The organism is Bradyrhizobium forestalis (genome assembly GCF_002795245.1).
Taxonomy (GTDB): domain Bacteria; phylum Pseudomonadota; class Alphaproteobacteria; order Rhizobiales; family Xanthobacteraceae; genus Bradyrhizobium; species Bradyrhizobium forestalis.
The window spans coordinates 1-218201 of the sequence record NZ_PGVG01000011.1 but is presented as its reverse complement, the minus strand read 5'-3'; the positions used below and the strand labels follow the sequence as shown (position 1 = coordinate 218201).

Here is a 218201-nt window from a genome sequence, read left to right as displayed (position 1 = left end):
GGTCATCAGGGGGTGGGGGAGCACCTGGCGGTCGCTCGGCTGGATCATCTCGCGCCGGAGGGACATCCGGCGGTGACGGCGGATCCGGTGGTGGTGGGTCTGGTGGTGGCGGAGGCAGCGCCAAAGGGCCTTTCGCAACCGGAGGCAGCTCTGGAATTCCAAGCGCAAATGGTGGGGTCGATTGCGCAGACGAAGAAAATGAGGAAAAGCGCAAGGCCGATTGCCCCGGAGCAAGCACTCGGATTTCGAGCGCAACCGAATCCGGCAGATAGGAGCCTTCTCAGCTCATGCGTGAACCTGTGGGCCGCCGTCCGACTTGGCAAGGCTAGGGTCTTCGCCCCGACGCGCTGAACGCCGGCCTAGCGGCTCCGTGATGCACCGGGGCAACGCATTTTGCGGAACGCAAGATGCCAACTGTTAGTGCGATTGTTGTTAGTGCGATTATCCTAGGATTGCATAATTTTCCCGACTCTGAGGAGTAGGCGAGTTCTCTCCAAGACCTCGATCAGGGGCGTATCATGAATACCCGCGTTCGAGCGGAGAATCCTTGTGCTCTGCTTCGAGAGCGACTCGAAGCGCTGGTCGCCCAGCTTGCGGAACTTGAGCATCTCAGAGAGCGGGTAGGTCGGGAGGAGACTTGCCAGCGCAAGCTGCGCAAGGCGGGCGGTCCCCATAGCCGAGCTCGTTCCAGCTTCACACCGGCAAAGCTCATGTCCGTGCTGCTTGCTCGCAATAAGCCGGGCTGTTGTAACGAGCATCCCAAGGCGAATGGATGACGGGATCGCGAAAGTGAACCGGCTCTACGAACCTGTCCCGGCTATTCGGCTACCAGGCGAGCGGGAGGCGCTCCGCGCCGGAGCTCCATGAGCGAGCCCGACCGCGCCGTGCGAGACGATCCGATCTATTCTGCGGCTCATGACCTTGTAGCACTCGCATGCGACGGCTTCGAGCCGCGGCCGATCAATCTCAAGCTGGCCGCGCCGATTGGATTTCAGCGCTCTTGAGGCCCGCATCGTGCTCACGACATGTGTCACGGTGGTGCGGCGGACGCCCAGCAATTCCGACAATGTCTCCTGGGTCAGCGGGAGGAGATCGCTGCCATTTGCCCGATCGTGAATGTGGAGCAGCCAGCGCGCCAGGCGGGCTTCGACGGAATGTAGTGCATTGCAGGCCGCCACGTGCTGAAGTTGCGTCAACAACGATCTCGTGAAGACCTGCACCATGGATGCGATTGGGGGGCTGCGATGTTGCGCTGCCAGGAAATGCGCGGGCGAGATCTGCAGCGCTGCCCCTGAGATGCGAACGACCGCCGTCGTGGGCGAGTGGGATGCGCCGAGCGCCGACATCAGACCCACAGCCCCCTCGTGGCCGAGTATCGCCGTGGCAACTGTCTGCCCGTTCGGCAGCTCCATGATAGTGGCGATCGCGCCGCTGAGGGGGAAGAGAAGATGTTCGATCCGATCGCCCGATCGGACGAGCACGGAATCGCGTTCGATCACGACTTTCCGCAGATGAGGCGCAAGCAAAGCAAAATCCGCCGGCGGTAACGCTGCTAACAATCGATTACCAACCCTGGTCGCGTGGTCCATCATGGGATTGACCCCCCGACGGATGCCCGGCGCTCGAACGCAAGCCGGTGTCGAGCTGCTCTGCAGACTCCCAGCTCAACAGCAAGCCAACTGGCTATCACAGATATGGTTCCCATGATGAACGGTAAGCATGCGGAGGCCGCCAAGCCGGCATGCGCGAGAACCAGAAGGATGCGTTGAACTCTGATCCGGGTGAAGCGCGAAAGGCGCGGGTGTTTGCGCCTCGACAAAGAGGTTGTGACCGCAGCTGCTTACCCTTTTCGAGCGCTGGCGCGCGATTGCGTGCAGGCGATGGGAAGCAAGCTGGTGATCGGAACCAACCTCTGTAAATGGACCGTCAGCTACTTCGCGCTCGCAGTCGTGTGGCTGCTGCTCGCGGAGATCTTGATGGCTACCGGATTCGGCTTTCCGCATGATGACATCGGCGGACCGGACACGCTCGTCATCGTCCATATGGTTTGCGTCGGCTGGTTAAGCACGGTCGTGTGCGGCGCGCTGTTCCAGTTCGTGCCGGTGCTGGTCGCAAGGCCGCTCTATGCGGAGTGCTGGACGCTGCCGGCTCTGGCACTGCTGACGATTGGGCTGACTGTCCTGCTCACAGGCTTTCTGGCTCTCGGCGGCCACTTCAACGGGCCGCGCTGGCTGCTTCCGGTCGGCGGGGGCCTGCTGATTGCTGGCTTCGCGTTGGTCGTTGCCAATCTCGGCATGACGCTCTGGTCGGCCCGACCGCTGCCGGCGCCTGCGCGGTTCGTCGCAGTCGGGCTCGCCTGCATCTGTGTGACGGCGGCCTTCGGCGGCATGTTCGCGCTGGTGCTGTCCGGGACGCACCTCGGTGCGCAATGGCCGGACCTGTTGGTATCGGGCGTTCCGATCCACGCGATTGCGGGGCTCGGCGGGTGGCTGACGTTCACGGCCATGGGCGTCAGCTATCGCCTGCTTGCAATGTTCATGCTCGCGCCCGATGGCGATCCGAAGCTGGGCCGGCTTGCCTGGCGTGGCGGAGCCGCCGCGCTGGCGGTCGGCGTCGTCGGTGGCGTGCTTGCACTCCGGCGCGCGACCGGACTGAACCTGGTGCTTCTGCTTGCAGGAGCTGCGGCCCTCCTCTCGCTGGTCGCCTATGGCCGGGACGTGCTCGGCCTGTACAGGACCCGCAAGCGCCGCGCGCTCGAGCTCAACACGCGCATGAGCCTCCTTTCGCTGGGGAGCATTGCCGCGGTCGCGATCCTTGGCGCCGCGTTCGTTACGACCGGTTCTTTACAGTCACATGCCGGAGCGCTCGCCTTTCTCGTCGCGTTCGGCTGGCTCACCGGCCTCGTGCTGGCCAATCTCTACAAGATCGTCCCGTTCCTGACCTGGCTTGAGACCTACGGTCCGGTGATGGGCAGAGCGCCGACGCCGCGCGTGCAGGATCTCGTCGCCGAACATCGTGCGTCAAAATGGTTCGTTCTGTTCTTTGCCGGGACTTGGGCGGCCACGTTGATGCTGTTGTTCGACGCCGCACTCGGCTTCCGCATTGCCATCGCGGCAGTGGCGCTTGCGACGTTCGGCCTCGTTGAGGAGCTCGTCAGGGCCAGGCGGCTTGCGGATGTGGCGGAGCCGCTGCGCCTGCCGGCGGGAGCAGCCGTGCCGCGTCTTCTGGTCTTGCGCAACTGAAAGGAGACTGCATTGACCGAATTCATCGACGTCGACGTCCGGCCCATTTTGCGCGCAGGCGGCGAGCCGTTCTCGATCATCATGGCCGCGCTCGAGCGGCTGGGGCCTGGGGAAGGCCTGCGACTTCTTGCCCCGTTCAAGCCGGTGCCTCTGTTCGACGTCATGGCGAGCAAGGGCTTTGCACATCGCGAGGCCGAGCTCGAAGGCGGCGAATGGGAGATCCGGTTCATGCCGGACGATGGCTCGCTCGCGGCGGCCGAGCCCGCGCCCGCTGCGATGAGCGACGATTGGCCTGAGCCCGCCGTTCATCTCGACAACCGCGACCTTGATCCGCCGGAGCCGATGGTTCGGATTCTGGCGTCGGTGGAGCGGCTTGCGCCCGGGCAGACGCTCTCCGCCTTGCTCAGTCGTGAACCGGTCTTCCTGTTTCGGGAGCTGGCCAAGCGCGGCCATCAATGGCGCGGCGGCTTCACACCGCAAAGGGACGCCTATCAATTGACGGTGAGGGTGCTCGCATGACGGCCAAAGACGATGATCTCGTGGTCCGGATAAAGCAGGCACTGAAGGTCGTGATCGATCCGGAGCTCGGGCACAACATCGTCGATCTCGGCTTCATCTATGATGTGTCGGTCGATGACGGCGTCGCCCACATCACCATGACGGCGACGACGCGAGGTTGTCCCGCCGCGTCCTTTCTCAGGGAGGGCGTCGCCAACAGCGCGTGTCTCGTTCCGGGTGTGGACTCGGTCGACGTCACCATGACGTTCGAGCCGCCTTGGCATCCCTCGATGATCTCGCCGGGCGTCAAGGCCTCGCTCGGCTTTGCCGAGGTGAATTGACCCAGCGAGGCGGCCTTGATCGAAGCCGCTCCGCGTCTACACGCCTTCGAAGCCCGGGCCGGACCAGATTTTCGCCGGTGTGCGCAGGTCTGTCAGGTCGAGCAGGTTGATCGCCCGTGCGGCGATCTGATCGATCACCTCATTCAGCGACTGTGGTCCCAGATAGAAGGCCGGCATCGGCGGGGCAATGATCGCGCCGATCTCGGTCGCCTGCAGCATCGCGCGCAAATGGCCGAGATGCAGCGGGCTCTCGCGAACGAGCAACACCAGCCGGCGACGTTCCTTGAGCTGCACGTCGGCCGCACGCGTCAGAAGGTTGTCGAGCTGTCCCCAGGCGATGGCCGAGAGCGTACGGATCGAGCACGGCGCCACGATCATGCCCGCGATCGGATCCGAGCCGCTGGCGATCGAGGCGCCGATATTCGAATGAGGATGGTGGCGGAAGGCGATCGCGCGCAGCCGCGCCAGCGCCTCGCGACCCACTTCTTCGTTCAGCGTACGCTCGGCCGCTGGCGAAACCACCAGGTGCACGGCATAGTGTGGATTGTCCGCCAACAGCTCGACGATGCGAACGCCGATCGCAGCGCCCGAGGCGCCGCTGATGCCGACGATGATGCCTTGCCGCCCGCTCATGTGAAGACTGCGGCGCGTGCCGGCACCTCGGAAAGGGCGAGGCTCGACCACATCGCGTCGATACGCGCGACCACGGCAGGATCCATGGCCAGCGGAACGCCCCAATCCCGATCCGTCTCCGGTGCAATCTTCGTGGTGGCGTCGATGCCGAGCTTGCCGCCGAGCCCCGATTTCGGCGAGGCGAAGTCGAGATAGTCGATCGGCGTGTCGGTGAGCGTCACGAGATCGCGCGAGGAATCGCTGCGCGTGGACACCGCCCACATCACGGCGCGCCAATCGCGAATGTCGATGTCGTCGTCGACCACGATCAGGAGCTTTGTGTAGGTGAACTGCGGCAGCATCGACCACAGGCCCAGCATCAGCCGCCGCGCCTGGCCGGGATAGCGCTTCCTGATCGCCGCGACCGCGACGCGGTAGGAGCAGGCCTCCGGCGGCAGCCAGCAATCCGTCACCTCGGGGAATTGTTGCCGGATGAGCGGCACGAATAGGCGGTTGAGCGCCTCGCCGATCCGCGACGGCTCGTCCGGCGGCCGGCCCGTGAAGGTCGAGAGATAGATGGGCTGGTTTCGGCTGGTGATCGCCGTCACGCGCATCACGGGGAATTCCTCGACAGAATTGTAATACCCGGTGTGATCGCCATACGGACCCTCCGGCGCGGTTTCGGTCGCCGAGACGAAGCCTTCGATGACGATTTCGGCCTCGGCCGGTATCGCGAGCGGGACAGTGAGGCATGGCGCCAGGTCGGGCCGTTCGCCGCGCAGGATTCCGGCGAAGCGCAGCTCGGACAGCGTCTCGGGCAGCGGCATCACTGCGGCAAGGATCGTGGCGGGATCGGCTCCGATGACGATCGCGACCGGCATGTCGCGTCCGATCGCCTTCCATTGCTGGGGGTGGCGGGCACCGCCGCGATGGGCGAGCCAGCGGATGATGACGCGGTCGCGACCGAGCACTTGCATGCGGTAGACGCCGACATTTTCATCCTGGTCGGCCGCAGCCGAGTCGGGCGGCACGGTGATCACGAGCGGCCAGGTGATCAGCGGCGCCGGCTCGCCGGGCCAGCAGATCTGTATCGGCAGGCTTGCGAGATCGATGTCGGGGCCCATCGTGACGCAGTCCTGGACCGGGGCCGCCGCGCGCGTCCGGGGGCGCATCGCCAGCGCGGCGCGCGCGAGCGGGAGCTTGTCCCAGGCATCCCTGATGCCGTTCGGCGGTCGCGGCGCGCGCAGTTCGGCCATCAGCGCGCCAAGCTCCTCGAGACGGTCGGGCGCGATGCCCATTCCCCATGCGATCCGCTCCACAGTCCCAAACAGATTGGTGAGGAGCGGCATATCCGACGGATGACCATCGGCCTTGACGGGCTGCTCGAATAATAGTGCCGGTCCGTGTTCCCTAAGCACACGCCGGTGGATTTCCGTGATCTCGTGGACAACGGAGACTTTCTCGCGAATGCGTCGCAACTGCCCCCGGCTTTCGATGAAGTGCAGGAAGTCGGACAAGCCGCGAAAGCGGGGCAGATCACGTTGCAACTGAACCAGCTCCTCAAAAAAGCAGAGCTAGCCGGGTTGATTTCGGTGTTCATTGTTCCGGCTCAAATACAGCTGCGTGCAATCCGTCCAGATGTGGAGCCATGAATGATCCATCCGCCGCATCGCCCGGCCCGTTGCCGACGATTCCGCCGCTCCTCGCGTTCGCCATGCGTCCGCTGCCGCTGCTGCCGCTGCAGCTCGTTCTTGCCGCCGTTCTGCAACGGATCCATCGACACAACCCGGCAATGTTCGACCGGCTCGGCGACCACGCTCGGGCGCGGTTCGGTATCAAGCCGACCGATCTGCCGTTCGCTTTCGTGGTCGAGGCGAGGTCGCCGCGCCTGTCCGTCGTGCGCGACCTGCCGCGAGGTCTGGATGCGCGGATCTCGGCCTCGCTGGCCAATCTCCTGGCTCTGCTCGAGGGCCGGGTCGATGGCGATGCCTTGATGTTCTCGCGCGAGCTCGTCGTCGAGGGCGATGTCGAGGCGGTGCTCGCGCTGCGCAATGCGATCGACGACGCCCAGCTCGATCTCGCCACTGAACTGTCCGCGCTGTTTGGTCCGCTGGGCGCGCCGGCGAAACGCGCCTTTGAGGCCGCCCGCGGCCGCGTGATCGGTTCACCGGGGCAAGGCGAGCAATTGAGATGATGGAATTGATCTGTCCAGCGGGGACGCCGGCGGCGTTGAAGAGCGCGATTGATGCCGGCGCCGACGCGATCTATTGCGGCTTCAACGACGAAACCAACGCGCGCAACTTTCCGGGGCTGAACTTCAGCCGCGACGAGCTGCGCAAGGGAATCGCGCTGGCGCATGCCCGCGGCGCGAAGATCCTGGTGGCCATCAATACCTTCCCGCGCGCCTCCGCCGTCGAGATCTGGCAGCGTGCGGTGGACGATGCGGTGAGCGCCGGAGCCGATGCGCTGATTCTCGCCGACATCGGATTGATGGATTACGCGGCGAGGCGTCATCCGAACCAACGCCTGCACGTCTCGGTTCAGGCCGCGGCCGCAAATCCGGATGCGATCGCCTTCTACGCCGAGACATTCGGGGCGCGGCGCGTCGTGCTACCGCGTGTCCTGAGCGTGCCGGAGATCGCCGAGATCACCCGGGAGTCGGCCTGCGAGACCGAGGTCTTCGTGTTCGGCGGCCTCTGCGTGATGGCCGAGGGGCGCTGCTCACTGTCGTCCTATGCGACCGGCAAGTCGCCGAACATGCAGGGCGTCTGTTCGCCCCCAAGCCATGTCGCCTACGAACAAACCACGGAGGGTACGACGTCGAGGTTGGGCGGCTTCACCATCAACCGGTTCGGGGCGAGTGAGCCTGCGGGCTATCCGACGCTGTGCAAGGGGCGCTTCTCGACCGCACAGGGCGCTGGCTACATCTTTGAGGATCCCGTCAGCCTGGATGCGACGACGCTGCTCAAAGGCTTGCGTGATGCCGGGGTGACCGCGCTCAAGATCGAAGGCCGGCAACGCGGCCGCGCCTATGTCGAAAGCGTGGTGCGTCATTTTCGTCATGCGCTCGCGGCGCTCGGGAGCGGAAGCGAGGCCGATATTGCGAGCCTGAAGCCGTTCACCGAAGGGCAGGCCTCCACGCTCGGCGCCTATCGCAAGACCTGGCGCTAGTCTTCCAAACATGTGAGGTCCGGCGATGCAACTCAGTCTCGGTCCAGTTCTGTACAATTGGGCGCCGGAGCGCTGGCGCGATTTCTATTTCCGTATCGCCGACGAAGCGCCGGTCGACGTCGTATCGGTCGGTGAGATCGTCTGCTCGAAGCGCTCGCCGTTTTTCGCGCCCCACCTGCCGGCCGTGGTCGAGCGGCTGCAGAACGCGGGCAAGCAGGTCCTGCTGGGCTCGCTGATCCTGGTCTCGCTGCGGCGCGAGCGCCGCCAGACCGAAGAGCTCGCGGCGGCCGAGGGCGTCTTGGTCGAGGTGAATGATCTGACCTGTCTCAGGGTGCTCGCGGGCCGGCCGCACGCCATCGGGCCCTTCGTCAACATCTACAACGAGGCGAGCGCGGCCTTCCACGCCGCGCGCGGGGCGCGGCGCATCTGCCTGCCGCCGGAGCTGCCGCTGGCCTCCGTGGCGACGATCGCGAGAGCTGTTCCTGATGTCACGATCGAGCTGTTTGCGTTCGGCAGGGTGCCGCTGGCCATCTCCGCCCGCTGCTATCACGCGCGCCTTCACAAGCTCGCCAAGGACAATTGCCGCTTCGTCTGTGAGAAGGACCCGGACGGCCTGCTCCTGAACACGCTGGAGCAGCAGGATTTCCTGGCCGTCAACGGCGTGCAGACCCTGTCTCATAGCTGCGCCAATTTGCTGGGCGATGCCGGCATATTGCGCGAGAGTAACGTCGGCTCGCTGCGCCTGTCGCCGCAGGATTGCGACATGGTCGCAGTCGCCAGGACCTTTCGCGACGTATTGGACGGTCGTCACGACGTCGCTGGCGGTCACCGCCGCCTTGCTGCGGCCTATCCGGGTGTGCCGTTCTCGAACGGGTTCCTGTGGGCGGAGCCGGGGCACGTCTATCGTGGTGCCCGACCAGGAGCCGCGTGAGGCTCAGCGTCGCAAACTCGCGGCGGCCTATGTCATGCTGGCCGATCCGCTATCGAGCTACACCTCGGGGGGCAACGCTTCCCGTCACCGGTTGTAAGCCGTTCATGTGATCGGATGTTCCCGTCAGCAACGGAGAATGAGAATCGTCGCAAGGATCGCGGCGCCGCTATGGCAGTGGAACGCCGTGCGGCCGCCGCTGTTCCATTCCCGTGCAGATCAGGAGAGCCTAATGAGCGATGCAGTGGATCATCTTGCGGGCCTGCTCGGACGTGCGGCGATGGAGGTGTGGGGCGACATGCCTCGCGACATCCAGGAAGCGTTGTTCGAGACCGCCATGAAGGGACGTGCGACGGAGCGTGAGGAGCTCGCACGGTTGCTGCACGAGCGCCATCCGCGCACGCTGCATCCGGCCCGACCGGGATGACGCAGCCGGCGGGAACGATCGCGCGAGCTCCTGATTGGTGAATCGTCCGGCGCGCCGCCGGACGGCCTAATGAGGCTGCAGCAGGCGCATCGCCGAGCCGTGATCAAATCTGTGAGCCGACCGACGTGACTGAGATGAATATCGGAAAATGGTACGACCCGATCTCGGAGCGGTGGATCGTGCCTCGTGAAACACCCGCCATCGCTGCGTGTGATCGGTCAAGCGCGGAGAAGGCGCCGGAGACCCACAAGAGGGAAGAGGCGCAGCGGATCTGGGAGCTGCTGGTCGATTGCTGCGCACGCGGATGATGCGGGTGCAGGTCGTTGCCGCCGACGCTCGGTGTCCAGCACCCCTGAGGCTGGCTTTGCGCGGGGCAGGCAAGCGTTTCCGTCAACGCTGATCTCGACGACGTCCGGAGCGGATCGGTATATTACCACTCCATTGCCGACGCCGCCGGAACAAGGATCAGAGATGGACGATACGATTGGCTTTCCCGACCCCGGTCTCGACCTGTCGGACGGCTTCAAGCCGCACACCTCGCATTGGGGCGTGTTCTCCGCGCGTCAGGGCGCGGCTGGGCTCGAGGTCAGGGCCTATGCGGGTGACCCCGATCCGAACGGCATCATCGACAATTTTCCCGGCGCGCTTCGCCACCAGGCGCGCATCGCCCAGCCGGCGGTTCGCCGCGGCTGGCTGGAGCGTGGGCCGGGCCCCGACGATCGCCGCGGTCGCGACGAGTTCGTCTCCGTCAGCTGGGAGAAGGCGCTCGACCTCCTCGGCGACGAGCTCGGCCGCATCCGCGACACGCGCGGACCCGGCGCCGTGTTCGGCGGCTCCTATGGTTGGTCGAGTGCCGGCCGCTTCCATCACGCCCAGAGCCAGGTGCATCGCTTCCTCAACATCGCGATGGGCGGCTATGTGCGCTCGGTCAACACCTATTCGTCCGGCGCGTCTTCGGTGCTGCTGCCGCAGATCCTGGCCGGCTACGAGGATATCACCAAGCGCAACGTCACCTGGGAGCAGATCGCCGATCACACCGAGATCGTGCTGGCGTTCGGCGGCATGGCGCTGAAGAACTCCATGGTGGCCGGCGGCTCGATCAGCAAGCATGTCGAGCGCGGCGCCATGGCGGCCGCGCGCCGGCGCGGCTGCGAGTTCGTCCTGGTCAGCCCGCTGCGCGACGATCTGCCGGTCGAGGCCGGCGCCGAATGGATGACCTGCGTGCCCGGCACCGATACTGCGCTGATGCTCGGCATCGTCCATACGCTGGTCAGTGAGAACCTGCACGACCAGGCCTTCCTCGATCGCTACACCGAGGGTTGGCCAGTCTTCCTGCGCTATCTCAACGGCGAGAGCGACGGGCAAGCCAAGCACGCAGAATGGGCCGCCGCGATCTGCGGCGTCGAGGCGGATGCGATCCGTAAGCTGGCGCGGCGCGTCGCCGGAAGGCGCGCGCTCATCACGGTCTCCCATTCGCTGCAGCGCGCCGAGCATGGCGAGCAGCCGGTGTGGATGGGCATGGTGCTGGCGGCAGCTCTCGGCCAGATCGGTCTTCCCGGCGGCGGCTACGCCTATTCGCTGGGTGCGATCGGCTATTACGGCCGCCGCGTCAACGACGTGCCGGGGCCGACGCTGGGGCAGGGCCGCAACGGCGTTGCCGATTTCATCCCAGTGGCGCGCATCGCCGACATGCTGCTCAATCCCGGCACCACGTATCGTTACAATGGTGAGACACGCACCTATCCGGACGTTCGCCTGGTCTACTGGGCGGGCGGCAATCCGTTCCATCACCACCAGGACATCAACCGCCTGCGCAAGGCATTCGCGCAAGTCGACACATTCGTCGTGCACGAGCTCGCCTGGACCGCCACCGCCCGTCACGCCGACATCGTGCTGCCCTCGACCATGACGCTGGAGCGCGAGGACATCGGCTATTCCAGCAACGATCCCCTCATGGTCGCCATGCACCAGATCGCTGAGCCGTTCGGGCTGGCGCGTGACGATTACGAGATCTTCGCCGATCTCGCCGAACGTCTCGGGGCGCGCGAACCCTTCACTGAAGGACGCACGTCGCGGCAGTGGCTGGAACATCTCTATGAGCCGACCCGCGCCTCGCTTGCCAAGCGTGGCCTGGAGGCGCCGAGCTTCGACGAGTTCTGGGCGCGCGGCAGCCTGGTCGTGCCGCAACAGCCCGATGACGGCGGACGTCTGCGCCGCTTCCGCGAGGATCCCGTCAATCACGCTCTGCCGACGCCGAGCGGGCGGATCGAGATCTTCTCGGCCAAGATCGCGGGTCATGGCGATGCGGATTGTCCTGGCCATCCGGTCTGGCTCGACAAGACCGATAGGCCCAAGCCGGGGACACCGTGCTTCCTCGTCGCCAACCAACCGGTGACGCGCCTGCACAGCCAGCTCGATTTCGGCGGACATTCGCTTGCCGCGAAGCATCGCGGCCGCGAGGTCGCGCGCATGAACCCGGTTGATTCGGACGCGCGCGGCATCAAGGACGGCGACATCATCCGCCTGTTCAACGAGCGCGGTGCGTGCCTTGCCGCGGTCCACGTCACCAACGGCATCGCGCCCGGCGTGGTCCAGCTTCCGACCGGCGCCTGGTACGATCCGATGGATCCCGAGGACGAGGCGCCGCTCTGCGTTCACGGCAATCCGAACGTGCTCACCCGCGACGTCGGCACCTCATCCCTGGCGCAGGGCTGCACCGGCCAGTTGACGACCGTCGAGGTGGAGAAGTTCACCGGCAATCTGCCGCCGATCCGCGCGTTCGATCCGGTGTAGGATTTGGCTTGAGGTGCGAGCCCCGGACGCAGCGCAACGTCTCTTCGACGGTGCGCTGCAGAGCCGGGGCCCATCTCACCGCGCGCTACCGTATCGCCTTCTGTTGGGTCCCGGCTCTGCGCCGCAACGCTCGCGCGTTGCAGCTTGTCCGGGACACGAGGACACTACGCGGCGGCGCTGGCGAACCAATCCCGCTCCGAAGACGCACGCCGCCTCGGCCGCGCTTCGGCCTCGAGCTGTCCGCCCGCGTTGGCGAGGCGCCAGCGCGCCGGAGATTGACCGCTGATGCGCTTGAAGACGGTCGAAAAATGCGCCTGCGTGCTGAAGCCAACGGCAAGCGCGATCTCCGCCAAAGGCCGCTCGGTGGTCGCGAGCAGCCCCTTCGCATGCTCGACCCGCTGCGTGAGGAGATATTCGCGCGGACGGTAACCAGTCGCGGCGCGGAATTGTGCCGCAAAGTGCATCCTGGACAGGCCGGCGACATTGGCGAGCTCGGACAGGCTGATGCAGCGGTCGAAATGATCGGCAATGTACTGCTCGACGCGCCGCAGCCGCCATTTCGGCAAGGCATTGACCTTGACGCGCGGCAGCTCGATCCGGGTGAGATGCATCGCCAGGGTCTGGCCGATGCAGCGCGTGAACTGCCGGTCCGCGGCGTCACCATGTTCGATCAGCGCCTTGGCGAGCTCCGCAGCGAGCGGGTCGCGCAACAGCACGAGGTCATTCAGTCCGTCGGCATGTGCCGGAAGATGATCCGTGGAGATGTGGACGTGCAGGAAGGCACACGGCGACTGGAATTGTGCGCCGAGAGGCTGCGCCGGCGCGGTGACATACAGCGACCCCGCCGGCATGGTGCCTTCGAAGATGATCCGGCCGTTCCGTGTCAGCTTCGCGCGCGTGGTCTTCAGGGCAATGCCGACGAAATAGCGATCCTTCGGCGTCGTCGTCTCCTGCGATGAGGTGCTCCGCGGGTCATCCCATCGCGAGATCGTGATGCCCTCATTCGCTGGCTCCGGCGCGCGATCGATCCGACGCCATTGGCTCTCCCGGGGAATTGCCTGTGTTGCGCGAATCTCGTGATCCCGCGGGGCAACCGGAAAATCAATCCAGGCGTGCGCCGCGTGCAAGTTGCTCGACATCGTTCGTCCTCTCCGGGCTTCGCCGCCGTTTGCAACGACCGGCAAACGCGCAAACCCAATGCTTTCCATGCTGAGAGGATAGACGTGAGCTGGCCAGGACGCCCGTTAGTGGTGATTAGGATCTGTTAGATTTTGTGGGTGTGCATCGGGTGTGACAGCTCGTCGCAGGAGCGCAGCTTCGACGCTCGCAAATCCGATACCCTCGAGTCAGCATTACTCGAAGTCGGCGTCGAAGATCTCGACGTCCATCAGCACGGGCTTAGCGATCACCGTTCCGTCAGGCTGCAGCGTCTGCGCACGCCGAAGCGTCGGCACAACGATGCCGCCGAAGCTGTCATGAGCCCACGAGTAGTGGGCGACCTTGGTCCCGAAGAGATCGTGGTCCGTCCGCCGTTGCAGGGCGCTCTCGTCGAAATAGAAGATCTGTTCAGGCGCGAGCGTGATGAGGTGCGAGGGGAATTGCGCCCGCAGCCGCCGCCACGTCTCAGTGCCCTCGCGCCAGGGCGGCAGCTCCTCCACCACGACATCGGGATGGGCGAGCAGGAATGGGTTGGTCAGACAGCTCCAGATCGCGACGCCGCAGAAGAAGACAAGATGTAGTTCGTCCGCAAGCGTTGGGACCCCCACCTCGGGAAACGCAAGGCTCGGGTTGGGCCAGCTCCGCAGGACTTCACCATCCAGGCTCTCGATCGTGATCGCGTCGGGTTGAAAGGAGCCGGAGTGCTCGCCTCCGGTGATGCCCGTGAACCGGAGCGACTGTGTGCGAGTCGAGCCTTCCGCCGTCACGTCCTTGAATTCCCGGGCATGTCCGGCGCTGGAGAACAGCGATCCGCCGACGGACAGGTGGAGCGTAAACCGGTTCAAGCTGTTCCAGCGGGCCAAGCCGCCACTGGCATCGAGTACGTCGTCAAGAAGCGCCATGTCCCGCCATTTCCAGCATCGCCATATCCACCATGAAGTGTCGCCACCATGGCGGGGCGTATGCGGCTTGGCGTGTTAGAAGTTGTTAGGAGTTGCGAGCGGGTACTTTGGCGGTATGCCGTTGAAGATGCTGTCAATTCAGGGTGCCCAGCAGCTCCCTTGCGGCGACCAGATCGCGGGTCTGGAGCCCCTCTTGGTAGCGCGCGATGAGCGGAGCGAGCAGATCGCGTGCGTCGCCGGTTTTTCCGGCCTGGCGCCAGATGCGGCCGAGGCTGATCGCACCGCGTAGCTCCCAGCCGACCGCGCATTGTCGTTGCGACAGGTCGAGCGATTTGCGCAAGCAGCTCTCGGCCTCCACAGCCTTGCCCGACCGGGCGAGGATGTCGCCCTTGACCCTGAGCATCTCCGGCATGTCGAAGGACTCCCCATGATCGGGAATCTGGGCGATCGCCTCGTTGATCGTCTGCAACGCCTCGTCGGGCTGATTCTGGGAAACGAGACCCTCCGCGAGCGTCGTCGCGAATACGGTCGTCATGATCCGGTGCCGTGTCGCGTACAGCGTGGCCTGACTGCGGCGAAGGTGCTCGATCCCTCCGGCAACGTCACCGCGGCGCAGCAGCAGCTCGCCCTTCTGGCCGATGCCGACCGCGTGATAGGGGCCGAGGAAGTGCCGCGCCGAATGATCGATCAGCCGCTCGATCAGAAGTTCGGCGTTATCCCAGTCGCCGACCCAGAGGAACACGTAAATCGTCCAGATCAGGGAGATGCCGAGGGTGAGCGGCTGTTCGAGCAGCTCGGCCTCGCGAACCGTATATTTCGCCGCCTCGATCGCCCGCTCGGGACGGCCGGTGAGCCAGAGCCCGCGCGCCAGCGCCACCAGCGCGACGATGCGGTCGTCATAGCCGAGATGCCCGATATTTTGCCGTTGCGAGCCGGGATTGTGCACCATCGCGCTCTCGCAGAACTGGACCGCCTTGTCCTGGTTGCCGATCAGATGATGCGCGACGCCAAGCATCCATTCGACGTTCAGCGTGGCTGCGGGATCGTTCAGCTTTCGCGCGACGCTCTCGCCCTGTTCGCCGGTTCCGAGCGCGCCGTGAAAATCTCCGACCCTGGTCAGATAGATGTGCAATCCGCGCAACAGCCAGAGCTGCCAGTGCAGGTCCTCGAGCTCCCGGGCCAGCTGGAGACTGCGCGTGAACGCCGACCGGACCGCTTCGGTATTGCCCTGCGTGAACATCACGGAGACGCCGAGCGCGGCCTGCAAGGTCATCTCCTTCCGGCTGTCCACGGCGCTCGTATCGCGTGACGCCAGCGCCTGCTGGGTCCAGCGGTAGCATTCCGTCAGCAAGGTCAGTTCGAGGAAGAACTGCGCCGCCGAGGCCGCCAGATCCACGCCGAGCGTCCGATCGCCGCGGTCCGAAAAGCTGAAGGTCAGCGCGGCCCTGACATTCGGCAAATGGTCGGCATGGGGAAGGAAGCCGCCCGTGCTTTGCATGCCCGTGGATTTGAGGGCAATGTCGTGCAGGAAGTCGCGGAAATATTCGGCATGGGCGCGCGCGACGCGGTCCGCTTCCCCGTTCTCGACGAGCTTGTCCGCAACGAAGGCGCGGGTGGTATCGAGCAGACGATAGCGCAGCCGCCGCTCCGCAGGCGAGGTCGCGATCAGGGATTTGGAGAGCAGATTCGAGACCGCCTCGACCGCTTCGGGCTCGCTGATCCCCTGGCAGGACGCGACGGCCAGCGCGGCCTCCAGCGTGAACGGCCCGACGAACACCGACAATCCGCGCAGCATCGCGCTTTCGGCCGGCGGCAGCAGGTCATAGCTCCAGGCCAGCGCCGCGCTCAAGGTCTGGTGCCGCGGAATCGCGGTGCGCCGTCCCCGCCACAGCAGCGAGAAGCGGCTGTCCAGCAGCGAGGCGGTCCCGGCAATGCCATAGGCGTTGACACGTCCGGCCGCGAGCTCGATCGCGAGCGCAATGCCGTCCAGTCGGCGGCAGATCTCGGCAACAAGCGGGGCATCCTCCTCGCGAAGCTCGAATTCGCTCAAGCTCTCGGCAATGCGTTCCACGAAGAGTTGGCTTGCGGGATAGGCAAGGATGTCGGCGATGCCGAGCCCCTCGCGCTGCGGCGGGCAATCCAGCGGAAACAGCCGATGGACGCGTTCGCCTTCGGCGCGAAAGGATTCGCGGCTGGTGGCTAAGATATGCAGCTGTGGCGCCTCGCGGACGAGGCGCTCGGCCACAGGAGCGAGTTCGTCGAGCACGTGCTCGCAACTGTCGAACACCAGCAGTATCCGCCGGCTGCGCAGGACCGTCAGCAGGCCCGGGATCGGGTCCTCGGAACTGACCGTCAGGCCGAGCGCAGCGGCAATCGTTCCGGGGACGAGCCGGGCATCGGCCAGCGCGCCGAAATCGACGAAACACACTTGGCCTTCGAAGGCCGCAAGCTCGCCCTGCGCGACGGCGAGTGCGACCGACGTCTTGCCGATCCCGCCGGGGCCGACAATCGTGACGAAGCGATGCTCGGCAAGTTCAATGGAAATCCTCTCGACCGCATCGTCCCTGCCGATCATCTTCGCGAGCGGCGAAGGCAGCGAGCGCGGCGAAGCGGCGGACGGACTGGTCCGGCCCTCCGATGCCGCAGGCCGGAGCAGCGGAGCCGCGAAACAATAGCCGCGTCCCGGGACGTTGACGACGTAGCGGGAGCTTTCGCCGGCATCGCCCAAAGCCTTGCGCAGCGTCGTGATGTGGAAGCGCAGGCTGCCTTCGTCGACGTTCACGTCGGCCCAGATGCGTTTGATCAGCTCCCGCTTGTCAACGACCTCGCCGGCGCGCTCGGTGAGAAAAATGAGGATGTCGAGCGCACGGCCGCCGAGGTGAAGCGGCGTGCCGTCCTTCTCGAGCAGCCGCGATTTCGCGAATAAGCGGAACGGCCCGAACGAAATGACCGAGTCCTGCTCGTTAGTGTCCGGCACGGGCCAATGATTCCAATGAATGGGCTGAAGTTTGCACTTTGATCTACCAGATCGAGACATCCAGTAAACTGGCCGAAAGTGGCGAAATCGCGTGGCTACGCCCGTGCATATCGACAAGTCCATCGCAAATTTTGCTTAAACGCGAGCGGTTTGCGCCGCGGCCGCGACAATTCGTCAGCGTGCCTGACCGTCGAGCCATGGTGTCTGCCGCGAGATCGCTTGCCCCGCCGATCATAACAGAATCTTGCAACGTCTAACGGGCAAAACGCGCGCGCCTCATCCAGTATAGCCTTCGCGTTAGATCCTATTCCAACGAGGCGGCTATGATGTCCGGTATCGGCGCTCGGCCGAACGACCGTGTCGTTCGACCTCAGTTCGTTGCCAGTCTCGATGATCGATCGCGTGATTGGGAGCTCGTGCTGCGGGAGTCCCACCATCACATGAAGAACACGCTGACGCTGCTGGGTGCGTCAGTCCGTCGCGACTTCACGTGCGGCTACGAGGGACGTGTCGCTGGCGGTGGACCGGCTCGAGCGGCGCATCGTCGCCTTCGGCGGGCTCTATCAGCTCCTGTGACCATCGTAATGCCGGCCGTTGCATGAAGGACAGCCTCAACTCACACCACGGGAGTTCGACATGACCACCATCGAAATCGACCGCGAAACCGGGACCAAGCCCTCGACATCGCGCAGCGCTGATATGAAGTTCGAAGTCGTCGTCATTCCGGTGTCCGACGTGGATCGCGCCAAGGCGTTCTACGCGCGCCTTGGCTGGCGGCTCGACGCCGATTTCACCTCGGGCAACGACTGGCGCGTCATCCAGTTCACGCCGCCCGGCTCGGCCTGCTCGGTGATCTTCGGCAGGAACGTGACGGCCGCAGCGCCCGGCTCGGCGCGAGGCCTGTACCTGATCGTCCCCGATCTGGAGGCAGCCCGGCAGGACCTGCTCGACCGCGGCGTCGCGGTCAGCGCGCCATTCCACGGTGCCGGCGACGTTCATACAGGGCCCGATGAGCCCTATCTGTTCGGCAGCGTTCGGGTCGGCGGTGTCGACCCGAAACGCGGCAGCTACAGCTCATTCGCCTCGTTCAGCGATCCCGACGGGAATGGCTGGCTGTTCCAGGAGGTCACGACACGGTTGCCCGGGCGCATCGCGGCAGGCGACACGACATTCGCATCGCAAACTGATCTCGCCGCGGCGCTGCGCCGCGCCTCCGTGGCCCATGGCGAGCACGAGAAGCGCATCGGCGGTCACGACGAGAACTGGGCGGACTGGTACGCCGACTACATCGTGCGTGAGCAGGCCGGCCAGGAGCTGCCAACCTGAAGCAACTGCATTCTCGGAGAGCCGGCTCGGCTTCCACGTGGGGGAGATCGGGACCTGACGGAACCGCTGCAGCGCTCGATCGGTTGGGAGCACGATAGGCGGTCGTGCCAATGTCGCTTTCCTCCGGTACCGAGCGCCAGTGCTGAAATCAAACAAGGAGAACTGAAATGATCCGCAAGGCAACAGCAGTCTGGAAGGGCACTGGTCGCGATGGCACGGGCCAGCTGTCGAGCGAATCCGGCGTGCTTGCCGGCACGCCCTATTCGTTCAAGACCCGCTTCGAGAGCGAGAAGGGGACCAATCCCGAGGAATTGATCGCCGCAGCCCATGCCGGCTGCTTCACCATGGCGTTGGCCTTCGGCCTTCAGATGGCAGGATTCACGCCGGATGAGCTTTCGACGGAAGCAGCCGTCACGCTCGAGCCCGAGGGCAAGGGATTCAAGATCAGCAAATCCGCGCTGACCCTGCGCGCTAAGGTGCCGAACCTGGATGAAGCTGGTTTCGCCCGCCTCGCCGGCGAGGCCGAGAAGAACTGCCCGGTCTCGAAGGTGCTCAACGCCGCGATCACGCTCGACGCCAAGCTGGTTTAGCGGTGATCGCTTTGGGTCCATCCGGTTCTAGGAACCGGGTGGACACGCGTGCAATGCGTGGCTTTCGGCCGGGCGGCCGAAAGCCTATATGATCGACCGATGCAGAACGGACAACGCGATCAATTGGGAGCGGACAGATGACGACAGAGCGCGCAGTTTTGGCCGGAGGCTGCTTCTGGGGCATGCAGGACCTGATCCGGAAGCAGCCGGGCGTGATCTCCACCCGCGTTGGTTACACCGGTGGGCACGTGAAGAACGCCACCTACCGCAATCACGAAGGCCATGCCGAAGCGATCGAGATCATGTTCGATCCCGCCAAGACCAGCTTCCGCACCATGCTGGAGTTCTTCTTCCAGATCCATGATCCCACCACGCTCAATCGCCAAGGCAATGATCTCGGCACCAGCTACCGATCGGCGATCTTCTACACGAGCGAGGAGCAGAAGCGGATCGCCGAAGACACCATTGCCGACGTCGAGGCGTCTGGCCTGTGGCCCGGCAAAGTGGTGACCGAGGTCGCGCCCGCAGCCGAGTTTTGGGAAGCCGAGCCCGAGCATCAGGATTATCTCGAACGTTATCCTGACGGCTACACCTGCCACTTCATCCGGCCCGACTGGCAGCTGCCGCGGCGCGCGGCTGCGGTTGGAGGTTAGCGCGCATCAGTGCCGGTGCGCGGTCAGTTCCGGAGTTGCACCATCAACGCGCGCGCGGTGCGCATGTCGGCGATTTCGGCGCCCTCCGTGAGTGATCCGGAGGCATTCTTCAGAACCGCCAGAGCGTCCGCATTCCGGCCGGCCCCCATCTTGAGCCGCGCGAGGCTGATCGCGCAGCGCAACTCCCAGAAGCGCGCACCCTGCCGGCCGGCAATCTCCATGGCCTCGCGAAAGCGTGGCTCGGCGTCCTCCGAATGCCGCGCGCTCCCGAGCATCAACTCTCCCTTGATACGGATCAGTTCCGGCAGATACCAGAGCTCCTGCCGGTCGTTGCAGCGGGTCAGGACGTCCTCGATGACGTCGAGGCCGCGGTCGAACTGGTCGGCTTCGCCAAAGCACGCCGCCAGTTCGCCAAGCAGCGGAAGAAAGCGCGGCAGGAAGCGCGCATCGCCGGCGCGATTGAGTTCTTCGCGCAGCAGCGGCAGGCCGATCGCGACGTCGCCGCGCTTGGCGACGACTGCCGCATTGAAGGCCCTTGCCCACAGGCCCCACAGCCGGATCGCGTGCCGCTCGGTGTGCTCGAGCAGCTCGCTGCCGTGGCGTCCCGCGGCGTCGAGATCGCCGGCCCAGAAGGCGATCGGGCAGGCGGCCTGTCCCAGCACGCTGCAGAAGGTCAGGGCGTGGCCGTTGGCCCGGCCCTCCTCGATGTTTCTTGCCGCCAGCGCCTGGGCCTGGTCGGCGAGACCCTGCAGCCACAGGATGCGCGCCCGGAAATATTGCGTCGAGATCCTGAGATCGAGCGGGAAGATCTTCGGCTTCTCCGCTAGCACGTGCAGCGATGCATTGACCCGGTCGATGCGCTGCCGCGCGTCGTTCTGGTCGCCGAGATAGTGCAGCGCGACGGCCATCAGCCGGTCGCCCAGCATGAGGTCGGTCTTATCAGGGGAGTTCGCGGCCGCGCCCGCAAAACGATCGGCGAACGCACGGGCCTTGCCGAACTGCCCATTGTTGAACTGGTCGATGCACAGGCCCCACAGCGCGCGCAGGCGGAAATCCTTGTCGTCGAGCCTGTCCGCCAGCGCGAGAGTCGTCTCCAGGATCGGGCGCGCCTCGCGCGCGCGGCCCTCGCCATACATCAGTGACCAGCCGAGCGCCGACAGCAGCTGCATGCGGATGCGATCGTCGCCGTCGGTGTCTCCGAGCGCTGCAAGCGCCGTTCTGGTGCGTTCGCGGCATTCGGCGAACAACGAAAGGCGCACCCACAGCGTGACCGCGGCCGCAGTCAGCGCGACACCGAGCCTTGCGTCGCCGTCGGGCGCGAAGGCCCAATCCAGCGCCGCGCGCACATTGTCGAGCTCGCCCGCATAGATGCTCAGCCATTCGGGCAGCGGTGTCGATGTATCGGCCTCCGCGTGCTCGAAGAAATCTCGAAAATGTTCGGCATGGCGCCGCGCGAACTGCCTGAGTTCACCGAGCTCGTTCAGCTTTCCGAGCGCGTAGGCGCGCGTGGTGTCGAGCAGGCGATAGCGCAGCGCCCGCGAACCGGATGGCGAGATCAGCGATTTGGTGACCAGGCTGTCGATGGCTTCCAAAGTCTCCGAGGTGCTGAGGCCATCGCCGGATGCGACCGCGGCGGCGGCCTCCGGCGCGAACGGTCCGGCAAACACCGACAGTCGCCGCAAGGTGGCGCTTTCCGCCGGAGGCAGCAGGTCGTAGCTCCAGTCGAGGGCCGCGGCGAGCGTCTGGTGCCGCGGCACGGCCGTGCGCCGCCCCCGCCATTGCAGCGAAAAGCGGCTGTCGAGCAGGGAGGCCGTGCCGGCGATGCCGTACGCATTGACACGGCCCGCCGCGAGCTCGATCGCCAGCGCAATGCCGTCGAGGCGCCGGCAGATGTTCGCCACCAGCGGCGCCTCTTCGGCGCTGAGCTGGAACGGACCCGAGCTCTGCGCGATGCGTTCGACGAAGAGCTGAGCCGCGGGGTAGGCGAGGACCTCGGCGACATCGAGGCTCTCCCGCTCCGGCGGACAATCCAGCGGGAACAGCCGAAAGATCCGCTCGCCTTCGCTGCGGAACGACTCGCGACTGGTCGCGAGAACGCGAAGCTGCGGTGCTTCGCGAACGATGCGTTCGACGAATGGAGCCAGCGTGTCCAGCACATGCTCGCAACTGTCGAAGATCAGCAGGATCGGTCCGGTCCTCAGGAATGTCAGAATGGCCGGCGTCGGGTCCTCCGCGCTGACGGTCAGTCCGAGGACCGAGGCGATGGTGGTCGTGACATGGCCGGCGTCCCGGAGCGGACCGAAATCGACGAAGAAGACGCGTCCGCCGAAATCCGCCGAGCGGCGATGCCCGACCGTGACGGCGACGGCCGTCTTGCCGATGCCGCCCGGGCCGACCACCGTCATGAAGCGATGCAGCGTCAATCCGGTTGAAATCTTTTCGATCACCTCCTCTCGTCCGATCATCTTTGCAAGCTGAGCAGGCAGGGAGCGAGGGGTGACGATTTCGGCTGAGGTTGAGGGGACCGGCGGAGCCGCTTGAGCGAACGGTGCGACAAAGCAATAGCCGCGGCCAGGCACATTGAGGACATAACGGGCCGACTTGCCGGTATCGCCGAGCGCCTTGCGCAGCGCTGCGACGTGGAAGCGCAGACTGCCCTCGTCGACATTCACGTCGGCCCAGATACGCTTGACCAGCTCCCTCTTGTCGATGACTTCACCGGGGCGCTCGGCAAGCAAGATCAGAATATCGAGCGCGCGGCCGCCGATATGAAGCGGCGCCCCCTCCTTCTCCAGGAGCCGGGACTTTGGAAACAGCCGAAATGGCCCGAATGAAATGTGCGAGTCGTGATTACTTTGAGCTGGCACGTGCCATTGCCCCCTCGACGGGAGTCAAAAGGTATTTCGTTGTGGTCTAGCAGAACGACGCGTCCAGTAAACTGGCCGAAAGCCGCATGGCAGACAGACTGGCACAGATGGCCTGGGCTTGCTTCGGCCCGCCGAAATAGTGCCTGTGAAAGAAGGGTTTAGGTTGGCATGCCAAAGACGATGGCCTGGGCTCGCGCCCTCGCATGGGACCATTGCGGCTCCTGGCCTTTCCGTCCGTAAATTCGGCGCAAGGCCGCTCACGCATCGACGTGCGACATCTGGCGCTGCTCCGCCGTGACGATCCTCGCCGACAGTGTGACGAGACCCATCAATGCGGCCAGCAGCCAAAATGCCATCGGCAATCCGCCAAGACTTGCGACGAAGCCCACGCCGGCAGGGCCGATCAGGACCCCTGCGTAGCCCGCGGTCGTGATCGCCGCGACCGCAAGCCCGGTGGACATCACCGTTTGTCGCGCCGCCCGCCGAAACAGCACCGGCACGAGATTTGACGCGCCGAGCCCGATCAGCAGGAATCCGCCGAGGGCGATCGCCGCAACGGGCGCTGTGAGCAGGACCACAAAACCCGCGATCGCTATGAGGCTGCCCCAGAGCAATGTCGTGCGGTCCCCGATACGCGCAACGACGGCGTCGCCGCCGAGCCGGCCGATGGTCATCGCGATGGAGAACACGATGTAGCCGGCTCCGCCTTGCGCCTCGGTGACGAGCCCTGCGCCGATCACGAGCAGCGCGCCCCAATCGAGCATCGCGCCTTCGACCAGGAAGGTAATGGCGCCGAGCAGTGCGAGCAGCAGCACCGATCCGTGCGGCAGCACGAACAGTGGACCATCCTGCACCTGCACCGAGCGAAGCAGGCGCGGCCAGGTCACGAACATCGCGATCAGCATCAGCACGGAGCAAATCAGCGTGCAGGCGAGGGCACCGAGTTGCAGCGAGAGAAGCGCCGTCATCAGCGCGGATCCGGCGAAGCCGCCGATGCTGAACAGGGCGTGGAAGCCGGACATCAGCGGGTGACCCGCGGCGCGCTCCACTTCCACGGCGTGGATGTTCATGGCGACGTCGATCGAGCCGAGCGCGGCGCCGAACGCAAAGAGCGCCAGCGCCAGCGATGGGGGCGAGCTTGCGATCGCAAGCAGCGGCAGGACCAGCGTGAGACCGAGCCCGCCTGTGATGATGATCGGCCTGCTGCCGTAGCGCGCGCTGAGAACGCCGGTCAGCAGCATCGCGACGACCGAGCCGATGCCGAGGCTGAGCAGGAGCAGCCCGAGGACCCCGTCGTCGACGGCGAGCCGTGCTTTCGCGAACGGCACCAGCGGCGCCCAGCACGCGATGCCAAAGCCCGCGACGAGGAAGGCAAGCCGGGTCGCAAGGCGGGTCGCCGGCCGGTCGGCAGAAGACATGAGAACTCCGGGGAAGCAGGGGCGGGCGGGGCGGCCGACAAGCCCTTCGATTGCCGCGACTTTATGTCGGCAGTGCGTTCATATTGTCGCAGTGCGTGCCTCAGCAGATTCCCGTAGCCCGGATGGAGCGAAAGCGTAATCCGGGGCCGCTCGCACGGCGTTTGGCCCGCAGATCGCTCTAGCCGCCGAGGATCCGCCGGCAGGCGTCGACGAACACCTGCGCGCCGGTGACGATATCGGCATCCGCCGTGTTCTCGGTCCAGTGATGGCTGATGCCGCCGATCGACGGCACGAACAGCATGCCCGCGGGCATGACGGTCGCGAGCATCTGCGCATCGTGCCCGGCGCCGCTGGGCATACGGATGGACCGGCCGCCGGCGACGGCCTTGCTCGCGGCTTCGATCGCATCCTGAAAGCCGGAATTCATCATGGCGGGCGCACCAGTGCGCAGCTTCGCAACGGTGACGCTGCAGGGGCCGTTCGCACTGGCTTCGTCCGCCATGGTCCGCAGCAATTGCTCCAGCCGCGCGATCGCCGCCGGATCGTCGTCGCGGATCTGGAACAGCATTTCCGCGCCACCCGAAATGATGCTCGGCGCGCCCGGATCGAGCGTGATGCGACCGGTGGTCCAGACCGTGCGCGGGCCGCAGGCCGCCGGAAAGCGTTCGTCGATCGCCACGCAGAACTTGGCCAGCGCCAGGCCAGCATCCTTGCGCACCGCCATACGTGTGGTGCCGGCGTGGTTCTGCTCGCCGGTAAAATTGATCTGGTACTGCCAGATGCCGACGATGGAGGTCACGACGCCGATCGCGAGGCGGCCGCTCTCGAGCGTGTCGCCCTGCTCGATATGCGCCTCCAGATATCCGACGTGCCGTCCCGGCTCGGCGGCGATGCGCGGGCGTCCGGCGAGCCCCATGTCGGCGAGGGCATCACGCATGGTGCGACCGCTGGTGCGGTCGCGTGCGGTATCGATGTCGGCCTCGGTGACCTGTCCGACATAGGAGCGCGAGCCGAGGAAATGGCCGAAATGTCCCTCCTCGTCGCACCAGGCGGCGACTTCGACCGCGCCCTTCAGCGATGGATCGGTATTGAGCATGCGCGCCGCCTCGAGCGCGTAGATGACGCCGAGCGGGCCATCGAGCCAGCCGGCATAGTTCTGGCTTTCCAGATGCGATCCCGCCAACAGCTTCGGCCCGGGCTTCGCGCTCGCCCCGAAGACATTGCCAATGCCGTCAATCGTCGCCGAGAGGTTGGCCTCGGGCAGCTTCTGAACCAGCCACTCCAGGGACAGCTTGTGCGGCTCCGAGAAGGTCGGCTTGTGCACACCGGTCTTGTAGGCGCCGATGGCGCGCAGTGCATTGAGGTCGGCGAGGACGCGATTGCCGTCGGCGCGGGGCGGGGTATCAGGCATTTTCGGCAACCTTGAGCGCCTCGGTGCGGATCTCCTCGACCAGCCGTTCCTTGAGCTGGACGAATTCCGGCGTGGTCTTGATCTTGTAGGAGCGCGGATGCGGCAGGTCCACATTGATCTCGGCCTTGATCCGGCCGGGGCGCGCGCTCATCACGATGACGCGGCTGCCGAGGAAGATGGCTTCCTCGATATCGTGGGTCACGAACAGCACGGTCTTCTGGTCGCGTTCCCAGATGCCGAGCAGCATCTCCTGCATTAGGGCGCGGGTCTGATTGTCGAGCGCGCCGAAGGGCTCGTCGAGCAGCAGGATTTTTGGATCATTGGCGAGCGCGCGCGCAATCGCGGTGCGCTGCTGCATGCCGCCGGAGAGCTGTTTTGGCCAGTGGTTCTCGAAGCCAGACAGTCCGACTTGGCGGATGAAGGCATCCGCGATCTTGTTTCGCTCCGCCTCGGACACGCCACGCTCGCGCAGGCCGAAGGCGATGTTCTCGCGCACCGTCAGCCAGGGGAACAGCGTGTAGGACTGGAACACCATGCCGCGATCGGCGCCCGGGCCGGTCACCTCGCGTCCGTCGAGCGTGACGCGGCCGCTGGTCGGACGATCGAGGCCCGCGACGATGCGCAGCAGCGTGGACTTGCCGCAGCCGGAGGGGCCGAGGATGGTGACGAAGTCGTTGTTGGCGATGGTGAGGTCGGTCGGCTCAAGCGCCCTGGTCGGCGCATTGCCGTGTCGTGCGGGGAAGGTGCGTGAGACCTGTTCGATCTTGAGGGTGGTCATGCGAGCTTCCAGGGAAACAGCCAGGCATTGAACGCCTTGAACAGGAAGTCCGAGATCAGGCCGATCAGTCCGATCACGATGATGCCGAAGATGATCTGGCCGGTGTTGAGCAGCGCCTGGCTGTCGGTGATCATGTGACCGATGCCCGAGGACGAGCCGATCAGCTCGGCGACGATGACGTAGGTCCAGGCCCAGCCCAGCACCAGCCGCAGGATTTCGGCGATCTCCGGCGCGGAGGAGGGCAGCAGCACGCGGCGGATGATGCCGCGGTCGCTCGCACCTAACGTATAGGCGGCCTCGACCAGATCGCGCCGCGTCGCACCGACGGTCACCGCGACCATCAGGATGACCTGGAACACCGAGCCGATGAAGATGACGAGCAGCTTTTGCAGCTCGCCGATGCCGGCCCACAGGATCAGCAGCGGGATGAAGGCGGAGGCGGGCAAATAACGAGCGAAGGACACGAACGGTTCGAGGAAAGCTTCGACCGGCTTGTAGGCGCCCATCAGCACGCCGAGCGGCACCGCAATGGCTGCCGCGAGTGCAAAGCCGCCGACGACGCGCCAGATCGTCATGCCGATGTCGAATACGAAGCCCTGCTTGGTCAGCAGCTCAAAACCTTCCTGCATCATGGTCAGCGGGTTGGCGAGGAAGGTCTTCGACACATGGCCGCCGAAGGTCGCCCAGGACCAGAGGGCAACGAACAGCACGAAGAACGCAAGGCCATAGACCAGGCGCTGCCTCGATGTCACGGGATCCAGGGGACGCATCAAACTGTCTATCCGAGTGGTCGATTAGGCGCCGATCCCGCCTTGCGGCGGGACCGGCAGCTCATTGAGGCTTACTTGATGAAGCTCGCGTCGTAGAGGTCCTCGACCTTTGGCGCGGCCTTGATGATGCCGATCTCGAGCAGGAGCTCGGCGGCCTCCTTGTTGAAGGTCAGAAAGTCGCCCGCGAAGAACTTCTGGTTCGCGGCCTTGTCCTGCCAGCGAAGATATTTCGCCGAATTGCCGAATTGCTCGCCGGTCTGCTTCACGTCGGCGCCCATGATCTCGTAGGCCTTGGCCTGGTCCTTGGCGATCATGTCGAGCGCCTCGAAATAGCTGTCGGCGAGGGCCTTGGCGGCCTTGGGATTCTCCGTCAGGAACTTCGGCGTGCAGCCGAAAGTGTCCATGACCATCGGGTAGTCGAGCGTGGTGGCGATGATCTTGCCCTTGTCGGGCGCGGCTCGCACCGTGGACAGATACGGCTCATAGGTCATCGCCGCATCGTTCTGGCCGGAGACGAAAGCCTGCGCGGCAGCAGCCGGCTCGAGGTTCACGACGGTGACGTCCTTCACCGAAAGCCCGTTCTTCTTGAGCATCCAGGCCAAGGCGAAATAAGGCGAGGTGCCGGGCGCGGAGGCGGCGACCGTCTTGCCCTTCAGGTCCTTGATCGCGGCGACGTCGTTGCGCACGGCCATGCCGTCGGCACCATAGCTCTTGTCGAGCTGGAAGATCTGCTTGGTGGCGACGCCATTGGCGTTCCAGGAAATCCAGGTCTCGACCGTTGTCGCCGCGCACTGGATGTCGCCGGACGCAATCGCGAGGTGGCGGTCCTTCTGCGGGATCTTCTTGATCGTGACGTCGAGGCCGTTCTTCTTGAAGATGCCCGCCTCCTTCGCCAGCGTCAGCGGCGCAAAGCCGGTCCACCCGGAGATGCCGACGCCGACCTTGACGTCGTCGGCGAGCACGGGGGTCGTGGCCGCGAGGGCAATGATTGTCGCAAATATTGTCGAATTACGCATGATTGTCGTCCTCTTGCCGATCGATGGATTGAAGTCCCGTTGATCATTGTGGTCCTGCATGGACCGTTGCCCGAAGCGTTGCACGAATTGTGCCGACATACCCTCTCAACCTCCCTTGAATCGGGCGACAAGGCGGTGAGAGTCACCGGGATAGAGCAGGCGCACCGCGGTGATGGTGCGTGCGCTGCGCCAGGTGTAGCGGTCGATCACGAGGCAGGGCGCGCCGACGGCGATGTCGAGCGCTTCCGCCGTGCGGTCGTCTGCAACGATGGCGCTGATCGTATGCTCGGCCTCTGTCCATGGGACATGGTGAAGCAGCCAGGAGCCGGGCGGCTCGCGCGAGAAATCCGCGGTCGCGGCGTCAGGCACGGACGAGAGATCGATCAGCCTGTCCTCGACCGCGAACGGTACCTTGTCGGCGCTGTGCCGGCAGGCGATCGCGACCACCTTGCCGGCCTTCTTCACGCCGAGACGGTCGCGGTCGGCAGCCGTCGCCGCGCGCAGCTTGCGGCCGATCAGCTCGTAGCCGTACGAGCGCCCGAGCGCGGTGATCTCGGCGCGGATGTCGGCGATCGTGAGCACCGCCGACTGATGCTGCGGCCGGCGAACGAAGGAGCCGGCGCGCCGCCGCCGCTCGATCAGGTCGGCCTGTGCCAGCTCCGACAGCGCCTTATTCACGGTCATGCGCGAGCAGCCGTAGCGCGCGACCAGCTCGTGCTCGAACGGAATGCGATGCCCGGGCGGCCACTCGCCGGTCAGGATGCGCTTCTCGATGTCGGCGCGGATGCGTTTGTAGAGCGTCGGCTGGTCGGCCGCATCGGTGGCGAGGCTCATGCGACGAGCCTCCCTACCGCAGTGTTGAAGCGTTCGCGAGCGACCTGGCGCAGCTTATGACGACCACCCTCGACCAGCTTCTGGCCGCCGGTCCAGACGCAATCGATCGCAGCGCCGCCCGCTGCAAAGATCCAGCCGTCGATGACCGCGTCGTGCGTGCGGCCCGCCAGCGACGGATGCGCGGCGTCGAGCGTGACGATGTCGGCCCGCGCGCCGGGCGCGAGACCAACGGCTGTCTGCGCCAGCGCCCGCGCGCCGCCAGCGAGTGCATGGTCAAACAGCGTGCGTCCGGTCGAGCGGCCTGCACCGCCGGAGAGCACGTTGCGTTGGCGGTGCTTCAGCCGCTGGCCGTATTCGAGCTGGCGCAATTCGTCGGCGACGCCGATCAGCACGTTGGAATCGGTGCCGACACCGAACAGTCCGCCGGCATCGAGAAACGCGCGCGCCGGAAAAATGCCGTCGCCGAGGCTCGCTTCCGTGATGGAGCAGAGGCCCGCGACTGCGCCGGTCTTGGCGAAGGCGGCGACCTCCTCATCCGTTGTATGGGTGGCGTGGATGAGGCACCAGCGGTGATCGACGGGCGCGTGCTCCAGCAGCCATTGCACCGGCCGCCGGCCCGACCAGGCCAGGCAATCCTCGACTTCCTTCACCTGCTCGGCGGCGTGAATGTGCACCGGCCCGCCGTCGGCAAGCGGAATGATCGCGCGAAGTTCGTCCGGCGTCACCGCGCGCAAACTGTGCGGTGCGATGCCGATATTGGCGCCCGGCAAGTTCGCGATAACCTTGCGCGAGGCCGCCATCAATGCGGCGAACCGATCGACCGAGCAGATGAAGCGGCGCTGGCCGTCATGCGGTGCCGCGCCTCCAAAGGAGCCATGCGCATAAAAACTCGGCAGCAGCGTGAGCGCAATGCCGGAGGCATCGGCAGCTTGCGCGATCCGCGCGGCCATCTCGGCGATGTCGGCGTAGGGCGAACCGTCGCGGTCGTGGTGCAAATAGTGGAATTCGCCGACGCGGGTAAAACCCTGCTCCAGCATCTCGACATAGAGCAGCGTCGCCACAGAAGCGACGTCGTCGGGCGTCATTGCCAGCGCGAAGCGGTACATCGTCTCGCGCCAGGTCCAGAACGTGTCGGTGGAATCGCCGCGCAATTCGGCAAGCCCCGCCATGCCGCGCTGGAAGGCGTGGCTGTGCAGGCTCGCAAGTCCCGGAAGCGCGATGGCATGGCGCTCGTCGCCGGCCGCCGGTGCCACGCCCGGCGTCACCGCCGCGATCGCGCCGGCGGTGACCACCACCTGCACGTCATTTGCCCAGCCCGAAGGCAGGAGCGCGGAAGCGAAATGCAGTCGGGTCATGATCACACGCCGGCTGGACAGAACCGGCTTACGATTATATGTCTAGACATATAAGTCAAGCAATCCGACGGCGAATGGATACCCGCATGGCAGAGCGCTTCGACCGGATCTGGCACAATGCCCGCCTCGCGACGATGCGGCCCGACCGTCCCGACCTCGGCGAGATCGAGAACGGAATCATCGCCGCGCGCGGGGGCCGCGTCGCCTATGCGGGCGCGCGGGCGGATTTTCCCGTTGATGCCGATGCGATCGATCGGATCGATTGCGAGGGGCGCTGGATCACGCCGGGCCTCATCGACTGCCACACCCATCTCGTCTATGGCGGCAACCGCGCGCATGAATTCGAGCTGCGCCTGAAGGGCGCAAGCTATGAGGAGATCGCGCGCGCCGGCGGCGGCATCGTCTCGACGGTGGCGGCGACGCGCAAGGCGAGTGAAGCCGAGCTCGTCGCAAGCGCGCTGCCGCGGCTCGATGCGTTGATCGGCGAGGGCGCGACCACGGTCGAGATCAAGTCTGGCTACGGCCTCGATACCGAGACCGAGATGCGGCAGCTCTCCGCTGCACGCAGCCTTGGCCGTCAGCGTCCGGTCGCGATCCGCACATCCTTCCTTGGCGCACATGCATTGCCGGTGGAGGCCGATGGCGACAAGGATCGTTACATCGACCTCGTCTGCAAGGAAATGCTGCCCGCGGTCGCCAAGGCTGGACTTGCCGATGCCGTCGATGCCTTCATGGAAGGGATCGCATTTTCCGGTGAGCAGACGGCGCGAGTGTTCGAGGCGGCGAGGGGGCTTGGCCTGCCGGTGAAGCTGCATGCCGACCAGCTGTCGAACCTCGGCGGTGCTGCGCTTGCCGCAAAATTCTCCGCGCTCTCGGCCGATCATTTGGAGCATACCGACGAAGCCGGCGCCGCCGCGATGGCGAAGGCCGGAACGGTGGCGGTGCTGCTGCCCGGTGCGTTCTATTTCATTCGCGAGACGCAGAAGCCGCCGGTCGAGACGCTCCGCAAGCATGGCGTTCCCGTGGCGCTGGCGACCGACTGCAATCCCGGCAGCTCGCCACTGACCTCGCTGCTGCTCGCGATGAACATGGGCGCGACGCTGTTCCGGATGAATGTGGCCGAGTGCCTTGCCGGCATCACCCGTGAAGGCGCGCGGGCGCTCGGCCTACTGAATGAGACCGGCACATTGGAGGCCGGCAAATGGTGCGACCTTGCGATCTGGGACATCGAGCGTCCCGCCGAGCTGGTCTACCGCATCGGCTTCAATCCGCTGCACCGCCGGGTTTGGAGGGGGCAGTGACGGAGCAGGACACCTCGATCGTCGTCAAACCGGGGACGGTCAGTCTCGATGATCTCTCGTGCGTGCTCGATGGTGCGCCCGTCGTGCTCGATCCGTCGTTCTGGCCGCGCGTGGAAGCGGCGGCGGAGATTGTCACGAAGGCGGCACAGGCTGACGCGCCGGTCTACGGCATCAACACTGGCTTCGGAAAGCTGGCGTCGAAGCGCATCCCGCCGGACCAGACCGCGCTGCTCCAGCGCAACCTCATCGTCTCGCATTGCTGCGGCGTCGGCCCGGCGACGCCCGAGTCGATCATCCGCCTGATGATGGCGCTGAAGATCATCTCGCTCGGGCGTGGCGCCTCCGGCGTACGCCGCGAGGTGATCGAGCAGTTGCAGGACATGCTGGCGCGGGGTGTCTATCCGCTGGTGCCGCAGCAAGGCTCGGTCGGCGCCTCCGGTGATCTGGCGCCGCTCGCGCACATGACGGCGGTGATGATCGGCGAGGGGCAGGCGATCGTTGACGGGAAAACCGTATCCGGCGCCGAGGCCCTCAAGGCCGCCGGCCTCACGCCGCTGACGCTCGGGCCCAAGGAAGGCCTTGCGCTGATCAACGGCACTCAGTTCTCGACCGCCTACGCCATATCAGGTGTGCTGCGTGCATATCGCCTCGCCCGCGCCGCACTCGTGACCGGCGCGCTATCGGTCGACGCGGCGATGGCCTCGACGGCGCCGTTCCGTCCCGAAATTCAGACGCTGCGCGGCCATGCCGGACAGATCGCGGCGGCTGCAACACTCATGGCCTTGCTCGACGGCAGCGACATCCGCCTGTCCCACCTCGAAGGCGACGAGCGCGTGCAGGATCCCTATTGCCTGCGCTGCCAGCCGCAGGTCGCGGGCGCAGCGCTCGATCTTATCATGCAGGCGGCGCGCATGCTGATCGTCGAGGCCAACGCCGTCACTGACAATCCGCTGGTGCTGGTCGAGACCGGCGAGATCGTCTCCGGTGGCAATTTCCACGCCGAGCCGGTGGCCTTTGCCGCTGACGCGATCGCGCTGGCGCTGTCGGAAATCGGCGCGATCAGCGAGCGGCGCATCGCGACGCTGGTCGATCCCGCGCTGAATTTCGGCCTGCCGCCGTTCCTCACCCCCGATCCCGGCATCAACTCCGGCTTCATGATCGCCGAGGTGACGGCCGCCGCGCTCTATGCCGAGAACAAGCAGCGCGCAGCTGCCTGCTCGATCGATTCGACGCCGACCAGCGCCAACCAGGAAGACCATGTCTCGATGGCCGCGCATGCCGCGCGGCGCCTCTCTGATATGGCCGACAATCTCGCCGCCATCCTCGGCATCGAGCTTCTGGTCGCAGCGCAAGGCATCACGCTGCGCGCGCCGCATGCGACCAGCGCGCCGCTCGTTGCCGTCATTTCGGAGCTGCGCGAGCAGGTGCCCGCGCTTGGCGCTGACCGCTACATGGCGGGCGATCTCGCCAAGGCCGCTGCGCTGGTCGAAGCGGACCTGCTGCCGACCATCGCGCTCACGGCGCTTCCAACTGATCCGTTTCCAAGACTTGATGAAACGAGACTTGACTGAAGAGGTCTTCCGCATGAACCGCCGACTGGACAACGACCGCACCATTCGCGCCCCGCGCGGCAGCGACATCAGCGCCAAGAGCTGGCTGACGGAAGCGCCTTTGCGCATGCTGATGAATAATCTCGATCCGGACGTGGCGGAGCGCCCAAGCGAACTCGTGGTCTATGGCGGCATCGGCCGCGCCGCGCGTGACTGGGAGAGCTTTGACCGTATCGTTGCGGCCTTGCGCAAGCTCGACGGCGACCAGACGCTGCTGGTGCAGTCTGGCAAGCCGGTTGGCGTGTTCCGGACCCATGCGGACGCGCCACGTGTGCTGATCGCGAATTCCAACATCGTGCCGCATTGGGCGACGCTCGACCATTTCAACGAGCTCGACCGGAAGGGCCTGATGATGTACGGCCAGATGACGGCGGGCTCCTGGATCTATATCGGCAGCCAGGGCATCGTGCAGGGCACCTACGAGACCTTCGTCGAGGTCGGGCGACGTCATTACGGTGGCAGCCTCGCTGGCAAATGGATATTGACCGCAGGCCTCGGTGGCATGGGCGGCGCGCAGCCGCTCGCCGCGACCATGGCCGGTGCCTCGATGCTCGCGGTCGAATGCCAGCCGAGCCGCATCGAGATGCGGCTGCGTACTGGCTACCTCGATCGACAGGCGGCGACGCTCGACGAAGCCCTCGCGATCATGGATGAAGCCACGAAGACCAAGAAGGCCGTCTCGGTCGGCTTGCTCGGCAATGCCGCGGAGATTTTCCCGGAGCTGGTGCGTCGCGGCGTGAAGCCCGACATCGTCACCGACCAGACCAGCGCGCATGATCCGATCAACGGCTATTTGCCGAAGGGCTGGACGCTGGCGGAATGGGAAGCCAAGCGCGCGTCCGATCCGAAGGCAGTCGAGCGCGCGTCGAAGACGTCGATGGTCGAGCACGTCCAGGCGATGCTGGATTTCCATGCGCAGGGCATCCCGACGCTCGACTACGGCAACAACATCCGCCAGATGGCGCAGGACATGGGCCTGAAGAACGCGTTCGATTTCCCCGGCTTCGTGCCCGCCTATATCCGTCCCTTGTTCTGCCGCGGCGTCGGGCCGTTCCGCTGGGCCGCGCTCTCGGGCGATCCCGAGGACATCTTCAGGACGGACGCCAAAGTGAAGGAGCTGATGCCTGACGACAGGCATCTGCACAATTGGCTCGACATGGCCAAGGCGCGCATCAAGTTCCAGGGCCTGCCGGCGCGAATCTGCTGGGTCGGCCTCGGCGACCGCCATCGCCTCGGCCTTGCCTTCAACGAGATGGTGGCGCGGGGCGAGCTGAAAGCGCCGATCGTGATCGGCCGCGATCATCTCGACAGCGGCTCGGTGGCGAGCCCCAACCGCGAGACTGAGGCTATGAAAGATGGATCGGATGCGGTGTCCGACTGGCCGCTGCTCAACGCGCTGCTCAATTGCGCCAGCGGCGCGACCTGGGTATCGCTGCATCATGGCGGCGGCGTCGGCATCGGCTATTCGCAGCACGCCGGCATGGTGATCGTCGCCGACGGCACGCCTGAGGCCGCGAAGCGGATCGAGCGCGTGCTGTGGAACGATCCCGCCAGCGGCGTCATGCGCCACGCCGATGCAGGCTACGACATCGCGATCGATTGCGCCCGCGACAAGGGCCTCGATCTGCCGAGCCTTTCGAAGTAGCTAGCTGCGCACTAGCAGCTTCGGCATCGTCGTCTTGGCGCCGTCCATGAAAGTCTGGACGGCGTCGCGGACGATGGCGTCGAGATCGGGCGGAATCGGCGTCGCGTAGATGAACTTGCGGATCGCGAGATAGAAGATTCGGCCGTGCAGGCCCCAGAACAGCTCGGTCTCGCGTTCACTCAATGCGTGAGCTTTTGCGTCGGGCAACTTCAGCTCATGGCGCAGCTCGGCAGCTGCCGGCTCGATGATCTCGCGGCGGACGATATCGAGATAGCGGCTGGTGATGCCGAACGACTTCATGCCGGAGAAGACGAAGATCCGCACCCAATTGTACTCGAACACGCGTTCGACATAGTCGAGATAGAAGCGGGTGAGCCGCACCTCCAGCGGCAGGGCCCGGTCGCGGATCATCGGTCCCCAATCGGGCGACCAGCGGCTGAGATAAACCTCCTGGTAGACCCGCTCGATCAGCGCCTCCTTGCTGGGGAAGTGGCGGTAGATCGCCGAATGCGTGATGCCCATGCGCTTGGCGAGCTCGCGGGTCTGGCCTTCGAAGCCGCGCTCCGCAAAGAAACGGATCGCCTCGTCCACGATCGCGCGCTCTCGATCCGCCGCGCGCATGTTGCGGCGCTTTGGCGCAGACTTGCTGCCTGTCTCGGTCCGCTTGCGGACCGGTCGTTTCGCCGTTCTCTGCGCTTTTCGGGCCATTTCGTCGCTGAATCGCACGCCTCATAGCCTTCATAGCCCAAGGCGCATTTGTGACCAAATGGTCATTTCCTGTTGACCGCTTCCCGGCGGCGTGTCAGGGTTTTGAGACCAGATGGTTACAAATCTGGCATCCCGGCTGGTGAGCCGATGGGATCTCGAGGAAACGGCAGTGAAGGCGAAGGCTTTCAGCTATTTTCGTGCTGCAACGATCGACCAGGCGCTGGACGCTCACGCGCGCGCCGGGGACGACGCGCGTTTCATCGCCGGCGGCCAGAGCCTCGTGCCGGCGCTGTCGCTGCGGCTACAGGCGCCGCGGCTACTAATCGACATCACCCACATTGGCGAGCTGCGCGGCGTCGGGCGCGAAGGCGGCTATTTGCGCATCGGTGCGCTGACGCGCCACTGCGAGATGCTGAGCGAGCCGTTGATCGCCGAGTTCGCACCGCTGCTGCATGCGGCGGCGCCGTTCGTCGCGCATCCGGCCATCCGCAACCGCGGCACGTTCGGCGGCAGCGTCGCGCTCGCCGATCCCGCGTCTGAATTTCCGGCGATGACGCTGGCGCTGGATGCCGAGATCGAGATCGCCGGGCCCTCCGGCTGCCGACGGGTCAAGGCCGATGATTTCTTCATCGACCTGTTCGAGACGGCATTGCAGCCCGGCGAGCTGATTACCGCGGTCTACGTTCCGCTGTTCAAGGCTGATCAGCGCTTTGCGTTCGACGAATTGGCGCGGCGGCGTGGGGATTATGCGCTGGTCGGTTGCGGCATGCTCGGGACTTTCACCGGCGAGCACATCGACGACATCCGTATCTCGTTCTTCTCCGTCGGCAATACGCCGACCCGGGTGAGGGGGGCCGAACGTGCCCTGATCGGCGCGCGTCTCGATGCCGAGCGTATTGCGGCCGCGCAAGGAGCGCTCGAAGGCGATCTCGCCCCGCCCGAGAGCGACGAGGTGCCGCCGGCAATGCGGCTGCATCTCGCCCGCGTGCTGCTTGGCCGCCTGCTCGGACGTCTGGGTGAGGGCGCATGAGCGGCTTTGGCGAAGCACACCTGGAAGATGCCGACGAGACCGTGCGGGTCCGCTTCGTCGTCAACGACCGCAAGGTCGCCTGCGAAGTCGCACCGCGCGAGACGCTGGTCGATTGTCTGCGCAACGAGCTGGAGCTGACCGGTACGCATGCCGGCTGCGAAATGGGCGCGTGCGGCGCCTGCCTGGTGCAGATCGACGGCCGCGCCGTGCACTCCTGCCTGATGCTTGCGGTGCAAGCCGACGGCGCCAGGATCAATACGATCGAGGGTCTCACCGAGAACGGGGCGATCGCCGACCTGCAGGCCGAATTCCATCGCCGCAACGCGCTGCAATGCGGCTTCTGTACGCCGGGCATGCTGATCAACGCCCACGAGCTGCTCTCGCAGATGGCGCAGCCGAGCCGCGAGCAGATCCGCGACGCGCTGTCGGGTAATTATTGCCGTTGCACCGGCTATGAAGCCATCGTCGACGCCATCGACACTGTCGCCAAAGCCCGCAGCGCCGGAGGCACGACATGAGCGCGCCGCTGACCTCGCTCGATCGTCCGAATTCCTATATCGGCCGTTCCGTGCCGCGGCCGAATGCCAAGCGCCTGCTCGCGGGGCGCGGGCGCTATGTCAGCGACCTCCGTCTGCCGCGCATGCTCCATGCTGCGTTCCTGCGCAGTCCGCATGCCCACGCGAAGATCCTCTCGATCAATACCGACGAGGCGCGCGCGCTGGAGGGCGTGCATCTCGTCGCGACGGGCGCTGATCTCGCAAAAATCTGCACGCCCTGGACCGGGACCCTCGATCATTTCAAGGGCATGACCTCCGCGCCGCAATTGCCGCTGCCGCTGGATCGCGTGGTCTGGGCCGGGCAGGCGGTGGTCGCCGTCGTCGCCGAGAATCGTGCGATCGCCGAGGATGCGCTGGAGCTGATCGAGGTCGATTACGAGGACCTTCCCATTGTCGTCGACATCGACGGCGCACGTGAGGCCGGCAGCCCGCCGGTCAATCCCGGCAGCGCGAGCAATGTGTGCTTCCGCAGCCAGCTCGACAACGGTACCGTCGATGACGCCTTCGCGCATGCAGCTCATGTGGTGGAGGAGGAATTCTCCTTCGGCCGCCATACCGCGGTGACGCTGGAGCCTCGTGCCATCGTCGCCGACTACGATCCCGCCGCCGGCATGCTCACCGTGCATCATGGCACCCAGACGCCCTACCAGTTCCAGGACCTCTATTCGCGGCACTATGGCATCCCGGAAGCCCGTGTTCGCGTGATTGCGACCGACATCGGCGGCTCTTTCGGAATGAAGCTGCATGTCTATCACGAGGACATGGCGGTGGTCGGCCTCTCGATCCTGCTCGGCCGCCCCGTGAAGTATGTCGCCGACCGCATCGAGTCGTTTGTCTCCGACATTCACGCCCGCGACCACCGCGTCCGCGCCCGCATGGCGCTCGACGCCAAGGGCGAGATTCTCGCGATGGACGTGCTGGACCTGACCGCGATCGGTGCATTCTCGACCTATCCGCGCACCAGCGTGGTCGAGGGCAATCAGGTGATCCGCCTGATCGGCGCGCCCTATCGCTTTAGGAATTACCGTGCCACGCTGGAAGTAATCTTCCAGAACAAGGTGCAGACCAGCCAATATCGTGCCGTCGGCCATCCCATCGCCTGCGCCGTCACCGAACGGCTGGTCGACATGGCAGCGAGCAAGCTCGGCCTCGATCCCTTCGCCATCCGCGCGCAGAATGTGATCGCGGACGACGCCTATCCGCAGACCTCGCCGACCGGCTACCGCTTCGAGGCGCTGTCGCATCAGGCCTGCCTGAATCGCCTGCATGAGCTGATGAACTATGAGGGCTTGCGTGCCGAGCAGGTGGATTTGCGCAAACGCGGCGTCTACCGCGGCATCGGCATTGCCACCTTTGTCGAGATCACCAATCCGAGTCCCGCCTTCTATGGCGTCGGCGGCGCGCGTATTTCCTCGCAGGACGGGGCGATCGTCAGCCTGACGCCGTCGGGCGAGGTGCGTTGCTTGATCTCGGTCACCGAGCAGGGGCAGGGGACCGAGGCGATCATCAGCCAGATCGTGGCCGATCAGCTCGGCCTTGCGCAGGAGCACGTCAAGGTCATCACTGGGGATACCGAGGTGACGCCGCATGGCGGCGCCACCTGGGCTTGCCGCGGTGCCGGCATCGGTGGCGAGACCGCGCTTCAGGCGACGCGCGCGCTCAAGCGCAACATCCTGGAGATCGCCGCGCTGATTCTTCAGGAGCAGCCGTCGGCGCTCGACATCATCGATGGCGACGTGGTCGATGCAGGCACGCGGAACCAGCGTATGCCGATCGCGGAGATCGCGCGCATCGCCTATTTCCGCTCCGATACGTTGCCGCCGGGCACCCAGGCGCAGCTCACCGTGAGTCACCACTTCGCGCCGCAGGGTTATCCCTTCGCCTTCACCAACGGCATCCAGGGCTGCTCGCTGGAGGTCGATGTCGATACGGGCCTCATCAAGCTCCTGAAGCATTTCATCGTCGAGGATTGCGGCCGGGTCATCAATCCGATGCTCGTGGACGAGCAGCTGCGCGGCGGTATCGTGCAAGGGCTGGGCGCGGCGCTGTTCGAGGAATGCCGCTACAGCGAGACAGGCCAGCTCATGAACGGCTCGCTCGCCGACTACCTCGTCCCGATGCCGATGGAGATGCCCGACATCGTCATCGCCCATGTCGAGACGCCGACCGCCGACACCGAACTCGGCGCCAAGGGCGTTGGCGAGGCCGGCACAGCGGCGGCGTCCGCCTGCGTGCTCAACGCCGTCAACGATGCGCTCGCGCCGTTAGGTGCGACGATCAATTCAATCCCAATCACGCCTGCAAAAGTCCTGAAAGCCCTGAAGCGTTTCTAGAAAAAAGACAGTTGGAGGAAATCATGCCCAGATCCGGTTCGACCCCGAAGATAACCCGCCGCACCGCGCTTGCCGGCCTGTCGGCCAGCGCGGCCCTGCTCGCCATGCCGCGCCTCGGCCGCGCCGCCGACGAGACGATCCGCATCGGTTTCCCGACGCCGCTCACCGGCCCGTTCGCAGCCGAGGCGCGCGACCAGGTCAAATGCGCTGAGCTTGCCGTAAAACTCGTCAACGACAAGGGTGGCATTGCCGGCCGCAAGGTCGAGCTGCTGGTGCGCGACGACAAGCTCAATGCCGGCGAGGCCGCGACGCGTACGCTGGAGCTGATCGAGAAGGACAAGGTGCATGCCGTGGTCGGCGCGCTCTCCAGTGCCGTGCAGCTCGCGGTCAACGAGGTCACCCGTGCCCGCGGCGTGATCTACGTCTCGATCAGCCAGTCCGACACCATCAACGAGGCCAAGGACTTCAGCAAATACACGTTCCACGAGGCGCTGAACCCGCACATGACGACATCAGCCGTGGCCCGGCAGACCCTGAAGAAGGGCATGAAGGTCGCCCATCTCGTCGCCGACTATGCCTATGGCCACGAGATGCTGCGCGGCTTCAAGCGGGCACAGGCGGCGATAGGTGCCGACAATGTCGGCGAGATCCTGCATCCGTTCGGCGCGGCGGATTATTCCACTTTCATGCCACGCCTGATGTCAATGCGGCCGGATGTGCTCTGCATCTCCAACTTCGGCCGTGACCAGGCCAATGCGATCAAGCAGGCGGTGGATTTCGGCGTCAAGCAGCAGATGAAGATCGTCGTGCCCGTTATCCTGCACAACCAGCGCCTCGCCGTCGGTCCTGACGTGTTCGAGGGCGTGGTCGGCGGCGCAAACTATTACTGGGGCCTGGAGACGCAGAGCAAGTCGGCATCCAGCTTCAACACGGCGTTCAAGGCCGCCAATGGCGGCGCGATCCCGACCGATTATGGCGCCTACGGATATTCCGGCGTCGGATCGTTGCTGGCCGCCATGCAGGCCGCCGGCGGCACCGACACCGACAAGGTCGTCGACGCGCTGGAGAAGCTGCAGTACGATTTGACCAAGGGCCCGCAGCATTACCGCAAATGCGACCACCAGTCGGTGCAGTCGGTGCTGGTGCTGGAGTCCAAGAAGAAGTCGGCCATGGCTGGCGAGAACGATCTGTTTGCGATCCTGGCCAACGACGCCGGCTCCGACGACATGCTGCGTAGCTGCAGCGAGCTCGGCCACGCAACCTAAAGCCCTGTCACGATGGACCTGTCGCTGATCATCATGCAGCTTCTCTCCGGGATCGCCCTTGGGGCGGTCCTGGTGATCACTGCGCTTGGGCTGACGATCGTGTTCGGCATGCTCGGCGTGGTGAATTTCGCTCATGGTGCGCTGTTCATGATCGGGGCCTATGCGGGGCTGTATCTGGCATCGCTCACCGGAAGCTTCTGGTGGGGATTGCTTCTGGCTCCCATCCTGATCGGCGCCTTCGGCATGCTGATCGAGTTCGTCCTGATCCGGAGACTTTACGGACGCTCGATCGACGATCCGCTGCTGCTGACCTTCGGCCTCAGCTACATCCTGGTCGAGGGCGTCCGCATCGTGTTCGGCAGCGACGGCATTCCGTTTCCAACCCCGCCGCAGCTGATCGGCGTGCTCGATCTCGGTATCGGCTTCTTCCCGCGCTACCGCCTGTTCGTCATCATGCTGGTGGCGGTTGTGCTGCTGGTGCTCTGGCTGACGCTGGAGAAGACCCGCGTCGGCCTGATCGTGCGCGCCGGCGCGCGCGATCCGACCATCATGCAGGTGCTCGGCGTCGATATCGGCCGCGTTTGGCTTGCGATCTTCGGCCTTGGTGTTGGTCTCGCCGCGCTCGGCGGCGTGCTCGCGGGACCTATGCGGAGCGTCAATCCGGAGATGGGCTCGCTGGTTCTGGCGGAAGCCTTCGTGGTGACCGTGATTGGCGGCCTCGGCTCGATCGTTGGCGCGGTCGTCGCCGGCCTCATGGTCGGCATTTCCATCAGCATGGTGGCGCTGTTCGCGCCGGAGATGGCGACCATCGTCATGTTCGCGCTGATGGCGGTGGTGCTGCTGATCCGTCCGCAAGGCCTGTTCGGTGTGAGAGGGAGGACGGCGTGACGGGACCATCGAGCGGCGAAGCGGTCGCCAAACCTGCCTCCAGCGGGCTCGCCTGGCTGCTCGACCACCGCGTGCTGCTCTCCATCGCCGTGCTGGCCGTGCTGCCCTGGCTGCTGCCGTCCAAGGCGCTGGCCGTCAACGTCCTGATCTACGGCGTCGTGGTGATGGGTTACAATCTGCTGTTCGGCTACACCGGGCTGCTGTCGTTCGGTCAGGCAGCGTTCTTCGGCTCCGGCGCCTACTTCACCGGCATCGCGATCGGCCGCTACGGCGTGCCCTGGTTCGCTGCGGTCCCGATCGCCGTACTTCTCAGCACTTGCCTCGCCGCCGCAATCGGCATCGTCTCGACGCGCACCCGCGGCATCTACTTCTCCATGGTGACGCTCGCCTTGGCGCAACTCGTCTACTACGTCGCGCTTCAGGCAGCCTCCTTCACCGGCGGTGAGAACGGCTTGCGCGGCTTCACGGTCGACCGCATCAATCTGTTCGGCCTTCAGGTCAATTTCCTCGATCCCATCAACAAATACTACGTGCTGATGGCCTTTGCGGCGCTGGCGATGTGGTTCCAGTCCCGCATCCTGAATTCCCCGTTCGGGGCCGTCATCGAGGCGGTCCGCGAGAATGAGCAGCGCGCACGGGCCTGCGGCTATGACGTCGAACGCAGCAAGCTGGTCGTGTTCATGCTGTCGGGCGCGATCTCATCGCTCGGCGGCTGCATGTTGGCGCTGCATCTGTCGATCGTGCCGCTGGACATCCTGCACTACCAGACCTCCGGAATGATCGTGATGATGGTGCTGCTCGGCGGCGCCCGCAGCTTCTTCGGGCCCTTCGTTGGTGCCGCCAGCTTCCTGATCCTGGAGGACGTCATCTCGCTCTGGACGCCGCATTGGCAAATCTTCGTCGGCGCGATCTTCGTGCTGTTCGTGCTGTTCCTGCCCAAGGGCATCTGGGGAACGCTGCTCGATGCCCTCGACAGCGGAAAGGCGCGGCGATGACAGGCGAATTGCTTCGCGCCGAGGGGATCGGCAAACGCTTTGGCGGCTTCGTCGCGCTCGAAGGCATTACCGTGTCCTTTGCGGCGGGACAGTTGACTTCGATCATCGGGCCCAACGGCGCCGGCAAGAGCACGTTCTTCAACATTCTCTCGGGCGCGCTGACCCCGACCTCAGGCAAGCTGCACTTCAAGGGCCGCGAGCTGAATGGCCTGCCGCAGCATCGCTTCGTGCATCAGGGCATCTCGCGCTCCTACCAGATCACGAACATCTTTCCGGACCTGTCGGTGCACGAGAACGTGCGCGTGGCGGCCCAGGCGCTGATCGTGAGTTATGACATCTGGCGCAACCGCGCCCGGATGGTTGAACTGGATGCGCGCGCGGACGCCGCACTCGACGCAGTCGGGCTGCTGGCCAGGCGGAGCGGATTGGCGAAGTTCCTGTCGCATGGCCAGCAGCGCGCGCTGGAGATCGCGGTCGCATTGGTCTCCGAGCCGGAATTGCTACTGCTGGACGAACCGACCGCCGGCATGGGGCCGGAAGAGACCAAGGACATGGTCGCTCTGCTGGAGCGCCTCGCCGACAAGCGCACCGTGCTCCTGGTGGAGCACAAGATGAAGATGGTGCTGGGGCTCAGCAAGCGCGTCGTCGTACTGCATCACGGCCGCCTGCTTGCCGACGGCGCGCCGGACGAGATCAGGAGCAACCCGGAAGTCCGCCGGGTCTATCTCGGACAGAGTGAAGGCTATGGCTGAAACCGCATTGCTCGAAATCGAGGACCTCCACGCCTGGTATGGCGCGAGCCATATTCTCCACGGCATTGCCCTGCACGTGAACGAGGGCGAGGTGGTCGCGCTCGTCGGCCGCAATGGCGCCGGCAAGACCACCACGCTGCGGGCGATGATGGGCCTAATGCCGAAGGCGACGGGCCGCGTCAGCTTCGCGGGCAGGGAGCTGCTGCCGCTGCGCGCCCACCAGCGCTTCCATCTCGGCCTCGCTTACGTGCCCGAGGAGCGGCGCATCGTGCCCGGCTTGTCTGTGCGCGAAAATCTGCGGCTTGGTCTCGTCGCCGCGGGCAGCGAGATCGAGGAGCGCGCGGCCATCGACGAGATCGCTGAAACCTTCCCGCGCCTGAAGGAGCGGCTCGATCAGGAAGGCGTGACGCTCTCCGGTGGCGAGCAGCAGATGCTGGCGATCGCGCGCGCGCTGATCGCAAAGCCCAAGATGATCCTGCTCGACGAGCCATCTGAGGGCATCATGCCCGTCCTCGTCGAGGAGATGGGTGTGCTGTTTCGCCGCCTGCGCGATGAGGGCAAGACGCTGCTGCTGGTCGAGCAGAACGTCGAATGGGCGCTGCGGCTCGCCGATCGCGCCGTCATCATGGATCAAGGCGAGGTCGTGCATCAAAGCAGCGCGGCGGCGCTGCTCGCGGACAAGGACATTCAGGAGCGCTACTGCGCGGTCTGACGTCAGGCCACGACCTTGGCCCCGGTGCCGTCGAGGCGCTGGCCTTCCTTCGCCAGATAGTCGCCAATCGCATCCGCCGGCATTGGCTTGGCAAAATAATAGCCCTGGATGAAGTCGCACCCCAGGCGGCGCAGGCTGTCGAGCTGGGCGCGGGTCTCGACGCCCTCGACGACGCAGGCGATCTCCATGTCGTCGCACAGGCCCGTGAGCGATTTGATGATCTTGTGGCTGACGGGATTCTCGTTGATGTCGGAAACGAAGCTACGGTCGACCTTGATCTTGTCGAGTGGCAGGCGGTGCACGTGGCTCAGCGACGAATAGCCGGTGCCGAAATCGTCCAGCGAAATGCCGCAACCCATCGCCTTCAGCGTCGCGATCGATTGTTGTGCGCGCACGAAGTCGAAGGTGACGGCGGTCTCGGTGATCTCGAAGTCGATCCGGTGTGGCGGCAGCCCACTCCTGTCGATGATTGAGATCAGCGGCAAAATGCCCTCCGCCGCGCAGACGTCGTGCGCCGAGAGGTTGAACGAGATGCGGATGTGATCGGGCCATGTCTTGGCGATGGTGAGCGCGCGAACCAACAGCGCCTGCGTCAGCGGCCGGATCAAGCCGATGCGCTCGGCGGCCGGAATGAAATCGGCCGGCGAGACCAGGCCGAGACGGGCGCTGCGCCAGCGCGCCAGCACCTCGAAGCCGGCGGTGTGCTCGCTCATGGCGTCGACGATCGGCTGGAACACCAAATCCATCTCGGTGTTGAAATCGGCAGTGCGCAGCAGATTCTCGATGACGCCGCGACTGCGGATCTCGGCCTCGAGCTCGCTCGAAAAGATCACGGTTCGGCCGCGCAGGTGACGCTTGGCGTGATAGAGCGAGTAGTCGGCGCACTCATAGAGCGCTTCCGACGTCGTCGAGGAGTCCGGAAACAATGCGAATCCGATCGAGCACGACAGTCCGGTATGGGCGGTGTCGAGCTGGTAAGGCAGCTTGACCTGGCCGCCGATGCGGTCGCCGAGCCGCATCAGATCCATCTCGTCGGGGTCGCCGCACACGACGAGGCCGAACTCGTCGCCGCCGAGCCGGGCAAACTCCACCCGCTGTGGGCCAAAGCCCTCGCAGACCTCGCGGATACGCCGGCCCGCCTCGATCAGGACGCGATCGCCGACCGAGTGGCCGTAATTGTCGTTGATCGGCTTGAAGCCGTCGAGATCGATGATGCCGACTGCGACGCGAATATTCCGGCGTTCGGCATCGGGGAAGGCGCTCGAGAGCTCGGCGAAGAAGCGGCGGCGGTTCGGCAGCTCGGTGAGGGAATCGAGATTGGCGAGGCGGAAGTTCTCGTCCGAGAGCGCCTGTGTCGCCGCCTGTTGTGCCAGCAGCGACTTGCGGCTGGCGACGAGATCGGCGAAATCGCGATAGTAGATGAACAGCACCGTCACCATCGCGCCGGAAACCAGGAGGTTGTTGACCGCGATCGCCTTCAGCGTCGGCTCGCCCGTGGCGAAGAAGAACAGCACATAGGGCAGGTCGACGATCAACGTCACGATCAACGCGGCCGAGCGCAGATGCATCAGCGAGAAGATGCAGCCGATCACGGTGACCGCCATGTAGAAGGCAACCTGGCTCTTGGCAAAGGGATCGCCGTAGGGGTAGAGGGCGAAGGACCAGGCGGTGAATCCGGCGCCGATCGGCAAGGTCAGCCAGTTGGTGGCGCGCAGGTTGCGCAAGATGTCGGCGTCGCTGCGGACCAGGTGACGCTGTCGCAGCCACCAATAGGTTCGCAAGCCTGCGAGCACGGTCAACACGCTTGGCACGATCATCGTCAGCCAGTCCGGCGCCACGTTCACGTAGGTGTAGGCGACGGCGATCGTGTTGCTGATGAGGATGAAGTAGAGCAGCGGGATCTGCTTGGAGAACGCATCGAACTGCGCGCGCGTCAGGTCTGGATTGTCGGCGGGAACGCGAAACAACTGCATTCCGGCGGCGAGATGAGACTTCAAATCGGCAATAGGCATTGAAATACGAGCCCCGGATCCCTCTGAAAACGTGGGCGATCTTGCACGGCGCGGGTAAAGGGCGCGTTAGACCGGGTCTTGCGCGGAAGGCCAGCACAGGTTGCGCGCTACGTCAGGATCGTCCGGCCGCGTGCATTGGTGAGGTCCCGTTAAGGATATCCGGCGGCAGGGGCGTGCGTCTCAGGCACAAGTCGCCCGCAATGACCTCAGCTACGATCTGCTAACCATCGTGTCAGCCGGTGTGCTCGGTACACCTTCCGCCGGCTGGGAGGTGAGGGGCGCCGTCGATGCAGGCGCCGTACGGTTTCAAACGGCGCGGATGTCGTGTGGCTCGACCGCCGTGCAAGTTACATCGTGCCCGGCGTCGCGGGCAACTGCAGGGGGCGGCCGAAAGTGGTGCGCGAGGCCTAGCGTCCGATCGTCACGCCGGCGGTCGAGCGCATGGCGTCCCGAAGGCTGGTTGCCTTCTTGTCGTCGAGGACCTGCCGCGTCAGCACGGTGGTCTGGCCAGGCGTGTCGAGGATCGTCTCTCCGCGCGAGGAGGAGAGCCGATCGGCCTTGTAGGGTGCGGCCGGATCGGTGGCGGGCGCCGCCAGATGATGCGGCCGTTTGCCCGCGGCGAGCGCCGGCTGTGAGATTGCAAAGGCGATCACGACGAAGAGCAATGGCCTTGTGCGCATATGCGATCTCCCATGTCGGGACATCAGCCTAGCACATTGCGACAGTGGTCGCAGAAGAAAGGATCAGGCGAGAACGGCCTGGCGCTCCCGCATCGGCTCGCGGGTCCGCTCGATAGTCCGCGGCTCGACGAACCCTGTGAAACTCCGGTGGCTCGCCTGTACGGGCGCCTCGACGATGATGCCCTCGCAGACGATCTGTCCGCCGAGCATCTTGAATTCCAGCTTGTCGTAGCGCGGCATTGTCTCGCCGGGCGCCGGCGGCAGCAGCCCGACACTTCCCTGGATGTTCAGCGCGGCCTCGCCGGTGCCGTGAAGCCGCGGATTCCACATTCTGATTCCGCTCTCCGCCCAGCGCTGCCGGATCAGCGCGGCGCGATCGACGGGTTCCGTGGCTCTCGCGCGAGCTTTCGGCGCGCTGCGGATCTCTGGCGAAGGAGACGCGAGAGCCGGAGCCGGCTCGATGTCGCTGACGCCGCCGGATGACTCGTTGGCCGCCGTCGCAATGGCTGCGACGAGCGGAACATCGTTTGCCGGGGCCGGCGCGATCTCGACGACGAGCGCTGGTTCGCTGTCGGTCCGGGTTTTAGAAACGTTAGCCGCGACGCTCTCGGCATCGCCGAGGAGGACCGGGACTGCTTCGACGGCGACCGTTTCGATCTCGGCGGAAACATTGGGCGAGAGGGCAGCCTCGATGACGGCATCCGCAACATCAGTCGAAGCGGTCGCGACGTCTGATGATGAAACCACAACCTCTTCTGCGGCGTCGGAATCGATTTCTGCGGGCGTGCCAGCGGGCGATGCTTCGCCAGTGATGGCGAGATCAGAATCCGCAACTGGCCCATTCTCCGCGTCGACCGATGCAGCCGACACCTCCTCGGTGACTGTTGCGGTCGCGGGCGCCTCGATTTCCGTCGCGCTCTCCGGAGAGGGGTCTTCGCTGATACGGATTTCGTCGGACGGATTCTCCGCGACGACAGACACAGTCTCGTCATTTTCCGCGACCGGAGCTGTGGCGGCGAGATCAGCCTCTTCGCGGACAGGGGCGGTGCGGATCTCGGAGATTGGAGCTTGAGCAGTGCCCGCGACGTCTTCGGCGATGGCGGGCGAAGCGTCTGCGGCGATCGGTGCGACCTCAATGTTGCCGCTGTGCGGCCAGGGCCGAAATCGGGTAAGCGCCCAGTTCACCGCAGGGATGCGGCGCAGCAACGATATCAGTCTCGAAAGCACTGGGAGTTGTCCAAGAGGTACTCGGCGTGAGGCTATCGCTGATTCGTCAGCAATGTGAAAACCTGCCCCGGCCGTCACACCCGTGTCAATGTAGGGAGGACCAATTGCAGAACATCCACGCGTCCACTCTGCGGGGTGAATTTCATCCCGCGTTGGGCAACTCGCATGCGCCGGCGACGTTCCTGCCGCCGTTCGCATCAACGCTCGTTGCGGCCTAAGGTCGGGGTTCCCGTCGTCGTCGCCGGTGGCTATTGAGGACAGTCATTGTCTAGGGGAGCACGGCGCATGAGGAAGCTTGCCACCATCGGAGCGGTTCTGCTCTGGTCCACCATCGCATTCGCACAGGACCGCACCATCACCGTGGCTTCGACCACCTCAACGGAACAATCCGGACTGTTCGGCCATTTGCTGCCGCTGTTCGCGAAGGCCGAGGGCATCAGCGTGAAGGTCGTCGCCGTCGGCACCGGCCAGGCGCTGGATATCGGACGGCGCGGGGATGCCGATGTGGTGTTCGTCCATGACAGGCCCGCCGAGGACAAGTTCATGTCCGAAGGGCAGGGCGTGAAGCGCTTCGACGTCATGTACAACGACTTCGTCATCATCGGGCCCAGAAGCGATCCGGCGCGGATATCAGGCAGCAAGGATGTGGTCGAGGCGCTGCGCAAGATCGCAACGGCGAAGGCGCCGTTCATCTCACGCGGCGACAAGTCCGGCACGCATGCGGCCGAGCTGAGGCTATGGAAAGAGGCTGGCGTTGACCTCAGCGCCGGCAAGGACAATTGGTACCGGGAGATCGGCCAGGGCATGGGCCCAGCGTTGAACATGGCCTCCTCGTCGAACGCCTACCTCCTGTCGGACCGCGGCACCTGGCTCTCGTTCAAGAACCGTGGCGAGCTCGCCATCCTGACCGAGGGTGACAAGCGGCTCTTCAACCAGTACGGCGTCATGCTGGTGAATCCAGAAAAGCATCCGAACGTGAAGGCGAAGGATGGGCAGGCTTTCATCGACTGGTTGGTTTCGTCGAAGGGGCAGGACGCGATAGCCGGCTACAAGGTCGGGGGCGAGCAGCTATTTTTCCCCAACGCGTCCCACTAGCACGAAGGCGACGGTCGACACCGCGACGCTGAGTGCGAGCAGGATCAGTCCGAGTCCGAGTGCCAGCGGCAGGTCGCCTTTGCTGGTTTCCAGAGCGATCGCTGTCGTCATCGTGCGGGTGAAGCCGCGGATGTTGCCGCCGACGATGATGATGGCACCGACTTCCGCAATGGCGCGGCCGAACGCCGCGAGAAAGGCCGTCAGCAACGAGGTCCGGCCGAGCGCGAACAGGAGGGCCATACTGCGCAGGGCCGACAATCCGTCGATCCGCGCCAGGTCGCCATACTCCGCCCACAGCAGACTTGCCGGCCGGTGCACCAGCGCCACCACGATCGGCGTGGCCAGCAGCGTCTGCGCGATCACCATGGCGCCCGGCGTGAACAACAAGCCCGCCGCCCCGAGCGGGCCGGACCGCGACAGCAGAAGATAGAGGGCGAGCCCGACCACGACCGGCGGAAGGCCGAGCAGCGCATTGGTCAAAATGATGATGACCTGACGTCCCCGGAAACGGGTGATCGCAAGCAGGGCCCCGAACGGCGCGCCGATCAGGAGCGCGACGATGCTGGCGGTCAGGCTGACCCGGACCGACAATGCGACGATGCCCAGCAGCTCGGCGTCGGCCTCGCCGATCAGCGTGAAGGCGGCACCGATGGATCGTGCGAAATCGTTCATCCGGCCTGACGCTGTTGCGCCGGCTCGATGCCGGTGATCCTGATCACGTCCATCGCGAAATCCTTCGTCCCCAGCAGCCTGCCCCTGACAGCTTCGGCCCGGGTTGGCAGCAGGCCGGGTCCTCCACGCGCGTCCTCGGATGGCAATTGCACCGGTTCTGGCCGCTGCGGCCGCCACAATCAAGGGGTTGCGATCCAGGATGCCCAGGATGAGCTTCTGTCCATATGAAGCGGGCGCCCGATGCCCGACCTTCATCGGGCTGTCCAGGGGCGGCAGGGCACAAGACGCGGCATTTGGGCCGGGAGAGCCCAAATCCAGGCGCGTGCGGTCGGGGACGGCTTTATTCCGCCCGTGGATGCACTAAGGAAGGGACAGGATCAGGTCGCACCCGTCCGGTGGCGGTGCTAGACCCTGATGCAGGACCAATGGGGCCGGGCTGCTACTGGCTCGCCCGTAAAGATGAAGGATGTGACGCAATGATCCAAACCGTTGGCATCATCGGGGCAGGTACCATGGGGAACGGCATCGCGCAGATCTGCGCCGCGGCCGGGCTCTCGGTCGTGATGGTCGATATTTCCGATGCGGCGGTGAACCGCGGCCTGTCGACCGTCGGCGGCAGTCTCGAGCGCCTGGTCAAGAAGGAGAAGATGTCGGCGGCCGACCGCGAGGCAACGCTCAAGCGCATCACCGGCACCACTGACCGGTCGAAGCTGTCGGATTGTGACCTCGTCATCGAGGCGGCCACCGAGAACGAGGAGCTCAAGGTCAAGATCCTGAAGGATCTCTGCGCGACGCTGTCGCCGCGCACGCTGGTTGCGACCAACACCTCGTCGATTTCGATCACCAAGCTCGCAGCCGCAACCGATCGGCCCGACCGCTTCATCGGCATGCACTTCTTCAACCCCGTGCCGGTGATGGCGCTGCTGGAGCTCATCCGGGGCCTGCAGACCTCGGACGACACCCATGCCAAGGCGCTGGATTTCGCCAAGCGTGTCGGCAAGGTGGCGATCACGGCCAAGAACAGCCCAGGCTTCGCCGTCAACCGTATCCTGTGTCCGATGATCAACGAGGCGATCTTCGCTCTCCAGGAGGGCATCGCGACGGCGGAAGAGATCGACGCCGGAATGAAGCTCGGCTGCAACCATCCGATCGGGCCGCTCGCACTGGCCGATCTCGTCGGGCTCGACACCATGCTTTCGGTGATGGAGGTCTTTTACAAAGGCTTCAACGATCCCAAATATCGGCCAGCCCCGCTGCTGAAAGAGATGGTCGATGCCGGCCATCTCGGCCGCAAGACCGGGCAGGGCTTTTACACCTATAGCGCCTGATGAAGGCATTGGCGGCGGGCACTCTGCGTCCGCCGCCAGATCCCGCAATTTGCGCTGCGACAAAGACGCCGCGCGCAATCGGCCTGACAATGTCGAACGGGCGCTCTGCGGGACCAACGAAAACGGAAAACAAAGGACATGTCGGATCGACTGAAGACCGAGCGGGAAGCTGCGGCCGCGCGGCGGAACCTGTTGACCCAGGATGCGATCGAGCGCACCGGGATCAACGAGGAGATGATCGAGGAGCTGGTCACACGCTTTTACGGACGTGTGCGCGAGGACGCGCTGCTTGGTCCGGTCTTTGCGATCGTCCAGAACTGGGATGAGCATCTCGCCAAGCTCCGGGATTTCTGGTCGTCGGTCGTGCTGATGAGCGGCCGCTATCACGGTTCGCCGATGCGGGCACACCTGCCGCTGAGCCTGGTTGGCGGCCATTTCGACCGCTGGCTCGATCTGTTCGAGCAGACTGCGCGCGAGGTCTGCCCGCCGGCGGCGGCCGCGCTGTTCATCGACAAGGCGCGTCGTATCGCCGACAGTTTCGAAATGGCGTCGGCAACCGTTGCGGGCCGCATCGCAGCGCCGCGCCACGTGCTGAGGTCGTGAAATACAGCATGCCTGCCTGAGAAGGTGCAGTTCACGTCGCGTGATGGCGCGTCGCACCAATTCCTACATCATCGGTCTGATCTGCAAAATCATCATGCCGTTCGCGCAATGCGATGTAGAATTCGTGAAAATGCGCTTGCTCGCTTTCATTCTCGTTCAATCAACGCGAGCAAAGCCATATTGATGCACTGCGGCGCCAATTCTTCGCCTTCTTTTCGGCAGAGTTCCAGCGCCTGCTAGCGGGCATGGCTTGCGCATCGTTCGACACCAATTCCCCATCCACCGAGAGTGCTGCGGAACCCCAACTCGACGCGGGCACGGGGCAGACGCGGCGAACCCTGCTGCTGGGTGCGCTTGCGAGCTCCGCTTGTCTCGGCTGCTCCACCCAAGCGCGCGCAGGCGAGGATCCACCCGGCTCCGACGAACGGCCACAGAAAGGCGACCTGCTCGTCTTCTCCGAAGGTGATCAGGAGGGAAAGCTCATCACTGCGGCCGATCTACGGGTCGGCGGGCCGCCGGTCCATGCCTGGCCGAAGGATCCCAACACATCGGTGGTGCGCAGCGCCTCGCGGCTCAACGAGATCCTGATCATCAAGCTCGATGCCGCCGATCTCGACGAGAAGACCCGCGCGCGGGCCATCGACGGCATCATCGCCTATTCCGCGATCTGCTCGCATGCGGGCTGTCCCGTCACCGCCTGGGTGAAGAGCGATGTCGGCGACAAGGAGGTGTTCAAGTGCATGTGCCACAACTCCGAATACGATCCCCGCGCGGGCGCGCAGGTCGTGTTCGGGCCGGCGCCGCGACGGCTTGCAGCGCTGCCGTTGGCACTCGCTGACGGTTCGCTCAGCGTCGCCGGCAATTTCATCGGAAAGGTAGGTGCCGCGCAGCCAGGATGATGGACGGTGCGGGCTGGGCCCCGCGTCACGAGAGGCCGCCTCCGCCGATGGGCGGACGACGGGACGAACGACAAGAATTCACAACAAGAATTCAAACGGATGAAAAAGGGGAACGTCCATGAAAACGTCCATGACCAGGAAGCAATGGTACCTGTCCGGCTTCGTCGCCTTCACGTGTCTTGCCTCGACCGCCGCCGTGTCGGGTCCGATCGACAATTATTCTCCGGTCACCGCGCAGCGGCTGGAAAATCCGGAGCCGAGCAATTGGATGCTCTACCGGCGCACCTATGACGGGCACGGCTATAGCCCGCTCGACCAGATCAACACCTCCAACGTGAAAAACCTCACGCCGGCCTGGACCTTCGCCACCGGCGTCGTCGAAGGCCACGAGGCGCCGCCGATCGTCAACAACGGCGTGATGTTCGTGGCAACCCCGATGGGGCAGGTGATCGCGTTGAACGCCAAGACCGGCGACGAATATTGGCGCTACAAGCGGCAGCTCCCCGATGATCTGTTCCAGCTGCATCCGACCAGCCGCGGCGTCGGCCTCTGGGAGGACAAGCTCTACCTTGCCACAACGGATGATCATGTCGTGGCCCTCGACGCCAAGACCGGCAAGGTGGTGTGGGACACCAAGGTGCAGGACTACAAGAAGGGCCAGTACATGACCCTGATGCCGCTGATCGTCGACGGCAAGGTCATCGTCGGCGGCTCCGGCGGCGAGTTCGGCGTGCGCGGCTATGTCGCCGCCTATGATGCCAAGGACGGCAAGGAGCTGTGGCGCACCTTCACCATTCCGGGCGAAGGCGAGCCCGGTCACGACACCTGGCAGGGCGACGACTGGAAGAATGGCGGCGGCTCGGCCTGGATGACCGGCAATTACGACAAGGAGACCAAGACGATCTATTGGGGTGTGGGCAATGCTGCGCCATGGCCCGGCGAGACCCATCCCGGCGACAATCTCTACACATCCTCGGTGCTCGCGCTCGATCCCAACACCGGCAAGATCAAGACCTATCACCAGTATCACCAGAACGATTCCTGGGACTGGGACGAGGTCGAAGCGCCGATGCTGATCGACTTGCAACGCGATGGCCGCAACATCAAGAGCCTGGTCCATCCGGGACGCGACGCGATCTTCTGGGTGCTCGAGCGCACGCCGACCAAGATCAACTATGTCGCAGGCTGGCCGTTCGTCTCCACCGACGTCTGGAAGGGCATCGAACCCGAGAGCGGCAAGCCGATCGTCGACCCCGCGCACAAGCCGGTCATCGGCAAGCGCGTGGAGTTCTGCCCCTCACTGTGGGGCGGCAAGGACTGGCCGTCGGCGGCCTACAGCCAGAAGACCGGTCTCGTCTACGTGCCCGCCAACGAGAATTTCTGCGGCGGATTCACCGGCGAGAAGGTCGCGCTGAAGCCTGGCGAGCTCTGGCTCGGCACCAAGCCGGAGGACATCGGCCTCAAGGCGAAACCGGGCGCCGATCATTTCGGCGAGCTTCAGGCCTGGGATCCCACGACCGGCAAGAAGGTGTGGCAGCATAATTTCCCGAAGTCGCAGCTGTTCGGCTCGGTGACGGCGACTGCCGGCGATCTCGTCTTCGTCGGCGGCACCAACGACCGCAACTTCCGCGCCTTCAACGCCAAGACCGGTGAACTGCTGTGGGAGCAGAAGACCAACTCCGGCATCATGGGCATGCCGGTGTCCTACGAGATCGACGGCACGCAGTACATCGCGATCCAGTCGGGATGGGGCGTGGACGCGCAACGCATCCAGGATGCGCTGGCGACCAACAATATCGGCATCGAAGCCAACGTGCCGCAGGGCGGAGTGATCTGGGTGTTCGCCCTGAAGAAATAGCTCCGCGGGCGGATCGAAAGAAGCGGAGCAGCCGGGGGGTGGCGAATGCGGCGGACGGCAACGTCCGCCGCATTTTGGTGTGCGCTGGGATTGTGTTGCTCTGGGCGAACGCACCGGTGATGGTCAAAAGAAAGGCGCTCGACAGCAACGAGGCTGCGAGCGCCTTTGAGATGTTGGTCATCGATCTGCTCCTGTCAGATCGATGCAAACGGCGCGAGACCGCTTGTGTTCCGCGGCTTATGCCTCCAACTGCTTGCCGATCGGAAGCGAGCGGATGCGTTTTCCCGTCGCCGCGAAGATCGCGTTGATCAGGGCCGGTGCGAACGGGGGAACGCCGGGCTCGCCGACGCCACTCGGCGGCGTGTCGGGTCCGGGCGGCACGATGTAGACGTTGGTCACCACAGGAGAATCATCCATCCTGACGACCTGGAAGTCGTCAAAATTCTTCTGCTGCACCTTGCCGTCCTTGAAGGTGATCTCGCCGTATTTGGCGAGGCTCAGCCCCATGATTGCCGCGCCCTCGATCTGCGAGGCGATGCGCTCGGGGTTGACATAGGTGCCGCAGTCGATGGCGGTGTCGACCCGCGGCACCGACAGCTTGCCCTTGTCGTCGACGGCGACCTCGACGATGGTTGCGATGTAGCTGACGAAGCTGCGGTGCACGGCGATGCCGAGGCCGTGGCCCTTCGGCACCTTTCGCCCCCATTCGCCCTTCTCGGCGACCAGTTCGACCACCTTGCGCAGGCGTGCGGTATCGATCGGGTAGCTGTCCTGGGGCTCACCGTAGTTCCAGAGGTCCTTCACGTTGGGCTTGACGATGCGAGGCGAGCCGATCAGCTCGAGCAGCATGTCTTTCTGGTCGCGGCCGGTCGCCTGCGCGATCTCGCCTACCATCGACTGGACTGCGAAGGCGCGCGGGATATTCGAGACCGAGCGGAACCAGCCGATGCGGGTATGCGCGGCTGCTTCCGGATTTTCACAGGAGATGTTTGCGATCTCGAAGGGCATATCGACGAGACCCATGCCGATCTCGAACGGCGCCTGATGCACGGTGCCGGCGGCAAAGGTCGAGGCGATGCTGGGAGCCACGCTGCGGTGGCGCCAGGCGATCACCTTGCCGCTCTTGTCGAGTCCGGCCTCGATCCGCTCGACCGAGACGGTGTGCAGGAAGCCGTTATGGATGTCGTCCTCGCGCGTCCACTGCACCTTGACCGGCGCACCGAGCTCCTTGGACAGCAGCGCGGCTTCGAGCGCAAAGTCGCATTTCGACTTGCGGCCGAAACCGCCGCCGAGCAGCGTCACGTTGACCGTGACGTTCTGTTCGGGAATACCGAGCGTCTTGGCGACGTCCTCGCGGGTGCCGCCGGGGCTCTGCACCGGCGCCCAGATCTCCGCCTTGTCGCCCTTGACGTCGGCGACCGCGACTGGCGGCTCCATGCTGACATGGGCGAGATGCGGGATGTAGTACTCGCCGACGATCACCTTGTCGGCGCCTTTGAGGGCGGCGTCCGCATCGCCCTCCTTGCGCAGCACGAGGCCAGACTTGCGCGAGGCCTCTTCGAGCTCCTTGCGGTAGGCGACGGAGTCGTATTTGCCGTTCGGCCCGTCGTCCCACACCAGCTTCAAGGCGTCGCGGCCCTTGATCGCCGCGCCGGTGTTGCGCGCGATCACGGCGACCCCGCCGAGCGGCTGGAATTTTGAAGGCCAAGGCCAGCCTTGAACCTGCATCACTTTTTCGACGCCGGGGACTTTCAGCGCCTCCTCCGGCTCGAACTTGACCAGCTTGCCGCCGGTCACCGGCGGGCGCGCGATCACAGCATATTTCATGCCGGGAAGGCGGACATCGGCGCCGTAACGCGCCTTGCCGGTGGTGATGTCGTGAAGATCGACGATGCCGACCTGTCCCTTGCCGAGATATCGGAAGTCCTTGGGATCCTTCAGCTTGAGGCCTTCGACGCTCGGCACCGATTCCTTGGCGGCATCGCCAGCGAGCTCGCCGAAGCCCAGCTTGCGGCCGCTGGCGCTGTGGACGACCTCGTGGTTGACCGCCTTGACCTCGGTCGCTGCTACGCCCCAGCGCTTCGCCGCGGCCTGCTCCAGCATGGTGCGGGCCGAGGCGCCGATCTGGCGCATTGGGATCAAATAGTGGCGTGTGCTGCGCGACCCGTCGGTGTCCTGGTTGCCGAACTTGACCTCGTCGCCATGGGCCTGCTGCACCTTGACCCTGGACCAATCGGCTTCCATCTCCTCGGCCACGATCAGCGGCAGGCTGGTGCGGACGCCGGTGCCCATCTCCGAACGGTGCCCGACGATGGTGACGATGCCATCAGGGGCCACCGAAACGAACACGCGCGGATCGACCACGACGCCGTGCGGCATCTTGCCGGCACCGGTCTCATAGGCGAGCGCCTGACGCGACATCACGGGGGCGGCGAGCACGAAGCCACCGGTGATGCCGAGCCCCTTCAGGATGCTTCGGCGCGAGACCTTCTCGACCCTGATATGCTTTTCGAAGCCGCGCAGCCTGCGGGGATTGTCGATGAAATTCATGTCACACCCCCGTCGATGCGAGATGGACGGCGTTCTCGATGCGCTGGTAGCAGCCGCAGCGGCAGATGTTGCCGGACATCGCCTCGCGGATCTGGTCATGCGAGGGTTTGGGGTTGTCCATCAAGAGGGCTGCGGCCTGCATGATCTGGCCGGCCTGGCAGAAGCCGCATTGGGGCACGTTGACTTGGCGCCAGGCCTTCTGCACCGGGTGATCGCCGTTCGGATGCAGTCCCTCGATCGTCGTGACCTCGCGGCCGGCGACGTCGTTGACCGAGGTGATGCAGGCGCGCACGGCTTCCTTGTCGACGATGACGGTGCAGGCGCCGCACAGGGCCTGGCCGCAGCCGTATTTGGTGCCGGTCAGCCCGGCCTCGTCGCGGAGGAACCAGAGTAGCGGGAGATCCGGGTCGCCGTCCCAGCTCTGTTCCTGGCCGTTGATCTTCACCTTGATCATGATCGTCCCTCGCTCTTCATAAGCATGCCAAATTCAAAGTCGGCCGACGCCGGTCGGCGACGGTTTTTGCGTCATGTCACCACCTCCCGCCGTCGTCCCGCGCGGGCAAATCCCGGAGGGAGGCAGGAACGGCAATGGCGATGTCTGGATGTGCTCGATACCTCCCGTTTTGTTCTTAATTGATTGTATTTCGCGCGGCATCGTGACGAGGCGACCGTAGCAGAGATCGCCCCGGCCCGGCGTTCACAGCCGAGTGTTCTCACCGGGAAAAGATTGCATCGATGGTTTGTCAAAAGCAGGGCGCGGCGCCGTGCGTCCGCAGGCAGGGCGGCAACGAAAAAAGCTTCGTCCGCCAGGAAGACTGCGCGGACGAAGCAGGATGCCTCAGTCGAGGGAGGGAGAACGCAAGCGCCGCGAGCTTCGAGCAGGAAGCGGACGGTCCTGCGCAGTCATTCAGAGACCAGGACTGAGGAGCTGATGGCCCTCACATGCGCGTGGTGCAGAAGCGGCGGCGTCGCCGCGGTGGTCCCGGAACGGGGACCCGTGCGGCTCGCTGGCGTCGAGAGGCGCCAGCGAGCCGAAGAAGGTCTGGCCAAGACTCGGCGGCCCAGCCAGCTCAGGCGGCCCTCCTAGGCGGCTTTGGCTTTCGCCACGTGGGTCGCGATCGCGTCCATCAGCGCCGGCGACAGGCAGTCATACGGCTCGAGCCCGATCTCCTTGAGCCGCGAACGGATGCCGGCCATCTGCTCGGGCTTCACGCCCGATTCGATCACCGAGGACACGAAGGCGGCGAATTGCGGCGCCTGCGAGCCCTGCTCCTGGAACAATTCGGGATGGATGAAATCGAGGCCATAGAACGGATGGTTCTTGTTCTCGATCCGGCCGTACATGTGCGTGCCGCAGGCCTTGCAGGCGTGGCGCTGGATCACCGCCGAGGGGTCGACGATCTGGAGCTTGTCGCCGTTCTCGAGCACGGTGACGTTCTGGCGCGGGACCACGGCGACGACGGAGAAGATCGCGCCCTGCGGCTTCCAGCACTTGGTGCAGCCACAGGCGTGATTGTGCGCGACGTCGCCCTTGATGCCGACCTTGACCGGGTGGTCCTTGCATTTGCAGACCAGCGTTCCGCCGGCAAAGCTGCCGCTGCCTTGTTTGACGCCGTTGTCGATCGAGGGATGGAGTGCAACAGTCATGGGTCGATCCTCCTTGGTGTGATGGCTGCGAGCTAGTAGACGACGACTGAACGGATGGATTTGCCCTCGTGCATGAGGTCAAAGCCCTTGTTGATCTCTTCGAGCTTGAGCACGTGGGTGATCATCGGGTCGATCTGGATCTTTCCGTTCATGTACCAGTCGACGATCTTTGGCACGTCGGTGCGCCCGCGCGCGCCGCCGAAGGCAGTGCCGCGCCAGTTGCGCCCGGTGACGAGCTGGAACGGGCGAGTGGCGATCTCCTTGCCGGCCTCGGCGACGCCGATGATGATCGAGGTGCCCCAGCCGCGATGGCAGGCTTCCAGCGCCTGGCGCATCACGGTGGTGTTGCCGGTGCAGTCGAAGGTGTAGTCGGCGCCGCCGTCGGTGAGGCCGACCAGGTGTTGGACGATGTCACCGGTGACCTTCTTCGGGTTGACGAAGTGGGTCATACCGAACCGGCGGCCCCAATCTTCCTTGGAGTCGTTGATGTCGACGCCGATGATCTTGTCGGCGCCGGCCATCTTGGCGCCCTGGATGACGTTGAGGCCAATGCCGCCGAGGCCGAACACGACCACGTTGGCGCCCGGCTCGACCTTGGCGGTGTTGACGACGGCACCGACGCCGGTGGTGACACCGCAGCCGATGTAGCAGCTCTTGTCGAACGGTGCGTCTTCACGGATCTTGGCCACCGCGATCTCCGGCAGCACGGTGAAGTTCGAGAAGGTCGAGCAGCCCATGTAGTGGTAGATCGGCTTGCCCTTGTAGGAGAAGCGGCTGGTGCCGTCAGGCATCACGCCCTTGCCCTGCGTCGCGCGGATCGCGGTGCAGAGATTGGTCTTCTGACTGAGGCAGCTTTTGCACTGCCGGCATTCCGGCGTGTAAAGCGGGATGACGTGATCGCCCGGCTTCACCGAGGTCACGCCCGGGCCGATCTCGCGGATGATGCCCGCTCCCTCATGTCCCAGGATCGATGGGAAAATTCCCTCGCTGTCGAAGCCGTCGAGCGTGTAGGCGTCGGTATGGCAGATGCCCGTCGCCTTGATCTCGACCAGGACTTCGCCGGCCTTCGGGCCTTCCAGATCGACCTCGACGATCTCGAGCGGCTTCTTGGCTTCGAAAGCAACGGCGGCACGTGTCTTCATCGTAAAACTCCTCAGATTCTCGTAGGGTGCCAAGAGGCAGTTTCGGCAGTCCTCGTAGCGTTCATTTCTTACCCATGCAGGCGTCTTCCGCCTTGGTGTAGGCCTCCGGTTTCTCCTCCTTCTTGGAGGGACGCTGCCGGCCCCACGCTTCGGTGGAGCGGGCGCGCAGATAGACGTACAGATCGTCCATGTAGCAGGCGACGTTCGGATTGTCGCCGAAGGCCGGCATGACGTTCTCCTGCGCAGTCGAGATGTTCTTGCGACCGGAGGCGATCACGCCGATAAAGTCGCCATAGCTCATCGACTTGACGGAATCCTTCAGCGCCGGTGCGTAGGTGGAGCCCATGCCGTCGGGGCCATGGCAGACGTGGCAGTCTGAGTGATAGCGGCGGTATCCGGAATAGGTGAACCAGTCCACGGTTCCGTCGGCCGAAATCTTGTAGGTGGGATTTCCCTCCTTATCGAGCCACTTTCCGTCGTCTTCCTTCTTCACGGCCGTCGGGTCACCTGGACCGTCCGCGACCGCAACTCCTCCGGACGCAACGAAGATCATCACAGCAATGACTGAGCAGATTTTACGCAAGAGATTCTTCCTCGCAGGCGTTCGGTGGAGACGAGCCGGCGCGTGGAGTTGATCCACGCGCCGGAGCGATGCTGATGGGCCTAGTTCGGCAGCGAGAACACGGTCAGCGTGCCGCCGAGCGCCGTGTAGTTGCTGAGGGCGGCGTAGCCGCCGACGGCGCCGAGACCGGCGGTCGGATCGGTCAGACCTGCCGCCAGACCGATGCCGGCCCAGCCACCCACGCCGGAGAGCACGGCAACGTACTGCTTGCCGTTGTTCTCATAGGTCGTGACGTTGCCGATGATGCCGGAGGGAGTCTTGAACTTGTAGAGCTCCTTGCCGGACTTGGCATCGACCGCCTTCAGGTAGCCTTCGAGCGTGCCGTAGAACACCACGCCGCCGGCGGTTGCGAGCGCACCCGACCAGACCGAGAACTGCTCCTTGTTCGACCAGACGATCTTGCCGGTCTTGCCGTCCCAGGCGATGAAGTTGCCCATGTGGCTTTCACCCTGCGGCGGATACATCGAGAGCGTCGCACCCACATAGGGCTGGCCCGCGGTGTAGCTCACCTTGAACGGTTCGTAGTCCATGCAGACGTGGTTGGTCGGAACGTAGAACAGCTGCGTGTCCGGCGAGTAGGCTGCCGGCTGCTCGTCCTTGGTGCCGAGCGCGGCCGGGCAGATGCCCTTCACGTTGTGGTCCTCGCCCGCCTTGTCCGTCGAAGCTGCGTCGAGCACCTTCGGACGGCCATAGGTCGGCGAGCTCTTGTTCATGTCGACGCCGGAGGTCCAGTTCACCTTCGGATCATATTTCTCGGCGACCAGCAGCTCACCGTTCTCGCGGTCCATGGTGTAGGCGAGGCCGTTGCGGTCGAAATGGGTCAGGAGCTTGCGCGGCTGGCCGTTGATCTGCTGATCCGTGAGGATCATCTCGTTCACGCCGTCATAGTCCCACTCGTCGTGGGGCGTCATCTGATAGACCCACTTGGCCATGCCGGTGTCCGCGTCGCGCGCGAAAATGGTCATCGACCATTTGTTGTCGCCGGGACGCTGCTTCGGATTCCAGGTCGAGGGGTTGCCCGATCCGTAGTACACCATGTTCAGAGCGGGATCGAAGGACATCCAGCCCCAGGTGCAGCCGCCGCCGATCTTCCACTGATCGCCTTGCCAGGTCTTCAGCGAGGAGTCGGCTCCGACCGGCTTGCCGAGCGCCGTCGTCTTGACCGGATCCAACTTGATCTGGTCATCCGGGCCTTCGGAGAAGGCGCGCCAGACCTGCTTGCCGCTCTTGAGATCGTAAGCGGTGACGTGACACTGCACGCCGAACTCGCCGCCCGAGATGCCGACCAGGACCTTGTCCTTGACGACCAGCGCGGCCGACGTTCCGGTCTCGCCCTTCGCAGGATTGCCGTTGGTCGCCGACCAGGCCACCTGGCCGGTCTTGGCGTCGAGCGCGACGAGGGTGGTGTCAGCCTGATGCAGGATGATCTTGCCGTCACCGTAGGACAGGCCGCGGTTGACCGTGTCGCAGCACATCACCGGGATGACGTTCGGATCCTGCTTGGGCTCGTACTTCCAGATGATCTTGTTCTCGTTGGAAAGGTCAAGAGCATAGACCTTGTTCGGGAACGGCGTGTGGACGTACATGACGTTGCCGATGATCAGCGGGCCGCCTTCATGGCCGCGCAGCACGCCGGTCGAGAAGGTCCAGGCGACCTGGAGCTTGCCGACGTTCTGAGCGTTGATCTGGTTCAGCTTGGAATAGCGGGTGTTGGCATAGTCACCCGCCGGCATCACCCAGTCCTTCGGGTTCTGCGACATCTTGATCAGCTCGTCATTAGCTGAAGCGCTGCCGACGGCGAGAGCCGCCGCGGAGCCGAGATAGGTCGCCAGTAGCACCTTGCGCATAGTTATTCCTCCGTTGGTCTCGTTTATTGTTTCCGAAGCATTGCTCAATCGCCGGGCTTCTCGTCCGGCGTCTGCTCGTGCAGGGCGGTCACGATTGGGACCAGAAACGATGCTGTGCTGTTTCCTCCTCCTGATGAGAGCCACGGGTCCACGTGCGGGAGCGGCCCGTTCTTGTTGTTCCTGCCGCAATCCCTAACGACTTCGCCATCGGGAAACTTGCCCAAGAGAGAAGCCGGTTTGCTCGACAGCGCACGGAGGCAAAGATTTTGATTTTGCAGTAGCGAATTCAGCGGCTTCGGTGCGCCTTTGAGGCCGCCTTCTACGCTCAGGTTCCCCTTGACGGCGCTGCAACTAAGGCGGAGGATTAAGTTTCAAGAGTGGCAATGGAACGATGGCGCTCGTTGCAAGAGACCGCTCAAATTCGAGGTAAACGTCACGCAATCACGGCTGAGGGCTCCGGCAGCGCTGGTTGCGATTCGCGCCGAATCTCCGGATCAAATCAGTGGCTGGATTAATGTCCGACACCATTCACACGCTCTCGACGACCGGAATGACGCCGAAGCGGCAGATCCAGAGTTGGATCGACGGGCTGACGAGCCTGTGCGGGTATTTCGACGTCGATCCGCTGGAGGCGTCCTCGCTCGAAGGTCGCATCGATTACACAACGGTCTCGCGTCTGAAGCTCTGCCAGATCGAGGTCAGCCAGCATCGCATCGCGCACACGCTTGCGCGCGCCAAGGCCAATGCGCACCCGTATATAAAAATCCACTTCCAAACCTACGGCGTGTCGTATTTCGAGCAGGAAGGCCGTCACATCGAAATCAACCCCGGCGACATCATCGCCTATGACGTCTCCTGCCCGCATTCGATCATCAGCCCCGCCTTTACCCGTCACGACGTGGTGATCGTGCCGAAGGCGCTGCTGCGCGACCGCGGATTCCCGTCGCAGCGGATGCCTGCCTGCAAATTGACCGCGAAGACGGGTACCGGGCGGATCGCCCACGATTTCGTCCATGCTACCTTCGACGAGGCTGCAAAGCTGTCGGCGAACAGCGCGGTCGGTGTCGCCGATTCACTGATCGACCTGTTGCTGTTGCCGCTGCGCGAAGCCGACACGATGTTCGATCGTGTCGGGCCTGAAGCGATGTATGTGCGCGCGCAGTTCTTCATCCGTGAGCATTTGCGCGATCCGGATCTGTGCATCGACCAGATCTCGGCCGAGCTCGGCTGCTCCAAGCGCTATCTGCACATGCTGTTTTCGGAGCGCGGCACCACGGTGAGCGACTACATCTGGCAGGCGCGGTTGCAGAACTGCCGCCAGGAGCTTGAGGCCCACGCTGGCAAGACCATCACCGACGTCGCTTTCTCCTGGGGCTTCTCCAGCTCATCGCATTTCAGCCGGGTGTTCCGGAAATATTTCGGCGTGGTGCCGTCCTCGATCCACAAGGCACAGCAGGCCACGGCAAGCTCGGGCGAGCATTAGGCTTGGTTTTCAGAAGGAAGTTGGCGAGGCCATCCTCCTGAGTTGGCCCGGCGTGCGGAGCTCAGGCCGGTTCGAGACCGAGCGACTTTGCGCTCTCGATCCAGATCGGCAGCTCGCGCTGATACAGGGCGTTGGTCTCCTTGAAGCCGATCGCTGGCTCGAGCACGAAGGTCGCGAGAACCTCCTTCACCTTCGGATCGTTGTTGGCGGCGACGCAGAGCTCGGCGAGGCGATCGACCACCGGCTGCGGCGTCGCTTTCGGCACGGCCCAGCCGGTGAACCCGCTCACGGTGAAGAATTTTGACGTCGCGCCCTGCTCGGGGAGGGTTTTGATGGTCGGAATTGCATCGACCTTCTTCGAATGCACGGCGAAGACGGTGCCACGCTGGCTTTGCAGGACCGACTGTGCTGCCGTGTAGCTTCCCATCGCGACATCGAGCGTGCCTTCGAGCATCCCGGTCCACATCGGCGCCTCGCCGCGGTAATGGATCGGCTCGATGTTGAGGCCATACTGCTTGTTGAGCTCGTTGATCGTCATGTGCGGGGCCGAGCCCGCGCTATAGGTGCCGAAGTTCACCTTGCCGCTCTTGCGCGCGAAGGCGACGAAATCCTCCAGCGTCTTGACCCCGGTTTTCGGGTTCGCCACCAGCAACAGGCCCGCGCCGGGAATGACGCTGACGAGCGTCAGGTCCTTGTCCATGTCGTAGCCGGGATTCTTCATCACCACCCGGTTCATGATGTAGGTGGTCGAGATCGAGCACAGGATGGTGTGGCCGTCGGGCTCGGCGCGGGCGACCTCCGCCGTGCCGATCGCGCCGGAGGCGCCGGGCTTGTTCTCGATGACGACGGTCTTGCCGATCTGCTTGGAGATGAATTCGCCATAGGCGCGCGCGAGCAGGTCGGTCTGGCCGCCGGCGGGATAGCTGCAAATCATGCGAATCTGCCGCGCCGGCCAAGTGCTTTGCGATGTGCTTTGCGATGTGCCTTGCGACGTGCTTTGCGCCGATGCGTTGCGCACGACGAACGGCATCGCGAGTGCAGTGGTACCGGCGGCGATGAAGTGGCGGCGATCGAGTTTGGCGGACATGATTCTCTCCCGGATTTTGCCGAACCTACTGCATCAGGCCGTCGCTGCCATGGGCCGCAGGCGAGACAGATTGGCGCATTCCGTCGGACAGTGGGACATGGTGGGCGCGGCGTTCGTGCCCCGGACGCAGCGCAGCGCTACTTCAGCGGTGCGCTGCAGAGCCGGGGCGCCGCAACGCTAAGAGGCATTGCGGCGCGTCCGGGACACCAGAGCCTTTCCATTCACCGCTGAATGATCTTCGTCCAGACATCGCCGAGAATCGCAGGCTCCCGCGGCGGCAGATAGGTGAGGCCGGCCTGCTTGCCGAACTCGGCGATCTTGCCCTCAGCGGCGAGCTCGGTCAGCGCCTTGTTGACCGCTCCGATCAGCGCGCCATCACTGGCGAGCCCGACATAGCCGCGATTGGCTCCGATCGGGTAGTAGTAGCCGGACGCCGTGATCGCCGTGTCGGGGTGCGCGGCGCGATGGGCGTCGAAGCGGGCAAGATCGATCAGCGTCGCGTCATGGTCGCCGCGCTGGAGCGCGCCCAGGAGATCGTCGCGGCCGGGGACGAGATGGGTGATGCTGTCGATCAGGCGTCCCTTGTCGAAGGTCATCAGGATGGCGTCGCCGAGCGACCCGCTTTCGATGACGAGACGAAGGCCGGCGAGATCGCCGATGTCGTCGATCTTGCGGCCACGGGCCTTCGGCCCCAGCACCACCGTCATCGGCGAATAGACGTAAGGCTGGCTCGGCGTGAGCACGCCCAGCGGGACGCGGCGCCGCCGATCGTCGCGGGTGGCCCCGGCGAAATCCGGCAAGCGCGCCGTCTTCATCCCGGGCACGACGAGCGAATCCTGCGTCAGCGCGTAGCCGCCGACGAGCGAGCAGCGTCCATCCGAGAGCAGCGCGTTGGCTTCGAGCTGCGGGCTCGAATCCTCGTCCAGCTTGCTCTCGAACCACTGGATCGCCAGCGGCCGTCCGAGCCGCGCGGCGATCGCCTGCGCCAGCAGCACGTCGAAGCCGGCATCCGGCCTGCCGCGGTGGTGCATCGAGAGCGGCGGCCGGTCCTCGTCGAGACAGATCTTCAGGGGATCGTCGGACGCAAGAGCGACCGACGTCATCGTGGAGAGAAAGGCTGCAACGCTCCAGGCAACGCGCCGGCCCCTCATGGCTTCCTCCGGCTGGAGATGAAGGCCCAGAGATCGCCGATCTGGTCGTCGCTGAGGATGTCGCCCCAGGGCGGCATCTTGTTGTTCTTGCCGTTCTTGACCGTGGTGACGAAGCGCGTCTTGTCGTCCGGGAAGACGCGCAGGTCCGGCGTGATGGTGCCGGAGTTCATCAGGTTGGGGCCGTGGCAGTGTGAGCATTTCTCGGCATAGGTCGACTTGCCGTGGTCGATCTGCGCCTGCAGCGGATTGCCGGTTGCGTCATCCGCGGCGCGAACGGTCGCCGCAAGCGCGACCGTCAGCACCGCGACGGTGGCGAGGCTCGCCACCGTCCTGTGTGATACTTCTCTCAGCATCGTGCCGTGGTTACTGCTTGACCGCAAAGACCCACAGCGAGCCGCCGGGCGGCACCTTGGCAAGCCGCTCGTCGCCGGAGAACAGCGAGTAAACGCCGCCATAGCCGCTCGTCACGGCGACGTATTGCACGCCGTCCTGCTGCCAGGTCACCGGCTGTCCCTCGATGCCGGATCCGGTCTGGAACTGCCAGAGCTTCTTGCCGGTGTCGGCGTCGAAGGCCTCGAACTCGCCGGTCAGCTGACCTGAGAACACCACGCCCCCGGCCGTCGACAGCACGCCCGAGAAGCGCGGAATGTCGCTCGGCGCCTCCCACTTTGACTTGCCGGTCATGGGGTCGATGGCCTTGAGGTGACCGCGCGGCCCGTCCCCGAACTCCCAGGGATCGGTCAGGTCCATGCCGAGATACCATTCACCCTGCTTGAAGGTGACGGGCTCCGCCTTGTACTTGCCGCCGAAGTTGAGCGTGTTGGCATAGGCAAGGCCGGTCTGCGGATTGAACGACATCGGCTCCCAATTCTTGCCGCCGAGGATTGACGGATAGACCGTGACCTTCTTGCCCTCGCGCGCGTCCTTGGAGACGTCGGTCTCGATCGGACGTCCGGTCTTCATGTCGATGCCGGTCGCCCAGTTGACCTTCACGTAAGGATTGGCCGCGAGCAGCTTCCCGTTGGTGCGGTCGAGCACGTAGAAGAAGCCGTTGCGGTTGGCATCCATCAGCACCTTGGTCGGCTTGCCTTCGATCGTCATGTCGGCGAGGACCATTTCGGCCACGGCATCATAGTCGAACGGATTGTTCGGCGAGAATTGGTAGTGCCACTTGATCTTGCCGGTTTTGGGATCCATCGCCAGCACGGAGCAGGTGTAGAGGTTGTCGCCGGGGCGCACCGCCGAATTGAACGGGCCGGGATTGCCGATGCCCCAATACACCGTGTTCAGCTCGGGGTCATAAGAGCCCGTGATCCAGGTCGAGCCGCCGCCGAGCTTCCAGGTATCGCCCTTCCAGGTGTCGCCGCCGGGCTCATCCGGCGAGGGGATCGAGTGGGTGCGCCAGAGGTGCTTGCCCGTCGCCGGATCCCAGCCGTCGATGAAGCCCCTTGTGCCGAACTCGGCGCCGGAGATGCCGGTGATGACGACGCCGTCGGCAACCAGCGGGGCCACCGTCATCGAATAGCCTTCCTTGATGTCGGCCGCCTTCTGCCGCCACAGCTCCTTGCCGGTCTTGGCGTCGAGCGCGATCACGTGGGCGTCGAGCGTGGTGCGGATCACCTTGCCGTCGTAGAGCGCGGCGCCGCGGTTGATGATGCCGCAGCAGACGATGCGCGGGGTCTCGGCGGGATACTCGACCTTGGTCTTCCAGATCTGCTTGCCGGTCTTGGCATCGACCGCCATGGTCGCGTTGTGCGAGGTCACGTAGATCACGCCCTGGTACACCAGCGGCTGCGATTCCTCGCTGCGATCGTCGTTGAAGGAGTAGTTCCAGACCGGGACGAGGTTCTTGACGGAGTCCTTGTTGATCTGGTTCAGCGTCGAGAAGCGCTGGAGATTGTAGCCCATTCCATAATTGAGAACGTTCGACGTGTCGGTCGCACCCTTGACCAGCTGCTCGGTGGTTTGTGCATTTGCACAGGTTGACGCAAGCATGACGAGGCCCGCGGCCATCGCAAAGCGTTTCATCCGTTCCTCCCAATATGCGCGCCTTTTGACGCTGCGATTGCAACACTCCGCCTGAAAGCAAAACGCGTCAATACGAAAGTCGTAAGTGCCGTGCCGATATCGTTGGACGCTGATGCCGGTCACCTTACGGAAACCTTACGCAAGCAACTCCCACTTGTGCGGAGACGCTGATAAAATTCCGCGGCACGAAGCAGTCTCGGGTGCAGGTCGCGGGCGCTCGGCCGGATTCCCGGGCTGTAGCGCGCGCAAGTTGCAATTCCGGGCCTGAACCGAGGTCCGCTTGTGGATTTATGTCGTCTCTGTCCCCCCCGCCGATCCGGGGCTCTACGTCAAGGAGGTCCTGATGATTTCGCGTCGTTCAATTGCCCTTGCGCTTGCGATTGCATTGTCAGCCGGTCCGGCATGGTCGGCCTCCGGCAATGTGGTCAAGTTGTTCGACACCGACAATGACGGCACGCTTGATCTTGCCGAGGTGAAGAAGGCGGCCGCCGCCTTGTTCGCAAAGCTCGATCCCGATCATGACGGCACGCTCGATGCGCGCGAATTGCGTGGACGGTTGACGACGAAAGAACTCGCCGCCGCCGATCCCGACCGCGACGGGACCCTTACGCTCGACGAATATCTGTCGGTGGTCGAGCAGCGCTTCAACGCAGCGAACCCTGATAAGGACGGAACGCTGGATGCGAAGGAGCTGAACTCGCGCGCCGGCCGCGCGCTGTTGCGATTGTTGCGGTGAGCGCCGCAATCGGAACAGACATGACGCGCGCAACGTTTGCGGTCGTTCCGGTCTGACGCGCGGGAACATCGGGCTGCTCGGCCTGTTTTCTCCGCATGTCCTGCCTGGCGCCGGGGCTGCGCGGCGGGAGAAGAGGAGATGCAGATGAACACAAAACGTTCCGTTCTTGCTGCCTGCGCGATCCTGACGTTGAGCGCCGGCGTTGCCCTCGCCGGTCCGTGCAACACCGGCAGCGCCAGCACCGGCAAGGATGCTGGTTCTGGTCCGGTCACCGTGGGCTCCGCGCAATCGCACTCGTCCAGTTCAGCGACTGATACCAGTCAGCATCCGCCGACCAGCACGATGAATCGTGCAAGCGGTGAAACGGCGGCGTCGTCCGAGGATGCGCAGCGGCAAATGCAGAGTGAGCCGACGGCGGCTCAGCGCGCCGAAGGTGCCAAGCCGAGTGCTGAAATGGCCGACAAGGGCTGCTGACGGCGTCGTTGTCGATTCGACGCGCGGTGCGTTGCACAAGGTCGTGTCTCGCTGGTCGTGTTTGACCAAGAGGGAACTGGCTTTGTCCGAGAGAGAAATGCAGCCGCGAAGAATCGACACAGACGCGCTCGGCAGTCGAATCGAGGCTTGAACTGCACCTGACGCAGCCCTAGGTTTTGCGCCGCGCGATGTCGCGCTCAATACCTTGGGAGACCCGAATGGCTTGGAAAGCTCCGAAGATCGTGGAAGTGCCGGTCGGCATGGAAATCAACATGTACGCCTGCGCTTCGCGCAAGTAAGACCAACGACCTGCCGCGGTTTCGATGGCGAACGCCGTCGCAGCCGTGGCAGTGTCGATCTCGGCAGTGTCGAATCTCGGCAGTGTCAGATTTCGGCTTGGCCTCGTTTTGCTCGGTGCTTTGCGATTGACGCCAAGCCACGCGTGCAAAGGCCTCGATCCTCTTCCATCAAAATCTCGACCATGCTCTGCGGCAGTGTGTTACGCTGGTGCTCGGTCAGCGCTGTTGCCGCATCAGAGCGGCGCGCGCTTTTGGGGCACGGGATGGGCGGCAGGGCCTGTAAGTTCTGGATGGTGATTGGGTGCGCGATCGCGCTGACGCCGGCACGCACCAGCGCCGAAGAAGGCTTTGATACCGAGCATATCTTCGGCTTCATGATCGGCACCGATGTCGGCAATGTCGGCGAGCGCGAATTCCAGAGCGAGACGACGGGCCGCTTCGGCAAGGGCGGTGGCACCTATCGCGCCCTTGCGCAGGAGGTCGAGATCGAGGTTGTGCCGCTGCCGAATTTTCGTATCGAGGTCGGCGGCGCCGCCAGCTTGCACGACATCACCGGCGTCCCTGATATCGATGACCGCCGCCAGTTCAACTTCCAGGGCGCCTCGCTCGACCTGCGCTATCGCCTGCTCGACCGCGAGCGCGCGCCGTTCGGCCTCACCATCGCTGCCGAGCTCCACGGCGACCGCATCGACGAGACCAGCGGCGCGAAAGGGCGGATGTATGGCACCGATTTCACGCTGGCCTTCGACCGCGAACTCATCCCGAACTTCGCCATCGGTGCCCTCAACCTGACCTATCAACCGGAATGGGCGCGCTTCGAGATTGGAGGGGTATCCGAGAAGAGCTCCACGATCGGCGCGGCGTTTGCTACCCTGGTGCGCGTCCGGCCCGATGTGCTCCTCGGCGGCGAGATGCGCTATTTCCGGCAGTATGAAGGCATCGGTCTCGGTGAGTTCGCAGGCCAGGCCCTGTTTGTCGGCCCCACTGCCTATTTCCAGCTCTCCCCAAGTTCGCGGCTCACCATGAGCTGGAGCATGCAGGCCTGGGGTCGCCCGGCCGGCTCGGGCGGCAATCTCGACCTCGTCAATTTCGAGCGGCATCAGGCGCGACTCGTGTTTGGCGTCAACTTCTAGGGCCGGATCTTCGCCTCTCCCGCCTGCGCGAAGTGCGAGGCCGCCCAATTCTCACGCCGGAACTGCAACTTCCCCCTCCTTGGGACGTAGCTCTGTGTGCTAATCTCTCCATTGCCCCTTGCGTAAGGATCCCGGCATGAACCCGATTGACCTGGTGGTGACTGTGTGTGCGGTGCTCTCGCCTGCGACCTGCGAGGAGCAGCATCTGGTGTTCAACTATTCCGGGTCGCCTCGCCAATGCGTGATGGCCGCGCCGCCCTATATCGCGCAATGGGTCGGCGAGCATCCGAAGTGGCAGGCGGTGCGGTGGCGCTGCGAATATCCGCACACGCATGACAAGGCGTGAGCGGTCGCGCTACTTGGTGCAATCCTTCAAATCCTTATCGGCGATTGAGAACACCGCGTCGGCCCTGATCTCGATGCCGCGGACGATGCACTGCCGGCCGTTGGGATAGCTTACTCTGGCGTCGTAATGGCCCGGCTCGACGCCGGTGATGCGCAGCCGCTCGTCGTGGTCGACCTCCTTGTCCTTGTCGTTCAAGCATTGGTTCGGACCCCAATCGGTCCTGCCGGCGGGAGCGAGCTGGAAGCCGGAGATCGTCTCGGTCGTCAGATTCCAGAGCCGGATTCCCTTGCCCTTGGCCTGCGCGGCGGCTTCGCCGGCAAGCGTCAACAACGCGATCAAAGCTAGAATCCAACGCATCAGCCAGTCCTCCCAAAGGCGGGCCGTCATTCCCTGATCAGGCGCTCGCGGTTCTTTGCCTTGTCGAAATTCTTGGCGCGGTCAAGGCCGTTCGGTGCGATCAGCTTCGCCGAGACGAGATCGGCGCCGTCGAAATCGGCGTCGATGACGATGGCGCCGGTCAGATCGGCTCCGCCGAGTTGGGCGTTCTTCAGTGATGCGCCGCTCAGATCGGCGCCCCTGAGGACCGCGAATTCGAGGTCGACGCGCGACAAATCGGCGTTGCGCGCGTTCAGCCGTTCCAGATTGGCGGATCTCAGCACCGCGCGCATCAGCCCCATCGACTGGTTGCGCATATCGGCGCCGAGATGCGCGTTCGCGATCGAGGCGCCGACCATGCTTGCGCCGGTGAGATCGGCAGCGATGCGCGCTCCCGACAGGTTCGCGCCGTCGAGACGCGCGCGGGCCATTTGCGAGGCGAACAGATTGGCGCCCTTCAAGCTTGCGCCGGTCAGATCCGCTTCCAGCAGCCACGCCTGATCGAGGATTGCACGGTCAAGCTTGGCGTCCCGGAGTATCGTCTTGTTGAGACGCGCGGCGCGGAGGATCGCGTTGGATAGGTCCAGCCCCGAGAGATCGAGGCCCGACAGGCGTTTGCCGGTGAAATCGGCAGGCTGCGCGGCGCTGGCTTTGGCCAGCATGGCCTCGACCTCTGGCCTGGTCATTTCGGCCGAGACCATCGCGGGCGAGGTGAGGTCGACGTCACGCATCATGTCCTGCGCGCCCGCCGTCATGGTGACGAGCGCAAGAGCAAGCGTTGCGAAGGCGACCGTCCGCGTCATCATCAGCTCCGCCACCGACCTAGTCTAGCACGTCCGCCAGGCCAACGGCTATGAGACATCTCGCTCAGTGCGGTCGCCTTGAGTTCGTTGGGCGAGGCCGGCCTTGATCGCCGCAATCTCGGCTTCGCCGCGTCTGTCGCGCGGGATGGGGATAGGTACCTCGGCCACGATCCGCGCCGGCCGCGGCGACAGGAAGAACAGCCGGTCGCCCAGGCGCACTGCATCGTCCAGGCTGTGTGTCACCAAAAGCGTCATCACCGGCCGGCTCGCGACGAGCGTTGCGATCTCATCGCGCAGGCGTCCGGCGAGAGCGTCATCGAGCGATGCCAGCGGTTCGTCGAGCACCAGAATATCCGGCTCGACGGCAAAGGCGCGGGCGAGCGCCACGCGCCGGGCCAAACCCAGCGAGAGCTCACCGGGATAGTGGTTGCGATGCGCTTCCAGCTCCAGGATTTTGAACAGCTCGGCGAGCTTGGCATCAGCGACATCGGGCGCAGCCAGCCGCACATTCTGCTCGACCGAGCGCCACGGCAGCAGCCGCGGCTCCTGGAACACCATTCCGATGCGGGCCTCCGGCGGCCGCGTGATGCGGCCTGCAAAGTCGTGGTCCAATCCCAGGATGATGCGCAGCATCGTGCTCTTGCCGCAGCCGGACGGGCCGATCAGCACGCCGACCTCGCCGGATTGAAGCGCGAATCTGACCGGCGCCAGCACCTCGTGCGTTCCGCCCGCGGCGCTCCTGAAGGTCTTGCCTGTGATCTCGACCTCAAGCCGCACGGGGCCGCCACCTGTTTGCGCGGGCTTCGAACGGCTGCACCAGCAAGGTTTCGATGACGAGCACGACGGCGGCGAAGGTCAGCGAATAGGCCAGCAGCCGCGGCGTGTCGAACAGCTGGAAGGCGACGCCGATCTCGAAGCCGACGCCGTTCGGGCGGCCCAGCAGCTCGGCGACCAGCACGATCTTCCACACCAGTGACAGTCCGGAGCGCGCGGAGGCTGCGATATAGGGCGCCAGCTGCGGCAGCACGACGTGGCGGAACGCGCGCCAGCGCGGCATCGCGAACACGCTTGCCATCTCGTCGAGCGAGCGGTCGAGTGCGCGCGTACCCTCGCGCAAGGTGACGATGGCGGTCGGCAGCTTGTTGATGGCGATCGCCGCGATCGCGGCGGCTTCGGTGAGCCCGGCCCAGATGTAGGCCAGCACGATCACGACCAGCGCCGGCAAATTGAGCAGCAGGATCAGCCAGGGATCGCCGAGCCGGTCGGCGAGCTTCACCCGGCCCATGAGGTAGCCGATGGCGCTGCCGAGCGACATCGCCAAGGTGAAGGCGAGCGCGACGCGGGCCAGCGTCGCACCGAGATGCAGGAACAGTGCGCCGGATGAGGCTTCTGCGATCATCACCTGGAGCACGGCCGGCGGGGAGGGCAGCTTCGCGCCGCCGACCAGGAGCGCCGCAATCCACCAGATCGCGAGGAACAGGGTGAACGAGAGCAGACGCAGCACCTCAGTCTCCGGGGACTGCGTGATAGAACGTGCCGGGATCGAGCTCGGCTGCGGGGCCGACGAGGTCGCGGCCGCCGATCTCGGCCAGCACGCGGTAGAGCACGCGCGCATCCTTCTCCTCGTCGTCGATGCTCCGGCGCGGAATGCCGTCGCGGTAGCGCTCGCGATAGGTCTTGAGCACGGCCGGGTCGGTGGCGCCGGTGAGCGGCGCGACCTTGTCCCAGGCCGCATCCGAAGTCGCCAGCAGCTCTTTGGCCTTGCGGGTCATCGCGATGAAGCGCGCCACGGCGTCGCGATGGCTCGCGGCCCAGCTCTCGTCGAAGACGTAGCCGACGGCGGAGACAGCACCCTTGGCGCCCAGCTTGGGCAAAATGTCCTCGATCCCGGTGAGGCGTCTAAAGCCCTTGGCTTCGAGCTGGGCGCAGAAATTCCAGAAATTGAGGCTCGCATCCATCTCGCCATCGAGCGCCTTGGCGGCGATCAGGGGCGGCGCGCCATAGACGATGGTCGCTTCCGATTTCAGGTCGATGCCGTCCTGTTTCATCCGCGCCTGCAGCAGCAGCCAGCTCTTGTCGATCGCCCCGCCGGCGACGGCGAGCTTGCGGCCCTTCAGGTCTGCGAGCGTCTTGATTGGCGAATTGGCCGGCACCATCACCGCACCAAGCGCACTGGAATAGGGATAGAAAGTGAGCTTGGCGCCCAGCGCACGCTCGCGCGACACCCACAGCCAGTCCGACAGGATGATGTCGGCGCTGCCGGCGCGCATCGCGATCTTGCCGGCCTCGGTGCTCGCGAGCTCGGTGACCTCCAGCGACAGGCCGGCCTCCTTGTCGAGGCCGGCGCTGCGGATTGCGGCCAGCTCCCACGAGAATGTTCCGGTTTTCTGCACCGCAAGGCGGATCGTCTCCGCAGCGCGGGCCGGTGCGGCCAGCGTCAGCGCCAGCGTCACCGCGAGCGCCGATATTCGTCCCAAAACTCTCATCACCTTGTGAGCCGTTTCCTCTGACGGAGTGCTTTTCAGGACAATACGCATAGCATAGCCTTGGTCGCAACCAGCGGGAGGACGCGCATGAATCTGGCCGGACGGCTACGACCGATTGTCGCCGCATTGGCGGTATTGGCGGCTTCCGCTTGCGCGGTGCGGGCCGAGGAGGCCAATGATTATCCGACCTCAGCGCGCGCGGAATATGTCTATGGCTGCATGAAGGCCAATGGCGAGACGCGGGCCGCAATCGAGCAATGTTCCTGCTCGATCGACGTGGTCGCCTCGATCGTGCCCTACGAGCGCTATGTTACCGCAGAGACCGCGCTCAGCATGTCGCAAGTGCGCGGCAATCTCGGCGTCCAGTTCCGGACCTCGGAGCAGGCGAACGCGGCGGTGACTGATTTGCGGCGCGCGCAGGCGGAAGCCGAGGTGAGGTGTTTCTAGTATGGCGGCGCAGACGGTGCCTACTTCCTTCTCCCCTTGTGGGAGAAGGTGGCGCGAAGCGCCGGATGAGGGGTTCTATCGGCGCATTCTAGCGTGAGAGAGGTGCGCGCGGAGGCAACCCCTCACCCGTCTCGCTGCTTACGCAGCGAGCCACCCTCTCCCACAAGGGGAGAGGGGAAGCAGTGCAAGCCTCACGCCTCACGTCCCCGGCTTCTCCACGTCCCACTCATTCCGGAACACGTGCCCATCCGTGTCTTTCGCCTCGGCGCGGAAGCGCCTGGCTCCGTTGGAAACATAGGTGAACCGCAGGTTGGGATCTTCCGAGATCGAGATGCCGCCTTCCATTGACAGCACCGGACTGTCGTCCTGCGTCAGCTTGAGCTGGTTGATGAAGAAGGCCGGGATATAAAGCTGCGTGACCTGGTCCATCTGCAGGCCCGAATTGTTGGGATGGCCGATCATGATCTGCGCCTCGCGCACGCGGCTCGCCGGCGCCTCCTCGCGTGCGAACTGCCGGTAACGCATCTGGCCGAGCCGATTCCTGGCCTCTTCGACATTCTTTGCTGCCGGCGCCGAGCAGCCGCCGGAGGCCTTTACATAGACTTTCGAGACATAGAGCTGGCCGTCGCTGAGCTCGGCCACCGCATGCACGTCGGTGTAATTGTTGACGCGCACGCGCGTCGAGATCTCCGTGACATTGGCGTCCGGCCCGAGCTCGAACTTCGCCGCCATCGGCGCGGGATTGCGGTCGATCACCAGGGTGATCGAACGGATGCGCCTGCTGTCGCCGGGCGACAGCTTGCTGCGCAAGGTGACCGGCACGATCGCCGCATCCTCGGCGCGATAGGGCATCTCGATGCCGATGACGGCGCTGCCGTCGTTCATCGGACGGCTATTGAAGATGTCCTGCACCAGGCCCGGCCAGGGATCGTAGGCCTCCTCAGCCTGCGCCGGCATCGCGAAAGCGATACCGAGCAGAAGGGCGGTGAGAGTGAGGCGGCGTGTGCATCCCGTCATGGTCATGGTCCTGCGGACGATACATCGTTTGGTACAGCCTAGCGCGCACGCTATTCCCATTCAATTTCCGAGAATGCTGCGGTTGCGTTGCGGGCGTTGTAGTCGTCGAACAGCTGCCAATGCGCTCGTTCCGACGCGGCGGCCTTGTCCGCGGCGGCGCGGATCGGCTCGCCTTTTTTGTTCAGCGCGCGGACGTCGGACAGCAGCGTTGACAGGTAGCGGCGTTCATCGGTCAGTGCCGCAGGCCAGTCGCTCACGGGGCCATGGCCGGGAACGACCCGCAGCGCCGGGATAGCCTCCATCCCCTTCAGCGTGTCGAGCCAGCCGCGGATGCTCCCGTCCATGACCGGAATGTGGCGGAGAAAGACGAGGTCGCCCGCAAACAGGGTCTTGGTCGTCTCGTCGTACACGATCAGGTCGTTGTCGCTGTGTCCGGCCGGCCAGGCGCGCAAGGTCAGCCGCCGCGCTCCGAGATCCAGGATCGTCGTGTCCGAAACCAGCAGGGTCGGGGCGATGATCCTGACGGGATCGATCAGTTCGCTGCCCATGATGCGGCGGAAATTGTCGAGATAGAACGGCCCGCGCGTCGCGAGCGCCTGCGGCAGCCTGCTATGGCCGACAAAGCTCACGCCCTCCGCAACAAAGGCGGCATTGCCGAACACATGGTCGGGATGGCCGTGGGTGTTGATGACATAGCGGATCGGCTTGGGCGTCCGGGCCCGCACGGCGGCCAGCAGCGCCTCGCCTTCGCGAAGGCTGCCGCCGGTGTCGATCACGGCCACGGCCTCATCGCCCACGATGAAGCCGACATTGGCGATGTCACCTTCGTTCTCGCGGGTCATCAGGGCGATGGTCCCGGAGTGTACGAAGATTCCCGGTGCGACTTCGCTCACAGGCAATTCGGCCGCCCAAGCGCGTGCTAGCGTTGCTCCCAGCAGGGACAAGGCCGCGATCATTAGAGAGATGCGAGACACTTTTCTGCCTCAGTTCAAAGGGTTTGTCTCATTGCACTGCAGCAAAACTAAGCCAGCACAAAGTTGGCACACGTGGCGCGTCAAGCGTTGCATGGATAACATTCAACCAAAACGAGGAGGAAGCGCGATGACGCATGCCGGACGACATCGTCGCTGGTGGTTTTCACTGTGGGTCGTGGTCGCATCCTGTGCGTTCGGCGATGTCGCCGCTGCGCAGACCAATGAGACCGGAGACCTCTCGTTCGAGCTGGTCGACCCGAAGGTGCTGCGCGTCTGCGCCGACCCGCGCAATCTGCCGTTCTCGAACGAGAAGGGCGAGGGGTTTGAGAACAAGCTCGCCGAATTCCTGGCGCACAAGCTGCAGAAGAAGCTCGACTACGTTTTCTTTCCGCAGGCCACCGGTTTCGTGCGGATGACGCTGGGTGCGCATCGCTGCGACGTCATCATGGGCTTCCCGCAAGGCGACGATCTCGTGCAGGGCACCAATCCCTATTACCGCACGACCTATGCGCTGGTCGCGAAGGCCGGCAGCGGGCTCGAGGACGTCGACACGCTCGAGGATCCGAAGTTGAAGGGCAAGCATGTCGGCATCGTTGCCGGAACGCCGCCGGCGACCAACATGGCGTTGGCCGGCCTGATGGGCGATGCCAAGCCCTATCCGCTGATGATCGACACGCGCTTCGATAATTCGGCGCAGGCGATGATCGATGACCTCGCCGCCGGAAAGATCGACGCCGGCGTGCTGTGGGGACCGATGGCCGGGTTCTATGCCAAGAAGGCCGGGTCTTCGCTGCACGTCACGCCGCTGGTGAAAGAAACGACCGGGCCGAAGCTGGTCTATCGCATCGGCATGGGCGTGCGGCCCGCCGACCAGAACTGGAAGCGGCAGCTCAACAGGCTGATCCAGGAGAACCAGGGCGAGATCAACAAGATCCTGCTCGACTTCGGCGTTCCGCTGCTGGACGAGAGCGATCGGCCGCTCGGCGCGGAGACGGCCAAGAAGACGCCATGAGACGGCGACTTGCCGCTGTGATCGTCGCTGCCCTGCTCGTGGCACCGGCGTGGACGCAGCAGCAGGAGCCGTTCGAGCCCGAGGGCTATCGCACCGACAATTATCGCGCGCCGGTTCCGGCGACGCTCGCTGGCGCGCGCGTGCTCACGACCGAGGAGGCGCGGGCGATCTGGCGCGCGAACAGCGGCGCCTTCGTCGACGTGATGCCGCGCCCGCCGAAACCGAAGAACCTACCTGCAGGCACGGTGTGGCGCGACGCGCCGCGCAAGAACATTCCGGGCAGCGTCTGGCTGCCGGACACCGGCTACGGCACGCTGCCGCCGGCGATGGACGATTATCTCCAGCGCGGCCTCGCGCGCGCCTCGCGCGGCGACAAGGCCGCGCTGCTGGTGATCTATTGTCTCGCCGACTGCTGGATGTCCTGGAATGCCGCCAAGCGTGCATTGGCCTATGGCTACTCCAATATTGCCTGGTATCCTGACGGCACCGACGGCTGGGACGGAGCAAAACTGCCGACCGAGGAAGCGCAGCCGGAGCCGCGCCCGGACCAGTAATGATTGGGCGTAGGTGCTCTGCTTGTCTCCGCAAGCGCAGGGCTATCGCATATGACTTGTTGCGGCGGCCTGCGCGCACGCCTCATCCTTCGAGACGGCGCTAACGCGCCTCCTCAGGTTGAGGCTAATTAGCATCAATGCCCGTTGAAACTGCAGCCGCGCACTCCGCCCTCATTCTGAGGAGCCCGCGTAGAGCAGGCGTCTCGAAGGATGGCCGCAGGGAAAAGCTCTCAAATGCGATAGCCCTGCCCGCAAGCGGGAGACGCAAAGCCAGTGCTACGGCTTCTGCTTCTGCAACTTCGTCAGCGTGCCCGTGCCGTTGGTCTCGGTCGCAGAATAGCTCACCCTGTCGCCGGCGTGGACGGCGTCCAGCATCGCGGCATCTTTCGCCTTGTACTCCTGGAGCGCGCCGGCGCTGCCTGCGCTGGCGCCGACCGTACCCTTCTGCGTCTGCTGGATCGAGATCGTGCCGTTGAGCCGATCGATCCGCGTGATCATCCCGGTCATATCGTCAGCAAGGGCGCTGGTTGCGAGCATGCTGAGGGCTGCAGCGCCCGCGAAGATGAATCTTTTTGTTCCCATCGAGGCCTCCCGACGTCTGGAGTTCGCTTCGACAAGCCATCCTAGATCGATTTGGTTCCGGCAGATAGCGCCGCAAATGCTCCGCGGCGATCGCGGGAACCCGTCGCGAGCCGTCAACGTGGCCGCCGCTATTCCATTTCCTGCTGGATCACGCGCCCGAGCGCGAACAGGCGCTGGTCGATCGCGGTTGGAACCTCGCAGACGAAGCGCACCACTTTGTGGCGGTCCTCGAAAATGCGGGTCTTCCAGATCAGCTCGTTGCTGAGCGCCTCGACCTTGGCTTCGTCGCGCGGAGTTACGCCTTGCAGGGCCTGGAGCTCAAGCGTCTCCTCGCGAATCTTGTCAGCAGCCTCGCGCTGCTTGCGGCTGACGCGTTCGAGCCCGAGCATGACCTGGGAGCGCTGGGCGTTGAGCGTGTCGAACAGGCCGGCGAACAGCAGCTTGGCGTTCGTCGTCTTGTCAGACGCGGAGGCGGCCAGATACTCCTTCACCGACTTCTCGGCCTCCTCGAGCGGCGTCTTGCGCGCCGACAGCTTTGCGACCAGCGCACTGATCCTGGCGTCGTCCTTCCACTTGTTCTGGACGTCGTCGAGCGGCGGACCCGCCCACACGGCGGCCAGCGAGATCTCCGGCACCTTGGCCTGGGTGCAGGGCCAGTCCGGATAGCGTGGATCGGCCGCGCGCGCGGCCGTGCCGGACAGCGCGATTGCCATGGCAGCCAAAAGCCAAACCTTCATCCTTCGCCTCCCGCAGGCCCGCGTCGCGCCAGCCCACGCGAGGGATCATAGGCCAAAATCGCGCCGATCATGAACACGATTGTGCAAGCGGCGACCACCGCCAGCGAGATCCAGTTGATCTGGCCATAGAGTGCGAAGCGGATCAGCTCGACCGCATGGGTGAATGGATTGGCCTCGCAGAGATAGTAGAGATAAGGGCTGCCCTCCTGCACCCGCCAGAGCGGGTAGAGCGCGGAGGAGGCGAAGAACATCGGGAAGATCACGAAATTCATCACGCCGGCGAAGTTTTCCAGCTGCTTGATGCCGGAGGAGATCAGCATGCCGAGCGAGCCCAGCATCAGCCCGGACAGGATCAGCGCCGGCAGCACCGTGAGATAGCCTGATGGCGGTGGGGTGATGTCCCAGAACCAGGCGATCAGGACGAACGCATAGACCTGGAGCAGCGACACCGCGGTGCCCGCGAGCAGCTTGCAGAACAAGAGGAACCCGCGCGGCAGCGGGCTCACCAAGAGCGTGCGCATATTGCCCATCTCGCGGTCATAGACCATCGAGAGCGAGGACTGCATGCCGTTGAAGAGCTGGATCATCGCCATCAAGCCGGGCGCGATATAGACCTCGTAGAGGATGTAAGTTTCGTAAGGCGGGATGATGGAGATGCCGAGCACCTGGCGGAAGCCGGCGGCGAAGATGAACAGCCACACCAGCGGCCGTACCAGCGCCGAGACGAAGCGCTCGCGTTGATGCAGGAAGCGCAGGCCCTCGCGCCAGACGATGCCGGTGAGGCAGGTCAGGTACTCCTGGGCCGAAAAGCCGCGCGGGACGTCGCGCGTGGTGATGCTGCTCATGCGCCGCCTCCCGGCATGGTTTGCGCACCCGTCAGGCGCATGAAGGCGGTGTTGACGTCCTGCGCACCGGCTTCCGCGACGACGTGGGTCATCTGCCCCTGGGCCAGCACCTTGCCCTGGTGCAGCACGACGAGATCGTCACCGGCCATGATCTCGTCGAACAGGTGCGTCGCCCAGAGCACGCCGATGCCTTGCTCGGTGACGAGCTGGCGGACGTGGCTGATGATGTCGGCGCGCGCCTTGACGTCCAAGCCGACGGTCGGCTCGTCGAGCAACAGCAGCCGCGGCTGGTGCAATAGCGCGCGGGCGATCTCCAGCCGCCGCATCTGACCGCCCGAGAGGTCGCGCACCTTGTTGCCGGCGCGGTCTGCGAGTCCGATGCGGCCGAGCAGCTCGGCGCTGCGCGCGGCGGCCTCGCGGCGGCTGATGCCATGGAGGGCGGCGTGATAGAGCAAATTCTGCGTCAGCGACAGGTCGAGATCGAGCGTACGCGGCTGGAACACGACCCCGAGCAGCCGCAGCGCCTCGCCGGGGCTCTTGCTGATGTCATGGCCGAAGATGGCGACTCGGCCAGACTGGATACCGAACAGGCGCGTGATCAGCGAAAACAGCGTGCTCTTACCGGCGCCGTTGAGGCCGAGCAACGCCGTGAAGCTCGCCGGCTGCACGCTGAAGGAGACGTGGGTCAGCGCCCGTCGCGCGCCGTAGGCATGGCTGACGCCGTTGATCGACAGCGCCGGCACCGCGGCCGCTTCCGGCCTCGGCGTCTCATGCGTTTCGGCGTTTGGGGCGGGAGCGGTCATGGTGCGATCGTAACGCCCCAGGGCAGTTCGCCCACCTGAATGGTCTTGATCACCTTTTGCGCGACGATGTCGATGACGGACACGTCGTTCGACACGCCATTGGTGGTGAGCAGGTACTTTTCGTCCGGCGTGAACGCCATGTGCCAGACGCGTTGTCCGACCAGCAGGTATTTCGTCACCTTGCGCGAGGCGACGTCGACCACGGCGATGCGATTGGCGGGGCCGAGCGCGATGAAGGCGGTCTTGTCATCCTTGGTCATGCCGATGCCGACCGGCTGGATCGCCTCTTTCCGCAGGCCCGGGATCTCGAACGTGACCTTGCCGATCACCTCGTGCTTTTTGGGATCGATGATCGAGACGGTGCCGCCGATCTCCGAGGACACCCACACTTCGGAACTGTCATGCTTGAACTCGGCAAAGCGCGGCCGCGCATCGACCAGCACGTTGGCGACGATCTGGCGCGATGAGGTGTCGATGAAGTGCGCCATATTGGTGGTTTCGGACGTGTTGATCAGCGTCTTGCCGTCCGGGCTGATGGTCATGCCTTCGGGCTCGACGCCGACCTGGATGTCGCCGAGACGCGCGCGTTTCTCGAGGTCGATCACGGTCACCGTGTTGTCGTTCTCGTTGGCGACATAGAGGATTTTTCCCGCGGCATCCTGCGCGAACAGCTCCGGGTCGGGGCCGGAGGGCAGGCTGTCGACCACGCTTTGCGTCTTCGCATCGATCACCTGGATGGTGTCGTCGTCGCCGACCGCGACCATCACGAACTTGCCGTCGCGCGTGAAATCGATGCCGCGCGGGCGCTGGCCGACCTTGATGGTCTTGGTCACGGTCCAGCTGTCGGTATCGATCACCGACACCGTGTTGCTCTTCTCGTTCGAGACATAGGCGATGAACGCATGCGCGGGTGCCGCGACGAGCGCCAGAGCGCCAAATAGGGATAGGCGCAACATCAGCTTATGCAAGGGACGTCGCTCTTCGATGCGCTGCAACTGCTGGCGGGCTTGTTTCACCTCCCCCGCTTGCGGGGGAGGTCGCATCGCATCGAGAGATGCGATGCGGGAGAGGGCTTGCTCCTCCAGGGGAGTCTTCTTCGTGGAGATACCCTCTCCCCAACCCTCTCCCGCAAGCGGGAGAGGGGGCGCACCATCTCTGGAACGGCTACGTCGCATCACATCGCTCATTTCAGCTTGCATTTGCTCTCCGGGCGGTCGTAGCCGAGCGTGTCGAGCTCGGAGACCTGGTGCAGGAATCCTTCTTGCGGCGACACCGACACCACCATGCGGCCATCGACCAGCAGGATCGGCTGGCGCAGCTGCAGATTCCAGTCGCGCAAGGTGAGCCGCGTGCCCTTGAAGGCGGCGACCGAGAAATCCGGGCCCTTGATGAAGTCGGTGACCTTCTTGACGTCGCCGGAATTGGTGCGCGAGGTGGCTTCGCCGATCATGCGCACCGCGGTCCAGGCCTGCATGTCGAGCGCCGTCATGCGCCGTGAATTCAGCTTGACGAAGCGGTTCTGCATCTGGATCGCGCCCCACTGGTCCTGCGCCGCGTCCCAGCTGCGCGGCACGAGGCCGGCGGAGCCCGCGACGGGCCGCGGATCCCAGGTGCGATAAGGCAAATAGCCGCCGAATACCTCGCTCTCGTCGGCGACGACCAGCACGTCATAGGCCGGTGCCTGCTGCGTGAAGACAGGCATCTGGCGCTGGATCAGCGTTACGCCGCTATCGGTACGGCGCGCGCCGCCCTTGTCTTCGAACGTGCGCTCCTGCACGATCTTGGCGCCGAACCGCGTGGCGGTGCGCCTGATAGCATCGGCGAACAGCTTGTCCTCGTCGTGCGAGCCGACCACCAGAAGCCAGCGCGACCACTTCTTCCATACCAGATATTGGCCGAGCGCGTCCGCCAGCATCGCGCGCGTCGGGGCGGTGTGGATAACGTTGGCGCGGCAATCGGCCTCGCGCAGCCGCTCGTCGATCGCGCCGGCGTTGAACAGCAGCGTGCCGCGGTCGCGCAGGGCGTCGGCAACCTTCAAGAGCGCATCGGCCGGCAGATCGGCAATGATGAAGCCGTTCTTGTCGGCGAGGGCCGTCGCGGCTTGGACCACGTCCTCGCCTTCCTTGATGCGGCGCTCCTCGAGCGCAAAACGCTGGCCCGTGAATTTTCCCGTGGTGTTGTTGTCCTCGATGGCGAGGCGGGCGCCGGCGATGCCGTCATTCTCCGCGGGCTGCTCGACCAGCGACAGCGTCGATCGGGTAGTAGCGACGCCGAGATAGCCGACGCCGATCAGGACAGGCTCGGCCGCGAACGCGCTCGTCGCGGCAAGACCAAAGCCGATCAGGCCGGCCAACCATCGGATCATGTTTCCTCCAGACGATCTCCCCGGCTTGACCGCCGGTGAAGAATTGTCTCTGCTTCAAGCATGACCAATTTGTCAGGGCATGCAACCCCGCATTTCGTCCTTGCGCGCGCGAGGCCGGGAATCACGATCATGCGAGCATTGATATGTTTCGCGGCTTTGTTGTTGACGGGTTCGGTCGCGCTGGCCGATCCGCCCAAACTCGCGGTGTTCGATTTCGAGCTGATCGACACCAGCCTGCCCGGCGAGTTCTACGGCTCCAAGCCGGAAGAGGCGCGGCTCGTGCGCATCAGCGAGCAGCTGCGCAAGGAATTGGCAGAGTCGGGCCGGTTCCAGGTGCTCGACATCGCCCCGATCAGGGAGGCCGCCCGTCACGCGAACTTACAGGCCTGCGGCGGCTGCGATCTCAAGCTCGCCGGGCAGCTCGGCGCCGATTTGGAGATCACCGGTCTCGTGCAGAAGGTCTCGAACCTGATCATCAATCTCAACATCTATTTGCGCGACGTGAGGACCGGCAACATGATCACGGCCGCCAGCGCCGACATGCGCGGCAACACGGATGAATCCTGGTCACGCACGATGAGCTATCTGATCCGCAACCGTTTGCTGGCGCCGAATTACGGGCGGCCGGAGTAGGGACGCTTACCCTCCCCTGGAGGGGGAGGGTCGATCGCGCGAAGCGCGAGCGGGGTGGGGTGACTGTCTCTCCATTGAAGCGGTGCCCGAGTGGAGAGATCACCCCACCCCGCTTCACCTCTCGCTTCGCTCGACGTGAAGCGACCCTCCCCCTCCAGGGGAGGGTAAGAAGAAATCACGCCGTCAATCTCGCGGCGTGCCAGTGCAGATGATCGCTCATGAAGGTCGAGATGAAATAATAGCTGTGGTCGTAGCCGGCCTGCCGCCGCAGCGTCAGCGGGATGCCCGCCTTGGTGCAGGCGGCTTCGAGCAGCTCCGGCTTGAGCTGCTCTTTGAGGAAATTGTCGGCCTCGCCGACGTCGACCAGGAAGCCGGAGAATTTCGCGCCGTCCTCGATCAGTGCCACCGTGTCGTGGTTGCGCCAGGCGTCCTTGTTCGGCCCGAGATAGCCGGTCAGCGCCTTGATGCCCCAGGGCACGAGCGAGGGCGCCACGATCGGCGCAAACGCACTGGCCGCGCGAAAACGATGCGGATTGCGCAAGGCCACCGTCAGCGCGCCGTGGCCGCCCATCGAATGGCCCATCACGGATTGCCGCTTGGCGTCGACCGGAAAGTTCTCGGCCACGAGCTTCGGCAGCTCGTCGGTGACATAGCTCCACATGCGATAGTTGCGCGCAAACGGCTCTTGCGTGGCGTCGACATAGAAGCCGGCCCCTAAGCCGAAATCATAGGCGTTGTTGGCGTCACCCGGCACGTCGGGCCCGCGCGGCGAGGTGTCGGGCGCGACGAAGATCAGGCCGAGCTCGGCGCAGGCCTTGCGGAATTCGCCCTTCTCGGTGACGTTGGCATGGGTACAGGTAAGCCCGGAGAGGTACCAGACCACGGGCAGCTTGGTGCCATCAGCATGTGGCGGAACATAGACCGAGAACACCATGTCGGTTCCGGTCGCCTGGCTCGCATGGCGATACACGCCCTGCACGCCGCCATAGGATTTGTTCGTCGAGACAGTCTGAATCGTCATGCCCAAAAGCTCCGTGGCATCTCACCACATCAAGATTGCAACGCTTGTGTGACCGAACTTGTGGCGCCGTCAGGCGACGCCGCTGTCGATCGCCAGCCGCACCAGCTCGACCGAGGTTTTCACCCCGAGCTTCTGGCGCATGATGGACGAAGTATTGGCCACCGTCTTGTACGACGATTGCACCAGCCAGGCGATCTCGGACAGGCTCTTGCCGGCGCTGAGCAGCCGCAGGATCTCCATCTCGCGCGCGTTCAGCTTCGACAGCGGGCTTTGCGCCAGGGTCGGCCCCGCAAAGGCGATGCTGCGCGCGATCGCCGTGGGCAGATAGGTGCCGCCGCCTCCGACGGCGCGGATCGCCTCGACGAGATCGTCGGGATCGCCCGTCTTGGAGACGTAGCCCTTCGCGCCGCATTCGATCGCGCGCGCGGCGAAAGCCGGGTCGTCGTTCATGCTGAACATGATGATGCGGGCCTCGGGCGCGCGCTCGAGGATGCGGCGCGCGAGCTCGAAGCCGGAGACGGTCGGCAGGTTGATGTCGATGATGCAGAGGTCGGGACGTTCGACGATGAAGACGCACTCGCCGTCTTCGGCGTCGGCGGCCTCCAGGATTTCGATCTCGCCCTCGTCGGCCAGCACGGCCCGGCAGCCGGAGGCGACGATGGGATGATCATCGACGATCAGAATGCGCATAGGCGTTCCTCGCGACAGCACGTTCCCCTGATAGAATTTTGCCTGTTCTGCGCCGCATGAGGCTGCCAGGCAAGACGCGCGCGCCTCATGTGGCCTCATGCAACCCGGCCGGGATTGCTGTACGCTTCGATTAGACATCGGGCGCTTCGTCTCTGTCAACGTCATCGGGCAGGCGCGGGCATCCTTCGCGAGGCACAGGCGATACCAATGTGGCAAAATTTATCCTTGCGCGGACGCATCAACCTCTTGCTGGCGCTGCTGCTGGCGCTCGGGCTTGCCGTCAATATCGGCCGCCAGGTCGCGGAAGCCGGTCCCCGCGTGCAGGCCGAGGACCAGAGCGTGATCCGCCTGGCGCGCGAATTCATCGAGATGATCGTTGCCGATCTCAACGAGGCGCCTGATCCGGATGCGCGGCTGAACCAGATCGCCCGCGATCTCAGCCGCCTGCGCCATGTCAGCATCACGCTTCGGGACGCCGGAGGCCATCCGCTGACGCCGCCCCGGCTTGACACCGACGCCGACACGCGCGGCCCGCCGGCCTGGTTCGTCAGCCTGGTTCATCCCGAGCAGACCGCGGTCAACGTGCCGGTCTCGATCCGCGGCAAGCCCGGCTCACTCGTAATCACCTCGCATCCCGATGACGAGATCGCCGAGATCTGGGACGGCATCGTGACCCAGCTCGAGGTCGGCTCGGTGATCGCGCTCGCGCTGTTTTTCTTGATGATGAATGTGGTCGGCCGGGCGCTGGCACCGCTCCAGGCGCTGGCGGCGGCAATGGGGGAGCTCGAAGGCGGACATTACGAGGCCCGTGTCGTGCCGGGCGGCGCGCCGGAACTCGCCGCGATCTGCACCAAGCTCAACCACCTTGCCGCGACGCTTCATGAGGCGGTCGAGGACAAGCGGCGTCTTGCCGAGCGTGCGGTGTCGCTTCAGGACATCGAGCGCAAGGAGATCGCGCGCGAGCTCCATGACGAGTTCGGGCCTTATTTGTTCTCGCTGCGGGCGCATGCGAGCGCGCTCGCGAAGCAGGTGGACGGACGCGACCCGAGTGCGGATGCCGTGCGAAAACATGGCAGCGCCATGCTGGAGCAGATCAATGCACTCCAGCAGTTCAATCGCCGCGTGCTGGAGCGCCTTCGGCCCGTGGGCCTTGCCGAGCTCGGCCTGCGCCAGGCGCTCGAAGCCCTGTCGCGGCTGTGGCGGGAGTCGCATCCCAACGTTGCGATCGAGACCGTGATCTCGCCGGCGTTGGGCGCAACCGGCGAGACCGCCGATCTCACCATCTATCGTATCGTGCAAGAGGCGCTCACCAATGTGTTCCGCCACGCCGGCGCGACCACGGTCAATGTCGTCATCGAGCCGGTGGAGCAGGCATCGGGCGATGGCCGCGGCTGCGCCCGGGTGCGGGTCAGCGACAACGGCCGCGGCATGGAGCCGGGCCAGAAGCTCGGCTTTGGCCTCGTCGGGATGCGCGAGCGGATCCTGGCGCTGGGCGGCACGCTCAATGTCGTCTCCGGTGACGGCGGTTTGACCGTTGAGGCGCTGATTCCGACCGCGGCCGCCTGATCGTGCTCGTAGCATGATCCGGAAAAGTGTGAAGCGGTTTTCCGAGAAGATCATGCTCAAACAGGACATCGGGAAAAATTCCCGATTTGGTCGGGAAAACGGGAGCGGATACGGCCCGACCTTTTGTGGCTGGCGCGCGAACGGCCCCCGATTACACTTCTCTCGACCAAACGGCGAAAATCAAAACGGCCGGTGGTGACGGATGGGAAGCAGGGATGGGCAAGCGTCTTCGGTTCAAGCGTCGTTTGTTGATGGCCTCGGTTTCGACCGGGCTGGTTTTCGCGAGCCCCGCCGAGGCCGCGCAGGATGAAGAGACCAACGCTCAGAACCTGCCGCCGGTCGAGGTCGCTGCGCCGCCGCCTTCAACAGCGAGGCGTATCGCGGCGCCGCGACCGGTCGCGCGTGTGGGGGCGCCGTCGTCCGCCAGCCCAAGGACACGCATCTACGTCTACCCGACCGCGCCGGGCACGGGCAGGGGTCTCGATGTCGACAAGGTCCCATCGGCGATCAATGCTGTCGATGCCAATCAGATCAAGCGCACGGGTTCGCTGAACGTCACCGATGCGCTGCGCGACAACATCGCCGGCGTCAATATCAGCGAGGTCACCGGCAATCCGTTCACACCTGACGTCGAGTTCCGCGGCTTTGTCGCCTCCCCCGTGACCGGCACGCCGCAGGGGCTTGCGGTGTATCAGAACGGCGTCCGCATCAACGAGGCATTCTCGGACGCCGTCAATTGGGACCTGATCCCCACTGCCGCGATCAGGTCGGTGACGCTGGTGACCAATAATCCCGCCTTCGGCCTCAATGCACTGGGCGGCGCGATCAACCTGCAAATGAAGGACGGCTTCACCTATCAGGGCGCCGAGCTCGACGTGATGGGCGGCTCGTTCGGCCGCATCCAGGGCTCGGCGCAATGGGGCAAGCAGGTCGACAAGAACTACGGCGTCTATGCCGCGCTCGAAGGGTTGCGCGACAATGGTTTCCGCAATTTTTCCCAATCGACGGTGCGGCGCTTCTACGGCGATGTCGGCTACAAGGCCGGCGACAGCGAATTCCACGCCAATATGGGCGTCGCCAAGAACGATTTCGGCGCCAGCGCCACCGTTCCCGCCGAGCTGCTCGATAAATATTGGGGCGCGACCTACACCACGCCGCAGACCACCTCCAATCGCGTCGGCTATCTCAACCTGACCGGCAAGGTCGACGCGACGCCGAGCTGGACGCTCGAAGGCACCGCGCATCTGCGCAGGTACGAGCAGAAGATCGTCGACGGCAACCCGACCGACGTGCAGGAGTGCGTCGATCCGGCGCTGCTCTGCTTCGGTGATGACACCACGGCCGCCAACGGCGGCAATGGGGTGCAGCTTGCCAATCCCTTCGCTCCGGGAACGATCCTCGGCGAGATCGATCGGGGCTCGATACGCTCGACCACCTTCGGCGTGTCGGGGCAGGCCACCAACACCGATCAACTGTTCGGGCACGACAATCGCTTCGTGATGGGCGCAACCTATGACGCCAGTGTCACGCGTTATAACGCCACCGCCGAGATCGGCTCGATAGGAGAGAACTACGTCGTCAGCGGCAGCGGCGTTTTCCTGGGCGCGACCCCCACGGCGGATCCCGTTGCCGGCCCGGTCTCGCTGCGGACCGTCAACCAGTATAATGGTCTCTACGCGACGGATACGTTCAACGTCACGGACGCCTTCGCCATCACGGGCGGCGGCCGCTTCAACGTGGCGCGGATCTCGCTGGAGGATCAGCTCGGGACCGCGCTCAACGGCGATCACACCTTCACCCGCTTCAATCCGGTCATCGGCGGCACCTACAAGATCACGCCGGAGCTGACCGCCTATGCAGGTTACTCCGAGGCTAACCGCGTGCCGACGCCGCTCGAGCTCGGCTGCGCCGATCCAGCCCGTCCCTGTCTGATCGCGGCCTTCCTGGTCTCCGATCCGCCGTTGAAGCAGGTCGTCTCCAAGACCGTGGAGGCCGGTTTGCGCGGCACCAAGGAACTGAACATCGGCACGCTCGGATGGAAGGTCGGCGGCTTCCGCGCCACCAACTATGACGACATCGTAGCGGTGCCCGCCGTCGGGCGGACAGGCTTTGGCTATTTCTCCAATGTCGGCAGGACCCGCCGGCAGGGGCTCGAAGCCGAAGTCAATATCAAGTCTCCCACGCTCCAGTTTCAGGCGAGCTATGCGTTCGTCGACGCGCGCTTCCTTGACGCGCTCGAACTTGGCTCGGAGAGCCCGTTCAGAGATCCCGTCACCGAGACCATCCAGGTCAGACCCGGCAACCAGATCCCCGCGATCCCGCGCCATCGCGTCAAGGTCGGCGTCGATTACGCCGTGACCGATGTCTGGAAGGTCGGCGGTAACGCGCTGTTCGTCTCCAGCCAGTATCTCGTCGGCGACGAGTCGAACCAGTTCGCGAAGCTGCCGTCCTATACGGTGTTCAATCTCCACACGTCCTACCAGGTGACGAAGAACATCCAGCTTTACGGCCGCGTCGACAATGTCTTTGACAAGCGCTACGCGACCTACGGACAGTTCTTCGATCGCGAGGCCTTGCCCAACTTCACCAACGGCGGCAATGACTTCATCGACCCGCGCTCGCTGAGTCCGGCAAGGCCGCGTGCGTTCTATGCAGGCATGCGGGTGACGTTCTGAGTTACAGCAAACGCTGGCGCTTCCTTCTCCCACAAGAGGAGAAGGAAGCGTGGCGTGCACTCGGCTTAATAATCCCAGAACACCGGCACCCAGCGGAAGGCGTCGCCATCGATCGCGACCCGTCCGACCGACGGGAACGGCAGGTGCGTGGCCACCAGCATCTCGCCGGTCTCGGCAAGCTCCCGCAGAAGACGGATACGAACGCGCGCCGCCTCCTCGGGATCGTGCTCGAATCCGTTGTGCCAGTCGGGCTGGTCGAACCCGACGGCGAACACGGCGTCGCCGGCAAACGTCAGCGCCTCGCCGCCGGATGCGATGCGAACCACGCTGTGTCCGGGAGTGTGGCCGCCAGTGCGACGTGCGACGACGCCCGGTGCAACCTCGTGCTCCTCGTCGAACGGCCTGAGCTGACTGCCATATGCTTTCACGAACTGCTTGGCGGTCGCCCGCAGCGCATCGGGGAAGCCCTGCGGCATATTGGTGTGGGAGAAATCAGGCGCTTCCCAGAACTTGACCTCCGCCGCCGCCACGTGGATCCGCAGGTCCGGGCGCAGCCGCTGCTTCACACCGTCGACGAGCAGTCCGCCGATGTGGTCCATGTGCATGTGGGTCAGCACCAGATCGGTGACGGAGGCAAGGTCGATGCCGGCGGCCTCCAGTCGCTTGATCAACTGCCCGGCCCGGGGCAAGTGCAGATCCGGATCGGAGCCTAGGCCAGCGTCGATGAGAATGGTCTTGTCGCCGCTGCGGACCATCACCGCATTCAGCGCCCAATCGAAGGCATCCGGCGGCAGGAACATGTGGTGCAGCCAGCTCGCCCGATCGGCCGGGGCGGCGTTGTGCCCGAGCATGATTGTTGGCAACGGCAGCACGCCGTCGCTGACCACCAGCACGTCGATCTCGCCGACCTTCAGCGCATAGCGCGAGGGTACGAGCTCTTCGGGTTTTGATCCAACGGGATAGGAGGCGTTGTGCTGATTCATGTTGATCTCCTGTTTCATGCTGCTGGCTGGTCTTGGTTGATCGGGCCGCGCCGTCAGGGGAGCGCGGCCGTCATCGCGTCTTGCGTTACAGGCTGGTCACGCGTTCCGGATCGGCCGATGCGAGCGCAGCGGCACGTTCCGCCTTCGGCGGATAGATCCAGACGGTGTTGATCTCCCGCTTCGTCTTCTTGGCGACATCGCCGACCATCTCGATCTTGCGGTCCCAGCCGCGCGTGAACAGTGCGCCGGCTTCGCCGAGATCGAGACAGGTGACGTAAGCCTTCTGGTGGTAGGGCCTGGTCGGAACGCCGAGCAGCTCGGCGGCGGCATTGTTGCCTGCAAATGCGCCCATCCGCGTGGCGTGCTGGCACGACATCAGCGCGTAATTGCCCTCGTCGTCGCAGGCGGCACGGGCCGCATCGCCCGTTGCGAAGACGCCCTCGACGCCTGGCACCCGCAAGCAGGGGTCGACCAGCAACCGGCCGAAATTGTCGCGCTCGGCGGGAATTTGCGCCGTCAGCGGGGCCGCACGAATACCCGCCGCCCAGATCACGGTCTCGGTTTCGATGTGTTCTCCGTTCGACAAGGTGACGCCGGACTCGTCGAGCGAGGCGACACCGGCACCGAGGCGCGTCTCCACGCCGAGCTTGTGGAGCGCGCTCTCGATGACCGGCCGCGGACCTGCGCCCATGTCGGGTGCGATCGCGCTGTTGCGCTCGACGATGATGACGCGGGTCTTGGCATTCGGGCCGAGAATTGCGCGGAGCCGCGCCGGCATTTCGGTGGCCGCCTCGATGCCGGTGAAGCCGCCGCCGGCGACCACGACCGTGTCGCGTCCGTTCACGGTCGGCCGCTTGGCGAGGCCATGCAGGTGCTTGTCGAGCGCAATCGCATCGTCGAGCGAGTCGACGCTGAAGCCGTGCTCGGCAAGACCCGGAATGCTCGGGCGGAACAGGCGGCTGCCGGTGGCGACCACGAGGCGATCGTAAGAGAGCGTCTTCTTGGTGCCTTTCGCCGTGGCGATCCTCACCATGCGGGATTGGGTCTCGACCGTGTCGACGCTGCCCTGAACATAGCTGACGTCGATCGCCTTGAGCACATCGAGCAGCGGTGCCGTCAAGGTCTCGGGATTTTGTTCGTACAGCCGTGGGCGGACGACCAGCGTCGGCTCGGGCGCGACCAGCGCGATATCGAGTTCGTCGGGCGAGACACCCTGGATCTCGCGCAGGCGGGCAGCGGAAAGAGCGGCATACATGCCGGCGAAGCCGGCGCCGATGATGACTAGTCGCATTGACGTTCTCCTCTGGTTCTTCTTCCTGGACACAGGCGCGTTGCCGCCGCCGCTACCGGTTTGCGGCAAGCCCTGTTGCGGTCAGCAACGATGCGAAGGGTTGAAACGAACTTGCTGGCGCTTAATGGAGGGGGCAGCCGGGCGGCTGCGGGCCCTGCGGCCAGCCCTGACGAAAAACGATGGAGGGCGCGGGCTTGCGGCCCCAGTCCTGGTAGGGAAGGCGGGAGCTGTCCCCGGTCACGACAGAGATCATCGGGTGAGCGCGTTGTACAAACTGCGGCGGAATGTCCACCTCTTCACCCGCGACTGAAGTGAAGCGGACAGTCAGAGTCAATCCGTACACGACCGCGGTCGCGAGACCCTTGCGTGACGAGGTGGTTGCCAGCCGGTGGACGAAATCTTTCCCGATCATCATCTCTCTCCGTCGTGGGATTGGACATTGTGATGGTCTAACCGATCGGGCGTGCCGCTGCCCCAGAGCGATTGCTGTCGCTATAGAGCGATTGCTGCTAACGCACGCGCCTGCGCCAGTCGCTCGGCGTTTCGCCGGTCAGCTTCCTGAATGCCGCGGCGAAAGCGGTCTGGGAGGAATAGCCGAGCGCGGCAGCGATCGAGACGACTGGCTCGTCGCTCTCCCGCAGCTTGTTCATGGCCTGCTCGAGCCTGTGTTGGCGCAGCCAGGCATGCGGCGAGAGTCCGGTGCTCTCCTTGAAGGCGCGGCAGAAGTGAAAGCGCGAGAGGCCGGCATCGGATGCCAGCGCATCAAGGGAGACGTCCGCATCGCTGTCCGAGCGCAAGCGTTCGATCGCGCGGAGCAGGACCTTCGGCGACAGCCCGCCCATGGTCGGATGGAACGTGGCCGGCGAACCTGTGTGCGCAGCCAGGACGCGCGTGGCAAGAAGATCCGTCACCTGATGCCGGAACAGCGCATCCAGGGCCCCGTTGCCTTCGAGCGCATCCGCTGCACTCAAGAGCAGTCTGGACGTAATGGGGTCAGGGTGCGCCGTCCGCTCCAGCAGGTCGGTCGCTCCCGCGATTCCGGCTTCGCCGGCAACGCGCTTCAGTGTCGTGTTCGGAAGGTAGAGTTGAACGACATCGACGGGCTTCGGAATGTCCCATCGGGAGCTCGATCCTTCCGGAATGATGATCACGACGCCGGGGCGAAATGTGCCGATCGAAACCGATTTTCCCGACCGGCGCTCCATGCGCTGGATCACGCCGTTATACGCCATGATCACGTGGTGGCTCATGGGCTCGACGACGTCATGCAATGGATCGTGGTTCCAGTGCGCGATCCCGGCGCCGGAGGCGTCCAAGGCCATGCGGGTTGGTTCGGTCCTGAGCACCCGCGCCATCTCCGCGTCGGCGGCGCGCCGCTCGGACATCGTGCTATCGTCGGGTTGCACGCCAGGGACGGGCGGTTGGCCGTTGGGCGAGGGATTGCGCGTGGGTGCGGTGCTCCCGGTCATTGCGTGGCTCCTTCTGATCGCTTGCTGCCTGAGATCAGGGGCCCGTATTTGTACGGGTTGGCGCGGGTTCTATGCGGTGCAGAGCCTCCGGGTCTTGCCTGAAACGGTTCTGCTTTGCCTGATCCTGCTCCAGGCAATCGTGCGGTTTCACAAACGCACGATGAGCGATCGCTCCGGCCCCGCGGGCTAAGCTTGATGCGCGCATGGCCCTCTTAACCCATCAGAAACCATGGCAAATGATCCGAAAAGTTTAAGGAAACTGCTCGGTCCTTTCCGCGTCGATGTGTCGGAGGGCCCGTGTGATGACAGAACGCCAGTTGAGAGAGCAGGAATTCCTGATCGCGCGTTACCGGCATTTGGCGCGCGAAGTGACCGATCCGCTTGCCGCGCATCTGCTTCACAGCATCATCGAGGAGCTTGAGGCCGAGCTGCGCAAGGAAAGACCGGATTGGCACGGGCCGGGTCATTAACCGTTTCTTGGCGCTAATGCTGCCAATTGTCCGCGTGGCACTACCAGGGAGACTGCTCCCATGCTGAAGGACGGCACCTACGCGGCGTGGTACAAGACGCCGCTCGACCAGGGTACCGGGATCGTCCATGTCGCAGACGGCCAGATTTGGGGCCGTGACAGCCTGATGACGTATCACGGCTCCTGCAAGATTGATGGCGACCGCTTCACCGCGACCGTATCGACCAAGCGTCACACCGATGGGCGGGCAACGGTGTTCGGCGTTGAAGATGAGCTCACGCTGGACATCGAAGGACACTGCCCCGGCAAGATCGCGCGTTACACCGCGACGGCACAACAGGTGCCGGGAATGATCCTCCATGGCACGCTCATTCTGACGGAACAGCAGCCGCCGGCACGTGAACGAGCCGAGCCGGTGCCAGCGTTCAATCCCGGCAAGCTGCCAAAATTGCCGAAGCGCTCGCGCTGAGCGCGAGGTCGGCGCTCTCCTGGGGGCTGCTCGCATATGTCGCGCCCTCGCGCCCGCAATTCTGCATCCGCCGTCCCCAAAGGCCGCTTCTCAAATTGTCCGCGACCCGCCATTGTGCCACCGCTACAATTGTTTCGGAGGCAGCATCAATGACGGACAAGGTCTCGCGTCGCCAGCTTGCGAAAATCGCGGGGGTGTCCGCAGCTGCGATGACCGGTGCGCTCGACGCCGTCGAAGCCAAGCCGGCAGCACTGCCGCGCAATGGAAACGGCTTTCCGGCGGGCTTCGTCTGGGGCACGGCGACCTCGTCCTATCAGGTGGAGGGCGCGGTCAAGGAGGACGGGCGAGGGGCCTCGATCTGGGACAAGTTCGTGCGCATCCCCGGCAAGATCGAGGACGGCACCACCGGCGACCGCGCCAATGAGCATTATCACCGCTACAAGGAGGACATCGCGCTCATCAAGGAGCTCGGCTGCAAGGCCTATCGGTTTTCGGTGGCCTGGCCGCGGGTGTTTCCGGACGGCGACGGCAAGCCCAACCCGAAGGGGCTCGACTTCTACAATCGTCTCGTCGACGAGCTTCTGAAGAACGGCATCGAGCCGTGGCTGACGCTCTATCATTGGGACCTGCCGCAATCGCTTGAGGATCGCTTCGGCGGCTGGCGCTCGACGGAGACCTGCAAGATCTTCGGCGACTATGCGGCCTATGTCGCCGAGCATCTCACCGACCGCGTCAAGAACGTGTTCACGCTGAACGAGAGCGGCCGCTTCGTCTATTTCGGTTACGGCATCGGCATCGACGCGCCGGGCCTGACGCTGCCGCAAGCCGACGTCAATCAGATCAGGCACAACAGCGCGCTGGCGCACGGGCTCGCGGTGCAGGCGGTGCGCGCTCATGGGCGCCGCGGCACCAAGGTGGGGCCGGCCGAGAACATCGATGCCTGCGCGCCCGCGATCGACACGCCGGAAAACGTCCGCGCCGCGGAGATCGCGCTGCGCGAGATGAACGCCGGCTATCTCAACGTCATCATGACGGGACGCTATACCGACGCCTTCCTGAAATACGCCGGTCCCAACGCACCGAAATTCACCGATGCGGAGCTCAAGATCATCTCCTCGCCGGTCGACTTCCTCGGCCTCAACATTTACGCGCCGCAGAACTACGTGGTGGCCTCCGACCAGGGCGGCTTCATGCCGTTGCCGATTCCGAAATCGTTCCCGCGCATGAATTCGGACTGGCTGCGTGTCGGCCCCGAGACCATCTACTGGGTGCCGAAGCTGGCGGCAAAGATCTGGAAGACGGATGCGATCTATATCAGCGAGAACGGAGCATCCGGCGACGACGTGGTGAGGCCCGACGGCAAGATCTACGACACCGACCGCATCATGTATTTGCGCAATTACCTTGCTCAACTCCAGCGCGCCACCACTGAAGGCGTGCCGGTGCGCGGCTATTTCCTCTGGAGCCTGATGGACAATTTCGAGTGGGTGTATGGCCTCAACAAGCGTTTTGGGCTGTACCACGTCAACTTCGACACCCAGGTCCGCACGCCGAAACTCAGCGCCAGCTTCTACCGCAACGTGATCGCGACCAACGCGGCAGGGGCGTAGCGGCGGTCTCGGTGTCGTCGCCTCTCCCCGCCTGCGGGGAGAGGCGAAGAAGGCACCGCGATTGACTCGCCAGTCCCTCTGATTCACAACGCTCTCAACACCCATAACAAGAGGACGCGTGCATCACGCCGGCAACTCGTCCGGTGTCGTCGACGGCGCCGCCGCGATCCTGCTGGCCTCGCCGGCTTACGCCAAGGCGCATGAGGCCGCGACATGCACTCCGACCCTTATTTTTCAGGGTGAAACACGACCGGCCTTTCACAAAGAGGCCGGTCTTCGCTTGTCGAAAGCGGCGAATCAGTTCTAGCAAGATGTCGTGCGGGCCTTTGAAACAAGGCAAAATCCGCTGCTCAAGGCTCCTTCCGCGCTGGAAGTGGCTAAAATGCAGGGTTTTTTGCCACAGCGGGGCAAAAAGCCCGTAAAATCGCGACAAAACTGTGCAGAAGGCTATAGGCCTTCCCCGGTTGGTCTAATATGCAGCCGTCACGAATCAGAGGAGACACGATGGCAACCCAAATGTCCAAATCGCAGTTGATCGAAAAGATTGCGACCGCCACAGAGCTTTCCAAGCGCGACGTCAAGAACGTCATGGAGACGCTGACCGATGTCGGCCACAAGGAGCTCAAGAAGAACGGCCTGTTCCTGGTGCCGGGCTTCGCCAAGTTCGTGGTCATCAAGAAGCCCGCGACCAAGGCGCGCAAGGGCACCAACCCGTTCACGGGTGAAGAGATGATGTTCAAGGCCAAGCCGGCCCGGAAGATCGTCCGCGCCCGCCCGGTCAAGGCCGCCAAGGACGCCGTGTCCTAACAACGCAAAGGCCCCCTCGAAGGAGGGGGCCTTTTGTCTGGGGCAGCCGCGAGGCTTGAGACGGAGGGGCTCAACCCTTGCGGCGCTTCACCCGGACCGGGACCGGCTGAAGCCGCGGCTCAGGCGCCGCAAGCGTATCGCGAACCCGGTCGATCGCGCGATCGAGCAATTGGCGCAGCCGCTGCGTCTTCCGCGATCTCTTCGCTTTTTCCAGCAGTTTCTTCATCGCATCACTCCGCCGCTTCGACCTTGACTTCGGTCGGCTCGAGCGCCGCGGCGATGGCCTCGTCGACGCGCTCCAGCCAGATGAATTCGAGGTTGTCCCGCGCGCTCTGCGGGATGTCGTCATAGTCCCGCTTGTTGCGGGCCGGCAGCATCACCCGCTTCAAGCCGGCAGCAGCCGCAGCTACCACCTTCTCCTTGATGCCGCCGACCGGCAGCACCAGGCCGCGCAGCGAGATCTCGCCGGTCATCGCGGTGTCGCTGCGCACCGTGCGGTTGGTGAGCAGGGAGGTCAGCGCGGTGAACATCGCAACGCCCGCGCTCGGCCCGTCCTTCGGGGTTGCGCCCGCGGGGACGTGAACGTGGATGTCGCTCTTCTCGAACAGCTGCGGATCGATGCCGAGCTGCGAGGCCCGGCTCTTCACCAGCGTCAGCGCAGCCTGCACGCTCTCGCGCATGACCTCGCCGAGCTGGCCGGTCAGGATCATGCCGCCGCGGCCGGGCACGCGCGAGGCCTCGATGAACAGGATGTCGCCGCCGACCGGCGTCCAGGCAAGGCCGGTGGCCACGCCTGGAATGCTGGTGCGCTGCGCGATCTCGCCCTCGAAGCGCGGCTGGCCGAGCACGGTGGCGATGTCCTTCGGCGTCACCACGACCTTGGCGGCCGTGCCTTCGGCGACCTGCACCGCGGCATGGCGGAACACCTTGCCGATCTCGCGCTCGAGGTTACGCACGCCGGCTTCGCGGGTGTAGCCCTTGACGATCAGCTTCAAGGCCTCCGGCTCGATCTCGGCCTGCTCGGCCGAGAGGCCATTGGCCTCGAGTTGCCGCCGCACCAGGTAGCGCCGCGCGATCTCCAGCTTCTCGTCCTCGGTGTAGCCGGCGAGGCTGATCAGCTCCATGCGGTCGAGCAGCGGACCGGGGATCTGGTCCAGCATGTTGGCGGTCGCGATGAACACCACGCGCGACAGGTCGAAGGGCACGCCCAGGTAATTGTCCCGGAACGTCCCGTTCTGCTCGGGGTCGAGCACCTCCAGCATGGCGGCGGAAGGATCGCCCTGCACGCCGCGGCCCATCTTGTCGATCTCGTCCAGCATCATGACGCAGTTCCGGCCACCAGCCTTCTTGATGCCCTGGATGATGTTGCCGGGCAGCGCGCCGATATAGGTGCGGCGGTGGCCGCGGATCTCGGCCTCGTCATGCACGCCGCCTAAGCTGACGCGCACGAAGGGGCGATCCATCGCCCGGGCGATGGACTGGCCGAGCGAGGTCTTGCCGACGCCGGGTGGGCCGACGAAGCACAGGATCGGGGCCTTGCCCTGCGGGGCGAGCTTGCGCACCGCCAGATATTCGATGATCCGGCTCTTGATCTTCTCCAGGCCAAAATGGTCGGCATCGAGGATGGCGCGCGCCTCCTTGATGTCGATCGGCTTCTCCTCGGGCAGCGCCCAGGGCAGCTCGATCAGCCAGTCGAGATAGGTGCGGACCATGCCGGCTTCGCCGGCAGCCTCCGGCATGCGCTCGTAACGGCGCAGCTCCTTCTTGGCATGCGCCTCCGCCTCCGGCGGCATGTTGGCCTTGGCGATCGCGGCCGTCAGCTCGGTGACCTCGGCCGCCTTGCCGTCGCCTTCGCCGAGCTGGCGCTGGATGGTCGCCATCTGCTCGCGCAGGATCGCCTCGCGCTGCCGCTCGTCGAAAGAGGCGCGGGTCTTCTGGCCGATTTCATTGCTGATGCGCAGCACCTCCAGCCGCTCGGCCAGGTGCTTCGACACCTTCTCCACGCGAAGAGCGATGTCGATGGTCTCCAGCACCTCCTGCTTGTCCTGCGGCTTGAGGTCCATGAACGATGTTGCCAGATCCGCCAGCGCGCCGGGCGCGCTGGTGCCCTGGAACATTGCCGCCAGTTCGGGCGGCGCCTGCGGCAGCAGCTCGATCGCCTCGATGGCCTGGCGCTGCAGGTTCAGCGCGCGCGCCTCGATCTCGGGTGAGGTCGTGGTCGGCTCGGGGATCTGCTGGAAGCGCGCGGCCGGGAACGGCGTCCCCGGCAGGAAGTCGAGGATGCGGGCGCGCTGCACGCCCTGGCAGACGATGTGGTGGGTGCCGTCGGGCGCGGTGATGTAGCGCACGATGTTGGCGATGGTCGCGACCCGATGGAGGTCGTCCGGCCCGGGGTCATTGGTCTCGGGGCTGCGTTGCAGGACGATGCCGACCGGCCGCTGCTCGCGCAGCGCCTGCTGCGCGGCGGCGATGGACTTCGCCCGGCCGATCGTGATCGGCGCGATGGCGCCGGGAAACAGCACCATCTCGCGCACGGGGACGATGATCAGCGCGTCGTCGGGGATCTTCACGTCGTTATTGGTCTGTTCGTTGTTCATCTGTTCGTTGGCCATGATCGACCTCAGGATTTGGCGAGGCGCAGTGCGACGCAGCCGTCCATCACGAAGCGGCTGATGGCATAGCGGCCAAGGGGCAGCGCGATGCGCCGCTCGAACCGGCCCTGCGGCAGCTCGAGCCGATGGATGCGGGCGTTGCGAAGCTCCTGCGGGAGGGTGCGCTGCCCGGAGATGATGAGAACGCCGTCATGGATGACCGTCTCGACATTGTCCGGATTGACGCCGGGAAGCGCCACCAGGATCAGGAGCTCACGCTCGGTCTCGAGCACGTCGATCGGCGGCTCCCAGCAGGCTTCCTGGCGGCCGAACTGCTGGCGCAGCCGATCGGCGCGGGTCAGCGAGTCCAGGGCTTCGGACAGCATCCAGTCGAGGGGATTTTTGGGTTGCATGATGCGGGCTCGGGGGTGGGAAAGCCTGCATATGGGGCCGGTTCCCGGGAAATCCAGTGCGGTGGCGCCGATGTGCCATGCGCCGTCGTGCGTTCAAAACAAGCGAACGCCGCGGCGTGGGCCGCGACGTTCCGTCATTGCCAGCGGCGCGGATCAGGCCGCAGCGCGGTACTCTTCTTCCGCTTTGAGATTGATCACGGAGGTGGCGAGCTCCGTCAGGGTGCGATCGGTCGCCTCTTCCTCGTCCAGCGTCTCCTGGAGCAGCCTTGCTGCGTCCTGCATGCCGAGCTCCTCGGCCCAGGTGCGCAGCGTGCCGTAGCGGGAGATCTCGTAATGCTCGACCGCCTGGGCGGCTGCGAGCAGTCCGGCATCGAGTGCCGGCGCTCCCTTGAACTCCTTCATGATCTCGGCGCCCTCGTCGGCAATGCCGTTGATGCCCTCGCAGGGCTTGCCGCGTGCAGGCTTGCTCAGCATCTTGAAGATCTGGTCCAGCCGCTTGACCTGGCCCTGGGTCTCGCGCAGATGCTTGTTGAAGGCGGCTGCCAGCTCCTTCGATTGCGCTGCCTTCGCCATTTTGGGCAAGGTCTTGATGATCTTGTTCTCGGCGAAATAGATGTCCTTCAGCGTGTCCAGGAACAGGTCGCTGAGCATCTTCGGCGCCTGGCGCGGCCGGCGCGCCGCGGTCTTCTTGGTTGTGCGTTTCTTTGCTGTTGTGCGTTTCTTCGCTCGTTTAGCCATACGTCCTCCTCATGAGGCGACACCGGAAGGCCTCGCCTTCCTCAATCCTCGGGCGATCAAAGCCGTTGGAGAACGAAAGTTCCAAACTGCAACCGGCGTTCGCGGCTCGCTCAGGTCGGGCGCTTGTAGGGGTCTTCCTGGCGCTGCCGCTCTTCCGTCGCGCGATCGAGGCGTGCCCGCTCGCTGCGGCGCAGATGGCCGGCCTTCATCACGCCATAGGCGAGGACCCCGCCGAGCACGAAGGCTCCGATGAACCAGAGCCAGAGCAGATTGGCCGAGAGCTGGCCGAAGAGCATTCCAATTCCACTGTCGCTCATTGTCGTCTCCCGTGATTTCCAAAGCGGCTTTGCTGGGCTAAGTCTGCCCGGCAGCCATCGTTCCAGCGTCCGAGGACCACGCCGACACATGCTCGACTTCGCCCTGTCCGCCTTCGTGACGACCACGCTGCTGCTGTCGGGCGATGCCGGCTATGGGGCGAAGCTCGCGATCATCATCGCGGTGGCGCTCACAGTTTGCCTGCTTTGCATGCTGTGCTTCGTCTCAGCTCGCCTGATCGCGCGCACCCTCGGGCGCACTGGACCTGCCGTGCTCTCGCGCGTGCTCGGCATGCTGCTCGCCGCCTATTCGGTGCAGCTCGTCATCAACGGGATCGCGGCCGTCCGGGCGAACCTGTCGTAGGGGTGCGACAATCTGCTAATCTGTTGATTTTGCGGTCTGTTTCGGGGAGCGGGGAATCCGTCGACGAGACGGGGCGCGATCCGGACGCTTTCGCTTGCGCTGCCGCATTGCTTTGACGTACTTCCCCTCTAGCAAACGTCCATCGCCAAGAAGCCGAGAAGAAACCGAGATGTCGATGACTGCGGACGAACTCGACAAGAGGCAAGCCATCATCGACGCCTGCCGCCGCATGAACGCGCTCGGCATCAACCAGGGTACATCAGGGAATATCAGCGTCCGGCATGTGGACGGGCTCCTGGTCACGCCGACCAGCGTGCCCTACGAGACCATGACGGCGGACCAGATCGTCTTCATGGCCATGGACGGCGCACACGCACCCGACCGGAAGCCTTCGAGTGAATGGCGCTTCCATCGCGACATCCTGAAGTCGCGGCCCGACGTCAACGCCGTCGTGCACGCCCACCCGACCTACTGCACCATCCTGGCGATCATGGGCATGGAGATCCCGCCCGTGCATTACATGATCGCGGCTGCGGGCGGCGACAGCATCCGCTGCGCGCCCTATGCGACCTTCGGAACGGCGGAGCTGTCCGAACATGCGGTGCGGGCGCTGGAAGGCCGGCTCGCTTGCCTGCTCGATCATCATGGCATGATCGCGATTGGCAAGACGCTGGACAAGGCGATGTGGCTGGCCGTCGAGGTCGAGACGCTGGCACGGCAATATCACGGCTGCCTTCAGATCGGACGACCGTCGCTGCTTCCGAGCGACGAGATCGAACGGGTCCGCCAGCGCATGGCCGGTTACGGCCTGTCGGAAGGGTAGGGCGGGCAGAAGGTGTTCGTGCGGATCAGACATCTCGTCGACCACAAGCGGACGAACCGCACCATGGTTCGGCTGCGCGCCCTCTTGCGCAGCAACGAGTTCTATTTGATCCCGCTCGCGCTCGTGATCGGCACGCTCGCAGGCGCGGTCGTGACGCTGATGGCCCAGATCGCCCAGATCGCGCATGTGGTGATCTACGGAATTCCCATTGATGTCCACCTGTCGGCTCACGAGAGCGTCAGTCCGTGGGCGGCGCTGATCGCGCCTGCGCTCGGCGGGCTCTCGCTCGGCATCATGGAATGGTCGCGACGGCGCATGAAGATCTCGAACGCGGTCGACCCGATCGAGGCCAACGCGTTGCGCGGCGGCAATCTCTCGATGCGCGACAGCGTGGTGGTGTCGAGCCAGACCCTGATCTCCAACGGCTGCGGCGCCTCGGTTGGCCTGGAGGCCGGCTATACCCAGATTGGCTCGGGGATCGCCTCGCTGCTCGGCAAGTTCTTCAATCTCCGCCGCAACGATCTGCGCCTGATGGTCGGCTGCGGCGCCGCGGCGGCGATCGCGGCAGCGTTCGGTGCGCCGATCACCGGCGCCTTCTATGCCTGTGAGCTGATCGTCGGCGTCTATGCCGTGGGCAGCGCCGCGCCGATCCTGGCGGCCTCGCTCGCGGGCGCCCTGACCGCGCAATGGCTCGGCGGCGCGCCATACTCGCTGGAGATACCCAAGGTCAGCGCCGTCGGCGTCGAGCAATATCTGGCGCTGATCGGGCTCGCCCTCGTCACGAGCGGCGTCGGCATCGCCGTGATGCGCTCCTCGCCGATGTTCGAGCGCCTGTTCGCCTGGTTGCCGGTCTGGCTCCGCCCGGTGTTCGGCGGTCTCATCGTCGGCGGATTTGCCATCATCACGCCGCAGGTGCTGGCGGCCGGCCACGGCGCCATGGTGCTCGATCTCTTTCACGACATGACGATCGGGCTGATCGCGTTGGTCATCGCCTTGAAAGTGACGGCCTGCCTGATCTCGCTCGCCTCGGGCTTCCGCGGCGGCCTGTTCTTCGCCTCGCTGTTCGTCGGCAGCCTGATCGGGAAGTTCTTCGCCGAGTTGTTGGAACTGATCAGTCCGAACTTCGTGATCGATCCGCTGGTGGCGATGCTGACGGGCATGGCGACGCTCGGCGTCGCCATCGTCGGCGGCCCCCTGACGATGTCATTTCTCGTGCTCGAGATGACCCGCAATGTCGACGTCACCGCCGTGGTGCTGGCCGGCTGCATCGTCACCTCGATCTGCGTGCGCTTCATGTTCGGCCACTCCTTCTCGACCTGGCGGCTGCATCTGCGCGGCGAGACCATCCGCAGCGCCAACGACGTCGGCTGGCTGCGCAATCTCACCGTCGAGCGCCTGATGCGCTCCGACGTCGGCAAGGTGCCTTCAACCACGACGATCGCCGCCGCGCGCCGCGAATTCGCGCTGGGCTCCCGGCCGGGCATCGTCGTCGCCAACAATGCGGACGAATATGTCGGCCTCGTCATGCTGCCCGACCTGTTCTCCGGCGATCTCGACACCATCGCCGACGACATCCAGGTGATCGAGCTCGCCCGCCTGATCGACATTGTGCTGATCCCGGAAATGAACGTGAAGTCGGCGATGGCGGTGTTCGACGAGGCCGAGGCCGAGATGCTGGCGGTGGTCGATCCCACCGACAGCCGCAAGGTGGTCGGCTTCCTCAGCGAGAGCTTCGCCCGCCGCCGCTATGTCGAGGAGATCGACAAGGCGACGAGGGGCGTGCTTGGGTCTATGTCGTAAGCGCGGCTACCGCCCCGGTGAGCCAGACCACGATCCGGCGGACCAGTGGCAGCACCACGAGCAGCGTCGGAAAGGCGACGAGCCATGACAGTGCCCAGGCGCCCGGCCAGGTCGCGAGGAACGCCGGCGTTGCCCCTAAGCTCCGCAGCGTCGAAATGACCGACACCACCGCCGTCATGAGGATGGACAGCACGAATGGCATCACGATCGGCGCATAGCGCGCCGGCAGTTTGCGAACCGCAATCATCTGATTTCTTTCGAGGAAAAGGACGCGTCGATCACGTTGAACCCTGCAAAATGGCATCGATCCCGACGGCGTCGGTTGATGCGTTGGTTCACGTGAAACGCTTACGGCGACCGAGAAACGGCGCGGCTGTTCATTATCCGCTCAGGTTGGATGGTTCAAGCTGGATCTGATCGTTCGGTTTACAATCGTTCAAAGCGTGGCAGATCGCCGCGATCATGAAACCATTTCAGTGGTTTGCGCGTTACAAGGTGTTTGCTTACGTATGTGTTTGGGCGAAAACAGAGGAAGATCAAGATGAGTGATGCACCGATAATTTCCGCAGCCGGCCGCAACACGGTCCTGGCCGCGTTCGCAAGCGTGGCGCTGCTCGCAACCTCGGTGTCGCCCTCAGCCGCGGCATCCTCGGGTGCGGCCCCGGCGGTGTCCGCAAAGGCCGCCGCGGCGGGCCAGGCTTCCGCCAACGTTACCGATTTCAGCGCGGCCCGACGTCGCCACTACTATCGACGTGGTCCAAGCGCGGCAGGTCTCGCCTTCATGGGCGCCGCGGCGGGTATCATCGGTGGCGTGATCGCCGAGCAGCGGCGCCGCGACTACTACGAGAACCGCTATTATTATGGTCCGCGTCCTTACTACGGCGGCCCGGGTTACTACGGCAGTCCCGGCTATTACGGCGGCAATTCCTTTTACTACGATCCGGGCTACCGTTACGGGCCATATTGAATGGTCGTTTTCAACGCTGGCCGGATTGGTTGCGCAAAAAGGGCGGTGCTTCGCGTCGCCCTTTTTTGATGTGTCGGCGTAGCCCGGATGGAGCGCGAGCGTAATCCGGGGCCGCTCCCCCGGCGTCTTGCACTGTCCCGGATTACGCTCGCGCTCCATCCGGGCTACAGGTCTCGCCCTGTGTCGCCCTCTGTCAACCCATTCGCGCCAAAATATTCCGCTTTACCGAAATTCGGAAATGGCGTATGTGTCGCCCATCCCGGCTCATTCTTGAGGGGCGATCATGTGGTCGTCATTGTCGCGAGCTGGGCTTGCGGTGGACGCGGCAGCGTCGTGTGCGAGATGTCAAGGGCAGGGCGGATTGCTCTCCGTGAGCCCAAAGGCTTCGTGCGGACGAGCGGCGCTGCTAGGCTTCGTCTCGTCTGTAAGTTTCCGGCTCTGTCGACGGGGCTGGGAAAACTGCGGCGAAATGGCGGGTCGTGCGTACGGCAAAACCGTGTGGTCCTGGCCGTCGTTGCTACGGTCAAGCTCTAGCGGATGCGGCATCTGCGTCAACCGGCGCGGGTGCCGGTGAATTTCGTGAGGGCGAGGGAGGCCAGAAGGAACTCGGCTCCCGGGAGAGCACGGCATAAGCCGTCCGACCATCGCGCAGGGAAGGCCGAGTGATGGCCACACCTGTATGCTGCTGTGCGGTCTCCTTTGCGCTAGTTTCGCGCAGCGGACCGCGGGTGCGAGGTCAGCACCCGGTCTTCCCTGCGCCCTCTTGGACCAGAGGGCGGCGAGATCAAGCAAAGCTCGGGCGAATTGAGCCGCGAGGATGAATACGCACGTCTGCGACCACACATTCGCTGTCATCGCCCGGCTTGACCGGGCGATCCAGTACTCCGAGACGGCGGTGATTGAATCGAGCGGCCGCGGAGTACTGGATTCCCCGCTTGCGCGGGGAATGACAGCGTCACTTGGAGAACGCGCCATCGCCTCATACTCCGTCATTGCGAGCGCGTCAGCCCTCTCGTGCCCCGGACGCAGCGCAGCGTCCCCGGCGATGCGAAGCATCGTCCGGTGCGGTGCGCTGCAGAGCCGGGGCCCATCCATCTGCGCCGTACCATGTGGCCCTGGGTCCCGGCTCTGCGCGGCAGCGTTGCACGCTGCAGCGCGTCCCGGACACGAGACGGAGCAGTGCTCTACACCTCCAACATCACCGTCCCGCTGGCGCCGACATCGCACCGTTGACATAGCGCGACCAGTCGGGCGCGGTCGGCTGTGACGGCCAGAGCGCGGCATTGGAGTCACGGACCGATTGGGTGATAGGAGTGCGTTGCGCCTTGCGGGCGTGGTGGCGGCCGTTTGCGGCGGCGGCCTGGACGGTGACGGCGGCAATCAGCATGACGCCGAGAAGGGCGAAGGTCTTTTGCATCGTTGTTTCTCCCGTGACGACGCTCCAGCCATGAGAAATGTTGTCGTCGTCGCGGCTCACATGGCGATGTGGCTTGCCGAATATCAGCGGCGGCGCCATCACGATGGAGCGAGCAAGTTTTTCGGTCCGGGCTAAATATTCGGCAATCGTGCTCGCAACGCAGGTGGACTTGCCCGCCGCAATCCGGTTCAATGGGGCCAATCGAGTTTCCAGGCGACAATGATGTCGAAATATCTGCTGGTCCTGCTGCTGGCCGCCTCGCCGGCGGCGGCGCAAGTCAAGATGACGCCGAAGACCAATGCGGCGCATCCCGATCCCTGTGCCCCGATCGGGCGTACCGCGGATGGCAAGCTGGTCTACTCCATGAAATGCGAGACCCTGCCGGCGCCGCCCCCGCCGGCGCAGGCGGAACTGAGAGACCCGCCAGCCGCCGAGCCGGAGCCGGAGACGCGCCGGAGCGGCATTTTCGGCTGGTCCTACGACCGCAGGTGACGGGGCTGCGCCACTTGCGTGAAGCTGTCGGGAATGCTCTTTGCTTGAAAGTTCCCCGTGGGGCGACCGCCCCCGATCCAGAGAGATGAGATGAGCAAACTCGTTATCCGCGCCGGCGATTTCACCTTCGATGCCCGCTTCGAGGAGCAATTGGCGCCCAAGACCGTCGCCGCGTTCCGCAAGGCGCTGCCGTTCGAAAGCCACATCATCCATGTGCGCTGGAGCGGCGAGGGCGTGTGGATGCCGCTCGGCGATCTCGATTTCGGCGTCGGCTACGAGAACCACACCAGCTATCCCGCGCCCGGCCAGATCATCCTGTACCCGGGCGGCATCAGCGAAACCGAGATCCTGCTCGCCTATGGCGGCGTGCACTTTGCGAGCAAGATGGGCCAGCTCGCCGGCAACCATTTCATCACGCTGACCTCGGGCCTGGAGAATCTGGCGACGCTGGGCAAGAGCGTGCTGTGGAAGGGTGCGCTGCCGATCCGCTTCGAGGAAGTCTGAGTGACTGATACAAGCTACCCGCGCGATCTCCGCGGCTACGGCCGCAATCCGCCGCATCCCGAGTGGCCCGGCAATGCGCGGGTCGCGGTTCAGTTCGTCGTCAATTTCGAGGAGGGCGGCGAGAACAACATTTTGCACGGCGACCGTGCCTCGGAGGCGTTTCTGTCCGACGTGCTCGGCGCGCAGCCCTGGCCGGGCCAGCGCCATGCCAATATCGAATCCATGTTCGAATATGGCTCGCGCGCCGGCTTCTGGCGGCTGTGGCGGCTGTTCAACGAGCGGAAGTGGCCGACCACCGTGTTCGGCGTTGCCACTGCGCTCAAGCGCAATCCCGAGATCGTCGCGGCGATGAAGGAGTCGGGCTGGGACATCGCGAGCCACAGCCTGAAATGGATCGAGCACAAGGACATGACGGAAGCGCAGGAGCGCGCCGAGATCGCCGAGTCCATTCGCGTCCACCTTGAGGCGACCGGCGCGCGGCCGCTCGGCTGGTACACCGGGCGCTCCTCGATCAACACCAACCGGCTGCTGATGGAGGAAGGCGGCTTCCTCTATCTCTGCGACTCCTATGCCGATGATCTGCCCTATTGGGTCAGGGGCGCCAACGGCAAGCAGCTCATCATTCCCTATACGTTGGATGCCAACGACATGCGCTTCATCAACCCGCAGGGGTTTGCCGAAGGCGAGCAGTTCTTCACCTATCTGAAGGACGCCTTCGACGTGCTCTACGCCGAAGGCGAGACCGCGCCGAAGATGATGTCGGTGGGGCTGCATTGCCGCCTCGCCGGCCGGCCCGGCCGTGCCGCGGGCCTGATCCGCTTCCTCGACTATGTCGGCAAGCATGAGCGCGTCTGGGTGCCGACGCGGTTGCAGATCGCGCAGCATTGGCACGACAAGCACGCCCATCTTGCCGCCGACGCATTCGAGATCGGGTGAGATGATGTCGCAGATCTCGCTCGCCGATCTCAACGCTGCAAGCAAGGCCGATTTCGTCGCGGCGCTCGCCAATGTCGTCGAATATTCGCCGTGGATCGCCGAGCAGCTTGCGGCAAAGCGGCCGTTCGCCGGCATCAACCAGTTGCACGCTGCGCTGATGGCGGCGATCCAGGGTGCGGAGCCTGACGTGCAGCTGGCGCTGATCCGGGCGCATCCCGATCTCGCCAACAAGACGCAACGTGCAGCAGGCCTGACGGTGGAATCGACCGACGAGCAGAACAGCGCCGGACTCGACCGGCTGTCGGAGGCCGAATATGCGGCGTTCGAGCGTGCGAACAACGCCTACCGCGACAAGTTCAGCTTCCCCTATATCGTCTGCGTGCGCCGTCACACCAGGGATTCCGTGCTGCGCGACTTCGAGACGCGGCAGCCCAACATCGTCAAGACCGAGATAAGGCGTGCGATCGAGGAGATCGGCCGCATCTCCGCGCTGCGGCTCGATCAGCTCGTCATTGCCGACGACAGGCTGAAGGTGCACGGGCGGCTCTCGACGCATGTGCTGGACAATCACATTGGCAAGCCCGCGCCGGGCATCCCAGTTGAGCTCGTGGAGCTTGCGAGCCTTGGCGAGAACCGCGTCATCGCGCACGCGGTGACGAACGCGGATGGTCGCACCGACCAGCCCTTGATCGGCGGCCGTCCATTGCCGATCGGCCGCTACGAGCTCAGATTCCGCGTTGCCAAATATTACGCAGAGCGCAACGTCCCGCTGTCAGACCCGCCGTTCCTCGACGAGATCCCGTTGCGCTTCGCGATCAGCGAGCCGGAAAATCACTATCACGTGCCGCTGCTGGTCACGCCCTGGAGCTATTCGACCTATCGCGGCAGTTAGAGCATGTAAGTCGGGCGGGCTGTCGGTGGCTCACCTCTCCCCGACGGGGAGAGGTCGGATTGCTATGGCGCGCAATTGCGCGCCTGAGCAATCCGGGTGAGGGCTGCGGCGCTCAGTGAGACCCAAACCCCTCACCCGGATCGCATCTTCGATGCGCTCCGACCTCTCCCTACGGGAGAGGTGAAGCGAACCATCCCGCTAGCCGCCGAACTTGTCGTGCAGCGCCGGGAACAGCCGGTCCGGCTTGAACGGCGGCGCGGTGAAGCGAATGCCGGTGGCGTCCGCGATCGCGTTGCCGAGTGCAGCGGCGACCGGATTGTACGGGCTCTCGCTCATCGACTTGGCGCCCAGCGGCCCGATCGTGTCGGACGTCTCGGCGAAGAACACCTCCGTGTGCGGAACGTCGGCGAAAGAGGGCAGGTGGTAGTCGCGGAATTTCGGGTTCATGACGCGGCCGTTCGCGTCGATCACCATCTCCTCATAGAGCGCAGCGCCGAGCGCCTGCGCCACGCCGCCTTCGACCTGACCGCGGCACTGCATGGGATTAGCGACGACGCCCGCGTCCGCGGCGTGCACGCTCCTGAGAATCCTGAGCTCACCGGTGCCCTTGTTCACCGCGACGCGAAAACCCTGCACGTTGAACCCGACCGAACGCGGCGTGCCCACGGAATTGCCGACACCTGCGAACGGTTGGCCGCGTTCGCGCGCGAGCTTCGCCAGCTCCGTAAAAGGCATGCGCCGGACGCCGCTGACGACGGCGTCCCCATCGAGCACGCAGGTGTCCACGTCGCACAGCCACGCGCCAGCGGCGGCCGCCCTCAGCTCGGTCGCAAGCTGCATGGCCGCCGCATGTGTCGCCTTGCCCGCGACGAAGGTGCCGGCGCTGCCATAGGCACCGGTGTCGTGGCCGCCATGGGCGGTGTCGGACTGATGCAGGCGGATTCTCTCGACCGTGGTCGCCAGCGTGGTCGCGGCGATCTGGAGGTGCACGGTGCTGGTGCCGTTGCCGAACTCGGCGGTGCCGACGGTGAGGTCAAAGCCGCCATCGTCGTTGAGCGCGATCGTCGCGTCGGCGATGTGGCCGGCCGGAGGCACGGAGTCGATCATGGTCAGCGCAATGCCGTCACCGAACAGCCATTCCGGCGACAGCTCCGGCTGCGGGCCATCGGCCTGCATCGCGCGCTCGACGAGGTCGAGGCACTGGTCGAGCCCATAGGAGCCGTAGAGCACGTCGTGATATTCGGACGGCGGCGGCGACAGCATGGGATCGCCCGGCTTGATGATATTGCGCCGGCGCATCTCGTAGGGACTGACGCCGAGCTGCCTGGCCAGCTCGTCGATCGCGGCTCCCCCCGCGATCAGCGCCTGCGGCAGGCCATAGCCGCGAAACGCGCCCGCCGGCACCGTGTTGGTGTAGACGGCGGCGCCGTCGACCCGCTTGTTCGGGCAATTGTAGACGCTGATAGACTCGGCTAGAGCGTGGAACATCACGGGGCCGGCATGATTGCCGTAGGCGCCGGTGTTGGAGAGCACGTCGAGCTGGAGCGCGGTGAGCTTGCCGTCGGCATCGGCGCCCGCCTTGACGTGGACCCGCATCGGATGCCGCGTCGAAGTGGCGATGAACTGCTCCTCGCGGGTGAGCTCCAGCTTCACCGGCCGCCCTGTCCTCAGCGCAGCAAGCGCCAAAATGTCCTCGACGAACATCTCCTGCTTCCCGCCAAACCCGCCGCCGACGCGTTCGCAGAACACGCGGACCTTGTCCATGGGGAGCTGGAAGATGTCCGACAGCGCACGCCGGGTCAGGAACGGCACTTGCGTCGAGGTGCGGACATTGAGCACGCCGGCGTCATCGAGCCAGGCGAGGCCGCCATGGGTCTCCAGCGCGGCGTGCTGCACGCGGTGACTGTGGAAGGTCGCCTCGTAGGTGACGGCGGAGGTGGCGAGTGCTGCGGCCACGTCGCCGAACTCGCCATGCGTCTCCGCCGCGAGGTTACGCTGGGGATCGGCGATGCGGTTCGCGGTGGTGCGGTCAGGATGAATGATCGGCGCGCCCGGCGCCATCGCCTGCTCAGGATCGATCAGCGCCGGCAGAATCTCGTAGCTGACCTTCAGCCTGCGGCACGCCTCCTCGGCGGCGGCTTCGCTCTCGGCAACGACGGCGGCAACCTTTTGCCCGATAAAACGGACAACGTCATCGAGGATACGGGTGTCCTCGGGATCCATCCAGTCCCTCTCGTGCCGCGCGGTCGAGATCAGGATAGGCGGCGCATCCTCATGCGTCAGCACGGCGTGCACGCCGGGAACGCGAAGAGCGTCCGACTTGTCGATCGCGACGATCCTGGCGTGCGCATGCGGCGAGCGCAGCAGCTTGATGTGCAGCAGGCCCTCGATTGCGGTGTCGAACGTGTAGCGTGCCTTGCCGCGCACGATGTCGGGGCCTGCGGGAGCCGCCAGGCTGCGGCCGAAGGCGGCGCCGGCGTCGACGCTCGCCTCGACATTGGTCTCGCCGAGAATCGCATCCTCGATCGAACGATAACCGGTGCAGCGGCAGATATTGCCCTTCAACGCCGTGCCGAGATCGGTACGCTGCGCCTGGTTCAGCGAGGCGCAGGTCAGGATCATGCCGGCGGTGCAGAAGCCGCATTGAAAGGCCTGCGCATCGAGGAAGGCGCGCTGCATCGGATGCGTGCCGTGATGTCCGCCAAAACCCTCGATCGTGGTCACGGTGCGGCCCTCGGCCCGGAACGCCGGGATCAGGCAGCTGTGCACCGGCTCGCCGTCGAGCAATACGGTGCAGGCACCGCAATCGCCGGCATCGCAGCCCTTTTTCACGCCGAAATGGCCGAGCTCGCGCAGGAACGTGCGAAGGCACTGGCCGGCGCGGGGCTCTTGCGCAAATCTCGTTCCATTGACCTCGAAGCTCATGGCTGCGTTGCTCCCAGGAGTTCGCCGTGAATTTCCTCGGCGAGTCGCAGCGTCATGTGCTTGCGCCAGAGTGGCGCGCCATGGATGTCAGCGTGGTACAGATCATCGGTAATCTGCTGCATGAGCGCGGCGCGGAGCGCGCTCGCGTCCGGGGCTTTGCGAAAGCGTAACTGGATCGGCCGCACCGTCGACGCGGTGACTGTGAGGGTCAGCGCATCATCGGCTTCGAGACTGCCGATCAGCAGCGCCGCCGAGCGGCCGATCGGCGCCAGCGAGATCTGGCGGAATGCTGAGCGGCGCTTCATTGCGGCGATCGGGATATCGATCTGCCGGAGAAGATCGCCTGGCGTCAGGCGGTTGCGCTGGTTGCCGGTGACGAATTCGGCGACGGGAAGCTTCTGTTCACCGCCGCTAGCCTTCCAGATGGTGCAGACGCCGTCGAGCGCCGATGTGAGCGAGATCATCGGTCCCGCCGGCAGCGACATGCAGAGATTGCCGCCGACGGTCGCGGTCTTCCAGACCTTGAACGAAGCAAGGAAGGCCCGACAGCACTGGTTGATCAGCGGCGCCGCGAGCCAATCGGACGGGCAGGCGAGTCCATCGAGCTCCGCGATGGTGCAAGTGGCGGCGATCGAGAGGTGGCTGTCGGTGAGCGTCAGCGCCGGCCATTTCAGATCGGTGAGATCAATCAGTCGTGTCAGATGCGCTTGCGGCTCCGAGAACAGCCAGGTGCCGCCTGCGAGCCAAGCATCACCTGCCGTCCAAACGGGCAGCTCCGCGCGCGTTTGCGGATGGGCGACGGCTGTGATGGTATTCAAGTCCATGGCTGCGCCAACGCTTGCGACGGGTGAATGGTCCGAGAGAAGTGTTGCAAGACGGGAGCCAAGTGGCAACAACAAGTCGGAGCTGGGACGCAGTCGTCCTCCGCCTTGCGGGCCTGCCGTCAGCTTGTGTGAGGAGAAGCAGGATCATGAGTGGCACAAGTTCGACCTGGATCAGGGATCCCCTGGCCATCCTCGCCGACGGTGCCGAGCGCGGGATCGTGGTGAAGGACGGCCGGATCGTCGAGCTCGTGCCGGCCGGTGGTGTGCCCGCAACCGCTGATGTCGCGGTGTTCGACGCGGACGAGCACGTCGTGCTGCCGGGCCTGATCAATACGCATCATCATTTCTACCAGACGCTGACGCGGGCGCTGCCGGCCGCGATGGACCGCGAGCTGTTCCCCTGGCTTCAGGCGCTCTATCCGGTGTGGGCGAGGCTGACGCCTGACGCGCTCGAGCTCGCTGTCACGGTGGCGATGTCCGAGCTGCTGCTCTCCGGCTGCACCACCTCGACGGATCACCACTATGTATTCCCGGCCGGACTCGAAGACGCCGTCGATATCGAGGTGGCGGTGGCGAAGCGCCTCGGGTTAAGGGTGTTGCTCACGCGCGGTTCGATGAACCTGTCGCAGCGCGATGGGGGCCTGCCGCCCGACGGCGTGGTGCAGGACGAGGACACCATTCTCGCCGATAGCGCCCGCGTGGTCGCCAAGCATCACCAGCGCGGCGCGGATGCGATGGTGCAGATCGCGCTCGCGCCGTGCTCGCCGTTCTCGGTGACGACATCGCTGATGCGCGCCACCGCCGATCTCGCCGACAAGCTCGATGTGCGTCTGCACACCCATCTCGCCGAGACCGAGGACGAGAACAGATTCTGCGAGCAGATGTATGGCTGCCGCCCGCTCGACTATCTCGAGCAATGCGGCTGGCTCAATGCGCGCACCTGGCTCGCCCACGGCATCTTTTTCAACGACGACGAGATCAAGCGGCTCGGCAAGGCGAAGACGACCATCAGCCATTGCGCGTGCAGCAACCAGCTACTCGCGTCCGGCTGTTGCCCGGTATGCGACATGGAAGAGGCCGGCGTCGGAATCGGCATCGGTGTCGACGGCTCGGCCTCCAATGACGGATCCAATCTGATGCAGGAGGTGCGGGCCGCGTTTCTGCTGCAACGCGCGCGCTACGGGGTGACGAAGGTCAGCCACAAGGACGCGCTGCGCTGGGCCACCAAGGGCTCGGCGGCCTGTGTCGGCCGGCCGGAACTTGGCGAGATCGCCGTCGGCAAGGCCGCCGATCTCGCGCTGTTCAGGCTCGATGAGCTGCGCTTCTCCGGCCATGGCGATCCCCTGGCTGCCCTGGTGCTGTGCGGGGCGCATCGCGCCGACCGGGTGATGGTGGCCGGAAAATGGGCGGTGATCGATGGCGCGATCCCGGGCCTCGATGTCGCAGACCTCATCCGCCGCCACAGTTCGGCGGCGCGAGCGATGCAGATGGGATGAAAGAGGGGGCAGCCACAAGTGCCGGGTGCTTCTGGCCACCCCCTCCGGACCTCCTCCGGGAGGAGCAGGTGAGTTAGGCAATGCAAGAAGCGTGCTACTTGCCCGGCAGCTTGTCGTCGATGCCTTTCACGTAGAAATTCATGCCGAGGATCTGGCCGTCGTCGAGGCGATCGCCGCCCTTGCACTCGACCGGCTTGCCGTCCTGCCCAACGATCGGGCATTTGAACGGATGCAGCTTGCCCGCGGTGATCGCAGCCTGGGCATCCTCGGCCATCTTTTTCACATCGTCAGGCATGTTGGTGTAGGGCGCCATCGCGAACATGTGGCTGTCGAGGCCACCCCAGGTGTCCTCGGACTTCCAGGTGCCGGCGAGCTCGGCCTTGACGCGCTCGATGTAGTAGGGGCCCCAAGTGTCGAGGATCGAGGTGAGCTGGGTCTTGGGTCCGAACTTGATCATCTCGGAATCCTGGCCGAAGGCCAGCTTGCCGCGTTCGCTGGCGATCTGCATCGCGGCTGGAGAGTCCGTATGCTGCATGATGACGTCGGCGCCCTGGTCGATCAGCGCCTTGGCGGCGTCGGCCTCCTTGCCCGGGTCGAACCAGGTGTTGGCCCAGATGATCTTGACCTTGATGTTCGGGTTGATGGTCTGCGCCGCCAGCATCGTGGCGTTGATGCCGGAGACGACCTCCGGAATCGGGAACGAGCCGATATAGCCGAGCACGCCCGACTTCGACATCTTGGCCGCGATCAGGCCTTGAATGTAGCGGCCCTGATACCATTTCGCCGAATAGGTCGACATGTTCGGGTTGCGCTTGTATCCGGTGGCGTGCTCGAAATGCACGTTCGGATATTTCTTGGCGACCTTCAGGGTCGGATCCATGTAGCCGAAGGACGTGGTGAAGATCAGCTTGTTGCCGGCGCGGACGAGCTGCTCGATCGAGCGCTCGGCGTCGGGACCTTCGGGCACGTTCTCGAGATAAGTGGTCTCGATCTTGTCGCCCAATTCTTTCACCAGCGCCTGGCGGCCGACGTCGTGCTGATAGGTCCAGCCAAGGTCACCGATCGGACCGAGATAAATGAAGCCGACCTTCAGCTTGTCGGCGGCGGAGGCTGCACTGACACTGCCGGCAAGCAAGAGCCCGGCAGCCAGCGCAAGAAGTGATTTCCTCATCGTCAATCTCCAAACATCAGGGGAAAGCCACGATCCGCAACGCGCGCGCCCCATCGCGCACGCCGCGGAAATGAAATTCAGCGGTCGGGCACGAACACCGTGCCGAGCGCGGCCGGTGCGGTCGAGCCGCCCGTGCGCGCGCGGGAGAGCAGGACCAGCACGATGACCGTCGCGAGGTAAGGCAGCGCCGACATGAATTGTGAGGGAATGCCGACGCCCCAGCCCTGCGCATGCAATTGCAGGATCGTCACTGCACCGAAGAGATAGGCGCCGACCACGAGCCGGCCCGGCCGCCAGGACGAGAACACCACGAGCGCCAGCGCGATCCAGCCACGGCCGGCAGTCATGCCCGGAATGAAGAACGGCGTATAGGCGAGCGGCAGATAGGCCCCTGCAAGACCCGCGCAGGCGCCGCCGAACATCACCGCGAAGGTGCGGATGCGCAGCACGGGATAGCCGAGCGCATGCGCGGACACGTGATTGTCGCCGCAGGCGCGCAGGATCAATCCCGCCCGCGTGCGGTACAGGAACCACCAGACGCCGACGATCAGCGCGATCGAGACATAGACGAAGCCGTCCTCGCCGAACAGCACGCGGCCGATCAGCGGGATGTCGGTGAGGCCGGGAATATGGAGATGCACGGCCGGCGAGATGCGCTCGCCGACGAAGCCGGCGCCGATCAGGCCGGAGAGCCCGATGCCGAGGATGGTCAGCGCGAGGCCTGTCGCAACCTGGTTGACCGCAAGCCCGAGAGCCATCAATGCAAAGATCAGTGACATCAGCGTACCCGCGATGATGCCGAACAGCGCGCCGATGAAGATCGATCCAGTCAGCCACGCGCCCGCAAAACCACAGGCCGCGCCGACGATCATCATGCCCTCCACCCCGAGATTGAGCACGCCGGAACGCTCGGCCACGAGCTCGCCGGTCGCCGCAATCAGCAACGGCGTCGACGCGGCGAGCACCGCGAGGATGATGGCCTCAACCAGCTCCACCGGTCACCTGTCGGTTTGGGAAGACCAGCTTGAAGCGGTACAGGATGAGGGAATCGCAGGCGAGCACGTAGAACAGCAGAATGCCCTGAAAGACCTTGGTGACGTCCAACGGAATCTTCATCGCGATCTGAGCCTGCTCGCCGCCGATAAAGGTCAATGCGAGGAAGAGGCCTGCAATTAATATTCCAAGCGGGTTCAGCCGGCCGAGAAAGGCGACGATGATCGCGGTAAAGCCGTAGCCCGGTGAAATGCCGGGCTGGAGATGCCCGATCGGACCTGCAACCTCGATGATTCCGGCGAGGCCCGCCAGCGCGCCTGAGACCGCGAAGGTCAGGATGATCAGCTGATTGGCGTTGAAGCCGCCGAACCGCGCTGCACGCGGCGCTGCGCCGACCACGCGGATCTCAAAGCCCTTGATGGTGCGCCCGAGCAGGATGGCAACCGCTGCGACGACAAGCAAAGCGATGATCGAGCCGAGATGCAGCCGGCCGCCTTCGATCAGCAGCGGGACCGTCGCCACTGGATCGAACTCGGCGGTGGTCGGGAAGTTGAAGCCGTGCGGATCGCGCCAGGGGCCGCGCACGAGATAGTCGAGGAAGAGATCGGCGACATAGACCAGCATCAGACTGGTCAGGATTTCGCTGGCGCCGAACCTGACCTTGCAGATCGCCGGGATCAGCGCATAGAGCGCGCCCGCGGCGGCGGCGAGGACGAGCATGGCCGGCAGCACCCAGGCGCCGGCGTCGGTGCCTTGCGTCTTCACCGCGATCCAGCTTCCGGCCACGGCGCCGATCAGGAATTGCCCCTCGGCGCCGATGTTCCAGGCATTGGCGAGATAGCAGAGCGACAGCCCGATCGCGATCATCACCAGCGGCGTTGCCTTCACCGCGATCTCCTGAAGCGAATAGCTGTCGGTCAAAGGCGCAATGAAATAGGCATGCAGGGCGAGCAGCGGATTCTTGCCGAGGATCGCGAACAGGATGACCATGGTCACGATCGTGAGGCCAATCGCGATCAGTGGGGACACCAGTGCGATCGTGCCAGAGCGCTCGGCGCGCTTCTCAAGCACCAGCTGCATGTGCGGCCTCCTTCGGTTCCAGACTGCTGCCGCCCATGAGAAGGCCGAGCTTTTCGCGGCTTGCTTCGCTTGCTGCGAGCGGAGCCGACAGCTTGCCGTGGAACATCACGGCGATGCGGTCGGCGATCTCGGCGAGTTCGTCGAGGTCCTGGCTGGTGACGAGGACGGCGGCGCCCGCGGTTGCGAGGTCAAGCAGCGCCTGACGGATGACGGCGGCGGCGCCAGCGTCGACGCCCCAGGTGGGCTGGCTCACCACCAGCACCGCCGGATTGCGCAGGATCTCGCGCCCCACGATGAATTTCTGCAGATTGCCGCCGGAGAGGCTTGCCGCTTCCGGATCGCGTTTGGCCTTGCGGACGTCGAATGTCTCCGTCGCGCGGTCGACGGTCTTCAACGTGGCCGCAGTATCGATGAAGCCGCGACGGACCATGCCGCTGGCGGCGTGCCCGGTGAGCAGCGCGTTCTCCGACAGCTTCATGCGCGGCGCGGTGCCGTGGCCGAGCCGCTCCTCGGGAACGAAGGCCGCGCCCAGCTTGCGCCGTTGGGTGATCGAGAGATGGCCTGCGGCGATGCCCTCGATCACCACCGTTCCGGGGTCCTTCGAGAGGCGCTCGCCGGAGAGCGCGGCGAACAATTCGTCCTGGCCGTTGCCGGCGACGCCGGCGATGCCGAGGATCTCGCCGCCCTTCAGCTCGAATGAGATGTGCTCAAGCCGCACGCCATGTGCTTCGGCGGGGGCGAGCGAGAGATCGTTGACGACGAGCCGCGGCACAGTGGTCTTGCGGCCGGATACGGCCTTCACTTCCTTGACCTCTCCGCCGACCATCATCCGCGCGAGCGAGGCTGCGGTCTCGAGCCGAGGGTTGCAGGTCTCGACCCTCCTGCCGCCGCGCAGGATCGTCGCGGTGTCGCAGAGCCGCTTCACCTCCTCCAGCTTGTGGCTGATATAGAGGATGGCACGGCCTTCGGCCTTGAGCCGCTCCAGCACGATGAAGAGCTGGTCGGCTTCCTGCGGGGTCAGCACCGCGGTGGGCTCGTCCAGGATCAGGAATTTGGGATCCTGCATCAAGGCGCGGACGATCTCGATGCGTTGGCGCTCGCCGACGGAGAGTTGCCAGACCTCGCGCTTGGGATCGAGCGGCAGACCGTAAGCCTTCGATACCTGCTCCAGCCGCGCCGACATGTCCTTGAAGGATTCCTTGCCGTCGAGGCCGAGCGCGACGTTCTCGGCAACCGTGAGATTGTCGAACAGCGAGAAATGCTGGAACACCATGCCGATGCCGCGGCTGCGTGCTTCGGACGGACCGGACAGCACGATTCGTTGGCCCTGCCAGTGAATCTCGCCGGCGCTGGGCTGGATCAGCCCGTAGATCGCCTTGACCAGCGTCGACTTGCCGGCGCCGTTCTCGCCGAGCAGGGCGTGGATTTCCCTCGGCCAGATGTCGATGTCGATGGAATCGTTGGCGAGGAAATCACCATAGCGCTTGGTGAGGCCGATCGTCCTCAGGAGCGGGGAATCGCCGGAATTCTGGCCGTTGGGCGTCGGATCTAACATTCGCTGATGCGCTTGCATGGGTGACGTGCCTCGATAGTGGGCCAGTTTGAACCGCGGCGTAAGATGTGAAAAAGCATCATCCCTTGCTCAACGCTTCGGCAGACGATCGGCCCAGCGGGTTCGTCATCGATTCTGAGCGACCAGCTCCGCAAACGGCACTTGGACTGAGGGCGCGATAGCGCCTGCGAGCGGCGTCTGTTGCAAATTTGTGACGGTTCAAGCCAAATCGGAACCCGCTGTGCAGACCTGACGCCATGTTGAGCAATGTCGCGTCGGTCCGTTCATCGCTTGGAGCGCGACGGTCGCAACAGCTGCGCAAACCCGGCATCGCATTCGGCGCGATCCAGAAAATCCGAATAAAAACAATCAGGGAATGTTCGGCAAAAGTGATCCTTGCCTCCGGTGCTCGCTGCGTGCGTGGGCTCTGCAATCTCGACCATGACTCGTCGCGTCCTGCCGAAACAAGCGGCACGCCATGTGAAAAGTTGAGGCTTCTCACCCTGGGTGATCGGCGCAAGTGTCGCACCCAGGGGCGTGCATTTTTGCTTGTCCAAACGAGGGGGTATTCAGGATGTCGTTTCGTTACACGGCAATGGCAGCAGCGGCGCTGTCACTTGCTGCGCTGGCCACCGGTGGCCTAGCTCAGGCGGCGGATCTGCCGGTCAAGGCGGCCAAGAAGGCTCCAGACCTTCCGTTCTTCCTGGTGATCGATAACCGCGTCACGTTCTCATACATCTTCAACGCTTCGCAGCCAGGCGCGTGGTCAACCCGGCCGGATGGATCGATCGACAGCAAGACCACCAAGCAGGTCTATTCGTTCACGCATTTCGACCTCTGGGCATACGGCACGAACTTCTTCACCATCTCCATGTTCAAGTCGGATCACAATGATCCGGCCGGGCCATGCACCAATGCGGGCACGATCTTCGGCGCGCCGGCAACGTGCGCGGGTGCGACCGAAATCTATGGCCTGTTCCGCTCGACCTTCGGCTGGAACGAGCTCTTCGACACCAAGGCCTTCACCGCGGGGCCGCTGCGCAACATCTCGTTCGAAGTCGGCATGGACGCCAATACGGAGAACCGGTATTTCGGCGCTGCCAAGCGCGACGTCGTCGGCGGTCTGCAGTTTGCATTCGACCTGCCCTACAAGGGCTACATCAACGTTGCGCCGCTGGTCTATTGGGAGTTTGCCAACCACAATTCCTTCAGCCAGTGCGGCCTGTTCGGTCCGGGCGTTCCCGGCGTCACGTGTCTTGCTGACGGCAACACGTCGTTCAAGCCAACTTGGGCTGTCGAAGTCAACTATTACATGGACCTCGGCTTCCTGCCGCCGAACATGCAGTATTTCTCGATCAGTGGTCGCGCCGGTTGGTACGGCAAGAAGGGCACCGACACAGAGCCGCTTCCCTACAGCCCGGCGAACGGCGTCTACAACACCGCGGTCGAGTTGAATTCGGAGCCCATCCGTCTGACCTTCGATGCTTCGAAGGCGGCCTGGGGTGACAAATACTCCCACTTCGTGGACGTCTGGGTGGCCTACCGCTACTGGCAGAACAAGTTCGGTCTCGATCACAACCTCGCAGTCGGCTGTACCACGCCCGTCGGTGGTGGGAGGGTGAGCACCGGATCCTGCACCGAGTCCTCGCTCTACTCCGGTGTCACCGTGAAGTTCTGATCGCCTGATGCTCTGCAGGTGAAGGACGATGGCGCCGCGTCAAACCTCCGCGGCGTCATCCCCTTTGGGATGTGCTGCTACTTCGTCCAAACGCCGTCATGCAGCGCTTCAGCTTCGTCCTCGAGCAGCGGGCCGACGACCTCCGTCGGCCGCTGGCCCGTGACAAAGACCGCGCGGCACGGCAGGTCGAGGGTCGGGTTCTCCGGATGGTTGCCGGTGATGCCGCGCAGGCGATGTTCGCTGAGGCCATAGACGAGGCGGCCGATGCCGGCCCAGTAGATCGCGCCCGCACACATCGCGCAGGGTTCGGCTGACGAATAGAGCGTGGCTTTCGCCAGTACCCCGCGCGTGAGCGTGCGGCAGGCCTGGGTGGCCGCGAGACGTTCGGCATGCCCGGTGCCGTCATGATCCGGGAGGTACCCGTTCTCGCTCTCGATGAGGACCTCGCCGTCGGCTGCGACAATGATGCAACCGAAGGGATGATTGCCATGGGCCAGCGAGCGGCGGGCGACCGCGAACGACAGGCGCAGGAAGTGTTCGTCACGTTCGGACCCGCCGTCCATCGCTGCTCCAGGTCAGTGCCCGCCATGCGCCGGCCGACCGATGAAGGTCGGCATGCTGGTCCGGTGCTTCATACACAATTTGCCGTGGAACATCACGGCTAGCCGTTCGGAGCGCTGTCGATGAAGGCACTTTTCGGATAACCGCTTGAAAAGTATTGATTATACGGCCATCCAGATCCTAATAAGGAAGAAATGCCAGATGCTATTCCAGGCGTTGGCCCGCACGCCTGCGTGACTGCCGCGAGGCAGTCTGGTGCGCACTCGCATTCATGCTAATCACGCGCGTGTCGAGGCAGGCGCCGATGCGTGATCTTGTTGGCGCCGAATTCGTACCGATCGCCGCCAGGGCAGCAGCTGCCGCGGTCCAAAGAAGAGGAAAACTATCGAGATGGGCGCCGCTAACGCCGTTCAAAATGCATCGCTCGGCGAAATGATCGTGTGTCGGATCAACGATCTGGCCGCGATCTCGGAAGGAGGTGACAACCTCACCCGCATCTATCTCACCAAGGAGCTGCGCGAGGCAGCGGACCTCATCCTGAGCTGGATGCGCGAAGCTGGCATGAGCGCGCGCATCGACGCGATCGGCAACGTGTGTGGTCGCTACGAAGGCGACCGGCCGGGCATGCCCTGCCTGATGCTCGGCTCGCACTACGACACCGTGCGCGATGCCGGCAAATGGGATGGACCGCTGGGTGTGATCACGGCGATCTCCTGCATCGCCGATCTCAACCGCCGCGGCAAGCGCCTGCCGTTTGCGATCGAGGTGATCGGCTTTGCCGACGAGGAGGGGGTGCGGTTCGCTTCGACCTTGCTCGGCAGCCGTGCGGTGGCCGGCACTTTTGACGAGAGCGTCCTGAATACGCGCGACAGCGATGGCGTGTCGATGCGCGAGGCGCTCGTGCAGTTCGGCCTCGAGCCCGACCATATCGGCGCGGCCGCGCGAGCGCGCCGCGAGCTGCTTGCCTATCTCGAATTGCACATCGAGCAGGGGCCCGTGCTGGAAGCGCAGAACCTGCCCGTGGGCGTCGTCACCGCGATTGCCGGTGCCACGCGCCTTGCCGCGCGGCTGACCGGCATGGCCGGTCATGCCGGCACCGTGCCGATGGCGCTTCGGCGTGATGCGCTCGCCGGCGCGGCCGAATGCATTGGTGCGATCGAGCAATTTTGCCGCACCGACGAGGGCGGCCTGGTCGGCACCGTCGGCTACATCCAGGCGAGGCCCGGCGCGACCAACGTCATTCCGGGCGAAGTATCCTTCACCATCGACATGCGCGCGCCCACCGACATGCACCGCAAGCGCGCCGTGGCCGATATCGTCCGCCAGATCGAGGCGATCGCCAGGCGCCGGCAGCTGGCGCTTCAACTCGACGTCACCCACGAGAACCGCACGGCGCCTTGCGCGCCGTGGCTCAAGGAGCAGATCGCGCAGGCGATCGAAGCCGAAGGCTTTTCCGTGTTCGATCTGCCGAGCGGGGCAGGGCACGACGGCATGGCGATGATCGACATTGCCGATGTCGGCATGATCTTCGTCCGCTGCCGCGGCGGCATCAGCCATCACCCGGACGAGCATGTCGAGCTCGCCGATGCCGACGCCGGCGCGCGGGTGCTGCTCAGGGTAATCGAGAATTTCAAGCCGCGGGAAGGTAATTTGAGCCCGCAAGTCACCGGATAGAGATACGAATCAGGCAGCATTAGAATGGTGACTGCCATCATCGGGACCACGAGACCTGAGCCGATCGACGCATATGAACAGCGACATCTCTTTTCCATCACATCGCGGAAACCGGTTTTACCAGGGCATGGCTGCGACCTTTGTCGCCAACGCGCTTCAGGCGGTCAATTTTCTCGGTGATCGGTTCCTGAGACAATCGCCCCATTCGTTGTCGGCCATCGATGATCTCTATCGGCACTCGATGGACAGTGCGTTCTCGGCGACCGAGGCCTTCCTCGTCACGGGCGCGCCGCACGCCTCCGCTTATTATCCCCGTGACTTCGCCTGGTTCTACCCTGACGTGCTCGATCCTGAAACGATCATGGACTCGCAGGACGCGGTGCGGCGGGTGCGCCTGCTCGAGAAGAGCGTGCGCCTGCTGCTGGAGGCGGTCCGCGCCAACGTCGTCACCACGACCATCGTCCCGGCGGGACGCGGCCGGTATCTCGGCGTGAACTATTTCTCGCGGCCCTCGGATACGCTGCTCGGCATTCTCGCCGGTCTCCAGCAGATGATCTCTGCCGAGGAGAGGACGTCGTCCTATCTGGCGATGTCACAATGCGCGCACGCAGGCCGCCTGTTGCTGGCCGAATATGGCGGTGACCTGAAGCGGGCGATGCTCCAGCTCGCGAGCGAGCTCGAACCTTTCAATGATGACGGTACCAGATATCTGCTTTGCGATGTCCACGCACCTCGCTCCGCCGCAACAGACACCCGCGCCGAACGCAGGCGCTTCGTGACCAATGCTTCCGTCTACACGACCTTCGTGTGGAGCGTGCAGCTCGGGATCGTCGAGGAGAACGAGCTGAAGCGGCTGCTCGGGCGCGACCTCGCGCAGTACAAGAAGGACCTGCTCCGCCTGTTCGGCAAGGATGGCTATATCAGGCATTCCCTGGATGGTCGGGCGGGGACGCCGGCCTCCTCGGTCGCGCTGGATTTCGTCGGCGTGCATCGCGGCTTTTGGGATATGAGCGATGCGAGCGAACGGTCGCTGTTCGCGGCCACGGCGGATCTGATCATCGCCGAACCGCGGTTTCGCATCCCCAGCACGTTTCATTTCCTGGTGTCAGCCGATAATCCCAGGAACAAGATGATCCATAAGATTGCCGCACCTGCTTATCAGGGGCGTTCCTCCTGGCCGACGTTCAACGTCGAGTTCGCAGATCGCATGCTGGACTATGATGAATTCACTGGCAGCGATGCCTACCGGGCTTGCGCGCAAGGCATATTGAGGGACATCCGAACGGCGACCGAGGTTCACGGCGGCTATCAGGAGCTGATCTCGGAGCAGGGTCTGAAGTATCGCACCTGGGCCTATAAGGGCGCCGTGGCCCACTCCTGGTTTCCGCGCTTCCTGTCAGTCTGGAGGAGGGCGTATGGCACACCGCTCCTCCAGTGGAATGGCTGATCCAAGCGGTGATGTACCGATTAGGCCACGAGATCCAGCAGCCGGCATGATCCGCGCACCAGCACCTTGCGTCCCGTGGGGGTCATCGCCGGCACGCCGTCATTGACGACGACGAGGCCGAGCTTGACGAGGCTTTCGATCAGATAGGCCCTCGAGAGGCGGCCGCCCGAAGTCGGATTGCGAAGTGTGCGCAGAGCTTCCCATTGGTCCGGCGAAAGATCGAAGTCGACGTCGTTGCTCATATTGCCTCAAGCGATAGTCCAGTCGCGCGCCCCTGTTAGTGGCACCGCATGAAAACCATGCGACGACAATGAGTCGGGAATTCGGTGCGTCGTTTAGAATGTCTCTTCACAAATTGCCGCACTTCGTTGCGCCACAAGAGTTAAGATCGTTCGCGCACGAGCACCGTCCCGATCTTCGATCACCAAATGATGATCGGTGCTTGATGTTGCGGTGCGAACTGCCGCAGTGCACGGGAAGTATCGCTGTCCCATTCCGCGTCGCGATATGCACAGAAATCATGAGACGAACGGTTGAGGACTCTGTTACGTTGATTTGCGGGGAATGGCTTCACATGGCAGGAGTGGAGTGCATGAACAGGCTGGTTCAAATTCGCAATCAGGAATTTTTGTGCCGCGAGCGCGCAGCGCTCGATTCGAAGCGTCGGGTATTCTGGCTCGCACAGGCTCAGGAGTGGGAGCAGCGCGCGCTCGACGAAATCGCGCATCACTTTCGGGAGTGCAATCTCGCGCAGGCCGAGCTGAACGCCGCCTGACGCTGGGGGCTATCACTACTCACTGATAAGGCGCCACGATATCCGACACCGCGCGCTCGAGCTGTTGTGCGGTGGCGCATTGGCGCACGACGCTGCAAAAGGTCGCGTAGCGCGGCATCTCGGAATCGCCAAAGCCCCAGGCGAGCCGCCCCTCAGGATTGAGCCAGACCAGCCGCTTCGAGCGCTCGGAGATGCGGCGCAAGATGTCGGCGCGCGGGTCGAGATTGTTGCTGCGGGCATCGCCGAGCACGATCACCGTGGTCTGCGGCGTCAGCGTGCTCATGAACTCTTTCTCGAAATCGACCAGGGAAGAGCCGTAATCCGACGAGCCGAAACCCACCTTGGACATGATCTCGGACATCGCCTCCTCCGGAGACTTCGATTCCAGGATCTCGCTGACCTCGATCAAGTGCGAGGAGAAGGCGAAGGAGCGGACATCGTCGACCACCTCGTGCAGCGAGTGGATCAGCAGCAGGAAGAAATCGGAGACTTGCGCAACCGAGCCCGAGACGTCGCACAGAGCCACGATCTTCGGCCGGTCGCGATGCTTGCGCTTCCATGCCGTGAGGAACGGCACGCCGCCCCAGGCCGCGTTGCGGCGAAGCGTGCGGCGAACGTCGAGATGGCCGCGGCGCTGGCGCTTGCGCGGCTTGGAATAGCGCTCGCGCAGCCGGCGCGCGATCTGGCGGATGAGGGCGCGCATCTCGGCGACTTGGCGCCGCTCGATGCGGGCAAGCGGCGCGTTGCGCAGGATCTCGTTACGGAGGTTTTCTGCCTCTTCGCGGGCATAGAGTGCAAGCCCCTGAGAGACAGTATCGCGCACGGCTTCGCGTAAGGCGTCGAGCGCGGCGCGTAGACGCTCGGCCAGTGCCGGGTTGGTCGCGGTCAGCTCGTCGAGATCGTCGCGCAGGCGTTGGAGGCCCATGGCTTCGAGGATGCGGCTGGAGAAGATACCGCGCTGAGTGGAGTAGCGGATGTCGGACAGGGAGGCTGCCCCGGAGGCGCTGGCGATGGCGGCTGCGATCGTATTGCGGTCCTGCGACAGCAGCATCTGGGCGAGTGGGCCCAGTTGTTCCTGTTGCGGCGAACCGCCGTCGGCCTCGCTGGCCGCGCCGGAAGAGGGCGCTTGCTCCGCCTCCTGCGAGGTGTCCTGGTCGACGCTCTCGGGCCGCTCCTGCCGCGGTTCCGGCTGGCTGAAGAACAGGTCAAAGCAATCGCCGAGCGCGAGCTTCTCGTCCTGCGACTTGGCGAGCGTCAGCAGCAGCGCGTCGCGCAGGACGGCGCGGTCGGCGATGCCGACCTGTGCGACTGCTCGCATCGCATCGATGCTTTCGGCAGGCGAGACGTGAACGCCGACGCCGCGCGCCGCTCGAAAGAAGCGATGGAGGTTCTCGCGCATCGGCGTCAACCGAAGACGTTGGACCGTGCCGCCCTGGCAATGAAGGTCGTCACCTGTGGCGCTGCGGCCTCGATGTCGGCTTCGTATTTCAGAAGTACGTTGAGCGTGTCCTTGACGATCTCGGTGTCGAGCTCCGCGGCCTGGAGCAGCACAAGCACGCGTGCCCAGTCGATGGTCTCGCTCACCGACGGCAGCTTCTTCAGATCCAGCGAACGAATCTCGTGGATGAAGCCGACCATCTGCCGGCGCAGCGTCTGCGAGATGCCGGGCACGCGGCTTTCGACGATGCGCTCCTCCAGTCGCTGCTCGGGGAAGCCGATATGCAGATGCAGGCAGCGCCGCTTCAGCGCGTCGCCGAGGTCGCGCTCGCTGTTGGAGGTGAGGATCACGGTCGGCGGCGTGATCGCCGAGACGGTGCCGAGCTCGGGGATCGTGACCTGGAAGTCGGACAGGATCTCCAGTAGCAGCGATTCGAATTCCGCATCCGACTTGTCGATCTCGTCGATCAAGAGCACGCAGCCGCCCGGCTGCTCCAGCGCCTGGAGCAGGGGACGCGGCTCGACGAACTCCTTGGAGAAGAACACGTCGCCGAAATCATGGAGCTGGTCGAGCGCGGCGTGCAGCGTCTGTGCGCCGCCGAGGACTTCGCCGAGCTTGTCCTTGAGGATCTGCGTGTAGAGAAGCTGCTTGGCGTATTTCCACTCGTAAAGCGCCTTGGCCTCGTCGAGACCCTCATAGCATTGCAGGCGGATCATCTTCATGCCGCGCCAGGCTGCGATCGCCTTGGCGAGCTCGGTCTTGCCGACGCCCGCGGGGCCCTCGACCAGGATCGGCTTCTCGATCTGCTGCGACAAATAGACGGCGGTCGCGATCTGCCGGCTCGCGATATAGCCCTGCGCGGCGAGGCCGCTCTCCACTGCCTCGATCGACGTCGAGGCCTTCTGATCAGCCACGAAATGGCGCTCCCAAAGGTCTTGCTTTGAGGCTTGTTCTGCCTGCGTTCCCGGCAAAGAACAAGCCTCGTTTGGGAGACATCAGATCCGCGTGAGCGGTGTTTTTCCGTTCAGCGCAAATAGTTGAGCGGGTCGCTGGTCGCGATCAGTGCCGCAGCAGCTCCGGCTTGCGGATCGTCTGCCTGAGCTCGGCGCCGCAATCGGCGCATTCATAGACGAAGTCGATCTTGGCAAGGCTCCAATGCGGCTCGACCTCGCGCACATACATCGGCAGGAACCCCATACAGGTGGGGCAGTTCACTGGCGCGATTTCGACGTCCTGATGATGCTGAACGTAAGCTGGCATCTCGGCTCTCCTTCGCAGGCGACCATCAAACCCCGCGCAAAGGCTACTGCCGGTTGCCCCGGAGCCCTCATCAACTCTCTCGAACAGAGGCGGAACGGCGGGCGTTTGTCGTTCGCTGTGACATTCTTGTTACGGCTTCTATACTGTAACGGGCGGACCAAATGCCTATTTCACAATCCGTTCCGGTGTTCGGACTTTCACCTCAACGATAAGGGAGCAACGCCCATGACGCATGCCATTCGCTTTCACAAGACCGGCGGTCCGGAAGTCCTGGTCTGGGAGGAGGTCAGCGTCGGCAAGCCTGGACCCGGCGAAGCGCGCATCCGCCACACCGCTGTCGGCCTCAATTTCGTCGACATCTACAACCGTTCCGGCCTTTATCCGGCGCAATTGCCGAGCGGGCTCGGCAGCGAGGCGGCCGGCGTCGTCGAGGAGGTCGGTCCTGGCGTGACCGATCTGAAGCCTGGCGATCGCGTCGCCTATGGCGCTTCGCCGCTCGGTGCCTATTCCGAGGCGCGGCTGATCCCCGCCGATCGTCTGCTGAAGCTGCCCAATGGCGTCGATGACAAGACCGCGGCGGCGATGATGCTCAAGGGGCTCACCACGCAATATTTGATCCGGCAGACCTATCGGGTGAAGGCGGGCGATACCATCCTGCTTCATGCCGCAGCTGGCGGTGTCGGCCTGATCTTGAGCCAGTGGGCCAAGCATCTCGGCGCGACCGTGATCGGCACAGTCAGCAACGACGAGAAGGCAAAGCTCGCCAAGGCGCATGGCTGCGACCATGTGATCATCTATACTCGGGAAGATTTCGTGAAGCGGGTCGACGAGATCACCGGCGGCAAGAAAGTGCCGGTGGTTTACGATTCCGTCGGCAAGGACACGTTCCTGAAATCGCTGGATTGCCTCGCGCCGCTCGGCGTCGCCGCGCTGTTCGGCCAGTCCTCCGGCGCGGTGGAGCCGCTCAATCTCGGCCTGTTGGCCCAGAAGGGCTCGCTCTACGTCACGCGTCCGACGCTGTTCACCTACGCCGCCAAGCGCGAGAATCTGGTCGCGATGGCGAACGAACTGTTCGACGTCGTCAAGTCCGGCGCGGTGAAGATCGAGGTTCGCCAGACCTATCCGCTGAAGGACGCCGCGAAGGCGCATGCCGATCTTGCGGCGCGCAAGACCACGGGATCAACCGTTCTTCTGGTCTAATGCGCGGCCGGGCCGTGACGCAAACCGCCTGTCTGCGTCACGTCCGTTCGTGCTTGCGCAGATCGCGGGTGTGATCAAGGCGGTTTGCCTGGAGGTCGACATCTTCGGGCGGGATTTGGGGCAGGGCGGCCTCAGTCAGGATGGCCTCGGTCACGTCCTCGACCGCATTCTCCACGATTTCGTGGATGAACGAGATGTTCCGGTATTCGCCCGAGGCGATGCGGGAGATGACCTCGCGCCTTGTGATTTCGGGATCGACCACCGCCTCGCGGCCCCGCCGCCCATAATCGATCATCACGACGAAATATTGCATAAACGATCCTGCCGCGCCCCGTGGTCGGGAACGCGGCAGAGTATTTCCGAAAATCGTAACTCTGTCAATTGCGATTTCTATAAATCGGAAATCGTAGGTCTCTCTTACTTGCCCTTCTTGCGAGGACGCGCCGATTTCGCACGCAGCCGCTCGAGCTGCCCCTTGGGCATGGACAGGCAGATCTCCCCCACCCAGTCGAGCTTGACGCCGACGATCGGCTTGGCGTTGAAGCTCGTGAGATTGACGACAGAGGGTGATTTTCCCCGTTCGATGGTCTTCAGATAGCGCTCGCCGGTCTTGAGCCGGACCACGGCCTCTTCGCCGTAGAAGCTCGACAGCGGATGGCGCTGGTCCTTATAGACCACGATCACGTCGCCGCTTTCGTATTTGGGCAGCATCGAATCGCCCACGATCTCGAATGCGATCGTCTCTTCCATGATGGGGAACGGCAGCGCGATGTCGCCGAGACCTTCCGGGGGAACCTGTTCATAGTCCGGCTCGATCACCGCGCCGGCTCCGACGCGGCCCATGATCGGCGCCAGATTGAGTTCGAGATATTCCATGATCGGAATGATTTCCGAGGCCTTCACCAGGCGCTCGCCGCCGAGAATCTCCGAGACCGCGCCGGGTCGCACGCCCATGGCCGCCGCCAGGCCGCCCTTGCTCTTGCCCGTCTTCTCCAGGCCCCGCTCGATCATTGCAACGTCCAACATGGTGATTCCCTCGATTGCGCACCGTCTCGCCTCTTGTAATCCGAAATTCGGAATTGATGCAATTATGAATATCAGAATTGTTGCTTGACTTGTTGTTCGGAATAACGGAATCTACGTTTCGTCTCCCGGTCGTTCGTTGGGGGGAGGCGCATCACAGGACAGCAGCATGGAACCGGGCCATTGGCCGTCGGAGCACTCCGACGCGCTTCGCGACTATTTTCTCAAAGGCATGTCTTATGCGGAGATCGGAAGACAGATTAACGCAAGGTTTGGAACGGCTTACACGCGTAGCGCGGTGGTCGGCCGCGCCAAGCGGCTCGGGCTCGTCGTGCCGGAATGGATGACTGCTCCGTCGATCGTGCCGTCTTTGCCGGGTGAACCCGGCCTGCTTTCGCCGCGTCGGGCGGCCTTGCCGAACCTGAACCTGCCGCCGAAGTCCGCAATGAAGCCGGCTGCGCGGGTCAAGCTGCGCTGCGTCGGCGTCCAGCCGCGCCTGATCCAACTGGTCGAACTCGAGCCGGCCGACTGCCGCTATCCCTATGGCGGCGACAAGGACGGGGAGGTGATCACCTTCTGCGGCCACCCGCGCCAGCCGGGCTCCAGCTATTGCACGCCGCATTCCCGCCTGACGCGCCGTTCCGAGGCTGCGTCCGCCCGTGTCGCGGGCCGCGTCGTGCTGAAGCTGGTCTCGGCCCCCTGAAAGCGCAGCCGTCGGTTCAATCATCAGACTTGCAAGGAGTACCCGAGTGGCTCGTGCCCGACGTAACAAGCCCTACAAATTGGCGCAGATCTACGACCGGCGGTCGCGGGAGGTGCCGTTCAACGCCGAGGTGGCGGAGGTCGAGGTGGACAATCCGCTCGCGCTCGATTCAGGCGAGAAGATCCTGGCCATCCGGTCGATACGCAGCGATCCGCTCGGCAGGCTGCACGCGCACCACCAGATCGACGAAGCGCAATACCGCGGTGGGCGCGCCTTCCAGAACGATTGGGAGCGGGCGGAGCGGGGCCCTCAGGCGGTGGATACGACCCGCGAATATGTCGATGGGACCGGCACGCGCGAGCCCGTCACCGAGAGCCAGCGTCAGGCGGTGCTGCGGCTGGACCGGGTCGAGCGCGAACTCGGCACCGACGGCGCCGCGCTGGTGCACGACGTGCTGGTGCTGGGTCTGACCATGGATCAGATCGGGCAGCGTCGTGCCGTCCGTACGCAGCGGTGGAAGGACTATTTTGCGCGGCGCTTCCGCGAATGCCTGGACCGGCTGGCGCTAATCTACGGCTTTGCGACGGAGACAGGGACACGGCGTCCGGAGCGGCCCAGATGAATGCGGCACGCCTGCGGTCTCGGCCGCAGGCGCGCCTGTCTATCGCTTACGGATGAGGCACAATCTGGTAGGGCGTGGTGTAGGGCTCGACACGGAGCGAGGCGTTGGCCAACAGCCCGATTTTGGCGGTCGGTGCCTGCTGCAATTCGCCGTTCGGGCCACGATGCACGTTGTATTGCCAGACGGTGAGATCGCCCTTCTGTGCCAGCGCGTGTGCAACGGCGCTCGCATCATTGCCGCCGAGCGCCTGAAGCTCCTCCGCCGACAATCCGACGACGATTTCGTCCTTGATGGTGACGATCTTGAACAGGTTCATCTTGGTCTCCTGGGCCCATGCGCCTTGTATCGAAAGGGTGAGAAGCGCGACCGCGGCGCCCTTGATGAGATCGCAGCGAGAAAGCATGCCGTCGTCCTTTTGGTGCTGACGCGCGCCCAAATCGTGGAGTCCTCAGCCATGGCGCCCGTATCTGCGTGGCCGTGCCGCAACGGCTTGGTCGCTCGCCCACGGACAGCGGTTCATGGGATCATATCCAGGCCGATGGACCTGCCGCGAACAGCTGCGCAAGGATCGGCGCAAAGTCGACTTTCATGCTGGCGATGCAACCGCCGAAATTGGACTCAACAATTACGTGTATATGCTGAAAGATCGCCAATTCGTGCGCGCCAATGCGCATTCATATCGGAAACAAGGCGAAACACTCGCCGACTGACGGCGATCGGGAGCCGTCGGCGTGATCGATGCCGCTTGTTGACGCAGGTGGGTGACGGCGGTCGATATTCCTGTTATCCGGAATCGCCGTGGTGCGATGCAGGCGAAGCATCGCTACACCCACGGTTGGGCTTGCCGGAGGGGTTGTTCCTTGGCATAGTTACAACCAAGTGGTTGAGGCAGCCGCTTGGAAGTAGTTCAGCGTGCCAACCCGGCGGGCCCCCGGCCGAGAGTTCGTCGCAATAGGTCCTGTTGCGGCGTTCGGTTCTTGAGTGGATCACGAAGGCCGATGCTTGTCATAGGTGCGAGATGAAAAACCTCAATTTCGCAGCTGAGCTGCATCTCAAGCTCGGTGTGCCTGCAAGCGGCACTGTCGAAAGTCTGCGCCTGCTCCGCGCGTTCCTCAAGCTCGCGCCTCGACAGCGTTTCGAAGTGATCAAGCTGGTCGAAGATCTCGCTACCGAAGAAGCTCTTCCCGAGCACCCCTTGTCCTGAGTCCGGCCGCGCGCCGACCTATGCCGTCTCTCTCCATTTCCTGCCAGAGCCGGGCCCGCCGGCGTTGTTCCTCCGAGGCTGGCCGCTGGAAGGCGGTCCGGCAAGTGTGGTACTTGTTAGAAAAAAGGGAGGAGTGCGACCATGATTGAACCGAAGCTCGAAGTTCCGGCCGAACTGCGCGATTTGGCCGAGAAGACGATCGACCAGGCGGAAAAGGCATTCGGCATGTTCTTTGAAGCCGCCACCAAATCGATGTCGTCCGTTCCCGGTGCGGGGACGGAGGTGTCGAAGCAGGCGCTGGCTTTCACCGAGCAGAACATGAAGTCGGCCTTCGAGCATGCGCGCAAGTTGGTGCATGCCACCGACCTCCAGGAAGCGATGCGAATCCAGTCCGATTTCCTGCGCAGTCAGTTCACCAGCGCGGGAGATCACATGCGCCAGATGACCGGCAGTCTCATGCAGTCAGGCAAAGGCAAGTCCTGATTCTCGGTGTGTGTACAGCGTGCCCACAAGTTGATCTTGTGTGGCGTGGAGATCCGCGCTTCGATACTGGCGCAGGTCCATGACGGGCCACCGAATGATCTCATTCGCCGTCCGTCGTCCTTTCTGCTGATCCCTGCCGGTCCTCCGGCAGGGATTTGCAGTTGTGGCAGATCGTGATCGTTCGCCGACCGCGAAAGCGCGATGAGATCAGGACCGATCATCGTCGCGCTTCAGGTTATTGTTTGACATGATCTTTTCGGAAGACCGCTGCACATCTTGCGCTAACGCGGTCCTTCGGGTCCTGACCATGCTCTAACGTAGCGATGCGATGTAGGCCGCGATGTCGCCGGCTTCGGTCCGGCTCAACGGAAAATTCGGCATCTTCGGATGCGGATCGAGCAGAAAGAAAGCGAGCCTTTCCGGACTGAAGTCCGGCCTGCGCGCAACGGATGCAAACGAGGGGACGTCGGCGCTCGCCTGGGTCTGCCCGTTCGCCACGACATGGCAGCTGGCGCACCAGCGCCTGGCAAGGTCGGCACCGTGATCGGCATCAGCGGCGAGAGCGGACGGCGTGCCGACGCCAGAGATTAAGCCAAGCAGCAGGCAAATCCGTCTCACATGCCGGGGCATAGGGCAATCTTCCTGCATTCGCCTGTGGCTGCCGCGCTCATCCGCAGCACGATCCTGGAAACTGCGAGAGATCAATGCGGGCGATGATCGACCGCAGCAGCCTGCGGGTCGAACGATAGAGATGCCGGGCGAATGCCGGCATTCTGGTCGCGGGCAAGCCCAGGCCTTTCGGAACAAGGCTTTTCGTATCAAGACTTTCGGTATAGTGCGACACGTGTCTCTCCGACGCCATGTGGCTTTTCTATCGCGCCGCTTTGAAACCGCCTTGATCTGCCGCAAAGCGGTCCCGGCTAATAGTCACCCGGGTTCATGATCATTGGGCTCTTCGTGTCCGCGGGCGCGAGCGCGCTGCTGGCGCTGTCACGCAGGAAGCGGTCGAGCGTCTCCTGGATCTTCTCCTTGACCATGTTGGGACCGCGATCGCTCATCTCCGTGTGCTGCGCGCCGGTGTGGATGATATCGATGCCGCGTGCCTTGGCCTCTTCCGGCGTCGGCAGCACGCCGGGATCTGTCACGAAATGCGGGTCCTTCGAGCGGAAGGAGAGGATCTTCATGTGATCGCTGAGCACGAAAGGCACCCGCAGATTGTCGAGCGTGATCACCTTCGACACCAGCTCCGGGTGCTGATGGGCGACATACATTGAGACATCGCCGCCGTTGGAGTGGCCGACGAGGGTGATGTGGTCGTATTCGACGTTGTCCTGCCGTCTCTTCAGTTCGCCCAGCACAAACAGAATGTTAGCTTCGCAGCGGATGTAGACTTCACGCCGGCCGACATACTGCTGACCGACATTGGTCATCAGCGGCGGATCGCTCGGCAAGTCCTGCTGGATGCTGGCAACCAGATAGCCTCGCGCGGCGAGCACGTTGGCGAGGAAGGAATATTCGGTCGCCTTGACGGTGTTGCCGTTGCTGATGATGGCGAGCGGGAGCTTCCAGAGGCCGAGATTGGCCTTGGTCTCATAGTCGCGCCGCACAGCGATCTCGACGGAGATCGGCCGCTGGCGCGAGGCGTCGAAGAGGGTCAAAGTCTCATGGCGGATCGCGAATTGGCTGACGACGAAATACTGCCCGACGCCGAGGACGCAGAGAAACGCCAGGATGGCAAACACCTTCTTCATGGTCTGTTTCAAATCACCTTTGACTGAACATGGTCATTGGGAACTCCCGGTCGAGCGATCGTGAGCAGGTTACGGGATTAAATTTAGGCAAGTCTGTGGGCAAGGCCGTGAAAAGGCCGCATCCCGGGTCGATCGCCCGAAGGACAGGGCGGCTAGAGACAGCCGGCCTTGCCGCGTTCGGGGCAGACCCGGAACGCGGTCGAAAGCGTGAAAAGGAAGCGCGGACTGCGGCGCTCGTTGTCCGGCGCCCGGTAGCTCAAGGGGACCGCCACGCCGAGATCGGCTTGGAGATCGTATGGCAGGAAGAACCGCACACCGGCTCCGGCCGATGTCAGCGACAGCCCGTCGCTCAGGCGGTAACCGTCGTTCCAGACTGCGCCGGCGTCGCCGAAGACGTAGAGCTGATAGCCGGTCCAATAGCGGAAATTGAGCTTCTGATCGAAGCGCAGTTCGAGCGTGCCGGCAAGACCGTTATCTCCGCTGATCTCGGCTGCACCATAGCCTCGGCCGAAGGCCGCGCCGCCAAGATAGAACTGCTGCGAGGTGAATAGTGGCCGTGATGCCGTCTGGCTCGCAGCCGAGAGCTTGAGCGACCAGGCGTCGTTGAGCGTCTGGTAGCGCGTGAACCAGAAGTTCAGCACCGAGAAGTTCGACGAGGCGCCGTCGCGCGATGACAGATCATCGTCGAAATGCGATGCGCCAAAGATGTCGAGGCCCTGGCGGTAGGTCAGCGTCGTAAGATTGGTGCCGCCGAAGCGATCCTGGAGCCGGTAGTCGGCGGTCAGGCTGGCGGTCCTGATGTGGTCGTTGTACCAGGGGCCGTCGATGTCGTGCTCGGATACGTTGCTGAAGGTCCCCGCCACGGTCAGCGTCAGCCCCGAGGATTGCGACATGAAGGGCACGGTGCTTGCCCGCACCTCGAAAGCTTCTGTCGTGGTGATGTCGCTGTCGAGGCGGCGTGCGTCACCCGGCCGGACCGCGCTGTACAGGACGGCAGCGCCGAAGCGGACACCGTCGACGCCGATGGGTGCGTCATAGGACAAGCGTGCGAAGCCGAGCTCGCGGGGATCGTTGGCGATGGTCGACAGGTTGACCGCCAGCGCGTCGCCGGGCGTGAGATAGGAGTTGAACGCGCCGGTGGCGTAGGTTTGCCAGGGGCCGACCGACGACGATCCGAGATTGTCCAGGCCGAACGAGGAGAAGACGTGCCAGGTCTTTAAATAGATGGTCAGGCGAAAGCGGCCGGTCGTACCGCCGATCTCCTCCAGCGCGGTGTCGGTGATCCGGACGCCCGGCCTGCCGTTGATCAGGAAGAGCTGGCGTTCGAGCGTTCCCAGCCGCGACGGTTGTTCGGCCAGAACCGGTCCGAGCATCGGCCTTACGCCGAACTGCTCGGCGCCGTCGCCTTTCAGCTCAGCCTGCACGATTGCGCCTTCGATAACCTGGATCCGGACGCGGCCGTCGGCAATGTCCTGCGGCGGCACGATGGCCCGGCTCAAGTGGAATCCGGCTTCGCGGTATATGTCGCTGATCGCGCCGGCGATCGCGGCGAGGTCTGCTTGCGAGACCTTCTTGGCGAGATAAGGCTGATAGACCGCGGCGATGCGATCGCGGGAGATGGCGTGAGCGCCGATGAGGCTGATCTCGCGCAGCACGAACTGTGGCTTGGTATCGCCGCCGGTGTTGGGCCGTTCGACGCTCGGCAGCTTGACCGGAGGCCGGTTCAGCGATTCCCGCTCGGTTTGGTTTTCAAAATATTTCTCGGGCTGGCGCGGATCGAAGCCCGGCTGGTTCGCCTGTTGCGCGAATGTCTGTGGAACTCCCGTGAAAATGAGGCCCAACAACACCAGTGCGGTAAGACGATACTTTTTCTTACCACGGGCAGCGAACCCGTCTCCGTAGTTTGACGGAGACTGTCCCATAGGACGGTAAGGGTTCGTTAGCCGCATGATTTTTCATAGGTTTTTATGGTCAACGATTGGTTAATCCGGTCGATCGCCTCGCCGCTTCCCGCTAATTCTCTCTTGAGTGATTTCGGATAACCCCTCGGGCCCGGCTGTAAACGCGGACTGAGGATCATCATGTTCGGCAAAGTTGGAATGCGGCGCGCCTTGCTGGCAGTGCTGATCCTGGGAATGACCTCCACTGCATTCGCTGCAGATGACGGTGTCTGGTCTGTCAGCAAGTCCTCAGGCGAGGTCTGGCTTGCAACGAACGGCACCCAGCAGGTGTCGTTGAGCCAGGAAGGGACACTGAAACCGGGAGACACCATTCGCACCGGCCGCAACGGACGCGTCCTGCTTGTCCGCGGCGAGGAAACGATTCTGATCTCTCCCAATTCGGTCGTGGGCTTGCCGGCCGAGAAGAAGGACGGGCTCTCGACCACCATCATCCAGCAGGCGGGTTCGATCCTGCTCGAGGTCGAGAAGCGCAACGTCAAGCATTTCGAGGTCGAGACGCCCTATCTCGCCGCCGTCGTCAAGGGAACGCAATTCAGCGTCACCGTGGGGGCGGGCAGCACCAAGGTCGGCGTGCTCCGCGGCCAGGTCGAGGTCTCCGACTTCAGGACGGGTCAGATTGCCCAGCTCTTACCGGGACAAGCGGCCACCGTCTTTGAGCGCGGCAAGTCCGGTCTCAGCCTAAGCGGTGCCGGGACGTTCAATCCGATCGAGCACGGCAAGCCGCGCGCCCCGACGATCGAGCGTGTTCCCGTGCCGAAATCAGGCCTGTCGGCGCCGCGCAATGCGGCGAACGGCGGTGCAATCCATGCGCTCGGTCCGATCGACAAGGGGACCAAGACGGCCGGCGCGCCGAAGCCATCGCATCAGGCCGCTGGAGGACATGTCCCCAAGGCCGGCGTCGTACGGATCTCGAGCTCGCTCGGTGAGGTCAAGCTGAACGTCCATAAGGTGACGCGCGGCCTTGCTCATGGCACCACCGTGGCTCCGGGCCAGGTGCGCCACGCCAATGCCGGCACGGGTGCCGAGACGGTCTGGAGCGATAACAAGACCAGCACGACCGCATCCAACAGCGCGTCCGAAACTGCCGCAACGACGAGCGGTGCCGCAACGGCTGGCGGTAGCGGCTCGTCGAACCCGGGCGCCGCAATAGCCGCCGCGGCGGCTAACAACGGAAATTCGGGCGGCAACGGAAATGCCGGCGGAAATGGCAACTCCGGCAAAGGCAACAATGGTAGCGGCAACAATGGCGCCACTGGCAACGGCTGGAGCAACAACGGTAACGGCGATTGGAACGGCGGCGGCCACGGCAGCAACGGCCATGGCCGCAACCGACACTGAGGCGGTTTGCTAGGGGATGAGGGGGCGTGCCCGCTGGAGCGGGCGCGCGGGAGGATCAGTGAAACGCCATCGGCCACATATTCTGGTTGTGATCGCGCTTGCGATCGTGCTGTCCACGGGATGGCATGGTTCGCTTCGCAACGCGCTCACCGACCTGCGGTTCGCCTGGCAGTCGCGTGACGCCAGCGGCAATGTTGTCGTCGTGGCCATCGACGCGCCGTCGATCGACCAGATCGGGGTCTGGCCCTGGCCGCGCCGGCTGCACGCGGCGCTGTTGCGCAGGCTCGAGGCGGCGGGAGCGCAGGACGTCGCCTTCGACGTCGATTTCAGCACGCCGTCGGATTCGGCGTCTGACGAGGCTTTCGTCAATGCGCTTCGTGAGGTCGGCGGCTCGACCATCCTCCCGTCCTTCAAGCAGCCAACGCCGAAGGGTGGCCCGGCTCACGTCAACCGCCCCCTTAAGTCGTTCAGCAACCAGTCGTGGCCGGCTGTCGTCAATGTCGCAGTCGAATCCGACGGGCTCGTTCGCCGCTATCCGTTCGGCGAGAAGCTCGGCGACGCCTTGATGCCTTCGATGGCCGTGGTGCTGGCGGGCCAGGATGCCAATCGGCGGCCGCCCTTTCTGATAGATTTCAGCATTCGCGCCGCCTCCATTCCCGTCGTCTCCTACGGTGACGTGCTGCGCGGCGACACCGCCACGCTCGGCAAGCTGAAGGACAAGAAGATCATCGTCGGTGCTACCGCGCTCGAGCTTGGCGACCGATTCAGTGTTCCCAACAGCAGGATCATCTCGGGACCGGTCCTCCAGGCGCTGGCCGCTGAATCGATCCTCCAGAACCGGATGCTGCGCTGGACATCCGATATCGGCATGATCCTCGGCCTGGGCGTGATCTGCGTGCTGATGATGTATTCGTGGCGCCGCTACGCACCAGGAATTCGCGTCGTGATCCTCATCGCGGCCGGGGTGGGCCTCGAATTGGTTGCGACCCTGGTGCAGGCGAGGTGGCCCCTCGTCATCGACACATCGCTGTTCCACATCGCGATCATTGCCTATCTGACGGCAATTGCGCTGGACGAAATCGATTTCCGTAGTCTGCTCGGACGCATCGCCGAGAGCCGCTTTCACCGCATCGCGATGTCGCTCGGCGACGGGCTCGTCTGCACCGATGAGGATCACCGGATCACGGTTTGGAATCCCGGCGCGAGCGCGATCTTCGGCTACGTGCCGGCCGAGATCATTGGCCGCCCGTTCGAAACGCTGTGCGCCTTGCCGGCGGACGGCGGGGCAAGGCCGTCCATGCACGCCGCCGCGCGCCAGGCGCTTCTGGTCCCGGGCGGGGCGGTCATCGTCGAGTTCGAGGGCCGGCGCAAGAACGGGGAAACCTTCCCGGTCGAGGCGAGCTTCTCGGGCTGGCAGGGAACGGACGGCTTTCAATACGGAGCGATCCTGCGCGATATCTCGGTCCGCAAACGTGAAGCCGAACGTATTCGATATCTGGCCGAACACGACGCGCTGACGGGTCTTGCCAACCGGACCATGCTGCATGTTGGGCTCACCGATCTGATCAGTGCGGCGGAGCGGCGGTCTTCGGGTGTCACACTGCTCGTGCTCGGGCTCGACGACTTCCAAGAGATCAACGATATGCTCGGACACTCGGCCGGAGACCTCGTGCTGCGCGCGGTCGCTGAGCGTCTGCGCAGCGAAGTCGATGGCAAGGCGATCCTGGCCCGGCTCAGCGGCGACGAGTTTGCCATCGCGATCGATTGCGCGGAAGTCGGCGAGCCGATCGCAGCGTTTGCCGAGCGGATCGCGCACGCGTTTGAAGCGCCGCTCGCGACCGGCACGCGGCAGCACCGCGTCAGGATCAGCGTTGGCGTTGCCGTCTATCCGGAAGGCGGTCAAAAGGCTGACGATCTCCTGAGCAACGGCCATCTGGCGCTGAGCCGCGCGAAGGCCACGCGGCGCGGCAGCCATGTGATCTTCGAAAGTGCGATCAGGCAGGAGCTCGAGAACCGGCTGACGCTGGAGAGCGAGCTGGCGCTTGCCGCGGACCGCGGCGAGTTCGAACTATTCTTCCAGCCGCAGGTTCGTCTGATCGACGGCAGTCTGGTTGGGGCGGAAGCGCTCATCCGCTGGCGACATCCGGTGCGCGGCTATGTCTCGCCCGGAGAGTTCATGCCGGTGGTCAACACGTCGGCCCTGTCCGAGCGGATCGCGAACTGGGTGATGGAAACCGCCTGCCGTCAGGCGCGAGCCTGGGAATTGTCCGGCAACAACGTGCGCGTCGCGCTCAACCTCTCACCGTCGCAGCTTCAATCAGGCGATCTCGCGCATTCGGTTGCGGCACTGCTCGAAGCGACGGGGCTGACGCCATCGCTTCTCGAAATCGAAGTCACCGAAGACATCCTGCTCCATGACGAACGCCGCGTGCTCGCCATGTTCAAGCGGATTCAGGAACTCGGCGTCCGAGTCGTGTTCGATGATTTCGGTACCGGTTATGCGAGCCTGAGCTACCTCAAGAAATTTCCGCTCGACGGGCTCAAGATCGACCGGTCGTTCGTATTTGGTCTTCTCGCGAATTCCGACGATGCTGCCATCGTCGGCTCGACGATCGGCCTCAGCAGGCAGCTCGGTCTCACGGTCGTGGCTGAAGGCATCGAGAACCGCGCAACTGCCGACCTCCTGGTCAGCATGGGATGCGAGGAAGGGCAGGGATATTTCTTCGGCCGCCCGATGCCTGCCGAGGCATTCGAAAAGCAGTTCCTGGCGGCCGAGCTCGACGCTGTCAGCGCTGCCTGAGCGAGGCGGCCTCGCTTCTACCGTCGCCGCGCGACCGCCACGCCAAAGAGGAAAGCGACGAACAGGCTGGCCAGCGGTGCTTCGCGTGTGATCGCCGCCACTGTCGCGAGAGCCCCGCCAGGCTTTTGCGCTTCCTCGATTGTAGAGGTCAGGCGGTCGACAGCTGCGCGCAGGCCTCCGGCGACCTCACCGAGCGTGCGGGAGACATCCGTCGCTGCGTCGATGGCACGCTCGGCCACACCGGGTTGGGAAGTGGATTGCGGTATCTCCGTGCTCACGGGCGCGACCTCCAGGCCTGACGATGCGGGCCGACACCTTTGGCTATCCGCGCGAGCGCTCGTTTGAACAGCGGGTCTGATGACCTTTGGCTATCCGCGACAGGCGCCGTGATTGACGGCGGGTGCCGGCCTTGGATGGGCAATTCAGCGCGCGGGATTTTGTTCCGGATGATATGTCGACCGGAACGGACCTTCTCCGGGAAACGACGGGCGCGAATCTCTGTTAGGCTGGGTCAACCTTGCTGATGTCAGGAGACAGCCGTGACCGATCGGACCATGCCGGATCGAGCCCGGCGCATCGCCTTGCTCGGCGCTCCCATCGACATGGGGGCTTCGCAGCGCGGCACCTTGATGGGTCCTGCGGCGCTGCGTACCGCCGGCCTTGCGACACTGCTCGAAAGCCTGGATTTCGAGGTCGTCGACCATGGTGATCTTTCCGTAGCCGAAGTCCAGGACCTCACCGACAGGCCGCCCGAAAAAGCCAATTCCTACCGCGAGATCCAGCGCTGGACGCGCGTGGTGAGTCGCCGAGCCTATGAGATCGCGACCACGGGTGCGCTGCCGATCTTCCTCGGTGGCGATCACACGCTGTCGATGGGCTCGGTCAATGCGATGGCACGTCATTGGCAGGAATGTGGACGCGAACTCTTCGTGCTCTGGCTCGATGCCCATGCCGACTACAACACGCCGGAGACGACGATCACCGCAAACATGCACGGCATGTCAGCCGCGTTCTTGTGCGGCGAGCCCGGGCTCGACGGTCTGCTCGGCGACGATCCGCGCGCTTCGATCGACCCGGACAAGCTGGACCTGTTCGGCGCGCGCTCGATCGACAAGCTCGAAAAGGAGTTGATGCGCTTGCGTCGGATCAGGATCGTTGACATGCGCCAGATCGACGAGTTCGGCGTCGCCGTCCTGATCCGGCGCGTCATCGAGCGGGTCAAGGCGAGCAATGGCGTGCTGCATGTCAGCTTCGACGTCGATTTCCTCGATCCCTGCGTGGCGCCGGGCGTCGGCACCACCGTGCCGGGTGGTGCCACCTATCGCGAGGCGCACCTGATCATGGAGCTGTTGCACGATTCCGGCGTCGTAGGATCGGTCGACATCGTCGAGCTGAATCCTTTCCTGGACGAACGTGGTCGGACCGCGCGTACTGCAGTCGAGCTGATCGGCAGCCTATTCGGCCAGCAGATCGCAGACCGGCCGACGCCGAGCAACGCAATCGCTCCGGGCGAGTGAAGCGGCGGATGGCGTTTGTACGCTGAAGGCGCAGCGGTCGGAAGCGTGTTCGCAGCGTGGAATTCGGTTTCAGCAATAGGAAAGGCCCTGTTGGCTTGGAACTTGCTCGACGGAAACGGGGAACCTGATGGGGCGCGATCGCATTAACCTGCGATAGAGAAGATAACGGATCCTTCGATGGCAATTGGTCGTTTCGCAAGCTCCATCTCCACCGCCCTCCGGCACCCCGGCGTGATCGCGCTGATCGTCGCGGGTGTGACGATTGCGGCAATGCTGATCGTCGACCACGGACCCTGGAGCCGCGCCAAGACGCAGCCGGCCCATGTTGCGATGTATGCGACCACGGGAGAAGCGGCACGGGCCGCTGGCGCCACGGTGCTCCCGACCAAAGCGAAGTCGCCGATCGAGCCAGTGCGGCCGGGGCCCAAGACGTCCCCGACCATCAATCCCGTGACGCCCTAGCGCTCTCAGCTGCTGCGGTCGTAGTTGAGGGACCCGCCGCTCGTCTTCGGCGGATCAGCTCGCGGAGGTGGGCGCGCGGCTCGCGTTAGCCAATCACCGACGCGCCGAGCAAAGCGAGGACGGCCAGCGCCATCAGCGCGGTGCCGAGCCAGCCCAGCGCGATCAGCCAGGAGCGGGCCCTGAAGCGGCCCATGATCGCGCGGCTGGAGACAATCAGCATCATCATCGCCATGATGGGAACGGCGACGATGCCGTTGAGCACCGCGCTCCACACCAGCATGTGGATCGAGTCGATCCCGGTGAAGCCGAGGCTGAAGCCGATAAGGGTTGCCGCGGCGATGATGGTGTAGAAGCCGGCTGCTTCGTCCGGCTTGGCCTCCAGCGTGGCACGCCAGCGGAAGATCTCTGCAACGCCATAGGCGGCCGAGCCCGCCAGCACCGGGATTGCAAGCAGGCCGGTACCGATGATGCCGATCGCAAACAGGGCGAAGGTGAAATCCCCGGCGAGCGGCCGCAACGCTTCAGCCGCTTCCGTCGCCGAACTGATGTTGGTGACGCCGTTGGCGTGCAGGACCGACGCCGTGGTGAGAATGATGAAGAAGGCGATGCCGTTGGAGAGCAGCATGCCGGAGATGGTGTCGGCCTTGATGCGCGCGAGCTCCGGGCTGCCGCCGTGCTTGAGTTTGCGGAGCGGCTTGTCATGCCCGCCCTGGTTCATGTCCTCGACCTCCTGCGAAGCCTGCCAGAAGAACAGATAGGGGCTGATGGTGGTGCCGAGCACGGCGACCACCATCAGAAAATAATCGCCGCTGACATTTGCTTTCGGCCACACCGCGGCAAGCAGCGCCGTGCTCCAGGGAATCTTGACGGTGAAGGCGGTCGCGACATAGGCGAACAGCGCAAGGGTGAGGAATTTCAGCACCGGCGAATAGCGGCGATAGGGCAGGAACACCTGGAGCAGGGTCGAGCCGGCCGCGAAGATCAGCGCGTGCTCGTGGTTCAGGCCGCCGATGACGAGCGAGAGCGCCTCGGCCATCGCGGCGATGACGGCGGCGATGTTGAACGTGTTCGCGGTTACGAGCATGGCCACCAGTGCCAGAACCACCCAGCGCGGCACGACCTGCATGACGTTGGCGGCGAGCCCCTTGCCGGTGACGCGACCGATCTGCGCGCTGACGAGCTGGATCGCGATCATGAACGGCGTGGTCAGAAACACGGTCCACAGCAGGCCGTAGCCGAATTGCGCGCCTGCCTGCGAATAGGTGGCGATGCCCGACGGATCGTCGTCGGCAGCTCCGGTGACGAGGCCGGGCCCCAATCGTTGCAGCAGCGTCGGCGCGGCTTTCGTCGGGGTGAGGGCGCTGTCGCTCATGGAAGGGACCTCGAACGGGGTGCAGGCATCGTCTTAGCAAATGCGAATCAGGGAACGTAAGTTCCCGTTGCCAGACAGGCCCTCAATTTCTGATAATGCTAAGTCAGCTTGCTCCGTCGGGCAAAACAGGTGTAGATTGCCATCATCGAGCAATTCACGACATCACGGCCGTTCACCGGGCTTCGCGCCCGATGGCGGACGTTGATGCCGTGTTGCGCCCGCGTTCTACTTGACGCTGACGAACATGCCCCAGGCGGCGGCCAGCGCCGCGCCGGTGAAGAGGACCACCGGATTGTCGCAGAACGTGCCGCCATAGCTGCACACGTCTGCTCCGAATTGGCCGAGCTCATGACGGCTCGCGGAATAGAACAGTCCCGACAGCACCAGCAATGCAGCGGCGACGTAGTACATTGAAGATTTCTCCAGCTTGCGCCCAGGCGACATGTCCCAACATGACGCGAAGACATTTCGTTTCGCCGAATCCGCTTTGCTGCATTTAAGATAAAGTTTGACCCGTCGGGCAAAACACTGGCAAAATGACATTATAGGCGAGCCGGCGTCATGGATGACCGGCGCTCGACATCAAAAAAGGCCCCGCATCGCGGGGCCTTTGTCGTGTCGGAGCTTGTCGGGGTTGAGCGCACGCATGGGCAGGCGCCATGCAGATCGCCCCGACGAAACACGTCTGAAACAGTGCTGAAACCAGATCGTCCTGAACTCCGCGAGCGCTGGCCTCGACCAACGGAGCGAACAGGAGAGACAATCATGATCCAGGTCGGTTCGAAGGAAGAAGTCGCGTTGCTGCTGGCGCTGTTCGGCACTCATACTCAGCCGGTCAAGCGGCCGAAGCCGAAATCGCAGCAAGGGTGAGAGAGCCCATGCCCGGCTTGGCCGAATGCCAGAGCCTGTTGCGGCTCCTGATCGCCAGGGGCGATCCCAAGGCCATTCCGCTCGCCAAGGGCGCCATCGATCAGTTTCTGAGCACGGCGCCGGTGAGTGCCCGTGGGCGCGGCCTGCGCGTGCTCCAGCGCGACGCACTCGACCAGCACGATGTCGCGGTTGGCGTGCAGCGTTCATTCGCCGAGACGGTGGACGCCTATATCGAACGCAAGCTTGCGGAAGCGTAAGGGGCGCCGCGATCGCAGGTCACGCGATCATTGACGCGTCAGTGTCGGGCGGGATGGCTCGGGCGGCCGAGACTGCTCGGACTCCAGCACGGCGACCTTGCGGCCGAGCTGCCAGACTTCGACCTTGCCCAGTCGCGTGAACTGCTTCGCAAAAGCCAGGGCGGAAGAATCGGACGGGGCTTCGAACGCTTCGGCGGAGCGGAAGACGCCGTTCTCGCCGACGAGATAAGCGCGATATTGCTGCATCATGTCGGCGCCCTCAGGCCGGGCGAACGCAGCCAGGCGTCGATCTGCATGGCCGTCTCGTCCTGCCTCGCCTGGCGCAGCAGCATCTCACGGCGGCGCCCCGGCGCCAGCGTGCGCGCTTCCTCACGGCAGCGCGCGGCTTCGTCCGCGAGTCTTTCGGTCAGGGTCGTGGTCTGTTTGAAACGACGCCGCTTCAGCATGGCGCGGCTCCTCGTTGGAGTAGGGCGGGAGCGCAGCTGGCGTTCTCATCACCGATGGATGCCTCGGGCCTTGCGGTGATGAATTAACCCTACGCTGCTTGCGGCGGAGAGTCTGTATCATTTGGTATGGCCCGCAGATTAAATATTCGGGTGTAAATTCAGTCGTTTGAGCCACTTACTCATCTTGCGTCGCGCGTGATACCTAAGTTCACTGTTGAACCAAAGCGACCTCAGGTAGTTTGCATGACATCACCGGCCAAGGCTTTCGTCCGTGGGCGTCGGTGGCTGAGAGACCGAGCGTGCTCCCGCCTGCAAAGCGAAGGGAGCCCCTATGCGGGTCTATCGGCCGTTGCCTGTCGAGCACGAGCAGGCCGAATACATGCGCCAGATCGTGCGCGAATGCCGCGAGCTGCTGAAACAGCCGCCGCCCGATACGTTTCTGGGACGCAAGACGATGGACGCGCCTTCGAGGGAGGAGTCGGACACGGACTTCGGGTGAGGCGAGGCTCAGCCCGCGCGTCTTCGCCTCGACAGCTGCATTGGTGACCCCAGAGCCATCTTGCGCTCGCTCGACGAGAGGGCGAAACGCTGGTTGACAATGTTCCTGATTTGTTCTAACGAATGGTCTCGTTTCAACCTGTAGGCGAAGAGCCGTAGTATCGGCTCATCCTCGAATTTTTGCGGGGTAGTCGATGAGTAACTCGCTTCTCGCTTTGGTCCTATTGAACAAGCCGGTAACGCCGGACATGTCAGCAGTCGCCAAGCTCCTTCACGCCCGACATCCGGAGTTGGCAACGGAGACGGCGGACAGTGAAGGGGCGCAACCGGTTCAAGCGAATTCGCCGCTCATTCGCTGCGGCAACGAACTTGTTGCGGTCATGTCGATGCCGGCCCCCATTCCGCAGGATCCGGGGCTGTGGGAACGCGCTGCGCGAACCTGGCCGGAGGGCAAGGCTGTGGCAACGCATCATCAAGGCCACATGATCGTCTCGCTGCTCGGAAAAGGTGAGCGGCCGTTGATCGCTGCCCGCCTGACTACCGCAGTCATCGGTGCGTTGATTGCGACGGTGCCGGAATGTTGCGGTGTGGTGTGGGCTGGCCGAGTCGCGCGACCGGCCGACCTATGGCTCGAGGAGTCTCGCTGGTCGCTCGCACCGTATCCAGACTACCCCTTCAGACTATGGGTCAACATTCTTCCGTTCCGGTCAGGTGCGAAGATCGGAGCGATCACGATGGGATTGTCCGCCTTTGTCGGCCGTGAGATCGAGTTTGTGACCGGTAAGCTCGCGCTATCGGCGTTGTTCGACAAGGTGGCAGGACTGTCCGCTTATCTGATCGAGCATGGAAACGTGGTGAAGGATGGCGATACGATCGGAGCAAGTGTGAGCGAGCGGATCTCGGTTCGCTACAAGAACTCCGATGTTTTTGGAGGGCTGCCGGTGTTTTGCTGTACTGATGATTTCAAACACTGATGCCGACAAGTGACTTTCGGCCGAAACATGCGGTCAGACTCATTGCTCGAGATCGATCGTTTGACACGTCGGGCAAAACACTGGCAGAATGGCATCATCGAAGAGTCCAAATAAAGCCCGCGCGATGCCGCGGGCTTTATTCTTAAGCGGTTCATTGTGGCTTGTATCGTTGCAGGCGAGGCTTAACGAGGCTCAGTCGTGAGTAATCAGAAAGCAATTTCAGGTGCCAAGCGACCCAGGGCACGAAAGCGCCGCTTCTACCAAATAGGTCCCGATTTTAGTGGTGGCCGGCCGGGCTTTTGGGTTGAGGACGAGAGTATCCTTCCTCCTTACCGAGTAGATCGTCTGCCTGCTTCTACGCCGCATGTGCCTTATGTGTTTGATAAAAAGGTCGGCAGCCTGCCGCGCGATCTCGAGGTCTGTTATCACTGGTGGCTCATTTCGGACCGGACCAAGGCAGTGTTCGAGAGGCTTGACCCCGAGGCCTTTGTATTTGTGCCGTGCGACGTGCGAATGCCGCACGGTATCTATGATGGACCCAAATATTGGCTGTGCGATGTTGTCCGCGTTCTAGACGCGCTGGACGAATCGCAATCGCGCCTGCGCATCGGAATCCGAAACGATGTCCGCTATATCGACCACGGCCGGAAATATTACGAACTCTCCCTCGGCGACAAACTGGTCTTCAGAGAGGCCGCAATCGGCAATGCTCATATTTTCCGCATGGCATACCACGATGCGGGTATCATATGCGATCAGGAGTTCAAGGACGCCTGCAAGTCCGCGGGCCTCAAGAGAATTTGGTACATAGACGTCTTAAAACTCTGACCCAATCCGGCGGAGACGTCCCGAACCGCTTCGCTTCAGCAATGATAAGTTGAGGCGGAGCAATTTCTGTTCGTGGCACAGGCGCGAACGCGGGCAGATGGCGGTTGGCACGCCAATACTTCTTCGAACAATCGCGACAGAACTGACAAGAGTCGTTTCTTTCGGGCCGGCGAATAGCTTGTCACTTCGTCACTCGCATCCACGACGGATGATCTGATCTAGCGCTTCGCCGGCGTGCCCTAGCATTTCACAAGCATTGCAGTCCGTTTGACAGGCGCACGGCCTTCGCCGCTGCGCCCGTACTCGCACGCCTCATCCACTTACTTCCATCAGCCCACACTTAATGAGCCCCATTGCGAGGGTGCATGTCAATTCTCTTTGATCACCACATCATTCTCGAGTTCTTTAGAAACCACTGCGCGTTTCGCGATATAGACAAGGAAACGTTCGATATCGACGCTCCGGCAAACCGCATCTATTTGCCGGCAGACCGGGAACTGGCTGCGGAATTGAATGTGTCGCCTCATCCCAGCAGACACGTCGAGTCGTATCGCCGCGACATTGGTACACAGCTCGATCAGATTGCAAGGATCGAGAGTCCAAACGAGCGAGCTGCAGAGATAAGGACTCTCATCGATGCAATGCGCGTCGGTTTCATCAACGGCGATCTGTACACAAATGTACCCATCAATAAAACGCGCGATGAGGTCGATCGCGGCATTGCGAGAGTTTTGACAGACCACAAAGCTTACCTCGCTCAGTACCCGGATCAACTCAAGGCCATCAGAGACCTCGAACAAAGAGGCGCGAATGCCGGTCTGGACCATCTGATCAAATGGTTGCTGTACCTGGATAACCCAGAGAGGCGGAAGGTTCTGGATGCGGCGATTGCCCGCGCTCCTGACGCCAACATAACTTCCGGCAATCGCTACCTGGGCGGTACGCATTGGTCCAAGTTCGAAGCGTCAGATCCCTCTTCAGGCATCTTTAGCATACCAGGCTCAACGCCAGCCAACCCGAGCGACTCTCCACCGCTGCCGGGCTACGGTTCACCTTCGCTTGCCGGTCTGAACGAACAGGAAGGGTTTACGCGAAGTGATCCCCGCTTTACACGTATGCTCCCACCTTTTCCCGCGCTAGATCCCAATGAACAACGGCTCGGTCAGTTGCCTCCGACAACGGCCGCACCATCAGATCCGTTGGTGCTTCAATCCGATCCGCACTCCGGAATGACGTATCCATACTACGAGAATCCGTTGGCTGGAGGCACATCTCCGGAGCGCGATGTTCTTCCTTGGTTGGCCGGAGGGGCCGCCCTCGGCTTAGCGGCTCCCTCTATCCTCCCCTGGCTGCTCGGCATTGGAGGCATTTTGGCGTTTACGCGAGCTGCCAACGCGCAGGAAAGTAGCTCCGGCGCGACGATGGGCGCTACTCCTGGCGGAGGAGTGTTCTCGACAGGAGCGGCTGCGCCCAACACCTTGAGTAATGGACTCAGCGTTGACAACGCGGCCGGCACCAGAGGCGTTTCGGCATCATCGAGCTTCGGGCCGCAGCTGGGCGGAGCCTCCTCGTTTGATCCAGAGGCGCCCGCGAGCACTTTTGCAGATCGCTTCGGCAACTGGGCCAGCACCATGCCTACCAAGGATCTGCCAGAAGCCGCGCCCACGCCTGCCGGACGATCAGTCCCGCCCGAAGATGTCCGGCGTCTCACCCGTGTGAATGAGGCGAACGCGGGCAGCGTGTTCACATCGGGCAGTGCGCCAGTCCCGTATCTACCGTCTACCGAATTCAACGAACGGTTTGGCAGTTGGACCGTGCCGGCCGCTGACGGCCAGCATCCGCAACCGAGCAAGCCGATAGGTACGTTTGCGGATGAGCCGAGCTACCTCATTCCACCCCCGATCTTCGGAGTGGACGGCCCCGGCAATCCGCACAAAGATGGGGAGGAATGGTTCGCTCGCTGGATACGGCCTTTGCTTCGGTCGGAATGAAGGTGGTGACGGAGCGAGAACAGTCATTTGACACGTCGGGCAAAACACTGGCAGAATGGCATCATCGAAAGAAGTCCGGATCAAGCCCGCGTGCGCCGCGGGCTTGTTTGTTTGACGCCGCATGAGGCGTCGTATCTTACGCACCCCCCGGTCCAAACCATTTCGTTAGCGCCTCCGCGAGCCCGCATCGGTTCTCGTTACCCACCCAGGCCACATGGCCGTCGGGTCGCACGAGCACGGCCTTGGGCGCGGCGACCTCTCCGATGGCCGGAAGCTCCCATGCGTCGTTGTGATCGGCATCGACCACCGCGATGCGATCCGCCCAGGGGGCGATGTCGATGCCGCCCCGCTTGCCAAAATTCAGCAGCAGGTCGCGTGCATCGTGCAGCAGCGAGAACAATCTCCGCGGCTGTCCTTCGACCATCAGATCGAGATCGGGCATGCGGCGGCCGAGCAGCGCGTGGCCTTCGCCGAGATCATAGCGGATATCGAGCCCGCTCATCATCGCGCCAAAACGCTTGCGCGGCTCGTCCATGGCGAGGAGCTCGGAAATGATTTCGCGCGCGGCGATGAGGCCATCGTCGGCGCGGCGGAGCAGGGCGATCTGCGCCCTGGTGTTGCGCAGCACGCGTGCAGCGACGGGATGACGTTCTGTGTGGTAGGTGTCGAGCAAGCTGTCGGGCGAAATGCCCTTGACGACCTGCGCCAGCTTCCAGCCGAGATTGATCGCATCCTGCAGGCCGGTGTTGAGGCCTTGTCCGCCCACGGAGTGATGGATGTGCGCGGCGTCGCCGGCGAGCAGCACGCGCCCTCTGCGATAGGATGCGGCCTGCCGTGCCGCGTCGGTGAAACGGGAGATCCAGGCGGGACTGTGCACGCCGAAATCGGTGCCATACACGGCGGCGAGAGCCTCGCTGAGATCGCGCAAGGTGGGCTCGCCACTGCGTTCGCGCGTCGCTTCCGTCACGACGATCAGCACGCGCCCGCTCTCCATCTTGCTGAGGCCGTGGAAGCCGAGTGCGTCGTGACGCAGGCCGAATTCCGGCTCCTCGCGCATCTCGACCTCGGCCATGAGGTTGCTCAGCGTCGGATCGGAGCCGGCGAAGTCGATGCCGGCCGTCCTGCGCACCAGGCTGCGGCCGCCGTCGCAGCCGACGAGATAGTTTGCGCGCAATGTGCCGCCGCCGGACAGCGTGACGTCGACGCCGGTCTCGTCCTGCACGAAGCCCGCCACCTCGCGGTTCCGATAGATCGGCACCGCGAGCTCCGCGACCCAGTCGGCCAGGATGCGCTCGATATGGCTCTGCCGCAGTGCGAGCCCGTAAGGATGGCGTGTCGGGAGATCGCTGATGTCGAGCCTGGTCCAGGCAAAGCCGGCGAGCTGGACGATCTGTCCTTCGCGCAGGAAGCGACCCGCGCCCCCGCGCTGATCGAGGATCTCGATGCTGCGCGCGTGCAGTCCGCCGGCGCGCGTGCCGACGAGGTCCTGGCTCGCGCGCTGCTCGACCACGGCGACGTCGATTTGGGCCAGCGCGAGCTCCGCAGCTAGCATCAAGCCGGTCGGGCCGGCGCCGGCGATGATGACCGCATGGCCGGTGGCCTTTGCGCGTTCTGCGCTCGTTCGGCCGCGCGACCGGGACGTCGGAAGCAATACAGGCATGTCGTGACCCCTCGACTTGTTGTTCGGGTCGAGGCTTCTACGCGATGACAGGGGGCTTGAAGCAAGTCCCTTGCGCACCACATATTGAGCTGGGAGGAGAGGCTTCCTTTTCGGCGCGTCGATTGACACGTCGGGCAAAACACTGGCAGAATGGCATCATCGAAACGAGTTTGGTTTGGCCCGCGCGGAGCAATCTGCGGCGGGCTTTTTCATGTCCGCTTCGCGTGACAACAATCGCGCTCAATACAGGGTTTGACACGTCGGGCAAAACACCGGCAGAATGACATCATCGAGACGAGTTTGGTTCACCCGCGCGGAGAGATCCGCCGCGGGTTTTTTTCGTCTCGATTTCGAGATCGGACGGCGGCGGCGCATTACGGCCACGCACTTGCTTGATACGCGTTCAGGGAGCGCCGATCGGCGCGCCGTCGTCCGAACCATTGCTGGCCGTGCACGCGCGAACGTGCCGGCCCGCGGCGCCGGGCGCGATTCGCCCGCGCCGCTGCGGTCTCCGGGACCGGAGATAGGGTTCGCGCCCGAAACGATCGCGCCTCTCGCGCGATCTGCCGCGCATTTTGTTCACAAGGAGAGAAGATGACCGCTTACCTGATATCGCTGGCCGTCGTGGGCCTCGTTGCCATCCTGCTGTGGGAGACGTTCTCGTGAGCGAGGACATCATCGAGTGTGAGCCCGAACGTGCACCAGTCCGCTTGCCCGCGCGAGGGAAGACGTCGCGGGCGTGCACCCTGACCGAGATCCGTTCGCTCGCGCGCAGCCACACTAGGACGGCGATCAGGGTGCTCGTCGGCGTCATGCGCAGCGAGGATGCAACACCGGCGGCCCGCGTCTCGGCCGCCAACGCCATCCTCGATCGCGGCTGGGGCAAGGCGGCGCAACCGGTCGAGAACGGCAAGGACGGAGTGCTGGAATTGATTGACCGGATCGAACGCATCATCGTGCATCCGGGGAGCTCGAATAGCGGTGACGTCGTTCACGACGTTTGAGGCAACGGAGATATCGATCAGCGATCTCGCCTCGATCGATCGTTTGACACGTCGGGCAAAACACTGGCAGAATGACATCATCGACAGAAGTTGGTGATGCCCGCGCGGACGCAATCCGGCGCGGGTTTTTCGTCTCGATGACCCCTAGTTCTTGGTCTGCCTGTTGGTCCGGCGTTGCCCGGCATAGGTGCGTTGCACCTGGTCGCTGCAATAGGACAGCTTTCGGCCATTGCCGGTGAAGTGTCCGTCTTTCATGATCGAGGATGACGGTCTTGTCGTCGATCTTCTTGAACATCAGGTTCTCGCGATCCGGAGTAGAGGCCTTGTCTTGGACGCTAACAGACTCCGAGCCCGAAGCAGGCTGCATCGTGCAGGCCGCGCCGATCCTGACGGTGTCAGGAAGCTGAACTCGCGTATTTTCTATCTTGCAAAGAATGGAGGCCGTCGTGATCGATTTGCCGGCGAACGCAACGATGGTGTCGTTGAATTTCGCGCAGCGGTCCTCGAAATCGGGGGCCTGCCGCTGCGTAGACACCATCCCGCGGGCGGGCCTCCTTGAGGGCTCGATTCTGCTCGACCTTCTGCTTCGCTTCCACCTTGGCTCTCAGCGTGGCCTCGGCAAGCGCGCGCTGCGTCTCAAGAGGGCAGTAGGCCGCACGCCAGGGGGATCCTTGAGCTTCCCATTCAGGCTCTTCTGAACGGAGATCGTCGTCTGATCGAGCCGCTTGATGAACATGACTTCGTTGAATTGTCTGTTCTCCCACTTGGGGTCGCGAGGGTCGAGGTTCTGCGCCAGGTTGTAATCGCCACAGACCATTGCAACCTTCAGCGAGCCCGGCGCGAGATCGACGACTTTTCTGACTTTGCAGCCCCATTCGTAACCGCTGACCGACTTCTCACCCAGATCGATCGTAAGGTCACCGCTTTCATCGCAGGACGACTGGAAATTCGTGCCGGGCTCCGCATAGACGCCGGGCCTGGGAGCCATTTGTCGGCAGTCATCGGGGGCGCTTCTTGGCCAACAGCTGAAAGATCGGTTGCCGACATCAGAAGAACGATGACCGCCACGAATGACGCGCCACGTCTTATCTCATCAAGACCCACGAATTGCTCCTGTGTTGGGGGTGTCGAGCCGTTCGCCGACATGTTGCCGCTTCGCGCGCAGAAAAGTGGAACGGCCACAAGTTGAGCAAGGGCTCTCTATCGTACGGGTATCGCGCTCTGGACTGAGGACTAGTGCTTCGAAACATTGGAGAGTGGAATGTCTTGGCAAGAAGCCTTGTGCCGAATGTTCCCCCCAATTGCGGGTTTCGAGCCTCACACAACCAGCCCATACAATGCGATACGGGACCGTGGCACGTCACCCCATCAGGGCGCAGACGTCCGCCCGAATGGGCAGCGGGGAATCAATCTGACGCATCCTGCATTGCGCTCCCCAGTCGATGGCATCGTGACAAACGCCGGCGAAGGTACGGCCGCTAGAATCGCGATCAGAGGCGCCAATGGCATGTCGCACGAGCTTCTGAACACGCACCGCAGATATGTCAGTGTAGGCGATCCGGTCGTAGCTGGGCAATTGGTCGGCACGATGGGCTCCCCGTCCGTCGGCAGTGGAAGACCATTTCAGAAGGCTTCTTGGACTTTGGTCACCTTTCTCCGAACACGACGCTTCTCCCGACCTGACCCGAGCCCAACAGGGACAACCCGACACCCCAGACATCGAAGACTGGTCCGCGATGTGGCGCAGGCGCTCCGACCTGCCCTAAGGCGAGCGAGCGTATCCATTGTCCATCCTAAAAATTCCGACGGCGAAGATCTTCGAGCGGCTGCTCAAACCTGCGCGCTACAAGGGCGTCTATGGTGGTCGCGGCTCCGGAAAATCGCATTTCTTTGGCGAGCTTCTTGTCGAGACTTGCCAGGCCGAGCGCGGCACGCTCGCGGTCTGCATTCGCGAGGCGCAGCGCACGCTCGCGCAGTCGTCGAAGCGGCTGATAGAAGACAAGATCGCTAGCCTCGGTCTCGGCCACGGCTTCAAGCTGTTCAGCGACAAGATCGAGACGCCCGGGGATGGGCTGATCATCTTCCGCGGACTTCAGGATCACACGGCCGACTCGATCAAGTCTCTGGAGGGATTCCGCATCGCCTGGATCGACGAGGCGCAAAACCTGAGCGCGCGCAGCCTCGCGCTGTTGCGGCCGACGATTCGCGCCAGGGGCTCCGAGCTCTGGGCGAGCTGGAACGGCCTTCAGCGCAGATTGATGCGTGTGGTCGAGGCGAGGGGACGGCGAATCGGATGGGATAGCATCGTCTCTGATACGACGGACAACGCGGTATCTGCGAATAACTTCATTCAGGCGGGCTATCGGCTCTTCGAGCCCGAGACGCCTTGGGCCTGGGCGCATACGCTCTATTGGCGGAAGTGGCTTCATTGAGCAGGGTTTCCCATCGCACGGAACGCGCCCTTCATAGGGTAGAATAGCCAACACGAGACGTCGCGTGACCTCGTATGCCTGGAATGTCCGAGGACCCGGCAGCCTGATGGCTGCCGGGTCCTTTTTGCGTATTGAAGCGATGCGGGCGAGGCACTTGCGAAGTCGGCGGCGCCGGGCTTTAAATTTGCTCCTGCAAGGAATTCGGCGGCCATAAGCCGATGTAAGGGAGAGCGCTATCGATGCCCACCAAGCCTCAATTGCCGGTGCGTTCGTCGCGAGGAACGGGAGGGCCGAGTGCGCTCGATGGTCTGCTGGTCGTCGATTTCACGCGCGTGGTCGCCGGCCCGGCGTGCACCCAGACGCTCGCCGATTATGGTGCGCACGTCATCAAGATCGAGAATCCCGACGGTGGCGACGACACGCGTGCCTATGAGCACGCCGAGATTGGCGGCGAAAGCGCCGCCTATCTCAGTCTGAACCGCAACAAGCGCGGCGTTGCGCTCGACCTCGCCGTGCCGCAGGCTCGAGAAATCGCGCTGGATCTGATCCGCAAGGCAGATGTGGTCGTGGAGAATTTTTCGAGCGGGGTCATGAAGAAGTTCGGGCTCGACTATGAGTCGGTCGCGCCGCTCAACCCGCGGCTGGTCTATTGCTCGATCTCCGCCTACGGACGTACCGGACCGTTTGCCTCGCGGCCAGGCTTCGATCCCATCACGCAGGCGGAAAGCGGCTTCATGTCCCTCAACGGATTTGCCGACGGCCCGGCGGTTCGTACCGGCCCGCCCATCGTCGACATGGCGACGGGAATGTCTGCCTGCAATGCCATTCTGCTGGCGCTGCTGGCGCGCGACCGGCTCGGCCGCGGGCAACATGTCGAAGTCGCCCTGTTCGACATCGCGATGGGGATGACCGGCTTTTACGGCATGGCCTACCTCATCAACGGCGAAAACCCCGGCCGGTTCGGCAATTCGCCCAGCGGGTCTCCCACCGTCGGCGTCTACGAAGCCTCTGACGGGCCGCTCTACATGGCCTGCGCCAACGACCGGCTCTACCGCCGGCTCGTGGTCGAGGTGCTGAATCGGCCTGATCTCATCACCGATCCGCAGTTTGCGACGCGCAAAGCCCGTTCGGAGAACAAGGAGCTCCTGCGGGCAGCCATTGCGGAGGTCTTTGCAAGCGATACGCTGGAGAACTGGATGGCGAAGATGAAGCTGGCCAATATCCCGGTCGGCTATCTCCGGACGGTCGAGGAGGGGTTCAATGCGCCCGAGGCTCGTGAGCGCCATCGCCTGAACCGGATTCCGCACCCTACAGCGGAATGGGTGCCCAACATCGAACCGCCGATTACCATGAACCTAACAGGCGCGATTGATCCCGTTGCGGCCCCCCTGTTGGGCCAGCATACCGAGGACGTGTTGCGCAGTATCCTCGGTTACGACGAAGGTCGGATCACAGAGTTTACCCAGAAAGGTGCTTTTGGCTCCGGCAAACCCTCGACCCCGATGTGAGCCCAAGGACGGGTCCCATGGCACCAGGCATTGCGCCGCGTGCGGATCGATGCTTCGCAATGCCGGCTGCATTGGCTTGATTTGGTGAAGGTACGGTCGCATAAATATGTGAAATCGAGGGACACGAATGGCGCCGGATCGAAAGCCGAGCTTGGGGCAGTCCGCCGGGCCGGAAGCCGGCAAGGACACCTATGCGGCAATGATCGCGAAGGCCCGGGGCCTCGTGCCGCGATTGCGCGAGCGGGCGGCGCGGACGGAGGAGTTGCGGCATCTCCCGTCGGAAACCGAGATGGATCTCCATGACGCCGGCCTGTTCAGGATGCTCCAACCGGCTCGGGTTGGCGGCGCCGAGCTCGACTATGTCGCCCTCGTCGATTGCGCTGAGCTGCTCGGGCAGGCGGATGCGTCGGTAGCCTGGAATCTCGCCAATCTGGCGAGCCATCACTGGATGCTCGGCATGTTCGAGCAACGGGCGCAGGATCTGGTCTGGGGTCGTGATCCGGACGCGCTGATCGCATCCTCGTTCATTTTTCCAGCCGGACGCGCCACGCGGGTCAAGGGTGGATATCAGCTGCACGGCAGCTGGCCATTCTCCTCGGGCGTTGCCTCCTGCGAATGGAACATGCTTGCAAGCGTGGTCTACTCCGACGACGAGGCGGACGGCATCGAGTATCGAATTTTTCTGCTGCCGAAAGGCGATTACACGGTACTGGATACCTGGAATGTCGCCGGACTGCGCGGGACGGGATCTTGCGACGTGGAGGTCAGGGATGCCTTCGTGGCTGACCATATGACGGTCGCCGTCGGTGACCTCTCAGGTGGCCCGACACCCGGAAGCAAGGTCAATCCAAATCCGTTGTATGCGCTCCCCGTGTTCTCGCTATTCCCTTACGTCCTCTCCGGTGTCGCGCTGGGGAATGCGCAGGTGTGCCTCGACGATTACACGGAGGTCGCGCGTCATCGCATTTCGACCTACAACCGCGCCAAGCTGAGCGATTTTCAAAGCACGCAGATCAAGATCGCGGAGGCCTCGGCCAAGATCGATGCCGCACGCCTGATCATGCGGTCGGCCTGCCTCGATGCCATGGAGGACGCACGGTTCGGCCGTATTCCTGATATGGCGACCAAGACCAGATATCGGCGCGACGGATCTTTCTCAGTGAACTTGTGCACGGACGCGGTTTCGATGCTGTTTGCCGCGAGCGGCGCGCGCGGTCTGTTCACGAGCGGCGTGTTGCAGCGGCAGTTCCGCGACGCGCACGCGATCAACTCGCATCTCGCGTTCAATTTCGATGCGGCCGGGACCAATTATGGACGGGTGGCGCTCGGCCTGCCGTCCGAAAATCTCACGCTGTGAGGTCGGCCGATGAATGATCTGCCGAAGCAGCTCCGCGCGCCCGATCCCGCCAACGAGTTCGCGAGCGACAGCTCGCAGATTGATCCCCGCGACTTTCGCAACGCGCTCGGAACCTATGCTACGGGCGTGACGATCATCACGGCGGCAGCGCCTGACGGCAAGCCCTACGGACTGACGTGCAACTCCTTCGCGTCGGTCTCGCTGAATCCACCGCTGGTTCTGTGGAGCCTCGTCGTCTATTCCTCGAGCCTGACCATCTTCCAGAACGCCAGCCATTTCAGCGTCAACGTTCTTGGCGCCTCGCAACAGGCGCTTGCGAACAAATTCGCAAAACCGTCGGACGACAAGTTCTCGGGCGTCGGCTGGACACCTGGCCTCGGCAATGCGCCAGTGCTCGCCGAGAGCGTCGCCAACTTTCAGTGCCGCTCCGTGAATCGCTATTATGGCGGCGACCACGTGATCTTTCTCGGCGCGGTCGAGGCCTACACCTACAATGCGAAGGAGCCGCTGCTCTTCGCGCGGGGGGCGTTCGGCCGCTTCATGGCCGACGATGAGCGCAAGAAGACGCCGTAACGCGCTTCAGGTCGCGCTTGATGGCTTAGCGCTCGACCGCTGAAAGCTTGTAAATCTCCAGCGCATCTGCTTCCGCACCGCGCGCGGCCTTGGCCAGCCTGAAGAGTTGCCCGGCAAGCGAGGCCATCGGCACCGGCGTCGACGTCGCCTGTGCGACATCGACGACCGTATCGAGGTCCTTGAGCATCGTGGCGATGTGGCCGAGCGGCGGGGTGTGAATGCCCTGGACCATTCGCGGCACGAAGAGCTGTAGCGGGATTGAATCCGCGAAGCCGCCGGCGAGCGCTTCGGGTAATCGGTTGGCGTCAATTCCGGCGTTCGCGGCAAGGCGCGTTGCCTCCGCGAGGACGGCCATCGCGCATCCGACGATCACCTGGTTACAGAGTTTCGTGGTCTGTCCAGCGCCAATCGGGCCCATGTGAGTGAACCTGCGCGCCATGGCCAGCACATAGGGCCGCACTCTCTCGATGTTGCCAGCTTCCCCGCCGGCCATGATCGCCAGCGTGCCTTCTTCCGCGCCCTTCGTGCCCCCGGACACCGGCGCGTCGATCCAGTCCGCACCATTCGCGTCTTTCAGTCGCGTTGCGAGATCACGCGCGGCGTCGGGATGTATCGACGAGAAGTCGACCACAAGCTTGCCTGCGCCAGGCGCCGCTGCCAGACCTTCGGGCCCGAAGATCACCTCCTCGACCGCCGCCGCATCCGTCACGCACATGAAGACGATATTGGAGTTCACGAGAAGATCACGAGGCGTGACCGCACGCTTGGCGCCAGCCTCGGCGAGCGGAGCCACCTTGCCCTCCGACCTGTTCCAGACTGCGACTTGATAGCCGGCCTTGAGCAGGCGTCGGGTCATCGGCGTTCCCATGAGTCCAAGGCCGAGATAGCCGAGCTTCTCGGTGCCTTGCGGGTTTGCCTTGCTCTCATCAGCCATAGGTTGCCTCCTTCTGTCGCAATGCGACGCCGCTTTACCATACATTGCGCTTCGGACGGCGAAACCGCCCGGCGCGCATGGCTTGCCTGATTGTTTGAACCATGAAACATTTGAGGCGGTCGGGTTGGGGGCGCCGGTCGGCGCCGGAGCAGCGGAGTGGCACGATGCGAACCGTTTCGAAGTGGATCCTGGCTTTGGGGGCGGCAGTAGCCGCGAGCGCGTCGGCGAGCCCATCTTGGGGGCAGCAGACGATCCGCGTCGGCTGGACGATCCCAGCCGAGGAATCCAAGTATTGGATGATGCGCAGGCCGACCGAATTTCCCAGTATCGGAAAAACCTACAGCATCGAATGGACCCAGTTCCAGGGCACCGCGCCGATGACGCAGGCATTGGCGGCCGGTGCGTTGGACTGTGCGACGCAGGCTCCGCTATCGCTTGCCAACGGTGTCGTCGGGGGCAATCTCAAGGCCTATATCGTAGCGCAGCACGTTTTCGAGAAGCCCGGCGGTTTCTCGGTCTACTGGGCCGTTAAGGATGACTCGCCCATCAAGACGATCGCGGATCTCAAGGGCAAGACGGTCGGCATTTCCGTGATCGGTGGCGGCACGCAGGGGCCGTTCAACCTGCTATTGAAGCAGAACGGCGTCGATCCGGCCAAGGACATCAAGCTGGTCGAGGTCGGTTTTGCCGTTTCCGAGGATGCGCTGCGCCAAGGCCGCGTCGATGCAGTGAACATGAACCAGCCGTTTGCCGCGCGTGCGGAGGCGAAGGGCGGCACAAGGAAGCTGTTCTCGCTGTCCCAGGCCATGCCGAACATCGTGCATATCTTGGAAGCCTGCCGTGCCGATTTCGTCGACAAGAATCCGGAACTGGTCAAAGCCTATGTCCGCGACATCACGTCCGGCATGAAGAAGGCGCTGGCCAATCGCGAGGAAACCTTGAAGGTGGTGTCCGAAGTGCTGAAGGCGCCCGTTCCGGTGCTCGAGACCTATCTGCTCAAAGACAACGATTTCGGTCGCGATCCAGGCGCAGCACCAAACTTCCCCGCGATCCAGAAGATGCTGGATATCTATGCAGAGACAGGAATGCTGCCTAAGTTGGATGTCGCGCAGTTCAAGCATCAGGCGATCGTCGCTCCGCTGCAATAGAAGGGGGCGAACTATCAAGCGTAAGATCGTGGCGTTCCGGATCATCCGGGACGCTGCATGAAGAAGATGCACATATGAAGAAGTTGCGATCACGGGTCACCACAGACGGGCTCGACCGAGCCCCGCATCGTGCATTCATGCGCGCCATGGGGCTCGATGACGTTGCGATTGCCAAGCCGATGGTGGGTATCGTCAGCATGAAGGGCGAGCAGACGCCCTGCAACATGACCCACGACTTCCAGGTGGCTGCGGCCAAGACCGGAATCGAGGAGGCCGGCGGCACACCGCGTGAGTTCTCGACCGTCTCGGTTTCCGACGGCATCAGCATGAATCATGAGGGGATGAAGTTCTCCCTGTTCTCGCGGGAGCTGATCGCCGATTCGATCGAAGCCGTTGTCCATGGGCTGGCCTATGATGCGCTGATTGGATATGGCGGATGCGACAAGACCCTTCCCGGCGTGATGATGGGCATGGTTCGCTGCAACGTGCCGTCCATCTTCATCTATGGCGGCAGCTCGCTGCCGGGCCGCGTGGACGGTCGAACGTTGACGGTGCTCGACTCCTATGAGGCTGTCGGCAGCTTCATGACTGGCGAGATCGACGATGCCACGCTCGAGCGGATCGAGCGCGCTTGTCTGCCGACGATCGGCGCATGCGCCGGCCAATTCACCGCGAACACCATGGGCATGGTCTCGGAGGCGATGGGACTGACCATCCCCAACGTCTCGATGGTGCCCGGTGTCTATTCCGAGCGCGCGCAGATCTCACGACGCGCCGGGCGGCTGATCATGGCGATGCTGGAACGCGGCGGGCCACTGCCGCGCGACATCGTGACGCGGAAATCCCTGGAGAACGGCGCAGCAATCGTTGCCGCAACGGGCGGCTCGACCAACGCCGCGCTGCATCTGCCGGCGATTGCGAACGAGGCCGGGATTGCATTCACGATCGATGATGTCGGTGAGGTCTTTGCCAGGACACCTCTGATCGGGAATCTGCGCCCCGGTGGCAAATACACGGCAAAGGATGTCTACGACATCGGCGGCGCGGCGGTTTTGATCCGTGAGCTGATCCAGGGCGGGCATATCGATGGCAGCTGCTTGTCCGTTACCGGCCGCACACTTGCCGAAGAATATGGTGGGGCCAACGCGCCCGATGGCGAGGTTGTGCACGCGGCCCGCGCGCCAATGATGCCTGACGGTGGCGTGGCAGTTCTGAAGGGCAACCTCTGCCCCGATGGTGCAGTGATCAAGGTCGCCGGTCTGAAGAGCCAGTTCTTCGAAGGCGTTGCGCGCGTTTTCGAGGATGAAGAAGCTTGCGTCGCAGCGGTTCGTGATCGCAGCTACAAAGCGGGCGAGGTTCTCGTGATCCGCAATGAAGGGCCGGTCGGCGGTCCCGGCATGCGCGAAATGCTCGGCGTCACCGCACTGATCTACGGGCAGGGCATGGGCGAAAAAGTGGCTCTGATCACCGATGGCCGGTTCTCCGGTGCGACCCGCGGCATGTGCATCGGCTACGTGGCCCCCGAGGCATTCGTTGGCGGTCCGCTGGCGCTTGTTCGCGACGGTGACAGGATCCGGATTGATGCCGCAAACCGGCGGATGGATGTCCTGCTCGACGGGCAGGAGCTCTCCGCGCGGCGACGCGATTGGAAGCCGCGCCCGCCGCGCCACCGTGCTGGCGCGCTCGCGAAATATGCGCGACTGGTCGGCCAGGCGCCGGGCGGCGCCGTGACGCATGAAGGCCCAGCAGAATGGCCGTGGTTCGAATGACGCACCGCACGGGTGCGAAAACGACCGCCTGTCTGGCAGGCTTCTTGCTAAGTTCGTGCCGCTGAACGTTCGTGCGAGTGAGACGGAAGACGGGATGACGGTGGTGCCTGCGAGACCGAGCGAATGGATGAGTCCGGTGACATCACAAGAGCCGGCTTCTGCAATCATCGAGATCAACCACGTCTCGCAGGTCTTTCAGACCTCGGCGCGCAAAGATCATTTGGCGCTTTCGGACATCTCGCTGACGATCGAGGAGGGGGCCTTCGTCTCTATCCTAGGTCCGTCCGGCTGCGGCAAGTCGACACTGCTCTATATCGTCGGCGGTTTTGTCAGTCCGACTAGCGGCATGGCGAAGATCAGGGGACATGCGATCACCGCGCCGGGGCCGGATCGCGGACCGGTGTTCCAGGAGTTTGCCCTGTTTCCCTGGAAGACCGTGCTGGGGAACGTGATGTATGGCCCCCGCCAGCAAGGTGTGCGCACCGCCGAGGCCGAAGCGCAGAGCCGGGCCTTGATCGAGATGGTCGGCCTCAAGGGTTTTGAGAACTTCTTCCCCAAGGAATTGTCTGGTGGCATGAAGCAACGCGTGGCGCTGGCGCGCACGCTCGCTTACCATCCTGAAGTGCTGCTGATGGACGAGCCGTTCGGTGCGCTCGACGCGCACACCCGGACCCGCCTGCAGAACGATCTTCTGAACATCTGGGAGCGCGACCGCAAGACGGTGCTATTTGTCACTCATTCGGTCGACGAGGCCGTCTTCCTCTCGGATAAGGTCGTCATGATGTCGAAATCACCCGGGCGAATCCGGCAGGTCATCGACATCGATCTGCCGCGGCCGCGCCGCCGCAACGAGCTGTTGCTCGATCCGCAGTATCAGAAGTACGTCGTCGATATCGAGCGCATGTTCGATGAGAGCGACGAAGCCGGGGCGCCCACATGATGATGTCGCCGGCTGTCTTGACCAGGCGGGCTGCTCCGGTGCTGGCCTGCATCGGATTGCTGGCCGTGTGGCAGGTTGCCTCGCTCGCGCTGAAGAACGACAGCTTCCCCACGGCGGTCGAGGCGGTCCGGGCAATTCCGGACATTCTCGGCGACAAGGAATCCCTGACCAACATCCTCGCGTCACTTCGCCGCATGGCGATCGGGTTCGGCGTGGCGGTGCTGGTTTCGATTCCGCTGGGCCTGTTGATGGGACGCAGCCGGGCCATCGCGGCCTTCTTCAATCCCCTGCTGATGGTGATTTATCCGGTACCGAAGGCCGCCTTGATGCCCATTATCATGCTTTGGCTGGGCGTTGGCGACGTCACCAAGACGCTGGTGATCTTCCTGGGCGTCAGCCTCCCCGTGATCTACCACAGCTTCGAGGGCGCCAAGGCCGTCGAAGAGAAGATGCTGTGGTCGGGTGCCGCGATGGGGCTTTCGCCCGCACAGCGCCTGGTGCGGATCGTGCTGCCCGCGGCGCTGCCGGAAATCCTGACCGGATGCCGCACGGGATTGGTGCTGGCGCTGATCACGATGATCACCAGTGAGATGATCGCCCGTCAGTCCGGCGCCGGCAACATCCTGTTCAATGCGCTCGACATGGGCCAATACGACACCGTCTTTGCGATGATCATCATCGTCGGGGCAATGGGAATTTGCCTCGACGCGATTTTCGAAAGAGTTCGTGCCAGGCTCGTGCGTTGGTCCGAGCCGCAGTTCGACATGCCGCTGAGCTTCTCATGATGTCGCGCCTGCTCCCCTCCAACCTTGTTCTTGGGATCGCGCCGATCGTGCTGGTCATCGCCTTGTGGCAAGGCCTGGTGTCATTCGGCTTTGCGCCCGCGGTCTTGCTGCCGCCGCCGGGCTTCGTCTTCAGCCGGCTGCTTCAGCAGCTCGTGACATTGACGTTCCAGCAGGAGATCGCGGCAACATTGATCCGCCTGTTTGCCGGGTTTGCTATTGCGGTCGTGCTTGGCGTGAGCATCGGTATCGCGGCTGCCGCCAGTCCCGCGATCAATGCCGTGGTTCGGCCGATCGTCCGGGTATTGGCCCCACTTCCCAAGGTTGCACTCTATCCGGCGCTCCTGCTTTTGCTCGGGTTCGGTCACGGATCGAAGGTCACATTGGTGGCCGCGGACGCGCTCTTTCCCATTCTGCTCTCCACCTATTACGGTGCCTCGACCGTCGAGCAGAAGCTGATCTGGTCGGCCATGGCAGCGGGGACGCCGCGCTACGAAATCCTCTTCAAGGTGGTGCTGCCGGCCGCGATGCCGTCGATCCTGACTGGATGCCGGATCGGCCTTGTCATTTCCTGCATCGTGGTGTTTCTGGCCGAGATGATCACGTCGACGGACGGATTGGGGCACGCGCTCGTGACGGCGGCCCGAACCTTCCAGGCCGTGGACATGTTCGTGCCGCTGATCACGATCTCGCTGCTGGGCTTGATCCTGAACGGCCTGCTGGGAGCCGTGCGCTCGTACTTGCTCCGGGGCTTCCCCGAAGCGTAACAAACAAGAATCCTGAAGACCGGGAGAGAACCATGCTGGCTGATCGCATCGAGGCAAAATGGATCGACGCATTCTGCGAGATCTTCGAGCGATGCGCCGTCAAGGCCGGCGATACCGCCGCGATCCTCTCGGAAACCCAGTCGCGCGCGTTGAACGTGCATCTCGCGGAGCTGGCCCTGCTGCGGATGGGTGCGCGGCCGTTTCACGTGGTGATGCCGACACCGCGTAACCGGCATGTCGTTCCGGTCCGCTCCACCGGGGCGAGCGAGGCGATCCAAAAGCTTGGTCCGGTCATCACGGCGCTTCAGCAGGCCGGCTTCGTGGTCGATTGCACCATCGAAGGGCTTATGCATGCGGTGGAGACGCCGGAGATCCTCAAAGCCGGCGCGCGGATCCTGGTGATCTCCAACGAACATCCCGAGGCGCTGGAGCGAATGGTGCCGGATCCCGCGCTCGAGAAGCGTGTTCGTGCCGCGGCAAAGATGCTGCGCGGAACGAAGCGGATGCGCGTCACATCGAAAGCCGGCACGGCGCTCGATGTTGACATGGTCGGCGCGTCCACGGTCGGTGTGTGGGGCTGGACTGACAAACCTGGCACGCTGGCGCATTGGCCCGGTGGAATCGTCGTCAGTTTCCCCAAGAGCGGGACCATCAACGGCACGCTGGTGATGGCGCCGGGCGACATCAATCTCACCTTCAAGCGCTACCTGACGTCGCCGGTGAAGATGACGCTGAAGGACGATTATGTCGTCGAGCTGGAAGGCGAGGGCACGGATGCCGCGATGATGCGTGCCTATCTCGCCGCCTGGGGCGATCGTGAGGCCTATGCCGTGTCGCATGTCGGCTTCGGCATGAACCCCGGCGCGCGCTATGAAGCGCTCTCGATGTACGATCAGCGCGACACCAACGGCACCGAGATCCGGGCCGTCTCCGGCAATTTCCTGTTCTCGACCGGCGCGAACGAGTTCGCAGGGCGCTACACGGCGGGACATTTCGACCTGCCGATGATGGGAACGACGATCGAGCTCGACGGCGTTGCGGTGGTCCGGGAGGGTGTGCTTCAGGACGTCTTTGGCTAGCTGCGGTCGAGCACCGGGGGGCGCGCCAGTCCGAAGTGCCGGAGCAGGTCGACCATCGCTTGGAGGCGCTTCGCGCGATAGGCATCGACGTCGAGCCCGGAATAGTCGAGAAAGCCTGCGCCCGTGCGCAGGCCGATCCGGCCTTCATGCATGTTGCGTGAAATGACGTCGGGCGCCCGATAGCGCTCGCTGCCGAGCGCGCCTTCCAGATACCTGCTCGCGTAGTAGAGGATGTCGCCGCCACCCCAATCGATGAATTCGAGCAGGCCGAGCACGGCGTATCGAAAGCCGAAGCCGTAGCGGATCGCCTTGTCGATCTCTTCCGCGCTGGCGACACCCTCCTCAACCATACGAGCGGCCTCGTTCATCGCGAGCGCCTGGATGCGTGGAACGATGAAACCAGGGGTCGCCGCGCAGACCACGGGTACCTTACCGATGCCGTCGAGCAGCGCCTTGACTTGCTCGATGATGGCGGAATCGGTTGATTTACCCGGAGAAATCTCGACGAGCGGGATCAGATAGGCCGGATTGAGCCAATGCACGTTGAGAAAGCGACGCGGATTCACGATCGCACCGGAGAGATCATCGACGAGAATGGTCGACGTCGTCGATGCGATGACTGTATCCGGACCGACCTGTCTTGAAGCCGCCCCGAGTACCTCCCGCTTGAGTTCGACGACCTCAGGAACGCCTTCGAAGACCATGCCGGCCTCGGAGAGCGCTGCATCGCTTCCGCCGGCCGCGACCACCGAGACCCGCGCGACGAGCGGATCGACGTCTGCGTCGGTCAGTAGCCCCAGCTTCGACAGGCTGGCAAAGGTCGTCCGGACCTCGCCGAGCGCATCCGCTTCCAGCTTGGCGAAATCCTCCGCGGAGCGTGCCTTGACGTCGATCATCGTGACCTTATGCCCGGCATAGGCGAACGCAACGGCGATGCCGCGGCCCATGCGGCCAGCCCCGAGACAAGCGACATTGACGCGACTATTCATTGATCAGAATCCATTGCGAAGCAGCGTCTGCAGTTCAGCCCTGCTGAGGTCGCCGAGCCCCAGCGTCTTAAGCGTTCGGCCACCTTGCGCAAAATCTTCGCCGCAGACCGCGCCACCGATCGACAGGAACGCCTTGGCGAGCGGCGTGGCCACGCCAGCCAGACCGGCGACGGAAACCAGCAGCGACAGCCCGAGCCGTAGATCCTCACGCATGTAGCGGTGCTCGGTCAGCACGATCCGCTCGCGCCAGTCGCCGGAATCGGTCAGACGGTCATGCGAACCGCGGCCATACATCCAGATCTCACCTTCCTTCGCGTAATGGTGAGCGAGCGGGAAATGCGGCGCGCCGTAGCCGAGCGCCTCGCGCACCGCGATGCGCTCGGCATCGAGCGCGTCGGTGACCCGGCGGATCGCGGCTTGCGTGCCTTCCTTGTGAATGTCCCAGCGTTCGAAATGCTCGATCGGGCCCGCATTCATTACGATCAGCGGCGGATGGATGATCGGGCCTGCGTTCATCAGTGCGCCTGACAGCGCATCCCCGCACGGTTCGATCACGCCTGGGAAAGCGCGCCCGATCACTTCGAGTGCATGCGGCGCCTGATCAAGCGGGAATACGCCCACCGGAAGCCGCTTGGCGCGGATGGTGATTGCGACCTCGAACGGTCCGTGCTTGCGGGTCAGCCAGGGCAGCGTGCCGGTCTCGGCAAAGCTCGCCTTGGCCTGGTTGCCGGCATCTCGGGCCGCTTGGGCGAAGATCATCGAGCCGAACGTCGCCGGCGGCAGAAACACGACCTGACCGTCCCGCAGATGCGGCGCAAGCAGACGGGCGATATCTGGCTGAGCGAAGGCGGGAGCGGGGCACAGGATCAGCTCCGTGCCGTTGACCGCCGCGGCGATGTCGGTCGTGACCAGCGCAAGCTTCACGTCGTGACGGCCGTTGTGATCCGTGACCAGGATGCGCGAGTCGGCGGCGCGCTGCGCCGCGACCTGATCGGCATCGCGGCGCCAAAGCCGCACCTCATGCCCCGACAGCGCAAAATCGCCCGCGGCCGCGAAAGAGCCGTTTCCCCCACCCAGAACCGCGATCTTCAAGATGCTTCTCCTTGCGCGCGGGACTGCGCATCAAGTTGCTTCAGCAGGAAATGCTGGACCTTGCCCAGCGCCGTTCGCGGCAGATCGGTGACGAAGACGATCTCGCGCGGAACCTTGTAGCGCGCGAGTTGTGCCTGAAGATACGCCCTCAGTTCGTCCGCTCCGAGCCGGCAGCCGGATCTCGCAATGACATAGGCGATCGGCACCTCGTCCCAGCGCGGGTCCGGCCGGCCGATCACGGCGCATTCGCTGACATCGGGATGTTCGAGCAGGACGCGTTCGACTTCGGCGGGATAGACGTTCTCGCCGCCCGATATGATCATGTTTTTCTTGCGGTCGCGGACCCAGAAATAGCCGTCTGCATCGCACAGGCCGATATCGCCGGTGCGATACCAGCCGTCGTGCAACGCATCGCGCGTTGCGGCCTCGTTGCCCCAATATTCGAAGAACACGTTTGGGCCGCGCACCGCGATCTCGCCCGGCGTGCCCGCGGGCAGTTCGTCGCCGGAATGATCTACCACCTTCGCCTCACAACACAGGCCGGCAAGGCCGGTCGATCCCGCGCGCGAAAGGTCGCCGCCAAGCCGCGTGTAGACGGCGATCGGGCAGGTTTCCGTCGAGCCGTAGACCTGAAGCACCGGGACATCGCGCGCGACGAAACGCTCGATCAGGTACGGAGGCACGATGGTCGAGCCGGTGGCGACAGCCTTGAGGGAGGAAAGATCAGCGGTCGTCCAGGCAGGATGTTCGCTCACCGCCTGGAGGATCGCAGGCACCATCACCGTGAGCGTCGGTCGTTCCCGTTCGATGGCCGCAAGAGCGGCATCCGGCGTGAAGCGCGCATGGACCGTGACGGTCGCGCCCAGCTGCAGCGCCGGCGTGGTCTGGATGTTGAGGCCCCCGACGTGGAAGAATGGCAGCACGGTCAGCACGTGGTCGTCAGACGTCATGTTGTGCATGTGCTGGCTCATGACGCCGTTCCAGAACAGCGCCTCCTGGCGCAGCACCGCGCCCTTTGGCCGTCCCGTCGTTCCTGACGTGTAGACGATGAGCAGCGGGCAGGAGAGGTCGGTGTGCGGGTTGCGGTCACTGCCTTGGCTGCGGGTCAGCAGATCTTCGAATGTCGTGCCGCGAGGCGGCGTGAAGTCGAGGCCGACGACGGATGTCCCCGGCGCGGTCTGCCCAAGCTCGGCGAGCACTCCGGAAAATGCCTGCTCGAGCACCAGGACCTTGGCGCTGGCATCGCTGAGGATGAACAGCTGCTCGGCGACTGCCAGCCGCCAGTTCAGCGGCACCAGTATCGCGCCGAGCCGCGCGCACGCGTAGAGCAGAACCAGATAGTCCGGCCGGTTCAGGCTCAGAATCGCGACACGGTCGCCGCGGCCGACGCCGAGCGCCCGCTTCAAGGCCGTGGCCGTTTGCTCGATGCGCGCGGCGAATGCCGCGTAGCTCAGCCACTTCCCTTCGAAGGCAATGGCTGTCTTGTCCGGCGCGAACGCCGCGTTGCGGTCGATCAGGCTACAGAGGTCCACGGTCAGTCGTCCGTTTCGCCGGCCTCGTAGAGCGCTTCGCGCCCGATCCGGTCGAGGCAGAGCTCGGCGGTCCAGGGCAGCATCAGTGAGCCGCAGCGGCTGTCGCGATAAATCCGCTCCAGCGGCAGCGACCTGAGCATGGCCTGGCCGCCGCAGGTGCGGATCGCGAGCGCGGCGAGCTCATTGGCGCCCTCCATCACCGAATATTGCGCGGCGTAGGCGCGCAGAACCTGCTCCTTGCTCGGATTGGCGCAGGCTTCCGTGACAGCCTGGAACCAGATCGACTTGATCTGCTCCAGCTTGATCTGCATCTGCGCGACCGCGATCTGCTTGGTCGGGTACATCCGCCGCTTGACCGGCGGCATGCCCGGAACCTCGCCGCGCAAGTAGCGCACCGTAAAGTCATAGGCGGCTTGCGCGAGGCCCATATAGGTCGGCGACAGGGTCAGGAACATGTGCGGCCAGCGCATTGCGGCCTGGAAATAGACGCCACGCGGCATCAGCGCGGAATCCTCCGGCACGAACACGTCCTTGAACAGAAGTGTTCGCGAGACCGTGCCGCGCATGCCCAGCGGATCCCAATCGCCTACGACCGAAACGCCTTCCGACTTCGCGGAGATCGCAAGGTAAAGGGTGTTGCGGCGCGATGCCTTCTCGCCTTCCTCGACCTCGGTGCAGAGCACACCGTAATAATCGGCATGACCGGAGAGCGACGCAAAGATCTTCTTGCCGTTGACGATCCAGCCGCCTTCGACCGGCCTTGCTTCCGTGCCGAATGCGACCCCACCCGCAGCTGCCGCGCCGCCTTCGGAGAAGGGCTGCGAATAGACCGCACCGTCCTCGACGATCCGCCTGTAATGAATCGCGCGCCGCCGCTCGTGCTCGGCGCGCGTCTCTGGATCCATGTCGAGATCGTCGGCGAGGGGACCCGACCACAGGGTCGAGCAGACATGCATGTTCCAGGTCAGCGCGGTCGCGCCGCAATAGCGGCCGATCTCGGCGGCAGCCAAGGCATAGGTCTGGTAGTTCGCGCCGAGGCCGCCGTGCTTCTTGGGGACGGCAATGCCGAGCAAGCCGGCGCGATGCAGGTCGCGATAATTCTCAGTCGGGAAGGTCGCGTCGCGATCGTAGGCCGCGGCGCGCGTGGCGAATACGCTCTGGCCGATCTCGCGGGCGCGCGTGACGATGCCGGCCTGCTCGTCGCTCAAGCGGAATGCGACAGGATCGAAGATCGGCGCATCCAGCGCGACCTTGTTGGTCGTGCCAATAGTATTGCTGACTTGCATGGTCATCGCGCAGTCACCCTTACGCTTTGGTCGTCACGGAATTCAGGAAGCGGCCGAGTGCCTCGTCGAAGGCATCGGGACGTTCGAGATTGGCGAGATGGCCGACGCCAGCGAGCTCGACATATTCAGCACCCGGAATATAGGTTGCCGTCTTTGCCATCATCGGCGCGGGCGCGTTGTTGTCCTTTGAGCCGGACAGCAGCAGTGTGGGCACCGAAATATTCCCAAGTGTGCTGCGCTGATCGAAGCCGATGAGAGCCAGCATCATGGCGCGATAGCTGGCCTCGGGCACGCTCCCCATGCATTCGCGGGCAACCTCCATCCCGTTCGGATCGGGATCGTCGCCGACGAGCTCCTTCACCAGGGAAGGGGCCAGCGACTTCATCGTCTCCCCGCGATCGAGCGGCCCGAGCCGGGCCGCGATGAATGATTTCTGCCAGTCGCCATCGGCCTTGCCGAAGGCGGGGCTGGTCTGCGCCAGCACGAGCGCGCGTGCCAGTTTGGGAGACTGCCCCAGCCACTTCTGGACGATCATGCCGCCGATGGAATGGCCGATCAGAATAGGCCTGCTGGCACCGAGCTGCTCGATGAATTGCTGGAGCGCCTTCGCCAGGGCAGCGATGCTGACGCTGGTGAGCGGCGCCGATCCGCCATAACCCGGCATGTCCCATGCGATGGCGCGGAAGCGGTCGCCGAATGTGGCAAGCTGTTGCCGCCAGGCCCGCGCCGCGCCGCCGATGCCATGCAGGAAGATCAGGGGTATCGCGCTCGGATCGCCCGCGGCTTCATAGGCGAAGCGTCCGTCCTTTGTTATCATTGGCACAGGCTGCGACACGCGACATCCTTTTGCTGGGCCCTTCGATGCTAACAGGCCTGTGGGGGATGGGAAGCGATAATTTTATACTTAAAGCAATTTTCGGGCCGCCTCTCGCGCGGCGGCATTCGGGGGGCGATCGCCGCTTTCGTTGCAAAAATTTGAAGGTTAAAATATATCGGAAGAACAACCACGAGATCCCTGGGAGCCAGCGCATGTCCGGATTGCCGCATTCGCCGCACGCGCTGGTGACCGGTGGCGGCCGCGGCATCGGCCGTGCGATAGCTGCTTCTCTCGTCGGCGCTGGCGCGACCGTGACCGTGCTTGGCCGGAACGCGGCGGTATTGGAAGAGGCAGTCAATGCAGGTGCCGCGCACTTTGCGGCCGTCGCTGATGTCTCGAGCGAAGCGTCAATGAAAGCCGCCATTGCCGCGGCGAGTGCGCGCAAGCCGATCGATATCCTGATTGCCAACGCGGGCAGCGCTGAGTCGGCGCCGTTCGCGAAGTCTGACAGCGCTCTCTTCAGCCGCATGATCGATGTCAACTTCATGGGCGTTGTGCATGCCGTCCAGGCTGTGCTGCCGGGCATGAAGGATCGTCCCTATGGCCGTATCGTCGCGGTCGCGTCGACGGCCGGGCTCAAGGGCTATGCCTATGTCAGTGCGTACAGCGCAGCCAAGCACGCGGTCGTCGGCCTGGTGCGTTCGCTTGCTCTCGAGATGGCTGGAAGCAACGTCACCGTGAATGCGGTGTGTCCCGGCTTCACCGACACCGATCTGGTTGCCGGCAGCATCGAAAACATCATGAAGAAGACGGGCCGAACCCGTGATCAGGCGATTGCAGAGCTCGCGAAACACAATCCGCAAGGGCGCCTGATCACGCCTCAGGAGGTCGCAGACGCGGTTCTCTGGCTGTGCGGCGAGGGCGCCGGCGCGATCACCGGACAGGCGATCGCGGTTGCCGGTGGTGAAATCTAGCGCGCGTGCGCAGGCGCGGAACAGAAAATCCAAGGAGATCGCATGAGCAGACCCGCCAATCCCGTCACCGTCCCGCTTGCGGATTACTCGCCGCAGCACTTCCTGCTGGCCGTGGTCGACGGCGTTGCGACGGTCACGCTCAACCGCCCCGAACGAAAGAACCCGCTGACGTTCGAAAGCTACCGGGAACTGACCGATTTCTTCCGCGCCTGCGCGTTTGACGATGCAGTCAAATGCATCGTCGTCACCGGCGCCGGCGGCAATTTCTCGTCCGGCGGCGACGTCTTCGAGATCATCGGCCCGCTCGTGAAGATGGACACCAAGGGGTTGACTGCCTTCACGCGCATGACCGGTGATCTCGTCAAGGCGATGCGGGCGTGCCCGCAGCCGATCGTGGCCGCGGTCGAGGGCATCTGCGCCGGGGCCGGGGCGATCATCGCCATGGCATCGGACATGCGCCTTGCGGCAAGCGGGGCGAAGGTAGCGTTCCTGTTCAACAAGGTGGGGCTGGCCGGCTGCGACATGGGCGCCTGCGCAATCCTGCCGCGGATCATCGGGCAGTCCCGCGCCTCGGAGCTGCTCTACACCGGCCGGTTCATGACTGCGGACGAAGGCGAGCGCTGGGGCTTCTTCAGCCGCATCGTCACGCCGGAGCAGGTGCTGCTCCAGGCACAATTGCTGGCCAAGCAGGTCGCGGAGGGGCCGACCTTCGCCAACACCATGACCAAGCGGATGCTGGCGATGGAATGGGCGATGTCTGTGGAGGAGGCGATCGAGGCGGAGGCCGTTGCTCAAGCGCTGTGCATGACGACGGCCGATTTCGAGCGCGCCTTCGAGGCTTTCGCCAACAAGGTCAAGCCGGTCTTCCGGGGCGATTAGGGCCGATCGTCTTTATGGCGGCCACACCAGCAACGGGGACTTGCGCGAAATTATTTTAGGCTTAAAATAGTTTCATGGCCGGGTGAAGTGGCGAGGCTCCCATGAAAGTCGCGATCATCGGTGGCGGACCTGCGGGTCTCTATGCTGCGATTCTGCTGAAGAAGCAGCGGCCGTCCGCCGACATCACGGTCTATGAGCGCAATCGGGCCGACGACACCTTCGGCTTCGGCGTGGTGTTCTCGGATGCGACTCTCGATAATTTCGAGAGGCACGATCTTCCGAGCTACCGCCGCATCACCCAGGAATTCGCCTATTGGGACGACATAGCCGTGCATTTCCGCGGCACGGTGCATCGGGTCGGCGGCAACGGCTTTTGCGGCTGCTCGCGACGCAAGCTGCTTCTGATCCTCCAGGAGCGCGCGAGAGAGCTTGGCGTCGCGCTGCAGTTCGAGGTGGACATCGACGATGAATCCCGCTTCGCCGATGCCGATCTCATCCTCATCGCCGACGGCATCAACAGCCGTTTCCGCGAGAAATACGTCGATCATTTCCAGCCAGAGGTCGACGTCCGCTCCAACAAGTTCGCCTGGATGGGATCGACCAGGCCGCTCGATGCCTTCACCTTCATCTTCCAGGAAACCGAGTGGGGGCCGTTCATCGCCCATGCCTATCAGTACGAGGCCGGGCATTCGACCTGGATCTTCGAGACTGACCCTGAAACGTTCGAGCGGGCGGGGCTGACAGGGCTGGACGAGGCTCAGTCCGCTGCGCGGATGGCGGACATCTTCGGCTGGTTCCTTGATGGGCACAAGCTGCTGACCAACCGCTCGATGTGGCGCAACTTCCCCATGATCCGCAGCAAGCGCTGGGTCAAGGACAACATGGTCCTGCTCGGGGATGCCAAGGCGAGCGCGCATTTCTCGATCGGCTCCGGCACGAAGCTTGCGATGGAGGACGCGATCGCGCTGGCCGAAGCCATGGAGAAGGCGCCCAGCATCGAGGCGGCGCTGGAGGTCTATGAGCAAGGCCGTCGCGAGGAGGTTGAGAAGACGCAGCATGCCGCCGACGTCTCGCTGGTGTGGTTCGAGCATGTCGACCGCTTCTGGGATTTCGACCCGGTGCAGTTCGCCTTCGGCGTCATGACGCGCTCGAAGGCGATCACCTATGACAATCTGAAACTTCGCGCGCCGGATTTCGTGGCGGAGGTCGACAAGTCGTTTGCCAGGCAGGTGCGCCGCAGTGGCTTCGATGTCGACACGGATCAGCCGATGGTGCCGCTGTTCCAGCCGTTCCGCTTGCGTGAAATGAAGCTCGCCAATCGCGCGGTGATGTCGCCGATGTGCATGTATTCGGCGCAGGAGGGTGTGCCGACGGACTTCCACCTCGTGCATTACGGCTCGCGCGCGATCGGCGGCGCCGGGCTGATTTTCACCGAGATGACCTGCGTCAGCCGCGACGCTCGGATCACGCCCGGCTGCGCCGGCCTGTGGAACGACGAGCAGGAGGCCGCATGGCGGCGCATCGTGGATTTCGTCCACGGCAATTCGGCCGCGAGGATCTGCCTCCAGCTGGGCCACGCCGGCCGCAAGGGCGCAACCAAGTTGATGTGGGACGGCATGGACCGTCCCCTGGAGCAGGGCGGCTGGGAGGTCTTTTCGGCTTCGCCCTTGCCCTATTTCCCCGACAGCCAAATGCCGCGCGAGCTCGATCGGGCCGGCATGAATGCGGTGAGAGACGCTTTCGTCGCGGCGGCCGAGCGCGGCGAGCGCTGCGGCTTCGACATGCTCGAATTGCACTGTGCTCACGGGTATCTGCTCGCGAGCTTCATCTCGCCGCTGACCAATACCCGTACGGACGAGTATGGCGGTTTGCTTGAAAAACGGCTGCGCTTCCCGCTCGAGGTGTTCGAAGCGCTGCGTGCGGCGTGGCCATCGTACAAGCCGATGTCGGTGCGCATCTCCGCGACCGACTGGGCTGACGGTGGCATCACCGGCGACGACGCCGTCGCCGTCGCGCGCGCCTTCGCCGAGGCGGGTGTCGATCTTGTCGATGTCTCGACCGGCCAGACCGTGCGCGATGCGCAGCCGGTCTACGGGCGCATGTTCCAGACGCCCTTCTCCGACCAGGTCCGCAACGAGGCGCGCGTGGCCACCATGTGCGTCGGCAACATCACCACGGCGGACCAGGCCAACACCATTTTGGCCGCCGGCCGGGCCGATCTCGTCGCACTCGGTCGTCCGCATCTTGTCGACCCCTTCTTCACCATGAAGGCGGCGGCCTGGTACGGGGCAAACGACGCCTTCTGCCCGCCGCAATATCTGCCCGGCAAGGATCAGATTTTCCGGAACAGCGTGCGCGACCGCCAGGACCTCGAGGAGCTGAGAATTAAGGCTAAGCCCAAGACCCGGGCCGAGCTCAAGGCGGAGGCGACAAAGCCGCTTGCGGCGGAGTGACCGCCCGTGCGACGTTAACCCATTGCCTGTGTTTCGAGTGGAGTTTGGGCGATGAAGGCGATTATCGTCGGTGGCGGTATCGGTGGTCTCACCACGGCATTGATGTTCCGCTCGCGCGGCCTGGATTGCGAGATCTACGAGCAGGCCGACACTATTCGCGAGCTCGGCGTCGGCATCAACACGCTGCCGCATGCCATGCGCGAGTTGGCCGGGCTCGGCCTGTTGCAGAAGCTCGACGACGTCGCGATCCGCACTGATCAGCTCTATTACCTCAACCGCCACGGCCAGGAGGTCTGGCGCGAAGCCCGCGGCATCGACGCCGGTCACGACGTGCCGCAATTCTCGATCCACCGTGGCCGCCTTCAGGGCGTCATCCATCGCGCCGTCGAAGAGCGGTTTGGGCCGCAGGCGATTCACACCGGCTGCCGGCTTGGTGCCTTCACGCAGGATGAGGGCGGCGTCACCGCCTACTTCTTCGATCGCGCCGGCGCGCACGTCCACACCGCGCGTGGCGATATCCTGATCGGCGCCGACGGCATCCATTCGCGCGTGCGCGAGACACTGTTCCCGAACGAGGGGCCGCCGTGCTGGAACGGCTTGATGTTGTGGCGCGGCGCCCGCGACTGGCCGCTGTTCCTGACCGGCAAGTCAATGATCGTGGCCGGCGGTCTCAATGCCAAGGTGGTGATCTACCCGATCGCGGAAGGATCGAGCCCGGCAAGCCGGCTGACCAATTGGGCGGTGCTGGTGAAAGTGGGCGAGGGCAACGCACCGCCGCCACGGAAGGAAGACTGGTCGCGGCCGGGCCGCCGTGAGGAGCTGATGCCGCATGTCGCGCGCTTCTCGGTTCCCTACATCGACGTGAAGAGCCTGATCTCGGCAACGCCCGAATTCTACGAATATCCAACCTGTGACCGTGATCCCTTGCCTTATTGGTCATCGGGCAGAGTCACGCTGCTCGGCGATGCCGCGCACCCCATGTACCCGGTCGGCTCCAATGGCGCCTCGCAGGCCATTCTCGACGCGCGCTGCCTTGCGGATACGCTGGTGCGCGCCGAACACCCGCGTCAGGCCTTGCTCGAGTACGAGAAGAAGCGCCTGCCGATGACGGCCGAGATCGTCCGCTCCAACCGGCGTGGCGGGCCCGAGGGCGTCATCGACGCCGTCGAGCAGCTCGCGCCCGACGGCTTCGACAATGTCGACAACGTCCTGAGCTATTCCCAGCGCGAAGCCATCGTGCGCGGCTATGCCACCAAGGCCGGTTTCGCCGCGGTGCCGGGACTTGCGGCAGTGCGCGCTTGAGATACGCTGCTAGCCGCCGGGAGGCGGCGGCAGGAAGTGGATGTTGAACTCGGCGGCCATCGCCACCACGTCCTCGGGCTTCTGTTCCTTCATGTTGTGAAGGCCCCAGAACAGGTCGAACAGCTTGCGGCTCGGGGAGACCCAGAACAGCACCTTTGCGGTCTGCTCCGACTTGTTGAAGATGCCGTGCGGCACGCCCATGCCCAGGCGGATCAGGTCGCCCGCGGTTGCCTGCGCTTCCGAATTACCGAGCACGAAATCGAGCTTGCCCTCCAGCATGTAGAGATACTCGTCCTGGTCGGGATGGATGTGCGGCGGCACGAAGGTGCCCGGTGGCAGCGTCGCATGCCAGGAGAAGCTGTTCTCGGCGTAGCTCTTCGGCACATAGGTCTGGCCGAGGATGTTCCAGGAGATGCCCTGGATGCCCTCATTGGCCCGGGTGATGCCGGTGATTTCGCTCTTCATTGCAGTCCTCCCGTAACGCTTCGGCTCAGTTCGCCGCCTTGCAATCCTTGGCGTAGCGGTCGCCGTAGTTCTCAAAGACCTTCTGCACGATCTCGGTCTGGAACTTGCCGTCCGGACGCTTGGCGACCTTGGTCAGGTAGAAATCCTGGATCGGATAGCCGTTGGTGTTGAACTTGAAGGTGCCGCGCAGCGAGGTGAAGTCGGCTTTCTTCAAGGCGGCGGCGACCGCGTCCTTGTTGGAGAGGTCGCCCTTCACGGCCTTGACGGCGCTCTCGATCAGCATCGCGGCGTCGTAGGCCTGGAAGGCGTAGGTGCCGGGAACACTGTTGTAGGCGGCCTCATAGGCGGCAACGAACTTCTTGTTCTGGGGATTGTCGAGATTGGGCGCCCAGTTCGCACCGCCGAACATGCCGACCGCCGCATCCTGCTGCGCCGGCAGGGTCGATTCATCCACCGTGAACGCCGAGAGCACCGGAATGCTGTCTGCAAGGCCCGCCTGGCGGTACTGCTTGACGAGATTGACGCCGAGGCCGCCCGGCATGAACGTGAACAGCGCATCGGGCTTCTGCGAGGAGATCTTGGAGAGCTCCGGCTGGAAATCCAGCGTGTTCAGCGGCATGTAGGATTCTTCGGCGATCTCCCCCTTGTAGTCGAGCTTGAAGCCCGCGACCGAATCCTTGCCGGCCTGATAGTTGGGGACCATCAGGTACATGCGCTTGTAGCCGCGATCCTGCGCGACCTTGCCGAGGATCTCGTGCACCTGATCGTTCTGATAGGACGTCACATAGAAGAACGGGTTGCAGTCCTTGCCGGCGAAGGTCGACGGCCCGGCATTGGGGCTGATCAGGAAGGTTTTCGATTCCGTGATGGGCCGGTGGATCGCCTGGAGGATGTTCGAGAAGATCGGCCCGACCACGAAGTCGACCTTCTCCCGCTCGAGAAGGCCCTTCACCTTCGTCACTGCTGCATCCGGCTTGAGCTCGTCGTCGACGACGACGACTTCGACGTCGCGGCCGCCCATCTTGCTGCCGAGATCCTTCACGGCGAGCGTGAAGCCGTCGCGAACCTGTTGGCCAAGCGCGGCGGCAGGTCCCGACAGGGTCACGATCACACCCAGCTTGATTTTGTCCTGGGCGAGGGCAGGGGGCACCACGGTGCCGAGCAGCATTGCGGCTGCGGCCAAGGTCATTTGCGTCTTCATCATCTGTCCCTCGTGACGATTGGCTTGCGCTGCAAGCCACGTACTCCAATCCAAGCTTATGCCGATGACGGCCGCCGCGGCAAGCCGAGCTGGAGGCATCGCATGCTTGCGGGCAATTGCGCATGCAAGCGGCGCGCCAATTATTTGAAGCCTAAAGAAATCGGCGTGCGGTCGATTGTTGCAGCTTTGGACTTGCAGCCGGCTCGGATTTATTTGAAGCTCAAAACGTTGGGGAATCCGTGCCGGCGCCAATGCCGGCCGTGAGTGACTGCATCAACATGCTCGATTCCGAGACCAAAGCCGTCGAAACACCGGAGGACCACGCCGAAGAGCTTCGGCTGTGGCTGCGGCTCTTGACCTGCACGACCTTGATCGAGGGCGAGGTGCGCGGCCGGCTGCGGCAGCGGTTCGATGTCACGCTGCCGCGTTTCGACCTGATGGCGCAGCTCGACAAGGCGCCTGATGGCATGACGCTGTCCGATGTCTCCAAGCGCATGATGGTGTCGAACGGCAATGTGACCGGCCTCGTGGAGCGGCTGGTGGACTCCGGTCATCTCGACCGGCGGACCTCGGAGACGGACCGCCGTGTCCAGGTGATCCGCCTCACGAAGCTCGGCCGGGCGGAGTTTCGCAGGATGGCTGCGGAGCACGAAACCTGGATCGCCGATCTCTTCGCTGACCTCTCGCCGAAGGACGTGCGCGAATTGATGCGCCTCCTCGCCAAGACCAAGGCCTCGGCGCAGAAATCGGCCGCGCGGCGCCGGCCATAAACGGGCTGGCCGCGCAGGCCGCAAATCCCCTTTGCCGCCGGAAAAAGCAGGGCATGCCCAAAATCCGCTATTGCGCCAAATTGTTTTAAGCCTAAAATGTTTTCCAGATCGTGCTGCCGGGTGCAATCCATGCTGAAAGGAGCGTGCGATGGCCAACGCCGCCAAGGTTCAAGTGACGGGCTCGCATGACGGCAATGCCGCGACGGCCCATCTCGATACGTTCGCGCGGCAGCATCTGCCGCCGCGCGAGCTCTGGCCCGAATTCATTTTCACGCGGCCGGAGCTGCGCTATCCCCCGCGACTGAACTGCGTCAGCTATTTCCTTGATCGCTGGGTCGAGCAGGGCCAGGGCGATGCACCTTGCGTCGTCAGCCCCGGTGTCAGCTACACCTATCGCGAGCTGCAGGCGCTGGTGAACCGCATCGCCAACGTGCTGGTCGGCAAGCTTGGTCTCGTCCCCGGCGGCCGCGTGCTGTTGCGCTCTGCCAACAACCCCATGATGGTCGCGACCTATTTGGCGGTGATCAAGGCCGGCGGCATCGTCGTGGCGACGATGCCGCTGCTCCGCGCCAAGGAACTGTCTTATCCGATCCAGAAAGCGGCGATCACGCTGGCACTGTGCGACGGAAAACTCTCCGAGGAGATGGAGAAGGCGAAGGCCGCAGCACCCGGTCTCGAGCGCGTCGTTTACTGGGGCAACGGCGCTTCCGATTCGCTCGAAGCGCTGATCGCGGATGCGAGCCCGGAGTTCGGGGCGCTCGATACCGCCGCCGATGACATCTGCCTGATCGCCTTCACGTCGGGCACGACAGGCGATCCCAAGGGCACCATGCATTTCCATCGCGACATGCTCGCGGTCTGCGACGGCTATGCGCGCAACATCTTGCGGGCCGAGCAGAAGGATCGCTTCATCGGCTCGGCGCCGCTCGCGTTCACCTTCGGCTTCGGCGGCGTGTTGTTTCCGATGCATATCGGCGCTTCCTTCGTGGTGCTGGAGAAGACGACGCCGGACGACATTCTGAATGCGATCGAGCAGTACAAGACCACGGTCTGCTTCACGGCGCCGACCGCATACCGGGCCATGCTCGGCAAGCTCGCGGGCCGCAACATTGCTTCGCTCCGCAAATGCGTCTCCGCCGGCGAGACGCTGCCCAAGCCGACATTCGAAGCCTGGCTGAAGGCCACCGGCATCAAGCTGATGGACGGCATCGGTTCGACCGAACTGCTGCACATCTTCATCAGTGCGACCGAGGACGACATCCGCCCCGGCGCCACCGGAAAGCCCGTGCCGGGCTATGAGGCCAAGATCGTCGATGACGAGGGCCGCGACGTGCCGCCCGGGACGATGGGGCGGCTCGCCGTGCGCGGGCCGACCGGCTGCCGCTATCTGGCCGACGAGCGGCAGCGGAAATACGTCCAGAACGGTTGGAACATCACCGGCGACACCTATCTGATGGATAGCGACGGCTATTTCTGGTACCAGTCGCGCTCCGACGACATGATCGTGTCGGCCGGCTACAACATCGCAGGGACCGATGTCGAGGCGGCGCTGCTCACGCATCCGGCGGTCGCCGAATGCGGTGTGGTCGGAGCCCCGGACGAGGCGCGCGGCATGATCGTCAAGGCCTATGTCGTCGCCGCGCCCGGCGTGACGGCTGACGCTCAGCTCGTGGCCGAGTTGCAGGAACATGTCAAACGCGAGATCGCGCCGTACAAATATCCGCGGGCCATCGAATTCGTGGCGCTATTGCCGAAGACCGAGACCGGCAAGCTGAAACGCTTTGCCCTGCGGCAGCTGGCGCAGGCCGCGGCGACGTCCTCAGGCGTCGCTGCGGAATGAGAGAAGGATAGAGAATTGTCTGTGACGACGCCGAAGGGCCCGCAACTCGCGGTTCTGCCGACAGCAGCCGAGGATGGAACGCGCATCAAGGCGCAGATCCTCCAGCCATCAGGCTGGCCGGTGCCGAAGGGCTATGCCAACGGCATGGCTGCCGAGGGGCGCATCGTCGTCACCGGTGGGGTGATCGGCTGGGACGCCGAAGAGCGTCTCGCCGACGGCTTCGTCGCACAGGTGCGTCAGACCTTGAGCAACATCAACGCGATCCTGGCCGAGGCCGGGGCCCGGCCCGAGCACCTCGTGCGCCTGACCTGGTACGTCGTCGACATGGACGAGTACCTGGCCAGCCTGAAGGAGCTGGGCAGGGTCTACCGCGACGTCTTCGGAGCGCACTATCCCGCGATGGCGCTGGTTCAGGTCGTCCGCCTCGTGGAGAAGGCGGCGCGCGTCGAGATCGAAGCCACCGCCGTCATTCCTCGCTGAGCTCTGCCGCGATCAGCTCGCCTCGGTCAGCTCGCCTTGGCGAGCTCGTCGTCCTCGGGCGAGTTCAGATAGACGCCGGACATGGTGTCGACCCAGCACAGATGGTCGTGCACCTTCTTCACGCCCTCGACGTTCTCCGCTGCGACGATCGCGGCCTGCCGTGCACGCTCCTCGGTGATGACGCCGCTGAGATGAACGATACCGTCGCGCACGATTACGTTCAGTCCGAACGGACACCAGTCGTTCTTCTCCATGGTGTCGATGATGCGGCTGCGAATATGATCGTCGTCCGCGGTCGGATCCGGTACTTCGCGGGCGAGCCCTGCCACCGCCTGCAGCAGATTGGCGCGGGATACGATCCCAACGACCTTGTCGCCGCGCACGACCGGCAGTCGCTTCACGTTGTTCCGCTCCATGAGATCGACGATCTCCGCGAGCGCGGTATCCTCCGTGATGGTCACGGGCGAGTCGGTCATCACTTCCGAGACCTTGCGGCCGTGCTCGTGAACGAAGTCGCTGGCGGATGTGCCCGGACCGAGGATGAACCGCAACCAGCGCCCGCGCTTGCGCCCGGTTCCGATTTCGCTGCGGCGGATGAAATCGCCTTCCGACACCACACCGACCAGCTTGCCGCTATTGTCGATCACCGTGAGACCGCTGACATGTCGCTTCAGCATGATATTTGCCGCTTCGACGATGCTGGTGTCGGGGGTGACCGAGATGACCGACCGGGTCATGATCTGGTGGGCGCGCATGGACAACTCCGCTGGTGTCTTGAGATTCCGATGCACGAAACCTAGCCCGGGTACCAAGGTGCGGTTTGACTCAGGTCAATCGGGCGAACATGGCCGGTCCTGATTGAGCAATTGTGATCCGGTTCCGGATTTGATGCAGCTCAAGACGGATTTTGAGCCTCGCCATATCCTGTTGCCGACGTAGAATTGAGCCCGCAGGATATGAGCTATGAGCGTCGTGCAGAAGTTTCCACGGGCTGAAGAGCCGGCGGTGCAGGTTCTCCCCGCTGATCCCGTCGCTCGTCCGGAAGCCCCACCGGTGAGCTCCGAAAGGCTCGGACACACGCCGGTCGCCGCCGGTTCTCAGGCTGGATCGGAGCCATATCCTTTTGACCGCGCCCTTCACGCGATGCTGGCGCGGTTCACCGGCGGGATCTCGCCACTTGCCTTGTCGCTCGCCTGGCTCGATTGGAGTTCGCATCTCGCCGCGGCGCCACAACGCCAGGCGGAGATTTCCCGCAACCTTCTTCGCGATATCGGCCGGCTCGCGCAAGCTGTCGCGCACGCGGCGTCACCGGGGCAAGCGCCGTGGTCCGTGATCCAGCCGCAGGAACGGGATCGCCGTTTCAGGGGATCGCAATGGGAGATCGCACCGTTCAATCTGATGGCGCAGGCATTTCTGCTCGGAGAGCGCTGGTGGCGCGATGCTGCGACGGGCGTGCGCGGCGTGTCGCACGCAAATGAAGCCATCGTCGAGTTCTCGATGCGCCAGACGCTCGACATGCTGGCGCCGTCGAACTTCGCGGCGACCAATCCGAAGGTGCTGGAGAAGGCGTTCCAGAGCGGCGGGGAGAATTTCGTCTTCGGCTGGCAGAACTGGTGCAGCGACCTGATGCGCCTGCTCTCCAACTCGAAGCTGGCGGATGACGCGCAGTTCGTGGTCGGCAAGACAGTGGCGGTTTCACCCGGCAAGGTCGTCTACCGCAACGAGCTGATCGAGCTGATTCAGTACCATCCGACCACCGCGCAGGTGCGGCCCGAGCCGATCCTGATCGTGCCGGCCTGGATCATGAAATATTACATCCTCGATCTCTCGCCGCAGAACTCGCTGGTCAAATACCTGACTAGCCAAGGTTTCACCGTGTTCGCGATCTCCTGGCGCAACCCGGATACGAGGGATCGGGATCTCGCCTTCGATGATTATCGCAGACTGGGCGTCATGGCGGCGCTGGACATGATCGGCCTGATCAAGCCGGGTCGGAAGACCCACGCGCTCGGCTATTGTTTGGGCGGCACATTGCTGTCGATCGCTGCCGCCGCGATGGAGCGCGACGGTGACAACCGTCTCGGCACCGTCACACTCCTTGCCGCCCAGACCGACTTCACCGAGGCCGGAGAGCTGACGCTCTTCATCAACGAGAGCCAGGTGACCTTTCTCGAAGACATGATGTGGCAGCGCGGCTATCTCGACACGACGCAGATGGCCGGCGCCTTCCAGCTGCTGCGCTCCAACGAACTGATCTGGTCGCGGCTGTCACATGATTATCTGATGGGCGAGAGCGCACCGCCGAGCGACCTGATGGCCTGGAACGCCGACGCCACGCGGCTGCCTTATCGCATGCACTCGGAGTATCTGCGCAAGCTGTTCCTCGACAACGATCTGGCGGGAGGGCGCTATCTCGTCGGAGGCAGGAGCATTTCGCTCTCGGATATTCACGCGCCGATGTTCGTGGTCGGCACGCTCGCCGATCACGTGGCGCCATGGCGATCCGTCTACAAGATCCACTATCAGGTCGATGCCGACGTGACGTTCCTGTTGACCAGCGGCGGTCACAATGCCGGTGTCGTGGCGCCTCCGGAGGAGCCCGGCCACTTCTATCAGGTGCTGACCAAGGCTGCTGATGCGCCCTATGTTGGTGCGGATGAATGGTTGAAGCTGGCTCCGCGGGTTGAAGGGTCGTGGTGGCCGGAATGGACCAAATGGCTGGCGGCACGCTCCGGCGCCCCCTGCGATCCGCCGCAGATCGGACTTGGAGACGCCCTCGGCCTCCCGGATGCGCCGGGAGACTACGTCCATACTTAGGCCTCCGGCTCGGAGCTCGGCGTGAGGTCCGAGGAGCGGAAGCGCTTGGCCTTGTCCAGTTTCCGGTAGGCCACCGACGCCGTCCGCAACAGCTTCTTTTGCCGCTTGCGGTTGAGGAAGCGATGGCCGGCATCGAGGCCGACACCATTCAACGACGCCGCGAGCGCCTGTCCTCGTGCATCGTCGTTCAATTGTCCGAGCGACCGCTGCGCCTTGCGCAATTGCTTGAGGATGGACTTGTGCTTCGTCGCGGCCCCATCGGAGAACAGATCCGCAAGCGACTCGGTCGAATAGGTCATCCGCTTGTTGAGGAGCCGCAACTTGTGACGTTTATCGACATCGAGCCTCTTCAGCTTCCGGGCCTTCTTGAGCAGCGTCGTCTCCCACTCGGTCAGCCGCTCCGTCGCGTGGTCGGCGAGCGTGCGGCGGCGCAATCGGATGGCTTCCTTGCTGCGCCGGGTCGACCAGGGACCGCTATCGATCCACGTCGAGGTCTGCTCGACCAGGCGGCGGTAGCGCGCCGATTGCAGCGCGCGCGCCAGCAGCCGGTGGCTCTCGGCCCGTTTCTCGTCCCAGTGCTGAAGCTCGGCAACCACGGCAAGCTCGTCACCGCTCTCGGCGACGACCCGCTCGATCGCCACGTCGAGGTCGCGCACCATGCCGAGCTGGCCGTTCAGCCATTTCAGCTCGGCCCAGACATTCGGCCGCAGGGCATCGTCGACCATCGGCGAGAAGAAGCGGATGGCAGTTCGCAGATGTGTCAATGCGATGCGGATCTGGTGCAGCGCGTCGGGATCGCCGCGGCAGGTGCCGTCGTGCTGAGCGAGCACGGCGTCGAGGTGACGGCGGGCAATGATCCGGAACGCCGTGTCGCAGGCCATGCCAGGGCTAAGGCGGGCGGGCAGGGTGTTACGCCGCGTCGCCGGCTTGGCATGCGTGGTCGCCGTCGAGCTTGTGGTGGGTCGCGACATCCTTGCCCGCATCAATCAGATCGCCCTGTTTGCCCCACACCGATCGCGTCCCGGCAGTTCTGGAGCGTCTGCTCCGGTGTCCCGGATGCATCGATGGTCGCCCAGCCGACATGGCCGATATTATAGTCCTCTTGCAGCGCGGCAACCTCTTGGGTGGCATCCGATGCGTCTCTCCGGCGGCCTCCGATCCGCGCTTGCCGGGTCGCGAGGTCTGCGACCAGGAACAGACCGTTCAGCGCCACATTGCGCTCGCGCGCGAGCGCGGTGACCGCGTTGCGTTCGTCCTCGCGAGCGAATACGCCGTCAATGATCGCCGAATGGCCCTGCGCCAGCACCCGCCGGGCGTGCTGAGTCAGCGTGTCGTAGACGCGGGCCGTGACGTCCGGCGTATAGGCGGATGGCGGCAGGCGGTGCGTGTCCTCGACCCCGAACATGTGCTTGCGGGCGAGATCGCTGCGCAGCACGACGGCTCCCGGCTGCGGCGCGACGAGCGGGGCGAGCGCGTGCGCCAAGACAGTTTTTCCGGTGCCGGACAGCCCTCCGACCGCAATCAGACGCGGAGCAGGAGGGTGGATCAGCATCTGGGCGAGTTCGAAATAGCGCCGTGCCTGGTCAACAATACCGGGAGCATCGGAATGCGGCCGCTTTAGCCGTGCCAGGGCAACCTGGGCGCGGATCGCCGCCCGGATCGACATGAACAGCGGCAGGGCCGAGAGCGCGTCGAGATTGTCGGCCGGCGTCGTGGCGAGATAGCGGTTCAGGACCATGTTCGCCGCGCTTGGCTGATCGTGCTGCAACAGGTCCATCAGCGTGAATGCGAGATCGTAGAGCACGTCGACCGTTGCCATCTGCGCATCGAACTCGATCGCATCGAACAGCACGGGCCGATCATCGATCAGAACGATGTTTGCGAGATGCAGATCGCCATGACAGCGGCGCACGAAGCCCTGGCGGCCGCGCTCTGCGAGCTGGGGACGAATGCGTAGAAATGCCGCGTGCGAGGCCTTGCCGAGCTCTTCGATGTCTTCCGCGTTGAAATGCCCGCCGGCCCGCAGACCGTCAATGTTGCCGTCGATCAGGGCCGGGATGGAGGAGACCCATGCTTCTGCGTCGGCGCGTGTCGCCGCCGCGTGCGAAGCCGCGATCGCGTCGGCGGCGGCCGAGGCGAGCATCGTGTCCAGCGGGCCGGCCTTGGCCAGATGATCGAGGGTCCTGCTTTCGTCGAAGCGCGACATGTCGACCGCATACTCGATCGGCCGGCCGGTGCCGTCGATCCTCACCGATCCATCCGGCTCTTCCGTGATCGCCACGACGCGGTGATAGATCTGCGGCGCCAGCGGCCGGTTGATCCTGATCTCCTCCTCGCAGGCCGCCTTGCGCTTCTCGAGTGTCGAATAGTCGAGGAACGGAAACCGGACGGCGCGCTTGATCTTCAGCGCGCGCTTCGCGTCCAGGAACACCGAGGCTCCATGCGTGTCGATCCGCGTCACGCCGGGACGGTCGGTCAGCATCTGGAAGATGCGCTCCTGGGTCGTCGTTTCATCTTTCACCGAAGCGGGCATTCGAAGCACCATCAGGGCGTCAGCACGGCCGCGCCGAGAATCTGGCCGTTCCGCAGCATGCTCAGAACCTCGTTGGCCTGATCGAGCGGAAACGCCGTCGTCTCGGTGCGCACGCCGGCTTGCGGAGCGACCTTCAGAAAATCGAGGCCATCCTGCCGGGTCAGATTGGCGACCGAGACCAGCTGCCGCTCCTGCCAGAGCAAGTCATACGGAAAACTTGGAATGTCGGTCATGTGGATGCCGGCGCATACGACGCGACCGCCTTTGCGGACGGCGCGCAACGCGGCCGGGACAAGCTCGCCGGCCGGTGCGTAAATGATCGCGGCGGCGAGAGGCTCGTCGGGCATTTGGTCCGATGACCCGGCCCAGACCGCGCCGAGACGACGGGCAAGGTCTTGCGCAGCCGCGTCGCCGCGTCGCGTGAATGCATGGACGGAACGTCCCTGCCAAACCGCGACTTGCGCAATGATGTGGCCGGCCGCGCCAAAGCCATAGAGGCCGAGCCTGTCGGCGGGGCCGGCCAGGACCAGCGAGCGCCAGCCGATCAGCCCTGCGCACAGCAGAGGCGCCATCTCCGTGTCGCTGCCGGCCTCACCGAGCGGAAAAGCGTAGCGTGCGCCGGCGATGGTGTGGGATGCGTAGCCGCCGTCGCGCGTGTAGCCGGTGAACAGCGGTGCGTCGCACAGGTTTTCCATGCCCTCCCTGCAGAAGCGACACTTTCCGCAGGTGAAGCCGAGCCAGGGAATGCCCACCCGGTCACCAGGCGCATGCGTCGCTACATTCGGGCCTACGAGATCGACCCGGCCGACGATCTCGTGGCCAGGCACGATCGGATAGCGAATATCGGGCAGCTCGGCGTCGACGAGATGAAGATCGGTCCGGCATACGCCGCAGGCGCTGATCTTCACCCGGATCTGACCCTCGCCCGGCATCGGGTCAGGCCGCTCCTCCATCTGGAGCCGTGCTCGTGGGGCCGGCAACACCATCGCACGCATGAGTCTCTCCGGGGCGAACCGCTCCGATTGAATTATTCATAGAATGACCGAGCGGCCAGTCCTTGACGTCGGTCAACGCCTGTTCCCGGGCGACCGGACCGAGCTTCCCTGCCTTGACGAGGATCAAGCGTCTCGACGCGAGCCGGCCTAATGTGGTGACTGAGGAGAATTCCGATGCCCATCAAGGACGTCTTTCTGCCCCTTGTCGGCCAGCCGCGCGGGCCAGCCTTGGTTGCGATCGAGAAATGCGTGGCTGTCGCCGCCGATCTCGGCGCCAGGATCACAGCGCTCGCGCTCGAGGAAGAAGATGCTTTCGAGCGGCCGAAGGTGATGCTGCCTTACGATCGCAATTCCGTGCAGGCCAGCCCTGGGGCCGGCGACATGCAACAGCTCCTGAATGCCTTCACCAACGCAGCTTCCCGGGCCAACATTCGCGCCCAGAGCCGATCGGGTAGGGTGCCTGCGGATCAGATCAGGGCGATCTTGGCCGAGCATGCCCGCTTCGGCGACCTCACGCTGGTTCCGGTGAGACCGCACGACAGTCGAACAGAGGGCATTGTCGAGGCCTTCTTGTTCGAATCCGGCCGACCTCTTCTGCTCTGTCCCGAACATCTCGCGGACGAACTTCGGCCCGAATTCGAAAACGTCATGATTGCCTGGGATCACTCTGCGCGCGCCGCACGTGCGGTCGGCGACGCGTTGCCCATTCTTCGGGCAGCCAGCTCGGTTCGGGTGGTAACCGTGACGGACGACAAGACTGACGCGATCATGCGATCCGGAACGGCTCTCGTCGATCATTTGCGGGAACACGGGGTCTATGCCTCGTTCGAAACGACGAAAGGGGGCGGCAGCTCGATCGGCAAGGTACTGGGAAGCTGGGCGAATTCCCATGGCATCGATGCGATCGTGATGGGCGCCTATCATCATTCGCGCCTGAACGAGATCGTGTGGGGCGGTGTGACAAAGACTGTCATTGGCCAGCCACCGTGCTGGGTTATGATCTCACACTAGGTTCCTTCTTCCGGCCTGAACGTCAACAATCGGAACCGCCGCTGACCCGGCGCATTTGCTTCCATGTCAGTCTATCGTCTGAACAACCTGCTGTCGCCGCGCTCAGTCGCGCTGGTCGGGGCGAGCGCCCGTCCGGCGTCGGTGGGACGTGCCGTCCTGGAGAACATTCGCAGGGCCGAATTCAAGGGGCAGTTTGGCCTCGTCAACCCGCGCCATGCCGAGATCGGCGGCATCGCAGCGGTGAAGAGCTTGGACAGGTTGGGCTTCGTGCCCGAGCTCGTGGTCATCACCGCCCCCGCGAGCGAGATTCCAGACATTGTCGACCAAGCCGGGCGTCGCGGGTCCGCGGGCGCGCTGATCGTCTCGGCCGGGCTCGGCCAAGGACCGGGATCGCTGCATGAGGCTACAAGCGCTGCTGCCCGCAAACACGGCATGCGGCTGATCGGGCCGAACTGCCTCGGCATCATGATGCCCGGCGTCAGCCTGAACGCCAGTTTCGCCGCGCACATGCCCGGAGCGGGCAACCTCGCGCTGATCTCGCAATCGGGCGCGATCGCCGCCGGCATGGTGGATTGGGCCGCGCAGCGCGGCGTCGGCTTCTCTGGTATCGTCTCGATCGGCGACCAGATCGACGTCGACATCGCCGATCTGCTCGACCATTTCGCGATGGATCACAAGACCCGCGCGATCCTGCTCTACATCGAGGCCATCAAGGATGCGCGCAAGTTCATGTCGGCGGCGCGCGCCGCCGCGCGTGTGAAGCCTGTCGTCGTGGTGAAGTCCGGCCGCATGGCGCAGGGCGCGAAGGCCGCTGCCACGCATACCGGCGCGCTCGCCGGCGCCGACGCCGTGTACGATGCCGCGTTCCGCCGCGCGGGTGTCCTGCGGGTCTCCGATCTGCGCGAGCTGTTCGATTGTGCCGAGACATTGGGCCGTGTCGAATCGCCGACGGGAAAGCGTCTCGCCATCCTGACCAACGGTGGCGGCATCGGCGTCCTCGCTATCGATCGATTGGTCGAACTCGGAGGAATTCCAGCAACCATCTCGGCGGAGGCGCGCAAGAAGCTCGATGCGGCGCTGCCACCGACCTGGTCCGGTGCAAACCCCGTCGACATCGTGGGCGACGCCGACGCCTCGCGCTACGCGGCGGCGCTGGAGGAACTGCTGGCCGACCGCGACAATGACGCAGTCCTCGTCCTCAACGTGCAAACGGCGATCGCCTCGGCCGCCGACATCGCGACGACCGTGACAGAGCTCGTCGGCAAATATCGCGAGAAGCACCGCCGATGGGCGAAGCCCGTGTTGGCGGCCTGGGTTGGAGCCGATCAGCACATCATTCAGGCGCTCTCCGGCGCCGGTGTGCCGAACTATCCGACCGAGGACGATGCCGTGCGCGGCTTCATGCATCTGGTCCGGCACCGCGAAGTGGTGGAGGAGCTGAGCCAGGTGCCTCCCGCGATGCCCGATACCTTCGTTCCGGACGCCCAGGGGGCGAGAGAGATCGTCACCGCCGCGATCGCGGACGGCCGTGAATGGCTCGAGCCTGTCGAGATCAAGCACCTGCTCGAAGCCTACGACATCGCGATGGTACCGACCTATGCGGCAACCGATGTCGAGCAGGCGGTGGCCTATGCGAAGGATATCTTCGCACAGGGCGGCACCGTCGTGCTGAAGATCATGTCGCGCGACATCATCCACAAATCCGACGTCGGCGGCGTCGTGCTCAACCTGACCACGCCTGAAGCCGTGCGAGGGGCCGCCACGGGCATTCTCGCGCGGGCGAAGAAGCTGCGTCCGGAAGCCCGCATCGGCGGCGTCATCGTCCAGGCGATGGTCGTCAAGGCAAAGGCCCGCGAGCTGATCCTGGGTCTCGCCGACGATCCGACCTTCGGCACGGTGGTCGTTTTCGGCCGGGGCGGGACGGCGGTGGAGATCATCAACGACAAGGCGCTTGCGCTGCCGCCGCTCGATCTGCAACTGGCCCGCGATCTGATCGACCGCACGCGTGTGTCACGGCTGCTAAAAGCCTATCGTGATGTGCCGGCGGTCAAGCAAGACGCCGTCGCCATGGTGCTGGTCAAGCTGGCGCAGATGGCGGCCGACATTCCCGAGATCCGCGAATTCGACATCAATCCGCTGCTGGCGGACGAAACCGGCGTGACCGCGGTGGATGGCCGTGTCGCGGTCGGGCCGCCGCAGCGGAAGTTTGTCGGCTCCGGCCCGGCCAACTTCGCCGTTCGCGCCTATCCGTCGCAATGGGAGCGGCGCCTCAAGCTCAAGGACGACTGGCGCATCTTCGTGCGGCCCATGCGGCCCGAGGACGAGCCGACCATCCACGAATTCCTGCGTCACGTCACGCCGCACGACCTTCGCCTGCGCTTCTTCGCACCGATGAAGGAATTCACCCACGAGTTCATCGCACGCCTGACCCAGCTCGACTATGCACGCGCGATGGCGTTCATCGCATTCGACGAGGCCACCGGCGAAATGGTCGGCGTCGTCCGGCTCCATTCGGACTCGATCTACGAGAGAGGCGAATACGCGATCCTGCTGCGGTCCGATCTCAAGGGCAGGGGGCTCGGCTGGACCCTCATGCAGCTGATGATCGACTACGCGCGGTCGGAAGGGTTGAAGACCATATCGGGCGACGTGCTCCAGGAGAACACCGTGATGCTCGACATGTGCCGGCAGCTCGGCTTCGAGGTCAAGCCGGACCCGGCCGAGCCTGACATTTGCGACGTCAGGCTGAAGCTTTGAGCTCGACCGCTAGGGGCGGGCCGAATTTTCACCGGCGGACGTCTTGGCCGTCGTCCGCAAATTCTTGACGATGATCGCGATCAGCGGCACCAGCACCGGCACGATCGTGCTGAGCGGATGATGCACTGCACCTGTCACCTGGGCCTGGAGCGCACGCGCCTCGAGCTGGAGGGCTTCGATGGAGGCGCCGTGAATTTCGTTGGCGAGCTCGATATCCCGGCCTGACGGTGCGCGGCCGGCGATCACGAAGAGAACGGCTGCGATGACAAAATTGACGGCGCCGAGGATGGCTGCCGCGGCAATTGCGCTCCAGATCTGCACCAGCGCAAAATAGGCCGACAGCTCCAGCATCAGGAGCCCGAAGGCTGCGATCAGCGCCGCGAAGGCGCGCAGGCCGAGGCCGATCAGCAAATGGCGCAGCCTGATATCCGCGATGATCCTGTCGGTACGCCACAGCACGCGCAGATGTTTGACGATGTTCTCGGTATTCACCTAGTGCCTCCTCAGCATGAAGCCGACAACCACGCCCAGCGCGAAGGCGGAGGCGAGCGATGTGATCGGACGCTCCGCGACGAGGCCCTGGAGCTGCTCCTGCTCTTGTTCGACGGTCTCGCCGAGCTCGGTGAGCGCGGCCCTGATCTGATCGGCGAGCGCCTCGGCGCGATCTTGCGAGCTCTCGAACATCTCCTCGCCGGCGGTGCTCAGCAAGCGCGTGACGTCAAGCTTCAGCGCCCGCAATTCTTCGCTCATCCTGTCGCTGTCGAACATGGATTTGGTGTCCTCATTGAATGGGATTGAGCCTAAGACCCGCCCGCGCGATCGCGCTTGATTTGCGTCAAGAGGCCGGGCGTGTTCGGGGCCTTGAGACAGGTCAAACCGGCCGCCACATGCTGGCCTAGAAATGCCTGCTGAATGGGGACCGATCGTCCCGATGAGGTGGAAGCGTGAACCACGAACCGCTGCTACGCGCGACGCCGTCCGGCGACGTGCTGAAATTGCGCCCTGAAGGGCCCTGGACCGCCGCGAACGTGGTGACGCTCGAGACTCTGTCCCGGTCGGTCGGGGCCGACGTCGATCGCTCGCGCGCCGTGACCCTGGACATGTCGGGCATCAGTGCGCTGGACACGCTCGGCGCCTGGGTCCTGGAAAAGCTGTCGCGCAGGGCCGCATCGTCAGGCAGATCGGCCGAATTCGTCGGCGTCGCCGACCATTTCAGCGGGCTGATGGATGAGGTGCGCCAGGTCAACCGCCACACGCCGGGCCCGACGGCTGCCCTCAATCCGGTTCTGGCGAGGCTGGGCGATCTCGGCAAGTCGACGGTCGGGGCGCGGGAAGACATCTCGATCTTCCTGCAGATGCTCGGCGCATTGTTCATGGCCGTGATCGGGGTGCTGCGCCGGCCGCGTTCGCTGCGGCTGACCTCGCTGGTGTATCAGCTCTACCGCATCGGGTGGCAGGCCATCCCCATCGTCACGCTGATCACCTTCCTGATCGGCGCCATCATCGCGCAGCAGGGGTTTTTCCACTTCCGCAGATTCGGCGCGGAGTCGTATACGGTCGACATGGTCGGCATCCTGGTGCTGCGTGAGCTTGGCGTGCTGATCGTCGCCATCATGGTCGCGGGACGGTCGGGAAGCGCCTACACCGCCGAACTCGGCTCGATGAAGATGCGCGAGGAGATCGACGCGCTCTCGACCATGGGACTCGATCCCGTCGACGTCCTGATCCTGCCGCGCGTTGCGGCCCTGGTCATCGCGCTGCCGATCCTCACCTTCATCGGATCGATTGCCGCGCTCTATGGCGGCGGCCTCGTGGCCCAGTTCTACGGCGACATGGGGCCGGCGATCTACATCGCGCGGCTGCATGAGGCCATTACCGTCACCCATTTCGAGGTGGGCATCCTGAAGGCGCCGTTCATGGCGCTGGTGATTGGGATCGTGGCCTGCAGCGAGGGATTGCGCGTCAAGGGCAGCGCGGAGTCGCTCGGGCGGCAGACCACGACGTCGGTCGTGAAGTCGATTTTCCTGGTGATCGTGCTCGACGGCCTGTTCGCTGTCTTCTTTGCCTCGATCGGAATGTGACGATGGAGGAACCGTTAGACGAGTTCGCAATTCGCGTCCGTGACCTCGTGGTCGGCTTCGGTCGTCAGACCGTGCTCGACCATCTGTCGCTCGACGTTCGCCGGGGCGAGATCCTCGGGCTGGTGGGGGCATCCGGCGGCGGCAAGTCGGTCTTGATGCGGACCATCATCGGCCTCATCCCGCGCCGGAGCGGGACCATTGAGGTCATGGGCCAGGCTTCCAATGGTCACGGCCGAGGCGCAGCCACGGCATGGGGCATCCTGTTCCAGCAGGGCGCGCTGTTCTCCTCGCTGACGGTCCGTCAGAACGTCCAGTTTCCGCTGCGCGAAAATCTCGTCCTGTCGCAGGAGCTGATGGACGAGATCGCGATCGCCAAGCTCGAAATGGTGGGCCTGCGCGCCGGGGACGCCGACAAATATCCGGCGGAGCTGTCCGGCGGCATGACCAAGCGCGTGGCGCTGGCGCGCGCGCTCGCGCTCGATCCGCCGATCCTGTTCCTGGACGAGCCGACCTCGGGCCTCGATCCGATCGCCGCCGGCGATTTCGATGCGCTGATCAAGACGCTGCAAAAGACCCTGGAGCTCACCGTGTTCATGGTGACCCATGACCTTGCCAGCCTGACCACGGTCTGCGACCGCGTCGCCGCGCTCGCCGACGGCAAGATCGTGGCCATCGGCCCGATGCGCGAATTGCTGCAATCCGAGCATCCCTGGGTGCGCGCCTATTTCCACGGCAAGCGCTCGCAGATGCTGCAACACGAGATGAGATGAGAGATGGAAACCCGCGCTCCCTACGTGCTGATCGGCAGTTTCGTGCTGGCCGCGATCGTCGCGGTGTTCGGCTTCGTCTATTGGCTGAACAACACCGGCGGCATCGGGCCGCGTACGAACTACCACGTGCAATTCCAGGGGCCGGTGCCCGGCCTCCTGGTCGGCGCCGGCGTGCTGTTCAACGGCATTCGCGTCGGAGAGGTGACCCAGCTCGGACTCGCGTCGGACAACCCGCGCTTCGTCAATGCGACGATCTCGGTTGCCACGGCGACGCCGGTCCGTGCCGACACCAAGGTCGGCCTCGAATTCCAGGGCCTGACCGGCGTGCCGGTGGTGACGTTGGAGGGCGGCGTGATCGTCGCCAAATCCGGCGAGCTCCCGACCTTGATCGCGGAGGCCGGCGCCGGCCAGAGCATGACGCAGGCGGCGCGCGATGCGCTGCGGCGGGTCGACACGGTGCTTCAGGACAATTCCGGCCCGCTGAAGGACACCATTGCGAATTTCAAGACCTTCTCCGATGGGCTCGCGCGCAACACCGGCAAGCTCGACGGCATTCTGGCGGGCCTCGAGAAGATGACCGGCGGCGGCGCGCCCGCGCAGAAGATCACCTACGACCTGCGCACACCGCAGAATCTCGGGTCGGCCGGCAAGACGCTGTCCGCGTCGCTGGCGATTCCCGAGCCGACGGCGGTCGCAATGCTGCAGACCCAGCGCATGCTGTTCGCGCCCAGCGGAGACAGACCGGGCTTTGCCGATTTCCTCTGGGCTGACAGCATTCCGAAATTGGTGCAGGCACGCCTGATCGACAGCTTCGAGAACTACGACATCGCCCACGCGCCGCTGCGCACGAGCGATCTCGGCCAGGCGGATTACCAGCTCCTGATCGACATCCGGCGCTTTCGGATCGCGACGGAAGGAGAGATTCGGGCCGAGATCGGACTGTCGGTGCGGATCGTCGACAAGAACGGCAAGGTGATCGCCTCGCGCCTCATCGAGACCAGCGAGAAGCTCGACAAGGTCGAACCGGCCGCTTCAGTCGCCGCCTTCGATGCGGCCTTCGCCCGCATCGCGAAGGAGCTGGTCGGGTGGACCGTGCAGGCGGTGTGAGGCCGATTATTCCAGCGTCTTCAGGTAGGACAGCAGGTCGTGGATCTGGTCCGGGCTGAGCTCGAAGGCCGGCATGTCGTCATGGCCGGTGTAGATTCCCTCCGCCAGCGCCTCGCCAAGGCTTTCGACCGGATAGCGCCGATGCAGAGTGCGCAGCGGAGGCGCGATCTCGAGGGGACTTTTGGAGACGCGGTCGATCGCGTGACAGCGTGCGCAATTGGCCCGGGCAAAAGCCTTACCGCGTTGTTCCGCCGTCGGGGCCGCCAGCGCAGGCGTGATCAGAAGCAGCCCAATCAGGCCGTGACGCAGTGCGCTTTGCAGCATGGAAAAGGGACCCCATCGAACTGTGGAGACAGAATAAGACGCGGATGCCGCTCAAATTTGATCTGAGTCAATCGGCTGTGGCGCGGTGCAGTAAAATGCAGCCGCGCGGTGGACTCGGCTTGGTGTCGGGGGGCAGCCGGCGCGAGGAGCGGTGGATGAAGGCTTCCCTGGTCACGATTGAGCCAAACGGACATTTTTGCGACGATTGTGCCGTACGCGGGGCTGCGGTCTGTTCGTCGCTGGATGCAGCCGAGCTCAGGGAATTCGAGCATCTCGGACGCCGCGTCCATTTTGGCTCGGGCGAGACCGTGTTCTCCGAGGAGGATATCACGACCTCGTTCTACAACGTGCTCGAAGGCGTCATGCGGCTGTACAAGCTGCTGCCCGACGGCCGGCGGCAGATCGTCGGCTTTGCCTTGCCCGGTGACTTCCTGGGGATGAATCTGTCCGGCCGCCACAACTTTTCGGCCGATGCAATCGGCGCGGTGACCGTGTGCCAATTCGCAAAGGCGCCCTTCAGCCGTTTCATCGAAGACCGGCCGCAGCTGCTCAGGCGGATCAATGAGCTGGCTATTCGCGAGCTGAGCCAGGCTCGCAACCATATGGTCCTGCTCGGCCGACGCTCGGCCGACGAGAAGGTTGCGACCTTTCTGCTCGGCTGGCGTGAGCGGCTGGTCGCGCTCAAGGCCCTATCCGACATGGTACCGCTTCCGATGAGCCGCCAGGACATCGCCGACTATCTCGGACTGACCATCGAAACCGTCAGCCGCACCTTCACCAAGCTGGAGCGTCAGGGGGTGATCGAGATCATCCAGGGCGGCATCAGCCTGCTCGATCCGGCTCGCGTCGAGGCCATGGCCGCAGCCTGACATCCTGTCCACAACGCCCTCGGCAATTTGATCCCGATCAATGACGCCGGCCATGCGTCGCAAAATAATGCCGCAAACAATCCGGGAGGAGCATGATGCCCGCTGATGCGTTGCTGGTGACCATTGTCGTCGTTGCGATCTTCGTCGCATTCGCCGCAGTTTTGGCTTGGGCGGATCGGCAAACGGGCGCGGGCCGGCTCGATCCGGACTCCAAGCGCTGAAGCTCCCTCAGGTCTTAGTGCACGTCCGGCGCGCCGAAACCGACGCTCGCGGGCACTGGCCCTCGGCAGCGCCTGAACGCAATCTCGGCTTGCATTGCCTGCAACTCTGCATCGATCGAGACGCATCGGCGCATCCCTCGGATGCGAACTTCCGACATTACCGGCCTTTTTCGTGGCATTTACCTCAAATCGCGTGCGTGCTTTCCGGTTGAAAAGCCTGGTAACGTTGACTACGCAGGAACCTACTGCCTCGTAGTCTTAGGAGCCCCGCGGCGTGCCTCAGGACAAGACCGGCGACCCCCGACAGTCGGCGGGCAACAAACTATCGGTCCTGCGCAAGCACCCGATCTTCGCGGATCTGGAGCCGGAGGCGCTCGATCAGCTCTGCCGCTACGCCAAGCACACCACCGTCAAGCGCGGCGCGACGATCGCCGCCAAGGGCGATCCCGGCAATAATCTGTTCGCCGTGATTTCGGGGACAGTGAAGATTTCCTCTTCGTCGCCGGATGGACGAAACGCCATTCTCAATCTGATCGGTCCCGGGGAAATCTTTGGCGAGATCGCGGTGCTCGACGGCGCTCCCAGGTCGGCGGACGCGACCGCCAACACCAATTGCGAGCTCTACGTCATCGATCGCCGGGACTTCCTGCCCTTCGTGAAGAGCCAGCCGGCGCTGGCGATGAAATTCATCGAGCTGCTCTGCGCGCGTCTGCGCTGGACCAGTCAGCAGGTCGAGCAGGTGATCCTGCAGAATCTGCCGGGCCGGCTTGCGAGTGCGCTGCTCGGTCTCACCGAGGAGCGCAAGCTCGATTCCGGCAGCGGCACGCTCGCCATCACGCAGCAGGAGATCAGCGAGATGGTCGGGATGACGCGCGAGAGCATCAACAAGCAATTGCGCGCCTGGGCCGGCCGCAACTGGGTCCGCCTCGAGCACGGCGCCATCGTCGTGCTGGATATCGACGCGCTGCGCGAGCTCGCCGAGAGCGGCCTCGGCGGGGAGTGACGGCGTCTGCCTAAAACGGAATGGCGTTGGGTGAATCGATTGCCGCGGGCTCGGTGCAACCTCTCCCGCTTGCGGGAGAGGTCGCGCCGAAAGGCGCGGGTGAGGGCTTTCTCCTCTAGGGGATGTCCCATTGCGGAAACACCCTCTCCCCAGCCCTCTCCCGCAAGCGGGAGAGGGAGTGCACTTCCGTTGTAGCGATCGAACTGATCTCATCAGCTCTAGCTATCGATGATGGCGACCGCGCGGGTCCAGCCAGCGGAGGCGCGCTCGATCTTCACCGGGAAGCACGAGATCGTGAATCCGGTCGCAGGCAGCTGGTCGAGATTGTGCAGCTTCTCGAGATGGCAATAGCCGATGTGCCGTCCCGCCTTATGGCCCTCCCAGATCAGGCCGGCGTTTCTTGTTTCGGCATATTTCTTGGCGGTGTAGACGAACGGCGCATCCCAGCTCCAGCCGTCGGTGCCGGTCAGCCGCACGCCGCGTTCGAGCAGGTACATGGTGGCCTCATAGCCCATGCCGCAGCCGGAATTGACGTAGTCGGCCGTGCCGAATTTTGCGCCGGCGCTGGTGTTGACGACGACGATCTCCAGCGGCGACAGACTGTGTCCGATACGCTTCAGCTCCTTCTCGACATCCTCGGCACTCGCCACATAGCCGTCGGGCAGATGCCGAAAGTCGAGCTTCACGCCGGGCTGAAAGCACCATTCAAGCGGCACCTCGTCGATGGTCCATGACCGCTCGCCGCGGTTCATGGTCGGATGGAAGTGCCAGGGCGCATCGAGATGGGTGCCGTTGTGGGTGGATAGGGAGACCTGCTCGACGGCCCAGCCCTGTCCGTCCGGAAGGTCTTCCGCCTTGAGCCCGTCGAAGAACTGCAGCATGCGCGGCAGGCCCTGCTGGTGATCGATATACTGGATCGTCGGGTGATTGCCGGGCGGATCGGCGGTCACGTCGTTTCTGAGCGGGACCGAGATATCGACCAGCTTCCGCGGCATGGGCATTCCCTCGAGCAGTCCGGAGTTTCCGGCATCTTGAGGGGCTGCCATCGGAAGCGTCAAGTCACGTGCCGGCGACGTCAGCCCGGCCCGCCCTCTCCATGAACGGCGCCACATCGATCGATGCAACTCTTGCATCGATCAATGCCGGATTTGGCTTGGACAGAGAATGCCGCCCGCCCTAGGGACGACATTGGCGCTTGACTTCGCACCTGAAGTGGAGCGACCCAAGGCGGCCTGCAGCCGCCCGACAACGATATAATCAATCCAATCGACCAGGAGGAAAGCCCAGATGAAGATGCTCACCGGTATCATCGCAGCCGTTGCACTGGCGGTCTCAGCGCCCCTGGCGACCGCACGCGATTTCCGCTCAGCCGACGTTCACCCCGCCGACTATCCGACCGTCGAGGCGGTCAAGTTCATGGGCAAGCAGCTCGCTGCGGCGAGCGGCGGCAAGCTCGGCGTAAAAGTGTTTCCGAACGGCGCCCTGGGCTCGGAAAAGGACACGATCGAGCAGCTCAAGATCGGCGCGCTCGACATGATGCGGATCAACGCATCGCCGCTGAACAATTTCGTGCCTGAGACCATCGCGTTGTGCCTGCCCTTCGTCTTCCGGGATACGCAGCACATGCGCACCGTCCTCGACGGGCCGATCGGTGATGAGATCCTGGCAGCCATGGAGCCCGCAGGCCTGGTCGGCCTGGCCTATTACGACAGCGGCGCGCGCTCGATCTACACCGTCAAGGCACCGGTCAAGTCGCTCGCCGACCTCAAAGGCCTGAAGATCCGCGTCCAGCAGTCCGACCTGTGGGTCGGCATGATCCAGAGCTTAGGGGCCAACCCGACACCGATGCCGTATGGCGAGGTCTATACCGCGCTCAAGACCGGCCTCGTGGACGCTGCCGAGAACAACTGGCCGTCCTACGAATCCTCGCGTCACTTCGAGGCCGCCAAGTTTTACAACATCACCGAGCACTCTCTCGCTCCCGAAGTTCTCGTGATGTCGAAGAAGGTCTGGGACAACCTGAGCAAGGACGAACAGGCCATGATCCGCAAGGCGGCCAAGGAATCGGTGCCCGTCATGCGCAAGCTCTGGGACGAGCGTGAGCAGGCCGCCCGCAAGACCGTCGAGGCCGCCGGCGTTCAGGTCGTCACGATAGCCAACAAGGCTGAATTCGTCGACGCGATGAAGCCGGTCTATCAGAAGTTCGCCGGCGACGAGAAGCTGCAGAGCCTCGTCAAGCGCATCCAGGACACGAAGTAAGACACGTCGGGGACCGGGTCCGGCGCCGCCGCGAGACGGCATCGGACCCCGTAGGGAGGCGCGGGATGACAGACCCACACGTCGCAAGCCACGAGCAGGGGGCCGTAGCGACACGCCCGTCCACCGGCTTGCTGTCGCGGATCAATGCCCCCGTCGCTCGCCTTGGCATGTATCTGTCGGTGACCGGCCTGCTCGTCATCGTCGCCATCGTTTTCTACCAGGTGTTCGGACGTTACGTGCTCAACTCCAGCCCGACCTGGACGGAGAACCTGGCGCTGGTCCTCATCCTCTATGTCACGCTGATCGGCGCCGCCGTCGGCGTGCGCGATGCCGGACACATCGGCATGGACAGTCTGCTGGTCATGCTTCCCGATCACGTGCGGGAGAAGATCGAGCTCCTGATCCACGTTCTGGTGGCCGTGTTCGGCATTGCGATGGCCTATAACGGCTGGATCCTCGGCGCGTCGGTCGGCACTGTGAAAATCCCCAACCTCGGCCTGCCCGAGGTCATCCGCTACGTTCCGCTGATCGCCTCCGGCATCCTGATCGTCTCATTCTCCATCGAGCACATCATTGCTCTCCTGCGCGGCGAAGAGGTCGTCCCCTCATGGAACTGATCATCCTCGGCGCCACCTTCTTCGGCTTTCTGATCCTCGGCGTCCCGGTCGCCTTCGCGATCGGCCTGTCGGCGATCTGCACCATCCTCTACGAAGGCCTGCCGGTCGCCGTCATCTTCCAGCAGATGATGTCGGGGATGAACATCTTCTCCTTCCTCGCCATTCCGTTCTTCGTCTTCAGCGGTGAGCTGATGCTGCACGGCGGCGTCGCCGACAAGATCGTGCAACTCGCCAAGAACCTCGTCGGACACATCCGCGGCGGGCTCGGCATGTCGAACGTGGTCGCCTGCACGCTGTTCGGCGGCGTCTCCGGATCCCCGGTGGCCGACGTGTCGGCGATGGGCGCGGTGATGATCCCGATGATGAAGAAAGAGGGATTCGACACCGACTACGCCGTCAACGTCACCACCCATGCCTCGCTGGTCGGCGCCTTGATGCCGACCAGCCATAACATGATCATCTATGCGCTGGCCGCCGGCGGCAAGGTCTCGATCGGCGCGCTGATCGCCGCCGGCCTCCTGCCGGCGCTGGTGCTGATGGTGTGCATGCTGGTCGCCGCCTACGCGGTCGCGGTGAAGCGCGGCTATCCGGCCGGCAAGTTCCCGGGCTGGGCCGAGGTGTTCCGCTCGCTGGCGGCCGCGCTGCCGGGCCTTCTGATCGTCGGCATCATCCTGGCCGGCATCCTGTCCGGAGTCTTCACCGCAACTGAATCTGCGGCCGTCGCGGTCACCTACACGATCCTGCTGACCTTCTTCATCTACCGCACCATGACCTGGGGCAACTTCCTGCGGGCCGCTGCCAAGGCGGTGAAGACGACGGGCGTGGTGCTGCTGCTGATCGGCGTCTCCACCATGTTCCAGTACCTGATGGGACTGTACGAGGTGGCGGATCTCGCCGGCGCGATGATGAGCAAGGTGTCGACGCAGCCCTGGATGATCTTTCTGCTCATCAACATCATCCTGTTCGTGCTCGGCACCTTCATGGACATGGCGGCGACCATCCTGATCTGCACCCCGATCTTCCTGCCGATCGCGATGAAGGCAGGCATGGACCCGGTGCAGTTCGGCATGCTGATGCTGATCAACTGCGCCCTCGGGCTCAACACGCCGCCGGTCGGAACGACGCAATTCGTGGGTTGCGCCATCGGCGGCATCTCGGTCGGCGCGGTGATGCGCACCATCCTGCCGTTCTATGCCGCCTTGATCGCAGCACTGATGTTCGTGACCTACGTCCCTGCATTCTCGCTGTGGCTGCCTCGCCTGCTGATGGGCTACAAGGGCTAGCAGCATCAGGGAGACACTATCAGTGACGGACTATCGCAAGCTCTTCGATCTCACCGGCAAGACCGCAGTCGTTCTCGGCGCCGCATCCGGCATCGGCAAGTCGTCGGCCGAGGCGCTTGCGGATCTCGGCGCCCGCGTCGTCTGCGCCGATCGCGCGTTTGATGCGGCGGACGCGACCGCCGCCGGCATTCGCGACAAGGGCGGCTGGGCGGAGGCAGCGGCTTGCGACGCCGCAAGCGCGGCCGACGTCAACGCGCTGGCCAAGACCGTGATGCAGAAATTCCCGCGGCTCGACATCGCCGTGACGACGCCGGGGCTCAACATCCGCAAGACCATCCTCGACTACACCGAGGAGGATCTCGACCGCGTCCTCAACCTCAACGTCAAGGGCACGGTCTGGTTCTTCCAGGCCTTCGGCCGCATCATGGTCGCGCAGAAGGGTGGCAGCATCATCGCCTGCTCCTCGGTGCGCGCGGTGACCATCGAGCCGGGCCTTGGCGTCTACGGCTCGACCAAGGCGGCGATCGGTCTCCTGGTGAAGGGCTTTGCCTCCGAGGTCGGCCATGCCGGCGTGCGCGTCAACGCGATCGCGCCGAGCATCGCCGAGACCGCGCTGACCGGCCCGTTCAAGCAGCGACCCGACATCTACAATCTCTACGCCGGCCACACCGTGTTCAACCGCTGGAGCAGCGCCGACGAAGTCGCCACTGCCGTCGCCTATCTCGCCTCGGATGCCGCGAGCTATGTCAGCGGCAGCACGCTGTTCGTCGACGGCGGCTGGACCGCCGTCGACGGCCCGCCTACCGGCCTCACCCAGCTGCACAAATAGGGCGGGCGTCTGGAGCGGAATGGCTTTCGGTTGAATCGATTGGCGCGGGCTCGTTCACCTCTCCCGCTTGCGGGAGAGGTCGGCGCGAAGCGCCGGGTGAGGGCTCTTTCCACGAAGGAAGTGTCCCGTTGAGGAGATACCCTCTCCCCAACCCTCTCCCGCAAGCGGGAGAGGGAGCCCACCTTCGCAATCGCAGCTATCGAGCCTCATCTCATGCCGTTTTAGCCGGTAAAGCCCGCGCGCTGGCGCAGATCCTTCTGGTCTGCGCCGGTCAGCAGCGCGATCAGCGCTGCAGCCTCCTTTGGATGCGCGGCCCGCGCGGTCACGCCGGCCGTGTACATCGTCACGAGCTCGCATCCCGGTGGGAGCGCCCCCGATAGCGCGATGCCGTCGGTCGCGATGATCTCGGTCGCCTGCGTGCAGCCGATCGGTCCTTGCGCGGTGGACGCCGCGAGCTCCCGCATCGCGGTTGCCCCGTTCGGAAAAATCTTGAGGCGTGAGGCGACTTCATAGGCAATGCCGAGCTGGTCCAGCACTCTTGCGACGTGCTGTCCCGCCGTCGAAGCCTTGGTGTCGGGGACGTAGATCGCGTCGGCGCTGCGCAGGACCTCACGCAGATCGGCTTCGGTCTTCACCGTCACCTTGGGATCGCGGCTACGGACCGCCAGCGCGGTCTCGACCCGGCCGACATCGGCGATCGAGGAAGGGAGGACGAGCTTCTCCTCCGCGAGCTTGGCAAGAAGCGCCTGGGTCAGGATCACGAGATCCGCCGGCGCTCCCGCGCGCAGCCTGTCGGCCATGATGCCGACGGCGCCGAATTCGCCGTCGATGCCGAAGCCGGTCTGCGCCTTGAAGTCCTCGGTGAGGCCGCGCACCAGGCCTTGCGCTGCGCCGCCGCTCAAGATGGTCAATGTCGTCACGAGGGAAGCTCCGCGGCTGCAATGATCCGGTCGCGCGTGATCGGCAGGTCGCGCACGCGCACGCCGAGACAATCGTAGACCGCATTGGCGATCGCTGCCGTCACCGGGCCGTGCGCGGCCTCACCGGCGCCGACCGGTTCGATCTCCGGCCGCTGGATGATCTCGACATCCACCGCCGGCACCTCGCTGAATCTCAGGATCGGATAGTCGGTCCACGAGGTCGAGGTGATGCGGGTGCGGTCGAACCGGACGCGCTCCTTCAACACCCAGCTCGTTGCCTGGATCGCACCGCCCTCGATCTGGTTGATGACGCCGTCCGGATTGATGGCTTCGCCGACATCGACCGCCAGCGTCAGCCGCTTGACGCGGATGTCGTCAGCGCCCTCGATCTCGGCGATGGCAGCGCAATAGGCGCCCGTGTTCTTGTAGCGGGCAAAGCCGACGCCGTAGCCGATGCCGGCCTGCTTTTGCGGCTTCCATTGCGCACGTTGCGCGGCGGCGCTGATGACATCGCGCGCCCGCTCGTCACGCAAATGGCGCAGGCGGAATGCGATGGGGTCCTCGCCGCGCAACGCAGCGATCTCATCGAGCAAGGACTCGATCGCGAACACATTGCCTTGCCCGCCCAGTGTCCGCAGCGCCGAGGTGCGCACCGGCATGGTCAGCAGCCGGTGGCTCGTGATCGTCCAGGCTGGAAAATCATAGAGCGGCACGGAGTTGCGATCGCCGCCGCCGCCATTCGCAGCCGGTGGATTGGTCGAGATCATGCGGGGGTAGGGATTTGCAATCTCGCTCGCCGCAAGCAGCGCGGGCTGCGCCGCTCGGCCGGGCCGTGCCGCGTGGCCGTTGCTCCAGATCGTATGGCGCCAGCCGACAATCTCGTTGTCCGCATCGAGATCAGCCTCGATCTCGATGGCCATCGCCGCGCCGAACGGCGCATGGGACATCTCGTCGTGGCGCGACCATTGCACCCGCACCCGACGGCCGCTGGTAGCCTTCGCAAGCAGCACCGCATCGAGGGCGACGTCATCGGCCGCGTTGTGCCCGTAGCAGCCGGCGCCCTCCATGTGCTCGACGACGATGTTCTCGGCTGGCAGCTTGAGCACGATCGCGAGATCGGCGCGCAGCAGATAGACGCCCTGGCTGTGCGTCCAGACGTGGACATGATCACCGTCCCATCGCGCCATGGCGCAGGACGGCGCGATCGAGCCGTGGGCGATATAAGGGCGGGTGTATTGCCGGCGCAGGGTTTGGACGGCGTTCTGTGTCGCCGCCGTTCGAGTGTCGATGACGGTGGTCTCGACTGGCTGGCTCCTTAGGAAGCCTGCCAGATCATCTTCATCGGGCAACGCTTCGCCGGCCGACCATATCGCGCCCTTGCGCAAGACCTTCAGCGCGGCTTCCGCCGCGGCCTCGCCGTCGGCAACGACGCCGGCGAAGCCGCCGTCGCGGACGATTGCGACGAGGCCGGGAACGCTGCGCGCAGCCTCCTGATCGAGCGCCATCAATTTGGCGCCCGAGACCTCCGGCCGCAGCACGCGTCCATGCAGTAGGCCGGGCAATGCGCAATCATGGATGAAGCGCGGCCGCGCGAACACCTTGTCGGGAATGTCGACCCGCTGGACCGAATGTCCGGCGAGGGCGCGCTTCGCAGCGCTCTTCGCTGTCGCCCCGGCAATGGCATCGTGGTCCAGCGAGACCTCGCCAGCCAGCTCCCAATAGCTGGTCCTGACATTGCCGGGACCCGAGATCGTGCCGTCATCGACATCGAGCAGCGCTGCATCGACGCCGAGGCGCTCCGATGCAGCAGCGAGGAAACGCTGGCGCACCTCGGCACAGGCGTGGCGCAACGCGCGGCCGGATTGCTGGATCGACAGGCTGCCCGAGGTGACGCCTTCGTTCGGGCTCATCGCCGTCGAGGCGCGGATCATCTCGATCCTGACGATATCGACGTCGAGCTCGTCCGCTGCGATCTGAGCCAGCGCGGTGACGATGCCCTGGCCGATCTCGACCTTGCCGGGCGAGATCGCCACACGGCCTGCATCGGTGAACCTCACCCAGGACGACAGTCTTGGATTGGCCACCAGGCTGACCGGCAGCTTCGGGGCAGGGGAGGTCATGACGCGGCCATCTCCGAGGCCGCGCGCAGCACCGCGCGGACCATGCGATTATGCGATCCGCAGCGGCACAGATTGCGATCGAGCGCCGCTTTGACCTCGGCCTCCGTCGGCGACTTATTGCGCTTCAGCAGCGCCGCCGCGCTGATCAAAATTCCCGAGACGCAATAGCCGCATTGCATCGCCTGTTCGGAGATGAACGCGCGTTGCAGCGGGTGCGGCTGTTCCACTGTCCCGAGGCCTTCCAGCGTGACGACGTCCTTGCCCGCGACCGACCACATCGGCATGTCGCATGAAGCCATCGCGTGGCCATCGACCATGACGTAACACGCGCCGCACTCACCGGCCCCACAGCCGAAATGAGGACCGGTGATGCCGAGCCGGCCGCGCAGCACATCGAGCAGCATCTGGTCCGGATCAGCGTCGACGGCGATCGCTGCGCCGTTGAGGCGGAATTGAAGGGAGGGCATGAGCAGTGCGGCCTCAGGACTTGTCGAACTTCTTGACGACGTCGGCCCATTTCTCGATGTCGCCGCGCAGGAATTTTTCGAATTCCTGCGGTGTCATCGACATGGGTACGGCCCCCTGTTCCGTCCAGAGCTTGACGATATCGGGCCGCTTCACCATTGCGTTGACGGCCGCATTGAGCTTGTCGATGACTGGCTTGGGTGTGCCTGCGGGCGCCATCAGGCCGAGCCAGATCGTCGCCTCATAGCCGGGAACGCCAGCTTCGATCGCGGTCGGCACGTTCGGCAGCACCGCGGAGCGCTGCTTGCCAGTGGTCGCGAGCGGTCGAACCTGGTTTTCGGCGATGTTCGGCGCCATCGCCGGTACCGCGTCGATCATCATCTGCACCTGTCCGCCGATCACGCCGCTGCGAGCTTCGCCGCTGTTGCGATAGGGCACGTGGACGATGTTGACGCCGGCCATGGCTTTGAACAACTCGCCGGCCATGTGGTAGGGCGTGCCCTGGCCGGAGGAGGCGTAGTTCAGCTTGCCCGGCTGTGATCTGGCAAGTGCGATGAACTCGGGCAGCGTCTTCACCGGAACTTGCGGGTTCACCACGATGACGAGATCGGAAGAGTTCACTGGCGCAATCGGCGCGAGGTCGCGCATCAGCTCGTATTTGCGCTTGTCCGGCGTCAGCAGCGATTCATTCGCGGTCTGGGTGTTGGACATCATCAGCAGCGTGTAGCCGTCGGCCGGCGACTTCGCAGCTTCCACGGTGCCGATGACGCCGCCGGCGCCGGTGCGGTTCTCGATCACGAAGGACTGGCCAAAGCTCTCCTGGAGCACGTTGCCGATCAGCCGGGCCGCAACGTCCGCCGGTCCACCGGCGCCGAAGGGCACGACGATCCGGACCGCGCGGTTGGGATAATCCTGTGCGAACGAGGAGGCTGCGGAGAATGCCGCGAGCAGGCCGGCGGCCAGCGCCAGCATGAAGCTTCGGGCTGCCATGCCCACCTCCCTGATGTCGTTTTTGTTGGCCGCCACTGTAGCGGCAGGGAATGCGGACTGTCGACGCCTCACAACAGCGATTGGGCCGGGAATACCGGGTGGCTTTCGGTGTGGCGGTCCGCATTTCGCGGTCGCAGCAGGAACCTGCGGCGCGTGCGCTTTGAGCAAATCGCATGGGCCTTGCCGGATAAATGCCCTCGGCTGACTGGTATTTTGGTGTTACGAACTGGGCCATGAACCCGCACGCCAAGATCGAAATCCGCCATTCGACCTGTCCACATGATTGCCCCTCGGCCTGCGCCCTCGACGTCGAGGTCGTCGAGGGCCGCAGCATCGGCCGCGTCCGCGGCTCGAAAAAGCAGACCTACACGGCCGGCGTCGTCTGCGCCAAGGTCGCCCGCTACGCCGAGCGCATCCATCACCCCGAACGGCTGATGTATCCGATGCGCCGAACGGGCGCGAAGGGCTCTGGGCAATTCGCGCGCATCTCCTGGGACGAGGCGCTGGACGAGATCGCCGATCGCTTCAACCAGGCCGAGCGCGAGTTCGGCGCGGAATCGATCTGGCCCTATTACTACGCCGGCACCATGGGCCTCGTGATGCGCGACGGCCTCAACCGCCTCACCCATGTGAAGAAATATTCGCGGTTCTATCAGACCATCTGCGCCAATGTCGCGCGCATCGGCTTTGCGATCGGCACCGGCAAGATCGCCGGAGTCGACCCGCGCGAGATGGCGTTGTCCGACCTCGTCGTGATCTGGGGCACCAATCCCGTCAACACCCAGGTCAACGTGATGACGCACGCCTCGCGCGCGCGGAAGGAGCGCGGCGCGAAGATCGCGGCGGTCGATATTTACGACAACGAGACCATGAAGCAGGCTGACATCAAGATCATCCTGCGCCCCGGCACCGACGGCGCGTTTGCCTGCGGCGTCATGCATGTCCTGTTCCGCGACGGCTATGTCGACCGCGCCTACATGGACAAGTACACCGATTGCCCCGCCGAGCTCGAGGCGCATCTGAAGTCGCGCACACCGGAATGGGCGTCGGCCATCTCAGGCGTGCCGGTGGCGGAGATCGAGGCGTTCGCCAAGGCCGTCGGCGAGACCAAGCGGACTTTCTTCCGCTTTGGCTACGGCTTTACGCGCAGCCGCAATGGTGCCACGCAGATGCACGCGGCAAATTGCATTCCCGCGGTGACGGGCGCCTGGCAATATGAAGGCGGCGGCGCCTTCTTCAACAACTACGCGCTGTGGCACTTCAACGAATCCATCATCGAGGGCCACGACGCCATCGACAAGTCGACGCGCGCGCTCGACCAGTCGCAGATCGGACGCATCCTCACCGGCGATGCCGAAGCTCTGCAGGGCAAGGGGCCGGTCAAGGCGATGCTGATCCAGAACACCAACCCGATGACGGTGGCGCCGGAGCAGGCGCTGGTCCGGCAGGGCTTTGCGCGCGAGGATCTGTTCGTCGCGGTGCACGAGCAGTTCATGACAGAGACCGCTGAGATGGCCGACATCGTGCTGCCGGCGACCATGTTCATGGAACATGACGATCTCTATTACGGCGGCGGGCACCAGCACATCTCGGTCGGGCCGAAGCTGATCGACCCGCCCGGCGAATGCCGCTCCAACCACGAGGTGCTGCAGGCGCTGGCGCCGCGGCTCGGCGCCAGGCATCCGGGTTTCGAGCTCACGCCGCGTGAACTGATCGACGCGACGCTGAAGCTCAGCAACCACGGCGACATCGCCGGCCTCGAAGCCGATATCTGGCGCGACCTGCAGCCGGATTTCCGCACCTCGCATTATCTCGACGGCTTTGCCCATGCCGACGGGAAATTCCACTTCAAGGCCGACTGGGCGCATCCGCCGTTCGGCGTGACGATGGGCGATGTCGACAAGATGCCTGATCTGCCGGACCATTGGGCGGTGACCGAGCACGCCGACCAAGCCCATCCGTTCCGGCTCGCCACCAGTCCCTCGCGCAGCTTCCTCAACACCACCTTCAACGAGACGCCGTCCTCGCAGGCGCGCGAGGGCCGGGCCAGCGTGATGATCCATCCGCTCGATGCGGCCGCGCACGGCATCGCCGATGGCGATGCAGTTACGCTCGGCAACAGCCGCGGCGAGACCACGCTGGTCGCGACGCTGTTCGAGGGCGTGCGGCGCGGCGTGCTGATCGCCGAATCCGTTCACCCGAACAAGGGCCACATCGGCGGCCGCGGCATCAACATGCTGACGGGTGCGGACACCATCGCGCCGATCGGCGGCGCTGCATTCCACGACAATAAGGTCTGGATCAGGAAAGCGGCCGCCTGAGCGCGCAACGGCGATCGCCGCGCGATTTGCGTCGAGGCGCTAAAGCGCGGCCACGCCGCAGTTTGCGCTTGCACCATTCGCCCGAGCTGCCGCAAATGGCGGCAAACGAAAGCCACGGAAGCGAGCGTGCCATGACCGACACCACAGCCGTCATCACTGAAAAGCGCGGACAGGCGCTCTGGATCACCATCAACCGTCCGGAGAAACGCAACGCGCTGAACGGCGACGTGATCGCCGGCATCAGCAAAGGTTATCGCGACGCGCATGACGACAAGGACGTCCGCGTCATCGTGCTAACGGGCGCGGGCGACAAGGCGTTCTGTGCAGGCGCGGACCTGCAGAATTCCGGCGCGGCGTTCGCGATGGACCATTCCAAGCCGAATGTCGACTATGCCGATCTGCTGCGCCTGTCGCAGAACGCCACCAAGCCGGCGATTGCGCGGGTTGGCGGCGTCTGCATGGCCGGCGGCATGGGCCTGCTCTGCATGACCGACATGGCGGTCGCGGCCGATCACGTCGTCTTCGGCCTACCCGAGGTGAAGGTCGGTGTGTTCCCGATGCAGGTGCTGAGCCTGCTGCAGAGGATTGCCCCGCCGCGCCTCGTCAACGAATGGGCACTCACCGGCGAGCCGTTCGACGCCAAGGCCGCACAGGCCGCGGGCCTTCTGAACTACGTCGTGCCCACCGCCGAACTCGACGCCAAGGTCGACTGGCTGATCGGCCGCATCGTCGACAAATCGCCGACCGCGATCCGCCGCGGCAAATACGCCATGCGCGCCATCGCCGCGATGTCGTTCGACGAGAGCATCGCCTACACCGAAAGCCAGATCGCGCTGCTCGCGATGACCGAGGACGCCAAGGAAGGGCTGAAAGCGTTCAGCGAGAAGCGCAAGCCGGTCTGGACGGGGAGGTGAGGACATTGCCGCGGGAGACGTGGAGCGCCCGCACAATGACTGTCATGCCCCGCGAAGGCGGGGAATCCAGTACTCCGCAGCGTCTCGGTCCTATCACAGTCGTCTCGGAGTACTGGATCGCCCGCCTTCGCGGGCGATGACACCCTGCGGATGGGAAGCACGCGCGTCCCCAAGCTCGCAGTAGCATTTCACCCCGCGTTCGCCTTCAACCCCGCGGCCTGGATACCCGCGACCGCGCAGGCTTCGTCATTGTCGGAGGTGTCGCCGGAGACGCCGACGGCGCCGAGCAGTGTCGTGCCGTCCATGATCAGCACGCCGCCGGGGACCGGCACCAGCGCGCCTTTTGCGATCGTGTTCACGGCGTCGATGAAATAGGCCTGCTCCTGCGCGCGCTGGAACAGGGCGCGCGACCCCATGCCCATGGCGAGCGCGCCATAGGCCTTGCCGTGCGCGATCTCGGCGCGCATCAGGCTGGTGCCGTCCTGCGCGGCCGCGAGCTTAAGCACGCCGCGGGCATCGAGGACGGTGACGACCAGCGGCTTCAGCTTGAGCTCGCCGGCCTTCGCGATGGCGGCGTCGAGGATCTTGCGGGCGGTGTCGAGGGTGAGGTCAGCCATGGCTGGGTTCCTTTGCAGCTGGAGAAGTGGAATGGATCTCGGCGCGATCGAGGCTCATCGCCAGTACGCGCGCGACGTGAAGCGCCTCGCGCTTCGTGCCGTCGTGGATCTGGTGGCGGCAGGAGGTGCCGTCGGCGATGACCAGCGTATTTGGATCCGCGCGCCGCACGGCCGGCAGCAGCGACAGCTCGGCCATCTCGATCGACGCATCATACGTGTCCGCGCCATAGCCGAAGGCGCCGGCCATGCCGCAACAGCTCGATTCGATGGTCTCGACCTTCAGGCCCGGGACGAGGCGCAGCACCTGCTCGACCGGCTTGAAGGCGCCGAAGGATTTTTGGTGGCAATGGCCGTGCACCACGGCCTTGTCGGCGACGATGCCGAGCGGCAGCTGCAATCTTCCGGCCTCGGCCTCGCGCACCAAAAATTCCTCGAAGGTCAGCGCATGAGCGCCGACGGCCCTGGCGTCGCTATCCTTGCGCAGCGAAGCGAGCGCATCGCGCAGCGTCAAGAGGCAGCTCGGCTCGAGTCCGACGATCGGCACGCCGTGCGCGGCGTATGGCGCGAAGGCTGAGACCAGCCGGTCGAGCTCGGCTTTGGCTTCGTCGACGAGACCTGCGGATAGGAACGTGCGGCCGCAGCACAGCGGGCGGCCGCCGCGTGCAGGCTTCGGCAGATGCACGCGATAGCCGCCGGCCGCGAGCACGCGGAGCGCAGCGTCGAGGTTTTCGCGTTCATAGATTCGATTGAAGGTGTCAGCGAACAGCACGACCTCACGGCCGCCCTCCGGTCCGACGCTGCCGGCCGGCGGCACGAACACGTCGCTGCGGAAGGCGGGGAGCGCCCGGCGCGCGCTGATGCCGGCAACGTGCTCGAACAGCTTTCGCAACAGCGGGCTGCGGTTGCGCAAATTCGCCAGCGGCGCGAAGCGCGACGCAAGGCCGGCATAGCGTGGAAGATAGCCGACCAGCCGATCACGCAACGTCAAGCCGTGGCTGGCGGCGCGCGCGGCGAGCACCTCGATCTTCATCTTGGCCATGTCGACACCGGTCGGGCATTCGTGGCGGCAGGCCTTGCAGGAGACGCAGAGTTTGAGCGTTTCCATCATCTCGTCGGAGGCGAGCGCATCGGGGCCGAGCTGGCCGGAGATCGCCAGCCGCAGCGTGTTCGCGCGCCCTCGCGTGACATCCTTCTCGTTGCGCGTCGCGCGGTAGGACGGGCACATCACGCCGCCTTCGAGCTTGCGGCAGGCGCCGTTGTTGTTGCACATCTCGACCGCGCCCTGAAAACCGCCGCCGGCGCCAGGATAAGCCGACCAGTCGAGTTTTGTTTTCAGCTCAGCGACGCGATAGTCCGGCTTGAAGCGAAACAGCGAACGGTCGTCCATTTTCGGCGCATCGACGATCTTGCCGGGATTGAGGACGCCGCCGGGATCGAAGCGCTGCTTCACCTCCCTGAAGTCGGCAACGATGCGCTCGCCGAACATGGTTGCGTGGAATTCGGAGCGTACTAGGCCGTCGCCATGCTCGCCGGAATGCGAGCCCTTGTACTCGCGCACCAGCGCGAAAGCCTCTTCGGCGATGGCGCGCATCGCCTTGACGTCCTTCTCCAGCTTCAAATTCAGCACCGGGCGCACATGCAGGCAGCCCTCCGAGGCATGCGCATACATCGTGCCGCTGGTGCCGTGTTTTGCGAACACTTCGTTCAGCCGCGCGGTGTAGTCGGCGAGATGCGGCAGCGGCACGGCGCAGTCCTCGACGAAAGAGACCGGCTTGCCCTCCTGCTTCATCGACATCATGACGTTGAGGCCGGCGGCGCGGAAATCGGCGATGCCGCTCTGCAGCGCCGGCTCGGTGATCTCGACCACGCCGCCCCATTTGCGCGTGTCGTTGTTCCAGCCGAAGCCGAGATCGCCCATCATCTCTGTGAGCTGCCTGAGACGCACCAGATTGTCGGCCTGATCTTCTTCGGCGAATTCGACCACCAGCACGGCATCCGGATCGCCCTTGATCGCCGCGGAGATCACGGGTGCGAACATCGCGATGTCGCGGCCGAGCGCGATCATGGTGCGGTCGACCAGCTCGACCGCGATCGGCTTGAGCTTGACGAGGTGCTGGGCCGCGTCCATCGCCTCGTAGAAGCTGCCGAAATGGCAGACGCCAAGCGCCTTGTTGCGGATCACGGGCCAGAGCTTCAGCTCGACCTTGGTGGTGAAGGCGAGGGTGCCTTCGGAGCCGACCAGAAGATGCGCCATGTTGTTCGGCGCGTTGCGCGGCACCAGCGCGTCGAGATTGTAGCCGCCGACGCGGCGTTGCACCTTTGGGAAGCGCGCCGCGATCTCGTCGGCCTCGCGGGTGCCGAGATCGAGCATGTCGCGGAACAAGGCGCGGGTGCTGTCGGGCGCCTCGACGTCGGAGAGATCGCGCGAGACCTCGCCGAATCGGCTCAGCGTGCCGTCGGCGAGCGATGCCTCCATCGACAGCGTGTTGTCGCGCATGGTGCCGTAGCGCAGGCTGCGGCCGCCGCAGGAATTGTTGCCGGCCATGCCGCCGATGGTGGCGCGCGAGGCCGTGGAGACGTCGACCGGAAACCACAGGCCGTGCTTTTTCAGCTGCCGGTTGAGGTCGTCGAGCACGATGCCAGGCTCGACCACGCAGGTGCGGCCCTCGGCGTCGAGCGCGAGGATCCGGTTCAGGTGCTTGGAGAGATCGATAACGAGGCCGTCATTGACGGTCTGGCCGCATTGCGAGGTGCCGCCGCCGCGCGGGGTGACCTTCACCCCCTCGTCGCGGGCAATCGCCAGCGACAGCAAGGCCTCGTCCATGGTCTTCGGCACCACCACGCCTGATGGCACGATCTGGTAGAACGAGGCGTCGGTGGCGTAACGGCCGCGGCTGAAGCCGTCGAACAGGACGTCGCCGGCCAATTCCGACCGCAGGCGCCGTTCGAGCGAGGAGGCGTTTGTCATCCCTGATCCCGGACTGCCCCAGCGAGGCTCAGCCTTGCTGAGTTATTCATTATGGTTCCTGACCGATTGTATTGTGAATGCAAAATGAGCAAGCCGGACACCCTCAAGGCGAGGCCGGCGCGTCCTCTCGGGGCTCGGTCAGGTGCTCGATCGCGGCCGTCCGCTTGTTGCGCAGGTGCTGGAACAGGATGTCGCTGAGCTCGCTTGCGGCGCGGCGGCGCAGGGCATCGAGGACGGCCTCATGCTCGCGCATCGCTTCCGCCCAGCGCTGCCGCTTGCGGGCGAAATTGGCGGAGTAGCGGACGCGGCGAATGCGGCCGGCAAAGTTGGCGTAGGCCGTCTTCAGCGTCTCGTTGCGCGCGGCCGCGACGATGCTCTCATGGATGCGCTGGTTGGCCTGGAAATAGCCGTGCATGTCGCGATGCAGATAATGGCCATACATCTCGTAATGCAGCTGCTCGATCGCGGTGATCTCCGCGTCCGTAATGGCCTCGCAGGCGAGGCGTCCGGCGAGGCTCTCGAGGCCAGCCATGACGTCGAACAGCTCTTCGAGGTCGCGTTGGCTGAGCTGACGCACCCGCGCGCCGCGGTTCGGTAGAAGTTCGATCAGTCCCTCGGCAGCGAGCACCTTTAATGCCTCGCGCAAGGGCGTGCGGGAGATGCCGAGCATCTCGCAGAGCTGCCGCTCGGGAACGCGGCCGCCCTCGGGAATGTTGCCCTCGACCACGTAGTCGCGCAGCCGCAGCAGGGTCTCGCCATGGAGCGAGGCCTCCTGGCGGTCGCCGCCGTTGCCGGTTGGCGGGGTGATCGGGACCCCGGTGTCGGGAATCGTGGATTTCATTTGGAGTACAGTAGTTTGCCCGTTTGGTCGCGTCGACGTCCACAATCGAATACCAGATTTCGATTGAAAGGACAAAAAATGAATGCAAAATAACTGATAGTGCCGGCCGTAACCCGCCGACAGGGAGGTTTTCATGCATCAGGGACGCCATTTCCTTCAGATTCCGGGCCCAAGCCCGGTCCCCGAGCGCGTCCTGCGCGCGATGGACATGCCTGTCATTGATCACCGCAGCGCCGAATTCGGCGAGCTCGGTCGGACCGTCCTCGAAGGCAGCCAGAAGATCTTCCAGACCAAGGGGCCGGTGGTGATCTTTCCCTCGTCGGGGACCGGCGCCTGGGAAGCTGCGATCGTCAACACGCTGTCGCCGGGCGACAAGGTGCTGATGGTCGAGACCGGCCACTTCGCCACCATGTGGCGGCAGATGGCGGGCCGCTTCGGCATCGAGGTCGATTTCGTCCCCGGCGACTGGCGCCGCGGCGCCGATCCCGCGGTGATCGAGGCAAAGCTCACTGAGGACAAGGCTCACGCGATCAAGGCCGTCATGGTCGTGCACAACGAGACCTCGACCGGCGCGACCAGCCGCATCGCGGAGATCCGCGCCGCGATCGACCGCGCGTCGCATCCGGCGCTCTTGATGGTCGACACCATCTCCTCGCTCGGCTCGGTCGACTACCGCCACGACGAGTGGAAAGTCGATGTCAGCGTCAGCTGCTCGCAGAAGGGTTTCATGCTGCCGCCCGGCCTCGGCTTCAACGCGATCTCGGAGAAGGCGCTGGCAGCGTCCAAGACCAACAAGATGCCGCGCTCCTATTTCGACTGGGAAGAGATGCTCAAGCCCAACGCAAAAGGCTTCTTCCCCTATACGCCCGCGACCAATCTGCTCTACGGCTTGCGCGAGTCGATCGCGATGCTGCTCGAAGAGGGGCTCGACAATGTTTTTGCGCGGCATCAGCGCTTGGCGGCCGCGACGCGAGCCGCCGTCAATCACTGGGGCCTCGAAGTGCTCTGCCGGGAACCCTCAGAGTTCTCGCCGGTGCTCACCGCGGTGCTGATGCCGCCGGGGCATGATGCCGATCAGTTCCGGAAAGTGGTGCTCGACAATTACAACATGTCGCTCGGCTCGGGCCTGTCGAAGGTCGCCGGAAGAGTCTTCCGCATCGGTCACCTCGGCGAATGCAACGCGCTGACGCTGCTCGGCGCGCTCACCGGCGTCGAGATGGGCCTGTCGGTCGCCGGCGTGCCGCACCGCTCCGGCGGCGTCGACGTCGCGATGAAGCTGCTGGAGCAGCGCCCGCAGGGCAATGCCTCGCCGCATCTGAAGATCGCCGGCACGTAAGGGTGGTCGCGATGGGAGGGGAGGGCGATCGCATATCGATTTCACGGGGATTGTCCACGGGCTTGCTTCGCCTCTCCCGCTTGCGGGAGAGGCCGACGCGCTCGCAGAGCGCGGCGGGTGAGGGTTCTTGCCACGCAGGGACAACCTCCGGTTTTCTCGACAAACCCGTCGCGGGGACACCCACCCCAACCCTCCCCCGCAAGCGCGAGGTTTGCCCAAAAAGGAATCCGCGGTTCCCTGAGTGCCAGGGTAGTGGGGGGGTCGGGATGGGACAACGGCAGGTGGGGGCACGGGGGGTTGGGGGGGGGCG

211 protein-coding genes and 2 pseudogenes are annotated in these 218201 nt (G+C 64.3%); 109 read left to right on the top strand and 104 right to left on the bottom strand.

The features are described from left to right. A partial coding sequence (locus tag CVM73_RS40675) for a hypothetical protein (RefSeq protein ID WP_208639211.1) occupies window positions 1-351 on the top strand: 351 nt, incomplete at its 5' end. 449 nt (window positions 352-800) lie between these two features. Here the strand turns inward: CVM73_RS40675 and CVM73_RS16215 are convergent. Continuing rightward, a complete protein-coding gene (locus CVM73_RS16215; RefSeq protein ID WP_100232943.1) occupies window positions 801-1592 on the bottom strand; it encodes a Crp/Fnr family transcriptional regulator in 792 nt (263 codons plus the stop codon). A gap of 303 nt (window positions 1593-1895) precedes the next feature. Here CVM73_RS16215 and CVM73_RS16210 point away from each other — a divergent pair, with 303 nt between their 5' ends. From CVM73_RS16210 to CVM73_RS16200, 3 genes are read left to right on the top strand one after another with little or no spacing between them, the layout of a single operon-like run. Then, a complete protein-coding gene (locus tag CVM73_RS16210) occupies window positions 1896-3242 on the top strand; it encodes a hypothetical protein (RefSeq protein ID WP_167406865.1) in 1347 nt (448 codons plus the stop codon). A gap of 12 nt (window positions 3243-3254) precedes the next feature. After that, a complete protein-coding gene (locus tag CVM73_RS16205) occupies window positions 3255-3761 on the top strand; it encodes a DUF2249 domain-containing protein (protein WP_100232942.1) in 507 nt (168 codons plus the stop codon). Next, entirely contained in the window at window positions 3758-4081 is a 324-nt protein-coding gene (locus tag CVM73_RS16200; RefSeq protein WP_100232941.1) for a metal-sulfur cluster assembly factor, read from the top strand. The genes CVM73_RS16205 and CVM73_RS16200 overlap by 4 nt, the downstream gene beginning before the upstream one ends. A 36-nt stretch (window positions 4082-4117) precedes the next feature. On the opposite strand, the gene CVM73_RS16195 is transcribed toward CVM73_RS16200, so the two are convergent. Then, window positions 4118-4714 (bottom strand): UbiX family flavin prenyltransferase, encoded by a 597-nt coding sequence (locus tag CVM73_RS16195; RefSeq protein ID WP_100232940.1) that lies wholly within the window; start codon window positions 4712-4714, stop codon window positions 4118-4120. After that, a complete protein-coding gene (locus CVM73_RS16190) occupies window positions 4711-6228 on the bottom strand; it encodes a UbiD family decarboxylase (protein ID WP_245452309.1) in 1518 nt (505 codons plus the stop codon). The genes CVM73_RS16195 and CVM73_RS16190 overlap by 4 nt, the downstream gene beginning before the upstream one ends. On the opposite strand from CVM73_RS16190, the gene CVM73_RS40955 reads away from it, so the two are divergent. The 6 genes from CVM73_RS40955 to CVM73_RS16155 all read left to right on the top strand — a co-directional run bounded on the left by CVM73_RS40955 (window position 6118) and on the right by CVM73_RS16155 (window position 12012). After that, window positions 6118-6345, top strand: a complete 228-nt coding sequence (locus CVM73_RS40955; protein WP_245452310.1) for a hypothetical protein — start codon at window positions 6118-6120, stop codon at window positions 6343-6345. The two genes, CVM73_RS16190 and CVM73_RS40955, sit on opposite strands and share 111 nt — an antisense overlap. Next, the gene (ubiT, locus tag CVM73_RS16185; protein ID WP_100232938.1) at window positions 6342-6887 is read left to right on the top strand and encodes a ubiquinone anaerobic biosynthesis accessory factor UbiT; all 546 of its coding nucleotides are present in this window, start codon (window positions 6342-6344) and stop codon (window positions 6885-6887) included. Before CVM73_RS40955 ends, ubiT begins: the two co-directional genes overlap by 4 nt. Beyond that, window positions 6887-7864 carry a ubiquinone anaerobic biosynthesis protein UbiU gene (gene ubiU, locus CVM73_RS16180; protein WP_167406873.1) on the top strand — a complete coding sequence of 326 codons (978 nt, stop codon included), beginning with the start codon at window positions 6887-6889 and terminating at the stop codon, window positions 7862-7864. Before ubiT ends, ubiU begins: the two co-directional genes overlap by 1 nt. A gap of 25 nt (window positions 7865-7889) precedes the next feature. Continuing rightward, window positions 7890-8795 (top strand): ubiquinone anaerobic biosynthesis protein UbiV, encoded by a 906-nt coding sequence (gene ubiV / locus CVM73_RS16175; protein WP_100232936.1) that lies wholly within the window; start codon window positions 7890-7892, stop codon window positions 8793-8795. Window positions 8796-9024: 229 nt separating this feature from the next. Continuing rightward, window positions 9025-9219 (top strand): hypothetical protein, encoded by a 195-nt coding sequence (locus CVM73_RS16165; RefSeq protein WP_100232966.1) that lies wholly within the window; start codon window positions 9025-9027, stop codon window positions 9217-9219. Between the two features lie 471 nt (window positions 9220-9690). Beyond that, the gene (locus CVM73_RS16155; protein ID WP_100232934.1) at window positions 9691-12012 is read left to right on the top strand and encodes a molybdopterin guanine dinucleotide-containing S/N-oxide reductase; all 2322 of its coding nucleotides are present in this window, start codon (window positions 9691-9693) and stop codon (window positions 12010-12012) included. Between the two features lie 164 nt (window positions 12013-12176). On the opposite strand, the gene CVM73_RS16145 is transcribed toward CVM73_RS16155, so the two are convergent. From CVM73_RS16145 to CVM73_RS16135, 3 genes are all read right to left on the bottom strand, one after another. After that, window positions 12177-13151 (bottom strand): helix-turn-helix domain-containing protein, encoded by a 975-nt coding sequence (locus CVM73_RS16145; RefSeq protein WP_167406864.1) that lies wholly within the window; start codon window positions 13149-13151, stop codon window positions 12177-12179. A 213-nt stretch (window positions 13152-13364) separates the two neighbouring features. Continuing rightward, complete coding sequence (locus CVM73_RS16140) at window positions 13365-14072, bottom strand: hypothetical protein (protein ID WP_100232932.1); 708 nt, start codon at window positions 14070-14072, stop codon at window positions 13365-13367. Window positions 14073-14205: 133 nt separating this feature from the next. Beyond that, a complete protein-coding gene (locus CVM73_RS16135) occupies window positions 14206-17049 on the bottom strand; it encodes an ATP-binding protein (protein ID WP_100232931.1) in 2844 nt (947 codons plus the stop codon). 326 nt (window positions 17050-17375) lie between these two features. Between CVM73_RS16135 and CVM73_RS40950 the strand changes: the two are divergent. The 4 genes and pseudogenes from CVM73_RS40950 to msrA all read left to right on the top strand — a co-directional run. Next, a pseudogene (locus CVM73_RS40950) lies at window positions 17376-17622 on the top strand (histidine kinase dimerization/phosphoacceptor domain -containing protein); the annotation flags it as partial. A 63-nt stretch (window positions 17623-17685) separates the two neighbouring features. Beyond that, window positions 17686-18375, top strand: coding sequence for a VOC family protein (locus CVM73_RS16125; protein WP_100232930.1), 690 nt, complete (start codon window positions 17686-17688; stop codon window positions 18373-18375). A 167-nt stretch (window positions 18376-18542) separates the two neighbouring features. Then, on the top strand, window positions 18543-18965 hold the full coding sequence (locus CVM73_RS16120) for an OsmC family protein (protein WP_100232929.1): 423 nt from the start codon (window positions 18543-18545) through the stop codon (window positions 18963-18965). 137 nt (window positions 18966-19102) lie between these two features. After that, complete coding sequence (gene msrA / locus CVM73_RS16115) at window positions 19103-19618, top strand: peptide-methionine (S)-S-oxide reductase MsrA (RefSeq protein WP_100232928.1); 516 nt, start codon at window positions 19103-19105, stop codon at window positions 19616-19618. 23 nt (window positions 19619-19641) lie between these two features. Here the strand turns inward: msrA and CVM73_RS16110 are convergent, their stop codons facing one another. The 8 genes from CVM73_RS16110 to CVM73_RS16075 form a co-directional block, all read right to left on the bottom strand. Then, window positions 19642-22485, bottom strand: coding sequence for an ATP-binding protein (locus CVM73_RS16110; RefSeq protein ID WP_100232927.1), 2844 nt, complete (start codon window positions 22483-22485; stop codon window positions 19642-19644). A gap of 257 nt (window positions 22486-22742) precedes the next feature. Further along, entirely contained in the window at window positions 22743-23903 is a 1161-nt protein-coding gene (locus tag CVM73_RS16105; protein WP_100232926.1) for an MFS transporter, read from the bottom strand. Between the two features lie 178 nt (window positions 23904-24081). Further along, window positions 24082-25314, bottom strand: coding sequence for a Zn-dependent hydrolase (locus CVM73_RS16100; RefSeq protein WP_100232925.1), 1233 nt, complete (start codon window positions 25312-25314; stop codon window positions 24082-24084). Then, entirely contained in the window at window positions 25307-26092 is a 786-nt protein-coding gene (locus CVM73_RS16095) for an ABC transporter ATP-binding protein (protein ID WP_167406863.1), read from the bottom strand. The genes CVM73_RS16100 and CVM73_RS16095 overlap by 8 nt, the downstream gene beginning before the upstream one ends. Next, complete coding sequence (locus CVM73_RS16090) at window positions 26089-26862, bottom strand: ABC transporter permease (RefSeq protein WP_100232924.1); 774 nt, start codon at window positions 26860-26862, stop codon at window positions 26089-26091. Before CVM73_RS16090 ends, CVM73_RS16095 begins: the two co-directional genes overlap by 4 nt. 71 nt (window positions 26863-26933) lie before the next feature. Continuing rightward, entirely contained in the window at window positions 26934-27878 is a 945-nt protein-coding gene (locus CVM73_RS16085; protein ID WP_100232964.1) for an ABC transporter substrate-binding protein, read from the bottom strand. 105 nt (window positions 27879-27983) lie between these two features. After that, window positions 27984-28712 carry a histidine utilization transcriptional repressor HutC gene (gene hutC, locus CVM73_RS16080; protein ID WP_100232923.1) on the bottom strand — a complete coding sequence of 243 codons (729 nt, stop codon included), beginning with the start codon at window positions 28710-28712 and terminating at the stop codon, window positions 27984-27986. Then, window positions 28709-30067 (bottom strand): formimidoylglutamate deiminase, encoded by a 1359-nt coding sequence (locus tag CVM73_RS16075; protein WP_100232963.1) that lies wholly within the window; start codon window positions 30065-30067, stop codon window positions 28709-28711. Before CVM73_RS16075 ends, hutC begins: the two co-directional genes overlap by 4 nt. 86 nt (window positions 30068-30153) lie before the next feature. Between CVM73_RS16075 and hutI the strand changes: the two genes are divergently transcribed. From hutI to hutU, 3 genes are read left to right on the top strand one after another with little or no spacing between them, the layout of a single operon-like run. Next, the gene (gene hutI, locus CVM73_RS16070) at window positions 30154-31368 is read left to right on the top strand and encodes an imidazolonepropionase (protein ID WP_100232922.1); all 1215 of its coding nucleotides are present in this window, start codon (window positions 30154-30156) and stop codon (window positions 31366-31368) included. Further along, on the top strand, window positions 31365-32939 hold the full coding sequence (gene hutH, locus CVM73_RS16065) for a histidine ammonia-lyase (protein WP_100232921.1): 1575 nt from the start codon (window positions 31365-31367) through the stop codon (window positions 32937-32939). Before hutI ends, hutH begins: the two co-directional genes overlap by 4 nt. 13 nt (window positions 32940-32952) lie before the next feature. Then, entirely contained in the window at window positions 32953-34623 is a 1671-nt protein-coding gene (gene hutU / locus CVM73_RS16060; protein ID WP_100232920.1) for a urocanate hydratase, read from the top strand. Here hutU and CVM73_RS16055 read toward each other — a convergent pair whose 3' ends face one another. After that, window positions 34624-35244, bottom strand: a complete 621-nt coding sequence (locus CVM73_RS16055; protein ID WP_167406862.1) for a TetR/AcrR family transcriptional regulator — start codon at window positions 35242-35244, stop codon at window positions 34624-34626. A 256-nt stretch (window positions 35245-35500) separates the two neighbouring features. Here CVM73_RS16055 and CVM73_RS16050 point away from each other — a divergent pair, with 256 nt between their 5' ends. The 8 genes from CVM73_RS16050 to CVM73_RS16015 are packed head-to-tail and all read left to right on the top strand — an operon-like array spanning window position 35501 to window position 43863. Further along, window positions 35501-36361 (top strand): FAD binding domain-containing protein, encoded by an 861-nt coding sequence (locus CVM73_RS16050; protein WP_100232918.1) that lies wholly within the window; start codon window positions 35501-35503, stop codon window positions 36359-36361. Continuing rightward, window positions 36358-36879: a (2Fe-2S)-binding protein gene (locus CVM73_RS16045; protein WP_100232917.1), complete on the top strand. Its 522-nt coding sequence runs from the start codon at window positions 36358-36360 to the stop codon at window positions 36877-36879. The genes CVM73_RS16050 and CVM73_RS16045 overlap by 4 nt, the downstream gene beginning before the upstream one ends. After that, window positions 36876-39251 (top strand): xanthine dehydrogenase family protein molybdopterin-binding subunit, encoded by a 2376-nt coding sequence (locus tag CVM73_RS16040; protein ID WP_100232916.1) that lies wholly within the window; start codon window positions 36876-36878, stop codon window positions 39249-39251. Before CVM73_RS16045 ends, CVM73_RS16040 begins: the two co-directional genes overlap by 4 nt. Window positions 39252-39274: 23 nt before the next feature. Further along, the gene (locus tag CVM73_RS16035) at window positions 39275-40516 is read left to right on the top strand and encodes an ABC transporter substrate-binding protein (RefSeq protein WP_100232962.1); all 1242 of its coding nucleotides are present in this window, start codon (window positions 39275-39277) and stop codon (window positions 40514-40516) included. A 12-nt stretch (window positions 40517-40528) separates the two neighbouring features. Beyond that, entirely contained in the window at window positions 40529-41404 is an 876-nt protein-coding gene (locus CVM73_RS16030) for a branched-chain amino acid ABC transporter permease (protein ID WP_100232915.1), read from the top strand. Continuing rightward, window positions 41401-42399, top strand: a complete 999-nt coding sequence (locus CVM73_RS16025; protein WP_100232914.1) for a branched-chain amino acid ABC transporter permease — start codon at window positions 41401-41403, stop codon at window positions 42397-42399. Before CVM73_RS16030 ends, CVM73_RS16025 begins: the two co-directional genes overlap by 4 nt. Beyond that, window positions 42396-43151 carry an ABC transporter ATP-binding protein gene (locus CVM73_RS16020; RefSeq protein WP_100232913.1) on the top strand — a complete coding sequence of 252 codons (756 nt, stop codon included), beginning with the start codon at window positions 42396-42398 and terminating at the stop codon, window positions 43149-43151. The genes CVM73_RS16025 and CVM73_RS16020 overlap by 4 nt, the downstream gene beginning before the upstream one ends. Continuing rightward, window positions 43144-43863 (top strand): ABC transporter ATP-binding protein, encoded by a 720-nt coding sequence (locus CVM73_RS16015; RefSeq protein WP_100232912.1) that lies wholly within the window; start codon window positions 43144-43146, stop codon window positions 43861-43863. Before CVM73_RS16020 ends, CVM73_RS16015 begins: the two co-directional genes overlap by 8 nt. A gap of 2 nt (window positions 43864-43865) precedes the next feature. Here CVM73_RS16015 and CVM73_RS16010 read toward each other — a convergent pair whose 3' ends face one another. The 3 genes from CVM73_RS16010 to CVM73_RS16000 form a co-directional block, all read right to left on the bottom strand. Beyond that, entirely contained in the window at window positions 43866-45875 is a 2010-nt protein-coding gene (locus CVM73_RS16010) for a putative bifunctional diguanylate cyclase/phosphodiesterase (protein ID WP_100232911.1), read from the bottom strand. 407 nt (window positions 45876-46282) lie between these two features. Next, window positions 46283-46555 (bottom strand): TonB-dependent receptor plug domain-containing protein, encoded by a 273-nt coding sequence (locus tag CVM73_RS16005; RefSeq protein WP_100232910.1) that lies wholly within the window; start codon window positions 46553-46555, stop codon window positions 46283-46285. A gap of 63 nt (window positions 46556-46618) precedes the next feature. Next, window positions 46619-47761 (bottom strand): hypothetical protein, encoded by a 1143-nt coding sequence (locus tag CVM73_RS16000; RefSeq protein ID WP_100232909.1) that lies wholly within the window; start codon window positions 47759-47761, stop codon window positions 46619-46621. A 306-nt stretch (window positions 47762-48067) separates the two neighbouring features. On the opposite strand from CVM73_RS16000, the gene CVM73_RS15995 reads away from it, so the two are divergent. Further along, the gene (locus CVM73_RS15995) at window positions 48068-48877 is read left to right on the top strand and encodes an ABC transporter substrate-binding protein (RefSeq protein ID WP_100232908.1); all 810 of its coding nucleotides are present in this window, start codon (window positions 48068-48070) and stop codon (window positions 48875-48877) included. Here the strand turns inward: CVM73_RS15995 and CVM73_RS15990 are convergent. Beyond that, the gene (locus CVM73_RS15990) at window positions 48851-49549 is read right to left on the bottom strand and encodes an ABC transporter permease (protein ID WP_100232907.1); all 699 of its coding nucleotides are present in this window, start codon (window positions 49547-49549) and stop codon (window positions 48851-48853) included. The genes CVM73_RS15995 and CVM73_RS15990 overlap by 27 nt on opposite strands. A gap of 476 nt (window positions 49550-50025) precedes the next feature. On the opposite strand from CVM73_RS15990, the gene CVM73_RS15985 reads away from it, so the two are divergent. From CVM73_RS15985 to CVM73_RS15970, 4 genes are all read left to right on the top strand, one after another. Further along, window positions 50026-50877 (top strand): 3-hydroxybutyryl-CoA dehydrogenase, encoded by an 852-nt coding sequence (locus CVM73_RS15985; RefSeq protein WP_100232906.1) that lies wholly within the window; start codon window positions 50026-50028, stop codon window positions 50875-50877. Window positions 50878-51015: 138 nt separating this feature from the next. Next, the gene (locus CVM73_RS15980) at window positions 51016-51480 is read left to right on the top strand and encodes a group III truncated hemoglobin (protein ID WP_100232905.1); all 465 of its coding nucleotides are present in this window, start codon (window positions 51016-51018) and stop codon (window positions 51478-51480) included. A 245-nt stretch (window positions 51481-51725) separates the two neighbouring features. Next, window positions 51726-52379: a QcrA and Rieske domain-containing protein gene (locus tag CVM73_RS15975; protein WP_100232904.1), complete on the top strand. Its 654-nt coding sequence runs from the start codon at window positions 51726-51728 to the stop codon at window positions 52377-52379. Between the two features lie 130 nt (window positions 52380-52509). Further along, window positions 52510-54237, top strand: a complete 1728-nt coding sequence (locus CVM73_RS15970; protein ID WP_100232961.1) for a methanol/ethanol family PQQ-dependent dehydrogenase — start codon at window positions 52510-52512, stop codon at window positions 54235-54237. A gap of 237 nt (window positions 54238-54474) precedes the next feature. Here CVM73_RS15970 and CVM73_RS15965 read toward each other — a convergent pair whose 3' ends face one another. From CVM73_RS15965 to xoxF5, 6 genes are all read right to left on the bottom strand, one after another. Beyond that, the gene (locus tag CVM73_RS15965) at window positions 54475-56787 is read right to left on the bottom strand and encodes a xanthine dehydrogenase family protein molybdopterin-binding subunit (protein ID WP_100232903.1); all 2313 of its coding nucleotides are present in this window, start codon (window positions 56785-56787) and stop codon (window positions 54475-54477) included. A gap of 1 nt (window position 56788) precedes the next feature. Beyond that, complete coding sequence (locus CVM73_RS15960; RefSeq protein WP_028177985.1) at window positions 56789-57241, bottom strand: (2Fe-2S)-binding protein; 453 nt, start codon at window positions 57239-57241, stop codon at window positions 56789-56791. 629 nt (window positions 57242-57870) lie between these two features. Continuing rightward, a complete protein-coding gene (gfa, locus tag CVM73_RS15950; protein ID WP_100232901.1) occupies window positions 57871-58434 on the bottom strand; it encodes an S-(hydroxymethyl)glutathione synthase in 564 nt (187 codons plus the stop codon). Window positions 58435-58466: 32 nt separating this feature from the next. Then, window positions 58467-59576, bottom strand: a complete 1110-nt coding sequence (locus CVM73_RS15945) for an S-(hydroxymethyl)glutathione dehydrogenase/class III alcohol dehydrogenase (RefSeq protein WP_100232900.1) — start codon at window positions 59574-59576, stop codon at window positions 58467-58469. A gap of 61 nt (window positions 59577-59637) precedes the next feature. Next, entirely contained in the window at window positions 59638-60129 is a 492-nt protein-coding gene (locus tag CVM73_RS15940) for a c-type cytochrome, methanol metabolism-related (protein ID WP_100232899.1), read from the bottom strand. Window positions 60130-60239: 110 nt separating this feature from the next. Continuing rightward, entirely contained in the window at window positions 60240-62045 is a 1806-nt protein-coding gene (gene xoxF5 / locus CVM73_RS15935) for a lanthanide-dependent methanol dehydrogenase XoxF5 (protein ID WP_100232898.1), read from the bottom strand. Window positions 62046-62559: 514 nt separating this feature from the next. Between xoxF5 and CVM73_RS15930 the strand changes: the two genes are divergently transcribed. Then, entirely contained in the window at window positions 62560-63528 is a 969-nt protein-coding gene (locus tag CVM73_RS15930; RefSeq protein ID WP_100232897.1) for a helix-turn-helix domain-containing protein, read from the top strand. A gap of 61 nt (window positions 63529-63589) precedes the next feature. Here CVM73_RS15930 and CVM73_RS15925 read toward each other — a convergent pair whose 3' ends face one another. The 4 genes from CVM73_RS15925 to CVM73_RS15905 form a co-directional block, all read right to left on the bottom strand. After that, entirely contained in the window at window positions 63590-64615 is a 1026-nt protein-coding gene (locus CVM73_RS15925; RefSeq protein ID WP_100232896.1) for a Bug family tripartite tricarboxylate transporter substrate binding protein, read from the bottom strand. 221 nt (window positions 64616-64836) lie between these two features. After that, window positions 64837-65766: a substrate-binding periplasmic protein gene (locus CVM73_RS15915; protein ID WP_100232894.1), complete on the bottom strand. Its 930-nt coding sequence runs from the start codon at window positions 65764-65766 to the stop codon at window positions 64837-64839. Beyond that, window positions 65763-66119: a c-type cytochrome gene (locus CVM73_RS15910; protein WP_100232893.1), complete on the bottom strand. Its 357-nt coding sequence runs from the start codon at window positions 66117-66119 to the stop codon at window positions 65763-65765. Before CVM73_RS15910 ends, CVM73_RS15915 begins: the two co-directional genes overlap by 4 nt. 10 nt (window positions 66120-66129) lie before the next feature. Next, a complete protein-coding gene (locus tag CVM73_RS15905; RefSeq protein ID WP_100232892.1) occupies window positions 66130-67794 on the bottom strand; it encodes a methanol/ethanol family PQQ-dependent dehydrogenase in 1665 nt (554 codons plus the stop codon). Between the two features lie 343 nt (window positions 67795-68137). On the opposite strand from CVM73_RS15905, the gene lanM reads away from it, so the two are divergent. From lanM to CVM73_RS15880, 5 genes are all read left to right on the top strand, one after another. Beyond that, on the top strand, window positions 68138-68530 hold the full coding sequence (lanM, locus tag CVM73_RS15900; protein ID WP_100232960.1) for a lanmodulin LanM: 393 nt from the start codon (window positions 68138-68140) through the stop codon (window positions 68528-68530). Window positions 68531-68674: 144 nt separating this feature from the next. After that, the gene (locus CVM73_RS15895; protein ID WP_245452306.1) at window positions 68675-69004 is read left to right on the top strand and encodes a hypothetical protein; all 330 of its coding nucleotides are present in this window, start codon (window positions 68675-68677) and stop codon (window positions 69002-69004) included. Between the two features lie 218 nt (window positions 69005-69222). After that, entirely contained in the window at window positions 69223-69303 is an 81-nt protein-coding gene (pqqA, locus tag CVM73_RS15890; RefSeq protein ID WP_008562446.1) for a pyrroloquinoline quinone precursor peptide PqqA, read from the top strand. A 263-nt stretch (window positions 69304-69566) separates the two neighbouring features. Further along, entirely contained in the window at window positions 69567-70436 is an 870-nt protein-coding gene (locus CVM73_RS41740; RefSeq protein ID WP_100232890.1) for a DUF6662 family protein, read from the top strand. A 136-nt stretch (window positions 70437-70572) separates the two neighbouring features. Beyond that, entirely contained in the window at window positions 70573-70782 is a 210-nt protein-coding gene (locus CVM73_RS15880) for a hypothetical protein (protein ID WP_027574616.1), read from the top strand. A gap of 9 nt (window positions 70783-70791) precedes the next feature. Here CVM73_RS15880 and CVM73_RS15875 read toward each other — a convergent pair whose 3' ends face one another. The 5 genes from CVM73_RS15875 to CVM73_RS15855 are packed head-to-tail and all read right to left on the bottom strand — an operon-like array spanning window position 70792 to window position 74446. After that, window positions 70792-71139, bottom strand: a complete 348-nt coding sequence (locus CVM73_RS15875) for a hypothetical protein (RefSeq protein ID WP_100232889.1) — start codon at window positions 71137-71139, stop codon at window positions 70792-70794. Window positions 71140-71165: 26 nt separating this feature from the next. Next, entirely contained in the window at window positions 71166-71963 is a 798-nt protein-coding gene (locus CVM73_RS15870; protein ID WP_100232959.1) for a pentapeptide repeat-containing protein, read from the bottom strand. Window positions 71964-72008: 45 nt separating this feature from the next. Then, the gene (locus CVM73_RS15865; protein ID WP_100232888.1) at window positions 72009-72737 is read right to left on the bottom strand and encodes an ABC transporter ATP-binding protein; all 729 of its coding nucleotides are present in this window, start codon (window positions 72735-72737) and stop codon (window positions 72009-72011) included. Next, window positions 72727-73464, bottom strand: coding sequence for an ABC transporter permease (locus CVM73_RS15860; protein ID WP_100232887.1), 738 nt, complete (start codon window positions 73462-73464; stop codon window positions 72727-72729). Before CVM73_RS15860 ends, CVM73_RS15865 begins: the two co-directional genes overlap by 11 nt. Before the next feature lies 1 nt (window position 73465). Further along, window positions 73466-74446, bottom strand: coding sequence for an ABC transporter substrate-binding protein (locus tag CVM73_RS15855; protein WP_167406870.1), 981 nt, complete (start codon window positions 74444-74446; stop codon window positions 73466-73468). Between the two features lie 87 nt (window positions 74447-74533). On the opposite strand from CVM73_RS15855, the gene CVM73_RS15850 reads away from it, so the two are divergent. Then, on the top strand, window positions 74534-74893 hold the full coding sequence (locus CVM73_RS15850) for a hypothetical protein (RefSeq protein WP_100232886.1): 360 nt from the start codon (window positions 74534-74536) through the stop codon (window positions 74891-74893). 198 nt (window positions 74894-75091) lie between these two features. Here the strand turns inward: CVM73_RS15850 and CVM73_RS15845 are convergent, their stop codons facing one another. Beyond that, window positions 75092-75910, bottom strand: a complete 819-nt coding sequence (locus CVM73_RS15845) for a quinoprotein dehydrogenase-associated SoxYZ-like carrier (protein ID WP_167406860.1) — start codon at window positions 75908-75910, stop codon at window positions 75092-75094. A gap of 50 nt (window positions 75911-75960) precedes the next feature. After that, the gene (locus CVM73_RS15840; protein WP_100232884.1) at window positions 75961-76884 is read right to left on the bottom strand and encodes a quinoprotein relay system zinc metallohydrolase 2; all 924 of its coding nucleotides are present in this window, start codon (window positions 76882-76884) and stop codon (window positions 75961-75963) included. Between the two features lie 127 nt (window positions 76885-77011). On the opposite strand from CVM73_RS15840, the gene CVM73_RS15835 reads away from it, so the two are divergent. Together CVM73_RS15835 and CVM73_RS15830 are read left to right on the top strand one after the other, a co-directional pair. After that, window positions 77012-77896 (top strand): substrate-binding domain-containing protein, encoded by an 885-nt coding sequence (locus CVM73_RS15835; RefSeq protein ID WP_100232883.1) that lies wholly within the window; start codon window positions 77012-77014, stop codon window positions 77894-77896. Further along, the gene (locus tag CVM73_RS15830; protein ID WP_100232882.1) at window positions 77893-78450 is read left to right on the top strand and encodes a PQQ-dependent catabolism-associated CXXCW motif protein; all 558 of its coding nucleotides are present in this window, start codon (window positions 77893-77895) and stop codon (window positions 78448-78450) included. The genes CVM73_RS15835 and CVM73_RS15830 overlap by 4 nt, the downstream gene beginning before the upstream one ends. 276 nt (window positions 78451-78726) lie before the next feature. On the opposite strand, the gene CVM73_RS15825 is transcribed toward CVM73_RS15830, so the two are convergent. The 6 genes from CVM73_RS15825 to CVM73_RS15800 all read right to left on the bottom strand — a co-directional run bounded on the left by CVM73_RS15825 (window position 78727) and on the right by CVM73_RS15800 (window position 83782). After that, on the bottom strand, window positions 78727-79032 hold the full coding sequence (locus CVM73_RS15825) for a copper-binding protein (protein ID WP_100232881.1): 306 nt from the start codon (window positions 79030-79032) through the stop codon (window positions 78727-78729). Between the two features lie 128 nt (window positions 79033-79160). Continuing rightward, entirely contained in the window at window positions 79161-79769 is a 609-nt protein-coding gene (locus tag CVM73_RS15820; protein WP_100232880.1) for a hypothetical protein, read from the bottom strand. After that, on the bottom strand, window positions 79766-80614 hold the full coding sequence (locus tag CVM73_RS15815) for an ABC transporter permease (protein WP_100232879.1): 849 nt from the start codon (window positions 80612-80614) through the stop codon (window positions 79766-79768). The genes CVM73_RS15820 and CVM73_RS15815 overlap by 4 nt, the downstream gene beginning before the upstream one ends. Further along, window positions 80611-81417: an ABC transporter ATP-binding protein gene (locus CVM73_RS15810; protein WP_100232878.1), complete on the bottom strand. Its 807-nt coding sequence runs from the start codon at window positions 81415-81417 to the stop codon at window positions 80611-80613. Before CVM73_RS15810 ends, CVM73_RS15815 begins: the two co-directional genes overlap by 4 nt. Beyond that, window positions 81414-82373 carry a YVTN family beta-propeller repeat protein gene (locus CVM73_RS15805; RefSeq protein WP_167406859.1) on the bottom strand — a complete coding sequence of 320 codons (960 nt, stop codon included), beginning with the start codon at window positions 82371-82373 and terminating at the stop codon, window positions 81414-81416. Before CVM73_RS15805 ends, CVM73_RS15810 begins: the two co-directional genes overlap by 4 nt. Window positions 82374-82600: 227 nt before the next feature. After that, window positions 82601-83782 (bottom strand): ABC transporter substrate-binding protein, encoded by a 1182-nt coding sequence (locus CVM73_RS15800; RefSeq protein WP_100232876.1) that lies wholly within the window; start codon window positions 83780-83782, stop codon window positions 82601-82603. Window positions 83783-83842: 60 nt separating this feature from the next. On the opposite strand from CVM73_RS15800, the gene CVM73_RS15795 reads away from it, so the two are divergent. Next, window positions 83843-84415 (top strand): DUF3280 domain-containing protein, encoded by a 573-nt coding sequence (locus CVM73_RS15795; RefSeq protein ID WP_100232875.1) that lies wholly within the window; start codon window positions 83843-83845, stop codon window positions 84413-84415. Window positions 84416-84590: 175 nt separating this feature from the next. On the opposite strand, the gene fghA is transcribed toward CVM73_RS15795, so the two are convergent. Further along, complete coding sequence (gene fghA, locus CVM73_RS15790) at window positions 84591-85436, bottom strand: S-formylglutathione hydrolase (RefSeq protein WP_100232874.1); 846 nt, start codon at window positions 85434-85436, stop codon at window positions 84591-84593. Window positions 85437-85505: 69 nt separating this feature from the next. Continuing rightward, window positions 85506-86126 (bottom strand): response regulator, encoded by a 621-nt coding sequence (locus CVM73_RS15785; protein ID WP_014493646.1) that lies wholly within the window; start codon window positions 86124-86126, stop codon window positions 85506-85508. 207 nt (window positions 86127-86333) lie between these two features. On the opposite strand from CVM73_RS15785, the gene CVM73_RS15780 reads away from it, so the two are divergent. Beyond that, window positions 86334-87692: a histidine kinase gene (locus tag CVM73_RS15780; RefSeq protein WP_100232872.1), complete on the top strand. Its 1359-nt coding sequence runs from the start codon at window positions 86334-86336 to the stop codon at window positions 87690-87692. 215 nt (window positions 87693-87907) lie between these two features. After that, entirely contained in the window at window positions 87908-90367 is a 2460-nt protein-coding gene (locus tag CVM73_RS15775; RefSeq protein WP_100232871.1) for a TonB-dependent receptor, read from the top strand. 65 nt (window positions 90368-90432) lie between these two features. Here CVM73_RS15775 and CVM73_RS15770 read toward each other — a convergent pair whose 3' ends face one another. From CVM73_RS15770 to CVM73_RS15755, 4 genes are all read right to left on the bottom strand, one after another. Then, window positions 90433-91350, bottom strand: coding sequence for an MBL fold metallo-hydrolase (locus CVM73_RS15770; protein WP_167406857.1), 918 nt, complete (start codon window positions 91348-91350; stop codon window positions 90433-90435). Window positions 91351-91435: 85 nt separating this feature from the next. Beyond that, a complete protein-coding gene (locus CVM73_RS15765) occupies window positions 91436-92641 on the bottom strand; it encodes an NAD(P)/FAD-dependent oxidoreductase (protein ID WP_100232869.1) in 1206 nt (401 codons plus the stop codon). Between the two features lie 121 nt (window positions 92642-92762). Next, complete coding sequence (locus CVM73_RS15760; RefSeq protein ID WP_146006602.1) at window positions 92763-93053, bottom strand: hypothetical protein; 291 nt, start codon at window positions 93051-93053, stop codon at window positions 92763-92765. A gap of 97 nt (window positions 93054-93150) precedes the next feature. Beyond that, the gene (locus CVM73_RS15755; RefSeq protein ID WP_245452305.1) at window positions 93151-94026 is read right to left on the bottom strand and encodes a helix-turn-helix domain-containing protein; all 876 of its coding nucleotides are present in this window, start codon (window positions 94024-94026) and stop codon (window positions 93151-93153) included. Between the two features lie 386 nt (window positions 94027-94412). Here CVM73_RS15755 and CVM73_RS40330 point away from each other — a divergent pair, with 386 nt between their 5' ends. The 5 genes from CVM73_RS40330 to CVM73_RS15730 all read left to right on the top strand — a co-directional run bounded on the left by CVM73_RS40330 (window position 94413) and on the right by CVM73_RS15730 (window position 97465). Then, window positions 94413-94580, top strand: a complete 168-nt coding sequence (locus tag CVM73_RS40330) for a hypothetical protein (RefSeq protein ID WP_167406855.1) — start codon at window positions 94413-94415, stop codon at window positions 94578-94580. A gap of 60 nt (window positions 94581-94640) precedes the next feature. Next, the gene (locus tag CVM73_RS15745; RefSeq protein WP_100232865.1) at window positions 94641-95048 is read left to right on the top strand and encodes a hypothetical protein; all 408 of its coding nucleotides are present in this window, start codon (window positions 94641-94643) and stop codon (window positions 95046-95048) included. Between the two features lie 149 nt (window positions 95049-95197). Further along, a complete protein-coding gene (locus CVM73_RS15740; protein WP_100232864.1) occupies window positions 95198-96658 on the top strand; it encodes a GH1 family beta-glucosidase in 1461 nt (486 codons plus the stop codon). Window positions 96659-96776: 118 nt separating this feature from the next. Continuing rightward, window positions 96777-96965 carry a hypothetical protein gene (locus CVM73_RS15735; RefSeq protein WP_100232863.1) on the top strand — a complete coding sequence of 63 codons (189 nt, stop codon included), beginning with the start codon at window positions 96777-96779 and terminating at the stop codon, window positions 96963-96965. Window positions 96966-97162: 197 nt separating this feature from the next. Further along, a complete protein-coding gene (locus CVM73_RS15730; protein WP_035705209.1) occupies window positions 97163-97465 on the top strand; it encodes an HU family DNA-binding protein in 303 nt (100 codons plus the stop codon). Window positions 97466-97535: 70 nt separating this feature from the next. On the opposite strand, the gene CVM73_RS40325 is transcribed toward CVM73_RS15730, so the two are convergent. From CVM73_RS40325 to CVM73_RS15710, 5 genes are all read right to left on the bottom strand, one after another. Then, window positions 97536-97691, bottom strand: a complete 156-nt coding sequence (locus CVM73_RS40325; RefSeq protein WP_167406854.1) for a hypothetical protein — start codon at window positions 97689-97691, stop codon at window positions 97536-97538. A gap of 4 nt (window positions 97692-97695) precedes the next feature. Beyond that, complete coding sequence (gene lon / locus CVM73_RS15725) at window positions 97696-100077, bottom strand: endopeptidase La (protein ID WP_100232862.1); 2382 nt, start codon at window positions 100075-100077, stop codon at window positions 97696-97698. A gap of 8 nt (window positions 100078-100085) precedes the next feature. Continuing rightward, entirely contained in the window at window positions 100086-100469 is a 384-nt protein-coding gene (locus tag CVM73_RS15720) for an Hsp20/alpha crystallin family protein (RefSeq protein WP_100232861.1), read from the bottom strand. A gap of 153 nt (window positions 100470-100622) precedes the next feature. Then, window positions 100623-101207 (bottom strand): YciE/YciF ferroxidase family protein, encoded by a 585-nt coding sequence (locus CVM73_RS15715; protein ID WP_100232860.1) that lies wholly within the window; start codon window positions 101205-101207, stop codon window positions 100623-100625. Between the two features lie 110 nt (window positions 101208-101317). Then, on the bottom strand, window positions 101318-101524 hold the full coding sequence (locus CVM73_RS15710) for a LapA family protein (protein WP_100232859.1): 207 nt from the start codon (window positions 101522-101524) through the stop codon (window positions 101318-101320). A gap of 115 nt (window positions 101525-101639) precedes the next feature. On the opposite strand from CVM73_RS15710, the pseudogene CVM73_RS15705 reads away from it, so the two are divergent. From CVM73_RS15705 to CVM73_RS15695, 3 genes and pseudogenes are all read left to right on the top strand, one after another. Further along, window positions 101640-101885, top strand: a pseudogene (locus CVM73_RS15705) (MarC family protein); the annotation flags it as partial. A gap of 169 nt (window positions 101886-102054) precedes the next feature. After that, window positions 102055-102708, top strand: a complete 654-nt coding sequence (locus CVM73_RS15700; protein WP_208639210.1) for a class II aldolase/adducin family protein — start codon at window positions 102055-102057, stop codon at window positions 102706-102708. Between the two features lie 12 nt (window positions 102709-102720). Continuing rightward, on the top strand, window positions 102721-104508 hold the full coding sequence (locus tag CVM73_RS15695) for a chloride channel protein (protein WP_100232858.1): 1788 nt from the start codon (window positions 102721-102723) through the stop codon (window positions 104506-104508). Here the strand turns inward: CVM73_RS15695 and CVM73_RS15690 are convergent. Beyond that, window positions 104498-104755 (bottom strand): DUF2798 domain-containing protein, encoded by a 258-nt coding sequence (locus tag CVM73_RS15690; protein WP_100232857.1) that lies wholly within the window; start codon window positions 104753-104755, stop codon window positions 104498-104500. The genes CVM73_RS15695 and CVM73_RS15690 overlap by 11 nt on opposite strands. A gap of 294 nt (window positions 104756-105049) precedes the next feature. Between CVM73_RS15690 and CVM73_RS15685 the strand changes: the two genes are divergently transcribed. Then, complete coding sequence (locus CVM73_RS15685) at window positions 105050-105475, top strand: hypothetical protein (protein WP_100232856.1); 426 nt, start codon at window positions 105050-105052, stop codon at window positions 105473-105475. 1198 nt (window positions 105476-106673) lie between these two features. On the opposite strand, the gene CVM73_RS40940 is transcribed toward CVM73_RS15685, so the two are convergent. Then, complete coding sequence (locus tag CVM73_RS40940; RefSeq protein WP_245452304.1) at window positions 106674-107093, bottom strand: hypothetical protein; 420 nt, start codon at window positions 107091-107093, stop codon at window positions 106674-106676. A gap of 21 nt (window positions 107094-107114) precedes the next feature. Between CVM73_RS40940 and CVM73_RS15670 the strand changes: the two genes are divergently transcribed. From CVM73_RS15670 to uraD, 4 genes are all read left to right on the top strand, one after another. Further along, a complete protein-coding gene (locus CVM73_RS15670) occupies window positions 107115-107384 on the top strand; it encodes a hypothetical protein (RefSeq protein ID WP_208639209.1) in 270 nt (89 codons plus the stop codon). Between the two features lie 90 nt (window positions 107385-107474). Beyond that, entirely contained in the window at window positions 107475-107888 is a 414-nt protein-coding gene (locus CVM73_RS15665) for a DUF3830 family protein (RefSeq protein ID WP_014493672.1), read from the top strand. Then, window positions 107889-108824, top strand: coding sequence for an allantoinase PuuE (puuE, locus tag CVM73_RS15660; protein ID WP_100232854.1), 936 nt, complete (start codon window positions 107889-107891; stop codon window positions 108822-108824). It abuts the gene before it with no gap. A 4-nt stretch (window positions 108825-108828) separates the two neighbouring features. Continuing rightward, entirely contained in the window at window positions 108829-109716 is an 888-nt protein-coding gene (uraD, locus tag CVM73_RS15655; protein WP_167406868.1) for a 2-oxo-4-hydroxy-4-carboxy-5-ureidoimidazoline decarboxylase, read from the top strand. Between the two features lie 198 nt (window positions 109717-109914). Here the strand turns inward: uraD and CVM73_RS15650 are convergent, their stop codons facing one another. Together CVM73_RS15650 and CVM73_RS15645 are read right to left on the bottom strand one after the other, a co-directional pair. Further along, a complete protein-coding gene (locus CVM73_RS15650; protein ID WP_100232852.1) occupies window positions 109915-112641 on the bottom strand; it encodes a molybdopterin-dependent oxidoreductase in 2727 nt (908 codons plus the stop codon). Next, a complete protein-coding gene (locus CVM73_RS15645; RefSeq protein ID WP_100232851.1) occupies window positions 112638-113465 on the bottom strand; it encodes an FAD binding domain-containing protein in 828 nt (275 codons plus the stop codon). The genes CVM73_RS15650 and CVM73_RS15645 overlap by 4 nt, the downstream gene beginning before the upstream one ends. 146 nt (window positions 113466-113611) lie before the next feature. Between CVM73_RS15645 and CVM73_RS15640 the strand changes: the two genes are divergently transcribed. After that, window positions 113612-114961, top strand: coding sequence for an 8-oxoguanine deaminase (locus tag CVM73_RS15640; RefSeq protein ID WP_100232850.1), 1350 nt, complete (start codon window positions 113612-113614; stop codon window positions 114959-114961). A 94-nt stretch (window positions 114962-115055) separates the two neighbouring features. Here CVM73_RS15640 and CVM73_RS15635 read toward each other — a convergent pair whose 3' ends face one another. The 4 genes from CVM73_RS15635 to CVM73_RS15620 all read right to left on the bottom strand — a co-directional run bounded on the left by CVM73_RS15635 (window position 115056) and on the right by CVM73_RS15620 (window position 119760). Then, a complete protein-coding gene (locus CVM73_RS15635; RefSeq protein WP_100232849.1) occupies window positions 115056-116132 on the bottom strand; it encodes a BMP family ABC transporter substrate-binding protein in 1077 nt (358 codons plus the stop codon). A 77-nt stretch (window positions 116133-116209) separates the two neighbouring features. After that, entirely contained in the window at window positions 116210-117127 is a 918-nt protein-coding gene (locus CVM73_RS15630) for an ABC transporter permease (protein WP_100232848.1), read from the bottom strand. Next, window positions 117114-118205 carry an ABC transporter permease gene (locus CVM73_RS15625; protein WP_100232847.1) on the bottom strand — a complete coding sequence of 364 codons (1092 nt, stop codon included), beginning with the start codon at window positions 118203-118205 and terminating at the stop codon, window positions 117114-117116. The genes CVM73_RS15630 and CVM73_RS15625 overlap by 14 nt, the downstream gene beginning before the upstream one ends. Further along, on the bottom strand, window positions 118189-119760 hold the full coding sequence (locus tag CVM73_RS15620) for an ABC transporter ATP-binding protein (protein ID WP_100232846.1): 1572 nt from the start codon (window positions 119758-119760) through the stop codon (window positions 118189-118191). The genes CVM73_RS15625 and CVM73_RS15620 overlap by 17 nt, the downstream gene beginning before the upstream one ends. A gap of 571 nt (window positions 119761-120331) precedes the next feature. Between CVM73_RS15620 and CVM73_RS15615 the strand changes: the two genes are divergently transcribed. Beyond that, window positions 120332-121435: a hypothetical protein gene (locus CVM73_RS15615; protein ID WP_100232845.1), complete on the top strand. Its 1104-nt coding sequence runs from the start codon at window positions 120332-120334 to the stop codon at window positions 121433-121435. 77 nt (window positions 121436-121512) lie between these two features. Here the strand turns inward: CVM73_RS15615 and CVM73_RS15610 are convergent, their stop codons facing one another. Beyond that, window positions 121513-121998 carry a nucleoside deaminase gene (locus CVM73_RS15610; RefSeq protein WP_100232844.1) on the bottom strand — a complete coding sequence of 162 codons (486 nt, stop codon included), beginning with the start codon at window positions 121996-121998 and terminating at the stop codon, window positions 121513-121515. A 388-nt stretch (window positions 121999-122386) separates the two neighbouring features. On the opposite strand from CVM73_RS15610, the gene CVM73_RS15605 reads away from it, so the two are divergent. After that, window positions 122387-123670 carry an allantoate amidohydrolase gene (locus tag CVM73_RS15605; RefSeq protein WP_100232843.1) on the top strand — a complete coding sequence of 428 codons (1284 nt, stop codon included), beginning with the start codon at window positions 122387-122389 and terminating at the stop codon, window positions 123668-123670. Window positions 123671-123743: 73 nt separating this feature from the next. After that, the gene (locus CVM73_RS15600) at window positions 123744-125117 is read left to right on the top strand and encodes a hypothetical protein (RefSeq protein WP_100232842.1); all 1374 of its coding nucleotides are present in this window, start codon (window positions 123744-123746) and stop codon (window positions 125115-125117) included. Window positions 125118-125137: 20 nt separating this feature from the next. On the opposite strand, the gene CVM73_RS15595 is transcribed toward CVM73_RS15600, so the two are convergent. Next, entirely contained in the window at window positions 125138-125359 is a 222-nt protein-coding gene (locus CVM73_RS15595; protein ID WP_100232841.1) for a hypothetical protein, read from the bottom strand. 350 nt (window positions 125360-125709) lie between these two features. Here CVM73_RS15595 and CVM73_RS15590 point away from each other — a divergent pair, with 350 nt between their 5' ends. After that, window positions 125710-125892: a hypothetical protein gene (locus tag CVM73_RS15590; protein ID WP_100232955.1), complete on the top strand. Its 183-nt coding sequence runs from the start codon at window positions 125710-125712 to the stop codon at window positions 125890-125892. A 19-nt stretch (window positions 125893-125911) separates the two neighbouring features. Here the strand turns inward: CVM73_RS15590 and CVM73_RS15585 are convergent, their stop codons facing one another. The 3 genes from CVM73_RS15585 to CVM73_RS15575 all read right to left on the bottom strand — a co-directional run bounded on the left by CVM73_RS15585 (window position 125912) and on the right by CVM73_RS15575 (window position 128590). Then, a complete protein-coding gene (locus CVM73_RS15585) occupies window positions 125912-127291 on the bottom strand; it encodes a vWA domain-containing protein (protein ID WP_100232954.1) in 1380 nt (459 codons plus the stop codon). Between the two features lie 5 nt (window positions 127292-127296). Beyond that, entirely contained in the window at window positions 127297-128244 is a 948-nt protein-coding gene (locus tag CVM73_RS15580; protein WP_100232840.1) for an AAA family ATPase, read from the bottom strand. A gap of 145 nt (window positions 128245-128389) precedes the next feature. Further along, window positions 128390-128590, bottom strand: coding sequence for a hypothetical protein (locus CVM73_RS15575; RefSeq protein ID WP_036007702.1), 201 nt, complete (start codon window positions 128588-128590; stop codon window positions 128390-128392). A 225-nt stretch (window positions 128591-128815) separates the two neighbouring features. On the opposite strand from CVM73_RS15575, the gene CVM73_RS15570 reads away from it, so the two are divergent. Continuing rightward, window positions 128816-129790 (top strand): quinone oxidoreductase family protein, encoded by a 975-nt coding sequence (locus CVM73_RS15570; protein WP_100232839.1) that lies wholly within the window; start codon window positions 128816-128818, stop codon window positions 129788-129790. 37 nt (window positions 129791-129827) lie between these two features. Here the strand turns inward: CVM73_RS15570 and CVM73_RS15565 are convergent, their stop codons facing one another. Continuing rightward, on the bottom strand, window positions 129828-130103 hold the full coding sequence (locus tag CVM73_RS15565) for a hypothetical protein (RefSeq protein WP_100232838.1): 276 nt from the start codon (window positions 130101-130103) through the stop codon (window positions 129828-129830). Window positions 130104-130207: 104 nt separating this feature from the next. After that, window positions 130208-130816 (bottom strand): S24 family peptidase, encoded by a 609-nt coding sequence (locus tag CVM73_RS15560; RefSeq protein ID WP_027545883.1) that lies wholly within the window; start codon window positions 130814-130816, stop codon window positions 130208-130210. Window positions 130817-130982: 166 nt separating this feature from the next. Between CVM73_RS15560 and CVM73_RS15555 the strand changes: the two genes are divergently transcribed. After that, complete coding sequence (locus CVM73_RS15555) at window positions 130983-131516, top strand: GcrA family cell cycle regulator (protein WP_100232837.1); 534 nt, start codon at window positions 130983-130985, stop codon at window positions 131514-131516. A 46-nt stretch (window positions 131517-131562) separates the two neighbouring features. Then, entirely contained in the window at window positions 131563-132138 is a 576-nt protein-coding gene (locus CVM73_RS15550) for a hypothetical protein (RefSeq protein ID WP_100232836.1), read from the top strand. Window positions 132139-132184: 46 nt separating this feature from the next. Here the strand turns inward: CVM73_RS15550 and CVM73_RS15545 are convergent, their stop codons facing one another. Further along, window positions 132185-132541 (bottom strand): hypothetical protein, encoded by a 357-nt coding sequence (locus CVM73_RS15545; RefSeq protein ID WP_100232835.1) that lies wholly within the window; start codon window positions 132539-132541, stop codon window positions 132185-132187. Window positions 132542-132656: 115 nt separating this feature from the next. Between CVM73_RS15545 and CVM73_RS15540 the strand changes: the two genes are divergently transcribed. The 3 genes from CVM73_RS15540 (at window position 132657) to CVM73_RS15530 (ending at window position 133825) form a co-directional block, all read left to right on the top strand. Then, entirely contained in the window at window positions 132657-132848 is a 192-nt protein-coding gene (locus tag CVM73_RS15540) for a hypothetical protein (RefSeq protein ID WP_100232834.1), read from the top strand. 308 nt (window positions 132849-133156) lie between these two features. Further along, entirely contained in the window at window positions 133157-133342 is a 186-nt protein-coding gene (locus tag CVM73_RS15535) for a hypothetical protein (protein WP_100232833.1), read from the top strand. A gap of 141 nt (window positions 133343-133483) precedes the next feature. Further along, on the top strand, window positions 133484-133825 hold the full coding sequence (locus CVM73_RS15530; protein ID WP_100232832.1) for a phasin: 342 nt from the start codon (window positions 133484-133486) through the stop codon (window positions 133823-133825). Window positions 133826-134137: 312 nt separating this feature from the next. Here CVM73_RS15530 and CVM73_RS15525 read toward each other — a convergent pair whose 3' ends face one another. From CVM73_RS15525 to CVM73_RS15515, 4 genes are all read right to left on the bottom strand, one after another. After that, window positions 134138-134455: a c-type cytochrome gene (locus CVM73_RS15525; RefSeq protein WP_100232831.1), complete on the bottom strand. Its 318-nt coding sequence runs from the start codon at window positions 134453-134455 to the stop codon at window positions 134138-134140. Between the two features lie 37 nt (window positions 134456-134492). Then, window positions 134493-134669, bottom strand: a complete 177-nt coding sequence (locus CVM73_RS40670) for a hypothetical protein (protein ID WP_208639208.1) — start codon at window positions 134667-134669, stop codon at window positions 134493-134495. Window positions 134670-134745: 76 nt separating this feature from the next. After that, on the bottom strand, window positions 134746-135576 hold the full coding sequence (locus CVM73_RS15520; protein ID WP_100232830.1) for an alpha/beta fold hydrolase: 831 nt from the start codon (window positions 135574-135576) through the stop codon (window positions 134746-134748). A 152-nt stretch (window positions 135577-135728) separates the two neighbouring features. After that, window positions 135729-137525: a ShlB/FhaC/HecB family hemolysin secretion/activation protein gene (locus tag CVM73_RS15515; RefSeq protein WP_100232829.1), complete on the bottom strand. Its 1797-nt coding sequence runs from the start codon at window positions 137523-137525 to the stop codon at window positions 135729-135731. 132 nt (window positions 137526-137657) lie between these two features. Here CVM73_RS15515 and CVM73_RS15510 point away from each other — a divergent pair, with 132 nt between their 5' ends. Beyond that, a complete protein-coding gene (locus CVM73_RS15510) occupies window positions 137658-138875 on the top strand; it encodes a FecR family protein (protein ID WP_167406852.1) in 1218 nt (405 codons plus the stop codon). A gap of 58 nt (window positions 138876-138933) precedes the next feature. After that, window positions 138934-141675: an EAL domain-containing protein gene (locus CVM73_RS15505; RefSeq protein WP_167406851.1), complete on the top strand. Its 2742-nt coding sequence runs from the start codon at window positions 138934-138936 to the stop codon at window positions 141673-141675. 17 nt (window positions 141676-141692) lie between these two features. On the opposite strand, the gene CVM73_RS15500 is transcribed toward CVM73_RS15505, so the two are convergent. After that, entirely contained in the window at window positions 141693-141953 is a 261-nt protein-coding gene (locus CVM73_RS15500) for a hypothetical protein (protein ID WP_100232826.1), read from the bottom strand. A 261-nt stretch (window positions 141954-142214) separates the two neighbouring features. Between CVM73_RS15500 and rocF the strand changes: the two genes are divergently transcribed. Together rocF and CVM73_RS15490 are read left to right on the top strand one after the other, a co-directional pair. Beyond that, window positions 142215-143192, top strand: coding sequence for an arginase (gene rocF, locus CVM73_RS15495; protein ID WP_100232825.1), 978 nt, complete (start codon window positions 142215-142217; stop codon window positions 143190-143192). Between the two features lie 177 nt (window positions 143193-143369). After that, window positions 143370-143654, top strand: a complete 285-nt coding sequence (locus CVM73_RS15490) for a hypothetical protein (RefSeq protein ID WP_100232824.1) — start codon at window positions 143370-143372, stop codon at window positions 143652-143654. Between the two features lie 85 nt (window positions 143655-143739). Here the strand turns inward: CVM73_RS15490 and CVM73_RS15485 are convergent, their stop codons facing one another. Both CVM73_RS15485 and CVM73_RS15480 read right to left on the bottom strand, forming a co-directional pair. After that, window positions 143740-145026 carry an NRAMP family divalent metal transporter gene (locus CVM73_RS15485; RefSeq protein WP_100232823.1) on the bottom strand — a complete coding sequence of 429 codons (1287 nt, stop codon included), beginning with the start codon at window positions 145024-145026 and terminating at the stop codon, window positions 143740-143742. Between the two features lie 225 nt (window positions 145027-145251). Further along, the gene (locus CVM73_RS15480) at window positions 145252-145437 is read right to left on the bottom strand and encodes a hypothetical protein (RefSeq protein WP_035676373.1); all 186 of its coding nucleotides are present in this window, start codon (window positions 145435-145437) and stop codon (window positions 145252-145254) included. 467 nt (window positions 145438-145904) lie between these two features. Here CVM73_RS15480 and CVM73_RS15475 point away from each other — a divergent pair, with 467 nt between their 5' ends. After that, entirely contained in the window at window positions 145905-146153 is a 249-nt protein-coding gene (locus tag CVM73_RS15475) for a hypothetical protein (protein ID WP_100232822.1), read from the top strand. 27 nt (window positions 146154-146180) lie between these two features. Here the strand turns inward: CVM73_RS15475 and CVM73_RS15470 are convergent, their stop codons facing one another. Together CVM73_RS15470 and CVM73_RS15465 are read right to left on the bottom strand one after the other, a co-directional pair. Beyond that, the gene (locus tag CVM73_RS15470) at window positions 146181-146402 is read right to left on the bottom strand and encodes a hypothetical protein (RefSeq protein WP_100232821.1); all 222 of its coding nucleotides are present in this window, start codon (window positions 146400-146402) and stop codon (window positions 146181-146183) included. After that, complete coding sequence (locus CVM73_RS15465) at window positions 146399-146599, bottom strand: hypothetical protein (RefSeq protein ID WP_100232820.1); 201 nt, start codon at window positions 146597-146599, stop codon at window positions 146399-146401. The genes CVM73_RS15470 and CVM73_RS15465 overlap by 4 nt, the downstream gene beginning before the upstream one ends. Before the next feature lie 331 nt (window positions 146600-146930). On the opposite strand from CVM73_RS15465, the gene CVM73_RS39730 reads away from it, so the two are divergent. The 4 genes from CVM73_RS39730 (at window position 146931) to CVM73_RS15450 (ending at window position 150890) form a co-directional block, all read left to right on the top strand. Continuing rightward, window positions 146931-147098 (top strand): hypothetical protein, encoded by a 168-nt coding sequence (locus tag CVM73_RS39730; RefSeq protein ID WP_158237571.1) that lies wholly within the window; start codon window positions 146931-146933, stop codon window positions 147096-147098. Window positions 147099-147291: 193 nt separating this feature from the next. Further along, window positions 147292-148071 (top strand): DUF4261 domain-containing protein, encoded by a 780-nt coding sequence (locus tag CVM73_RS15460; RefSeq protein ID WP_100232819.1) that lies wholly within the window; start codon window positions 147292-147294, stop codon window positions 148069-148071. A gap of 198 nt (window positions 148072-148269) precedes the next feature. Beyond that, window positions 148270-148899: an imm11 family protein gene (locus CVM73_RS15455; RefSeq protein WP_100232818.1), complete on the top strand. Its 630-nt coding sequence runs from the start codon at window positions 148270-148272 to the stop codon at window positions 148897-148899. Window positions 148900-149264: 365 nt separating this feature from the next. Beyond that, a complete protein-coding gene (locus tag CVM73_RS15450) occupies window positions 149265-150890 on the top strand; it encodes an AHH domain-containing protein (protein ID WP_100232817.1) in 1626 nt (541 codons plus the stop codon). A 136-nt stretch (window positions 150891-151026) separates the two neighbouring features. Here the strand turns inward: CVM73_RS15450 and CVM73_RS15445 are convergent, their stop codons facing one another. Further along, entirely contained in the window at window positions 151027-152550 is a 1524-nt protein-coding gene (locus CVM73_RS15445; RefSeq protein WP_100232816.1) for an FAD-dependent monooxygenase, read from the bottom strand. A 662-nt stretch (window positions 152551-153212) separates the two neighbouring features. Between CVM73_RS15445 and CVM73_RS15440 the strand changes: the two genes are divergently transcribed. Next, entirely contained in the window at window positions 153213-153554 is a 342-nt protein-coding gene (locus tag CVM73_RS15440) for a hypothetical protein (RefSeq protein WP_430641302.1), read from the top strand. Here CVM73_RS15440 and CVM73_RS39180 read toward each other — a convergent pair. Next, on the bottom strand, window positions 153502-154092 hold the full coding sequence (locus tag CVM73_RS39180; protein WP_146006601.1) for a hypothetical protein: 591 nt from the start codon (window positions 154090-154092) through the stop codon (window positions 153502-153504). The genes CVM73_RS15440 and CVM73_RS39180 overlap by 53 nt on opposite strands. A gap of 66 nt (window positions 154093-154158) precedes the next feature. Further along, complete coding sequence (locus tag CVM73_RS15435; RefSeq protein ID WP_100232815.1) at window positions 154159-154542, bottom strand: hypothetical protein; 384 nt, start codon at window positions 154540-154542, stop codon at window positions 154159-154161. 796 nt (window positions 154543-155338) lie between these two features. Between CVM73_RS15435 and CVM73_RS15425 the strand changes: the two genes are divergently transcribed. The 4 genes from CVM73_RS15425 (at window position 155339) to CVM73_RS15410 (ending at window position 159424) form a co-directional block, all read left to right on the top strand. Further along, entirely contained in the window at window positions 155339-155986 is a 648-nt protein-coding gene (locus tag CVM73_RS15425; RefSeq protein WP_100232814.1) for a phage terminase large subunit, read from the top strand. A gap of 239 nt (window positions 155987-156225) precedes the next feature. Beyond that, entirely contained in the window at window positions 156226-157494 is a 1269-nt protein-coding gene (locus CVM73_RS15420; RefSeq protein WP_100232813.1) for a CaiB/BaiF CoA transferase family protein, read from the top strand. A gap of 127 nt (window positions 157495-157621) precedes the next feature. Continuing rightward, entirely contained in the window at window positions 157622-158851 is a 1230-nt protein-coding gene (locus CVM73_RS15415; protein ID WP_100232812.1) for an acyl-CoA dehydrogenase family protein, read from the top strand. Window positions 158852-158860: 9 nt separating this feature from the next. Further along, window positions 158861-159424: a flavin reductase family protein gene (locus tag CVM73_RS15410; protein ID WP_100232811.1), complete on the top strand. Its 564-nt coding sequence runs from the start codon at window positions 158861-158863 to the stop codon at window positions 159422-159424. A 25-nt stretch (window positions 159425-159449) separates the two neighbouring features. Here the strand turns inward: CVM73_RS15410 and CVM73_RS15405 are convergent, their stop codons facing one another. Then, window positions 159450-160358, bottom strand: coding sequence for an NAD(P)-dependent oxidoreductase (locus CVM73_RS15405; protein WP_167406850.1), 909 nt, complete (start codon window positions 160356-160358; stop codon window positions 159450-159452). 164 nt (window positions 160359-160522) lie between these two features. Between CVM73_RS15405 and CVM73_RS15400 the strand changes: the two genes are divergently transcribed. The 6 genes from CVM73_RS15400 (at window position 160523) to CVM73_RS15375 (ending at window position 166843) form a co-directional block, all read left to right on the top strand. Continuing rightward, a complete protein-coding gene (locus tag CVM73_RS15400) occupies window positions 160523-161506 on the top strand; it encodes an ABC transporter substrate-binding protein (protein ID WP_100232809.1) in 984 nt (327 codons plus the stop codon). A 74-nt stretch (window positions 161507-161580) separates the two neighbouring features. Beyond that, complete coding sequence (ilvD, locus tag CVM73_RS15395) at window positions 161581-163275, top strand: dihydroxy-acid dehydratase (protein WP_100232808.1); 1695 nt, start codon at window positions 161581-161583, stop codon at window positions 163273-163275. 94 nt (window positions 163276-163369) lie between these two features. Further along, a complete protein-coding gene (locus CVM73_RS15390; protein ID WP_100232807.1) occupies window positions 163370-164215 on the top strand; it encodes an ABC transporter ATP-binding protein in 846 nt (281 codons plus the stop codon). Continuing rightward, window positions 164215-165000, top strand: coding sequence for an ABC transporter permease (locus CVM73_RS15385; protein WP_100232952.1), 786 nt, complete (start codon window positions 164215-164217; stop codon window positions 164998-165000). The genes CVM73_RS15390 and CVM73_RS15385 overlap by 1 nt, the downstream gene beginning before the upstream one ends. Further along, a complete protein-coding gene (locus tag CVM73_RS15380; RefSeq protein WP_100232806.1) occupies window positions 164997-165764 on the top strand; it encodes an ABC transporter permease in 768 nt (255 codons plus the stop codon). Before CVM73_RS15385 ends, CVM73_RS15380 begins: the two co-directional genes overlap by 4 nt. 32 nt (window positions 165765-165796) lie before the next feature. Next, a complete protein-coding gene (locus CVM73_RS15375) occupies window positions 165797-166843 on the top strand; it encodes a 2,5-dihydroxypyridine 5,6-dioxygenase NicX family protein (protein ID WP_100232805.1) in 1047 nt (348 codons plus the stop codon). On the opposite strand, the gene CVM73_RS15370 is transcribed toward CVM73_RS15375, so the two are convergent. Genes CVM73_RS15370 through CVM73_RS15350 form a run of 5 tightly spaced genes read right to left on the bottom strand, consistent with a single transcriptional unit; the run spans window position 166840 to window position 172559 of the window. After that, on the bottom strand, window positions 166840-167832 hold the full coding sequence (locus tag CVM73_RS15370; protein ID WP_100232804.1) for a 3-hydroxybutyryl-CoA dehydrogenase: 993 nt from the start codon (window positions 167830-167832) through the stop codon (window positions 166840-166842). The two genes, CVM73_RS15375 and CVM73_RS15370, sit on opposite strands and share 4 nt — an antisense overlap. A 3-nt stretch (window positions 167833-167835) precedes the next feature. Next, window positions 167836-168924 (bottom strand): NAD/NADP-dependent octopine/nopaline dehydrogenase family protein, encoded by a 1089-nt coding sequence (locus tag CVM73_RS15365; protein WP_100232803.1) that lies wholly within the window; start codon window positions 168922-168924, stop codon window positions 167836-167838. After that, on the bottom strand, window positions 168921-170456 hold the full coding sequence (locus CVM73_RS15360) for a class I adenylate-forming enzyme family protein (RefSeq protein ID WP_100232802.1): 1536 nt from the start codon (window positions 170454-170456) through the stop codon (window positions 168921-168923). The genes CVM73_RS15365 and CVM73_RS15360 overlap by 4 nt, the downstream gene beginning before the upstream one ends. Window positions 170457-170458: 2 nt before the next feature. Continuing rightward, window positions 170459-171748 (bottom strand): acyl-CoA dehydrogenase family protein, encoded by a 1290-nt coding sequence (locus CVM73_RS15355; protein WP_100232801.1) that lies wholly within the window; start codon window positions 171746-171748, stop codon window positions 170459-170461. A gap of 13 nt (window positions 171749-171761) precedes the next feature. Further along, window positions 171762-172559 (bottom strand): alpha/beta fold hydrolase, encoded by a 798-nt coding sequence (locus CVM73_RS15350; protein ID WP_430641301.1) that lies wholly within the window; start codon window positions 172557-172559, stop codon window positions 171762-171764. Window positions 172560-172771: 212 nt separating this feature from the next. Here CVM73_RS15350 and CVM73_RS15345 point away from each other — a divergent pair, with 212 nt between their 5' ends. The 4 genes from CVM73_RS15345 to CVM73_RS15330 all read left to right on the top strand — a co-directional run bounded on the left by CVM73_RS15345 (window position 172772) and on the right by CVM73_RS15330 (window position 178167). Next, complete coding sequence (locus CVM73_RS15345) at window positions 172772-173533, top strand: SDR family NAD(P)-dependent oxidoreductase (protein WP_100232799.1); 762 nt, start codon at window positions 172772-172774, stop codon at window positions 173531-173533. A 42-nt stretch (window positions 173534-173575) separates the two neighbouring features. Beyond that, window positions 173576-174412 carry an enoyl-CoA hydratase family protein gene (locus CVM73_RS15340; protein ID WP_100232798.1) on the top strand — a complete coding sequence of 279 codons (837 nt, stop codon included), beginning with the start codon at window positions 173576-173578 and terminating at the stop codon, window positions 174410-174412. Between the two features lie 101 nt (window positions 174413-174513). Then, a complete protein-coding gene (locus tag CVM73_RS15335) occupies window positions 174514-176865 on the top strand; it encodes a bifunctional salicylyl-CoA 5-hydroxylase/oxidoreductase (RefSeq protein WP_100232797.1) in 2352 nt (783 codons plus the stop codon). A 51-nt stretch (window positions 176866-176916) separates the two neighbouring features. Further along, window positions 176917-178167 (top strand): flavin-dependent oxidoreductase, encoded by a 1251-nt coding sequence (locus CVM73_RS15330; RefSeq protein ID WP_100232796.1) that lies wholly within the window; start codon window positions 176917-176919, stop codon window positions 178165-178167. A 9-nt stretch (window positions 178168-178176) separates the two neighbouring features. Here the strand turns inward: CVM73_RS15330 and CVM73_RS15325 are convergent, their stop codons facing one another. Continuing rightward, the gene (locus CVM73_RS15325; protein WP_018643141.1) at window positions 178177-178632 is read right to left on the bottom strand and encodes a cupin domain-containing protein; all 456 of its coding nucleotides are present in this window, start codon (window positions 178630-178632) and stop codon (window positions 178177-178179) included. 25 nt (window positions 178633-178657) lie between these two features. Then, window positions 178658-179833: an ABC transporter substrate-binding protein gene (locus tag CVM73_RS15320; protein ID WP_100232951.1), complete on the bottom strand. Its 1176-nt coding sequence runs from the start codon at window positions 179831-179833 to the stop codon at window positions 178658-178660. A 251-nt stretch (window positions 179834-180084) separates the two neighbouring features. On the opposite strand from CVM73_RS15320, the gene CVM73_RS15315 reads away from it, so the two are divergent. The 3 genes from CVM73_RS15315 to CVM73_RS15305 all read left to right on the top strand — a co-directional run bounded on the left by CVM73_RS15315 (window position 180085) and on the right by CVM73_RS15305 (window position 182923). Further along, window positions 180085-180603, top strand: a complete 519-nt coding sequence (locus tag CVM73_RS15315; protein ID WP_167406849.1) for a MarR family winged helix-turn-helix transcriptional regulator — start codon at window positions 180085-180087, stop codon at window positions 180601-180603. Between the two features lie 148 nt (window positions 180604-180751). Beyond that, window positions 180752-182443, top strand: a complete 1692-nt coding sequence (locus CVM73_RS15310; RefSeq protein WP_100232795.1) for a benzoate-CoA ligase family protein — start codon at window positions 180752-180754, stop codon at window positions 182441-182443. Window positions 182444-182464: 21 nt separating this feature from the next. Continuing rightward, entirely contained in the window at window positions 182465-182923 is a 459-nt protein-coding gene (locus CVM73_RS15305; RefSeq protein ID WP_100232794.1) for a RidA family protein, read from the top strand. A 26-nt stretch (window positions 182924-182949) separates the two neighbouring features. Here CVM73_RS15305 and CVM73_RS15300 read toward each other — a convergent pair whose 3' ends face one another. Continuing rightward, on the bottom strand, window positions 182950-183678 hold the full coding sequence (locus CVM73_RS15300) for a CBS domain-containing protein (protein ID WP_100232793.1): 729 nt from the start codon (window positions 183676-183678) through the stop codon (window positions 182950-182952). A 208-nt stretch (window positions 183679-183886) separates the two neighbouring features. Here CVM73_RS15300 and CVM73_RS15295 point away from each other — a divergent pair, with 208 nt between their 5' ends. Beyond that, complete coding sequence (locus CVM73_RS15295; protein ID WP_100232792.1) at window positions 183887-185740, top strand: PHA/PHB synthase family protein; 1854 nt, start codon at window positions 183887-183889, stop codon at window positions 185738-185740. Here the strand turns inward: CVM73_RS15295 and CVM73_RS15290 are convergent. The 3 genes from CVM73_RS15290 to CVM73_RS15280 are packed head-to-tail and all read right to left on the bottom strand — an operon-like array spanning window position 185737 to window position 189268. Further along, on the bottom strand, window positions 185737-186711 hold the full coding sequence (locus CVM73_RS15290) for a CHAD domain-containing protein (RefSeq protein WP_100232791.1): 975 nt from the start codon (window positions 186709-186711) through the stop codon (window positions 185737-185739). The two genes, CVM73_RS15295 and CVM73_RS15290, sit on opposite strands and share 4 nt — an antisense overlap. An 11-nt stretch (window positions 186712-186722) precedes the next feature. Then, the gene (locus CVM73_RS15285; protein ID WP_430641300.1) at window positions 186723-188273 is read right to left on the bottom strand and encodes a bifunctional aminoglycoside phosphotransferase/ATP-binding protein; all 1551 of its coding nucleotides are present in this window, start codon (window positions 188271-188273) and stop codon (window positions 186723-186725) included. Window positions 188274-188284: 11 nt separating this feature from the next. Beyond that, on the bottom strand, window positions 188285-189268 hold the full coding sequence (locus CVM73_RS15280) for a zinc-dependent alcohol dehydrogenase family protein (RefSeq protein WP_100232790.1): 984 nt from the start codon (window positions 189266-189268) through the stop codon (window positions 188285-188287). 174 nt (window positions 189269-189442) lie between these two features. On the opposite strand from CVM73_RS15280, the gene CVM73_RS15275 reads away from it, so the two are divergent. Beyond that, the gene (locus CVM73_RS15275) at window positions 189443-190279 is read left to right on the top strand and encodes a universal stress protein (protein ID WP_100232789.1); all 837 of its coding nucleotides are present in this window, start codon (window positions 189443-189445) and stop codon (window positions 190277-190279) included. Between the two features lie 63 nt (window positions 190280-190342). Beyond that, window positions 190343-193036 (top strand): bifunctional acetate--CoA ligase family protein/GNAT family N-acetyltransferase, encoded by a 2694-nt coding sequence (locus CVM73_RS15270; protein WP_100232788.1) that lies wholly within the window; start codon window positions 190343-190345, stop codon window positions 193034-193036. A gap of 9 nt (window positions 193037-193045) precedes the next feature. On the opposite strand, the gene CVM73_RS15265 is transcribed toward CVM73_RS15270, so the two are convergent. Together CVM73_RS15265 and CVM73_RS15260 are read right to left on the bottom strand one after the other, a co-directional pair. Next, the gene (locus CVM73_RS15265) at window positions 193046-193528 is read right to left on the bottom strand and encodes a phage holin family protein (protein ID WP_100232787.1); all 483 of its coding nucleotides are present in this window, start codon (window positions 193526-193528) and stop codon (window positions 193046-193048) included. Beyond that, entirely contained in the window at window positions 193529-193804 is a 276-nt protein-coding gene (locus CVM73_RS15260) for a hypothetical protein (RefSeq protein ID WP_100232786.1), read from the bottom strand. A 176-nt stretch (window positions 193805-193980) separates the two neighbouring features. Between CVM73_RS15260 and CVM73_RS15255 the strand changes: the two genes are divergently transcribed. The 3 genes from CVM73_RS15255 to CVM73_RS15245 are packed head-to-tail and all read left to right on the top strand — an operon-like array spanning window position 193981 to window position 196994. Beyond that, complete coding sequence (locus tag CVM73_RS15255; RefSeq protein ID WP_100232785.1) at window positions 193981-195117, top strand: ABC transporter permease; 1137 nt, start codon at window positions 193981-193983, stop codon at window positions 195115-195117. A 2-nt stretch (window positions 195118-195119) separates the two neighbouring features. Further along, window positions 195120-195887 (top strand): ABC transporter ATP-binding protein, encoded by a 768-nt coding sequence (locus tag CVM73_RS15250; protein WP_167406848.1) that lies wholly within the window; start codon window positions 195120-195122, stop codon window positions 195885-195887. 3 nt (window positions 195888-195890) lie between these two features. Beyond that, entirely contained in the window at window positions 195891-196994 is a 1104-nt protein-coding gene (locus CVM73_RS15245) for an ABC-type transport auxiliary lipoprotein family protein (RefSeq protein WP_100232783.1), read from the top strand. Between the two features lie 6 nt (window positions 196995-197000). On the opposite strand, the gene CVM73_RS15240 is transcribed toward CVM73_RS15245, so the two are convergent. Continuing rightward, window positions 197001-197318, bottom strand: a complete 318-nt coding sequence (locus CVM73_RS15240) for a c-type cytochrome (protein WP_100232782.1) — start codon at window positions 197316-197318, stop codon at window positions 197001-197003. Window positions 197319-197473: 155 nt separating this feature from the next. Between CVM73_RS15240 and CVM73_RS15235 the strand changes: the two genes are divergently transcribed. The 3 genes from CVM73_RS15235 to CVM73_RS15230 all read left to right on the top strand — a co-directional run bounded on the left by CVM73_RS15235 (window position 197474) and on the right by CVM73_RS15230 (window position 199411). Then, on the top strand, window positions 197474-198187 hold the full coding sequence (locus CVM73_RS15235; RefSeq protein WP_100232948.1) for a helix-turn-helix domain-containing protein: 714 nt from the start codon (window positions 197474-197476) through the stop codon (window positions 198185-198187). Window positions 198188-198279: 92 nt separating this feature from the next. Continuing rightward, entirely contained in the window at window positions 198280-198408 is a 129-nt protein-coding gene (locus CVM73_RS41470) for a hypothetical protein (RefSeq protein ID WP_283809919.1), read from the top strand. Window positions 198409-198682: 274 nt separating this feature from the next. After that, a complete protein-coding gene (locus tag CVM73_RS15230) occupies window positions 198683-199411 on the top strand; it encodes a Crp/Fnr family transcriptional regulator (RefSeq protein ID WP_100232781.1) in 729 nt (242 codons plus the stop codon). Between the two features lie 218 nt (window positions 199412-199629). Here CVM73_RS15230 and CVM73_RS15225 read toward each other — a convergent pair whose 3' ends face one another. After that, the gene (locus tag CVM73_RS15225; RefSeq protein WP_100232780.1) at window positions 199630-200406 is read right to left on the bottom strand and encodes a cyclase family protein; all 777 of its coding nucleotides are present in this window, start codon (window positions 200404-200406) and stop codon (window positions 199630-199632) included. A 292-nt stretch (window positions 200407-200698) separates the two neighbouring features. Between CVM73_RS15225 and CVM73_RS15220 the strand changes: the two genes are divergently transcribed. The 4 genes from CVM73_RS15220 to CVM73_RS15205 all read left to right on the top strand — a co-directional run bounded on the left by CVM73_RS15220 (window position 200699) and on the right by CVM73_RS15205 (window position 204399). Beyond that, window positions 200699-201670, top strand: a complete 972-nt coding sequence (locus tag CVM73_RS15220) for a TRAP transporter substrate-binding protein (protein WP_100232779.1) — start codon at window positions 200699-200701, stop codon at window positions 201668-201670. 65 nt (window positions 201671-201735) lie between these two features. After that, complete coding sequence (locus tag CVM73_RS15215; RefSeq protein ID WP_100232778.1) at window positions 201736-202287, top strand: TRAP transporter small permease; 552 nt, start codon at window positions 201736-201738, stop codon at window positions 202285-202287. Beyond that, the gene (locus CVM73_RS15210; protein WP_100232777.1) at window positions 202278-203570 is read left to right on the top strand and encodes a TRAP transporter large permease; all 1293 of its coding nucleotides are present in this window, start codon (window positions 202278-202280) and stop codon (window positions 203568-203570) included. The genes CVM73_RS15215 and CVM73_RS15210 overlap by 10 nt, the downstream gene beginning before the upstream one ends. A gap of 22 nt (window positions 203571-203592) precedes the next feature. Beyond that, entirely contained in the window at window positions 203593-204399 is an 807-nt protein-coding gene (locus tag CVM73_RS15205; RefSeq protein ID WP_100232776.1) for an SDR family NAD(P)-dependent oxidoreductase, read from the top strand. Between the two features lie 221 nt (window positions 204400-204620). Here the strand turns inward: CVM73_RS15205 and CVM73_RS15200 are convergent, their stop codons facing one another. The 4 genes from CVM73_RS15200 to CVM73_RS15185 are packed head-to-tail and all read right to left on the bottom strand — an operon-like array spanning window position 204621 to window position 208894. Beyond that, window positions 204621-205319, bottom strand: coding sequence for a molybdate ABC transporter substrate-binding protein (locus tag CVM73_RS15200; protein WP_100232775.1), 699 nt, complete (start codon window positions 205317-205319; stop codon window positions 204621-204623). Beyond that, window positions 205316-207439 (bottom strand): xanthine dehydrogenase family protein molybdopterin-binding subunit, encoded by a 2124-nt coding sequence (locus CVM73_RS15195; RefSeq protein WP_100232774.1) that lies wholly within the window; start codon window positions 207437-207439, stop codon window positions 205316-205318. Before CVM73_RS15195 ends, CVM73_RS15200 begins: the two co-directional genes overlap by 4 nt. After that, a complete protein-coding gene (locus CVM73_RS15190) occupies window positions 207436-207906 on the bottom strand; it encodes a (2Fe-2S)-binding protein (RefSeq protein WP_100232773.1) in 471 nt (156 codons plus the stop codon). Before CVM73_RS15190 ends, CVM73_RS15195 begins: the two co-directional genes overlap by 4 nt. 13 nt (window positions 207907-207919) lie before the next feature. Then, entirely contained in the window at window positions 207920-208894 is a 975-nt protein-coding gene (locus tag CVM73_RS15185) for a tripartite tricarboxylate transporter substrate binding protein (RefSeq protein WP_167406847.1), read from the bottom strand. Window positions 208895-209127: 233 nt separating this feature from the next. Between CVM73_RS15185 and CVM73_RS15180 the strand changes: the two genes are divergently transcribed. After that, the gene (locus CVM73_RS15180; protein WP_100232772.1) at window positions 209128-211215 is read left to right on the top strand and encodes a molybdopterin oxidoreductase family protein; all 2088 of its coding nucleotides are present in this window, start codon (window positions 209128-209130) and stop codon (window positions 211213-211215) included. 131 nt (window positions 211216-211346) lie between these two features. Beyond that, on the top strand, window positions 211347-212129 hold the full coding sequence (locus CVM73_RS15175) for an enoyl-CoA hydratase/isomerase family protein (RefSeq protein WP_100232946.1): 783 nt from the start codon (window positions 211347-211349) through the stop codon (window positions 212127-212129). A gap of 188 nt (window positions 212130-212317) precedes the next feature. Here CVM73_RS15175 and CVM73_RS15170 read toward each other — a convergent pair whose 3' ends face one another. The 3 genes from CVM73_RS15170 to CVM73_RS15160 all read right to left on the bottom strand — a co-directional run bounded on the left by CVM73_RS15170 (window position 212318) and on the right by CVM73_RS15160 (window position 216555). Continuing rightward, complete coding sequence (locus CVM73_RS15170; protein WP_100232771.1) at window positions 212318-212746, bottom strand: GlcG/HbpS family heme-binding protein; 429 nt, start codon at window positions 212744-212746, stop codon at window positions 212318-212320. Beyond that, a complete protein-coding gene (locus CVM73_RS15165; protein WP_100232770.1) occupies window positions 212739-215714 on the bottom strand; it encodes an FAD-binding and (Fe-S)-binding domain-containing protein in 2976 nt (991 codons plus the stop codon). Before CVM73_RS15165 ends, CVM73_RS15170 begins: the two co-directional genes overlap by 8 nt. A gap of 103 nt (window positions 215715-215817) precedes the next feature. Then, window positions 215818-216555: a GntR family transcriptional regulator gene (locus CVM73_RS15160; protein ID WP_100232769.1), complete on the bottom strand. Its 738-nt coding sequence runs from the start codon at window positions 216553-216555 to the stop codon at window positions 215818-215820. A 133-nt stretch (window positions 216556-216688) separates the two neighbouring features. Between CVM73_RS15160 and CVM73_RS15155 the strand changes: the two genes are divergently transcribed. After that, window positions 216689-217891 (top strand): pyridoxal-phosphate-dependent aminotransferase family protein, encoded by a 1203-nt coding sequence (locus CVM73_RS15155; RefSeq protein ID WP_100232768.1) that lies wholly within the window; start codon window positions 216689-216691, stop codon window positions 217889-217891. The last annotated feature ends 310 nt before the right edge of the window (window positions 217892-218201 follow it).

Coding starts and splice junctions, on each gene's coding strand:
- CVM73_RS16215 (WP_100232943.1), bottom strand. CDS start 1,592: ATGATGGACCACGCGACCAGGGTTGGTAATCGATTGTTAGCAGCGTTA.
- CVM73_RS16200 (WP_100232941.1), top strand. CDS start 3,758: ATGACGGCCAAAGACGATGATCTCGTGGTCCGGATAAAGCAGGCACTG.
- CVM73_RS16195 (WP_100232940.1), bottom strand. CDS start 4,714: ATGAGCGGGCGGCAAGGCATCATCGTCGGCATCAGCGGCGCCTCGGGC.
- ubiT (WP_100232938.1), top strand. CDS start 6,342: ATGAATGATCCATCCGCCGCATCGCCCGGCCCGTTGCCGACGATTCCG.
- ubiU (WP_167406873.1), top strand. CDS start 6,887: ATGGAATTGATCTGTCCAGCGGGGACGCCGGCGGCGTTGAAGAGCGCG.
- ubiV (WP_100232936.1), top strand. CDS start 7,890: ATGCAACTCAGTCTCGGTCCAGTTCTGTACAATTGGGCGCCGGAGCGC.
- CVM73_RS16165 (WP_100232966.1), top strand. CDS start 9,025: ATGAGCGATGCAGTGGATCATCTTGCGGGCCTGCTCGGACGTGCGGCG.
- CVM73_RS16155 (WP_100232934.1), top strand. CDS start 9,691: ATGGACGATACGATTGGCTTTCCCGACCCCGGTCTCGACCTGTCGGAC.
- CVM73_RS16145 (WP_167406864.1), bottom strand. CDS start 13,151: ATGTCGAGCAACTTGCACGCGGCGCACGCCTGGATTGATTTTCCGGTT.
- CVM73_RS16140 (WP_100232932.1), bottom strand. CDS start 14,072: ATGGCGCTTCTTGACGACGTACTCGATGCCAGTGGCGGCTTGGCCCGC.
- CVM73_RS16125 (WP_100232930.1), top strand. CDS start 17,686: ATGACCACCATCGAAATCGACCGCGAAACCGGGACCAAGCCCTCGACA.
- CVM73_RS16120 (WP_100232929.1), top strand. CDS start 18,543: ATGATCCGCAAGGCAACAGCAGTCTGGAAGGGCACTGGTCGCGATGGC.
- msrA (WP_100232928.1), top strand. CDS start 19,103: ATGACGACAGAGCGCGCAGTTTTGGCCGGAGGCTGCTTCTGGGGCATG.
- CVM73_RS16105 (WP_100232926.1), bottom strand. CDS start 23,903: ATGTCTTCTGCCGACCGGCCGGCGACCCGCCTTGCGACCCGGCTTGCC.
- CVM73_RS16100 (WP_100232925.1), bottom strand. CDS start 25,314: ATGCCTGATACCCCGCCCCGCGCCGACGGCAATCGCGTCCTCGCCGAC.
- CVM73_RS16095 (WP_167406863.1), bottom strand. CDS start 26,092: ATGACCACCCTCAAGATCGAACAGGTCTCACGCACCTTCCCCGCACGA.
- CVM73_RS16090 (WP_100232924.1), bottom strand. CDS start 26,862: ATGCGTCCCCTGGATCCCGTGACATCGAGGCAGCGCCTGGTCTATGGC.
- CVM73_RS16085 (WP_100232964.1), bottom strand. CDS start 27,878: ATGCGTAATTCGACAATATTTGCGACAATCATTGCCCTCGCGGCCACG.
- hutC (WP_100232923.1), bottom strand. CDS start 28,712: ATGAGCCTCGCCACCGATGCGGCCGACCAGCCGACGCTCTACAAACGC.
- CVM73_RS16075 (WP_100232963.1), bottom strand. CDS start 30,067: ATGACCCGACTGCATTTCGCTTCCGCGCTCCTGCCTTCGGGCTGGGCA.
- hutI (WP_100232922.1), top strand. CDS start 30,154: ATGGCAGAGCGCTTCGACCGGATCTGGCACAATGCCCGCCTCGCGACG.
- hutU (WP_100232920.1), top strand. CDS start 32,953: ATGAACCGCCGACTGGACAACGACCGCACCATTCGCGCCCCGCGCGGC.
- CVM73_RS16055 (WP_167406862.1), bottom strand. CDS start 35,244: ATGCGCGCGGCGGATCGAGAGCGCGCGATCGTGGACGAGGCGATCCGT.
- CVM73_RS16045 (WP_100232917.1), top strand. CDS start 36,358: ATGAGCGGCTTTGGCGAAGCACACCTGGAAGATGCCGACGAGACCGTG.
- CVM73_RS16040 (WP_100232916.1), top strand. CDS start 36,876: ATGAGCGCGCCGCTGACCTCGCTCGATCGTCCGAATTCCTATATCGGC.
- CVM73_RS16035 (WP_100232962.1), top strand. CDS start 39,275: ATGCCCAGATCCGGTTCGACCCCGAAGATAACCCGCCGCACCGCGCTT.
- CVM73_RS16030 (WP_100232915.1), top strand. CDS start 40,529: ATGGACCTGTCGCTGATCATCATGCAGCTTCTCTCCGGGATCGCCCTT.
- CVM73_RS16020 (WP_100232913.1), top strand. CDS start 42,396: ATGACAGGCGAATTGCTTCGCGCCGAGGGGATCGGCAAACGCTTTGGC.
- CVM73_RS16015 (WP_100232912.1), top strand. CDS start 43,144: ATGGCTGAAACCGCATTGCTCGAAATCGAGGACCTCCACGCCTGGTAT.
- CVM73_RS16010 (WP_100232911.1), bottom strand. CDS start 45,875: ATGCCTATTGCCGATTTGAAGTCTCATCTCGCCGCCGGAATGCAGTTG.
- CVM73_RS16005 (WP_100232910.1), bottom strand. CDS start 46,555: ATGCGCACAAGGCCATTGCTCTTCGTCGTGATCGCCTTTGCAATCTCA.
- CVM73_RS15995 (WP_100232908.1), top strand. CDS start 48,068: ATGAGGAAGCTTGCCACCATCGGAGCGGTTCTGCTCTGGTCCACCATC.
- CVM73_RS15990 (WP_100232907.1), bottom strand. CDS start 49,549: ATGAACGATTTCGCACGATCCATCGGTGCCGCCTTCACGCTGATCGGC.
- CVM73_RS15985 (WP_100232906.1), top strand. CDS start 50,026: ATGATCCAAACCGTTGGCATCATCGGGGCAGGTACCATGGGGAACGGC.
- CVM73_RS15980 (WP_100232905.1), top strand. CDS start 51,016: ATGTCGGATCGACTGAAGACCGAGCGGGAAGCTGCGGCCGCGCGGCGG.
- CVM73_RS15975 (WP_100232904.1), top strand. CDS start 51,726: ATGGCTTGCGCATCGTTCGACACCAATTCCCCATCCACCGAGAGTGCT.
- CVM73_RS15970 (WP_100232961.1), top strand. CDS start 52,510: ATGACCAGGAAGCAATGGTACCTGTCCGGCTTCGTCGCCTTCACGTGT.
- CVM73_RS15965 (WP_100232903.1), bottom strand. CDS start 56,787: ATGAATTTCATCGACAATCCCCGCAGGCTGCGCGGCTTCGAAAAGCAT.
- CVM73_RS15960 (WP_028177985.1), bottom strand. CDS start 57,241: ATGATCAAGGTGAAGATCAACGGCCAGGAACAGAGCTGGGACGGCGAC.
- gfa (WP_100232901.1), bottom strand. CDS start 58,434: ATGACTGTTGCACTCCATCCCTCGATCGACAACGGCGTCAAACAAGGC.
- CVM73_RS15945 (WP_100232900.1), bottom strand. CDS start 59,576: ATGAAGACACGTGCCGCCGTTGCTTTCGAAGCCAAGAAGCCGCTCGAG.
- CVM73_RS15940 (WP_100232899.1), bottom strand. CDS start 60,129: ATGATCTTCGTTGCGTCCGGAGGAGTTGCGGTCGCGGACGGTCCAGGT.
- xoxF5 (WP_100232898.1), bottom strand. CDS start 62,045: ATGCGCAAGGTGCTACTGGCGACCTATCTCGGCTCCGCGGCGGCTCTC.
- CVM73_RS15930 (WP_100232897.1), top strand. CDS start 62,560: ATGTCCGACACCATTCACACGCTCTCGACGACCGGAATGACGCCGAAG.
- CVM73_RS15925 (WP_100232896.1), bottom strand. CDS start 64,615: ATGTCCGCCAAACTCGATCGCCGCCACTTCATCGCCGCCGGTACCACT.
- CVM73_RS15915 (WP_100232894.1), bottom strand. CDS start 65,766: ATGAGGGGCCGGCGCGTTGCCTGGAGCGTTGCAGCCTTTCTCTCCACG.
- CVM73_RS15910 (WP_100232893.1), bottom strand. CDS start 66,119: ATGCTGAGAGAAGTATCACACAGGACGGTGGCGAGCCTCGCCACCGTC.
- CVM73_RS15905 (WP_100232892.1), bottom strand. CDS start 67,794: ATGAAACGCTTTGCGATGGCCGCGGGCCTCGTCATGCTTGCGTCAACC.
- lanM (WP_100232960.1), top strand. CDS start 68,138: ATGATTTCGCGTCGTTCAATTGCCCTTGCGCTTGCGATTGCATTGTCA.
- CVM73_RS15895 (WP_245452306.1), top strand. CDS start 68,675: ATGAACACAAAACGTTCCGTTCTTGCTGCCTGCGCGATCCTGACGTTG.
- pqqA (WP_008562446.1), top strand. CDS start 69,223: ATGGCTTGGAAAGCTCCGAAGATCGTGGAAGTGCCGGTCGGCATGGAA.
- CVM73_RS41740 (WP_100232890.1), top strand. CDS start 69,567: ATGGGCGGCAGGGCCTGTAAGTTCTGGATGGTGATTGGGTGCGCGATC.
- CVM73_RS15880 (WP_027574616.1), top strand. CDS start 70,573: ATGAACCCGATTGACCTGGTGGTGACTGTGTGTGCGGTGCTCTCGCCT.
- CVM73_RS15875 (WP_100232889.1), bottom strand. CDS start 71,139: ATGCGTTGGATTCTAGCTTTGATCGCGTTGTTGACGCTTGCCGGCGAA.
- CVM73_RS15870 (WP_100232959.1), bottom strand. CDS start 71,963: ATGATGACGCGGACGGTCGCCTTCGCAACGCTTGCTCTTGCGCTCGTC.
- CVM73_RS15855 (WP_167406870.1), bottom strand. CDS start 74,446: ATGAGAGTTTTGGGACGAATATCGGCGCTCGCGGTGACGCTGGCGCTG.
- CVM73_RS15850 (WP_100232886.1), top strand. CDS start 74,534: ATGAATCTGGCCGGACGGCTACGACCGATTGTCGCCGCATTGGCGGTA.
- CVM73_RS15845 (WP_167406860.1), bottom strand. CDS start 75,910: ATGACGGGATGCACACGCCGCCTCACTCTCACCGCCCTTCTGCTCGGT.
- CVM73_RS15835 (WP_100232883.1), top strand. CDS start 77,012: ATGACGCATGCCGGACGACATCGTCGCTGGTGGTTTTCACTGTGGGTC.
- CVM73_RS15830 (WP_100232882.1), top strand. CDS start 77,893: ATGAGACGGCGACTTGCCGCTGTGATCGTCGCTGCCCTGCTCGTGGCA.
- CVM73_RS15825 (WP_100232881.1), bottom strand. CDS start 79,032: ATGGGAACAAAAAGATTCATCTTCGCGGGCGCTGCAGCCCTCAGCATG.
- CVM73_RS15820 (WP_100232880.1), bottom strand. CDS start 79,769: ATGAAGGTTTGGCTTTTGGCTGCCATGGCAATCGCGCTGTCCGGCACG.
- CVM73_RS15815 (WP_100232879.1), bottom strand. CDS start 80,614: ATGAGCAGCATCACCACGCGCGACGTCCCGCGCGGCTTTTCGGCCCAG.
- CVM73_RS15810 (WP_100232878.1), bottom strand. CDS start 81,417: ATGACCGCTCCCGCCCCAAACGCCGAAACGCATGAGACGCCGAGGCCG.
- CVM73_RS15805 (WP_167406859.1), bottom strand. CDS start 82,373: ATGTTGCGCCTATCCCTATTTGGCGCTCTGGCGCTCGTCGCGGCACCC.
- CVM73_RS15800 (WP_100232876.1), bottom strand. CDS start 83,782: ATGATCCGATGGTTGGCCGGCCTGATCGGCTTTGGTCTTGCCGCGACG.
- CVM73_RS15795 (WP_100232875.1), top strand. CDS start 83,843: ATGACCAATTTGTCAGGGCATGCAACCCCGCATTTCGTCCTTGCGCGC.
- fghA (WP_100232874.1), bottom strand. CDS start 85,436: ATGACGATTCAGACTGTCTCGACGAACAAATCCTATGGCGGCGTGCAG.
- CVM73_RS15785 (WP_014493646.1), bottom strand. CDS start 86,126: ATGCGCATTCTGATCGTCGATGATCATCCCATCGTCGCCTCCGGCTGC.
- CVM73_RS15780 (WP_100232872.1), top strand. CDS start 86,334: ATGTGGCAAAATTTATCCTTGCGCGGACGCATCAACCTCTTGCTGGCG.
- CVM73_RS15775 (WP_100232871.1), top strand. CDS start 87,908: ATGGGCAAGCGTCTTCGGTTCAAGCGTCGTTTGTTGATGGCCTCGGTT.
- CVM73_RS15770 (WP_167406857.1), bottom strand. CDS start 91,350: ATGAATCAGCACAACGCCTCCTATCCCGTTGGATCAAAACCCGAAGAG.
- CVM73_RS15765 (WP_100232869.1), bottom strand. CDS start 92,641: ATGCGACTAGTCATCATCGGCGCCGGCTTCGCCGGCATGTATGCCGCT.
- CVM73_RS15760 (WP_146006602.1), bottom strand. CDS start 93,053: ATGATCGGGAAAGATTTCGTCCACCGGCTGGCAACCACCTCGTCACGC.
- CVM73_RS15755 (WP_245452305.1), bottom strand. CDS start 94,026: ATGTCCGAGCGGCGCGCCGCCGACGCGGAGATGGCGCGGGTGCTCAGG.
- CVM73_RS40330 (WP_167406855.1), top strand. CDS start 94,413: ATGACAGAACGCCAGTTGAGAGAGCAGGAATTCCTGATCGCGCGTTAC.
- CVM73_RS15745 (WP_100232865.1), top strand. CDS start 94,641: ATGCTGAAGGACGGCACCTACGCGGCGTGGTACAAGACGCCGCTCGAC.
- CVM73_RS15740 (WP_100232864.1), top strand. CDS start 95,198: ATGACGGACAAGGTCTCGCGTCGCCAGCTTGCGAAAATCGCGGGGGTG.
- CVM73_RS15730 (WP_035705209.1), top strand. CDS start 97,163: ATGGCAACCCAAATGTCCAAATCGCAGTTGATCGAAAAGATTGCGACC.
- CVM73_RS40325 (WP_167406854.1), bottom strand. CDS start 97,691: ATGAAGAAACTGCTGGAAAAAGCGAAGAGATCGCGGAAGACGCAGCGG.
- lon (WP_100232862.1), bottom strand. CDS start 100,077: ATGGCCAACGAACAGATGAACAACGAACAGACCAATAACGACGTGAAG.
- CVM73_RS15720 (WP_100232861.1), bottom strand. CDS start 100,469: ATGCAACCCAAAAATCCCCTCGACTGGATGCTGTCCGAAGCCCTGGAC.
- CVM73_RS15715 (WP_100232860.1), bottom strand. CDS start 101,207: ATGGCTAAACGAGCGAAGAAACGCACAACAGCAAAGAAACGCACAACC.
- CVM73_RS15710 (WP_100232859.1), bottom strand. CDS start 101,524: ATGAGCGACAGTGGAATTGGAATGCTCTTCGGCCAGCTCTCGGCCAAT.
- CVM73_RS15700 (WP_208639210.1), top strand. CDS start 102,055: ATGTCGATGACTGCGGACGAACTCGACAAGAGGCAAGCCATCATCGAC.
- CVM73_RS15690 (WP_100232857.1), bottom strand. CDS start 104,755: ATGATTGCGGTTCGCAAACTGCCGGCGCGCTATGCGCCGATCGTGATG.
- CVM73_RS15685 (WP_100232856.1), top strand. CDS start 105,050: ATGAGTGATGCACCGATAATTTCCGCAGCCGGCCGCAACACGGTCCTG.
- CVM73_RS15670 (WP_208639209.1), top strand. CDS start 107,115: ATGTCGAAATATCTGCTGGTCCTGCTGCTGGCCGCCTCGCCGGCGGCG.
- CVM73_RS15665 (WP_014493672.1), top strand. CDS start 107,475: ATGAGCAAACTCGTTATCCGCGCCGGCGATTTCACCTTCGATGCCCGC.
- uraD (WP_167406868.1), top strand. CDS start 108,829: ATGTCGCAGATCTCGCTCGCCGATCTCAACGCTGCAAGCAAGGCCGAT.
- CVM73_RS15650 (WP_100232852.1), bottom strand. CDS start 112,641: ATGAGCTTCGAGGTCAATGGAACGAGATTTGCGCAAGAGCCCCGCGCC.
- CVM73_RS15645 (WP_100232851.1), bottom strand. CDS start 113,465: ATGGACTTGAATACCATCACAGCCGTCGCCCATCCGCAAACGCGCGCG.
- CVM73_RS15640 (WP_100232850.1), top strand. CDS start 113,612: ATGAGTGGCACAAGTTCGACCTGGATCAGGGATCCCCTGGCCATCCTC.
- CVM73_RS15635 (WP_100232849.1), bottom strand. CDS start 116,132: ATGAGGAAATCACTTCTTGCGCTGGCTGCCGGGCTCTTGCTTGCCGGC.
- CVM73_RS15625 (WP_100232847.1), bottom strand. CDS start 118,205: ATGCAGCTGGTGCTTGAGAAGCGCGCCGAGCGCTCTGGCACGATCGCA.
- CVM73_RS15620 (WP_100232846.1), bottom strand. CDS start 119,760: ATGTTAGATCCGACGCCCAACGGCCAGAATTCCGGCGATTCCCCGCTC.
- CVM73_RS15615 (WP_100232845.1), top strand. CDS start 120,332: ATGTCGTTTCGTTACACGGCAATGGCAGCAGCGGCGCTGTCACTTGCT.
- CVM73_RS15610 (WP_100232844.1), bottom strand. CDS start 121,998: ATGGACGGCGGGTCCGAACGTGACGAACACTTCCTGCGCCTGTCGTTC.
- CVM73_RS15605 (WP_100232843.1), top strand. CDS start 122,387: ATGGGCGCCGCTAACGCCGTTCAAAATGCATCGCTCGGCGAAATGATC.
- CVM73_RS15600 (WP_100232842.1), top strand. CDS start 123,744: ATGAACAGCGACATCTCTTTTCCATCACATCGCGGAAACCGGTTTTAC.
- CVM73_RS15595 (WP_100232841.1), bottom strand. CDS start 125,359: ATGAGCAACGACGTCGACTTCGATCTTTCGCCGGACCAATGGGAAGCT.
- CVM73_RS15590 (WP_100232955.1), top strand. CDS start 125,710: ATGAACAGGCTGGTTCAAATTCGCAATCAGGAATTTTTGTGCCGCGAG.
- CVM73_RS15585 (WP_100232954.1), bottom strand. CDS start 127,291: ATGCGCGAGAACCTCCATCGCTTCTTTCGAGCGGCGCGCGGCGTCGGC.
- CVM73_RS15575 (WP_036007702.1), bottom strand. CDS start 128,590: ATGCCAGCTTACGTTCAGCATCATCAGGACGTCGAAATCGCGCCAGTG.
- CVM73_RS15570 (WP_100232839.1), top strand. CDS start 128,816: ATGACGCATGCCATTCGCTTTCACAAGACCGGCGGTCCGGAAGTCCTG.
- CVM73_RS15565 (WP_100232838.1), bottom strand. CDS start 130,103: ATGCAATATTTCGTCGTGATGATCGATTATGGGCGGCGGGGCCGCGAG.
- CVM73_RS15560 (WP_027545883.1), bottom strand. CDS start 130,816: ATGTTGGACGTTGCAATGATCGAGCGGGGCCTGGAGAAGACGGGCAAG.
- CVM73_RS15555 (WP_100232837.1), top strand. CDS start 130,983: ATGGAACCGGGCCATTGGCCGTCGGAGCACTCCGACGCGCTTCGCGAC.
- CVM73_RS15545 (WP_100232835.1), bottom strand. CDS start 132,541: ATGCTTTCTCGCTGCGATCTCATCAAGGGCGCCGCGGTCGCGCTTCTC.
- CVM73_RS15540 (WP_100232834.1), top strand. CDS start 132,657: ATGGGATCATATCCAGGCCGATGGACCTGCCGCGAACAGCTGCGCAAG.
- CVM73_RS15535 (WP_100232833.1), top strand. CDS start 133,157: ATGAAAAACCTCAATTTCGCAGCTGAGCTGCATCTCAAGCTCGGTGTG.
- CVM73_RS15530 (WP_100232832.1), top strand. CDS start 133,484: ATGATTGAACCGAAGCTCGAAGTTCCGGCCGAACTGCGCGATTTGGCC.
- CVM73_RS15525 (WP_100232831.1), bottom strand. CDS start 134,455: ATGCCCCGGCATGTGAGACGGATTTGCCTGCTGCTTGGCTTAATCTCT.
- CVM73_RS15520 (WP_100232830.1), bottom strand. CDS start 135,576: ATGAAGAAGGTGTTTGCCATCCTGGCGTTTCTCTGCGTCCTCGGCGTC.
- CVM73_RS15515 (WP_100232829.1), bottom strand. CDS start 137,525: ATGCGGCTAACGAACCCTTACCGTCCTATGGGACAGTCTCCGTCAAAC.
- CVM73_RS15510 (WP_167406852.1), top strand. CDS start 137,658: ATGTTCGGCAAAGTTGGAATGCGGCGCGCCTTGCTGGCAGTGCTGATC.
- CVM73_RS15490 (WP_100232824.1), top strand. CDS start 143,370: ATGGCAATTGGTCGTTTCGCAAGCTCCATCTCCACCGCCCTCCGGCAC.
- CVM73_RS15485 (WP_100232823.1), bottom strand. CDS start 145,026: ATGAGCGACAGCGCCCTCACCCCGACGAAAGCCGCGCCGACGCTGCTG.
- CVM73_RS15480 (WP_035676373.1), bottom strand. CDS start 145,437: ATGTACTACGTCGCCGCTGCATTGCTGGTGCTGTCGGGACTGTTCTAT.
- CVM73_RS15475 (WP_100232822.1), top strand. CDS start 145,905: ATGCCCGGCTTGGCCGAATGCCAGAGCCTGTTGCGGCTCCTGATCGCC.
- CVM73_RS15470 (WP_100232821.1), bottom strand. CDS start 146,402: ATGATGCAGCAATATCGCGCTTATCTCGTCGGCGAGAACGGCGTCTTC.
- CVM73_RS15465 (WP_100232820.1), bottom strand. CDS start 146,599: ATGCTGAAGCGGCGTCGTTTCAAACAGACCACGACCCTGACCGAAAGA.
- CVM73_RS39730 (WP_158237571.1), top strand. CDS start 146,931: ATGCGGGTCTATCGGCCGTTGCCTGTCGAGCACGAGCAGGCCGAATAC.
- CVM73_RS15460 (WP_100232819.1), top strand. CDS start 147,292: ATGAGTAACTCGCTTCTCGCTTTGGTCCTATTGAACAAGCCGGTAACG.
- CVM73_RS15450 (WP_100232817.1), top strand. CDS start 149,265: ATGTCAATTCTCTTTGATCACCACATCATTCTCGAGTTCTTTAGAAAC.
- CVM73_RS15445 (WP_100232816.1), bottom strand. CDS start 152,550: ATGCCTGTATTGCTTCCGACGTCCCGGTCGCGCGGCCGAACGAGCGCA.
- CVM73_RS39180 (WP_146006601.1), bottom strand. CDS start 154,092: ATGGTGTCTACGCAGCGGCAGGCCCCCGATTTCGAGGACCGCTGCGCG.
- CVM73_RS15435 (WP_100232815.1), bottom strand. CDS start 154,542: ATGGCTCCCAGGCCCGGCGTCTATGCGGAGCCCGGCACGAATTTCCAG.
- CVM73_RS15420 (WP_100232813.1), top strand. CDS start 156,226: ATGCCCACCAAGCCTCAATTGCCGGTGCGTTCGTCGCGAGGAACGGGA.
- CVM73_RS15415 (WP_100232812.1), top strand. CDS start 157,622: ATGGCGCCGGATCGAAAGCCGAGCTTGGGGCAGTCCGCCGGGCCGGAA.
- CVM73_RS15410 (WP_100232811.1), top strand. CDS start 158,861: ATGAATGATCTGCCGAAGCAGCTCCGCGCGCCCGATCCCGCCAACGAG.
- CVM73_RS15405 (WP_167406850.1), bottom strand. CDS start 160,358: ATGGCTGATGAGAGCAAGGCAAACCCGCAAGGCACCGAGAAGCTCGGC.
- CVM73_RS15400 (WP_100232809.1), top strand. CDS start 160,523: ATGCGAACCGTTTCGAAGTGGATCCTGGCTTTGGGGGCGGCAGTAGCC.
- ilvD (WP_100232808.1), top strand. CDS start 161,581: ATGAAGAAGTTGCGATCACGGGTCACCACAGACGGGCTCGACCGAGCC.
- CVM73_RS15390 (WP_100232807.1), top strand. CDS start 163,370: ATGACGGTGGTGCCTGCGAGACCGAGCGAATGGATGAGTCCGGTGACA.
- CVM73_RS15385 (WP_100232952.1), top strand. CDS start 164,215: ATGATGTCGCCGGCTGTCTTGACCAGGCGGGCTGCTCCGGTGCTGGCC.
- CVM73_RS15380 (WP_100232806.1), top strand. CDS start 164,997: ATGATGTCGCGCCTGCTCCCCTCCAACCTTGTTCTTGGGATCGCGCCG.
- CVM73_RS15375 (WP_100232805.1), top strand. CDS start 165,797: ATGCTGGCTGATCGCATCGAGGCAAAATGGATCGACGCATTCTGCGAG.
- CVM73_RS15370 (WP_100232804.1), bottom strand. CDS start 167,832: ATGAATAGTCGCGTCAATGTCGCTTGTCTCGGGGCTGGCCGCATGGGC.
- CVM73_RS15355 (WP_100232801.1), bottom strand. CDS start 171,748: ATGACCATGCAAGTCAGCAATACTATTGGCACGACCAACAAGGTCGCG.
- CVM73_RS15350 (WP_430641301.1), bottom strand. CDS start 172,559: ATGATAACAAAGGACGGACGCTTCGCCTATGAAGCCGCGGGCGATCCG.
- CVM73_RS15345 (WP_100232799.1), top strand. CDS start 172,772: ATGTCCGGATTGCCGCATTCGCCGCACGCGCTGGTGACCGGTGGCGGC.
- CVM73_RS15340 (WP_100232798.1), top strand. CDS start 173,576: ATGAGCAGACCCGCCAATCCCGTCACCGTCCCGCTTGCGGATTACTCG.
- CVM73_RS15335 (WP_100232797.1), top strand. CDS start 174,514: ATGAAAGTCGCGATCATCGGTGGCGGACCTGCGGGTCTCTATGCTGCG.
- CVM73_RS15330 (WP_100232796.1), top strand. CDS start 176,917: ATGAAGGCGATTATCGTCGGTGGCGGTATCGGTGGTCTCACCACGGCA.
- CVM73_RS15325 (WP_018643141.1), bottom strand. CDS start 178,632: ATGAAGAGCGAAATCACCGGCATCACCCGGGCCAATGAGGGCATCCAG.
- CVM73_RS15320 (WP_100232951.1), bottom strand. CDS start 179,833: ATGAAGACGCAAATGACCTTGGCCGCAGCCGCAATGCTGCTCGGCACC.
- CVM73_RS15315 (WP_167406849.1), top strand. CDS start 180,085: ATGCCGGCCGTGAGTGACTGCATCAACATGCTCGATTCCGAGACCAAA.
- CVM73_RS15310 (WP_100232795.1), top strand. CDS start 180,752: ATGGCCAACGCCGCCAAGGTTCAAGTGACGGGCTCGCATGACGGCAAT.
- CVM73_RS15300 (WP_100232793.1), bottom strand. CDS start 183,678: ATGCGCGCCCACCAGATCATGACCCGGTCGGTCATCTCGGTCACCCCC.
- CVM73_RS15295 (WP_100232792.1), top strand. CDS start 183,887: ATGAGCGTCGTGCAGAAGTTTCCACGGGCTGAAGAGCCGGCGGTGCAG.
- CVM73_RS15290 (WP_100232791.1), bottom strand. CDS start 186,711: ATGTCGCGACCCACCACAAGCTCGACGGCGACCACGCATGCCAAGCCG.
- CVM73_RS15285 (WP_430641300.1), bottom strand. CDS start 188,273: ATGCCCGCTTCGGTGAAAGATGAAACGACGACCCAGGAGCGCATCTTC.
- CVM73_RS15280 (WP_100232790.1), bottom strand. CDS start 189,268: ATGCGTGCGATGGTGTTGCCGGCCCCACGAGCACGGCTCCAGATGGAG.
- CVM73_RS15275 (WP_100232789.1), top strand. CDS start 189,443: ATGCCCATCAAGGACGTCTTTCTGCCCCTTGTCGGCCAGCCGCGCGGG.
- CVM73_RS15270 (WP_100232788.1), top strand. CDS start 190,343: ATGTCAGTCTATCGTCTGAACAACCTGCTGTCGCCGCGCTCAGTCGCG.
- CVM73_RS15260 (WP_100232786.1), bottom strand. CDS start 193,804: ATGTTCGACAGCGACAGGATGAGCGAAGAATTGCGGGCGCTGAAGCTT.
- CVM73_RS15250 (WP_167406848.1), top strand. CDS start 195,120: ATGGAGGAACCGTTAGACGAGTTCGCAATTCGCGTCCGTGACCTCGTG.
- CVM73_RS15245 (WP_100232783.1), top strand. CDS start 195,891: ATGGAAACCCGCGCTCCCTACGTGCTGATCGGCAGTTTCGTGCTGGCC.
- CVM73_RS15240 (WP_100232782.1), bottom strand. CDS start 197,318: ATGCTGCAAAGCGCACTGCGTCACGGCCTGATTGGGCTGCTTCTGATC.
- CVM73_RS15235 (WP_100232948.1), top strand. CDS start 197,474: ATGAAGGCTTCCCTGGTCACGATTGAGCCAAACGGACATTTTTGCGAC.
- CVM73_RS41470 (WP_283809919.1), top strand. CDS start 198,280: ATGATGCCCGCTGATGCGTTGCTGGTGACCATTGTCGTCGTTGCGATC.
- CVM73_RS15225 (WP_100232780.1), bottom strand. CDS start 200,406: ATGCCGCGGAAGCTGGTCGATATCTCGGTCCCGCTCAGAAACGACGTG.
- CVM73_RS15220 (WP_100232779.1), top strand. CDS start 200,699: ATGAAGATGCTCACCGGTATCATCGCAGCCGTTGCACTGGCGGTCTCA.
- CVM73_RS15215 (WP_100232778.1), top strand. CDS start 201,736: ATGACAGACCCACACGTCGCAAGCCACGAGCAGGGGGCCGTAGCGACA.
- CVM73_RS15210 (WP_100232777.1), top strand. CDS start 202,278: ATGGAACTGATCATCCTCGGCGCCACCTTCTTCGGCTTTCTGATCCTC.
- CVM73_RS15195 (WP_100232774.1), bottom strand. CDS start 207,439: ATGACCTCCCCTGCCCCGAAGCTGCCGGTCAGCCTGGTGGCCAATCCA.
- CVM73_RS15190 (WP_100232773.1), bottom strand. CDS start 207,906: ATGCCCTCCCTTCAATTCCGCCTCAACGGCGCAGCGATCGCCGTCGAC.
- CVM73_RS15185 (WP_167406847.1), bottom strand. CDS start 208,894: ATGGCAGCCCGAAGCTTCATGCTGGCGCTGGCCGCCGGCCTGCTCGCG.
- CVM73_RS15180 (WP_100232772.1), top strand. CDS start 209,128: ATGAACCCGCACGCCAAGATCGAAATCCGCCATTCGACCTGTCCACAT.
- CVM73_RS15175 (WP_100232946.1), top strand. CDS start 211,347: ATGACCGACACCACAGCCGTCATCACTGAAAAGCGCGGACAGGCGCTC.
- CVM73_RS15170 (WP_100232771.1), bottom strand. CDS start 212,746: ATGGCTGACCTCACCCTCGACACCGCCCGCAAGATCCTCGACGCCGCC.
- CVM73_RS15165 (WP_100232770.1), bottom strand. CDS start 215,714: ATGACAAACGCCTCCTCGCTCGAACGGCGCCTGCGGTCGGAATTGGCC.
- CVM73_RS15160 (WP_100232769.1), bottom strand. CDS start 216,555: ATGAAATCCACGATTCCCGACACCGGGGTCCCGATCACCCCGCCAACC.
- CVM73_RS15155 (WP_100232768.1), top strand. CDS start 216,689: ATGCATCAGGGACGCCATTTCCTTCAGATTCCGGGCCCAAGCCCGGTC.